Origin of the sequence: [Micrococcus luteus] ATCC 49442, assembly GCF_010367585.1 — a bacterium.
Lineage (GTDB): Bacteria > Actinomycetota > Actinomycetes > Actinomycetales > Micrococcaceae > Arthrobacter > Arthrobacter luteus_A.
In genome coordinates, this window is the sequence record NZ_JAAAXP010000001.1 from 4,227,327 (window position 1) to 4,458,012 (window position 230,686).

Sequence of the window (230,686 nt, forward strand, 5' to 3'; positions counted from 1 at the left end):
CCGATGAGGAATTCACCCGCCGTACGCTGGTCCTCGGGGACCGGCGTGAACCCGGACTCAAACAAGGTGTGGCGGTCCCAGATGTGGTCCTCCAGCGTGTCAGCGGCGCAGGCAAGGACGGCGGACCCAATCGTCACCGGGCGGGAAAGACCCCGCCGCAGCGCCCCGATCGCTGCCTCCGCGGACACCGCGGGAGGGAGCCCGACGATCACCTCGGTCTCCCCGCGGTCCAGCAGCCGCTCGATGGCGGGCACCAGGTCCAGCCGCACGGTGCAGCTTAGGCAGCCATGTTCCAGCTGCGTCTCGGAGCGCTCCACAAGCCCGGAGTGGCCGGAGATCCTCCGGATCACCACGCCGTTCTCCAGCAGGTCGTGAAGCACCACCACGGCACCGGGATTGGCCTCCGCCGCTTCGTGGCACGCCTGCTGGCGGCACAGGGCGTCCAGGGAACTGATCACTGTGAGTTGCATACCGATCACTCTAATGAGAATGGTTCTCAAAAACAAGTCCAGCGGATTTAGTGGCTCGGGGCGCGAACCGAAGCTCACCCCCGGCGCGGCGGTCCCACCACGCCGGCAGTACATATAGTGGCTGTAACCACGCCAGTAAGGCTCAGGAGGCCCCCATGCTTGTGCTCGTCATCAATTCCGGCTCGTCCTCGCTCAAGTACCAGGTCCGCGATGTTGCTGCGGGCAGTGTGCTGACCGAGGGGCTGATCGAGAAGATCGGCATGGGCAACGGCGGCGACGGCGACGGCGAGATCGAGGGCCCGCGGGACCACGCGGAGGCGCTGGAACAGGTGGACGCGGCCATCCACGCCGAGCTCGGCGACCTCGAACTGGCTGCGGTGGGGCACCGCGTGGTGCACGGCGGGGAGCGGTTCGCCGAACCGGTCCTGATCGATAACGAGATCACCCGCGCCATCGAGCGCCTCAACCCGCTGGCCCCGCTGCACAACCCCGCCAACGTGTTGGGCATCCGCGCCATCAGCAAAAAATGGCCGGACATGCCGCAGGTTGCCGTGTTCGATACCGCCTTCCACCGCAGCCTCCCTGAGCACGCCTGGCGCTACGCCGTCCCGGACTCGCTTTACACGGAGCACGGCATCCGCCGCTACGGCTTCCACGGCACCTCGCACGAGTACGTCATGCACCGCGCCGCCGCGCTGCTGGACCTTCCGGTGGAAGAGTTCGACGGCGTCATCGCCCACCTGGGGAACGGCGCCTCCGTCACAGCCATCCGGGGCGGCAAATCCGTGGACACGTCCATGGGCTTCACCCCGCTTGAGGGCCTGGTAATGGGCACCCGCTCGGGAGATGTGGACCCTTCCATCCTCGTGTTCCTTGGCCGGGCCGGCTGGACTCCGGAGGACATCGACACCATGCTCAACCGCGAATCCGGTCTCAAGGGGCTCGCCGGCAATAACGACATGCGCTCCGTGGTGGAGGCGTCCGAAGCCGGGAACGCCAAAGCATCCATGGCGCTCGCCGTCACGTCCTACCGGCTGGCCAAGTACATCGGCGGCTACCACGTGGCCGTCGGGGGAGCGAAGGCCCTGGTGTTCACCGCGGGCATCGGGGAGAACTCGCACCAGTTCCGCACGCTCGTGGCGGACAAACTGGGTGCCTTGGGCATAGAGCTCGACGCCGGCCTGAACAGTGAGCGGTCCAAGGAACCCAGGGTGATTTCCACGCCCGGGTCCGCCATCCCTGTCCTGGTGGTTCCCACCGACGAAGAACAGGCGATCGCAGAGGCGACTGCCGCCGTCGTCCGTACATCCGCTGCTCCGTAACTGCCGTTTTGGGCGCCCAAAACGGCGCTTACGGAGCAGCGGATGGGATTACGCGGGCACCTTTCGTTCACTGTCAGTTCCTGGGCTGGATGCTTGGCCTCTCTATCGTCTCGGCAGTAAGGCCGCACGATATTGCGGCCGTCACCGCAACGAGAGGTAACAGTGACTTCACGCATCAACCAGCCCACACTCAGCAGGCGAGCGGCCCTGGCGGCAGCCGGAACGCTCGGGGCGCTGGGAATCACAGTGTCCGCTGCAGCCGCGGGCAAGGCTGCCCCCGGCGCGAAGGCGCCCAAACCCACGCTTGCCTTCCGCCCGGACGGCACGTTCAAAGTGGTGCAGTTCAACGACACGCAGGATGACGAACAGACGGACCGCCGCACCATAGAGCTCATGGACCGGACCCTGGATGCGGAGAAGCCGGACTTCGTGGTGATCAATGGCGATGTCATCAACGGCGGATGCGACTCGGAGCTGGACGTCAAACAGGCGCTCAACCACGTGGTCAAACCGATGGAAAGCCGCCGGATTCCGTGGGCCATCACGTTCGGCAACCATGACGAGGATTCCGCGCAGCGGACGGGGATGACCGAAGCCAGGATGCTTCAGTTCCTGCAGGGTTACGCCCACAACGTCAACGCCGACTCGGTGCCGGGCCTGACCGGTACGTCCAACTCGCAGCTGCTGGTCCAGTCCTCGCGATCCAAGGACCCTGTCTTCGGCCTCTGGCTCATTGACACCGGCCGGTACGCGCCGGACGCCATCAACGGCCAGGACTTTGAAGGTTACCCCGACTGGGACTGGGTACGCATGGACCAGGTCACCTGGTACCGGAACCAGTCCATCGCCACGGAGCAGAAGTACGGCAAGAAAATCCCCTCCCTGATGTGGGGCCACATCGCCCTGCACGAGCACCGCAACATGTGGTTCGCCAGCATCGACTCGCGTACCGAAGCAGATCACGCCCGCGCCCTCGCCAAGCACAGCATCGTCGGCGAGCGCAATGAGGACGAATGCCCGGGACCCTTCAACTCCGGCCTGTTCAACGCTTTCCTGGAGCGCGGGGACGTCCGGGGGTACTTCGTGGGGCACGACCACGTCAACACCTACGTCGGTGACTATTACGGCGTGCAGCTTGGCTACGGTCCGGGAACGGGATTTGGGGCCTACGGGCTGGACGGCGCCGAGCGGAACCGGCTGCGTGGCGCCCGCGTCTTCGAACTGGACGAGGGTCACCCCGGAATCTACAAGGACACGCGGCTCGTGTTCGCCAAAGACTTTGGCATTGACCTGACGGCGAACGATCAGCCGACCGTTCCGGTCCCGCTGGACCCGGCCCAAAGCTGACCTCAGCGCCAGCAGTTGGTCCCCGCCGGCCCTCGTGGTGCGCTCGCAACGGCGCGGTGGGGACCACCGGATGGGATGCCGGGTAGCCTTCAACCATGCCGGAAATCACCCTGCCGATCCATACGGCCCGCCTGGTCCTGCGTCGCTTCGAAGCGGCAGACCTGGATGCCTTCCACGGCTACCACTCGCTGCCGGAGACGGCCCGTTTCCTGCCCGGGCCGGCAAAGAGCCTGACCAAGTCCATGGAGTCCGTTGGGAAGTACGCCAACTTCGTCTTCGAGAAGGAAGGCGACTGGGTGTGCCTGGCCATCGAGGCTGCCGGGTCTCCGGGCCTGCTCGGTGAAGTGGTGCTGAAGTGGCTGCCGGGGTGCGGACAAGGTGAGATCGGCTGGACCCTGGCCCCGGAAGCGCGCGGCAAGGGCTACGCGGCCGAGGCGGCCGATGCCGTGCTGAAACTCGGGTTCGGGGACCTCGGGATGCACCGGATTGAGGCCAAGCTCGATACCCTGAACACCGCCTCCGCCGCACTGTGCGAACGGCTGGGCATGCGGTTGGAGGCACGGTTTGTAGACAAGTGGCATTACAAGGGACAGTGGGCCACGGAAGTGGTTTACGCGATCCTTGAGGACGAGTGGCGGGCGCGGGACAGATAATCCCATCGATTGCTCCGTAACCGCCGTTTTGAGGGTCCAAAAGGGCATTTACGGAGCAATCGATGAGGAATCTACGCCCGGCCCTTGAGGATCAGGTTCCAGTAGACCTGCGGGAAGACGTCGCGGTCCACCACCCAGGACGCGCGGCTCTCTTTCCATGTAGGGATCCTGGGGATGGTGGGCATGGGCCGGTAGTCGGCGTCGAACTCGGCGAACACCACGGTTGAACCGGACACCGTGAACGGGCACACCGCGTAGCCGTTGTACTTCTCTGTCAGCGGCGCGCCTTTCCTGGCAGCCACGAGGTTTTTCGCCAGCACTTTGGTCTGTTTGCGCAGCGCGCCGCCGCACTTGGAATTAGTGGTTGCGGCGGCGTCGCCCAGCGACCACACATTGGGGTAGCGGACGTGCCGGAGGGTCTCCGGGTTCACCTGCACAAACCCGCCGTCGTTCCCCGGGGCCGGCAGATCCGTGGCCTTGAGCCAGTCCGGTGCCGACTGCGGGGGAACAGCGTTCAGGACGTCGTAGCGGATTTCCTCGGTGGTCCCGGCTGCGTTGTCGCTGATCACGACGGTGCGTCCGAGCGGGTCCACCGCTGTCAGTTCGCTGTTGAGGCGCAGCTCGATGTCGTATTCGGCGATCTTCCGGTTGAGTTCCTCGTCCACGCCGGGGACCCCGTAGACGCTGGAGTACGGCTGGACCATGACCACACGGATTTTGTCGAGGACTCCGTGTTCCTTCCAGTAATCGCAGGCCAGATACATGGGTTTTTGGGCCGCCCCGGCGCACTTGGCCGGACCGGAGGGCATGGTGAACACGGCGGTGCCGGACTTGAGGCTGCTGAGCAGGGTCCACGCTTTGGGGGCCAGCTCGAAGTCGTAATGCGAGGCGCCGAAGGGCGAGTGGACGGCGGCTGCCAGGCCCGGAATCTTGTCCCAGTCCAGCTGCATGCCAGGGCAGACCACCAGGTGGTTGTAGGTGACCTGCTCGCCGGACTCCAGCGTGACGGTGTCAGCTGCCGCGTTGACAACCAGGGCTGCGTCGTGGATCCATTCGACACCTTTTGGGGTGACGGAGGCCTGCGAACGGATCGCCTCGGACGCTTTCGCCCGGCCGCCGGCGATGTGCGAAAAGAGCGGCTGGTACAGGTGGTGGTCTTTGGGTTCGACGACGGCGATATCAGTCACGCCGTAGCGGTGGAGCCGTGCCGCCAGGGAGATTCCGGCGTTGCCGCCGCCGATAACGAGGACGTCGTGATGCGCCGTGGCGGTCATTGCCCTAGCCCTTCTCGGTCAGGGCCGACGCCTTGTGGGCGGCCCGGGCCCCTGTCTTGGCGGACTCCACAACGTACTGTGGCTCTGCTTCGCTGGCCCGGTGCTGGTTCCCGTCCAGTTCGAAATCGCTGGCCTTCTTCTCCACGATCTTCCCGTGGGTGGGTCCCTGGGGCGTGTTCCATTCCACGGAGGTTCCCTTGCGTAGCGACATGTCTGCTCCTTCGGTCCGGGGTGAGAAACAAGCTGCAACCAATAGTAAGCATGGTTAGTATCGCTGGTCACGGGTCCCGCCCCGTTGACAGTGCGGTTGGGTCCGACCACACTGGCGCTTGAGCCTACCTGCCGGCCACGCCGTGCCGTCACCAGGCGATGCCGAGGAGTAGCCCGTGGCCGTTATCGAGGAAAGTGTTCTCATCTCCCGTCCGCCTCAGGAAGTGTTCGATTTCCTGATCAAGACCTCAAACATCCCCGTCTGGGACTCGTCGGTTATCCAGGCCGAACAGCTGGGGGACGGGCCCGTCCAAGTGGGCACGCGGTTCAAAGGCACCAGCAAAATCATGGGCAGGCGCTTCGACTGGGTCACCGAAAACATCCAGTTCGAGCCGCCGTCGAAAACGGTGATCCGGAGCGTGGAAGGGCCCATGACCTTCACCATTTCGTACAGCCTGGAACCCCAGGGCGCCGACGGGACACGCCTGACCTACAGCATCGACGCCGACTCCGGCCTCGGCGGCGTGTTCGGAAAGCTGGCTGATTCGTTTGTTCAGAAGGCCCACAGCAGGACGGTCCGGGCTAACCTGGAGACGCTCGCGGACCTGCTGGCCGAGCATCCCGATCACGGCCGGAACGGCGGCTAACGATCATCCGGTGCGGATGATCCGGCCCCACCGGACAGCCCTACGTCAGCCCCTAGCCGGCTCGGCCGGCTTCTAGTTGCCTATTTCAGGCCCGCCCCCGGCAGCAGTTCGGTGGCGCCGAGGGAGTCGGCGATGAACGCATAGTCCCACGCCCGCTCGCGCCACTGGACATACCGGCCGGATGCTCCGCCGTGGCCGCCGTCCATTTCGATCTTCATCACGATCGGCTCGGTCCCCGTCGTTGTGGACCGCAGCGCCTGTACCCACTTGGCGGGCTCCACGTAAAGGACGCGTGTGTCGTTGAAGGAGGTCACCGCGGCGATCTTCGGGTACGCAACGGAGCGCACGTTCTCGTAGGGCGTGTAGGACTTCATGTAGGCGTAGACAGCCGGGTCCGTGATGGGGTTGCCCCACTCCTCCCACTCCAGAGCGGACAGGGGAAGCTCCGGGTCAAGGATGCTCGTCAGCGGGTCCACGAACGGGACCTGAGCCACGATCGCCGCGTACTTTTCCGGCGCCAGGTTGGCCACCGCGCCCATCAGCAGCCCGCCAGCTGAGCCGCCCAGCGCCGCGATCCGGGACGGATCAACCCAGCCGGATCCCGCCAGCCAGTCTGTGGCGTCCACAAAATCGGTGAAGGTGTTCTTCTTGGCCAGCTTCTTGCCGTCCTCGTACCAGTGCCTGCCCAGCTCGCCGCCGCCGCGGATGTGCGCAATCACAAACACCACGCCGCGGTCCAGCAGGGACAGCCGCGCGATGCCGAAACCGGGGTCCATGCTCAGCTCGTAGGAGCCGTACCCGTACACCAGGCCTGCCGCCGTCGAGTCCTGCTTGACGCTCTTGTGCCGCAGCACGGAGAGGGGGATCCGGGTGCCGTCCGCGGCGTCCGCCCATTCCCGGGTGGCCACATAGTCGCTGGCGGAGTAGCCGCCGAGCACCGGGCTTTCCTTGCGGAGCAGCAGCTCCCCGGCGGGCTGCGCCGGGGTGGGCAGCACAAAGTCGTACACGCGCGACGGCGTGAAGTAGGACGTGTAGCCCAGCCGGATCACCGGCGCCTCATAGTCCGAACCGCCGACGCCCGCCGTGTACAGCTCCTCGTCGAACGCCGGCTCCACGGGTGCCTCCTGGGCGGGTGTCCCCAGGCCGGACAACCCCATCACCTGGACCCGCTCGATGGTGTCCTTCCGGACGGAGACGATCAGGTGCGTGGAGGTCACGCCGGCACCGTTGACGCGGACGTCGTCGGAATGCTCGACGACGGTGCTCCAGTGCTGCTCTGCCAGCGGCTTGGCGAGCTCGGCCGGGTCAATCAGGGAGACCATGGAGTTCACGGCATTCCGGTTGTGCGTGATGAGGATCCGCTCGGACTTTTCGCCGTCAGGGCCCGTGAGGAGGAACGGCTCCGCCTCGTAGAGGACGCGCTCGTTGCGGGAAATGACGGTGGTGAGCTCCGCCGTCGGGTCATCAAAGCGGAGCAGCCGCGTTTCGCTGTACTCGGAGCAGCCGATCCCCAGCACGAGGTGACGCCTGTCAGAGGAGAGCTCAAAGCCCAGCCACATGGCGGCGTCGTCCTCCTGGTAAATCACCTCATCGTCGGCGACGGGCGTGCCCAGGACGTGCGATTTGACCTGGTAGGGACGCCACGACTCGTCCACCACGGTGTAGAAGATGCGGGTGCCGTCGGGGGAGAAGCTGACGCCGTAGAAGATGTTCTCGATGACGTCCGGCAGCAGCTCACCCGTGCGCAGGTCCTTGATGTGCAGGGTGAAGCGTTCGTCGCCGGCGTTGTCCACGGCGTAGGCGTAGAGGTTTCCGTCCACGGTGACGGCGGAGCCGCCCACGGAAAAGAAGGGCTTGCCTTCGGCCTCAACGTTGCCGTCCAGCAGCACTTCCTCGCCCGGGATCTCGACGCCGGCCTCCACCGCCGGGGGAGTCCAGTCGGCCACGGGGTTGCCGGTGTCCTGGGCACGGACGCGGCACTGGATGCCGTACTCCTTGCCCTCCACCGAGCGGCTGAAGTACCACCAGCCGTCCTTCCGGTTCGGGACAGACAGGTCTGTCTCCTGCGTGCGGCCCTTGATCTCCTGGAAGATGGCCTCGCGGAGCGGCTCCTGGTGCGCGGTGACCGCCTCCTGGTAGGCGTTCTCGGCCTTCAGGTGGTCCACCACCTCGTCCGATTCCTTCTCGCGCAGCCACTCGTAGTTGTCCACGAAGGTGTCGCCGTGGTGGGTCCGCTCGTGCCGGACCTTTTTGGCCTGCGGCGGCGCGGGCGGCGACTGCGGTCCTGCGGAAGCGGGGGAGGAGCTGGCGGAATCCTGCAACGGCGTCTGGGTCATTCCTTCAATATATAGACCCCCGCCGACAAAGGGCCCGCCCGTTCGCTACCGGGGTAGCCGCCCCAGGGCCTCGGCCTTGGCGCCCGCACCACCCCCTCGGACGCTCTCTCACTTAATGTGGATTTTTGGCACACCCTCTCTCACTTGATGTGGCTTTTTCCCGAACGCTCTCGCGGTCTGAACTTCTCGGGACCAGTTCAGTCCGTCCTGAAAGTTACCGGCCAGGAGCCCTTGAACGGTCCACTGCGTGGTGCTAAAACGGCAGTACCGGGAGAGTCCGAACGCGTTCTTTATCATCTGCCTCTTGAGGGCGGTTAGCCGTTTCGGCACGCCACAGCGCCAGACCGCGCGTCGGCAGTTGCGGGCGACCCTCCCGATACGGTGGCCCCCGGCATCGCCGGGGGCCATCCCTATGCGCCGGGGGCCATCCCTATGCCCTGCCGGCTAGCCCGGGTGATGGCGCCCGGCGTGACCAGCGCCCGGCGTAATTAGCGTCCTGCGCCGCGGACAGTCGCCCGGGCCGGGGCCGTGTTCCTGGCAAGGAGTACGGCAAGTCCGATCATGACGAGGCCAAGGATCAGATGCAGCCAGTTGTCCGCAGTGTTAACCGGAACAAAGTTGGCCGGTGTGTCGTGGCCGATCAGCAGTCCGTAGAGCCAGAGGACCAGGTAGACCACGCCACCATAGAGAAGGTACAGCTTGGCCTGGCCGTGGGTGCGCGCCAGTGCGATGCCGGCCGCCCCGTAGAGCAAATGCACGATGTTGTGCAGGACGGAGACCTGGAAGATCCCCAGGAGGAGGGCTTCCGAGCCATGCCCGGCGAAGCCCAGCGACCCATAGTTTGTGGTGATGCCGGGGATAAAGCCCAGAACGCCCACCAGTAGGAAGACTGCTCCCATCGCAAGGGCTGCCTTCTGGAGGTTCGTCCTGGCTGCGCTGGTGTTGGTGGTCATGTCGGGTGCTCCTGTCATGAGTTGTTGGATCAGTAGGAAAACTTCTCTCAACTGTTCAGGCGACCGATGGGGCCGTCGGCCTGATCGGGTTTTGAGCCGGCGGGGCGCCCTGACTGCCAGGCCTTGTGCCGGGTTCATAACCTGTCCGTTAATTATGCTAAGCATGCTTACTAAAAGGAAGAGGCCAATGGGTGACGGCGAAATATCTGCTCACGCGGGCTTGCGCCCAATTGATCCTTGGTGCTATAAAAAATCTATGTCAGCCAACATAGATAATCTACTGACATGAAGGTGCTGAACATCAACGAGGAGGAAAGTCATGCTGATGCGAACCGATCCGTTCCGCGAACTGGACAGGCTGGCCCAGCAGGTTCTCGGAACCACCGCGCACCCTGCGGCGATGCCCATGGATGCGTGGCGGGAGGACCAGGAATTCGTAGTGGCTTTTGATTTGCCCGGGGTGAACCTCGATTCGGTTGACCTCGATATCGAGCGGAACGTGCTCACGGTCAAGGCCCAGCGGCCGGATCCGGCAGGCAAGGACATTGAGCTGATCGCCTCCGAGCGTCCGAGGGGAACCTTTAGCCGGCAGCTGATCCTCGGTGACACGCTGGACGCGGACAACGTCAAGGCAACGTACGACGGCGGTGTCCTGACGTTGCGGATACCTGTCGCCGAGAAGGCCAAGCCGCGCAAGATCGAGATCGAGACCAGGGAAGCGCAACACAAGATTTCCGCATAGCTTCATACGGTGGCCCCCGGCATCGCCGGGGGCCACGCTTTTGAGATCTACTACGGTCACGTTGCCAGTTCCACCATGAGCGCGGGCAGTTCGTCCGCAAGCTCGCGGGCCAGGAACCCCAGAGGGCCCAGCCTGCTGGCGAGTCTGTCGGCGGCGGCGGCGTGGAGATGGGTTCCCCAGCACGCGGCCTGGGCGTCACTGGCGCCCCGCGCGCGAAGTCCCGCGATAGCGCCGGCCAACACGTCTCCGCTGCCGGATGTGCCCAGCCCTCCGTAGCCGGTGGTGATCGCCCAGAGCTCCGGTCCTTCCGGTGCTTCCCCGCCGGGCGGGCGTGCGATGAAGCCCTGGCAGCTCACCACGGCCTGATACTTGCGTGCGATATCGCACACGGCGGATTCCAGCTGGTCCGCCTCGCGTTCCAGCAGGATCTCCGCCTCCTGTGGATTGGGGGTAAGGATCAGCCGCCCCATCCATGGTTGCAGTGCGTCCCCCAGCCTGGGCAGGCAGCCCAGCGCGAAGGCGTCCAGAATGATGGTGGCACCTCCGGTGCCCGGTCCGCCGTCGGAATCGCTTTCCAGCAGTTGCCGAAGCAGCTCTTCGCTGCGGTCCAGATCGTCAAGCCCGGGCCCGATCAGCAAGGCGTCAGCACCCTCGAGCTCCGAAGCGATGGCTTCCAGCCCTGTGCCCCGGACGGAGCCGTTCCGGGTTTCGGGAAGGCCTATGACGCCGGACTCGGGGAAGTTGACGGCCAGCTGCATGGCCACCGATTCGGAGACTGCCATGGTGATTTTTCCGGCCCCCGCCCGGAGCGCGGCGGTGCCGGCCAGCAGCGCGGCGCCGGGCGTGGCGCGGGCGCCGCCGATCACCAGCACCGTGCCGCGGGAGTATTTGTCCTCCCCGGCGGCCGGCAGCGGCCAGCCGCGCAGCAGCGACGGCGTGACCGGCGTCGCCCGTGAACCGTCGGCGGACCCTCCGCCAGAGCCCGTCCCGCCGGAGCCCTTCTCGCCAGAGCCCTTCCCGTTGGAGCCCGTCCCGTTGGCGCTGGCTGTATTACCGCGGGTGGACATTGGCATCCCCTGCGTGTTCGGTTACCTCTACGCCCTCGGCGATGAGGTGGTCCGCCACGTTGAAGCTTTCCAGCGCCCACGGCCCCTGCCCTTCGGGGCGCACGTAGCGGGTTATGGAGGCGTTCAGGACGGACGTGCCGGCGGCCAGGTCCAGGACTTCCGCTTCGGTCATCCCTTCCAGGACGTACCGTGCCAGCAGGATCAGGGCATCGTGGCAGACCAGCATCACCCGGTGGCCGCTGCCCAGGTTGTTCAGTTCCGCGAGTACGGAACGCAGCCGCAGCACAACATCCGCCCAGGACTCCCCGCCGGGCGGCCGGTAGTAGAACTTGCCCAGCCACAGCCGGCGTTCGGCCTCGTCGGGATGCCGCCGGTCCACGCCTTGACGGGTAAGCATGTCCAGGATGCCGAGTTCACGGTCGCGGAGGCGCTCGTCGGTGCGGACCTTGACCGGCCAGCCGGCGGTTTCCACGGCGATCTCCGCCGTCTGGAATGCCCGCAGGTAGGGGGAGGACACCACGGCGTCGGGCCTCAACTCCTCCGGGATGGATGCCAGTGCCCTGCCGAGGGCGAGCGACTGGTCCTGCCCGGTCCGGGACAGCGCGACATCGGCGTCCCTGGCAGGTACCTCGATCACGTCCGCCCCGGCCTGGCTGGCCTGGGTGGCAGCCACGTTGCCTTCGCTTTCGCCGTGCCGCACCAGGATGAGCTCCACAGCTCCCGCTTCCCGCACCGCCTGCGTCAAACCGCTGTTTTCCACGCTCGACCACCCCGCCGCCATGTGCCGCCTGCCGTGCGCAGGGGCATCACCTGCGGCGTACCCATAATCTGCGTGCGCTAACGTCCGACGGCGGCGCTGGCGTTCCGCTGCCCGTCACCGCACGCCCGAAATCGGCTGTAACCACCGGCGTTAGCGCAGGTCAGTGCGGCTTTCCACAGAACCAAGAGAGAACTCTTGACATGGCGACCTTACCGCGCGGTAATTGTAAGCACACTTATCACATTGGGGTCGAGGACAATGAGAAACATAATCCCGAAAGGCACCCTCCGCCAGATGCTCCTGCCGCCCACATTCGGGCTGCACCTGACCCGGGCCGCAGACTTTACAGTGCTCTCCGTGGAGGTCTGGAGCACTTGCTTGGTAGTGAATATCCACGTGGAGTCCGCCGCGGGAAATGCAATCCCCAAAATTGTTGTGGAAGACCATTGGGGCACGGCCTACCACTTCCGGGATTCCGTCAGCATGGGTTCCCGGAACATCCAGGTGTTCAGGCCGTCCGTACCACCCGGCACCAGAAGCCTGACCATCCGCTCCACCGACGCCGCTGAAGCCCGTTATGTGGTGTCCTTCGCCGTCCCGGCGATGCACGACGCCGACGAGCTGGAGCCGGTGCCGGAGTACCCCCCGCACGGCCTCCGCCGCCCCGCCTAGGACCCAGGCTCCCGGCTCACGCCCCGCCCGCCCTTGCCAAACCCGCTCTCACTTAACGCGGGTTTTTGCCGACGCTCTCTCACTTAATGTGGGTTTTTTGCTGACGCTCTCGCACTTCCCGTTGCGCCGCCGTCGGGAACTGATAGAGCGTTCCGGTATTTACCGCATTAACTGATAGAGCGTTCCAGGAAAATGCGCATTAAGTGAGAGAGCGTCCGGGCCGTCCGTAGATGGGGGACGCGGGCGGGCGTATCCTGATCACGCAAAGGCGCATCCGCCCAGCGTGAGAGGGGAAGTTGAATGACCATCCCGCCAGTGCACGAACCCGAGCCGTTCCCGCCCGAGCCAGGGCCGGATCCGCTAACGCCGGATCCCACGCATCCCGGCCATCCGGGACCCGACAGGCCCAGCCCCGTTCCGACGCCCGAGCCACCAGGCCCGCTGCCCGTCCCGGATCCAGGGCCGGTGCCGCTGCACCCTGACCCGACGCGGAGTTAACCCAACTGGCCCCCGGCAGATGCCGGGGGCCAGTCCGTGTCCTGACGCAGGGTCCCGCCGCGGCGCGGACGTTAGCTGACCCCCGCGTACTTGGGCAGCCGGCCTTCGCGCATGGCCGCGGCCACCTGGGCGATCCCGCCGTAGTCCGGGAAAACCACCGATGCCCCGCCCGGCGCAAAGCCCACGCCGGCCGTGGGGAGGGTGAGGGAGACGAAACTGTTGGGGTCGATGCCGCGCATTGCGTAGGCCAGGACCGCCACGCCCACAGGATCAAAGCCCTGGTCCACCGTGAGGTAGCTTCCGGCGAAGTTCACCAGGCCCCGTACGGCGGTGACGTCGTGGAGAACGGTGTCACTGGTCAGCCTGGCGAGGATTGCGCGGAGGAACGTCTGCTGGTTCCGGACCCGCTGGAAGTCGCCGTCGACGAAGGCGTAGCGCTCGCGGACAAATTCCAAGGCGGCCTGGCCGTTGAGGTGGTTGACGCCCTGGGTGAACACGTGCTGGCTGTCGTGGGTGGACTGGAACGCCAGCGGCACGTCCACCGCGATGCCACCCAGGGCGTCGGTCAGGGCCCGGAACCCGTTGAAGTCCAGCATGATGGTGTGGTCAATCGTGGTGCCCATCAGCTGCCCCACGGTCTGCGCCGCCAGCGGCATGCCGCCCACCGACAGGCTGTCGTTGATCTTGGAGGCGCCGTAGCCGGGAATGTTGACGTACAGGTCCCGCATGAGGGAGACCACGTGGACGCTCCGCCGGTCGGCAGGGACATGGACCAGCATCAGCGTGTCTGCCCGGTGATCCTGCCATTCGCCCGTTGCCTGGGTGTGGGCCGCCTGATCCCTGGCGTTGGCGCGGCTGTCGCTGCCGATCAGCAGGATGTTCATGGGCACCGCCGGGAGTTCGGCGATGGGTTCGGGCGGCGGCGGAGGCGCGGGGGCCGGCGGGGGCGGCGGGGTGGTCTCGGACGGAGTGGGGGTGACGGTTTCGGTGGCTGTCGGTTCCGGTGCCGCAACCTGGGCGGCCGGCCGGCTGAACAGGAGGGCGGACCCAACCACCACCGCCACCAAAAAGAGGGACAAAAGAGCCGCGAGCAAACGGCGTCGTTTGCTCGCGGCTGGCGCAGTATTTTCCTGGCCCGGTGCGCCGGGGCCGATTCGTTCTGGACCGCTTGGGGTAGCCATGACTTAGTGTCCGCCTGCGGGGGCGGTTCCGCCATGGGCAGTAGTGTGTCGATTTCCTAACGGTTGACCGGGGCTGATGCCGGCGCCGGATTCAGGGCAGAGGCAGCAGGCGTACGACGCCGGCGGGCCGGGTTAAGCGGGAGCGTTCAGGCGGGCGTGACGCAGCACGGAGACGATCGCCGGGGCCAGTTCGTCTTCCATCTGGCGGTAGACCTCGGGGCCGCGGCGGTAGGGGTCGATGATGTCGTTGTCGGCGGAGTCCGCCGGCAGTGACAGGTGCCGCACAGCTGCTGCCCGCGCCGGAAGCCCCCGCCAGAAGGCGGTGTTGGCACTGAGGGGAGAGCCGCCGTCGGCCGTTCCTGCCTGCGTTGGGGAGCCATCCGCGCGGTCGTCCAGGACGTCGAGCATCCGGGCGAACTCGCGGATGGTAAAGGTGCGCTTGAGCAGGGACGCGTCCTGTTGGAGGACTTCGCCGCGGTGGCCGGAGGTCATGGTGAGCACCAGGTCCACGCCGCGCAGGATCTTGCCGGTCAGCTGCCGGGAGACAAAGCCGTTGGGGTTTCCGCCGAACATGCGCACGATGTCCCCGGAGAGCGGCTGCATGGGGTCGCCCACCATGGCGCGGGTCCCGGCGCTGGTCACCTCAAATCCGCCCGGCAGCACCTGGTCGAGGCCTGCCTGCAGGAGCCGCTCGGCCACGGGGGACCGGCAGATGTTGCCGGTGCAGACGGTCAGGATCCTCACGGGAGCAGGGGCAGGTGCGGGGGATTCCACGGAACATCTCTTTCCAGCCGGGGCGCCGGACCGGGTACGGCCGGGCTATTTCAACTTAACACGGCCATGCCCCCGGCCCGCCCTCCCGACGCTCTCTCACTTGATGTGGGTTTTTTCGAAACGCTCTATCACCTAACGTGGGTTTTTCCCGAACGCTCTATCACTGAACGTGCAGCGGACCCTCCGCATCGAGTGAGAGAGGGTACGCCAAAAACGCACATTAAGTGAGAGAGCGTCCTGGGGGTGGGGGATCAGAGGGCGGCCAGCAGCGCCTGCATCTCCTTGATCTCCGCACCCTGCGAGGCCACGATGTCCCGGCAGAGCTGGATAGTGGCCGGGTACTTGCCGGTGCGGATCTCCTGCTCAGCCATGTCGATGGCGCCTTCGTGGTGGCCGATCATCTGTTCCAGGTACAGCCGGACGGCATCCGTTCCCGCGGCCGCCTTGAGCCTCTGGATGCCGTCGGCGTCCACCATGCCGCCCATCCCATGGCCGGGCATGCCGGAGGCGCCCATCATGCCGGTGGGCTGGTTCCAGGACTCCAGCCAGCCTGTCATGAGCTCGATTTCGGGTTGCTGGGCTGCCTTGATTTTGGTGGCCAAAGCTGTGACGGAGCCGGGGATGTCCGGCTTTGCCAGGATGATGTCGCTCATCTCAACCGCCTGGGCATGGTGCGGAATCATCATCCGGGCGAACATGATATCCGCCTGGTTATGGTCGGCGTTGGCGTCAGGCATCATGCTGGACATCGGCCCGGAGCTGCCATGGGGCATGCCGGGCATGGGGCCGGCGGGGGACGGGGCCGAGCAGCCGGCCAGGCCCAGGGAGGCTGCCAAAGCAGCAGCGATCACGGTAAAGCGAATCTTGGTCTTCATCGAAAGTGTCCTTCAAAACGTGGGGGAAACTGCGGTGGGCTGGTATGGCACAGTTCCGGTTTACGTCCGGCTGATGGACAAGTCGCAGGGTGTTGGGCTCCGGGGAGTGTAGGCGTAGGCCATGGCCGGGCCGTTGTGTGCACGGGGTGGGTGGACGGCGGCACCGGTTTGGTGCGGCGGGAAGAATGCCAGGGTGCCCGCCTGGGCGGAGGGAATGCAGGAAGTTCCGGATTCCTGCATACCGTGGCACGAGCCTCCGCAGGAAACGACGCCGGCGGGGGCCGCGTCCTCTTGGTCCGCCTGCGCGGGCTCCGCGTGGCTGTGTTCAGCATGCGCCGCCCCTGTGTGCGCACCGGACGCATGGACGCCGGAGACATGCGCACCGGACTCATGCACCTCAGCCACCAGTGCCCCGGCTGCCTGGACCGCCGCGGTGTGGGTTCCGTGAGCGGCATGGTTCGCGGTCAGCACATGCATGCCGAGGATTCCGGCGATGACTGCCAGAACCCCTGCTAGCAGGGCGCCACGCTGCAGGAGCGTTTGGGAAAAACCCACATTAAGTGAGAGAGCGTCCGGGAAAAACCTACGGTAAGTGAGAGAGCGTTTCATCGGACCGCCGCGGGGTTTAGCTTCACACGCCGCAGCAGCTGGGCGTTGAGCGCAACCACGATGGTGGAGGCGGACATCAGCACCGCACCGGCAGCGGGGGAGAGCACCACGCCGGCGAACGCCAGGACACCTGCGGCAAGCGGCACGGCCAGGACGTTGTAGCCCGTGGCCCACACCAGGTTCTGCCACATCTTCCGGTAGCTGGCCCGGGAGAGATCCACCATGGACAGCACCGCCCGCGGGTCGTTACCGGCCAGGACCACGCCCGCCGATTCCATGGCGACGTCGGTTCCGGCGCCAATGGCGATGCCCACCTCGGCCCGGGCGAGGGCCGGGGAGTCGTTGACGCCGTCGCCCACCATGGCCACCTTCAGCCCGCGCGACTGCAGCTCAGCCACTTTTTTGTCCTTGTCCGCGGGCAGGACCTCGGCAAACACCTCGTCGATGTGCAGGTCCGCCGCCACAGCCTCGGCCACCTGCCGCGCGTCGCCGGTGACCATGGCAACCTTCACGCCGCGGTTCTGCAGCGCCGCCACGGCCTGACGCGACTCCGCCCGCACCGCATCCTCGAGGCTCACGGCACCCAGGACGCGGCCGCCGTCGTCAATGACATGCAGCACCGCGGCGCCGCGGGCCATCCACCCGCGCGTCGTGGCCGCCACGGCAGAAGGCTCGACGACGCCGAGCTCGCGCAGTAGCGCGGGTCCGCCGACGTGCACGGTGCGTCCGTCCACATCGGCCCGGACGCCGCGTCCGGTCAGCGAACTGAAACCACTGGCAGCCGGCAGGACAAGGCCACGCTGGCGGGCGGCGCGGACGATGGCCCGGGCCACGGGATGTTCGCTGTCGGATTCGACGGCGGCAGCCACGGCCAGCAGGGTGTCCGCGTCAACGCCCGGGGCGACAGCGACGTCCTTGAGGTCCGGTGCGCCGGTGGTCAGGGTGCCGGTCTTGTCGAACAGCACAACGTCGATGGTGCGCATGCGTTCCAGCGCCATCCGGTTCTTGATCAGGACGCCGGCCCGGGCCGCCTGTTCCGTGGAAATGGCGATCACCAGCGGAATGGCCAGGCCCAGGGCGTGCGGGCAGGCGATCACCAGTACGGTGACGGTTCGGGTGACCGCCTCCGGCACGCTGCCCAGCAGGGTCCACACAATGAACGTGATGACGCCGGCGCCGGCTGCGAAGTAGAAGAGGAAGGCCGCGGCACGGTCGGCCAAGGCCTGGGCTTTCGAGGACGAGGCCTGCGCTTCGGCCACCAGGCGCTGGATCCCGGCCAGCGCGGTGTTCTCTCCGACGGCGGTGACCCGGACGCGGACGCTGTTGTCCGTGGCCACTGTCCCGGCCACCACAGCGTCGCCCACCGTCCGCGGGACGGTCTTGGATTCGCCGGTGATCATGGATTCGTCGAACTCGGCCTGGCCGTCCACCACTGTCCCGTCGGCAGGCATCCTGGCCCCGGAGCGCACCAGGACGGTGTCGCCTTCGCGGAGTTCGGACACGGGGACGGTCTCGGTGCCGTCGGCGGTGATGCGGTCCGCCTCATCCGGAAGGAGGGCGGCGAGGGCGTCCAGGGCACCCTGGGCCGAGCCGAGGGCACGCATCTCGATCCAGTGCCCCAGTAGCATGATGGCCACCAGCAGTGCCAGCTCCCACCAGAAGTCCAGGTCAAATCCGCCAATGCCCAGGCTCGTGATCCAGGACGCGGCAAACGCCACCGTGATGGCCATGGCGATCAGCAGCATCATCCCGGGCTGGCGTTCCTTCAGCTCGCGGACACCGCCCTTGAGGAACGGCTGGCCGCCGTAGAGGAAAATAACGGTTCCCAGCACGGGCGGGATCCAGGCCGAGCCGGGGAACATCGGCGGCATATAGCCCAGGAGGTGACCCACCATGGGGCTGACATAGACCACAGGAACGGACAGAAGCAGGGTCAGCCAGAACCTGTTTTTGAACATGGCCGTGCTGTGTCCGGCGTGCTGGCCGTGAGTGTGCACGGCATGGTCGTCGTCCGGGCCGTGCCCGTGCTGCGGCGGGTGCCCGCCGTGAGGAGCGTGCATGTCCGCAGGGGACGCACCTTCCGGGACCCCTGCGGCAGTAGCCGCCGTCATGGTTCCGTGGTCGGCATGGCTAATGCGCCCGGCATGGCCGGCGTCGCCGCCATGGCGGGCGTCGCCACCATGGCGGCCGTCGCCCCCGTGCCCGGCAAGGCCGCTGTGGCCGGTGTGGTCTGTGTGATCTTTCATGACTCCTCCTCCAGGCCGGGGCCGGCAGGAATGAAGATGTAGCCGGCTGAGCTGACTGCCTTCTGTACCGCTGAAGCGTCAACGGCGCCGGCCACCACAAGGCGGGAGCGCCCGCCGGCGACGAGGTGGACCGAAGCGTCCTCAACGCCCGGCAGGGCGGAGACGGATTTCTCGACCGCCTGAACACAATGCCCGCAGGTCAGGCCTTCAACCGTGAATTGGGTCTTCCCGACGGCGGTGCCTCCGTTACCAGGGATCCCGGCGTCGGTCCTTCCCGCTGCGCCGGCGGAGGCGCCGGAGCCCGCTGCGGGTGGGCAGCAGCTGCAGCCTGCAGCGGCTGCGCCTACCAGTGGCAGCTGCAGCCGTTCCGAGGCTGCGCCGGTGCGATGTTCAGTTCCACACATGTGAGTTCCATTCCTTCGGAGAGGATCAACTGGTGCTGGGATTGAACGGCTGTGAAAGCTGGTGCCTGGGCGCCCGCCGGGACATACCACGTCACTGACAACACTCACAAGATACCCCCGGGGGGTATGCTGTGTCAAGAACCTCAAGCCTCTCCCGATCGCCCCGGAAGGCGCAAATGAGGCCCGGCTGGCTACCGATTGGACGGACTTCGTGTCCATACTGGAAGGCACACCAGCTACCAAAGGCGGCAGCCGGATACAGTTTGGAGGTGTCCTGATGGCCAAGCTCAACAGCCCCATGACCTATTCCAGCGCCCTCGGAGACAGCCCGTGCCTGGCCGGCACCTTCAAAGCCAGGTTTCCCGAGCAGACCGTGGAGTGGTCTGACGCGATGTTCCAGATTCACGGCTACGAGCGCGGTGAGGTGGTGCCCACCCTGGATCTTCTGTACTCCCACAAACATCCCGATGACAGGCGGCGGTGCCAGGAGATCGTGGCCAAAGTTTTGCAGACCGGCGGCTATTTCTGCATGTACCACCGGATCATCGATGCTCAGGGAAACATCCGCCATGTCCTTACCTCCGGCGACGCGATCCAGGATAAGGACGGCACGGTGACGGCGCTGGAGGGCATTCTGCTGGACCTGTCGTCCACGCTGCGGCGGGAGACGGAGCAGATAGCCCGGGAAGCCGTTGTTGCGGCCACGGCCACCCGCAGCATCATCGATCAAGCCCGCGGCATTCTGATGGGCAGGCTGCTGGTTGGTTCCGGGGATGCCTTCCGGATGCTTGTAACCCACAGCAGTCACCGCAACGTGAAGCTCGCGGCGGTAGCGGCCGAGATAGTCCGCCTGGCAGAGCTGCCGGGACGGCCCGCCGAGCTTGATGCCGCACTCCGGGAATTGGGGGTACGCCCGAATTCGGGGCGGCGCACGCGGAAGGGCACACACCTCGGCCGTCGTTCCGCCATATGACAGCACCGGCCGCTCCCGGGCTGTAAGGCGGCCCGGTGCCGGGAGCCGGTAGATATTGCGTGCCAACCTATGTAAGTATCTGCGTATGAATGCAGATATGCACGCCTCCGCGCATGCGCCTGACAGCCAGTACGTCGAGCTGGCAGTGGAGGTCTTCGCGATGCTGGCCGACGCCACGCGGGTGCGCCTGATCCTGGCCCTCCGCGACGGCGAGCTGCCCGTCAACGCGCTCGCCGCGATCGCCGGAAAGTCGGCCCCGGCCGTGTCCCAGCACCTGGCCAAAATGCGGCTGGCCCGGATGGTGTCCACCCGCCAGGAAGGAACCAAGGTCTTCTACCGGCTGCAGGACGGCCACGCCTGGCAGCTGGTGGCCGACGCCATCCACCAGGCCGAGCACTCCCTGGGGACGGCCCCGCACCATGGCATGGCACCCCACGCCGGGCAGGAAAAATGAGCCGCAAACCAGCGGAAGCGGGTCACACGCAGGAGGAAACGCCCGACGGCGGCCCTCACCAGAGCGGGGATGCGCACCACGGGCACGGGCACGGTCACTCCCACGACCACCACCACGAGCACGAGCACGGGCATCACAACCATCCCGCCGATCATCACCACGCGACCGGACTCAAGGGCTGGCTCCAGGAGGTATTCGTTCCGCATTCCCACGACTCCGCAGACTCGGTGGATGACGCCCTGGAGAGCAGCGCCCAGGGCATCCGGGCCGTCAAAATCTCCCTGCTGGGACTCGGCGCAACGGCGCTGTTCCAGCTGGCCATTGTGCTGGTCAGCGGGTCGGTGGCCCTGCTGGCCGACACCGTCCACAACTTCTCCGACGCCCTCACCGCCGTCCCGCTCTGGATCGCGTTTGTCCTGGGACGCCGGCCCGCCTCCCGGACGTTCACCTACGGCCTGGGCAAGGCCGAGGACCTTGCGGGCCTGTTCATCGTGGCCATGATCGCCCTCTCGGCGGTGGTGGCGGCAGTGGAATCCATCCGCCGTTTCTTCGAGCCGCAGCCCGTCCATAACCTGGGCTGGGTGCTGGCCGCCGGCCTCGTGGGCTTCGCCGGCAACGAGCTGGTGGCCATCTACCGGATCCGGGTGGGCCGCCGGATCGGCTCAGCGGCTTTGCTGGCGGACGGCGTCCACGCCCGGACGGATGGATTTACCTCGCTGGCCGTGGTCGCGGGTGTCATTGGCATCTGGCTTGGCTTCCCGCTGGCCGATCCCATCGTGGGCCTGCTTATTTCGGCGGCGATCGGCGTCCTGCTGTGGGGCACGGTGCGCGACGTCGGCCGCCGCCTCCTGGACGGCGTCGACCCCGCCCTGTCCGACCGGCTGGCCGCACTGGTCACCGAGAACGCGCCGGAGGGAAGTTCCTCCCGGCTGCGGTGGAGCGGGCACCGGCTGCACGCGGAAATCACCGTCCCGGCAGGTGCCGGTACGCACCTGGGGGAGTTTGCCGTCGTGGTCCAACGCCTCGAAGCGGCAGCGCGCGGATCCCTGCGCAATCTCGGTTCGGTGACCGTGGTCCCCCTCGTGGACGGCGTCCCGCAGCGGGGGCGGTAACGGGTTAGGTTCGAGCCATGGGGAACGAACCGCTTAGCTTGACCATGCGCGTGGACGACTGGCTGTTCATCGACGCGACCATCGACAACACAGTGTCGATTGCTGCCACGGACGGCAACGATTCCGTGGTCCGGCAGGGGAGGGGCATCCGCGAAGCAGGCTGGGCGGCAACCCGGGCGCACCCGCGCCGCCACGATGGCTGGGGCGGCTGGCCGCCCACGGACGACCAACTCACCGTGGCGCTTCCGGAAGATGCGTGGCGGTTTGTGGTCCGGGAGCTGCACCGCTGGGAGCAGGTAGCGTCCGACGCCGGCGCTGCCGCCCCTGCCGAGGACGGGGAACCGGGCGTCGGGGTGCCCGAGTCGCGGGGCCTTGAGGTGGCGCGGCGACTTTCGGCGCGCCTCGACGGAGTGGAGTAACGCCGGTTTAAAGAGCCAGGCCCCCGACGCACGTGGATGCGGTCGAGGGCCCGGCGCAATGGTTCTCTGATCAGACTCCGGTGAGTTCTTCCGCGGATGCCGTGCTCTTGACGGGCTCTTTGGAGCGGATCATGCCGACCGCGACGGCGCTGATGAGCACCACCGCACCGACGGCGAGATAGAGCTGCACGGCGGACCAGGATGCATCAAGCAGGGCACCGGTGATCAGCGGGGCAATGATGGCTCCGATCCGTCCGATGCCGATGCCCCATCCGACGCCCGTGCTCCGGACCGAGGCCGGGTAGAGGGAAGGGGCCAGCGTGTACAGGCCGGCGATGCAGCCGTTGATCAGCATGCCCACGAGGACGCCTGCACCCAGGGCGAGCACGATGATGGAGGCAGACGAGATGAATACAACGATCATGACGGCCGCGAGCACGGTGAAGGCCACCAGGACAATCTTGCTGTTCCACTTGGTGGCCAGGACGCCGTAGAGGACCGCGCCGAAGATTCCGCCCAGGGTGAGCATAAGGCCGCCGGTGATGCCCTGGCTTTCCGTCATGCCCGCGGTGACCAGCAGCCGCGGGGTCCAGCTGTTGACGAAGTAGAAACCGAACATTGTGGTGAAGAACGCCACCCAGAGCAGCAGGGTGGAGCGCCGGTTGGCTGGAGACAACAGGTCGGAAACGGGGTTGGTTTTTGCCTTGGCGACGGTCTTGACATCGGGGAGGGCCGCGACCTCGGGGTGCCCCAACTTGCGGGCGATCCGGTTGAGGCGGTCCAGGACGTTGCGGGGCCGCTTGGTGACGAGGAAGTCCACGGATTCGGGCAGGAGGAACAGCAGGACCAGCAGGATGCTGAGGGTGGAGACGCCGCCGAAAACGAAGACGGAACGCCAGCCGTACTGGCTTTGGAGGTAGACGGCGGCGGCGCCGCCAAGGGTTGCCCCGATGCCGTAACCGGCGGTGTAGATGCTGATGCTCAGGCCGCGGCGTTTTTTGGAGGAGTATTCGCTGGCGATGACGTTGGTGCACGCAAGGATGCAGCCAACGCCCAGTCCTGTCAGGAGGCGCCAGATGCCCAGCTGCTCCATGGTGGTGGCCGTCGCCGCCAGCAGCATGCCGGCGCCGGCCGCGCCCACCGATGCGATGATCATGGGGCGCCGTCCGATGATGTCTGCCAGCGGGGCGAGGCAAAGGGAGCCGATGGCCATGCCCACCAGCCCCGCGCTGAGCAGGATGCCCAGTTCGGAGCCGGTCAGGCCAAACTCCTTGGTGACGCCGTTGGCCGTGAAGGCCATCGCCAGTACGTCGAAGCCGTCGAGGGCATTAAGCAGGACACACATGCCGATGATGGCCCACTGATAGGGCGACATCTTCGAGGTGTTGATACGTTCACGCAGATCCATGGCATCTTCCTTGAAACCTAGGGGCTCCCCGGCGGGAGCTAAAGCTGTTGACGGCTGCACGGGATGCGGGCAGCCCTGATGGGGCCGATCAGGTGGGGCTAGGACACGTCGATGGTGACGACGGCGGGCCTGCCGGGTGAGTCGGTACGGGAACCTGTGGCGGAGCTGACGGCCCGTGAGACGCAGCAGCACATCTTCTCCTGGGCATGTTGCTGCCGTTCGCTGTAGAAAACGTCGCGGTGGTCCACGGCGCCGTCCAGGTTCAGGATGCGGACTTCGCAGAGCCCGCACTCACCCTTGCGGCAGTCGAACATCATGTCCACGCCGGCGTCCTCGAGTGCCTCGAGCATGGAGCGGCCCTGCCCGACTTTGGCTTCGACGCCCAGCCGTGGGATGCGGACGACGAATTCCTCGGGGTCGTACCAGCCGGAGTTTCCGAACGTTTCGTAGCGCAGGTCCGGCAGTGCCAGTTCGCGTTCGGTCCAGCCGCGGCGGACCGCATCCATCAGCCGGATGGGCCCGCACATATAAAGTTCGGTGCCGGGATCGATGCCGCCGATCAGGGCATTGACGTCAAGGCTGCTTCCCTCGTCGTCGACGTGGACCTGGAGCCGGTCCCCGTGCAGGTCCTGCAGGTCCGTCAGATAGGCCATCGCGGCACGGCTTCGGCCCGCGTACACCACGGTGTAGTCGGCCTTGACGTTACGAAGGACCGCGGCCATGTTCGCGATGGCGGTAATTCCGATGCCACCGGCCAGCAGGACGTACCGCTCTGCCCCGACACGCAGCGGAAAGTTCTGCAGGGGCTGGGTAATCCGGAGTGTGTCACCCGGCTTGAGCGTGTGCATAAAGACGGACCCGCCCCGGGAGACGGGAGCCTTGAAGACGCTGATGGCGAGGGTGTTTCCGCCGTCGAGGGATTCCACCACAGAGTAGGAGCGCTTCTCCTGCTCGCCGTTGATGGTGACGGTCAGGTCGATGTGCGAGCCGGGCTCTGCATGCTTGGGTGCTGACGGTTCCAGTTCAATGCGCCGGATGCCTGCGGCCACATCCGTGACGGCCACGACCGTTGCGGACTGCCAGACTTCGTTGTTGGTTGCTGCCATTGTCGTGTTCCTTGGGTCTTTGGCCGTTTTAGAGAGCCGCCGCGAGGCGGCCCTCTGCCTGGAGCATGCGCTCGATCAGCCTGCGGACCCACATGCCGCCGGCGTCGATGTTCAGGCTGTAGAACTCGTAATCCGGGTTGGCGTCGATTGCTTCCTGCTGGGCCTTCAGCATCGCTTCGTCCTCCCCGAACACGCCGTGGACGCCGTTGCGGAGCTGGGTGGTGATGAGCTGGCTGTCCAGGCAGTAGTTGCGCATGAACGCCCAGAAGTAGTGGCAGGACTTGGCGGTCTCCGGGCTGATGGTGTTCATGACGTAGCCGTTGACGCCCTGGCTGCGGTCGCCGTCGGGGGCTCCGGTGCCTGCCTTGGCAACGCCAACGTCAATGCGGATCGTGGAGGGCGCCTCGAAGCGGATGATCTGCCAGCGGTCCACCTTGCCTTCGAAACCGGGGAACTTGTCCCGCATGTTCTTGAGCCAGAACGGCGGGGCGTCGATGTTGAGCATCCACCGCGAAACGGTAACGGTGCGGTCATCGTGGGTGACCACGAACTCGGACTCGCTCAGCTCTTCCTGGCCGATGCTGGAGGCGTGGACAAATTCCTCGTGGGTGAGGTCCATGAGGTTGTCCAGGACCAGCTGGTAGTTGCACGGAGCGAAAATGGTCTCACCGTCGCCTGCCCAGTCCTGGCTGTCCATCTGATGCATATCCGGCACAAGGCCGGGATCCGCCTGGGTGGGGTCGCCAAGCCAGACCCACACGAACCGATGACGCTCCACCACCGGGAAGGACGGGACGGTCGCCGAGGGGTTGATGCTCTCCTGGGCCGGCATGGACGCACAGCGGCCCGCAGAGTTGTAGACGATGCCGTGGTACGGGCACTGGATGCCGTCCTTGCCCACGGTCTTTCCCATGGACAGCGGGGCAAGCCGGTGCCAGCACGCATCCGCCAGGGCGACGGCCTTGCCATCCTCGGTGCGGTACAGCGCCAGGGGGCGGTCAGCGATTTTGCGCGCCATGGGTTTGCGGGTGACCTCGTGGTCCCAGGCAGCGACGTACCAGGCGTTCAGGGGATGGCCGAGGACCTTGTTGGTGGTGGAACTGCTGGACTGAAGCACAGTCATCATTGACCTCTTTCTGATGCCCGGCGGCGCTGCTCACGCTGCATGCCGGACGCATGAAGATTTTCTGGGGGGTGCCCTCAACTATCTATGTCCATAGTTGGTGGCTTGGATCACACACTAGCTATAGATATAGTTAGTTGGCAAGACCCTGAAAGGATTTACCCGTGAGTCTTCGTTACGCGCTTCTGGCTTTGCTTTCCGTGGAGCCCATGACCGGTTACGACCTGGCGAAGCGATTTGAGTCCTCGGTTGCCTTCGTCTGGCATGCGCCTGATTCGCAGATCTATCCGGAGCTGCGGAAGATGGCAAAGGAGGGGCTGCTGCAAGCCGAGGAGGTTTCGTGGGGGCCCCGCGGCAAGAAGACGCAGTACCGGATGACCGACGACGGCCGGGACGCGTTCCGTACCTGGATGCACGAGCCGCTGGAGTACTCCCGTGAGCGCGATCCCGTGCACCTGAAGGCCGCCTACCTGGAGTGGGCGGAACCCGCTGTGGCGCGGGAGCACATGCGGGCCCATATCGACTATCACACGATGCGTCGCGATCAGTGGGCGGACATGATCACCGAGTTGCGGGCAGGAACAAACGAGATGTTGAGCAAACGGCTGGCTGCCACCCCCGAAGCCGACCGTCAACGCACTATCGAATACAAAGTCTTCACTTACGAAGGCCTGATTGCCCGCGCGGAGACGGAAATCGAATGGGCCAAGCGGGGGCTCAAGCTGATCGATGCGCTCTCGGGATCTGCGCCGCACCAGGATTGAGGGCCGGGGCAGGTCGCCCTGTGCCGGCAGCCTCCCGCCGTCGGGGACAATGGAAGGCATGACCCTCACGACGTTCGCCCTCGTCCGCCATGGCCAGACTGACTGGAACGCGCAGCGCCGCCTGCAGGGCGCCACTGACATTCCGCTGAACGACGTCGGCCGCGGCCAGGCGCGCGAGGCCGTCGCCAACCTTTCGGGCCATGACTGGGACGCCGTGGTGACCTCGCCCCTGAGCCGTGCCGCGGAAACCGCCAACCTGATCGCCGAGGGGCTTGGCCTGAGTGTGGCCCGGCACGTCCCCGCGCTCACGGAGCGTAGTTTCGGCCGGGCGGAAGGGCTGCAGGCGGGCCCCGAACTGGAGGCCCTGCGCATTCCGGGCGGCTTCCAGGGCGCCGAGAGCGAAGATGCCGCGGCGAGCCGCGGGCTGGCCGCACTGGAAGAGCTGGCCGAGGAGTTCCGCGGCAGGCGCGTCCTGGTTGTCGCCCACGGCACCCTCCTGCGGGTAAGCCTCAGCCGTGCCATCGGCCGCACCCTGCACAGCATCGACAACGCCGTGCTCAACCTCGCCCACCACCACGTCCGCGAGGGTTGGCAGCTGGAGTACTACAACGGCCAGCCGCTGGCCGCCGAAGTCCAGGCCTGACCCGCACCACCCGCTTTGCCACCGGCCCGGTTGCCCCCGAAAGCTCCTGCACGGGGGGACAATAGTGGTATGAGCTCAGAAGAACCGCTTCGACCTTCAGACGTGCCTCCCGCTCCGCCTTCCCAGCCCTCGGAACGGTCCGCCGCGTCTGGTTCGCCGGCTCCCAGGACCGCGGCTCCCAAAACTGCCGCTGACAGGACCCGCATCACCCGGGCCGCAGTCATCTGGAGTGCGGTGGCGGTCAGCCTGGCGGTGCTGGTGCTCCTGATCATCTTCTTTATCCAGAACCAGGACATGGTTGCCGTCAGGTTCCTCGGCTGGGAGGGCAGTCTCGCCCAGGGTGTGGCTTTCTTCATTGCTGCCGTGGGCGGCGGAATCCTTGTGGCCATCGCCGGCGGAGCCCGCATCCTGCAGCTGCGCCGCAACGAACGACGGCGGGGCAAGGGCACCGAAGCGTAGCCCGCCAAAGGAGCGGCGGCGTCATCGTCGATCGATTGCTCCGTAGAGGTCCTTTTCGAGTCCCAAAAGGGCCCCTGCGGAGCAACCGATGCCGGGGGAGGGTGACGCCCGTCTCATCATGACCTGCGCGCGCCCCGGGAAATTGCTTGCGGACGCTGTTCGCGGTAAGCTGTGAGGCGTGTCACGGACTATGTGGCACATGCTTTTGATCTGCGGCGGGAGAGTTCTGCCGGTACGTTCAGCAGGCGCCGTAGGAGCAAATCCTCCCCAGGAATCTCTCAGGCCCCCGTACCGCCGCGGTTAGGCAACTCTGGAAAGCAGTCCGGCAACGGGCTCACCGACGGTGCAAGCGAAATCCTGCAAAAGCAGGTCGACGCGGAAACTCTCAGGTTCCCTACAGAGTGGGGAGGAACCCGAATCAATGTGGCGTACCCAGCGGACGCCACCTGAATTATGGAGTTCCTTTCATGACAGTTCAGTCGTCCCCCACTACTTTTGCCGACCGGCATATCGGTGCGCGCAGCCAGTCGCACATCGAAACAATGCTCAAGGCCGTCGGTTACGACACCGTTGATGGCCTCGTTGACGTTGCCGTCCCCGACTCCATCCGCCAGGCCAAGCCGCTTGCCCTCCAGGACGCCCTGAGTGAGGTTGAGGTCCTGGCTGAGCTGCGGAAGCTCGCGGGCAAGAATAAGACGGCTGTGCAGATGATCGGCCAGGGCTATTACGACACGGTCACCCCTGCGGTGATCCGCCGGAACATTCTTGAAGCGCCGGCCTGGTACACCGCGTACACGCCGTACCAGCCCGAGATTTCCCAGGGCCGGCTTGAGGCGCTGCTGAACTTCCAGACCATGGTCCAGGACCTGGTGGGCCTGCCCATCGCCAATGCCTCCCTGCTGGATGAAGCCACCGCCGTGGCTGAGGCCGTCCTGATGATGCGTCGGGCCAACAAAAACAAGGCTGCCGTGGACGGCAAGACCGTCCTGGATGCCGATGTCATGCCGCAGACCATCGCGATCGTGAAGGGCCGCGCCGAGGCCCTCGGTTTCGAGGTGGAGGTTTCTGACCTGTCCAAGGGCCTGCCCGAGGGTGTCATCAACGGCATCGTGCTGCAGCAGCCCGGCGTGTCCGGCCGCGTGTTCAACCACGCCGAGGTCATCGCCGCTGCCAAGGAGCGCGGTGCTCTGGTCACGGTCGCGGCGGACCTGCTGGCGCTGACCCTGATCATCCCTCCGGGTGAGCAGGGTGCTGACATCGCGGTCGGTTCCACCCAGCGTTTCGGTGTCCCGTTGTTCTTCGGCGGCCCGCACGCGGCCTACATGGCGGTGGCGATGGGGCTGGAGCGGTCCATGCCCGGCCGCCTGGTGGGTGTGTCCAAGGACGACGCCGGTGTTCCGGCGTACCGTCTGGCGCTGCAGACCCGTGAGCAGCACATCCGCCGGGAGAAGGCGACCTCGAACATCTGCACGGCGCAGGCCCTGCTGGCCATCGTGTCCTCGTTCTACGCCGTCTACCACGGCCCGGACGGGCTGAAGGCGATCGCCGAACGCGTCCACAACCACGCCCGCGCCCTCGCCACCACGCTGAAGGTCGCCGGCCGCGAACTGGCCACCGGGACCTTCTTCGACACCGTCACCGTGTCCGTCCCGGGCAAGGCCGGCAAGGTCATCGCCGCCGCCGAAGCACGCGGGATCAACCTGCGCCACATCGATGAGGACACCATCGGTGTGTCCGTTGATGAAACCACGACGGCGGATGTCCTGTCCGCTGTTGCCGTCGCCTTCGGCGCCGGCCCGGTAGTCGAGGCCAAGGGCTTCGAGCTGCCCGCAGAGGTGCTCCGCACCTCCGAATTTATGCAGCACCCGGTGTTCAACACGCACCGGTCCGAGACGCAGTTGCTGCGTTACATCCGGAAGCTCTCGGACCGGGACCTGGCGCTGGACCGGACCATGATTCCGCTGGGTTCGTGCACGATGAAGCTGAACGCGACCGCTGAGATGGAAGCGATTTCCTGGCCGGAGTTCGCCTCGATTCACCCGTTCGCCCCTGAGTCCCAGACCGTGGGCTGGCGCGAACTCATCAAGGGCCTGGAAGACGATCTGGCAGAGATCACCGGCTATGACCAGGTCTCGTTGCAGCCGAACGCCGGGTCCCAGGGCGAACTCGCCGGGTTGTTGGCGATCCGCGGTTACCACCGGGCCAACGGCGACGCGCAGCGCAACGTCTGCCTGATCCCGGCCTCCGCGCACGGCACGAACGCCGCGTCCGCGGTCCTGGCCGGCATGAAGGTCGTTGTTGTCGCCACCGCGGCGGACGGCACGATTGACCACACGGACCTGTACGCGAAGATCGAGGCGCACAAGGACGCCCTCTCCGCGATCATGATCACCTACCCCTCCACCCACGGCGTGTACGACGCGGACGTGACCGAAATCTGCGACGCCGTGCACGCTGCGGGCGGGCAGGTCTATGTGGACGGGGCGAACCTGAACGCCCTCGTTGGCCTGGCGCAGCCGGGCAAGTTCGGCGGGGACGTCTCGCACCTGAACCTGCACAAGACCTTCTGCATCCCGCACGGCGGCGGCGGACCCGGTGTCGGCCCGGTCGCGGCCAAAGCACACCTGGCCCCGTTCATGCCCGGGGACGCGAACAAGGCAGCCCACCAGGAGGGCCACGGCGTGGCCATCAGCGCGTCGAACTTCGGTTCCGCCGGTGTCCTGCCGATCTCCTGGGCGTATGTGAAGCTCATGGGTGCCGAGGGTCTGAAGGAAGCGACGAAGTCGGCGCTGCTCGCGGCGAACTATGTTGCGGCCCGCCTGAACGAGTACTTCCCGGTCCTCTACACCGGTGAGGGCGGGCTGGTGGCGCACGAGTGCATCCTGGACCTGCGCGAACTGACCGCCAAGACCGGTGTGACGGCCGAGGATGTGGCCAAGCGCCTGATCGATTACGGTTTCCACGCCCCCACCCTGGCGTTCCCGGTCGCGGGCACCCTGATGGTGGAGCCCACCGAGTCCGAGGACCTGGCCGAGATCGACCGGTTCATCGACGCGATGATCACCATCCGCAAGGAAATCGATCAGGTGGCTGCCGGTGACTTCACCGTGGAGAACTCGCCCCTGCGCAACGCACCGCACACCGCGGCCGCCGTCGTAAACACGGACTGGAGCCGCGAGTACTCCCGTGAGCAGGCCGTCTTCCCCGTCCACCACCTCAAGCAGGACAAGTACTTCCCCCCGGTCGGACGCATCGATGGCGCCGGCGGAGACCGTAACCTCATCTGCTCCTGCCCGCCGCTCTCCGAGTTCGAAAACTAAGGATTCCGATCATGACTGAGAAGTACACCGCTCTCTACGAAGAGCACAAAAAACTCGGCGCCTCCTTCACCGATTTCGGTGGCTGGCAGATGCCCCTGAAGTACAGCTCCGAGCTCGCCGAGCACCACGCGGTCCGCAAGGCTGCCGGCCTGTTCGACCTCTCCCACATGGGCGAAGTCTGGGTCACCGGCCCCGCAGCCGGCGAGTTCCTGGACTACGCCCTCGTGGGCAAGCTCTCCGCCGTCGCCGATGGCAAGGCCAAGTACTCGCTGATCTGCAACCCCGACGGCGGCATCATCGATGACCTGATCGTCTACCGCTTCGGCGACGAGAAGTACCTCGTGGTCCCCAACGCGGGCAACGCCCCTACCGTCGCCGCCGCTCTCGCCGAGCGCGCAGCGGACTTCGACGTGAAGGTTGAGGACGCTTCCGCAGCAACCTCGCTGGTGGCCGTCCAGGGTCCCAAGGCCGAGGCCATCCTGCTCAAGCTGACCGATGAGGCCCAGCACGCGCTGGTCACCGACCTGAAGTACTACGCGTTCAACGAGCTCACCGTCGCCGGCCACAACGTCATCCTGGCCCGCACCGGCTACACCGGCGAGGACGGCTTCGAGCTCTTTGTACCGAACGACGGCGCCGCGGACCTGTGGGCGAAGGTGGCCGAAGCAGGGGAAGAGTTCGGCATCATTCCGTGCGGCCTCGCGTCCCGCGACTCGCTGCGCCTGGAAGCCGGCATGCCGCTGTACGGCAACGAGCTCTCCCTGGAACGTTCACCGTTCGATGCCGGCCTCGGCGGCGTTGTGGCGCTCAAGTCCAAGGAAGGCGACTTCGTGGGCCGCTCCGCCCTGGAAGCCTCCAAGGCAGCCGGCTCCAAGCGCAAGCTCGTGGGCCTGAAGGGCCTCGGACGCCGCGCCGGCCGTGGCGGCTACCCGGTCCTCAAGGACGGCAACGTCGTCGGAGAAGTCACCTCGGGCCAGCCCAGCCCCACGCTCGGGTACCCTGTTGCACTGGCCTATGTCGACGTCGAGCACGCCGAACTGGGCACCGCACTGGACGTCGACCTGCGCGGCAAGGCAGAGCCTTTCGAGGTCATCGCCCTGCCGTTCTACAAGCGCCAAAAGTAGTCCCTCCGGGGGCTGGGTCCGGAACCGGCAACCCGGAGTTTTCACGCGTGCTGCTCCTTCGTCGCTTTGACGCACGCTTTCGAAAACCCCGGGTCGCCGGCCCCTCGGCCCCACCCCCCACCGAACGCTCTCTCACTTAATGTGGGTTTTGGGCGAACGCTCTCTCACTTAATGTGGGTTTTGGGCGAACGCTCTCTCACTTTCCGATACCTCCAAACTTAAGGAACACAAGACATGGCCAAGGTTGCCGCTGAACTGAAGTACTCCGCTGAGCACGAGTGGATCGCCGCTGATGGAGACGGTCCTGCCGTGATTGGTGTGTCCGCCGTTGCTGCCGAAGCACTGGGCGACATTGTGTACGTGGACCTGCCCGAGGTTGGCTCCACTGTGACCGCAGGGGACACCTGTGGCGAGATCGAGTCCACCAAGTCCGTCTCTGACCTGTACTCCCCGGTCACCGGCGAGGTCACCGAGATCAACGACGAAGCCGTCAGCGATCCCGCCCTGATCAACTCCGATCCGTACGGTGCCGGCTGGCTGTTCAAGGTCACCGTGACCGAAGAAGGCCCGCTGCTCTCCGCCCAGGAATACGCCGAGGCGAACGGCGGCGAACTGTGAGCACGGCAACCACAGCTTTCGAGCAGGTAGTCTCCGCCAGCCTGGACGCGGACCTGTCCGCGCTGGACCCGGAAATCGCCGTCAAGATCAACGACGAACTGGGCCGCCAGCGTGACGGCCTGGAAATGATCGCCTCCGAGAACCACACCGCCGTTGCTGTCATGCAGGCGCAGGGCTCGGTCCTGACCAACAAGTACGCCGAGGGCTACCCGGGCAAGCGCTACTACGGTGGCTGCGAGCACGTTGACGTCATCGAGCAGCTGGCCATCGACCGCGTCAAGGCACTCTTCGGTGCCGAGTTCGCCAACGTGCAGCCGCACTCCGGTGCACAGGCCAACGCCTCGGTGATGCACGCGCTGATCAAGCCGGGCGATACCATCATGGGCCTGAACCTGGCTCACGGCGGGCACCTCACGCACGGCATGAAGATCAACTTCTCCGGCAAGCTCTACAACGTGGTCCCGTACCAAGTCCGCGAAGACACCCACACCATTGATATGGCCGAGGTGGAGCGCCTGGCGCTGGAGACGAAGCCGCAGCTGATCGTTGCCGGCTGGTCGGCCTACGCCCGCCAGCTGGACTTCGCCGAGTTCCGACGGATCGCTGACCTGGTGGGCGCTTACCTGATGGTGGACATGGCGCACTTCGCCGGCCTGGTGGCAGCCGGCCTGCACCCGAGCCCGGTGCCGCACGCCCACGTTGTCACCTCCACCACGCACAAGACCCTCGCCGGTCCGCGCGGCGGCATCATCCTCTCCAACGATCCCGCGATCGCCAAGAAGATCAACTCTGCTGTCTTCCCGGGCCAGCAGGGCGGACCGCTGGAGCACGTCATCGCCGGCAAGGCGGTGGCCTTCAAGATCGCCGCCACGCCGGAGTTCAAGGAACGCCAGGAGCGCGTCCTGTTGGGTGCCGGCATCCTGGCCGACCGCCTGGTCCAGCCGGACGTCACGGCCAAGGGAATCTCCGTGATTTCCGGCGGCACCGACGTCCACCTGGTCCTGGTTGACCTGCGCAACTGCGAGCTCGACGGCCAGCAGGCCGAGGACCGCCTGGCCGCTATTGACATCACCGTCAACCGCAACGCCGTGCCGTTCGACCCGCGCCCGCCGATGGTCACCTCCGGCCTCCGCATTGGCACCCCCGCCCTGGCCACCCGTGGTTTCGGCGAGGCAGCGTTCCGTGAAGTTGCGGACATCATCGCCGAGGCACTGATTGCCGACGCCGACGCGGACCTTTCCGGTCTCCGTCACCGGGTTGAGGCTCTCGCCGCAGCCCACCCGCTGTACCCGGGGCTCTAGCAACCCCGGTGCCGGCGGACCGGACTTTTCACGCGTGCTGCGCCCCACCGTCCCCCTAGCCTCGCAAGCTCGGCCAGGGAACCCTGACGGTGTGGGCCCAGTTCCTCGCTTTGACGCACGCTTTCGAAAAGTCCGGCTCCGGCCGGCACCTCGTGCGGCACCGTGTACTGCGGTGCCGCATCACGAAGAATTAGTTAGTTAGGAAATGCACATGGCCGTTGGAGTCTTTGATTTGTTCTCCGTCGGGATCGGGCCTTCGAGCTCGCACACGGTTGGGCCCATGCGGGCTGCTGCCGTGTTTGCCGAAGAGCTCCGGGGCGCCGGCGTCCTGGAGAAAGTGGCGGGGCTGCGGGTGGACCTGTACGGGTCGCTCGCTGCAACGGGCCACGGCCATGGCACCATGACGGCCATCCTGCTGGGCCTTGAGGGGTTCCACCCCGAAAAGATCCTGCCGGCCGAGGTGGAGGAGCGGCTCGCCGCGATCGCCGAGACCGGGATGCTGAACCTTGCCGGCGCCGGTGAAGGGGGAGGCGTGCAGCTTCCCTACGGCGTGAAGGACATCATCCTGCGCCCGCTGACCATCCTGCCGCGCCACACCAACGGCATGACGTTCACGGTCACCGACGAAAACGGCGAGGAGCTGCACAAGGCCACGTTCTTCTCCGTCGGCGGCGGCTTCATTGTCCGCGAAGGCGAAGAGGACGCGGCCCTGAAGGAGCTCGACGAGTCCAAGAAGGAGCTGCCGCTGCCCTTCCGCACCGCGGCGGAGCTGCTGGGCCGGTGCCAGTCCAAGGGCCTGTCCATCGGCGAGATCATGTTCGTCAACGAACGTGCCTCCCGCACCGAGGAAGAGATCCGCGAGGGGCTGCTGCACATCTACTCCGTCATGGAGGAGTGCGTGGAAGTCAGCCTCAAGCGCGAGGGGCTGCTGCCCGGGGGACTGAAGGTCCGCCGTCGTGCGCCTGACTGGCACGAACGCCTCCTCAAGGAGGACAAGGACCGGGACCCCAAGTACTGGCAGGAATGGGTGAACCTGATCGCCCTGGCGGTCAACGAGGAGAACGCGTCCGGCGGCCGCGTGGTCACCGCCCCCACCAATGGCGCGGCCGGCATCATCCCCGCGGTACTCTATTACGCGCTGCATTTTGCGCCCGGAATGGATAAGGCAACGCAGGAAGACCGCGACGACGTTGTGGTCAAGTTCCTGCTCGTGGCCGGTGCCATCGGGGTGCTTTACAAGGAGCAGGCGTCCATTTCGGGCGCCGAGGTGGGCTGCCAGGGCGAGGTGGGCTCGGCGTCGTCGATGGCGGCGGCAGGGCTTGCGGAGGTCATGGGCGGCACACCGCAGCAGGTGGAGAACGCCGCGGAAATCGCGATGGAACACAACCTGGGCCTGACGTGCGATCCGATCGGCGGCCTGGTGCAGGTTCCCTGCATCGAGCGGAACGCCATCGCGGCGGCGAAGGCCATCAACGCGGCAAAGATGGCGCTCTGGGGAGACGGCACGCACCGCGTGTCCCTTGACGAGGTGATTGTGACCATGCGGGAAACCGGCAGGGACATGAGCTCCAAGTACAAGGAAACAGCCATGGGCGGCCTCGCCGTCAACGTAGTGGAATGCTAAGGAAAGAGTACTGATGACACTGGCACCAGAAGGCCGGAAGCTGCTGCGCGTTGAGCAGCGTAACTCCGCTGTACCCGTGGAGCGGAAGCCGGAGTGGATCAAGGCCAAGGTCCAGATGGGTCCTGAGTATGTCCAGCTCAAGAACCTGGTCAAGAAGGAAGGCCTGCACACGGTCTGTGAAGAGGCCGGCTGCCCGAACATTTTTGAGTGCTGGGAAGACAAGGAAGCCACGTTCCTGATCGGCGGGTCCGAGTGCACCCGGCGCTGTGATTTCTGCCAGATCGATACCGGCAAGCCTTCCCCGGTGGACATGTTCGAGCCCACGAAGGTGGCCCGGAGTGTCCAGGCCATGCAGCTGCGCTACGCCACCGTGACCGGGGTGGCCCGCGATGACCTCGCCGATGAGGGGGTGTGGCTGTACGCGGAGACGGTCCGGAAGATCCATGAGCTGAACCCGGGCACCGGGGTGGAGCTGCTGATCCCGGACTTCTCCGGCAAGCCCGAGCACATCGCGGCGATCTGTGATTCCAAGCCCGAGGTGTTCGCGCATAACGTCGAGACGGTGCCGCGGATTTTCAAGCGGATCCGGCCCGCGTTCCGGTACGAGCGGTCCCTGGATGTCATCACCCAGGGCCGGGCCCTGGGCATGGTGACCAAGTCCAACCTGATCCTGGGCATGGGCGAGACCCGCGAGGAAATCTCCGAAGCCCTGCGGGATCTGCACGAGGCCGGCTGTGACCTGATCACCATCACCCAGTACCTGCGCCCGTCCGAGCGGCACCTGCCGGTGGACCGCTGGGTCAAGCCCCAGGAGTTCGTTGACCTCCAGGACGAGGCCAACGAGATCGGGTTCCTCGGCGTCATGTCCGGGCCCTTGGTCCGGTCCTCCTACCGGGCCGGCCGGCTCTGGGCCACCGCGATGCGCAAGAAGGGCTGGGAAATCCCCGCCGAACTCGCCCACATCGAGTCCTCCGGCAGCACCCGCCAGGAAGCCAGCTCCCTGCTGGCCGCCCACGCCAGCTGACCCGCGCCGGCTGACCCGCACCGGGTGACCCGCGCCGGGTGACCCGCGCCGGCTGACCCGCACCGGGTGACCCGCGCCGGGTGACCCGCGCCGGCAGCACGAGCTGAACCGCGCCCGCTGAACCGCGCCCAAAACACGAGCCGATACCCAGAAAGGACCAACGGTGTTCCCTACAAGAATCGAAATCATCCCCTCAACCGGGATCGTGGACCTGATCCAGGAATTGGTTCCCCGAACCACCACACTGACCATGACCTGCCTGCCCCACCATGGCATCGAACGCACCGTGCGCGCCTCGGTGGAGCTGGCCGCGCTCGGCTACAAGGTCGTCCCGCACCTGGCTGCACGCAGCCTGCAGAGCCGGTCCGAGCTGACCGGCATCCTCCGCGACTGCGATGTGGCCGGCATCAAAGAAGTGTTTGTGATCGGCGGTGACCGGAAGAACTCGGCCGGCCCGTACGAGTCCGCGCTGCCGGTGCTCGAAGACATCGCCCAGTACACCGGGGGCATGATGCGCGCCGGCGTGGCAGGCTACCCGGAGGGCCACCCGACGGTGGCCGCCCTGGACCTCCTCGATGCCCTGCAGGACAAGCAGTACCTTGCCACGAGCGTTGTCACCCAGATGTGTTTCGACGCCCCGAAAATCCTCGATTTCGCGGCGCTCCTGCGCCGCGAAGGAGTTGACCTGCCCGTCTGGGCGGGTGTGGCGGGGTCCGTGCCGCGGACCAAGCTGGTGGCACTTGCCACGAAGATCGGCGTCGGAAGTTCCCTGAAGTTCCTTAGCCGCAAAGGGCCGCTGGCGCGCAAGCTCCTCAGCGGCGACCGCTACTCACCCGACCCCCTGGTGGCGGCGCTGGAAAACCAGCCCGGCATCGCAGGGATCCATCTTTACAGTTTCAACAATCTGGACGCGGTTCCCAACGAAGCGGCCGCGTCTTCCACAAAAGCACTCCAGCCAGAATTGATTCGAGGAGCAGCACGTGACATCTAAATCCACCGTTTCCCAGGAAACACCCCACCTTGAGCGCCAGCTCAGCAACAGGCACATCCAGCTGATCGCCATTGGCGGCGCAATCGGCACGGGCCTGTTCATGGGCTCAGGCAAGACCATTTCGGCGGCCGGCCCGTCCGTCATCTTCGTCTACATGATCATCGGCTTTATGCTGTTTTTCGTTATGCGGGCCATGGGCGAGCTGCTGCTCTCCAACCTGAACTACAAGTCCTTCAGCGACTTCGCTGCCGACCTCCTGGGCCCGTGGGCCGGCTTCTTCACCGGCTGGACCTACTGGTTCTGCTGGGTGATCACGGGCATCGCGGACGTCATCGCCATCGCCGCCTACTCGGAGGAACTGTGGCCGGGCGTGCCGTTGTGGATCCCGGGCATCGCCACCGTGGTCATCCTGCTGGTCCTGAACCTCGCAACGGTGCGGGCGTTCGGTGAGACCGAGTTCTGGTTTGCGCTGATCAAGATCATCGCCATCGCCGCGCTCATCATCGTGGGCCTGTTTATGATCTTCAGCGGTTTCCAGTCCGACGCCGGCCCTGCCACCTTCACCAACCTGTGGAGCCACGGCGGCATGTTCCCGAACGAATTCATGGGCTTTGTTGCCGGCTTCCAGATCGCCGTGTTCGCCTTTGTGGGTATTGAACTCGTTGGCACCACCGCCGCCGAGGCCAAGGACCCGGAGAAGAACCTGCCCAAGGCCATCAACTCCATCCCCATCCGCGTCCTGCTCTTCTACGTAGGCGCCCTCATCATCCTGATGTCCGTCACCCCGTGGACCCAGTTCCAGGCCGGCCACAGCCCGTTCATCGCCATGTTCTCCCTGGCGGGCCTCGGCGCCGCGGCCACCATTGTGAACCTGGTGGTGCTCAGCTCGGCCATGTCCTCGGCCAACTCCGGCATCTACTCCACCTCCCGCATGGTCTACGGCCTGGCCCAGGAAGGCGACGCGCCGGGCGTGTTCAGCCGGCTCTCCACCCGCAAGGTCCCGCAGAACGCCCTGTTCCTCTCCTGCATCCTGCTGCTCTCCGGCATCGTCCTGATGTACGCGGGCAAGGACATCGCCAAGGCCTTCGACATGGTGACCACAGTGGCCGCCGTCTGCTTCGTGTTTGTCTGGTCCATCATCCTGGCCAGCTACCTGAAGTTCCGCTCACGCCGCCCGCACCTGCACACGGCGTCCAAGTTCAAGATGCCCGGCGGCATCCCCATGGTCTGGCTGGTGTTCGCGTTCTTCGCCTTCGTCCTGTGGGCCCTGACCACGCAGCCGGACACGCTGACGGCGCTCCTGGTCACGCCCATCTGGTTCGTCATCCTCGGCGTCGCCTGGTTTATCCTGCGCAAGCGCCCGTCCCACCTGGCCCGCTACGCCGAGTTCCAGAAGGCCCTCGCCGGCGAGAAGGTTGTTGCCGACGAGAAGGCCGCTGCCGAGCTCGCCGATGCAAAGGCTGCACGGGAGAGCTAGATGGAGACCGAACACGTCCTCACAGTCAACTGTGCCGACTCGCCGGGCATCGTCCACGCGATCACGGGGTTCCTGCTGGACCACGACTGCGACATCATCGACACCAAGCATTTCGGTGACCGGCACGCCCGGCAGTTCTTTATGCGGGTGCACTTTGCTGCCGGGAAAAAGGAGTTCAGCACAGAGGAGCTGCGCAGCGACTTCGAACCCCTGGCCGGCGAGTGGAGAATGAACTGGCAGCTGGAGCCGCACGGCCGCAAGCGCCGGGTCCTAGTGATGGTGTCCAAGTTCGGGCACTGCCTCAACGATCTGCTGTTCCGGGCCCGCACGGGTGACTTGCCGGTGGACATCGTGGCTGTGGTGTCCAACCACACGGACCACGAGGACCTGGTCAAGTGGCACAACATCCCGTTCTTCCACCTGCCGGTCACCAAGGAGACCAAGCCGGCGCAGGAGGCGCGGCTGCTGGAACTCGTGGACGAGCTGGATGTGGAGCTGGTGGTCCTGGCCCGCTACATGCAGGTCCTCAGCGATGAGCTCTCGGAAAAGCTGACGGGTAAAACCATCAACATCCACCACTCGTTCCTGCCCAGCTTCAAGGGCGCGAAGCCCTACCATCAGGCCTACGACCGCGGCGTCAAAACCGTCGGCGCCACGGCCCACTACGTCAACGCCGAACTGGATGAGGGACCGATCATCGCCCAGCAGGTGATCGAGGTGGACCACACGCACACCGCGGAGGACCTGGTCCGCGTGGGCCGCGACGCGGAGTGCAAGGCGCTGTCCAACGCGGTGCGCTGGCACTGCGAGGGCCGGGTAATGCTCGACGGCGGGCGGACAGTCATTCTGCGCTGACCGTTCCGGCGCGTCCCCGCCCAACTAAGTAGCGCCAACTGTCGTTTTGAACCCTCAGAACGACAGTTGGCGCTACCTACATTGGGGGGAGTTGGGTGGGGACGCGAAAACCTCAGGCCCGCGCTTTGAAGTACGCGGCCGGCACCCCGCCGGGCATGACACGCAGGAGGTCTTCGGCCGCCTCGCGGACTGTGAGGTTCCGCTGCCTCGAGGTTTGGGTAAGGATCTGGAACGCCGTCTCGTAGGAACACTGGTTCCGTCCCATGATCACCCCGCAGGCTGTGTCGACTGCGGTGCGGGCGGCCAGAGTGGCGCGGTTCTCCGCGGACACTGCGAGATTTGCGCGGTATTTCAGCGCGAGCCGGAGGCTTTTGGCAGCCACGCCCGAGAAGATCAGGACCTTGCCGGCAATCTCCGGCGCGAACATGTTCGGGGTCGCGGAGTAGAGCGTCAGCGCGGCGGTGTACCCGCGTTCCAGTTTGAGCGGGATCGCGACGGCGGACCGGAAGCCTGCCGCCGTAAGGTTGCCGACGTACTCGGGCCACCGCTGGTCCGGGCGGCGGTGGTTGAGGACGATGGACAGCCGGCCGCCAAGTGCGCGTCCTGTGGGACCGGCGCCGGTGCGCTGGTCCCAGCGGGAAAGCTCGACGGCGGGACTCTCCCCGTGTGCCACCGTGCAAGGTGTCCCGTCCGGGCGCACCAGCGTCACGGTGCCTTCCACCGGCGAACCGGCAAGATCACTGACCGAACTGACAGTGATCCGGACCAGAGCCCGCGCCAGTGCGGCCTCCGAATGCCCATGGATGTCCAGCAAGGCTCCCGAACCGGAGCCAAGCCAGGTTTTGTGTTGTTCAATTAGCATGCGCGCCAAACCCCCAAAGTCGGTACCCCCACAGCATACGAACCTGAGTACTGGCGCACACGAGTAGTGAGTACTCGTTTTTTGGGACTGCCAATAACCTGGCCTTCGTACCTTTTCACGAGTTCGTAAGTTTTGTACGAAATGTACATTTCCGAGTACCTACAAGGATGGAAGTTGATCCCAACTCGGTCACTGTCGGCGCCCTGCGCGAGCACTTGCCTGATGTTGTCAACCGGGCAAACTACGGGCATGAGCGCGTTCAGATAACACGTCATGGCAAGCCGGTCGCTTTCCTGATAGGCGTTGAGGACTTCGCACGGCTGGAAGCGCTTGAGGACGCAGTTGAACTTGCGGAATTCCGTGCAGCCAAGGCCGAAGACGATGGCACTCGCGTCAGCCTGGCCGAGCTTCAGGCTGACCTCTAGGCGTGGCTGGCTACACGGTCGAATTGCTGTACGAGATCCATGACGAGGTGTTGACCGTCACCGTCGTGCGGGTTGCGCACAGGCGCGAGGTCTAAAAAATGACCCAGCCGGAACCTGGTGTTCCGGTTATTCGGAAGCGTTCTACCGCGCCGGGATCTCCTGGATGACCCACTTGTTGCCGTCCGGGTCGCTGACGGAAGCGAAGAGGAACCCGCCCATGTCCTGGGGCTCGCTGACGGGGGCGCCGCGGCGGACCAGCTCGGTGCGGGCCTCGGCCATGTCCGGCACCACCAGTTGGAGCCCCTCGAGGCTGCCCGGCACCATGCTGTTCATGCCGGTGCCGATCACAATCGAGGCGGCAGAGCCCGGCGGGGTCAGCTGGACAACGCGCATCCCGGGAATGTGTTCGACGTCGTGATCGAGCACAAAGCCGAGCTGGTCAGTGTAGAAGGCCTTGGCGCGGTCCACATCGGAAACGGGCACCTGCACAACTTCGAGTCGGAGTTCCATGCCGTCACCCTACCTTGCCAGGCCGTGGCGCTGCCCGCCCAGCACGGCCTCGGACACAGCAGCTTCGGAGGCGGCAGAGAAGGGACCGAAACGCCCCTCCACCGCCCAGCGGGTCTCCTCCTCGATGAGGTCGGCGTTGATCCTCGCGCCGGCCATCACACCCTCGGACGCCGCGGTGATCACCTGGGCCATCAGATTGGAGACATTGCCGGCCGCATACACGCCCGGGACGGCCGTGGCACCCATGGCGTCGGTCTCGATAAACCGTCCGGCCCCCGACGGGTGCACCTGCGAAGCAAGCCCAAGGGACTCCAGCAGCTCGGACCTGGCCTCCATCCGTGACCCGACAGCCAAGGCCCCCACAAAAAACGACGAACCCTGCCGCAAAGTAACCCCCGTAAGGACACCGTCCACAGAGTCGACAGAGGCCACGGCGCCCTCAACCACACGGACTGACCGGGCAGCGAGTTTCTCCCACTCCTCGTCCGTGGGAAAAACCGTGTCGTTGAGGAACAGGGTGATGTCGGGGGACCACTGCCTGAACATCAGCGCCTGATGGACGGACAGCGGGCCCGTGCCCAGCACCCCGATCCGTTGCCCGCGGATTTCCCAGCCGTGGCAGTAGGGGCAGTGCACCACGCCCTTTCCCCACTGTTCGCGCAGCCCGTCGATGGGCGGCAGCCCGTCGGTCAGGCCGGTGGTGACCAAAAGGCGTCGCCCGGTGACCCGCCGGGAATCACCGAGAACAATCTCGAAACCGGAAGGCATCCGCCGGGCCGAAACCGCTTCGCCGTCGAGGACTGACCCTCCGTAGGAGAGCACCTCGCTGCGCCCGGCGGCCAGCAGCTCGAGCGGGTTCATGCCGTCCCGGGACAGGTAGCCGTGCACACCCGCCGCCGGTGCGTTGCGGGGCGCTCCGGAATCGATGACCAGCACCGAGCGCAGCGCCCGGGCCAGTGTTGTGGCGGCGCTGAGTCCCGCGGCGCCGCCGCCAATAATCACAGCGTCGTATCGTGTGGTGTCCATGGTGCCGTCCTTCGTTCACGTCCTGAGAGAGAGCCGCCAATATAGTGGCGGTCAATCCAGCTTCGGGCGCACCACCAAATTTTGGCAAACATTGTTGCCGGTATGGCAAACTGAAGGACATGGCCAATGAACTTGATGACGTACTCGGGGCGGTGGGTCCCCGGCTTCGCGCTCTCCGGACGGAACGGAACCTCACCCTCGGGGAAGTGTCAGCCTCGTCGGGGGTCTCTGTGAGCACGCTGTCCCGCCTTGAATCCGGCCAGCGCAGGCCCAACCTGGAGATCCTGCTGCCCCTGGCGCAGCTGTACGGGGTGCCGCTCGATGATCTGGTGGGCGCCCCGCCCACCGGGGATCCGCGGATCCACATGCGGCCCATCACGCACGCGGGGATGACGGCTGTTCCCCTCACGCGCCGCCCGGGCGGCCTGCAGGCGTTCAAGATGGTGCTCGACGGCGGTGCCCGCGGCGCGGAGCCCGATCCCCGCGTTCACGAGGGCTACGAATGGCTCTACATCCTCAACGGGCGGCTGCGCCTGGTGCTGGGGGAGAAGGACTTTGAACTGCGTGCCGGCGAAGCGGCGGAGTTCGACACCCGCACGCCGCACTGGTTCGCCAGTGCCGACGGCAAACCCGTCGAATTCATCAGCCTGTTCGGACAGCAGGGCGAGCGCATGCATATCCGGGCCAGGCCCAAGCCCTCCTAGCCGACGCGTGCCGAAGCGCGGAAGCTACAAGTCGAAGTAGGTGGTAGGTTCCTCGCCCGAGATCTTAATGACGATCTCCTCGGCAACGTCCCGGAGCTTTTGGTTCCGGTGGCTGGAGACCTTGATCAGGATGCCCATGGCTTCGTTCTGGGTGCAGCGGTTCTGGCCCATGATGATGCCGCATGCGAGGTTGATGGCGGTGCGGCTTTCCATCGCGGCGCTCAGGTCATCCGCTGCCCCCTCGGCGCTGGCCACCCGCACGGCAAGGCGGACGGCGCTGCGGGCCACCCCGGCGAAGCTGACAGCCTCAGTAATGGTCGCCTCGGTGAACACGCCCGTTGTCGATGCGAAGAAGTTCAGGGCAGCGGTCGCGTCCTCAGTGAGGTCAAGAGGCACACCAAGGGCGCTCAGGACGCCCTCCTCGAACAGGCGTTCCTGGTACACGGGCCAGCGGGGGTCCGTCCGGACGTCTGCCAGGAGGACGGGGGCCTTCACCTTTAGGGCGTCGATGCAGGGGCCCTCACCCACCTGTTGTTCGATCTTGTCCAGGTGGATGGCCCGCTCTGTGCTGCCGCCGACTGTTCGCGTTTTCTTGTTGTGCTGGAGGGTGACGCCGCACTCCACCGTTGTCCCGGCCGCACGGCTGAGTGAGGAGGCGGCAATGCTGGACAGCCCGCCCAGGAAATCGGCTACCGATCCCGTGCCGATGATCAGGTCTTGGAGCTCAAGCAGCAGCTCGTGTTCGGGGGAATTGGTCATGCCCAAATCTAGGACGAACGGAGAGCAGCCACAACCCGGACGCCGCTTAATCGTCCCTGCGCCTATCCAGCCCCAGCCCCCAGGAACGCGTCGATCCCGTCCGCCAGCTCCTTGGCCTTGGTCCAGTGCAGGTAGTGCGGGCCGTCGAGAACCACCAGCTCATGGCGCGCCACATCCTGCAGTTGGCGTTCGTGCAGACTTAGCCAGTCGGCGCGGTGGTCGATGGTGTCCTGCGCCAGGAACTGCAGCACCGGAAGTTCCCGGGGGTAGCTGAGGCCGTGCAGTTTCGCGGCGTTTTCCCCGATCCGGTTGGTCTCGTCGGTCACGGCCGCGTTGCCGAAGTTCCAGCTCGCGAGCATCCGCATCTGCTCAATCTCCGCCGGCGTGTAGCTGCTGCTGTCCGGATCTGCCATGCCCAGCGCCGCCGCCCAGCGGACCAGCCCGGTAGTGGAGGCCATGCGTTCCAGGAAATTGCCCGACGGCGGTGCATCAGCAGGTGCCGTGGATCCGGGCGGCGGAGCGGGCGCGGTGGGCACGGTGGCGTCGATCCCGATGACGGCCGATACTTCCGCGGGGTATTTGTTGGCGTAGTACAGGGTGGTGAAGCCGCCGATCGAGTGGCCCGCCAGAACGTAGGGCCCGTGGATGCCCAGCGCAGAGAGCACTGAGTGCAGTTCCTCGGTCTGGTTCTCGAGGGTCCGCGGCCTGACGTCCGTGTCGCTGTAGCCGTAGCCGAACCCCTCCACCACCACGGTCCGGTACCCGTCCAGTTCCCTGACCAGCGGGGCAAAGTCCAGCCCCGGCGCGGGGGTGCCCAGCCCGCTGAGCAGCACTAGGACCGGACCCGAGTTACCGGCGCGCGAGACGTTGATGGTTCCCTGCTCGATCTGGACGCGCTCGCCGTAAGCGGGCGCCTTCGAGCGTTCAATGCCTTCAAGGATGAGGTTGGCAGCAGTGGAGACCAGCACCAGCCCGAGCAGCACCAACGCAACCCGCGCAATGACGCGCAGCACCCGCCGTCGCCTTCTGGGGCGTTGGGGACGGATGGCTGGGCTGCCTCCCGGTGTCACTTCCGCCTCGAGGCCGCGGTAACCATTGCTCGCATGAGTGCCGCCTTTACCCTGGCTGGCAGTGGCCCGGTTCCGTCAACCTCCAGGAACTACCCCCGCTGCAGGAGGTTCCACCGCGTGCCTTACGGTCCCACTTCGGGCAGGGGAGGTCAAGGCCTGCTTAGAACGCCCGACGGCGGGTACGTCCCAGGTGAAAAGGTCGCCTGAAGAAGGGGTTGGGACATGTCACGCGAAGCCGGGAGGCGCACGGAGAAGACGCCGGCGGCATCGCCCGCCTTTCTGTTCGGAATGGGGGTGGGCGGCTTTGCGGATGGCATCGTGCTGTACCAGCTGCTGCAGTGGCACCACCTGTGTTCCACAGCGCCCGGCTGGGGTGTCTTCAACGTGCTGGAGGGGCTCATTAACCACCAGCTGCTCGGCATCCACCATGTGCGGGACGATCTGGGGGGCCGCTGGCGTGGGATTTCGGCTTCCTGGGCATCAGTGTGGTGATTGCCGTGGCGGGCTGGCTGCTGTACCGGCGGGGACGCGCGTCTGGAAATCCCGGACAGGCTGCCGCATGATAGTAAGCATGCTGATTAATCCCCTCAGATAGGAGTCACGATGCAAACAGGAGGACCGGCGGAACTTTTCCCTGGTACAGGGGTCAATGACCACGCCTGGGAGCGGGAACACCGCCATCCGACCCCCGACCAGCTGCGCGCGATCGGTTCCCGCCGGAGGGATGCTGAAACAAAGTTGGACCACCATCAAGAAGAGGCCCGGCTCCGAGGCCGCGCAGGCCATCCAGACGCGAACATCTGATCCATCCGGCGCGGGATGGCGGCGGTGAGTGGCATGGGTGATGAGCTGACCGGCGGCGCGCGGGACGTGGGCGGCGTCGGCCCGATACGGACGTTTGGCGTCGAGGAAGAACTGCTGTTGGTGGACCCCGGGACGGGGGAGGCGGTCCCGATGGCAGCCGAGCTTCTGGACTTGTATGTGCGTCCGCTGGACTCCCGTGCCGGGCCCGTCCTGACGGCTGAGTTCCAGCTGGAAATGATCGAGGCCGTCACACCCCCTCATGCCGGCCTGGATGCCCTGCTGACGGACATCGTTGCCGGCCGGGCCATCGCGGACAGGGCAGCGCAGGATGTGGGCATCCGTGCTGCTGCACTGGGAACCTCCCCGCTGCCGTGTGATCCCCACCCGGTCCAGCTTCGGCGCTTCGCGGCCATGGCGGACGAATACGCGCTGACGGCCAGGGAACAGCTGACCTGCGGCTGCCATATCCACGTCTCCGTGGACTCGCCGGAAGAAGGCGTTGCCGTACTGGACCGGATCCGGATCTGGCTGCCGGTGCTGATCGCGCTCAGTGCCAACTCCCCGTTCTGGCACGGTCAGGACACTGGCTACGCCAGCTACCGGTCCCAGGTCTGGAACCGGTGGCCTTCTGCCGGACCGGTGGAAATCCTGGGATCCCCGGATGCCTACCACCAGCTGGTGCATGACATGGTCAGCACCGGCGTTGCGCTGGACGAAGGGATGATTTACTTCGACGCCCGGCTCTCACGCCACTATCCCACCGTGGAAATCAGGATCGCCGATGTGTGCCTCCGGCCGGAGAACACCGCGCTGCTGGCCGGCATCGTGCGCGGTCTGGTGGAGACCGCGGCCCGGGAATGGCGGAGGGGCACCGAACCTGTGCCCGTGCCCTCGGTGCTGCTGCGGCTTGCGGGCTGGAAGGCCAGCCGCTGGGGCCTGCGGGGTGAACTGCTGGATCCGATGACCAGCCACCCACGGCCGGCGCTCGCCGTCATCAACGCCCTGCTGGCCCACATCGGGGAGGCGCTGGCGGACATCGGCGACCTGCAACGGGTGGAACAGCTGATTGACCACCTGCTGTCCGCCGGAACCGGCGCCGTCCGGCAGACGGAGGTGCTACACCGCACCGGGCAGCTGGAGGACGTGGTCACCGACGCCGTCAATTGCACGGTGCGGGTCCCGTGACTGCCCCTGGAGCCACGCCGGAATGCGCATAACGCACGACGCCGGCACCCAAGATGGGTGCCGGCGTCGTGCGTTCCGGTGGCGGGGGAGCGACGCTAGCCCTGGTTGATGCGGATCATATTGCCGGAGGGGTCGCGGAAGGCGCAGTCGCGCGGGCCCCACGGCTGGTCGATCGGTTCCTGGAGGACCTCGGCGCCGGATGCGCGGAGCTTTTCGAAGGTGGCGTCCAGATCGTCCGTGGTGAACACCAGCATGGGCATCACACCCTTGGTGAGCAGTTCCTGGATGGCGTCGCCGTCGGCCTGGGAGCGGCCTGCGTGCGGAGGGGAGAGGACCAGTTCGAGGTCGGGCTGGGCGGCGTTGCCCAGGGTGACCCAGCGCTGACCGTCGGAGCCGACGTCGTTCCGGACTTCGTAGCCGAGGGCGTCGCGGTAGAACGCGAGGGACTCATCGAGATCATTGACGGTGACGTGTGCGTATTTCAGTGAAATGTTCATGTCTTCCACGCTATTGCGGCGGCGCCAGGGATGCTTCTTCAATCCTGCTCGGTTTGCGCGAGGGCCGGGTGTGCTGCCGGGCGATGCAGGACGGCATGGCCTTCACCGCGCGGTGTTCCAGGGCGCGGTAGGCGCTGGGGGTCATGCCGACGATCTCGGTGAAGCGCGAGCTGAACGAGCCCAGGGACGTGGAGCCCACTTCCATGCACGCATCGGTGACGCTGGCGCCGGCGCGCAATAGGGCCATGGCGCGTTCGATCCGCCGGGTCATGAGGTAGTTGTACGGCGTCTCACCGTAGGCGGCCTTGAACTGGCGGGAGAAATGCGCCGCGGACATCAGGGCGCCGGCGGCCATGGTGGGCACGTCCAGAGGCTTGGCATACTCACGGTCGATCAGGTCACGGGCGCGGCGCAGGTGCGCCAGGTTGGCCAGTTCCTGAGGTGTCATGCCGCCATTCTAAAGCGCGACGGCGGTGCGCGGCTGCCCCTACAGCCGAGCCCAGGCAGGCGACCAAATTCCGTGTCAAAGCCTATGGGGAAAAACTCCGTGCGTAGGCTAATCTGGCCCAATTGGTACCACTTCAGGGGGCGTTCAATGAGCAGCACCGGTCAGACTCGGCCTAAGAAACGGAAAAAGTGGTACGAACACAAGTGGTGGACAGCGGCAGGTGTCCTTGTTGCCGTCGCGGGTATTGTCGCGGCATGGTTTCTGAGCCCCTATGGTCCCCTTGGTAATACGGCAGAAGGCTCTGGCACGTCCCCGTCGGCCGCTGCTGACAGTACTGAGCCAGGTACTCCCGATACCGATCCAGGCGCCACGCCCGTCACAGGTTCCCCGCTATTCCTTAGCGACGTTGATAAGAAGAGCTTTATAAATCAGCCCTACAGGCACTATCGGGGCGCGGCCACCGCTGACGGCAAGGAGTACCCATCCAGCTACTTCTTCAAATTCGAGAACTGCAGTGAGTGCACGGAGGAAACCGAACTCAATGTTCCTGCCGGATACCAAAACTTGCGGGGCACGGTGGCACTGACGGACGAATCCAGGCACGACTCCGTTATCGACGGGGTGGCCCACTTCGCGATCTACTCCACAACAGGTGAGCTCCTTCTTGAGCCACAACGAGTGGAGTATCCCGACGCTAAACCCTTTGATGTCGCGTTGAAGGATTCCACCCGCATCCGCCTGGTTGTCAGTTCTGGCACTAACTCGGAGTACCCCTGCTGGTGTGACGCCCAGTTCACCAAATAGCCCGAACAAATGGGGCTCTGTCCACTGCCTGATGTAGCTGCTTCTGAGCCCAGTCACCCACTCAATCACCACATGTGGGGATGCCTGCTCACCCTGCCCCGCCGTAGGTTCGACCTGTCCACGGCACCCTGCCAGGGTCACGTCGATTGGAATAGTCGGCGCTACGTGCATGACTAATAGTCAAGAGCCTCTGATGCCCTCAAGAATTGAGCTTTATCTGCCTGCTGTCCTGATCAGGATTTCTGCGTTGGCCGGATTCCTCTCCGCCGCCATCCTGCTGGTGAACGCGGCCAAGCGGGCAGGCGTCATCCCCACGTCCCCTTTCACGCAGCTGGCTGCGCCGGTGGCGCAACTCGCTGCCATCGGGCTGGTGATCGGGATCTATTTGCTGGTTTCGCGGCGGGCAAGGGCGCTGGGGGCCGCAGGTGCGGCGATCTCCGTCGTCGCGCTGGCCGGCCTCGTGGGAGTGGAGTTTGTCCTCAACCTTGTCTTTCCCTATGTTGATCCCGGTGTGGTCGCTGCCCTGCGTGCCGGCCCGCTCGGCATCGCACTCACCGTGGTCTCCATGCTGTTCCTTCTTGGAACGGTGGTCTTGATGCTGGGGCTCTGGCGGAGCTCCAGCGTACCGAGGGGCGTTGTGGTCCTCTACACCGTGAGTGTCATCCCCATCGCGTTCCGTACCGTCTTTCCGGAAACGGTGCTGCAGCTGGGTCTGGTAGGCCTGGCGGTGGCCATCGTGGGGCTGGCCGTCTGGATGCTGCGGAACGTCCCCCAAGAATCCCTACCGGGCGGGCCTCTCAACCCGGACGATCTCGAGGGCCTCCGGATCCAGGAGCTTCCGCGTTCCGGTGCCCACGTCCAGGATCCAGATAAGGTCCAGTGAACGTACGACGTCGGTCACGCGCCCCTGGTGAAAGAGCTTCCCGTTGTGCCACGCCTGGATGTAGTCGTCCACCTGGAGTGCTGCTGTTTCTGTTTGCTGTGTCGTCATGCTGTGCCCCCTGCTGGTTGTCCCCGTAGGTCAAGCATGCCGTGGCCAGATTGCCGGAGTATTTCCGGCCGGTGATTTTTCTGTGTCGGCCCCGCTTGAGGGGAAGTTCCCGCTTCCCGAAGGTCTCCATTGAGGCCGCGGAGGCAATAACGCACCGGTAACGGGCAGTGACGTTTACTCAGCTCAGGCTCGTGCCTGGATGCTGCAGGAAATTCAGTCGGGACGGAGTGAGTCATGGATGGCCGTGACGATGCGTGGCAGAAGCCGACGGGGATAACGTCCCGCCTGGTTGCGCTCCTGCTGGTCCAGTTTGCCGTCAGCGCCTTGCTGGTCGCGTGCGGCGGACCGGCCTGTACCGGTAACACGCGGGAGTACAACGGCCAGTGCCTGGGTGGTGTGGCCATCACCTACATCGAATGCACCAAAGGGCGCGGGTTCGACCTGACAACAAAACTTGGCGGGAAACTCGGAGGAACCTTCAAAGTGGTTGCCGACGCATCCGTCGAGGCGGCGTACGAGGAGCAGAAACAGGAAAACACGGTGGTTGGCCTCCAGGTCGTTTCGGACTGCCTGAAGATTGCCGAAACTGAGGCCGATTCAGCGGTGGACAAGACAGCGGCCGAAGAGTCCCGCACCCGCGCCGACATGATCAAGCAGCAGGTCCAGGAAACGGCGCACATCGAGATCGCCCCGACTCAGGCCCAGATCGGGGAGACCCTGAGTGTCAGCGGCCGGAATTTTTACCCGGACGAGATTGTCGCAATATACCTTCACGCCACGCTTATTAAACAGGAGAAAGCCGACGGTCAAGGAGCATTCAGCACCACCATCATCGTGCCGAAAAATGCACCTCCCCCCGGGTTTCCGACCGCCGTCAGGGCCAGTGGGGAAACGTCGGCAAAGTCGGCCCAGGCCCCGTTCGAGGCGCTGCCCTAGGGCGACCACTACATCATGGCAGAAGACCAGGAGACAGCTCCATGGCCAGGGAGCGGCCTCTGCGTGCGAGTGAGAATCCCGTTGTCCTGGAGGAATCCGGCGATCGCATAGGCCAGGCTGATGCCCACGCCCTCAACCAGTTCGGGCTGTCCTGTCCTCGGCCGCAGGGAACCTAAGCCTTCAAACTGAACCCCGTGCACACGGTCGCCTGCCGACGGCGTAACCACGCCCCCCGGAAACGGAATGGGGTCGCGGCCCGGCGTAAAGGACCGCGCTCCATAGCGTCCGCCACTGATGAGGTTGCTGGTGCCTCCCACGTCGGCCTTGTCCTCGGTTTTGGGATCGGGAAGGGGTGGATGAACCCGGACCGGAAGTTCTTGTCGCTTCAGGTGGGAGTGTAAGGACGCGTTTCCGTTGTCATAGACGAAGTCCCTGCGCGCATAGTAGCCGTACCCGGTGAAGACGACGAGGTCGTCGGTATTGCCTCGTCCATGGACGTCGAAGAGCCAGCCTCTCGGTGGTGTTGGGGTCAATGCCGTGGTGGTGGCGCGAATCTCCGCGTGGAAGCGGTCATAGTACGAGCTCTTGAACTGTCTGAACTCTTCGGCCCGGGGGAGTTCCGCCAAGGATTTGTCCTCATCACCTGGCCGGTATTCACGGCCGCCGCTCTCCCACATTGCCTGGTTCGGCCATGGGCGGTTGAGGTCCACATATCCGCGGTCGACGCGATTGAGGAATGCGTGCGGCACGAAACCCATGGCACACAGTGTCCGGACGAGGCCCAGGGAGATGTCTAGGGTCCGCAGGTCATTCGTCACCCGCGGATCTTTGTTACTCATGGGATCCTTGACTCGTCTTCCGAACCCTTTAGCGTCGCTGGGAGTGGTGGCGGCGCTGCCTGCGTGCGGAGCTACGATTATCACCGGGCAGTTTCCTTTCAGGTGCCAGAAGGCGATCTCGCCGTTGTGATCTTCCACGCCGACGAGTCCGGGAATCCGTTCCACACCTTCGAAAGGCAGTGGTTGAGACGCCATGGCGGCTACCCCTTTCAGTGGTGAAGGTTGAGGGCCTTTATCCATCGCCGGCCGCCGCGTTCCTCGTACCAAATGTTGACCTTCTTGTTGTGGAGGAAGGCGTCGCGGGTCAGGGCCACTGCGGCCATCTCGGAGGAGACGTTCTCTTTGTTGAGGTCGATGTAGTACGACTGACCGTCGGAGGCTTCGAAGAAGAGCCGTTCGAGGTCATTCGTGTTGGTGTCGTACTCGATACGGGACGTGATCCATCGGACGTTCAGGTCGCGGATGACTTCTTCCGGCATGGCAGGTTCCTCACGTGGACTGTGGCTGTAACCTCAAGCCAGCTGCAGTGAGGCCACCATGGAGGATCCATTAGATCTTGCCGTGCATTACGGCAGCGTTACTGGACTGTTCACAGGGGCACAACCAGAGGAGCTGAAGAAGCTCGTCGTTCGATAACGCGGGGGTAACGGTCTACGTAGTCAACTCGTTCCGGAAGTACCTGTTGCCGCTTGCAAGTAGCAAGGCTGCACGGGGGATGAAGGTGCAAGAAGGTGTCCCAGACGTACTGATTCGCAAAGAGGTGGATGTAGTGGCCGGAGTCAGCGATATTGCCGAAGTTGTGAAAATGGTCGCAGACGTGGTTCGGAATACCCGGGAGATCATTCAGGCGGTCAACGATGGTCGCAAGTACCTGGAGCTCAACTATCCCGATTCAAAGGATGAGTGGGCCGACCTCCTTTACCAAATGCAACGGACGGTTGAAGGGCTTGCGGAGGTGACCAAGGTCGTCAGCGCCTTTCGGTTCAGTGGGGGTCCAGCTGCCGATTACGAGACGGTGCGCTTCAACGACTATGTCATCGAGCAGAAGGCAAAACTTGTCGACCTAAACGGCCGGCTTCGGGATTTGAAGGGCAGTAGCGGAAAAGTCCGTGACCTTCGGGATGCCCTCAATGCGCACAGTACGGACCGTGGCTGGGATTCCATGTTCGGGTTGTTGGGCGAGAAAGGTCGCCGGGATGCCGCAGAGCTGGCGAGTGTCTTGAGCAACTTTTATGCGGACGACGAAAAACTTGCCGACACAATTCGCCGGATGATGGAGCTGGCAGAGGCGGCGGTTAAAGATGTCGACGCAGCCCTAGCTCCTGCTGGTATCGCGCACCCCATATACATTCCAGATGCGGCGGCAGTCCTTGGAGTGTATGCAACGATATTTGCGGAGCCGCAGAGGGAACTCAATACGTTAGTTCAGTCATTGGAAGAAACGCGCACGGTCCTCACTTCTCGCTGATGCTCAAAAGGTGAACGTCGGGCACGCATCCGGGATGTCCTTGATCAGCCAGAACCAAGCTCACGTAATTCAAGGTAGAGCTCCCGGTCGATTTGCATCTGAACTCGGAAGCCATGGAAGCCTTTTGGCGCGATAGTCGCGAAGAAGGACCCCTCCACGATTTCTTGGGGTGTCAGCCGGGACTCCGGAGCGTCGCCGCGGCCCCGAAAGTCAACAGGTGCGGCATGATCGAAGTCTTGCGTGATGTCCTCTCCCACAGGACGTCCTGCCTGGTCCGTAACTGTACCGGGGACCAATCGTGCCGTGAGGACCTGATCAAAGTCCGGGCTGGCCGTAATCCGATGCGCGAGGTGGATTTGTTGGGCCCGCCCGAAGCAGAGATAGGTCAGCTCCTGGGTCGCACTGTGGGCAGCAGCAACGTCGAGTTCCTTGAAGTACACGACGGTGCGGACCGCGGCGTCAACGCCGCGGGCAATCGGGTGCCCTCCGCGCTCGAAGTGGCCCCGGTATATGGTGCCCGCGATTGACGATCGTGCCTGCCCGTCGCCGCTGGGATCGAGCTCGGTGATATGGAATTCCTCGGGCTCGAACGTGTACAAACTATTGCCGTTGGTTTCGCGGTCGGCGCTGAGGAGTTGGCTTGCAGCATCGTCCAGCACCACCTCGAGGATCACTTGAAAATTGTGTGGACTTTCGAACATGGGCAGATGCGACATGAAAATGGCGTCGTCACCAAACAGGAGCATGCCGTGGACACCCATCGTGCCGCCATGCCCGCCGTGCCTGCCGTGTTCAGACATCGGATGTGTCCTCCACCTGTTTTTGGCTCCGGGTAAAGAGCCAATCCGACATTAGATCCAACACTGCCCAGGTGGCGAGGAAAGCAATGCACTCAATCGCGAAGCTGCCAAATTTGTAGAAAAAGGCCGCTATGCCGAAGGAAATGAGAAAGACAGGAAGTTGCTGCAAAACAAGCTGCTGCGCGCTGAGGAATTTGAAAAGCTGAAACATGAATGGGCCTTCCTTTCCAATGTCAGGGTCGAATCGCGTAATAAGGCATGACGCTCGTAAGCGGTGGCGCAAGACGGACTTCAGCTCCATGAAACAACCCTCGCCGTTACTGCGGCGTTACTGAAAACGGATCCGTAAACCCCTCCGAAACAGTCCTTGACCCTCAATTTTCGGCGGCCTACCCTGATGAAATCGACATGAATCCGCACCGAAGAACTTCTGCAGACATCGAGTTTTCCTGTCGCTGAAGTTAGCAGTTGTATTCCTTCCACATCCCTGAATTCAAGGCACACGCCTTGACGGGAAGGAGCCGTGATGACCGACCAACCTGGTGGCCCAACCGGGGACGATAAGACCGGCGGGCCGGAGCCCGACGCGTCGATGCCCCCGGACCGGGAAGAGGCAGAGCCGGAGGGTGGCCCCAATGCGCGGTCGCGAGCGTTCTTGGAGGAGCGGCTTACGCCCTTGCGCCGCAAATCTGCTGGTACGGGGACTCCGCCGAAATCGCCGCCCCCTGCCGCGAAGGAAGCGCCTTTCCGGCGAGGTGAAAGGGAACCCGGCGGAGCAGACACGGAGGAATCCCCGGAAGCCGAGGAGGAGGAGAGGCCGGCTCCTCTGCCTGACCGACGGCGGCTGATCGAGGAGTATCGCAGGAAACAGGACTTAGGGCATCCGCCGGAGGCAGTGCCCGAGGCGCCCACGCTGCCGCCGCCCGCGAATAATTGGATCCCGTTTGGCCCGTCGGTCGTCCGCCAAGGTCAGGGCGGAGTCAAACCCGCAGTGAGCGGGCGCACGCCCGCGATTGCCCCTGTCGCCGGAGGCAGCCGCGCCTACATCGGCGCGGCAAACGGGGGCGTATGGCGTACTGAAGACGGCGGCTCTTCGTGGATATCGCTGATGGACGCTTTCGACCTCAATCCGGCTCACGCGAGCTCTGACAGCTTGTCCGTCGGGGCGATTGCAGTGGTGCCGGGGGCCGGCGTCGATCAGGACCGGATATACGTCGGGTCAGGCGAGGGGGCGGGCGGGGCATACTTCGGCGTCGGCCCGATTATTTCGTTGGACGGCGGGAAGAGCTGGGCCACGGAAAAGGTTTCCCCCGGCAGTGCGGAACTGGCCGGGAGCGCGTTTTATGCGCTTGCGGTCGATCCCGCTGACCCCGACCGTGTGGTCGGCGCAACCAGACGGGGTCTCTACCGCCGTGAGCCTGATGGGGCCGGAGGCTTTCACTGGGACAGCAAAACACCGCCGGGCCCGGGTTCGGCGTGGGCAACCAGCGTCGTCGTAGCCCGGACCGGGGGTACCACCACGTTCTATGCCGCGTTCTGGTTCGGTCCAGTCTATTCGTCGACCGACGGCGACACGTGGGCCGCCGTCGGAACAGGTTTTCCTGCGCAGGTTGGCCGCATCAGCCTTGCGGTTCAGCCGAGTAACCCCGGCGTACTCTATGCATTTACAGAGCAGGGCACCGTTTATCGCCTCGACACGGCCGCCGGAAACTGGCGGCAGGTCACGGGCCTGCCAGCAGCTGGTGACCTTGTCGGCAGCCAGGGCTCGTACGACTTGGCAATCGCGGTGGCGCCGGACAACGTCAACCGTATCTACCTCGGCGGATCGATTGTCTTCTCCGGGGGCGACTGGTCCGGAGCGCTCTACCGTTGCGACATGACGGTCAGCGCCGCTGCAGTATCAGCCGCCGCTACCTATATCGGCAATTCTGTTCATGCGGATATTCACACCATCGTGTTCACCCCAGGGAACGCAGCGCAGCTCTGGGTTGGCTGCGACGGCGGCGTCTGCCGCACTAACAACGCAACGGGCACTGGGGATTTGTTCACATCCCTGAACAAAGGCCTGCAGACGCTCACACTGAACTACCTCGGCCAGCACCCCACCGAGGACGCTGTGGTCTTCTCGGGGTCCCAGGACAACGGCGGCGAACGCTTCACCGGGGAGGAAGCGTGGCTATACACGTCGGGGGGCGACAGCGGCTATTTCGTCGTCAACTGGGTCAACCCTTATCGCGTCGCCGACACCTATGTCCGCGGCCTTGTCCGTCGCAGCACCACCGGCGGAACACGCTACAGCTACACCAACCACCCGGTGCCGCTACGGGCGGGCGAAGATGTCCTCTTCTACGCACCGCTCGTCGGAACACCACCGAATCCCGCGGCGCCAGCTGAGGCGGAAATTCTTGCCTTCGGCTCCGTGTGCCCGTGGATCAGCACCAATTTCGCTACAGGATGGCAGTCGATCCCGAACAATACGCTGGCCGGCGACCGGCTCAACGACAGAATAAAGTGCCTCACATTCGCCAGTGCGGCAAGACTCTATGCCGGAACGATGAGTGGGGGCGTTTACCGTCTGGACAGGTCCGGTGCCACGTGGACGCGCACGCAGCTCGACACCATAGGCGGGGCAAATATCCTGCCGCTTGAAGGCGTCGTGACGTCAATCGCCGTTGATCCCGCGGATGCAAGCGGCAACTCGATCTACATCACTTTCGGCGGCGTGGGGGACTACCGGCACATCTGGCATTTCGACGGCGCCCAATGGCAGCAGCGAAGTGGCCCTGCGGGCGGCGCCGTCGATGCGCTTCTGGACGTCCAACACAACGCCCTGGCCGTTGACCCGGTGAACCCCGCACATATCTACGCCGGGGCGGACATTGGCATATGGCGCTCCGATGATGGCGGCGGTACTTGGCAGGTTTTCTCCGATGGTCTTCCTGACGCCGCGGTGCTGGATCTGAAGCTGCATAATCCGCGCCGCCTGCTCCGGGCGAGCACCCATGGACGTGGGGCGTTTGAGCGCACTCTCGATAACTTGCCGAAACAGGGCATCGAGCTCTACGTACGGGACACCCAGCTGGACCAGGGACGGTTCCATACCGTCAATTCGATCCCGGACCCAGTCAATCAGGGGCAGACCGTTGTCCATTGGCGCGGCCCGGATATCAGGGTGGACACGCCCAACGTGAACGGCCAGTACCAATTCCCGCTCGGCGGAACGATTAACTTCCTGGACTTCGTCGACACGCTGAGTGATGATTCCCAGAATGTCGCGACGCACGCGACGGCGACAATAACCACCAGGGTCTACGTGCAGGTACATAATCGCGGCGTCGTCCGTGCAGACAATGTGCGGGTCATGTGCCTCCTGGCCAACGCGTCCGCGGGCCTGCCGCCGCTTCCGTCCGGATACCAGACGAGCGTGCAGAACGGAACTGGCATCAGCACTTCTAACTGGCAGACGCTCGGCGTGGTGACGCTGAACGATGTGCGGGCCGGGTTCCCCCAGATTGCAGCTTTCAACCTGACGTCGGACAAGCTGCCGCCGCCGGCGAACCTGGCCGGCAACCACCATTTCTGCGTACTGGCTCTGCTCCACCACGCTGATGACCCCTACACGTCTGCGATCACCAACACGGACGTTAATTCTGTTCGGGAACGCAAGGCAGCCCACAAGAACCTCGCCGTGGTCCAGTTCACCGGCACTCTCCCGTCGCCGCCACCGGCGATGGTCGCGTTCCGTATCCACGGGGCCGACGCCGAGCGGGAAGTTACGTCCGATCTGAACCTTAGTCTTTCCGGCTATCGCGGCCGTGTGAGGCTGTTTCTGCCGCGGCTGACAACGCGTGGCGCCGTTACGGAGGCGGGCGACGGCCTGTCTCCCGGTGAAGATTTCGAGCAGTTCAAAGTATGGGCAGCGGAACAGAATGAACTCATAACCACGAACCAGGGAAGCCAACACGAGTACCACAAAGCCTGGTCCAAGCAACGGCTCAGGGACATCCAAGCCGCTCTGGACCACGGTCTGATGTTCGTTGCGGCCAAGCGCAAAAAAGTGCGGCTAAGGGGCATCGTTCTTCCGCCCGGTGCTTCGCACACCTTGTTCCTCATGATCGACCGGCCGCGAGAAGGTGCGGTAGGAGATTCCTTCGGCCTGAGCATCGTTCAGCAGGATGCAGAACGTCGGAAAATTGTTGGCGGACTCGATGTCCGGGTGGAGATACAGCCAGACCACGGATAGAAATCGGAGAAGGCAACGCCGCTGCCGCTACATTGCCCAGTCCGGCGTCCCCTTCGGGTGCATCGCCGCAGGTCAAGGTGATCTTGAAGCAAAAAACAGCATAACTTGACCAAATCTTGCAATGTGATTGACCTAACCTTTAGTCGCGTTGGGAAGAGTGTGGACTGTCGCGACAACGCGCCGAGCACTTGGCCGGTCCAGAGGATCGCAGCCGAAACGATTTTGGGGGCGCAATTGTCTGAGGTTCTGAACGCAGAGGTCACGAGCAACGAAAAGGGCGGATTCAGCCGCCGCAGGGTAATGAAGGGAGTGGCCTGGACGGTGCCGGTCATCGTCGCGGCTGTCGGGGCCCCGCCCGCTGCGGCGTCACCGGGCCCGTTCAACACCCTGTTGGTTGATGCGTCGGCGTCGCGAGATACGACGTTCGCTCAGTTTGGCAATGCCGCACCAGGCCAGAACCGCCCCGGCCAAGGCCCGGTGTCTTTTCACGTGACGAACAAAAGCGGTGCACCTTCGGGTGCGATATCGGGCACGATCACGATTGAGTCGCCAGACAAGGTCGACCCAGGCGTGGGGATTGTGCTCAGCAAGTTCACGCAGGGTGTGTTGACCCCGAAGACCTTGCCTGCGGGATCAGCATATTTCGCTGATTTCAGCCTTTCGGGCGGTATCGCGAACACTGCGACTGCCGTTTTCCCGCTGGCTTTCTACTACACCGGTACTGACAAAAGGGCCGCACCGAACAAGCAGTTCAAGCTAACGATCTCCTTCACCACGCCGGCAGGTCTGGCTGGTCTGTCCGCCACCCTGGTACTTGGCGCAGGCTAGCCAAATGACCTGGCGCCACGCCACCGACATCGCACAAGTCCGCACCGAATCAGCCAACCGCGTCGCGCTACTCCACCTAGACGCAAACCAGCCGGTCGTTCTCGAAGGCACAGCAGCAGCAATCTGGGATCTGATCGACGGCCACCGCACCGAACAAGAAATTCTGGCCGAGCTAGAAGCCAGCTTCGACGACGAAAGCGGCCAGATGGAGTCCCAGATCGCCGACTTCCTAGGGCATCTCCAACAGCAGCACCTGATTGAACCTGCCAGCGCCGCTGGCCACTAACACCAACAGCTTCAGATCCGGGGGGAATCATGAGCAACAGCAACGTACAAACGGCGTGGGCGCCACTGCAGGTTGAGGAAATGCTGGGCGGAAGGCACCCGCTGTGCCTGGACATCTTGGGCGTGCAGTTCACTGTGCGCTGGGGCCGGGGGGTCACCGGGCAGCAGCGGGAGAGGATGCGCTCAGCGTGGGCGCGGTGTGCCAGTGACAGCGCACCTCACCTTCCGTCTTTGCCGCGCGAACCAAACGGCTCCCAGCCGTTTTCAGCGTCCGTCACCTACCAGGCACCCACGGACGACGGCGGCACCTTCGCCCTGCAGGCAGCTTCCTTTGAGGAGCTGGCTGAGAACCTGACCTCCCGCCTTACCGTCGCCGCCATTCTGGCTAACGCTGGGCAGCTCACCATGTTGCACGCCTGCGGGGTGGCTGACCCGGCCACGGGGGCGGTGGTTGCTCTGGTTGCCAATTCCGGAACCGGTAAGACCACCGCAGCAAGAGTTCTGGCCGGAACCTATGGTTACGTCACGGACGAGACGGTGGCCATTAGGCCCGACGGCTCAGTGGTCCCGTACCCTAAGCCGCTGTCCCTGAAGCAGGAGTACCTTGTTCCAAAGCTCCAGGTGGGCCCGGACGAGCTCAAACTCCAGCCCGCTCACACCAAGCCCTTCATCCAGTCCATCGTGCTGTTGGACAGGGTTGAGGGCAGTCACCCGGTCCTTCCAACCCTACGCAAGGTGCCACTCGCCGACGCCTTGCTCGCACTGATTCCGGATTCGTCCTCCCAGGGCGAAATCGACCAGCCGCTGCAGTCGCTGTGCCGCCTCATCGACAGCGTCGGGGGAGTGTGGCGGGTGACGTATTCGGAAGCCGCCGACCTGCCAGCAGCGTTGCAACCGCTCTTTCAGGAGCAGCTCCGAACGAACTCCGAGTGGGAAGCGCCCGCCGTTGAAACCGAGGCGGGTCACATCCCGGCGGGCTGCATCCGGCGCACAGCACCGAAAGATGCCCTGGCCGTTGGTGACGACCTCCTGCTCATGCTGGATAACGAGATTGTGCGGCTGAGCGGTATCGGCCCGGCAATCTGGAAAGCAACAGCGAAAGCCGTGGCGGTAGACCAGCTGGCCGACGAAGTAGGAAAAGTGCACGGCCGCCAGGAAGGCTACCGGGACGCCGTCTCCGAAGCCGTCCAGCAGCTCATCACAAAGTCGGTCTTGGAAAGTAACTAGCGCCAACCCCGGCCCACCAGCACCCGAACGAATGAGAAGGAACCACCATGAGCGTCACAACAGCCACCCCGGGGGAGGCACCTGCAGGCCTGGATCTGATTGACTACCTGCGGGTGGTCAGGACGTACTGGAAGGCGATCGTAGCGTTCACCCTGCTGGCCACATTGACGGCATTCGGCTGGACAGTTCTCCAGCCCAAGATTTACTCGTCGGATTCCAGCGGCATTGTGGTGACGCCAGGCTCGGACAACGTGAGCCTCTCCCTCGCCGGCGACAGCCTGGCTAAGGCAAAGGTTAAGAACTACGAGTCAGTGGCAAAGTCCCGCCTCGTGGCGGACAGGGTCATCGCAGACCTGGGCCTCAACACAACGGCAGATGCACTGCTCGGCACCATCAGCGTGAAGGTGCCGCTGGACACTGCCGAGATTCGGGTGACGGCTCAGTCGAAGGACCCCGCCACCGCACAACGAGTTGCCGACGCTTGGGTCAACGGCCTCGCCGCCCAGGTGGAAGCGATCGAAACAGCATCTCCCGCCGATGCAGTAGTTGAGCCCGGCACAACAGCGGCGCCCGACGCCGGAACGTCAGTTGCCGTGCCAGCGTCGGCAGTGCGGGTACTCCCGCTGGGTAAGGCGGTGCTTCCCACCAGCCCCGTGTCACCCAACGTGAAGCTCACCCTTGCGCTCGGTGCGCTCATTGGCCTGGCCCTCGGTGTGGCGTATGCGCTGGTCCGCCGGCATCTGGACCGTCGCATCCGCAGCGCGGCCGAAATCGAGCGGCTCTTCGGCGTACCCGTGATCGGCGCCCTCCCCGTCGACCACCGTTTGGACGGAAAGAGCACTGTCCTGGAAGACGGGACCACAGCCCAGCTCCACGACGCCGGCGGTGCGATGGCCGAGGCTCTCCGGGAACTGCGCACCAACCTCAGTTTCCTTGACGTGGACCGGCCGCCGCGGATCATCGTGGTCACCAGCTCTATGCAGGCAGAGGGGAAATCCACCGTCACGGCCAACCTGGCTGTCACCATGGCAGCGGCAGGGGAAAATGTCGTTGTGGTCGACGGCGATCTCCGCCGCCCCACGCTGGTGGACGTTTTCAGTCTGGTTCCGGGCGTCGGGGTCACCGATGTTCTCACCGGGACCGCGGAGCTGGGCGATGTTCTTCAGCCCTGGGGTGCGCTGCCTAACCTCTCGGTGCTCGGCTCCGGCCGCATTCCCCCGAACCCCAGCGAGCTGCTGGGGTCCAGGGCCATGAAGAACATGCTCACCACCCTTGCGGAGAATGCCATCGTCCTGATCGACGCCCCGCCGCTTCTCCCGGTGACGGACGCCGCGGTACTCTCCAGCGTGGCGGACGGGGCCGTAGTGGTGATCAGGACGGGCAAGACCACCCAGGAGCAGTTGGCGGTGTCGCTTGGGAACCTCGCTAAGGTTAAGGGTCGGATCCTGGGTGCTGTGCTTAACTATGTGCCGACGCGGAGAGAAGGCTCCTACTCCTATTACGGGACTTACAAGTCCGCGCCCGCGCCCGCGGCGGTGCCTGCTCCCGCTCCGGCCGTTGCGGTCGCTCCGGAGCAGCCCGGTCCCCGGCCTGACAGTGTGGAGGGAAGTCTCCTAGATTCCGTGCCTGCCGGTCGGCGGGCGAGAGTCTAGGTTCCAGAAATGGAAGATGACGCCATGGAGGCGGAGCTCAGTATTCCTGAGGCCGTCCTATTGGGCCACGCCCTTATGGCAGGGATAGCTGAAAGCCTAGGTATACGGGCCTTCTTCATCAAGGGGCCGGCTAGCCTGATTCAGGGGTTGCGGTTGCCCAGAACGTCGGGTGATGTGGATGTTTTCGTGGCACCACAAGATCTCGAATCCATGGTCAACGCTCTGCGGAAGCGAGGGTGGCGGGAACGCCCGGTGGATCCGGACAACAGGACATTCCAAATGCATTCGATTACGTTTGACCACGCGAACTGGCCATGCTGCGTTGACGTCCATTTCCGCTTTCCGGGCATGGAACACGCCGCGGAGGACGTCTTTGAGGTGATGTGGGCAAACACCGAGGTCCTTGAACTTGCAGGGCGGGAAGTGACGGTTCCGTCAAAGGTACTGGGAATTCTTATCCTCGCCCTTCATGCCCTCCGCTCACCTCAACTTCGGGCGAATATTCGTGAACTCGAGTTCCTGACGGTCATCAGCGAACGGGAACAACACGCTGCCGCCCTACTGAATATCTCCGGGGCAACTGGTTCCCTCGCGGCCATGCGCACCTTTCTACAGGACCTCCTTCCCCTGCGGAAGTCGGTGGTGTGGCCGGACGCGACTGCGGAGTGGCGCAACCTCGTTATGGCCAAGGAACCGGGGAGCGCGCGTCTTATCGCACTAGCATCAGCCCCACTGCGGGACAAGCCCATGATGCTGTTTCGTTCAGCCTGCCCACGGCCGGAGGCCTTCCTGAGCCGGAACATATATGCTGACATGTCTCTCAGCGGTACTCTCCGGCAACACTTCGTGAGGTGGGTGCGCTTCGTTCGTGCGGCACCTAGGATTGTGCGAGACTTCCGCCAACTGCGGAATGGGTGACCACCTGGACGGGCAATTGCGCCTGCTATGGGAGATCCGTTATATGGTGAATTCGGGTCCGGCGGCTTGGTGGAGTCTTCCTTCGAGTGTGATGGCGAAGGCGTTCAGGGCAAGCTACTGTCGTGCCCTTATTCTGCCGGTGAGGTCCAGCGCGCGCGTGGTCAAACACAGGCATCTCAGGCGGGCTGCCAGGGACACATCAGCCTGCTGACAACCGTCCGACGGTAGCAGTCGTTGAGCCGATGGCCTTGGTGCTGTAGAGAACCCATCCCGTCTCCAAAAACGCATGATCATCGCCTCAGGCATTCCACCAGAGCCAGATGGTGGCCGGGTACTGTTTGCCCCATCTGCGGATGGTGCCGTGTGGATCATGCGGCGGCCCGGCGCTCGGTCCAGCTTGGGTGGTGTTCCGCGGACGCACGATGCAGTTCTGGACAGTAGCGAAGGGCCATGCTGTGGTGACCGGCTCCGGCCGCCCTTACGATCTCAGGGTGACGCTAATCGCGACATAGAATTCATGCACGGTAGCTGAGTTGCCCTACGCGTGGTGACCCTCGGAGAGTCGGCTGGCAGGAGGCCAATTCCAGCGACTTTTGGCGGCTCTTTACGGTTCGTGGGAAATGGATCCCTGAGATGAGTGTCATGCCGCGGTTTGGACGGCGCTTTTCAAGAGAAACTGATTTGTAGTTGGCGGGGTTGCGGTACCCGCGGGATTTGCGCTTGATATTTTTTATGGCGGTGTTATTGGCCTCGACTTTGCCTGTCGTCGCGCCGGTAATGATGAGCACCTCGATCTCTTTCCACCATCTGCAGACGGTGCGGTAGAGCCTGTTGGTCTCAGGTCGTGCTGCTGTCTTGACGAGTTCTTCGAGCTTTGTTCTCGCTGCCGCGGCGTCCTCCAGGGAGCCTGTCCGCAGCAGAACCCTGAGCTGATCTTTGACCTTCCAGACTGCTTGCAGGGTGCCAGTCGGATCATCGACGGCGAACACTTCCTCCAGTCGGAGCGCAGCCCGGCAGCTGGGGGTGTCGCGGCCGCGTAGCAGGAGCATGCGGTGCGCCCAGGCCTTGTCGATGGCCCTGCCGCGGCGGCCCTTGACCTGCTGCGACAGGTTCTGCCGAGTTTCGGTCATCGCCTGGTTGGCCACCGAGATCAGGTGGAAGTGGTCCACCGCGGCGGAAGTCCTAAGCAGCCACATGCGCAACGCTTCGCGGAAGGCGGCAGAGGGATCAATGGCGACGACCTGAACGGCGAGCCGCCACTCAAGAGGACGGGCGAACAGCCAGTCCCCGACACCCTTGTGGTCCCTTCCGTCCACGATGCCCAGGACCTGGCCGGTGTCCAGATCGGCGATGGTCGTTATCCAGGGTTCGAACCGCGTCCAGGCCTTCGTCCCCGGGTCTTGGAAGTAGCGCACGGACGGAACCGGTGCTCATCAATGCCAAGTATCCGGGGGCTGAGCTTGTCCACGTCCGGAAGCCTGAGCAGATACGCCTCGGTGACGGCAGCGCGGACCATCCACCAGGACACGGCGAAGCAGAGGGCTGTCTCAGACACTGCCCTGCCGGAGCTAATGACGGCATCCACGAGCTGGTCCCGAAGCCGGCTCGTGGAACGGGCACGGCGCGGCACCTGGGATCGAAGAACGACAGCCGATCACATTCAGCTTCTTCGAAGTACCAGCGGTACTTGGACCAGAGTACGTCTACCGGTCCGGCAACTGGAATATCGCGGAGCCGTTGGAAGCGGCGCTCCTTCCGCCGGGAGGCGATGACCCCGCAACTCGGGCAGCTCGTCGGTCTCGACGACGACTTGCCGCCGGCCAGCGGACATGGTGGTGGAAATGACGTGATAGTTGGGCAGGTTGAAGAGGATGATGGCAGCGTCGGCCGCGACCCCGGTAGGCTCAATCAAGGCTCGTGGTCCTGTTCCAGGTTGAAATGCTTAGACACACTCCTCCCAGCAGGAGCCACGGGCCACTTTGTCTTCAACGACACGAACTCACCCCCCCACAAACCGTGAAGAGCTTCCCGCTTGTCAACAGTTTTTTAGCTCTGGACGGCAGGCAGGGTGAGTGCACCGTCGCATGTGTTCCGCGGTGACGGGAAGTGCGTCCATCGGGGACGGGACCGGGTCGTTGGGTCGCTGGTTTGCACCCCCGGACTGGTGGGGAGGAAGATCGCCAGCGGCCTCAGAACCGGGGTGGCCGTGATCGATACTTACCGTGTCAGGCGGGCCCGTTTCGCTTCGATCGTGTGGGACCGCGACTGGCTGCGTTGCTTGGGTGTGACGGTGTAATGGGAGGCGATGAGCTCTTTCGCGGCCCGTTTGGTGACTGGCTGTCCCTCGAGGTCCCGCAGCTCATACATTTGCCCGGTGGTGAGGGTGTTCCAGGTTCTTTCGGCCAGTTTCCTGGCGACAGCGATCGTGGCCTGTGTGTGGCAATGGCCGTGTTCGGTGATAGAACGCGGCCAGCTGGGGATCCATGGTCCGGGCGACGCTGCCGGCCTGGTAGAAAGCCAGGCACAGGGGTGCCGGTCCTTCCTTGCTGATGGCCCGGCGGGACTGGTTCATCGTCCCGGAGGACCAGTTCGAAGGGGTGATGCCGACATAGTTCGCTGCTTTCTTGGCACTGTCGAACCCTGATCCGTCGCCGAAGAAGGCGCGGATGCAGGGACCGGTTGCCGGGCCAACACCTGGCAGGGACAGGATCAGCGGGTCATCGCCGTAGAGCTGCTCCCACCACTGACGTGCATGGGAAGTGAAGCGCTCCACCCTTGCCCTGGATTCCTGCAGGTCCGTGAGGTGTTCGGTGACGTCGACGGCCAGCGCGTCCAGGTCCAGGTGACCGTCCCAGAAATCCGCCCATCCCCTGGCTGCGGTCTTGATCGCCGTCGCGCGGGCGGGGTGTGTCGGCGACATCGCGAGTGTGCTCGGCGACCACAGCCGTCAGCGTCGCCACACGCGCCGATGCCAGGGAACGGAGGTGGGGCCAGCGGCCCAGCACGGCGAGGGCCGTGGATTCGGATCCGGCGAACGCGGTCCACACATCGGGAAACGCCCACCTCGCCAGCGACAGCAGCCGCCGCCAATACCGGTTCCCGTCAACCACGGCGCCGGCCCGGCGGACCACGGCCCGCCGCAACGCCAGCTGTCCCGGGGGTGCCAGGACCAAGGGTGGCGGGTCGAAGATCTCCCCGGCGTGGGTGAGGACTTGGGAGTCTATGACATCGGATGTATTCTTGCCCATGATGACTCCGCGCAGCCGTGCAGAGTGGCGGGCACCGATCATTTCCATCTGGCCGTGAAACGGCTTAGGTGTTCTGTTCCGTCGTCGAAAAACTCCCGCACCGCGATATGGTGGCGTGCCGTGATGGCCGCGTCGATACCCGCCACTGCGCGCACGACTCCGCCGGGTTTATCCTGATTTTGCATGATGGTTCTCCGCCTCGCATCGAATACGTGCGGTGTGAAAACCCGTCTTTGCCGGTCCACCAGCCGAGTCACCAGGCCGGGCTTCCCCATCCTTGGGGAGAACCGTCATGCACTGTTCTGAGCGCCGGCGGCGACCTCCCTCACACGCCCGCGACTGCTGAGGAAGCGTCGGATACAGTTCCCGCGCTTGTGAGTCATTCGGTGCCCGCCCGGACGAAATCCGGTGCTGCGCACCGCTCTCTTCCGGCCACCAATTCCCTCAATCGTGTCTGCTTGGAAGACAGTCCGGGGGCGACGATCTCTTTCACGAGCCGTGACGCCCAGCCGAAAACCGGAACTACCCCGGCCCCTCCCAAGGCCACCGTAAACGACGACCACCCCACGTCAACAGAGGTACTTAAGGGATACAAGCCCTTTTGACAGTTTCCTCCCAATGCCTCGAAAGGTTATGTCAGTTCCTGGTTGGACCTTGATTACTCTAACTGCAGTAGGGCGGGTGGTTCTCCGGATTCCCGGGGAACCACCCGCCCTATTTTGCTTGGTGTTCTGCGGCTAGGCTGCTGCTGCCTCGGCCTTAGCACGACGGCGGACCACAAAAACAGATGCAGTACCAGCGGCAAGTGCACCAACGCCAGTCAGGGTCCAGAGGACCAGGGTGGAGTCAGCACCTGTGTTTGCCAAGGAGCTTCCCGAGTTAGCAAGGTGCGCCGAAGCGGGTGCTCCGTTGTTCCCGCCTGCGTTAGATCCTGAAGCGCCTCCGTTGGCGAAACCTGGGGCAACTACAACACGGACGGGCCCTACGGTGTAGCCGGTCACATCGCTCGTGGCGGTAAGAAGGTAGGAGCCCGCTTCCCGGATCGTGACGGGCACCGAGAACTTGCCTTCGCTATCGGCCTGGGCCGACAGAGTCTGGGCTTCAATGAAAATGCTGATCTTGCTTGAGAACGAGGTTCCACCAGCAATGTTCGCCCCTCCGGCGGCCGGCGCATTGCCGGGGGTGACGCGAATGGTGAGGGGTTCGCCACGGAACGGACCCTGGCCGCTGAAAATAAACTGCTCGCCCGGGCCAACGGTGCCGTCAGAAACGGCCGCCTGCGGCGGTACAGCAGGATAGCGACCTTGTGCTAGTGCTGGTGACGAACCTATTAGGGCGATGGTTCCCGCAAGTGCGAGTGCTGCTAATGCTTTTTTCATGTTTGTCCCCCCGGAGACGTTAAGATTTGGTGTACCCGAATTCAGGAAGTCTTCCACAGCAATAAGTCGTGTACCTGTTTACTGACATGTATCCCTGGAAGAAGCTACCATCTACCCTGTCTCCCGAGCAATATCAATGTAAACCATTCTAAGGAGTGTTAACAAACCGTTCACAAATACTAGTTACAGGGAGCTGTAACTGTGGGCAGGATCACATCGCGAACATTCTGCACCGTGGGCGTAACAAGTATGCTCGGCGACCCGCCCTGCATAAAGCTTCCGAAGGTCACGTCTACGGTGTGACTTTCACCAGGGCCTAGTTTTATGGCGAGCACGCCCACGGGCCTTTTGCCATGGAGATGCGGCGCAAAACTAGTCCGTTGCCCATCTAATTTGGCGGTTTCGATGTTCGAGTGGGCAGGGCCATACACCACTATGTTCGTCTGCACCACACCCGGCGGCACGCCAAATAGTCCTGCTCCAGTGACGTAGGGTGAGAGCGAAGTAGCAGCATCGGCGGGGGCAAAATTTGTACTGGTAACACGCACTGTCGTCTGCCAGCCATCACTCTTGGGACATTCCTGAATTAGTTGCACTGTGCGCTTGACGTGAAAGTCCATCTTTGCGCCAGTGCCGTCGTTGAAGAAAGCCCCAAAGGAGTTAGTGCCAGCGTCGGGACCGGAGGATATAGCTCCTCCTAGCCTTTTTGATTCTAAGACAAGCTGTTCATCGTCCCAGCGACTCCACACGTGCAGGCGATTCTCCGCTGTGCTTTGGGCTAATGCCTGAGCGAGCTTCGTTGGGGGCACTTTGCCCGCCGAGAGGACTTCAAACACTTGCTGGGCGGCGTACCCGAAGAACTGGTCCTGCCCCCGATTGTCCGTAGCCGAGTAGACGTCCGACAAGAGCGTCTTGACAACGTTCTCGGCAGTGAGTGCGGATGGCAAACTGCCTGGGATGCCTAGCGCTGTGGCAGCATCCAGCGGCACCGGTCCCGAAGCAGCAAGTATGTGCGAGAGGACGGTGGGATCGATTGCCACCACCCCATCAATGGTCGTACCGTACCGAACTTCCCACATGTCCTTGGCTGCCCGAGCGACGCTCGGGAAGTCGGGTGTCATGTTCACGTCACTGATGTACGTGCCCAAACGTGAGCTAAAGATTTGTTCTTGCTCTTGGTCGATGACAACCGGTGGAGTAAATTTTCCGAGCTGCGAGCCGCTGGCCTGGGCTGTCATTTCGATTTTTCCGTTGTCGGTACTTACAACCACTAAGGCTCCTGGGAGCCCTCCGGTCGCTCGGACCTCGGCGCTGTTTTGAATGAGAACGAGGTAGTTTCTCGGCTCTGTTGACCCCAGCATGGGAGGGAGGATTCGGAAAATTTCAACGGCATCGTGGAGCTCAGCCTTCGACTCCCGAAGAATACCGGTGACTTCATCGAGCGGGCCGGCTATTTGAGGTAGTAGTTGACGCGTATCTATGTTCTCTAGTTGAGTTGTCGCTTGTTGAGTTGCCGAAAAGGCGGAGTTAACGGCCTCGAATGCTTCCCTGATAAGGCCAACATCAACCGTGCCCTGAGACGGCGTAAGATCGCCGGAAGCAAGCAAATCACTTGCCGTCAATAAGGGCTCTCCAGCGCGAACTGACATGGCTTCGGCCTCGTGCGCGACTATGCTGATGGCTCCAAAATTCTGCCCCACTACTGGCAGATGGCCAGCAATCTTCCACATAGGATCGTTCACCGTGTCACGGGCGGCTTGTGTGTGGTCTGCAGCGCTAGTCAGAAGGCGGTGGGATTCTTCACTATTCTTCGCCATAACTTGCGTCTTGATTTGTGGTATCAGCAACGCTGCTGAACTCAGGTGATGTCTGACTTCCGTCGTGAGGTGAGCCAGATACAGCCCTGCGCTGCAAATCATCCCAACTGCGAAAACGATTGCTAAAATGCAACGGTTCCTGAAGCGCATTCGGGAGCGTCGTCCTTTACTCCACTGAGCACGGCTGACCCTTGTGGAAGCGGAGCTTCCGCTCCCGTCGGTTGGCGTTCCGGAAGTTTGCTCAGCTAACAAAGTTTCCTCTCCGGTCCAATTCGGGTGTCGACGTGTTTCCGGTCCAAGCACTTGCACGCTTGCAGCGGCAAGGTGGAGTGCCGTGCGAGAGTAGGACGCTAGCGAGCTAATCTCCGCTTTAATGGGCAATGCGTACAAAGAGAAGCGGATTGTGACTTCGATTGTAACCTCAACGGTTGGATCAATGTAACGTAACTCGGGGGCTTAGCCGCGTGTTTTAATAGACAGGGGGCGCCGAGCGCATGCCCATGCTTGTTTTCGTGATGGAGCTGCTTCGGCGGCGGAAAATGCCGGGGAACTTATGGAGTTGAAAGACTACTTTCGTGTCATCCGGCAGCGGTGGATTTCCATCGTTGCCGCTGCTTTGCTGGGGCTGGGCTTAGCGGCTGGATACACGATCTTGCAGACCCCGCAGTATCAGGCGAAGAGTCAGCTCTTCGTATCGGTCAGGGGCGGCGCGTCAGCGTCAGACGTGTCACAGGGCAATGCTTTTGCCGAAAAACGCGTCTCATCATACGTGAACCTCGCTACGAGTCCGAGAGTTCTTCAGGCGGTTGCTCAAGAACTCGGCATGAATAGTGGGGCTAAGGCGCTCACGGGGAGGGTTGCAGCCACCACCCCGGCGCAAACGGTCCTCATTGACATCACAGCGCACGACGCGAGCGCTCAACAGGCAGCGGCAATAGCGAACTCCACAGCCAAGCAACTCATAGCGGCAGTAAATGAAGTCGAGGATGTCAGCATTGTCCACTTGAGTGTGTTCGAACAGGCCACAGCTTCGGCTTCCCCGTCGTCCCCCCGGGTGCCGTTGAACTTAGCACTGGGAGTGCTGCTTGGTCTTTTTGCCGGTGCGAGCTTTGCATTTCTCCGCGAGGTTCTGGACACGCGGATCCGAAATCAGGTCGACGTTGAAAGAACGGTTAAGGCAGGCATTCTAGGAACGTTCTCTACTGATCCAAGTGTTGAACGGGAACCGTTAGTGACGCAGAGCGACCGATTCAGCCAAAGGGCAGAAAGCTTCCGGCAACTCCGGACACACCTTCACTTTACAAACATCTCCGGAGGGACTCAGACGGTTGTAGTATCATCGTCCATCCCCGGCGAAGGAAAGACATCAACGGCGGTCAACCTGGCCATTATGCTAGCTGAGAGCGGGACGCGAGTGCTGTTGGTGGACGCAGATCTGAGACGTCCACGAGTAGCGAACTACCTTGGTATTGAAGGCTCAGTTGGTCTCACGGGTGTACTTTCACATTCGGTGACACTGGACGACGCCATTCAAACCTGGGGTATTGGCGGTGGCCTCCATGTTCTCGCCTCCGGCCGGTCTGCTCCTAACCCCAGCGAGCTCCTGGGATCGCCAGCAATGGAAAGACTTCTGGCCCGGTTTGAAACAGACTACGAGGTAGTGATCATTGATGCGCCGCCTCTGCTCCCGGTCACGGACCCGGCCGTACTCGGCTCCATGGCGAGTGGAGTTGTTCTCGTGGTCAGCGCTGACGGCCAGACCAACCGTTCCGACGTATCACAAGCCGTTGCCAATTTGGAAGCAGTCAACGCCAGGCTGCTAGGGATCGTTGTGAACCGGCTCGAAAAGTCAGCCACCAGCCACACCTACTATGACTACCGGCCCGACTACCTAGAGTCCGGTAAGCGTGGTAAGTCAAAGAAGAATATATTCAGCCCGCAGGGCTGAATAGCCAGCCCTCAAGGGCTCAGGCCTAATCAATATCGAACAAATTGAAATTACTATTGGGGGAGATGTCGGATGAGCGGCAATAAACTGCGGCTGAAATCGGCTATGACATTCCGGTGGCGAGAGTACTTAGTAGATGCTGGTGTGTGGGCCGCAGCCATTCCGCTTAGCCTAATGATCAGGTTGGATTTTGATCCAACACAGATCGCTCCCACCGTGGTCGGTCTAGTCATCGCTTTGGCCGCGATACTGCAAGCCGCTTTCGGCTGGACTTTCGGTGTATACCGGTACAGGCACCCATATGGTTCGCGACACGATGCCCATAATCTGATGTTAGTGGTGGGCAGCGTCGGCGTAACGATAACGATCGCACGTTTTCTTGTGTCCGCATCGGACAGTTTTCCGCGGAGCGTGCCCCTCATCGCGCTTCTCGTCGCGTTCGTCCTTATGGCTGGCATCCGCCTGTTTACAAGGGCTATTCGTGAGCGAGGCTATCGACCAGGAGCAACGGCCGCTCCGGCCCTCGTTTATGGTGCCGGCCACCTCGGACAGCACGTTATCCAGCAGATGAACAAGGACCGATATTCACCATTCCGGCCGGTTGGCGTGATTGATGACAACCCTCGTCTTCACGAATTCCGGGTTGAGGGCGTCCCCGTTCTTGGCGGAAGTGGTCAGTTGGCGAGTGCCGCTCGAGAGTCGGGAGCTGAGGTGTTAATATTCGCCATTGCGCGAGCGGATGCCTCAGTCATGCGACGAGTCTCGGACGAGGCGGACGCTGCCGGCCTTCGACTGTTGGTCCTTCCCTTGCTGGCGGAGGTGCTTGAAGGACACGCCCAACTCGGTGACTTACGGGACGTGTCCATTGACGACATAATTGGTCGTCATCCTGTTGACACTGAAGTAGAGTCGATTTCCCATTACGTTAAGGGAAAGCGTATCCTCGTCACTGGTGCCGGTGGTTCAATAGGTTCGGAATTGTGCCGGCAGTTGTGGCGCTATTCTCCGGCAGAGGTACTAATGCTGGACAGGGATGAATCCGGCCTCCACGGCACGCAGATGTCTGTGTTCGGCCACGGGCTCTTGGACACAAGCGACGTGATTCTTGCCGACATCCGCGACAAGAAGGTGCTCACGGAAATCTTTATTAAACGGTCGCCGGATGTAGTCTTCCACGCTGCGGCGCTGAAGCACCTCCCGATGCTGGAGCAGTACCCAGAGGAAGCTTGGAAGACTAACGTCCTGGGTACGCTGAACGTCTTGGAAGCCAGCAGGGCCGCTGGAGTGGCAACGCTGGTGAATATTTCCACAGATAAGGCGGCCGACCCAACGAGTTTCCTTGGTAGATCCAAACGGATTGCTGAGCAACTCACTGCCTGGATGGCTTTGGACAGCGGACTGACCTATCTCTCAGTGCGCTTTGGAAATGTTATTGGCAGTCGAGGTTCGATGTTGCCAACTTTTCTTGCCCAGATTGAGGCCGGGGGGCCTGTCACGGTGACCGATCCCGATGTCACCAGATATTTCATGACTATCCCGGAGGCTTGTCAACTGGTTGTTCAGGCGGCTGCAATAGGGCGGCCAGGCGAAGTGCTCATCTTAGACATGGGCCAGCCCATCCGCATTCTAGATGTGGCTGAGCGGATGATTGCTATGTCGGGGAAACCGATCGAAATCAGTTTTACAGGTTTGCGACAAGGCGAAAAACTGCACGAAGCTCTAATCGATGTCGGTCAAATCGACGAACGGCCCTTTCACCCGAGTATCTCGCATGCCAACGTCCCAGTCCTTCATCCGGATAATCTGCCCGAATCCCATGAGCTGTTCGCCGCAAAAGTTATGCAGAATCTGCCGTCGTGACTTCAAGCATCATAATAGCTTTGGGGGTGCTCTTAGCACTCGTCCTTCCCCTGTGGATTTACCCTTGGCTGTCCCGGCTCGGGGTTGTCGACCTGCCAAATGCGCGTTCTTCGCATGAGGTCCCCACAGTCCGAGGAATGGGAGTCGCGCTCGCCATTGCGGCCTGTCTGACCACAGCTTCTCTCGCAGTTGTGGAGGAGGAAGGCCCCGGACACTTGGTTGGTCTGACGCTACTAGGCGCGGCCGCCGCATCATTAGGGTTCTTGGAGGACTTGCGAGGTATCCCTGTAGCCAAACGCGCCGGTCTGCAGATACTCATTGGAGCAATTTTCGGCGTTGTTGTTGTGTGGCTGTCCGGGGGCGACGACTGGTTTTGGGTTCCAATAAGTGCTATCGCAGTTGCCGCTTACATTAACGTGGCTAATTTCATGGACGGTATTAATGGGATATCTGGACTACATGGTGGAATTGCAGGCATTTCCTACGCGGTCTTGGGAGCGGTTTCAGACCGACTGTGGATGACGCAACTCGCTTTGGTTGCGACTGGGGTTTTTCTCGCGTTCCTCCCGTGGAACTTGTCCCGCCGGAGGGTCTTTCTGGGAGATGTGGGCAGCTATCTTCTGGGTGCATGGATTGTCGGGATTGCGATCTTGGCAGTCGCGTCTGGAATCTCGCCAATCCTAGCGGCAGGACCCATGGTCATCTATGCCGCAGATACTGGGTTTACGCTTGCGGTAAGAGTCCGCAGAGGTGAGCGGTGGTTCGAAGCTCATCGAAGCCACGTTTACCAGCTACTGGCGGCGCAGAACGGGCAACACGCTAGCATAGCGCTGCTTGTGGCCGGGTTTTCGGCCCTGACGGCCGCGGCCTCCTTTGTGTCTTTGCACCCATCCTGGATTGCTTCGGCCGGGTCCATGGGGTTGATGCTCTTGATCGCGATCGCCTATCTTTGCCTGCCTAAGATTTTGAGTAAAAGGACACGCCAATCGATGAAGGGCGCGAAATGAGAATATTGGTTACCGGAGCGAACGGTTTCCTTGGACAGCATGTTTGCGAGCGACTACTTAAGGATCAACATAACGTCGGGGCTTCCGTCAGACGGCAAGGCACGGCCCCTGTTGGAACACTGGAATTTGTGGTTGGCGATCTCGGCAAAGATGTCAACTGGGATGATTCACTTCAAAATGTTGACGCAGTCATTCATTTGGCTGCCAGAGTTCACGTAATGGATGATCAAACCAGTGATCCCGCGGCTGAGTACCAACGAGTTAATGTGGATGCTACTCACAAGCTCGCGCTTCGCGCTCGCGAGCTGGGAGTCAAAAGATTTGTGTTCATGAGCACTATCGCTGTGAATGGCAGCCGTACCGGGGCGAACCCGTTCGACGTCCACTCGGAGCCACAACCTTCGGGATATTACGGCACTTCGAAGTGGGAAGCTGAACAGTCACTTGCAACGCTGTCCGCCGAAGGACCCATGTCAGTGATCTCTGTAAGGGCGCCGATGGTTTATGGTCCCGACGCACCCGGTAATACCCGCCGGCTGGTTCAGCTCGCAAAGACTGGGCTACCTGTGCCATTGGCCAGCGTCAATAACAAGCGGACATTAATTTCGGTCAGGAATCTTGCTGATCTGCTCGCGACCTGTGCTACGGAGGCGGGGCTCGGCAGCGGGCTAGTTGTGGCAGCTGATGACTACAGTCCGTCCACAGCGGAGCTTTTTCGAGAGATATCTGTGTCATTGGGGCGTCGACCTAGAATCTGGAGGCTTCCGGTTTCTATTCTGTCAGCCCTGGGTAGCGCTGTTGGGAGGGGGCGCGATGTGTCCCGACTCGTTGATTCTTTAGAGGTCAAGAACAGCACCACTGTGAGCGGTCTAGCGTGGACACCAATTGTCCCTTTTCAGGAGGCAGTCCATGAGCTTGGAATGCATGCTGCGGGAAGATTCGGGGCATGAGAATTCTTGTTGTATCGCAGTATTATGACCCGGAACCTGTTTACCTTCCAGGCACGATAGCTAGAGGCTTGGCCGAACGCGGACACGACGTAACAGTTGTTACAGGTTTCCCCAATTATCCTGGCGGCAAAGTTTATTCCGGCTTTCGTCAGCGTCCTGCTCATAGGGAGCAAGATGGTGCGGTAAAAGTGCTCCGTACGCCGATTTGGATTAGTCATTCAAAAAATCCGCTGGGGCGCATTCTGAATTACCTGTCATTTGCTGTCTCATCGTTTATTACCTCCTTTGCCGTCCGGAATATTGATGTCGTCTATGTATATTCGGCGCAAATGACAGCGTCCTTGGGTCCGTCCCTGCGACGGTTTTTCCGAGGTACGCCATACGTTCTGCACGTGCAGGACCTCTGGCCAGAGTCAGTGACGGGCTCATCGATGGTAGGCGGTGGCAGGATGTCGCGCCTCATATCGGCCCTGCTCAAGCCGTGGTTGACGGTCCTCTATAAGCAGGCGACCGCTACAGTGGCGATCGCCCCGACCATGGCCAAGATGCTCGTCGCGCGAGGAGTTCCCTCAGCCCGCATAAGGATGGTCTTCAACTGGGCGAACGAGAAGCCGGACGGCGCCAGAGGGTCAGTATCCAGAGACCACGGCACTTCAGTCCTGAAGCGTGAAGAGATACTCGTCGTATATGCCGGAAACTTGGGCGATCACCAAGACTTGGAGACCGTTATACGGGCTGCAAAAGCCGTTGAGACTCACGCCCGACTGCGTTTTGAACTCTACGGTGCAGGTGTTGCCAAAGAGCGACTTGAGGCCTTGGCCCAGTCACTAGGCGTGAACAATCTCGAGTTTTGCGGCACGGTCGGTGCGAGTGAAATAAAAGATGTATACGCCAAGGCAGACTTCCAACTAATAACCCTCCTAGACCGCGAAATTTTTAGAGGAACTATTCCATCAAAATTTCAAGCCGCTTTGTTTAGCGGTTCTGCCATCATGACTAATGTGAGCGGAGATGTTGCTTCTATTTGCTCAAACGAAAATTTTGGACTCACATGCGAGCCTGGCTCTGTTGAAGCGATGGCAGAAATGTTTATTCAAGGTGCACAGAAAACGGCGTACGAGCGTCAATCTATGGCAGCGAATGGCCGTCGTTTTTACCTAAGCGTCATGTCGCTTGATCAAGGGCTGGAAGCTCTTGAAGATATTCTCATTGAGGCAGCAACTGCAGGGAAAATGAAATGAACAACACGCATTATTATGAAGGCAAGAAGATTCTCATTACTGGTGGAACAGGTTCGTTCGGCCATACCGTCGCGAAAAAGTTGCTCGACACGGGGGTTGAGCAGATTCGCATTCTTAGCAGGGATGAAGCTAAGCAGGACGCCATGCGGCACGAGGTCCCTGACTCTCGTTTGAAGTTCTATGTCGGTGATGTCCGCGATTTCGACAGTGTGGATCGCGCCACAAAGAATGTGGACTACGTTTTCCATGCAGCTGCCCTCAAACAAGTTCCTTCGTGTGAGTTTTTTCCTATGGAGGCTGTCAGGACGAACATTACTGGTAGCGAAAATGTGGTCCGTGCCGCAGAGAAAAACAGTGTTCGATCACTGGTCTGCTTGAGCACAGACAAGGCGGTATATCCAGTAAATGCCATGGGAATGAGCAAGGCCATGATGGAGAAAGTCGCTCAGTCCCATGGGTTGAACAATCCGGAGGCGGAGACGATTGTTTCTTGCGTGCGATACGGCAATGTCATGTACTCGCGCGGTTCTGTCATCCCGCTCTTTATTAAGCAACTCAAAGCTGGAAAGCCACTGACCGTTACGAACCCGGACATGACACGCTTCCTTATGTCGCTGGCTGACTCCGTGAGCCTCGTTCAGTTCGCATTTGAGCATGCATGCCAGGGGGATCTGTTTGTGAAAAAGGCTGCGGCTTCGACAATCGCGGACCTTGCTCAGGCAGTCGCCAATCTATTTGAATCCAGGAGTGAAATCAGGGTGATCGGTACAAGGCATGCTGAAAAGCTTTCCGAAGCACTGGCCACCCGTGAGGAGCTGACACGTGCTAAGGACATGGGAGATTACTTCAAAGTGCCAGCTGACAACCGTGACCTCAACTATGGTGCGTTCTTCGAATCCGGAGATGTCAACCAAGCCAATTACTCAGACTACGATTCCCACACGGTGGAGCGAATGAGTGTTGCACAGATCGAAGACCTTCTGCTTACGTTGCCAGAAGTCCGCAAGGAACTTGCCGCTGCGGGAAAGATGGATCGGATCGGCGCGTCATCGTGAAGATAGCAATGACTGGGGCTGGAGGCTTTTTAGGTTTCCATGCTCGGGCCTTAGTGCGCAGTCTGGGCGGGGAGAGCGTTGCTGTGGGCCTCGGGGAGAAGTATTCCCCCACGGCAGCCTGTGTCGGTCTGGACGGAAGCCAACGTTTGATTCACATGGCGGGTGTTAACCGTGGGTCAGATGCAGACGTCCGTGACGGTAACCTCCAATTCGCAAGGCAATTGGCGGACTCGCTCCGCGCAGTCGCTTCGCCTCCAGCGGAGGTTACTTACGCCAATTCGGTCCAAGCCGGCAACCAGTCCGTATACGGCGAAGCGAAGTCTGAAGCTGCGGACATAGTGCGGGGTGCCGCGGAGTCCGTTGGCGCGAACTTTACTAATGTACTTCTGCCAAACCTGTTCGGCGAGCACGGACGTCCCTTCTACAACTCAGTTGTGGCGACGTTCTGCGAAATGCTGCAGACCGGGAAGCTGCCCGAGGTAAGAGACGATAAAGAATTGGTCTTGCTGCATGCGCAGAATGCGGCTGAAGTACTCTTGGGTACCGTGAAAGTCGACGACATGGAGTCATTGACCACACGCCGAAGGGTTTCGGATGTTCTGACTCAGCTGCAGTGCATCCACGAGACATACCGGAGTGGTGACATTCCCATTCTCAACTCTGATTTTGATCGCGACCTGTTCAATACATATCGTTCGTATCGCCTTCAGCGACCGCAGGATGTGGCCTTTTCATTGGATCGTCGGGATGACGCACGCGGGAGTTTTTTTGAGGTCTGTCGCTCGCATGGCGGGCCGGGCCAAGCGTCCTTTTCGACGACGGTTCCAGGTATCACGCGGGGACAGCACTTTCATCGGCGCAAGGTCGAACGCTTCGTGGTTTTATCCGGCCACGCTCAGATCTCCATGCGGCGCCTTTTCAGCGATGAAGTTGTGTGTTTCGAAGTCAACGGCTCGACCCCGGTGGCAATCGACATGCCAACCCTTTGGACTCACAAGATTACTAATACTGCAGAGTCTGAACTCTTCACCATGTTCTGGACGAACGACGTATTCGATCCGGCAAATCCCGACACGTTTGCAGAGGAAGTCTAAGAAGTCATGACGTTGAAGCTCAAAGTCGCTACAGTAGTTGGAACCCGACCAGAAATTATTCGCCTTGCCGCAACTATTAAGCGCTTGGATAAATACACCCATCATATTCTTATCCACACAGGACAGAACTATGATTACGAACTGAACGAAATTTTTTTTGAGGATCTCGGTCTACGCAAACCGGACCATTTCTTGGAAGCTGATGTTTCCTCCCTTGGCGCGGTGTTAGGCACCATCCTGATGAAAGTGGAGGCCGTCCTACTGGCGGAAAAGCCAGACGCCATGGTCGTGTTGGGAGATACGAACAGCTGCATCGCTGCAGTTATGGCTCGTCGGCTGAAAATCCCCGTCTTCCACATGGAAGCGGGAAACCGTTGTTTCGACGAGAATGTTCCTGAAGAGGTCAATCGCCGCCTTGTGGATCACGTCGCCGATTACAACCTGGTTTACACGGAACATGCACGGCGAAACCTTCTTGCTGAAGGCATCCATCCCGCGCGAATCTTGCTCACGGGTTCGCCCATGAAGGAAGTTCTCAACTCCAATGCCGGAGCAATCGATGCTAGTGACGCGTTGGAGCGCCAGGGTCTCAGCGCTGGACAGTACGTTCTGGTCAGCCTCCATCGTGAAGAAAATGTAGACAGCCCCGAGAGGCTGCGAACTGTTCTTGAAGCTCTAAATGAGGTTGGTAAGCAGTACGACGTGCCGGTGTTGCTCTCGACGCACCCACGCACACGAAAGCGCCTTGAAAGCCAGCCGGAAGCGCTCAAAGCCGGCGTGTCCCTGCACCCCCCGTTCGGCTTCAATGACTACGTTAAATTGCAAAAGGAAGCTCTAATAGTCCTTTCAGATAGCGGAACTATAAGTGAGGAGTCTTCTCTTCTAGGTTTTGCTGCAGTAACGCTTCGCGACTTTATTGAAAGGCCGGAGTCGCTGGATACCGGCAGCATCGTGACGTCAGGTTTAAACAAGGAAAGCATCCTCGACGCCATTGCCCTGACGCTTGGCCAAATTGAGGAAGACGGTTTCGCGCCTGCACCCGCCGACTATCAAATTGCTGACACTTCACGCAGGGTGGTCAATTTCATCCGGTCCACTGCCCACAGCCATCATGCAAGAACGGGTATTCGAGTTGTTAGCTAGGGAATCGTTGCGCGGCGAGGCGCTGTCTCGCCCGTCGACTCCAATATTAAGTGTCACGTCTGTCCTGTTTTTCTTCTGCGCAGGCGCTGCGTGGGTCGGGGCATCCGGTGTTCTTGATCAGGATTATCATATTTTTTGGTTGGCCGTGGCCTTGAGCTTTTTTTTGGCCGGCCTCTTTTTCTTGATCTTTTCTCACACCAGAGGCTTTGGACTTAGCAGCTTCCGGCTCGGGCCGTGGTTTCTCGGATACGCGGTCGTTGCATATGGGCTGGCCTCCCTGACGCTGGTGGGCCCACTGGACATATCGCTAAGGGTCATCGACAAATCGTCTTTCCCTACGGCTTTTGGTGTCGTCGCGATCGGCGCGGCAGCCTGGTCGGTCGGTTATGCGACGGGTCCGAGTCGGGCTATCCGGCGAGCGTTCTTGGCTGGGAGAGTCCTAGTGACGAAAGGACTCTCTGGCTCTATCCGCGGACGTGGTGTCCTGCTCGTCCTATTCACACTCGCCATGGGTGCAGACGTTTTCGGGATAGTAGTCGACGGAAGATTTGGCTACCTCGGCGAGGCTACCAACGTTACTGCAGCCACGGTTCAGTGGTATGGTCAACCGCTTTCTATTCTGTCCAATCTCAAATATGTAGCGCTGTTCGGGGCGGCAGCGCGGGTGTATGTTGAGAAGAAGGACAGCCCCATCCCGTTCCTAATTCCATTGGCAAGTGTAACTTTACTCTGGGGATTATTGGAGGGCATGAAGGAATCGTTCGTCACCTGCTTGGTTAGCATTGCCGTCCCGTACTTTATCGGGAAAGGAAAACTCAAGCTGCTGCCAATTTTCATGACGTTGGTAGTTTTTGTTGTTATCGTAACACCTGCCGTTTCTGCGCTCCGGACTGATGTGCGTGGTGACCGAGGATCAATGGACGTAAACAGTGCATTGGCAGCAGCAACTGAACGGATTTTTTCCACCGATACTTACAACGGTTCGAGCGACAACGATTCTGTTGACTCAATCGCCTCACGCGTACGGCTTGTGGACAACGTCGCGGTCATTGCGCAGCGGACCCCCAGCGAGATTCCATTTCGATCAATGGACGAACTCGCAATCGCTCCGATTTCCGCCCTGATACCTCGCTTATTTTGGCCCGATAAGCCTGTCCAGATTTCTGGATACGAGTTTTTCAAGAACTACTACGGCGGGTTGTCCAAGAGTTCTAGTGCGATCACGCTGCCAGGATCACTGTATCTGTACGGGGGAGTGTCCGTGGTAGTAATTGGTATGTGCCTGTGTGGTTTTCTGTTGCGTGGCTTCGATGATGTCATTAGAGCGCGTTCGAGTCTAACCGGTGCTCTGCTTGTCTCAATAAGTTTCACGATTATTGTCAAACAAGAGATTGACGTTTCAACGTTCCTGGCGACCATTCCGGTCTTGGCTGCCACTTGGATCATTGGTTGCCGGGCATTGTTCGTACCATCCAACAATGTAGTGACTGCATCCAGGGGGAAATAACGCTTATGAATGGTTCTAATCATAATGGTTGGCCAATCGTGGGCTGTTCCAGTCGCTGTGATGATAAGAAATGAAGTGACGCCGCTTGAACGCTGATTCAGGTCCTCCAATGCCTTGCCGTGAAAAGAATTCAGAGGCTGATTTGTCTCGGCTGGTGAAGGTACGCAGGGAAGGGCAAGGGTTCTACTTAACCGTTAGGCAGAAATTCTTACCCTTTAAAGTTTTTCGAGGGTAGGTTGATTGATGCAGCGATATATCGGAGATAATAAATGATTGCCGCACGAGCGCAAGATCGTATAATAGGTTGCGCATTGCCCATATCCATGAGTGGCGAAGCAGAATGCTTGTGTTTGTCTTGGACCGATAGTCTGCTCCGCGCATTTGAAATGAAGCAAAATTGACCACGGATAAAGACGGAACGCGGTCTCGCCTAGGACGATTGTCCAAGAACTCGTTTATTCAGGCCTCAGGAACAAATTTCCTGATTCTTGGTCTGACGCTAGTTGCCGGCGTGGTTGTAGCGCGATCGCTCGGGGCCGAGGGGCGGGGTCACTATGCGGCAATAATGGCCTGGTTTGGCCTGACTTTAGTTTTGGGTGAGCTCGGTCAGAGTGGTGCCGTAACTTACTACGTCTCTCGACACGGCCGCTGGGGCGCAGATTTTGTAAGATCATCACAGATTCTTATGAGCATTGCCGGGGTGCTTGCCGCTACAGGTGGGGTGCTTGCTGCTGATCTCTTGGCAGGGGGCGACGATGGCTTGGCCGCTGCGTACCGCGTTTCATTCGTCGGTTGCTTGATTAACGGCCTTGGCGCGCCGTACGTCTATGCTTTGCAGGCTGTTTCCATTCGATCTTGGAATTTTATTCGTGTAATCCAGCCTGCTGCATATCTGCTGCTAATGCTAGCAGTGGCCTGGATTGGGCAAATGAGTCTTTTGTCCCTCGCCCTGATACTGGTCACAAGCACGTCGGTACAAATGCTCTGGGCGGGCTACGTTTCAGCTCGGTTCGGGATAGCAGGCGGAAGAAGCCGATCCAGGCTCAGGCGGCCCCTCCTCAAGTATGGTCTGGCGTACTCAGGATCATCAGTTCCACTTGCCGCGTCATCTCAGATAGACAAGCTGGCGCTCTCAAGGATGGTCTCACCCTCCGATTTGGGCTTATATGCCATAGCGTCCACAATAGCCTCGATGGCATCTCCGTTCTCTACTGCCATTTCAAGCGTCATCTTCCCTCGAATTGCTCGACGAGATATTGGCCATGAACGAAAAGTGTCATTGGAGAATCGATCACTGGCTCTCACCGTATGCGTAAGTCTTGTGGTCTCCGTCTTAGTGGCAGCGACCGCGCCTTGGACGGTCCCTTGGATTTTTGGGGATGAATTTGTGGGGGCGGTTTCTCTTACCTGGTGGCTGGTGCCGGCCATGGTTCTCAGGGGTTGCTCTCAGGTGGTGTCGGCCCACCTCAGAGGACGGGGACGCCCTGGGAGTGTAAGTTGGGCCCAGTGTGGAGGCCTGCTCTGCGCCATAGTCGGCATTTTGACGCTTACCCCAATGTACGGAATGGCCGGGACAGCCTTGGGCATTGCTTTGTCAGAATTGCTGGTCATCGGCTGGACGTACGGCGTGCTCCGCAATGCACGCCGTCATGACGGAAATGGAGGACCGTCGCAGATGGGCCCCAAGCATTCTAAGCAACGGCGCAAAGCCACAAGTCAAGGTGATCGGTGATTGCCGCTGCCGCCATTTTCAACATGCCCGACTACCCCGTTACCGACATGGACATATTCGCCTTCGGCCAGCGACAAGTAAGTGTCGAAGCCACGACGAAAGGCCGGTGGCCCGTCCTGCGGAGTGATCAGCAGCCGATTGCATGTGTCCGCCGACCACTACGTCTATGTGACATCCCTGTTGCTGATTGGCCGACATGATGGGCCAAGCGACGTTGTTCTAGGATGGATCCCTGTGCCCCCGGCACGAATGCAACAAGGAAACAAACCCAGTCCCGGGGCCGATAGGGTCCATCCGCCGCCTCCGCGACGCCGTCGTGGCCGCGGTGATCGGATGCGGACGGCCAGCATTAGAAGCGCCATCCTCGCTTGGGGTTTCCTAGTAGCTGGCTAGCGGACCCTGGTTCTTCAGCCGTCACGCTGCCCGTGTCTATGTTTTGGCACGGGGATTTTTGCATTGATGAGACCGGGTACCCGGCTCTTCACGGTTTGTGGGGGGGTGAGTTCGTGTCGTTGAAGACAAAGTGGCCCGTGGCTCCTGCTGGGAGGAGTGTGTCTAAGCATTTCAACCCGGAACAGGACCACGAGCCTTGATTGAGCCTACCGGGGTCGCGGCCGACGCTGCCATCATCCTCTTCAACCTGCCCAACTATCACGTCATTTCCACCACCATGTCCGCTGGCCGGCGGCAAGTCGTCGTCGAGACCGACGAGCTGCCCGAGTTGCGGGGTCATCGCCTCCCGGCGGAAGGAGCGCCGCTTCCAACGGCTCCGCGATATTCCAGTTGCCGGACCGGTAGACGTACTCTGGTCCAAGTACCGCTGGTACTTCGAAGAAGCTGAATGTGATCGGCTGTCGTTCTTCGATCCCAGGTGCCGCGCCGTGCCCGTTCCACGAGCCGGCTTCGGGACCAGCTCGTGGATGCCGTCATTAGCTCCGGCAGGGCAGTGTCTGAGACAGCCCTCTGCTTCGCCGTGTCCTGGTGGATGGTCCGCGCTGCCGTCACCGAGGCGTATCTGCTCAGGCTTCCGGACGTGGACAAGCTCAGCCCCCGGATACTTGGCATTGATGAGCACCGGTTCCGTCCGTGCGCTACTTCCAAGACCCGGGGACGAAGGCCTGGACGCGGTTCGAACCCTGGATAACGACCATCGCCGATCTGGACACCGGCCAGGTCCTGGGCATCGTGGACGGAAGGGACCACAAGGGTGTCGGGGACTGGCTGTTCGCCCGTCCTCTTGAGTGCGGCTCGCCGTTCAGGTCGTCGCCATTGATGGGCTCTGGTCGGCAGACAGGCTGAGTGCACCGTCTCCCGTGTTCTGCCGTGGCGGTGGTGGTGTCCGTCCGGGAAGCCAACTACAAATCAGTTTCTCTTGAGAAGCGCCGTCCGACCGCGGCATGACACTCATCTCAGGGATCCATTTCCCCACGAACCGCAAAGAGCCGCCCTAACGCTTGTCAAGCCTCTTTTGGCTCTGGTCGGCAGACAGGCTGAGTGCACCGTCACCCGTGTTCTGCCGTGGCGGTGGTGCTGTCCGTCCGGGAAGAGCTCGTTGCCGGCCCCGGCTGTTGCCCTGGCTGGTGGAGACGGGGAGTGAGCAAGAGTCTGCGGCTTGGCGTTGTCCGGTATCAGTGTCTTCTGATAGCTACCGTGTCAGACGTGCCCGTTTCGCTTCGACAGTGTGGGACCGTGACTGCGTGCGCTGTTTGGGCGGGACTGTGTAGCGGGAAGCGATGAGCTCTTTTGCGGCCCATTTGGTGACCGGCTGCCCATCGATGTCGCGGAGTTCATACATTTGCCCTGTGGCGAGGGTCTTCCACGTCCGTTCGGCCAGCTTCCTGACGACCGCGATAGTGGCCTGGGTGTGGCGGTGTCCGTGTTCGGTCATGAACCGGTAGTAGAACGCGGCGAGCTGCGGGTCCATGGTCCGAGCGACCGGATCCGTCGCCGACGTAGGCGCGGATACAGTGACCGGTTGCGGGGCCCACACCAGGCAGGAAAAGGATCAGGGGATCATCGCCGTAGAGATTCTCCCACCACTTGCGCGCGTGGGCAGTTAGGCGCTCGACTCTGGCCCTAGACTCCTGAAGGTCAGCGAGGTGTTCGGTGACATCGACGGCCAGTGCATCCAGATCTAGGTGTCCATCCCAGAAGTCTGCCCATCCCCGGGCCGCGGTCTTGATCGCGGTGGCGCGGGCGGGCGTGTCGGCGACATCGCGACTGTGCTCGGCGAACACGGCCGTCAAGGTTGCCGCGCGCGCCGTGCCAGGGAACGGAGGTGGGGCGACCGGCCCACCACCGGGAGGGCTGTTGGCTTCCAAACCTTCAAATACTCAGGTCGGAGAGATGCGTCGGCCACAGTGGGCTACGGCGCAGTAGAGGGCATTCCATCCACAGCGATTTCGTTGAGCTTTACCCACATGGCGCGCAAGGACTGGCTGCTGTTTCGTCGGACGGTGGCAGTCCTTAGACCTCGTCCATCCCAGCGCTCGACCAGCAAATCGCCCTCGCAAGATCGGGTCACGAACACGTCATCGGCCACCCATGCCTCCCCGTTTCTGTACCCGAACATGGCGACCGGCAGCGGTCGTGTTGGGTCATTAACTGCATCTGAATCGTCATCATAGCTACCCATGCAGTGAATTTAGCCCACACAAAACTGGCCGGCACGAGTAGTCGCTACCTATGTTCAAACTTCAGGGTACTCGCCATCACTATGCCGAAACTGGTTCGAGCAAGTCTAACTAACGCGGTCATAGGTGACCGCCAGCGCCGAGAGATACTTTTCGCCGGCTGCCTGAAAGCTAAACCGGGAGAGGACCCTCTCACGACCCTTCAATCCGGCGCGTTCGCGTGCTGCCGGATCAGTCGCCCACATGGCAAGAGAAGCGGCAAAAGTTTCGGTGAAATCTGGGCCAAATTCAACCAAAGTCCCAACCTCGTCGTCGCCTACGGCGTATCGGGCTCCCTCTGTCGCGCTGGACACTACTGGAATGCCTGAAGACATGGCCTCTAGTAACACAATTCCCAAGCCTTCCTCTGCGGATGCAAGAACAAAAACATCAGCAGCCTGGTACAAGCCAGGCAAGGACGTTGGTGAAACGTCCCGATGGATCTCGACTTCATCCTGGAGCTGCAATTGAGCAATCAACTCGTATTCATCCGGCTGGATATCCCCGCGCCCAGCAAGAACCAATTTTTGAGTCAAGCCAAACTTCTCACGGGCAATTTTGTATGATCGGAGGAGGCTCTTAATGTCTTTGCGCGGATCTGCAAGCCTTCCGACGAAGAGAAAGTACGGCGCAATCTTGGGCAAGGCGGCTTCCGCAGGAGAACGATCCGCCGAATGATGCTTGTACGGAACGTATAGATCGGTATCAATGCCAGGAGGAGCTAGCTCGACTCGCGCCCCGACGCGGTCGCCACAGTACTTGAACATCCAGTCGTTAATGACCATGAGGTGCTGTGGGATATATAGGCCCTTTTTATCCAGACGCTCAGCAATGAGCAAGTTCAGCGTCGCAGCGAGCCGCCGAAGGCCTGTGAGGGAGCGGAGAAGTTGTCGACGTTCTAGCGAAACCAGGGTAGCGATTTTTGCTATATGCGGAACTCGCAAGGAACGGAGCATCAAACACTGTGCTGGTGTTCCGAAAACGCCCACTACGGCATCGTAGGAATTCAAAACTTCATCCAGCTCAGTCCGCCTGGTATAACGCATAAATTCGAGCTCTGACCAGTTGGCGCCGACATACGTCACCTGGACACCGGAAACATCGCGCACGGACGTAGTCACCCCACGCAGCCAGGTCCTGGGATTTAAGATTCGTCGGCTTTCTGGCGCCGCATTCCACATTCTCGGCGACACGATTTCTGCGGACCAATCAGGCCGCGATCTAACGACTGTGACAAGGAAGTCAGCGAATGTCGCAAGCCCTCCGCCAGGAGAACGTTCCGTGAGATACTCAGGAACTACTATAGCTATTCTAATGACCTTTTCCCCAATCGAATGTGCCCAACTAATCTCTGATTCTACCCCAAGATTAGCGTTCGTCACTCTCTCCAAAGCGACATATGGCAGAGTCAGAAGCGCTCGTTTTGGCTCTGCCAGTGCTGCCAGGATCTGAGCTGGTTGGCAAGCTTCCAGTTACCTACATGAGGGAAAATCCGGACAGGAAGTCGCCGCTAAAGTTAGCGGCGCCGAGCCGAGCGACGAGGGTCGTTATGGGCCGTTCGGGCTCTCGATGTGGTCCCATGCGTATGGATCGCCGCGGCTGCGCCACGTGATGGCCAGCCCGGCCGGCGGGCCACGTGGCAGCAGTGGAGGTCCAGAGGATGGACTAGGGTCCAGGCGGGCCAGGGGAGTCGCTAGCTTACGAGTAGATCCCGAGCCCAAGGACCTAAGCGAGGATACGGGGCTTGTATCTCTTAAGTACCCCTGTTGACGTGGGGTGGTCGTCGTTTACGGTGGCTTTGGGAGGGGCCGGGGTGGTTCCGGTTTTCGGCTGGGCGTCATGGCCCGTGAAAGAGATCGTCGCCCCCGGCCTGTCTTCCAAGCAGACCCGATTGAGGGAATTGGTGGCCGGAAGAGAACGGTGCGCAGCACCGGGTTTCGTCCGGGCGGGCACCGAATGACTCACAAGCGCGGGAACTGTATCCGACGCTTCCTCAGCAGTCGCGGGCGTGTGAGGGAGGTCGCCGCCGGCGCTCAGAACAGTGCATGACGGTTCTCCCCAAGGATGGGGAAGCCCGGCCTGGTGACTCGGCTGGTGGACCGGCAAAGACGGGTTTTCCTACCGCACGTATTCGATGCGAGGAGGAGAACCATCATGCAAAATCAGGATAAACCCGGCGGAGTCGTGCGCGCAGTGGCGGGTATCGACGCGGCCATCACGGCACGCCACCATATCGCGGTGCGGGAGTTTTTCGACGACGGTACAGAACACCTAAGCCGTTTCACGGTCGACCCGACACTGGCCGGGTTGGAGAGACTCTCGGCGCGGCTGGCCGCAGTTCCGGCACCTGTGACAGCGGTCGTGGAACCGACCTCGATGACCTGGCTGGCGCTGGCCCTCGCGGTCGAACGGGCCGGCGGCCAGATGGAAATGATCGGTGCCCGTCACTCCGCACGGCTGCGCGGAGCCATCATGGGCAAGAATAAACCCGATGTCATAGACTCCGAAGTCCTCACCCACGCCGGAGAGATCTTCGACCCGCCACCCCTGGTCCTGGCACCCCCGGGACAGCTGGCGTTGCGGCGGGCCGTGGTCCGCCGGGCCGGCGCCGTGATTGACGGGAACCGGTATTGGCGGCGGCTGCTGTCGCTGGCGAGGTGGGCGTTTCCCGATGTGTGGACCGCGTTCGCCGGATCCGAATCCACGGCCCTCGCCGTGCTGGGCCGCTGGCCCCACCTCCGTTCCCTGGCATCGGCGCGTGTGGCGACGCTGACGGCTGTGGTCGCCGAGCACACTCGCGATGTCGCCGACACACCCGCCCGCGCGACGGCGATCAAGACCGCAGCCAGGGGATGGGCGGATTTCTGGGACGGTCACCTGGACCTGGACGCGCTGGCCGTCGACGTCACCGAGCACCTCACGGACCTGCAGGAATCCCGCGCCAGGGTGGAACGCTTCACTTCCCACGCACGTCAGTGGTGGGAGCAGCTCTACGGCGATGACCCGCTGATCCTGTCCCTGCCAGGTGTTGGCCCGGCAACCGGTCCCTGCATCCGCGCCTTCTTCGGCGACGGATCAGGGTTCGACAGTGCCAAGAAAGCAGCGAACTATGTCGGCATCACCCCTTCGAACTGGTCCTCCGGGACGATGAACCAGTCCCGCCGGGCCATCAGCAAGGAAGGGCCTGCACCGTTGCGCCTGGCTTTCTACCAGGCCGGCAGCGTCGCCCGGACCATGGATCCCCAGCTGGCCGCGTTCTATCACAGGCTCATGACCGAACACGGCCATTGCCACACCCAGGCCACGATCGCTGTCGCCAGGAAACTGGCCGAACGAACCTGGAAAACCCTCACCACCGGGCAAATGTATGAGCTGCGGGACCTCGAGGGACAGCCAGTCACCAAACGGGCCGCGAAAGAACTCATCGCCTCCCATTACACCGTCACACCCAAGCAACGCAGCCAGTCGCGGTCCCACACGATCGAAGCGAAACGGGCCCGCCTGACACGGTAAGTATCGATCACCGCCACCCCGTTTCTGAGGCCGCCGGCGATCTTCCGCCCCACCAGCCCGGGGATGCAAACCAGCGACCCAACGACCCGGTCCCGTCCCGATGGACGCACTTCCCGTCACCGCGGAACACAGGTGACGGTGCACTCACCCTGCCTGCCGTCCAGAGCTAAAAAACTGTTGACAAGCGTTAGGGAATCTCTTCGCGGTTCATGGGGAATTGGAATCCCTGATGAGTGTCATGCCGCCGTCCGGGCGGCACTTCTCATGAGAATAACTGATTTGTAATTGCCTGGGTTGCGGTAGCCGCGGCCGGTGCGTTTGATGTGTTTGATGGCGGTGTTGTTGGCCTCGACCTTGCCTGTTGTGGCGCCGGTAACGATGAGGACTTCGATCTCGTTCCACCATCTGCAAACGGTCCGGTAGAGCTTTTTCGTCTCGGGCCGCGCGGCGGCCTGAACAAGGACGTGGAGTTCTTCTTTCGCGACGGCTGCGTCGGCGAGGGAGCTCGTGCGGAGCAGTGCCCGCAGTTGTTCTTTGACCTTCCAGACCGCTTCGAGCCTGCCGGTCGGGTCGTCGGCGGCGAAGACCTCGGCCAGGCGGTGTGCTGCGCTGTCGCTGAGGGTGTCGCCGGCGCGCAGGAGCAGCATCCGGTGCGCCCAGGCCTTGTCCACGGTGCGGCCGCGTCGGCCCTTGACCTCCTGGGACAGGTTCTGCCGTGTCTCGGTCATTGCCTGGTTGCCCAGGGAGATGAGGTGGAAATGATCGACGGCGACGCCGGTGCGTGGCAGCCACATCCGTAGCGCTTTGCGGAACGCGGCCGAGGGGTCGATAGCCACGACCTGGACGCCCAGTCTCCATGCCAGTGGGCGGGCGAAGAGCCAGTCGCCGACACCCTTGTGGTCCCGACCATCGACCACGCCCAGGACCTGCCCTGTGTCGAGGTCCACGATCGTGGTCATCCAGGGCTCTTGTCGGATCCAGGCGCTGGATTCCGGGTCGCGGAAGAATCGGACGGACCGGAACCGGTGTTCATCAATGCCCAGCATCCGCGGACTTGTTTCATCGACATCAGGCAGCGTGAGCAGGCAGGCTTCATTCAGCGCGGCCCGTACCATCCACCACGAGACACCGAACGCCGCAGCGGTCTCGGACACTGCCCGTCCCGAGCGGATCACCGCGTCAACGACGTGGTCCCGGAGCCGGCCGGTGGATCGGGCACGGCGCGGGACCTGGGTTGTGGATTCAAAGAACGAGAGCCGTGGGCAGGTCCGTTCCTCGCAGTGCCAGCGGTATTTGGACCAGAGTACTTCCACGGTGCCGGCGACCGGGATGTCCCGTATCCGCTGGACACGTCGTTCCTTCCGCCTGGTCGCTACGACACCGCAGGTCGGGCAGCCAGGTGGCTGGTCGGTTTCGATAATGATCCGGCGGCTCCCGTCGTCCAGGACGGTAGCGGAAATGACGCGGTAGTCGGGCAGGTTGAAGATGCTGGTGGCAGCGTCGGAGGCCACCCCGGTAGGCTCAGTCAAGGCTCGTGGTCCTGTTCCTGGTTGAATGCTAGACACACTCATCCCAGCAGGGCCACGGGCCCTTCTGTCATCTACGACACGAGATCAATTCCCCACCAACCACGAAGAGCCGGATACGGTGCATATTGCGCAGCAACGTAAACAAATTGGGGTCCAAGGGCGATTTTAGGTGACGAGTTGGCGCGGGTCGTACCGAAGTGCTATTCGAGAATCAACTCAACGTTCGCCCCAGTGGATCGGCCGCAAACCTACTTGGAATCTAAGCAAACAGCAGTCAGTACTCAACCCGATTAACACTCGTTACTGCGGACTCATGCAAATTTGGGCTAGTTTTCATGATCAAGTCAAAAACGTGTGACTGACCCGCTGTCGATGCACGCCAACGTTCATACTGTTTCCCTGCATCGTATCGGTACGACAGCCTGCTAGGCGCGGGTAGTGACGCGTATCTTTCTATCGCTTCGGTCCAAGGGCCAATTTTATTTTCCTTTATAAGAACACCACCGCCGTCCGCAATATAGCTGCTCCAGGGTGTAACATCTGCACACATTACGGGCAGCGAAACTGACAGTGCTTCGGCCACCACATGCGAAAAATTTTCGCCGTGTGTGGGAAGGAACATAACGTCATATGTTCTCAGGGTAGGGGCAACTTCGGCGCTTGGAACGGGACCCCTAAAATTGATCGCTATGTGAGCTGGCAACTCGGCTGCCAAGTCCCTGCATTTTGCCGCGTACTCGCGGTCTTCCTCAGGTCCATATATGTCAACAGTGAGCGGATGGGAAACGCCAGCGAGCGCTCGAAGCAGTTCCACGACTCCCTTGACTGGAACCATCCTGCCCATGACAACAGCCCTCAAGCTAGGTCGAGGACTAGAGGGCTCAGCCGCGGTCATCGGTAGGGCGGTATTGTCTTCGGCAACGACTATCTGAGCCGACCTGCCTATCTGGGCGCGAATGTTCTCAGCCTCCTGGATGCTTGAAGCATGCCACAACACCCCACGGCCGCCCCGAAACAGCAGAAAAGCACCTAAAAAGAGCTTTTTCTTTACGCGTTTGATATTCAGTGCTCCCGGACCGAATTCACCTCGGGGTGCAACGACGAAACGCTGTGAGCGTATTAGGCCAATTCTCCACAGGGCTAGTGGAAGAAGCGAATAGACGGGATCAAAGAAACTGTTAGTATATAGAATCCGCGCTTGGAATGAGCGTGCATATCCGAAAGCTTGTAGTCGGCTACGAAGGCCAGGCGACGCATAGTAGACGGTCGAAGCGCCCCAGCGCTGGGCAGAGTTGGCCACTACATCCATGGATTGCGTCTGGCCCAAATCTCTGTCTGACGTCATGACAGCAGTGTCATAGGCTGCAGGGGATTGGGTAACGATAGCGGCCACGGACTTTAGTGCACCCCCACCGAGAAATGCAGGTGGAAAATACGCGCTGAATACAAGGACTTTGACTCTCGTCACTGTGATTACTACCGATCGCTTTCCGATTTGAGCGGGGGCACTCAAATTCCATCTCTACCACTGAGGATACATGTTTACGCTGGCCTGACCCTGATAGTTCAGGAGAGCTGGAAGTAAAGCAGTGAAGGTATGGCCAATGCCGCCACAGGCGTAGATGTAAGTCTGGAGTTCAGTTTGTAGATTATACCCTGCCGACGAGTCTGATCTCATAGAACCGGCTTCGAAGCTCGACCGGTGTCGGCCGGAGAGCATGAAGCCATTTGCCCGTGCCTTTGACGCGCAACCTGATTCTCAGCGCTACAATGATCCGGAGAGCGGCGGGTGTGAGTCTGATTTTGAAACGTGACATCGTCTGACCCAAATCCTCGGACTTTCCAAGGATTGGCACGTGATTCCGTCGGCATTTTCAATACTTTTGGGCTTTATAGTGAAGTTGCCTTAGCGATTGTACGTCTACTTCGTGTTAGCTGCTGATCGGTGACGGCTCTAGCGGCAAGCTTTGGCCGAGGGCCTGCGCCACTTGAAGCAGAGGGTGTTTCGGGCGGACTTGCGGCAAATACCGCATGTTTGGCGGAAGCGGACACCAATGCCATGGACCAGGTTCCGGCAAGGCTTGGGCCCGACGGCCGGCGGGTCCGGGACATCCACCTAGCGTGCTCCTGAGCGCCGCCTCGAGTAGCCCTCTGTAAGCCGACATCAACTCCCCGGTCCTTTTGACGTCATTTCGACTATCCGGGCACCCGCCTCGTCGCGTTCGGCCTCAGCGCTCGCAAGCCGACTTTGACATATGCTCAATTGAACAGTCAAGTGTCCGATCTGTCGGCATGCTTCTGAGTAGGCTTCTTCCAAAGTCATGACGTAGTGACCGTTCTTTGCACGATGACGCCCTTGTCCGTCTTGCCCCGGAATCGAAGTTCGCCTGTTTCGCCATCGAAATAAACGCCAACCTCTCCATTGTCGAGTGAGTCATCTGAGGGTTGTGCGGCGCAGAGCGCTATCCGACGCGCCCCAGTGTGATCGGTCAAGCTAAAACGGTACGCCTTGACGGTCGCAACGGAGCCTCCCGTGCCGGTGTCCCATATCATCGGGCCGCCTACACCTTCCCGGCTCCAGGTCATGGGGGACAGTGTCCCCTCGGCGGCCCCAGAAAGGGTCTCAAACTGCAGCGATGGCCCCGAAACCTCGTTCCCGCTGATTTTCACTGCGCTGAAGAAATGTGCTGGGCCGGACACATCGATGCCCGCGGTAGTCCGGCCAAAGGTGATCATAGCGCCGACGCCCGACGCTGTAGCAGGTGCGCTGAGCCTAATTGACGTCGAGGATTCTCGGGCAGTGATTATTGAGTTGGGGGGGATGCCCGGGCCGCTTATCGGGAGGCCAACGTCCTCGGCCGTAAAGTTGGCGGTCGGGGAGCTCACTGCGGTCGAGCCGTCTGTAGTGGTTACGTCGGTGTAGGTAGTACGCTCACCTATCTGCAGACCATTACCTGCGAATAATCGCTGACGAAATTCCCACCTATTGCCGCCCGTCGCATCGAAAACCGGTGAGTTAGTAAGCGGATTGAGCCTCAACCATGCGGAATCACCAGCCTCATCGCCGCGCACGAGCTCTAGGCGGGTACTCCGAACCGTTTCGAAATAGGCATGACCCGAGGCATCTAAAGATGCGCCCGCCGGACCTCTCAATATCGTACGCCGCGACATACCCTCGTAGAACGTTCCCATTGAAATATTGTTGCTCGCAACATAGTCGATCACAGTCCCGATCATATGCAATTGTGCAGCCGTCAGCGCACCATGCACCAGGAATATGCACATCGAATGATTTGTAATCGCAGTATCTACGCAGGCCTTTACCTCCTCGGCCGAAAGGCCTTGAATTTCGAGGGAAAGAACATCAAATGGGTCTTGTCCACGCACGGCGACTTTACCCTTGGTGCCGCGATAGAACTCATGGCTTCGCCCCATAATCTCGCGAACTTGTGGATTAGATTGGCCGTACGGATATGCGCCAGTCTTGACCTTGACTCCTGGGAATTGGGACTCAATTGACCCAACGGCGCTGGTAACAAGCGAGTGTAGGGCAGCAGCGCCGTTAGCCGCCAAGTACGTCGTATAGGACTCATGCATGACGCCATGAGTGCCGATTTCGTGGCCCTGTTCCACAATCTTTTTAACCTGCGCTGTCGTTATGAAAGAGTCGCCTGGCCAGTCGGGGGCGGGGCCAGGCTTGTCCACATAGCCGGAGGACAGGAAAAGCGTGCCCTTCACGCCCTTGGACGTCAGCAGATCAAAGAAGGCGCCAGCAGTCCCATAGCCGTCATCAAAGGTAAAGGAGACGAAGGCGGACGGCTCCATGCCGCCGTGCATCCGGTGTTGAAACATAGCCTCTGCCGGTGATGCGATCGTGGCAGCCAGGTTGGGAAGTTGCGCTAATGGGATCTTACGGTCGCTGTCCAGTGTTGCCACACCGGAAGCGGCCCCCTTTTCAGCAATAGGTATGTATGCAGGTTGCCGATCTGGAGGCGGAGCCGCATCAGCACTATTCAGTCCGATAGTTGAAAGAGCAGAGATACTTGTGGCCAATGTTCCATATTTAAGTAGTCGGCGACGCATCAAAAGGTCTTTCGGTCCGATGGCCATATTTTGGTTATTCTCTCGCTTGCTATTCATAACAGAACCAACTTTGGATTGCTTGCCAAGAAAGCGATCACTATCAATTTCAGCACCAACTTTTTAGCCTTTCCGACACATGAACACCATCTTGTATAGAAAGTACGGGATGCGGGAATAGCAAGCCACGGTGGAAGGTACCCGTTTAGTTGGCTAGTAGTACTTAGTCACCGCCTTTAAGTACCTTGGTTTTGAGCTCGCGGAATGCTGAGCAGATAGGTAACAGTGGCTACGATCCTGTCAGCAGCGGAGGCTTCATGCGATGGCTGATTGGTTGTCATGGGTTGTCTCTGAATAACTTCGCGCGGTCACGCCGTGCAGGTAACACAGTGCAGCCGTTTACGATATGAGGTCCTTAGACCCCTCGGCCGAATACTTCGCTTCAGCCACGTTGTCCACGACTTCTCCGGTCAGTTCCCTTCCAAACAGGCCGTTGAAGGACTCGATGAAGCCGTCTTCCAGGGCTGATTCACGGTCAATGACTGCAGATACGGCCGGCGCCGTTCGGCCATTTTGATCAATGCGGCGGGGTGAGCGGGGTCCGTTTCACCCCTGAGGTAGGTCCGGGCGGTACCAGTTTCGGCCACAACGTTCTTCATCACGGCTATGCGTCGGCGCCCTTCAAACTATTCTTGCGGGGTGAGGCCGGGAAGCCGCGGCTGTGTTCGCCTACGACATGGAACAGGCGGACATGGCAGCCCTTGGAACTCGTCGGGCTAGAAGTCGGCCATCGCCACGTCAGAGCTTGCGAAGCCCTTAGCCCTTCAACACCGGCCCGTCGCACTCGGGTTGTGACAGATGTTGCAAAGGCACCCTTCGGGCACTCCCAAGCGGGAGGTTTCCTACGGCAGGCATGTGCGGGCAAACTGCATCTCCTGTAGGGCAGGGGTCGGCAGATGCGTGAGGCAACCACGCTCAGGGGTGAGGGGCTTACGACTGATAGGACAGCTGCAACGGCCGCCAGTAGGTGGAGCTTTTTTGGCCACTGACGGACCACACTTCTGTACCGGTCTTGTCAGGCTCAGCAGCGTATTCGCCATAAGACGATGCCACCCAGGAGCGTAAATCGCTTAGCTGGGTAAAGAACAGGTCCGGATGTGCTCGGGCCGCCGCTGCCCGCCCCCGGCTCCCGCGTCGATGCCGCAAACGCGAGAGACCGATTTCATGATCTGCTCGAACGTGCTGCGCAGCGGGAAAAGGAACTATATATGGCGCACAATCTGTTGGGGGTGGAAAAAGTTCGAAATCCTAATGGACGTGGGCGCGACAACTGGCCTAGGTGGAAGCCCGATAACACCGCAATCGTGTATGACAGGCCAGGGTTGTTCACCAGCGCACTCAACTACAGACGTGGATCCCATTGAGCATGCCGGCACAACAGCCCGAGACCTTCCATCCCGGCAGAACAATTGTCAAAAATGTGAAGAAGCAAAAGAGGCCGTGCGGTATATCGCCGCCTCGGTTGGTGCCCGCGCAACAACGGCCAGTATTGGCGCTATGCGATGCCGGTAGCTTACGGAAGCCTGGGCAGCGCTGACGGGGGAGCCTGGTATTGGCCAAGCCGGGAAAATGCGGTGATCAGCAACTTTGATTGAAGGCTGACTTAACGAAAGCCGCGGTTTCGTAAACGAATCGGTAGGCCCAGGACCTCTTCGGATTGCTAAAAGAGAGGACTGGCAATTTTTGCCAGTACGCAATCATTCGCAGGTCATCTTTGTAGCAATGCCGGATAATGGACCGTGCCCTAGTTATGTGAGACTGCATCGTTAGCACGTTTGCGGATTTCCATCCGTTTTCTCGGGAGAGTCGGCTAAGCGCTCGAGCCTCTCCTTGTGTGGTGACGGGATCGGGTGAAAAGCAAATGATACGGTATGCACGCCGCTCGTAACATATATCGGGGTCGGGATTGCCGGGCTGACCTTGCGGTATGGAGAACACTAGAGTGCCCGCTGCGCCCTGGTCCATCAACTGCTCAGCCTGCCACCTGCGATCACCAGCTGGCGCCAACACAAAAAGCACATCGGCACGTTCCGCGGCATCAGTTGCTGGCCTGACGAGAACGAAGAAGCCGGCGGCCGCCCAGAGTATCATCCCCGATGATAAGAGGGCCACCGCTCGGAGAAATTTTTTGTGGACCGGGGGGCGCGCCCTCGATTTCACCTCAGCGCTGCACGTGCTGGTCATACTGTCCTTTATGCATTACGGAATTGGACCCTGAAACCGAGGCCCGCATGGTTCGGCGACGGAATAAGTCTAGCTTGCCCTCTGCATTGGCGGAGCAGTGGTGTGTAGTGGGTGGATCTACGATGGGTGGCAATGCTTAGGTGCGGACAGCGCCTGCCGCGATGGTTTGCAGTGGCACTCAGTGTTGGGGCGGCTATGGGCGTTAACTTGCTTGAGTTGACTCGCCAGGAACACCAAAGAGCGGCTCTCTCTCAGCGACAATGGCAAAGCAGGGATGAGCGAGCCATGCTGCGAATCACTCGTACCCATCCCTGAGGCCGGGATCATCTACAAGTTATGGCTGTTACGACTGATAGATTGCATGAACCCTGTGTTGGCATCGCGACCCCGCTAACCGATCCCTGAATGAGGTGGGGCCTCAGTAGTGATCTTTGGACCTGTAACAAATCCGTCAGGCGACATGAAGCTCTTCGCAATTTTCGCCAGCGCCACCTGATAACTTAGTGCCACATCGATGCCATCGTTGCCCCGCTCCATCCCATGTGAAGCGGTATGTGGTCAACACGACCTCTTTGAGTAAGGAGTCCATCCCTCCTACGGTCGAAATGAACTTTCCTGATCTCCGGGTGCTGGTAAGGTGGGAGCGATTTTCTAAGCTCACATACGGGGGAGGCGCCATGCGCGTTGGTGTTATTGGTCCGATGGATCTGGACAGTTTCGCAGACAATGTTTTCGATTGCCTCGAATCGATGGGAATAGATGCGGTCCACCTCGGAACTCCCCGCCCCGTTTTCCGGTTGAGTAAGCTTTCGGCTGCCTACGACTTCGCGGCCAGAGCGCTCCCTGCAATCGACGAGCGGGTCCAATCGTCGCTTGCAAAGAAGGCTGTGGAGTATGAATGCGACCTTGTCATCAGTACGCAGTCAGAGATACTGCCCGGCACGGTGGCGGATATCCGTGCTGCCGGCATCCCTATAGTTCTGTGGTTCCCGGACGCTGTTTCCAACCTTGGCCGTCAGCTTATGTTCGCGGCCGACTATTCCAGGCTATACATGAAAGACCCACTGCTGGTGGAGAGAGTCGGCTCCGTGACGGGAAAATCCGTCGCGTATCTTCCCGAAGCGTGCAATCCACGCTGGCATAAGCCGGACGAGATCCCCTATGGCACGAAACCCGGCATGGTACTTGCTGGCAATATGTACCCGACTCGGGTTCTGCTACTGAACCGGCTCATTTCTGCCGGAGTCCCTCTACGATTGTATGGTGCTGGGTTCCCATCATGGATGCCTAAGGGTCCGGCCATGAACGCCTACCAGAATGAGTTTGTGGTCCGGAGCGACAAAGCGCAAGTCTTCCGTCAAGCAACGGCAGTGCTGAACAACCTTCATCCTAGCGAGCTCACGTCTGTTAACTGCCGGCTCTTCGAAGCCGCGGGAAGCGGTGCAGCAGTTATTACTGAATACCGGCCTGCCTTGAATGACCTGTTCGATGTTGGCAGCGAGGTCTTAGCCTTCTCTAACTTTGACGAGCTAATGGGTCACTGGCAAGATCTTGCTAGTGACCCGGAGCTAGGTGCCAAAATCGGTCATGCTGCTGCAGTGCGTGCAGTTGCAGAGCACACATATCAGCACCGACTCAGGGTTATCTTGGAGGATGTCGCTTAGCAGCAAGAGACAAAGTCCTCACCCCCCTCATTGGTGCTGGCGATGGCGGCATCCTCGTCTTCATCGCGCAGACAAAGAGCTCCCTTCACCAGCTCGTTCGGTGCCGCAGCTGTAAAATTCCGCTCCATCACATCGTTACGAGCTAGCGTCCTAGACTTCCCAGCTAGTTCCGGTCTCGGAGAACAGGGGTATACAGCGTGTTTCCTGCCGCACGAACGCTTGCATCGGTTCTTGCGCTGATGTCGATCTCTGAAACTTCGTTTGCGATGAACCGGCACAAGGCTGGGTCGTCGGAGTGGATGTCGCCGGTGGTACAGACTAGGTTGGGTATCTCTCGCGTTCCGTTCCATTACCGTGTGTCAATGGCCATTTGTTTCTGCCCACGGACGGCCAGTTAGCGTGCCCGCTGGTGGCCAGTAAACTGACCGGTGATGGCCAACAGATCTGCCCACTGAGTGGTTTGGCGGGGTTGGCCATCCTTGGGTTGGTTAGTTCAGTCGGGTGACTCCTTTTCCTGCGAGGGCTTGGGTGAGGCGGACGGAATCGCCGCTGGTCTGGCAGACGTGGGCGTGGCGCAGGAGCCGGTCAACGGTGGCGGTGGCAAGGGTTTTGGGCATGAGCTCATCCAAGCCGGCGGGGTGTAGGTTGGAGCTGAACGCGACGGACCGTTTTTCGTAGGCTGCGTCCACGACCCGGTAGAGCCCTTCGGTGGCGTCCGTGGCCACCGGCAACAGGCCAATATCGTCAATGACCACGAGCTCGGCGCGGAGGGATCCGGGCGACAGCGCGGGCGACGCTGTCATCGATGCGGTGGGCGCGGATGAGCCTGAACCAGCGACCCGCGTCCCGGCTTCGACGGCTTGCTGGCCGAGGGCTTCGAGGAAGAACGTCTTCCCGGTCCCGGAAGGTCCGCAGACGACCAGGTTTTCCCGCCGGTTGATCCATTCCAAGGTCCGCAGGGCTTGCTGGGTCGGGGCCGGGATGGAGGGCGCTGCCGGGTCCTGTGCCTCGAAGGTCTTCCCGGTCGGGAACCCTGCTGCTTTGCGGCGGGAGCCGAGCATGGACCGGGCCCGGCCGGCGGCTTCTTCGGTGAAGAGGGCTTTGATGATCTCGGTTGGTTCCCAGCGCTGGGCGCGGGCGGTCGCGATCAGGTCCGGTGCGAGTGCCCGGGCGTGGGGCATTTTCAGGGACCGCATCAGGGTCTCCAGGTCCGCCGGCAGCGGCGGAGCGGCGGTGCTGGTCGTGGTGACGGGGCTCATCGGGCCTCCTCCGTGGCGGTGTTCTTGGTGATGGTGTTGGGTGTGGTGTTAAGGGCTGGGTTGCCGATCGCGGCCCACGCGCCGGTTCCATGGGCCAGCGAGGTCGCTTCGTTGGCGGTGTGGGTGGTGGTGCGGCGGATGTTGGCATTCAGGATCGAGGCGAGGACCGGATGCGCAAAGCGGCCGTGGAGTGCGGCGTCGCCGAGGGCGCGGTCGACTTGGTCGGTGCCGGCGATTTTGGCCAGGGTGACGGCTTCGGCCATTTTCACGTTCATCCGGGCCGTTCCGGCGGCGGCGCCCTCGATCAGCCAGGTTCTGGCGCCTTCGCCGATCGCAAGGAAGGCTGCCTCATCGGCGCTGCGGGCCCTGACCTCGTAGTCTCAGGGGGACCCTGGTCTTGGTGTGGGAAGTGTTCATCGTTGATGGCGGGGCTGCCGGGCCGTGCGCGGTCCTGGCGGGCGACTTCGACCGGACCGCCGGTGCCGTGGTGGACGATGATGACCTGCTCGCCGGGCCCGGCACCGTGGGTGCGGACGAACACCCGGGCCCGAGCAAGTGGGCCGGGACGGAGTATGGGGCGTTTTCGAAGGTGACCATCGGCGTGTTCTCCGGGACCCTGCGGGCGAGACCGAACGCGACCGTGTGGGCAGTCTCCGGGATCCGGTGCAACCGCGGGGCTTCCTCAACCAGCATGGCCGCGGGTTTACGCCGCGTCACCCGGTGCTCACGGTGATTGACCTCGTCCATGAACACCAGACAAACGGCCTCAAGTTCCGCGAACGTGGCGTATTCACCGCGGAGGTTGGTGACTTTAGGCTGAGGTCAGCCTTGGCGAGATTCACGGACGCTTTCACCCCGCCTTTGGTGGTCGGGACCGCGGGCTGACAGGTCAGCACGGTCACCCCGTAGTGCCGGGCGAAATCCAGGGTCTGCTGGTTCCTCACCGGGACCCCGGCAACATGGGCGGTGGCGACCGTCTTCTCGTTGTCCGTGAGCACATACGTTGGTGCTCCGCCGAGGATCCGGAAGCACCGGTCCAGGGCCGCGAACACGCTCGGCGCCGCCCGGTCCTTCAGCTGGATCACGACGCGGAACCGGGAGAACGCCAGCCAGGCCACGAACAAGATCGTCTTCACCCCGCAGATCCGGGCCCGTCGCCGAAGTCGTACTGCAACCACATCCCCGGCTTGGTGATCCAAGGCCGGTGGACGCGGGTACGGCCCAGCCGCCTTGCCGCTTTGACCTGCGCAGTCGAGCGGCGGGTGGACCGTTCCGACCACCTGTAGCCCAGAGCGAGGAGCTTCTCGTGGGCCTTATCGGCGTGGATACGGGCCTTGGAAGTCTCGTCCATTCCTCGATCTTGGGCAGGTACGGGTCGGTGAACCGGCCGCGGGCCGCGGGTTCCCCGATCGGCCGGCCGGGGTCGCGGGCCTGGACGTGTTTGGCAACAGTGTGGTGCGAGCAGCCCGTGAGCTCCGCGGTCGCCCGCAACGACCTGGTCAGATCCCAGGCAGCAAGACTTTCCATGATTTCTCTGTCAGACTTCATACAGGGCCGCCTCCTGGTTCGCTTGCTGCGCTTAGACACCGTCGTCAAACCCCAGGGAGAGGCCCCCACCGCATAAGGACGCTGTCGGTTCAGTAAGGAAGTGGGCAGATCTCATGGCCACCGGCGGGCAGTTTTAATTGCCGTCAGTGGGCACTTTCGTGGCCGCCTATGGGCAGTTTTTCATGGCCGCTAACAACCGTGCTGGCTTCCAGGGGAAATGATCTTGCTTGGCCGAACTTGTAGCCTTCAGGTCACCGCCGTGGACCACCCTTGGGCACAAGATCTGTGATCACCTGCTGGTAGATCATTTGGGATTGAAGTCCCCGGGCCAGATATGCAGCAGAAACAGTTCGGCACAGATACTTGTTTCTCTGTCTCTGCTCCAGTTTTGCGCTGGTAACCCAGCGTTTTCAACGTCACCCCGGAATTCTTCGCAATTTGCGCCAGCCCCGCCTTACCTCAAAGGGCACGTCGATGACATCTTGGCTGAAGGCCGTCGCAAAGCACGTGGCAATGCCGGCGGTATTCCACAGGCAACAGCTGGATTAGAGCTAACAAAACCAGGGAAGCCCCTCTCTGTGGTTACTTCCGAACCGGCTGGGGTTGCGCGAACACTTCTGGAACCTCGTCTACGAACTGCCGCACCACCCCCTCCGCGATATAGTTTGAGTAAGATTTTGAGATATGGTGCCGGTCGTAGTACATCAGAACGCCGTCATGAACAGCCGGGCAAACCCCGCTCACGCAGAAGTGGTGGGTCAGATCTATGGAGTGGAAGTTCTCGTTCGCATTATCGAATGCCCGCGCCGGGTCGACGGTCTCTAAGAGCTCCGCCTGGTCGATCGCGCACTTTTCCGCGTCGGTTTGATTTTTCCACACGCATGCGTTCTGGTAGAAACCGAAGCGGGGGTTGTCGCGGACCGCAATGATTTGCACACCGCCCGCGGCGATCTCCTCCCATTGCTTGGTGTCATGGAGGTAAACCTCCTCTTCCGCGCCGCTTCCTGAACTAGATGTCTTGGTGGAGTTCATCACAAGCACATCTGCATTGGTCTCGGAAACAACAGCCGCAAGGTCATCCTGCCCAAATCGCGTGACTACACGAAAACCCTCTTGCTTTCCAAGCTTGTCTATAATGTCGTACCACTGTGCGGAATGGGATGCCCCTACCATGACGATCAACTTTTCTGCGTTCGGATCGCCGCCGATGCAGTTCCGCGCAAGGCAGTCTATGCCCGTGGGTCGGTTCAGATCGATCGTGACAAAAGCCTCTAGCGGTATCTCGGTGTCGTCTTGGATTGTGAGTGCCACCGGCAGGTCGACATGGTCTATGCTTCCCTTCTGACCAGCTGCGGCATAGACGATTCCTTGCCGTAAAATCAGGCCAAGGCCGACCACGGCCATTACGAAAGTAAGCTGAATAATCAGCCGCCGCACGGGCCAATTGATTGGGCGCTTGTTTAGCGGGTCTTCTACAAACCGTTTAGTAAGTACGGCGAGCACAACCGCAATTGCAATGACGACGACTCCGCTCAATAGGTTGAGCTGGGTTGTGCCCAGCAAGTGGTGCGTGAAGACAAGGACGGGCCAGTGCCAGAGATAAATTGTGAATGAAAAGCTGCCGAAGTGGACGAGCGTCTTATTGGAAAGGGCCTTAGTAACGGCAGTCGGCTCAACTGATGCGCGTCCTGCCGAAATCAGTACGGCAGCGCAAAGCACTGGGATAAGAGCTACCCATCCTGGGAACGGGGCGACCGCGCCCAGCGTCAGGCCAAGGGTAGCCAAGATGGCTACCGCTGTGATGGTTAGGATGTTCCAAAGCACCGCACTTGATGCCTTTCCCAGCGCTGTTAACTTGGGGTAGACCATCGCGACTAGAGCCCCGGCTAGGAATTCCCAAAGGCGAGCGAACGGGTGAAAATATGCTTCGTTGGGTTGGACTTGGGTGAGATACAACGAGAACATGAGGGAAGTCGCCGCCATGGCAGCAGTCCCCCAGATAAGCGGCTTGACTGACTCTCTGCGGCGGGCGATGAATGCCAGAAACATGATGATGAAAGGCAAGACCAAGTAGAACTGCATTTGAATTGACAATGCCCAGAACTGCTGGAACTGGCTAGGAGGTGCCTCGCGCGCGAGGTAGTCAGCACCCATCCGGATAAGTTCAAGGTTTTCCAACTGGGCAGCGCTCGCTGCAAAGTCGTTAACGCCATACTTCCAGAGCGGGGCTGGAACAAATACGAGTGTCAATGCCAAAGTTAGGAATAGAACCGTGTATGCGGAAGGGAATACGCGCTTGAAGATTCGTGACCAGAATTGAGTCGGGCGCACCATGCCAGTCGCGGCAAGGCTGCGGAGGAGTGTCGTCGTGATCAGGAACCCGGAGATGACGAAGAATACGTCGACACCGCCGGAGACGCGGCTAAGCCAGATATGATAGATCATGATGAGAAGTGCGCTGATGGCACGTATGCCCTGAATATCATTTCGGTAAAACGACTCCGAATATGAGGCGAATAATGACCGCCTGGGGTCTCTCGGTTCTGACCGCGTTTCGATTGCCACTTGACTCAAAGCCCGACTCACCATTTCGTTATGTTCCCGCCCCCGGACAATACGGAATACAGACTACCCCAGGTGTTTAGGCTCCCTGTTTCCGCGTGGCTGTTACGTGGTGTCGCACCAAAAAATGCCGAAGTGTGGTTCGACGGCTTTTGACCAAGGCTACTCGTAGCATCAAGCCCCGCCGACGGCAGTAGCCTCATCACCGGCGACGCGATAGCCGCCTAAGGGAAGGGGCAAGGGGAACCGCCCCCGAGTTATGGTTGCCAGGGCATCTACTTTGGCCGTGGATTTTACCTGGACAGATCAACCTGCGCACGTCGAAATGTCGATCACATCGTACATGGGATTCGTACAAATTCTCACCTGCCGTGCCACGCCGAGACTTACGTGGCCAATGGGACGCACGCCGCGCGACTCGTCCCAACGGCTGAAATTTTAGATGCAGCGGCCGCCGCCTTCCAGGACGGCGGAGACGGGCGGCACTGCTAGTGCGCTGCATCTGCAGCGCCGTACTCTCGGACTGGAAGCGACGGCCTGCGGGTCATCGCCGACCATGAGACGGTAAGGCCAGGCAGGAACAGTTGTACTACGGCATGGGGACGCTAGCGGTGATTGGGTAAAGTAGAAGTCGTTCTTTAGCCTCTCATGGGTGGCTGAGCAACGTTGCCGATACAGGGGAGCGGTAGTCGTTCGATAGGACGAAGGCAGCGAGGCGGAAGCATAAGTAGGTTTTCAGTCCTACTCTACGGGGGTCGCTGACCATGTGGCGATGCCGTCTACTCCTCCTACGTTAATGGACGCCGTCCCGCCAAGCACCCAACCTTCCAAGGAAATGTCCATGGTGGTAAATGGCGCGCCTGAAATGAACGTTGATGCGTGAACGTGTCCATTAAACTCACCCGAACATACTTGGGTCATATAACTGGACGCAGCGAGCTTCAGCACTGTCATGCCCGATGAGACGAGTTTGCAGTCCAGGCTGAGAAGGAGTTTCCCCGAACTTGGGAACCTTACTGTCATTTTCAGGTCCGGACTGATAACCACATATCCTGTGCTGGCAATGGGATAGCTGGCTGCGGTCCCGGTTCCGAAGTGTTTGACCTGCACCCCGACGCGGTTGGGTTCCCTGTTGGGCGCCATGGGTATTGCTGCCGGGATGCGCGAAGGTCCGCCGGCAGAGGTCCACAACGACAGTATCTTGGCGGGAATTGCGGTAGTGACTGCGGTCGTGTATAACTCCCAGACCGCGTAGTCGCCAACTAGTGGGATAGCTGCTGCGTCTATCACGTCCCTCACGAGAACGCCGTCAACGTACATGGAGACAGCGTTGCGGATTCGGTCTACGGTCACTTCCAGATAGCGGATACCGGTAAGGTCCCCCACGCTGATGCTTGTGTTGTTCACCTCGCCTCTCTCATACCGGGCGTTGCTGACCGAGCCGTTGGGGCTGACGATATTATGGACGCCTGCGGGGACGCCGTTTGAGCCGCCGACCCATGAGTTTTGTGGGAGGACAAAAACCACGCGCCCGTTGGTGTTGGATGCAAACTCAACCACGAGGCCGATGCGGTCGATGCCGCCGGCGAATGGTCCGGCTTGCATGTAGACGCCGCCTTGTCCGTTGTGGGGGGGTGTGTAGCTGATTTTCCCGTCTGTTATGACTGGAGTCGCATAGCCCCACGTTTTTATTGCTTCACCAGTGGACATCGCTGTGACTGGTCCGTTGGCGAAGTCTCGGGGGTCCAGGTAGGCTCTCATCTTCCCGGCATAAGTGACCGCTAGGTCAGGAAGTTGGGCGGGGACAATCTTTCCATCCGCGTCTAAGGTTGCCACACCAGAAGGTTGAGCCTTTTCAGCAATCGGAATATAGGTGTTAGGTGCAGTCTCATCGCTGGTGCTGGCTTGGCCGCTGTCAGCACCTATTACTGATATAGCGGAAGCCCCTGTGAGCGCAGTTATCAGGGTTCCTAACCGGAGCAACCCTCGGCGCTTGAGGCCGGACCTGAGCAGGGACGCCGATGGCTCCTCATAACTAATTTCTTTGACCATGCTCAGAAGTTATTTGCCTGAAGTCGTTTTGACCACCGTGTCAATTACGCGTCTTTCGGCAAAAAGAATACTCACATGGTGGGAAGCGCTACTCGACTCTGGCGGTCGCGGGCGGAGGACCATGGAACATGGCTAGGTGAACCGTAGAACCAGGAGCCCGGCCGCCAGGAGGGGCATTCAGCCGCACCACGGCGCGAAACGTCAGAAAGCAGAGCATTACCAGGGGGAGGAGCGGCCAGACCAAGTAGGACTACTCCTCCCCGGTTAGGGCCTAGGAGGCTACTGAATTACGTGGCTGTGGGGCGGGCGGAACGCCACCAATGGGCCGTTTAGCGGCGTGTTCTGGTCAGCACCTTGGGTGCAACAACGGGGTCGTTCCGCCCGCTTGGTTTCATTCTGCCCCTGATATGTGGCGCCATCCAGGGGTTTTTTGATGGGCCGGGTTCGGGCGGTTGGTTCATCCCAGCGCCCATGAGCCCTCGTTACTGGTCAGTCCGAGGTTGAGCAGTCGTCGCAGGTTCAGTCCCGCGATCCGGGGCTGGAGTCAGGCGTTGTTTCGGCTGATGCTGCGGTGCCGAACGCGGCGGTTGCCGCGGGTTAGCCAGGCCATGGACCGCTCGACCATCGGCCGGTGCGTGCGGTAGTCGTCCTGGAAGGCCGGATCCGAGGCGCGTTGACGGTGTTCGCGCTGCAGCGCGTCGTGTTCGTGGAGTTCGAGTTTGCGTCCCCGCGGTGAGGCGGTGCACCGGGCCCGGAGTGGGCAGCCGGTGCAGGCGGCGCCGAACGTAACCCGCCGTTTGACGGTGATGGTCTTGGTGATGCCGTTCGGGCAGGTCCCGGTCCCGGCCGCTTCATCGACGATTAAGTCACCGAGGGTGAACCCGCCTTCGATGGCAGGGCGCAGCGGCCATGGCTTGATCACGGGGTTATGGCCGGTGCGGGCGAGAGCGGCGAGCATCTCCCCGGAACCGTAGGCCGAATCGGCCAGGACGTCCACGCTGGTGTTGGTGATCGCGGGATCCATGCCGATCAGCCGGGCACCGACGGCTCCGTCGCTGTTCTCTGGAACCGGAGGCCTTGGTCAGTTCCGCGGCGGTGATGAGCCCGGTGTCAGGCTCGATGACGATGTGTGTTTGAATCCGCCCTTCTGGCGGGCCCGGGTTTTGTGCGCGCGCCGGGTGTCCGGGTCCACGGTGGAGATCAGCCGGTCCGGGGCGACCTTGCGGGCGATCCGCCACCTCCCATCCCTCCCGTCCGAGTCCTCAGCCGGTTCCACGTCCTGCCCGGCAACCAAGGCCAGCAGCGCATACGCATCAGCGGGCTTACCCTCCAAAGTTCCGGGATCGACCGCGGCGAGCAGGGCCAGGGCGTCGGTGACCAGCGCGGAGATCAGCCGTCTTTGGAGTCCTGGTCCTCCCAAGCGATGTCCGGTTTGCCGGTTTGGGTGTAGCCATGCCCCCTCGCGTGGGTGGCGACCAGCTCCTGTCCGTCGGGAACGTCGCGGCCGAAGCGGCGGACCGCGTCGATCAGCTGCGTGATCGTGTCTTGCCGAGCGACGGCGTCATCAAGGACCGTTGAATCCCTGCCCGGGGGCGCATGCCCTGCAGCACCCCGGTCTCGGCGCTTCCATGATCCGGTGCGGGTTCTTCGATGCCGCCAGCCGCAGCCGCCAGTAGGTCAGCGTGCTCGGATGGAACGCCGTGTCGGTCAGCCCATAGCCGCACGCGGTCTTCCACCGCAGATCAAACTCGTTGTAGGAGGCGATGATCAGCTCCTTGATCACCGCGGGCAGGCTGTTGACCACGGCCGGGGCCCTGACCCCCATCTTCCTCTGGATGGTCCCGCTGGCGGTGATCGCCGTCGTAGTCCTTTTCTTCGTCAAGGAGAAGGCACTTGCCATCACGGTGGAACACGACGTCCTGTCCGAATCGATCAGCGAAGGCAACATCGTGATCACCGCCGACGACGATGAGGTTGCCACCGCCTCACGGTAGTGACCAAAACACCGAAGTTGCCAGATTGCCCCGTTGATTGCCGATAGCTGGAGAGATCGCGGGCTGTTGCTGTCCGACACATAACAGGGCAGGCCGAGTTAGGAACTTATTAGGACCCTCGTAGACCTGCAGATGGCCTCGCGCTTCTGCCCAGCGCTGGGGTTCAGCTTTCTACGACGTCCGTGGTGAATTTCACGACGTCTACAGCCGTATAAGCCACAACAGCCTGGCGCACAAGCTCGTCCCGGAAGTTGAAAGTCCCATCCATAACGCGGGACACCGCTCCAAACCTCGGACACGGTTCCATGTTCCGGACAGAGTGATACTCGACGAGTTGGAAATCGAAACATCCACGATGTGAGTGCTCCGTCAAAAGTCCGTACTGCCACGACTTGGCTCATGATCGAAATTCATATGCGCACTTTCCGGACCGTTGTTTGCGAGGATTGCCAGCAATCTTGATCCAACCTTTGAGAAAGCTTCAGCAAGCCTTGAGGCTGTCTGTGTCAACTGGGTACAAAAGACTTGAAGGAACAACATGTTGAGAAAACTGCTCCAAGCATTCCTGCCCCGTCCCGGCAGTTGCCACTACTGCCGAATGCCGCTCCCCAGGGACCAAGCTGACTTTTGCTCCAATCCCTGCCGAGACGAGTGGGATTACTATGTGCACTACTAGCGTCGAAATGGGGTAGGCCACTTCTCGTGTGTTAAGCGTGGCCCAGTCTTATGTTTAGATCATGGACAGCAAGACAAGACTCCAAGCTGCCTTATTCGGCATCAGGTCTGGCGTCGTATGGGTTGCTGACGACGCCATTGTGACCCGCCGGCATGGTGACATTCTTGTGGAAGGCTGGGTTGGCCACCGGGTAGTTTCAGTTCTCGTTCGCCGGCACAGCACTGGAACTGCGCGGGCCATCTGGGAGAAGCTCAATGAGCTTGCCGTGGATGACGAGACCACACTACCGGTGCGAACCCCGGACAAACATTCGTTAACACCTCGAAGGCGGCGACGTTATAGGCACTTTCTCTGACCGGCTGAGAGGTAAATGCCTTTCCCGTTCCCTGTCGTAGTCCTATCGGACCTACCGGTCTTATGGGCCCGCTATGCTGGGCCCATGACTATTGGGGGAACTGTCGGCGCAGTCGCGCCTGCCAGAAAAAAACTCGCACTGCACCAGCTCACAGGCATCCGGTTTATCGCCGCGCTATGGGTCGTGCTGTTCCACTTCCAGTTCCAGATTCTGGGGATTCTGCCTGAGGCTGGGAGCCTCAGGGGGGTGTTCAATGCCGGAGACATGGCTGTTGACCTGTTCTTCGTGCTGAGCGGATTCATCATCAGCTACCAGTACATGGGTAAGTTCACTTCCGGGGCAGGGGACTACAAGTCATTCTTGTGGAAGCGGCTGGCAAGGATATACCCCGTACACATCGCCATGCTCGGCGCTTTCGTGCTGTTGTTGGTCGCAGGCAAGGCGGTAGGTGCTAGCGCTGGTGATCCGTCGCTATTCACCATGGGGGGTGCCGTCAAGGAGGTCCTGCTGATCCGAGTATGGTTCGGCGCGGATCTGGGCTGGAACTACCCGGCATGGTCCCTCAGTGCGGAGTGGTTGGCGTACCTCCTCTTCCCCTTGATTGCGAACGTCGTTGCCTACGTCAGCGACCGCGGCCGGGCTGCCGTGCTGGCTCTGATGGGCTTTGTGGTCTGTGTCCAAGGTGTGGCAGCGTGGATCACAGGAAGTGACATGCCGATCCCCGTCGTGCGCGTTCTCGTTGGCTTCACGGTCGGTGTCGCGCTCTATTGCCTTTCACGGGACAAGAGTGCTTCAGTGAATGCGGGCTGGGTAGGTGCGTTACTCCTTGTTGGCCTCATCGTTCTCACTCCGGTATTCTCAGGAAGCCCCGCTCGATCCACAGTCGGGACTGCGCTGTCGGCCGGTGCGATCTACCTCCTCGCTACCGGGTCCGGCCCCGCCGTGCGGTTTCTGGGCTCGAAGGCATTGGAGTATGGAGGTCGGATCTCGTTCAGCATGTATCTCACGCATGTCTTTGTGATCATCGTTCTCGCCCGTATCTTTGAGGCTGACACCTGGGCTGATCGCCCCCTAGTCCTGAGGCTCGCAGTGGTGATAATCCATATAGGTCTCGCTGTCGGTGCCGGCTCTGCGGCCTACCACCTAGTGGAGAAACCTGCTCACAGCTACTTGACTGAAGCGTTGAACCGTAGACGTGCAAGCCGCAACCAAGCCGGCGGCAAAAGGGTGTCCTTGCAAGATGATTAACCGAGGACTAAGCTCCCATTCTCCTTTACAGGCATTGGGCCTCAGTCGTGCGCGCCGCGCGGGTCGTGGTAATCACCGACGCAGAGGCGGATCTGTGCATGAGTGCCGCCACGATCGACCGCCGACTGCCCCATGAACGGGCGAGGACGCCGCTGCACCGACGCTTCCACACCGAGCCCGGGTCGTTGCTGAGGGCACAGATCCCTATCCGGACCTGGGCCGGGTGGGACGACGCTGCACCGGGTTTTGTGGAGATCGATCTGGTCGCCTACTAAGGTGGCACCGGCCAGGGCGAGTTCTGCTGCACGCTGACCGTTACCGACATCACCAGAGGCTGGAGGGTGATTCGGTCCGTGCGCCACAAAGCCCAGAAGTGAGCTCTACCGTTACTGCCAGGAACACCAGATCACCTTTACCCAGTCCCGGCCCGGCAACAAGAACGACGCCGCGCACGTGGAGCAGAAGAACTGGTTCCGGGTCCGTGAACTCGTCGGCTACCGTACTTCCCTGACCCTCACCCCGTCCACGTACATGGAAATAGCACTTGGGGGCTCGGGCCACAGCAACCTCGAGGTATCGGGTGCCCGTAAGGTCGCCAACACTTGCTGATGCTGCTTACTTCGACGCCCTTGTGCCGGGCGTTTCTGACCATCCCGCTGGTGTTGACGATATTGTGGACGCCGTTTGAGCCGCCCAAGCATGAGTTGAGGGAGGACAAAAACCACACGCCCGTTGATGTCGAATGCAAAACTCGACCACGTAACCTATACGGTCGATGCCACGGGTGAACGGCCCGGCCTGCATGTTGACGCCGCCCCGCCCGTTCTTCGTGTGCGTTGCTTATCTCCCCAGTGGTGCCAGCGACGGCGAATCCCCAGGTCTGAACTGTCTCGCCGCCGGACATTTGCGTAACCGGCCCCGTAGCGAAGTCGCCGGGGTCCGGATGGGCGTCTATCTTCCCGGTAAGGGTCTTCTTGCCGGTGTTCAGAATCGTGTCAGACGCTATGTGCATTTGTCGGGATGTGTTGGCTGATCATCTCCGCCTACAACGACGCCCTGACCCCCATCTTCCTGTGGATGGTCCCGCTGGCGGTGATCGCCGTCGTCGTCCTCTTCTTCGTCAAGGAAAAGCCGCTCGCCACCACGGTGGAACACGACATCCGGTCCGAGGCGATCTCCGAAGGTAACATCCTCATCACCGCCGACGACGATGAGGTTGCCACCGCCTCACGCTAGGGCTCCTGATTCATAGCCGTCTCTTGCGGGTCATGGAGAGATGCAGCGCCCACGCCGTGAGCAGGAGCAGGACCAGCGACTGGACGCCAAGCAGGCCGATATCTGTGAGCCACTGCCCGGCACTGGGTTCGTAGAGCTGGTCCACTGTCGGTGCCGGGGGTCGCTGCAGCCCGACTGTAGCGGCCGTCGCCGCGTACCCGAAACGCGTCGGCAGCAGCCAGGAGACCTGCTCGATGCCGGCACGGCCGGCGATGGTGAACAACCCCCCGCACAGCACCAGTTGCGCCATCACCAGTGACACGAGTGCCGGCATGGTCTGTTCCGTCGACAGGGCTGCTGCGGACACGGTGAGCCCACCGATTGTCACGGTGACCCCCACCGCGGCCACCGCCACGGCCACCTCCAGGAGCCCGTTTCCGAGCAGCAGCGAATGATCGGGCCCGGGGTGTCCAAAAAGCGCAAGGACAGTGAACAGTACGCACTGGGCGCCGACCAGCAGGCCGAGCACCACCACTTTGCTGAGCAGGTAGGCCCATGGTGACAGCCCGACGGCGTGCTCCCGCCGGTATATGGGCCGTTCCACCACCAGCTCCCGCACGGAGAGGGCCAGGCCCATCACTGCTGCACCCACTACCAGGACCATGAGCTTTTGCTGGATCTGGGACAGGTCGCCCTGCGCCGCGCGGACGGAGAGTCCCGCGCCGCCCGGAAAGGTGTGCGCCAGCAGCGCGAGCAGCACGGGCATGCCCACCAGGAGGGCAACGAAGAGCCGGTCGGCCGCAACCACTGCCGCGTTCCGCCGGATCAGCGTCAGGAGCTGGCGCAAAGGTGCCTCCCGCGGCGGTGGCGGCGAGTCCGCGGCGGGAACCGGGGCGTCAGCCGCACCCGTGCCGCCCCCGTAGGCCTTGCGGGCAGGGGAGCGGGCGTACCTGCGGACCCAGGTCTGGTCCTCAAGGGCAGCAAACGCGGCCGGGTAGTCCTGCACGCCGAAGAACGGGAGCACGTCCCCAGGTGGTCCAAAAAACGCCACCCTCCCGCCACGGGCGAGGACGAGGATGCGGTCGCACTCACTGAGGGCCAACACGCTGTGCGTTACAACCAGGATCACCCGGCCGGCGTCCGCCAGGGAGCGCAGGCTTCGCATCACCTGCAGGTCCAGGCCCGGATCGAGCCCGGAAGTCGGTTCGTCCAGGAAGATCAGCTGCGGTGCGGTCAGCAGCTCGAGCGCAATCGAGGTCCGCTTGCGCTCGCCGTCCGAAAGCGAGTCGATGCGGTGATCAATCCGTTTCGAGAGGTTGACCTCGTCCACCACGCGGTTGACCCGGTCATCGCGTTCGGCCTTGCCAGTGTCCGGTGGGAGACGAAGCCGGGCAGCGAACTGGAGCGCGCGGCGGACGGTCAGCTGGCGGTGCAGGATGTCCTCCTGCGGCACCAGCCCCACCAGGAAGCGGAGCTGGGCGTACTCCGAATAAAGATCCCGGCCGTTCCAGGTCACCTTTCCCCGTGTCGCGGGCCGCAGCCCGGTAAGGGCTCCCAGCAGCGTGGACTTGCCGGCCCCGGACGGCCCGATCACTGCGACAAGCTGGCCTGCAGGGACGGTCAGGGACAGATCGTCGATCAGGTGGTCGCCGGATTTGGTGGTGATTTCCAGGTGCCGTGCACTGAACACAGGCCGTGTCGGCGCCGGATTGAGAAGGCCTGAACCGTCCCACGTCAGAGTGCACGTGCCAACCCCAATAAGGTCACCGGCGTGCAGCGGCGTTGCTCCCTCCACGCGCTTGCCGTTGAGAAAGGTGCCATTGAAGCTTGCAGCGTCGCGCAGGACCGCTCGTGCACCTATCTCGACGACGGCATGGCGGCGTGAGACCAGCGGGTCATCCACCGTGACATCGCAGGAGCGCGACCGTCCAATGGTCAGCACCCGCGGCGCAGTGGCCGGCCCGGTTGCTTTTGGCTCAAGCTGCAGCTCGGGCCCGTCGACGTGGCCCAACCGGAGGCGAAGCCCACCAGGTGGAAGGGGCATCGGCTGAGTCATCGCCCGGTCCGGGCCAAGGACCCACGTGCCGTTGTGACTGGCCTGGTCCGCCACCCACCAGTGGCCGTCGGAGTGCCTTATTTTGAGGTGCTCGCGGCTGACACGGTCGTCATCGAGGCGCACCTGCGCGCCCGCGTCCCGTCCCACCCGGACAGTCTCGGATGGCGTGAAGCTCCATTCATGCCCCCCGGAGCGGATGATCAGGCTCGTCCCCTCGGCTGACGGCTGAAGCTGGTCCGGCATGGCATGTTCCTCACTTTGTTCGAAGAGACCCGGCCACCTGGTCGAACACTGCGGTCTGCTGTTCGAACAGTGGCGACGGAGCGAAGAACACCAGCAGCTGGACCGGAACGGTCTCAACAACAAAGACGTGGACCTGCAGGGTGACTGTGGCGGACAGGGGCAAGGTTCCCTCCATGCCCTGGGCGCGGACCTGTCCCAGGGTGACCGGCCCCCGGTCCACTAGGCGCGCATCCCTGCCCGGCAGCAGGGCTTCGGCGGTGTCCACTCTCGCTGCCGGGCTTTGCCCGCTGAGCCCTGCAGGCTGATGGTAGATGGCCAGGCCGACGACTTTGCTGGGTTCGGCAGCGGTCCGGGCAGCCCTCTCCAAGGCATTCGGTTCATCGGCAAAGAGGGCTGTGAGGTCGGCGCTGGACATCACCGTGAGAGTGCTGTTGCCGGCCTCGCGGGTTCTAATGGTCCAGCTCTCCGGGACCTCCAAGGTGTAGGGAATGGCCTCGGTGCTTAGCGTTTGCGGCCCCTTCTCGGCCAGAAGCCCCGGCAGCACCAGCCCCGCCAGGAGCAGGGCGACGGCGAGTCCCGCCACGGTCAGCCAGGTAGCGGCCGACCTGGCCCGGGTATTGAGGCGATGCCGGTGGTGGGATCGGCTGACCCGGCTTTTTTTGGGGGCTGGCGCAGTTCCGGGGGCGTCAGGGGAAACCGGTTCGGCAGCAAGCGGTGCGGCCTGTTTTTTGCCGCCCGGCGGACGGATGCGGGGACCGGCGGCGGCCGGCTCGGACATCATGCCGATGAGTGCTCCGCAGGTAGGCGGGCGATCATCCGGCAGTTTGGCCATGCCGGCCCGGATGGCCTCCTCGACGCCGGCGCGGATCTCCGGCCGTTCGCTGCGCAGCAGCGGCGGTTCCTCAACCATGTGCGCCCAAAGCTGCGCCGCGTCGTCGTCGTGATCAAACGGCGGGTGACCCGCGAGCAGCGTATAGGCGACGCACGCCAGGGCGTACACATCGGCGCGCCCGTCGACGTCCTGGCCACGGATCTGTTCGGGAGCCACATAATCCAGCGTGCCCAGAAAGTGACCAACGGTGGTGACCCCTGTAGCGGAGGTGGTGCGCTTGGTGAGGCCAAAATCGGTGAGGTACACGTGGCGATGAGCCTCGGCAGTGCCATTGGACAGCAGGATGTTGCCGGGTTTCACGTCACGATGAACCAGACCGGCCTGGTGAGCTGCGTCGAGGGCTGCGGCGGTGTCGGAGAGGATCCGAAGGGCTTCGGGCAGGGGGAGGGAGCCGCGTTCCTGAAGCTCAGCTTTGAGATCCGTGCCGTGGACGAAGCGCATGGCAATGTACAGGAGCCCGGCCGACTCCCCGGCGGCATACACCGGCAGGATATTGGGGTGGTCCACAGAAGCGGCCAGCCGGGACTCGCGGACAAAGCGCTGCCGGAACTTGTCATGCGCCGAAAGCTCGGGGGCCAGCAGCTTGAGTGCGACAGGGCGGCCGAGCTGAACGTCGAGGGCACGATAAACCACACCCATGCCGCCGCGGGCGATGAGGGACTGGACGGTGTACCCGGCGAACTCCGTCCCGGGCGCGAGATCAGTTTGCACGTGCTCCACGGCAGGTCACCCCACTGGCTGCCCGCAGCCTGTGCAGAACCGTGCGCCGGGCTGCACCGGCTCGCCGCAGTGGGAACAGGACCCCCGGGGTTGTCCGCTGGCCTCCGGTGTGGCGGGGGCAGCACGCAGGGCGAATGGACCGGCAGCCCGGGTTTCGTCAGCGCCGTCCTGCTCTGGCCTGTTCGGCTCCGAACCGGATTGGGCGGCTCCTTCCCGCGGCGTCTGCGCCTGCCCGCGGTCGGTCCCCGGCGGTGCAGCAGTTGTGGTCAGCCCCCGGTCCGCAGCCGGCCCACCGACGTTTCCCGCCGCCGTCGTCATGCCCGTGTCCGGGCCGTGGCGTCCGCCAGTACGCTCGGAATGAACGCTGCCGGACGAGACTGCCGGTTTGCGCCGGCGCATTGTCAGGGCAGCCACGATGCCGCCAAGGAGCAGGACGCCGGCAAGTGCCGCAAGGAGCACCATGGACATCGGAACACCGGCGTCAGCGGCGGAACCATCGGCAGTTGGCTGCTCGGTGGGTTGTTGATTCCCCATTGCCTTCGCCTCTTCAAGGCGGGTGGCCGCCAATGCCGAGTCGTAGTACGTCAGCGCCTCCTCAAACGCGCTCACTGCCGACCCGCCCTGGTTTCCGGCCGCGAGGTGATCCACGCCGCTGCGGAACACAACATCGAACTTCGATCGCGAGGCTTCAACCTTCGCCGCCGCCATGGCGGATTGAATGGCGGCCGCCGGCTGCAAGACCGCCCTGCCGTCATCCTGACGGGGACCGGCCAGGCCGAGCACCTGCCCGGTGGCACCATCGATCACCGGCCCGCCGGAGATTCCCGCGTCCAACAGTGCCCCCAGGTCCTGCTCCGACGCGATGCGGCCCGCAGCAGTGTCCACCGATACCGGAACCTGGGCCGGGGGCTCGGTGGGTGTCGGCTGCCCTACGAACCCCAGCAGCAAGCTCCCGGCAGCCGGTACCGTACCTGGCGGTGCCAGCGTGGCTGTTGGTGCTCCGCCGCCGCCAGTAATTTGTAACAGTGCAACGTCCTGGGGATTGGACGGCTTGTTGAGCAGCTCGGCCACCACACTGCCAGGCTCCGAGGTGTAGGTCCGGATGCGGTACTGGGGAACCTTAAAAAGGACGCAGTGGCTAACCAGGTTGTAGCAGTGCTGCAGGTGCGGTGCCCAGTATTCGTCCGGAGTTGTGCCGCGCCGCTGCGGATTGCCGTCATTGCCGACAATCGGTACTCGGATCACATTGTTAAAGAGATCGTTGGCGCTGTTGACGGCAACCGTCCCTTCGTCCAGAGCCAGATTCTCCCAAGTGGTGGCCACTATCCCGTCGGCCGACACCAGGACGCCGGTGCCGGATCCCAGCGGCACTTCGGACGTGCCGCGCCTGATATCGGCCATCCCCGTCGAGGCATCGACATGCGCAATCTCGGAGAGCGCAAAAAGCTCGATGCGAACCAGCGCAGCCTTCGCCCCCTCCGTGCCGCTGTTCAGCGAGACTGCGGGGGAGGGGGACGGCGTCGGGCCAGGACCAGCGCTCCCTGTCAGCGCGCTGACGGCCAAGATCCCTGCCACGATGATGCAAATGCGCCTGTACAACATGAGGAGCCTCTCATTGGGAAAAGGCGGGGCAGTTCATAACCTCTCAGGTCAGCACATGCTGTGCGTCCGGGATGGGTGCCGGGGAGCCGCCGCGGGGCGCGCTCTTCGGGGCTTCCGCAGCCCCGAGCAGTGAGGGCAGGTGTTTGCCTTGCCAGAAGGCCGTTGCGTGGCGCGGGGATGTAATCCGTCCCGCGACAGGGAACCGAGAGTTGTCAGCTGATTGGACAGGCTTCGCGTAGTTCTTTCTGCCCTGATAATGAAAATCCCATGGTGAAATCCTGAAACAGCCGCGAAGCAGTAAATGAGGTTAAAAATCTCCTCAGTTAACTTTTTACCGGCAGCCGTAAACATCGGAAAACCATGCTGTCAGAACAACTTTGTCCATCGAATTACTGTAAACCCGACTGTCCTCGCCGCTCAAGGCTTGGCTGCTCTATTATGGAATGCCCCACACGTCCGGGCCAGGCCTAAACATGTCACTCTGCCGGTAGAAAGAAGCCGGCATCTGAGCACTTATCCGTCTGGTGCACGGCTCCCAGACAATGGATCCCTCCTGGTCCGGGATGAAGAAATATCTGGCTTCGACGTTCTCCTCGTCCAGAACCTGGATGACGGCCTCCATCGTTTTTCTTTTGAGAGTCCACACCGTAGACGAAATGGTGCTTTCGGATCTGGGCCGGGGAGTCAGTTGAATCCCTGACGCCGGCTCCCACCCGCCAAGTTGGGGAGACGAACCCACCACATAGGTTCGGCCCGGCCGGTTCACCCAGGGACCGTCGGCAATGGAGAAGTGCAGTGTCTTGAGGGAGCGAAGCATCGTGCGGGCACCAAGACTCATGGCTGGATCCGGGTGGTCAAGGTCCACAGCGGCGCCGCCTCCCGGCGTGCTGAACAGGAGTTCTCCGCTGCGGCCGAGTTCCACCCTGCTGGGCGCAGCAGGCCACGGCGTACCCGCACCGAGGGGGATGGACCGCTTCCGAAGGTCCAGGGCGTCATACCGGGCCTCCACCAGCCGCTGTACCACGGGGACTATTTTCTCCACGGGAGCGAAAACCCGCTTAAGCCGCAGATCTATGCCGACAAAGTCCCCCGCATCCGCGCGACGCGGGATTTTATCCGGGAACTGGTTCAACGAAACGCGGAACGCTTCGATGGCCTCGGAAACTGCCAGGTCGCTGTCCGGCAGGGACCGTTCGATCCACCGAACGGCATCGTCACGTTGCCCCAGGAACGCGTAAACGCCGCTCAACTCCTGGGCGGCCAGGGAACGTTGGCCCGGGCCTGAGGCAGCGCCCCAGGCTTCGTAAAGTAGCTGTCTGGCTGCCTGCAGTTCTTCGGCCGCTCTTTCCGGATGGAGCGCTGCATCTTCCATATGCAGCCGTGCTGCCCGAGCGGGTCCTTCCTGCAGGAACCGCACCCGTGTGTCGATGCCACCTGCCAGAGATTGAATATCGCGCGCCAGCAGTTCCACTTTTTGCGTTGCCTCCTGCTGAGCAGGAAGAAACTGCTTTAGCAGCTGTTCGGCAGCCTGCTTTGCCGCCGCCTCAGCGGGGCCGGCAAGCGGGCTGGCCGGCCCGCCTGCTGCCAGGCTGGCCGCTGCCCCCGCCGCGGAAGCCACTCCCGCGCCCAACAGGCGAAAGAGAAGATTCGGCCAAGAAGTTGGCATGCCCCCTCCTGACAGAGGATCGGTGCTGTTGGTCCATGCTTGACCGCCTTGATGGGGCTGTCAACAGACAGCGTCCGCTACAAGTCCCCTGTCCTGCGCAAGATCTGAGAATCACGCCCCATGCTTGACCTGAAGCAGTCCGCTGACCCGCAGCACGCTGAACGGAGGGAAGCCGGAGACTCGACGCAGATCGGGCTGGCCCACCGCGTCTGCAGCCTGGGCCTGGACAGGCTGGTGGGTGAACGAACGGAGGGCGGCCCGGAGGCGGTGGGCCTGCGTGTGTACGAAACCACCGACGGTGCTGCCACGGCCTTCTTTGACGTGGACGAAAGTGCTGAGGGAAGCGTGCGACTGGTTCAAATTCTGCCGGTCAAACAGAGTTGGGTCTGTTCCGAGTCCCTGCGCTCAACTTTGAGGCCCTGTGGGTAAGCCACGAAGTCGGTGAGGGGGACCTGCTGCTGCCGTTGACGGACGTCGGCACGCTCAGCATGGGCTCGGAATAAGGCTATGAGGATGCCCTCAAAGCCCTCCGAGACGCGGCCCGTCCATTGGCGGATATGGACGACACGATGGGTGCTTAGCGCCGGAGCCGGGCTGGGGGTTCCCAGCCCGGCTTTGGCACGTTACCAAAACGTTATGTACGCTGGATGAGTGAATTTCTGGTCAAGTAGTGGAATCCCCTCAACAGCAAAGGGTCCGGTTGCCCCGTCAAACGGGCTGATCTCCGGGCGCAAACACGCCTTGGACGGGCTGCGCACCATCGCCGTGATCGGTGTCTTTCTCTTTCATACCGTGACCGAGCTCGTCCCCGGCGGATCGATCGGCGTGGACGTGTTCTTCACGCTCAGCGGCTTTGTGATCACCCTCCTGATCCTGAAGGAGTACCAGGCCACGGGCCGGCTGAAGCTGGGCGTCTTCTACGCCAAGCGGCTCGCCCGGCTCTGGCCGGCGCTGCTGGCCGTGTGCGCAGTGGTTGTTGCCGGGGGACTGGCCTTCCCCCAATCAGGGTGGGGCGGCCAGGCCGCCAACGCCGTGCCGGCGGCCGGCTACGTGATGAACCTGTCCAACTTCGGCATGTTCGGCGCCTCAACCGGCGGCAACGCGCTCAGCCCCACCTGGACCCTGGCCGTCGAGGAGCAGTTCTACCTGGTCTGGCCGGTGCTCCTGCTGGTCATGCTCCGGTTCTGGACCCTCCGCACCGTGGTCCGGCTGACCGCCGTCCTAGCCGCCGCGTTCCTGGTCCTCCGGTTCATCCTGGTAGCAGTGGGCGCTCCGCTGGCCCGGCTCTACAACGGGCCGGACACCCGGGCCGACCAGCTCCTGCTCGGGTGCGTCATGGCCCTGCTGTTTGCCTCCATCAGCCACGGTTCACGGGTGCACACCTCCCTGCAGTCCGGTGCGCGCTGGGCCGGACCCGTCGCCGGCGCCGCCCTGGTGGCCGCCCTGTTCTGGCTCGAAGAGCCCACCACGCCCGGCGCCTGGTTTGAGGTCTTCTGGACGTTCGGGCCCACGGTTCTGGCGCTGCTGGCCGCGGTGGTCATCGGCTCGATGGTCCTGCGCCCTGCCGGCCTCGGCTCCCGGATCCTGAGCCACCCCTGGCTCGCCAACCCCGGCCGCGACCTCTCCTACGCCGCCTACCTCTGGCACATGCCCATCTACCTCCTGCTGATACCACTGGTCCCGTCACTCTGGGCGCGCGTGCCGCTGGCCGCGGCGCTGACCGCGCTGATGGCGTACCTGTCGTTCCGCTATGTTGAGCGCCCCATCCGGCGCTGGGCCTCCACAAGGCTGGAGCCCGACGTCGCCCGTCCTGTTCCGGGGCGCACCCGCGAGCTGGTGAAGACCGGGAAGTAGGGGCCGTGCAGTGGTGGGAGACGCTCCTGGGCATCGCAGCCGGGCTGCTGGCCGCTTACGCGATTCTTCTGCTGGGTCTGTGGTTCTATGCCAGGTCCCACCCGGAAACGGTGGGCATGCGGGATGCGTTGCGGCTGCTGCCGGACGTGCTGCGCGTGCTGAGGCGGCTGGGAGCCGACCCGTCAGTGTCCCGCAGGGCGAGGGTCAAGCTGTACCTGCTGCTCGGCTACCTGATCCTGCCGCTGGACCTGGTCCCGGACTTCCTGCCGCTGATCGGCTATGCCGATGATGTGATCATCATGGCCCTGGTGTTGCGCTCCGTAGTCCTTTCGGCAGGGCCGGACGCCCTGCGGCGGCACTGGCCCGGCACCCCGGCCGGGCTTGCCGTCGTCGAACGCATCGCCGGCCTCCCGGCACCCACCACGGAAGACCCGCGATAGGGACACCGTGGAGCCGGGGCTTTGTGCCCTACACCCCGTTCCGGCCCGGAGCTAGCCTGAAGGGAGCAGTGCGGCACTGCCGCCTGCCCACCCTTCAGGAGGCGGAAAATGGACTCGGCTAAAGCAAGCATTATTGCGGGCATCGTCCTGATGGCGATGGGACTGCTGTTCCTGGTGGACCGGCTTGGCATTGCGGACAGCGGCGTCTACGTGCCAGCCCTCATGTTCGCCGCGGTGGGAGCGGTGTTCCTGGCCATCTTCTTCCGCAGCCGGGAGCACTGGTGGGCGGCGATCCCCGGCTCGGTCTTCCTGGGCCTGGCCGCGGTCATCACCGCCACGCAGGTGATCCCGGGCGGCGCGGGCGGGGCGTACCTGTTCCTGTTCATGGCCGCGGGGTTCGCTGCGGTGTATGTGCGGCAACCGGACAACTGGTGGGCGGTCATCCCGGCCGGGGTGATGTTCACTCTGGCCATCATCGTGGCCCTCCCGCAAGCGCTGCACGGCACCGCCGTGGCCGCCGTCCTGTTCCTCGGCCTGGCCGCAACCTTCGGCATTCTCTCCCTCATTCCGGTGCGGACGTCCGGCCACGCGGGCCGGCTGATGTGGCCCCTGGTTCCGGCCGCCGCGCTCGGCCTGCTGGGCGTGATTTTCGCCCTCCAGGCCACGGCGCAGCTCATTCCCGTGGACTTCGCCGTCCCCGCCGTCATGATCCTGGCCGGGATCGCGTTGCTGGTCTACGCCTACCGGGTCCGCGACCGCGGACCCCGGACGCACTAGGTACGGGGAGGTGAAAAATGCTTGAGGAAGCCGAACTCCTGCAGGCTCTCCGGCGTCACTGGGATTACACAGGCAAAGACGAGGACGTCGCCCAAGAGATCTACCATGACGACGCCGTGCTCGAGTTTCCCCAGTCCGGTGAGCGCTTCGAAGGCGTGGAGAACTTCCGCGAATGGCGCCGGCAATATCCAGCGCAGCTCAAGTTCCACACCCGCCGGATCACCCATCGTGCCGACCTGGTGGTTGTGGAGAACCTGATCAGCTACGACGGCGGGCCCTGGATGTTCACCGTCAACCTGTTGGAATTCCGGGGAGACCGGGTGGCGCACGAGCGGATCTACATCATGGACGGTTGGGAGGCCGCGGAGTGGCGCGCCCCCTGGCGCTCCCAACGGCCCGCTGACCCTCCGCCGCCCGACCCCTAGCTCTACGGTGGCCCGTGGACGCGCTAACGCGTATCCACGTCCTCAAACACCAGGAACGTCTGGGTGTCCAGGACGCCGGGCATGGACTGGAGCTGGTCGAAGATCACCCGGCGCAGGTCGATGTTGTCGATGGCACGCACCAGCAGGATGACGTCGAAGTCACCGCCCACCAGCGCGATGTGGTGGATCTCGGGGATGGCGCGGAGCTGTTCGCGCAGCTCGCGCCAGGAGTGCTGGCTGACCTTCAGGGTCACGTAGGCGGAGGATTTGAGCCCCGCTTTGATGGGGTCCACCAAAGCCGTGAACTTGGTCAGCACCCCTTCACCGGTGAGCCGCGCGATCCGCGTGTAGGCGTGGGCGCGGGAGATGTGGACGTTCTCCGCCACCTGGGTGACGGACATCCTGCCGTCGCGCGTGAGCTCGGCGATGATCCTGCGGTCCACGTCGTCCAGGGGTGCCGTCTCGGTCCGCTCTGGTGTGCCTGCCAATTTGTCCACAGCTCCTTGCCGTAGTGCCGCCCGAAGTGACGATTCGTCTTTCAGAATAGCGCTGCGGAACTGACTTCTCCACGATTCAGCTCAGGTCTGGATACGAAACGCGCGATAGGCAGATACTGGGAGTGAATAGTGCCTATTGAAGGACGGACCAATGACGATCTCCGCAGACCACTCTGCGCCGGACCAGGCCCAGCGGCTGCCGGCCGAAGATGCCGTAACCGAAGCTGTCCGGAAGTTCGGCATCACCGCCGAGGATTACATGCTTCCCGCCCGCCACCAGATCCAGATGGTGGACCCGGACGGACGCCTCAACCCTGAAGGCGAGCAAGGCACCGAACCCGGCCACGAGTATCCGCTCCCCGCCGATAAGGAACTGCTGGCAGCATACGAACGGCTCGTCGTCGGACGCCGCGTCAACGACCAGAACTCGGCGCTCGTCCGGCAGGGACGCATGGCCGTGTACCCCTCCAGCCACGGGCAGGAGGCCTGCCAGGTGGCCGCCGCCCTGTGCCTCGCCGAGGGTGACTGGCTGTTCCCCACCTACCGCGACGCCGTGGCGGTGATGACCCGCGGCGTTGATCCCGTGCAGACCATGACCATCTTCCGCGGCGACTGGCACAGCGGCTACGACCCCGCCAAGTACAAGGTGGGCATCCAGTGCACCCCGCTGACCACCCAGCTGCTCCACGCCGTCGGGGTTGCCCATGCGGCCAAGCTCCGCGGCGAGGACACCGTGGTCATGGCGATGTGCGGCGACGGCGCAACCAGCGAAGGCGACTTCCACGAGGCCCTGAACTTCGCCGCCGTCTTCCACCTGCCGGTCATCTTCTTCGTCCAGAACAACAAGTACGCCATCTCGGTGCCGCTGGCGCACCAGTCCGTGGCGCCGTCGCTGGCGCACAAGGCCGTGGGCTACGGCATGGCGGGCGAACGCGTGGACGGAAACGATGTGGTGGCCCTCTTGGCCGTCCTGGACCGCGCCGTTGCGCTGTGCCGGGACGGCTCGGGTCCGCTCCTCGTGGAGGCGAACACCTACCGGATGCAGGCCCACACCAACGCCGACGACGCCACCCGCTACCGCCAGGACAGCGAGGTTGCCGAGTGGCTGGCCAAGGATCCGATCAGCAGGATGCGGACCTACCTCACCGACCGCGGACTGCTGGACGACGACGGCGCGTCCCGGATCGCTGCCCGCGCTGAGGATGTTGCCGCGCAACTGCGCGAGGGGCTGGGTGAGGAGGTTCCGGTGGATCCGCAGGATCTCTTCCGCTACGTCTTCTCCGAACCCACGCCCCAGCTTAAGGAACAGTCCGCCCTGCTCGCCGACGAACTTGCCCGCGAAGCCTCGTCCTCGAAGGAGGATTCCTGATGAGTCCGACCATTACAACGTCGTCCGAAGCGAACGGCAACGTCAGCGCGGCCACCGCGCGGGCTGCCGCGTCCGCCGCTTCTGCGGCCGAGGCGTCCGGCCCGCAGTCCGTCACCATGGCGAAGGCCCTCAACACGGCGCTGGTTGATGCGATGCAGGCCGATCCAACGGTCTTGGTCTTCGGCGAGGATGTGGGCCTCCTGGGCGGGGTGTTCCGCATTACCGACGGGCTGACCGCCACGTTCGGCGAGCAGCGGTGCTTTGACACTCCGCTGGCCGAGTCCGGCATTGTGGGCATGGCCGTGGGGATGGCCATGAACGGGATGCGCCCGGTGGTGGAGATGCAGTTCGACGCGTTCGCCTACCCGGCGTTCCAGCAGATCGTCAGCCACGTGGCCAAGATGCACAACCGCACCAGGGGCGCCCTGAAGCTGCCCATGGTGATCCGCGTTCCGTACGGCGGCGGCATCGGGGGAGTGGAGCACCACTGCGATTCCTCTGAGTCCTACTACGCCCACACGGCCGGCCTGAAGGTGTTCGCACCGGCCACGGTGGCCGACGGCTACCGGATGCTGCGCGAAGCCATCGATTCGGACGATCCCGTCATGTTTATGGAACCCAAGAAGCTCTACTGGTCCAAGGACATGGTGGACTTGGCGGATCTCCGGTCCGCCCACTCCGCCAACGCCCAGGCGGGGACGTCCTCGGAAGGCCGGGCCGCCGTCGCGCGTTCCGGCACTGACGCGACGCTGATCGCGTACGGACCGTCCGTCCCCACGGCGCTCGCCGCGGCGGCAGCCGCAGCGGAGGAGGGCCGCTCCCTGGAAGTCATCGACGTGCGCTCGATCGTGCCGTTCGACGACGAGACGGTGTGCGCGTCCGTCCGCAAGACCGGCCGGGCCGTGGTGATCGCCGAAGCGCACGGCTTCGCGTCCGTGTCCTCCGAGATTGTGGCGCGGGTCCAGGAACGCTGTTTCCACTACCTCGCCGCACCCATCCGCCGTGTGACGGGCTTCGACGTCCCGTACCCGGCACCGAAGCTTGAGCATTACTACCTGCCCGGCGTGGACCGAATCCTCGACGCCGTTGACGACCTCCAGTGGGAGAACTGACCATGAGCGACACGCAAGTATTCCGCCTGCCCGATCTCGGCGAAGGCCTCACCGAAGCCGAACTGGTCAACTGGCTGGTGGCCGTGGGCGACGAGATCCGCGTGGACCAGCCCATCGCCGAAGTGGAGACGGCCAAGTCTGTGGTGGAAGTGCCCTCGCCCTACGCCGGCACTGTCCTGGAGCTCCACGGCGAGCCCGGGCAGACGCTGGACGTGGGGAAGCCGCTGATTTCGGTGGCGCCGGTCGGAGCCCGTGCGGATGATGCCGCCCCCGCCCCTTCGCCGGACGGCAGTGCTGCAAGCAGCATGCCGTCCGGCTCCGGAAGGCCCGATGCCACTCCCGGGGCGGCATCATCCGCGCCCGCTGCGGTAGCCGCCAATGCCTATCGGGAAGAGGAAAAGGCCGGGTCCGGGAATGTGTTGATCGGTTATGGCACTCCCGGCGGCGAGGGCCAGTCGCGGCGCTCGCGGGCTCCGCGGGTGTCCACCGCAGCGGCAGAAACGCAGGACGTTGACCTCTCGCTGCTCCGCACCCGGGTGCCCGGGAAGCTCGGCGCGGTCATTTCGCCGCTGGTCCGGCGGATGGCCCGTGAACACGGCGTGGACCTCGGCGAGCTTCACGGCTCGGGCGACAGCGGACTGATCATGCGCCGGGATGTCGAGGCAGCGATCCCCAGCCGCGCCCTGACCCCGGAAGCCCGGCCCGAAACCCCTGAGGCCCCGGCCCCACGCTCGACTCCTGAGGCTCGATCGCCGGAGGCGACCAGCACGGATGCCCGCACGGGCCTCGGCGTTTCCGCCCGGACGCCCGTCAAAGGTGTCCGTAAGGCCGTTGCCGCGAACATGGCCCGCAGCCGGCAGGAGATTCCGGAGGCCACGGTCTGGGTGGACGTGGATGCCACGGCGCTGGTGGAGCTCCGCGCCGGGCTCAAAAAGGCCGACTCGCACGCGGCGACGCCAGGCCTTCTCGCCTTCATCGCGCGTTTTGTCACAGCCGGGTTAAAACGCTTCCCCGAGCTGAACACCCGCATCGAGACAGGTGACGACGGCGCCCAGGAGATCGTGTCCTTCGCCGGCGTCAACCTTGGGTTCGCGGCCCAGACGGACCGCGGACTGATGGTTCCCTCCATCCGGAACGCGGACAAACTCAGCGCCCGCGAACTGGACGGAGAGATCCGCCGGCTCACCGCCGTCGCACGCGAAGGAAAGGCGATCCCGGAGGAACTGGGCAGCGGCACCTTCACGCTGAACAACTACGGTGTGTTCGGCGTGGACGGCTCCGCGGCCATCATCAACCACCCCGAGGTGGCGATCCTCGGCGTGGGGCGCATCATGGACAAACCGTGGGTGGTGGGCGGGGAGCTCGCGGTCCGCAAGGTCACCGAACTGACGCTCACGTTCGATCACCGCGTGTGCGACGGCGGCACCGCGGCCGGGTTCCTCCGGTTCGTTGCCGACGCCATCGAAAACCCGGGTTCGGTGCTTTCGGACCTGTAAAGCGCGGGAATTAGCCCTCCTCCACGCCAACTTCGGTCTCGTGCATGCTGCGATCGCAAAGACGTCTCGAAATGAGTGACGAGGTTCTCAAGGTAGAACTGGGCATCTTGTACGAGGTCGGGCGCGCCGACCTTGCGCGGCGCAGTGTGACGTCGGCTCAGGGATGAGGCGTAATTGCCTGACCCCCATCTTCCTGTGGGTGGTCCCGCCGGCGGTGATTGCCGTCGTGGTCCTCTTTTTCGTCAAGGAAAAGCCGCTCGCAACCACCGTGGAACACGACATGCAGGCCGAAGCGATCTCCGAAGGCAACATCCTCATCACCGATAACGCGGCGGTAACGCCTCACGGCGATCCTGATTGGATGCTTAATCCACCGCGAAGGGATAAGACATGAGCCTCGACGAGGTCATCGGCGCCACCAGCAGGCCGTACAAGTCCCTGCAATGGGAGGGCAACATCCTTGGCAGCCAATTCGTCACCAAGCAGCTGTCCTTCACCATGCAGGCCCAAACCCAGTCCAACTGGTGTTGGGCCGCCGCATCCACGAGTGTTTCCAATTACTACTGGTGGTTCAGCCACTGGACCCAGTGCAAGGTGTGCAACGCCGAACTCAACCGCACCGATGCCTGCACTCCGCCCGTCCCCGCGGCCTGCAACGTGCCGTGGTACCTGGACCGCGCCCTGACGCGCACCAAGAACTTCGTGAGCATTACCGGCCCCGTGACCTTCGCGCAGATCCGCGCCGAGATCGACGCCGGGAGGCCCCTGGGAGCGCGGGTGGGCTGGAACGGCGGAGGCGGCCACTTCATGGCGATTTACGGCTATGCCAGGTATTTCGGCGCACAGTATGTTGATATTGACGACCCGATCTACGGCAAAAGCCACCTCAGGCTCAGCGACTTCTCCAGCAACTATCAAGGGAGCGGAACATGGACCCACACGTACTACACAAAGAGCTACTTTAGATTGCCCTGGGTCCCAGTCCCGGTGCCCGACCCGGTCCTGAGAAAGATCTGGGAATCACGCCCCATGCTGGACCTGAAACGGTCCGCTGACCCGCAGCACGCTGAGCGAAGGGAAGCAGGGGACTCCACGCAGATCGGGCTGGCCCACCGGGTCTACAGCCTGGGCCTGGACAGGCTGGTGGGTGAACGCACGGAGGGCGCCCCGGAGCCGGTGGGCCTGCGTGTGTACGAAACCACCGACGGTGCGGCCACAGCCTTCTTTGACGTGGATGAAAGTGCCGAGGGAAGCGTCCGCCAGATGTCCATGGCGCCTGCCCATCTGGAACCCTTCGCCCGTGCCCTGGAAGCGGCAATACCGCTGGCTGAAAATTCTGCCGGCCAAACAGAGCTGCGTCTGTTCCGCGTCCCTGCCCTCAACTTTGAGGCCCTGTGGGTAAGCCACGAAGGCGGCGAGGGTGACCTGCTGCTGCCGTTGACGGAGGTCGGCAGGCTGACCGTCGGATCAGAATACGGCTATGAGGACGCCCTCAAAGCCCTCCGGGACGCGGCCCGTCCATTGGCGGATATGGATGACACCATGGGCGCTTAGCGGGGGAGCCGGTTGGGGTCAGCCCTCTGAGCCCAACCCGCCGTGGACATGAACCTGATTTGCGGGGTACGGCAGTGCGGCGGCACCTCGTAGTTCTGAGCACAGGAGTGATGCCCGTGATGAACTGGATGAAGCTGTCGGGATCGCAGCAGCAGCGATTTGATGCGGCCTTGCTGGACCTGTTCGACCTGGAGTCCCTTCAGCGCCTGCTTACCTACCGGCTCGACGTTTCGATGTGGGACATCGTCGGCCGTGGTCCGGCTCAACAGGTGGTGTACGACCTGGTTCGCACCGCACAGAAACAGGGCTGGATGGGGGACCTGCTGCTGGCAGCCTCCGAAGCACGCCTCGGTTACCCCGAACTCGAGGCCCTGAAGACGGAGCTGAATCTTGGCAAGTCTACGACCGCCGACAGCAACAGGGCATTGGAAGCATTCGTCCTGGGGCTTGGAGCGCTCCTCGATCCAGCAGTCCTCCGCGTCAAGCTGGCGAAGGCCGAGGCTGCCGTATGTCGGATCAGCTACCCCCTCACGGGCGGATTTACCAGTGGCGGCACCGGTTTTCTCGTAGGGCCCGACGTTGTCATGACGAACTACCACGTGATGAAGTCTGTCATCGAGGGTCAGGTCAGTCCTGCGGCCGTATCGGTTCTATTTGACTACAAGTTGGACGGCGGTGGCCAGGAGCTCAACGCCGGCACCCCGTTCGGGCTTGCGAACCCATGGCTGGTGGACTACAGCAGATACTCGGCCACCGACGTGCAGCCGCATCCAAACGTTCCGGACACCCCCGCCGATGAGCTGGACTACGCCATAGTTCGGCTGGATCACCGAGTTGGATGTCAGCCGGTGCCGACGAACGTGCCGGGAAACGCCGCCCGCGGCTCGGCGGACGGCGATTCGCCTCGAGGGTGGATCCCGTTACCGGTCGACCAACCAGTCATCGCACCACCCTCATCGCTCCTGATCCTGCAGCACCCGCAGATCGGGATGATGAAGCTGTCTTGGCCGCCCGCAGATGTTCTGGCGGTCAATGGGACCGGCACGCGCATACGGCATGCCTCTGCGACACTGCCGGGCTCGTCAGGCTCTCCGTGCTTCGACGCATCCTTTAACGTGGTGGCCTTGCACCATGCAGGCGACCCCGCCCAAACTGCGACCATCCCAGCAACCTATAATCAGGCCATTCCGATGAAGGCGATCCTCGGTTTGCTGGAAACGCGTGGACTTGATGGAATCCTCGGCGAGCAGTGCCCTTAGGGTGATTGACGTTTTCCTGAGCACGGGAGTGATGCCCTTGACGAACTGGATAAAGCTATCGGGACCGCAGCAGGAGCGATTTGATGCGGCCTTGCTAAGGCTGTTTGACCTGGAGGACCTCGAGCGCCTGCTTACCTATCGGCTCAACTCTTCGATGTGGAATATCGTCGGTCCCGGTCCGGCTCAACAGGTGGTATACGACCTGGTTTGCACCGCACAGCGACAGAATTGGATTGATAAACTGCTGCTGGCGGCCTCCGAAGCACGCCCCGATAACCCCGAACTCGAGGCCCTTAAGTCGGAGCTGGGTTTAGGGTCGGTCGGAGTTCCCGGCGACTGGGAACTCAGCTACCTGATCGGGTTGCGCGAGCAGTTGGATCCCATCCCGTTGCCCGCCGCGGTCGACGGCCGCCGGCACGCCCGGCTAGAAGACCTCTTTGTCCCCCTCGAGCTGCAGGTTGGATTCGGGGCCGCCCGCGAGCAGGTCAGCGAGCCGTCGAAGCTGCTCGCCGGCCGCAAGGTCCTGCTCACCGGAGCGCCCGGCGCTGGCAAGTCGACCGTGCTGCGCCGCGCCGCACTGGCTACCACCGACGATCGGTTGAGCGCCGCGAGGACCGGGACGGCACGGCACGCGGAAGACCCTGACAGCCGGCCGGCTGGGCCCGCACGGCTGCCAATATGGATCGACCTGCTTGAGGTGGTCAGTCAGGCCGCCGCGACGGCAGGGCCGCTGATGTTGGCTGAATGGCTGCCGATTCTGGGTGCGGCGACCTCTCTCAGCCCGGCACAGGTGCACGAACTGCTGCAGGCCGGGGACGTGACGATCTTCTTCGACAAGCTCGATGAAGTGCCGGATGCGGTTCAGCGCCAAGATCTGGTCGCTGGAATAGACCGGATCCAGCGCCACTCGGGGCCACTCGGGGCGCCCAATCACGTCATTGTCGCCTGCCGGACCCGTGCCGCCGAGGGGGCTGAGTGGGCTGCGTCCTTCCAGGAAGTGCGGATCCGACCCATGGGCGGCCGGACCAGGGATGCCTACCTGGCGGCCTGGTGCCACGAGATCTGGGGACCAGACGGTGAGGACGCGCTCCGCACTGTCCTGGACGCTGTTCGTCGTGATCCGGCGCTGGCCGAGCTGGCCGCCTCCCCGCAGATCGCCACGATGCTCGCCAGCATGCCCCCCAGCAGCGGGATGCCGGTGCACCGTGTGCCGCTGTACGACCACTTTGTCACCACCGTGCTGAGCACCGACCGGTTGCGTCGTCACGGTGACCCAGCGACCCTGCGGACACAGATGGTGGCCCTCGCCCACGCCATGCAGCTCAACGGCGAGCCTGGGCAGCTGAGCGCCGGTGCCGCCTCCAACACCCTCGCGGACGCTGGTGGCGCGCCGGACCTGCTGCGCGACCTGCAGCTGCACACCGGGTTGCTGACTGTCGAGCGTCGATTCGGCGTTGGTGACCTGAGCGCAGTGGTGCGCTTCGAGCATCGCACGCTTCAGGAGTTCCTCGCCGCATGCTGGTTCGGCGATCATCCCGACGAGCTCCTACCTCACGTGCACGACTCAGCATGGATCGAGACGCTCGCGATGACAGCCGGAGTTCTTGCCTCCTTCTCGGCCGATCGTCTGCGCGGCCTGCTGACTTCGGTGATCGGCGCGCCGCCATCGGAGGCCGCGAGCGCCAACGCAGAGGAGTGGATTGTCTGGGCTCCCCGGATGGCCGCCGCTAGCGCGTGTCTGACGGAGATCGCCCCCCTCGACATTTCCGAGGAGGTTCTTCGACCCGCCCGCGAGGCCCAGGATCTGATGCTGCCGGTCCTGCGGACCCTGCCGCGCACCACCCGCATCGCCATCGCCGACGGACTCGGATCGGTCCGGGATCCGCGCTTGACCCCTGAAGCCCGTTGGGTCTCGGTGACCAGCGGTCCCTTCATTCGTGGTTCCACGGACGACGACGCGTGGGAGCAGGAGTCGCCGCAGGCAGAGGTGACGGTAGGCGACTTCCAGCTACAACGCTGGCCGGTGACCGTCGCGGAGTTCCAGCTCTTCGTTGCCGTCCATGGTTACGACACGCGAGAGTGGTGGACCGACGAGGGCTGGGCATGGCGCGGGGCGGCCAGCGTGGAGTCTCCCGCCAGCTGGGAGCACCAGATGAGCCGGTCCAACTGTCCGGTCACCGGCGTGAGCTGGTGGGAAGCGAGGGCCTATTGCGCCTGGTTGACAGAGGAATCCAGCGTGCCCGCCGGGTGGCGGGCGGAGCTGCCCACCGAGTCGCAGTGGGAGAAAGCAGCACGGGGCCCGCTCAGCGGCGACCTTCCCCGCAGGCGGTTCCCCTGGGGGGACCGGTGGGACCACACCACCGATCCGGCCAACTCCCGTCCACTCGGCCTCAGTGCCTGCCCGGTCGGGTTGTTCGCGCTCGACGAATCGCCTTACGGCGTCTGGGATATGGCCGGCAATGTGGCCGAGCACTGCCTGGACGGGTTCGCGCCGTACCCGTGCGATCCGGGGACCGACCCGGTCTGCCATGACTACGCTCACGGACACGTGGTGCGCGGCGGCAGCTGGCTCTCCCATCCGCTCGACCTGCGGGTGTCGGTGCGGTTCGGTGAGACGCACATAGCCCGCGACGACCACACGGGCTTCCGCGTGGCACTCACACGAATCGAGAAGCCATGACTGACCAGCAGCAACTGATCGGGCCAAGAGTGGAGGGGTTCCCTCGCGACGAGTTCCTCGAGCTTCTGCGCCTGGTTCGCACGACGTTGATCACAACAGAACGGCAGGAAGATCTGCTTCACGAGCTGCGCGTCCCGGCCAACCTCGTCCTCGGCGAGACGGGCATCGTCGGCCCGGCCTACCACAGCGTGACCGAGCGGCCGAACAGGACAGCTCTCACCGTCCCGGCGCTGCCGCCCCGCGCAGATGATCAGCATGTCGATCTCCAGATCCAAGGCGATCGCGCCTTGCCGGGCGATTACCTCGAGGGCCAGCAGCCGGTCCCGAGCAGGGGGAAGGACGCCGCGCTAAGCCGTGCCGCCGAGATGGTCGCCCCGACCGCCCCGCCCGGTCGATCCACAAACGTGCGTCGCTTCGCCGAGAGACTGCTGGATGCAGTGGCCACACCGGAGCACCTGGACGCCGCCGTCGTCCTTGCCCGCCGAGCACGTAGTCAGCTGCCGCTAGCGGACCAGGACCATTATGACTGGCTGGTGAGCCGGCTCGAAGACGTGCAGGCCGACACCCGCCGCCGATCACTGGCGCAGGGCCAGTTTCCGGATCTGGACGTACTCAGCGACTGGGCCGGTTTCGAGTGCCTTCACTACTACTCGCTGACCGACCGGTTCGTCGGCCGAGGCGACTATCTGGCCCGGCTGGATCGCTGGATCGAGGACCGCGAGGCCGCGCCGGTCATGTGCCTCACCGCCCTCGGCGGAGCAGGAAAGAGTGCGCTGGCCTGGCACTGGGTTGACTCCGTGCTGACCCGTCTTCGCCAAGCCGGGTTCCGCGGGGCACTGTGGTGCAGCTTCTACGAGGGAACGTTCCAGTTCGAGGCTTTCCTGCGACGTGCCCTGACCTTCTGCGGGCGGATGTCGCCGGACCGGGTCGATGCCCTGGACCGGTCCGAGGTCGAGAAACATCTCCTCGACGCCTTGGCCAACGATCGCTACCTCGTAATCATCGACGGTTTTGAGCGGCTGATGGCCGGCTACGCCCAGACTGCCGAGCGGGCCGTGGACGACGAGGGTACCCGCGGGACACCCGACCGGGAGGGAGCCACGACAGCCGACCGGCGGATGACCGATCAACGAGACGGCGCCTTCCTCACGCGACTTGCGGCTCCCTTGGCATCTCGGTTGCTGATCACCACCCGTATGATGCCCGCGGAGCTGGAAGCTGGTGACAACCGACAGCCCCGTCCGCACGTCGTCCACGTCGACCTGCCGGGCCTCGGGCCGGACGACGCCATTGGGCTGTGGGTTGACCTGGCCGGAGAGCCGTCCGTGGAGGAAGAGGAAGAGATCCTCGACGTCCTTACCGCGTGCGGCTTCCACCCGCTGGCGATCAGCATCCTGGCGCGATCGGTCGCGGCGGCGGGCAGTTGGTCGAGCTGGCTCCGGGCGGAGGGACATCACGATTTCGACCCCAGCGGTCCACCGGCGCGGGCCCGCGCCACAGTCATCGGCACCTGCGTCAGCGACTTGAGTACCGAGGCGGAGGAGCTGCTGAGTTACCTGGCGGTCTCCGGCAAGCCGATGTCGGTCGACGAGATCACGCACGCACTGCGCCAGCAATCGATCCTCCAGGGCGAGGAACGCTGGACCGAGGATGGGCGAGTCCAGCGTGAGCTGCAGGACCTCCTCAATCGGGGATTCGTTGGCCGGGCTGTGGTCGACGGAATCACAGAGTACGACGAGCACCCAGTGGTTCGCGGCCTGATGTGGGCACGCTTGACCGATACCCGCCGCACCCCGGATCGGGCCCGTTTTCTGGACCAGGCAATGTCGGAGCTTACCGCTGTACCCGATCCGCAGCTCGCCTCCGGATCGGTGAACCTGGACAAGGCCGCATCGATCTTCCAGGTGCTGGTCTCTACCGGACAGATCGATCGCGCTTGGGAGATGTTCAGCTACAAGCTGTGGACCGCCTTGTACACTCGCGCGGCCTATCGCGAGCTGCTCAATCTGTTCGAGCAGCTGCTGCCGGGCGGAGACCCTCTCCAACTGCTCCCGCTGCAGTCGCCCAAGGAACAGGCGGACGCAGCACAGATGCTTGCCAACCTCATGATGAGCAGCGACGACGCTGAGATTGCCGATCGGCTGCTGATCTGGTCCGGGGTACTCCGACTGCGGATGCGCGACATGGTCGCCTTCCTCGAAGTACGACGGGATCAAACCTGGAACAGCCTCTATCGAGGCGCTCTGTTCGAGACCGAGCTGGCCCTTCGCAGGATCAAAGTCCAGGCCCTCGCCATGGGGGTCGACGGGCTCTTTTCGACTGTCAACCCGTGGATCGGACTCGTCCTGGCCCTGCGGGACAGGTCCAGCGCTGCCCAGACCTATCTCGTTGTCGATGAGAAGGACGAGATCAACCGCCGCTGGTGGACGCAGGGCGTGGCCGAGGGCTACGTCTATCTTGGCGAGGCCGCCAAGGCCATCCAGCTTCTCGACCACCTTGAGGACGACGTCGGCATCGAGCCCGCGCAACAGTCGTGGGAGCTGCTGACACGCGGTATGGCGGAGGGCCAGCAGGGCGGATTCGAGGCGGCCGACAATCACCTGCGCGCGGCCCTTGTCATCGCCCGTCGGGCCAACTACAGGATAGTCCAGTGCTTCGCACTGGTCGCGCTCGGTGATCTCGCCGTCAGCCAGGGGCGGTGGGCCGAGGCCGGGGAGCGCGCCGACGAGTACTTCGAGATCGATCCGACGGGGTACCAGCTCACCGCCGGCGACGCGTGGCGGATCCGCGCGCTTTGCGCCGAGCAAGCCGGTTCGCGTGATCGTGCCTTGGAATATGCCGCCGCCGCGTATCAGGCGTGCGCCTGCGACGGTCCCCCGTTTATGTACGCGGTCGGCGCCCGGCGAGCCCGCGAGGTGCTGGAGCGGCTGGGCGGCTACGTGCCCCGAACGACCAGCCGGCTGCTTCCGACGTGGCAGGAGGAACTCGCGAAGGTCGGCGTGGAAGAGGCCGCGCTGAAGGCGCAAAGGGCTCGCTTCGGTCGGCGAATCGCTATCATTGAGCAGCGGGCCCACAATCCGGAGCGCCGACGGCGGATGCGCAATCTCGTGCACCTGGCTACCGAGGAAGATCGCCGCTGGTGGGCACTGGTGGCGGGAGACCGCTCCGCCCTCACAGCCCCCCTCGCTGGCCGGATGGTTAATTTAGGGCTGTCAGTCGCCGACCTGCGCAAGCTATTCGAGTTAAGTACCGAGAAATCCCTGGAGGTGGTCTTCTTCCGGCTGGACGCCGCTCGGGTGATCGAGCCCGACACCCCGACTCCGTATCACCTGGCCAGCGCCGAGCAACGCGCCGCGTGGCTCGAACAAGTAGACGTGCACGAGACTGCTTTGGACGAATTCCTTCGCAGCGAGCGGGCGGCAGCCACCGCCGAGCCCTTCCGCTACCAAGGCCTCGATGCCCGGGGCGTCGACGCATTCTCACGCGACGCCCGCCGCCGGATCCAAGTGGACGCGGCACCGCCCGAAGCCCGGCAGTGGTGGAACCAGCTGCAGCAGCGACGGGGCTACTGGGACATGCTGGTCCTGGCTGAGTGCATTGCCAGCGCGCCGGCAACCCTGCAGGAGTTTGTGGAGGCCATCTCGTTGACAGGCACCCGCAGCCTGGAGTACGCCTTCATGTCCCTTCGCGAGAAACGGGCCATCGCCCGGCTCGAGGTAACCAGTGTGTCGCGTACCGAGGGCTGGACCCCGCTCGATGTGCTGCTGCGTCTTCAGACCGTCAAGTACCAGCTCGGCTGGCTGGAGCTGGAGGACGACGTCCGGGAGTTCTGGAGAGTTATCGAGGACCGTTATTCGAATCAGCCGGAGCTCGTGCTGCAGCTCGCGGAGCAGCTGGCCATGCGCGGATCTTCGATCGCCCAGTACCACGACGCAAGCCTCCGAAGCAGCGATCCCGAGGACTCCAGGGCAACCATCGCCTATCTGGACTATCTCCGTCTTAATGAAGCACAGTGGCCGGAGGTCACTTGGCCCGACGACGTCTCGGTGCGCCGGTGGAGCTACGACTCAGCCAGTCCGTCCTTCAGGGACGTCGGATCCTGGACACGGGAGCAGATCGACCGGTGGCTTGATACGGCACGTGAGGGCATCGGCTACGCATTGGCGCCCGACCGGGCCCGCCGGTGGTGGGACGCGCTGGAGTCGCAGGTGGCACCGGCGACCATGGTGCGGCTGTCCGAGGAGCTCCAGGCACGCGGTGCAACTGTAGGGGAGTTTTACCGGGCTCATGTCGATGCCGACAGCGACAACCTCGTGGCTGTCTTGGCTTTTCTCGACTTCACGCGGGTTGCCGACCGGCATCTCAGCCCGGACGAGGGCGTGCAAGCCGACCGGCACCTCGGCAGAGGCCACGGGTTCTACGAGAACGATGAGTTCGGAAACGCGGCCGAGGAGTACGAGCTGGCGCTGGCCGCCGACCCCCAGACGGAGGCTGCATATCTGTACCTTGCCCTGTCGTACGAGAAGTTGGATCCCGACGACTCCTCCGCCCTGCGGCGTCCAGTGTCGGTGCTGCAACGCGGGGTGGAACACTGTCCGCACAGTACGGATCTCAGACTCGAGTTGGAGCGGTTCGCGCTCTCCCTCCCGCCATACCAACCTCTCGACCGGCGCCGAGTAGTAGTGGAACTCTCCGACCCGAAAGCAGTCGACATCAACTACCTGCTAAGCGGCGCCGAGGATGTCCGTGCAGACGTCGCCGCCATCGTTGGTGTCCCGATCGCTGGCCTGCGCTTTCGCGAGGCTTACCTCAGCGAGAGTTCCTACCGAATCCTCCTTGACGAGGTTCAGGTCGCCGAGGGTACCTTTATTCCCGGTCACCGCTTCTTCCCCGGCCACCCCGACGGACAGGACGCACCGTGGCCCCGGCCTGGAGACCGACCGCCGGGTGAATGGCTCCCAGCTGAGCAGACGACCGATCCCGACGGCGGTCCGGCCGGGCTGTCACCGGAAGAATACCTGCTGAATGACATTCGAAGGGCCCTGCCGTCGCTCAGTTCGTCCTTGCTGACCGATCAGATCGTGCTGACACTGCTCGACGACGGTTGGACACAAGTGGATGCCGCCAACGATCTCGCGCTGCTGACCTCCTTTACCCGGGTGCTGCAGGGCTTGCTGGACGACGAGGTGCCCATCGGCCACATCGATATGCTCCTGGAGGAGTTCGCGCCGCTGCATCGCGACGGGGTTTCGGAGTCCGACGCCTTGTCTCGACTGCGCAGGCTGGCGGACATCGCGCCGTTGCTGCCCGGCAGCCGGCGGGGCGACGTGAAGGTCCGCCTCGATCCGCAGGTTGAGCACCAGCTCGCAGAAACAGCGGCACACGGTCCGGACGATGTTCTCCTGGTGGCTCCGGACGTTCTGCACAGGATGCTGGACACCATCCGGTCCGCTCTCACTGCCAGTTCCGACCACCCCGGTCGCCCGGTGCTCGTCGTCGGATCGCGCTCCATCCGGCGCCCTGTCCGGCTGCTGGTGCGGCCCGAGTTCCCCGGTCTCCCGGTTGTCGCCGAAGACGAACTCAACGACTCCCGGATGCAGCCGTGATGCCGTCGCCGAGCATGGTCGCTGTTGCGATTACCCTGCCTGCCGCCGATGCCGACCGGCAGGAGGCCGTACAGCTCTACGCTGCCGCAGCGATCGACCAAACCCTACGCGAGCTCGCGTTGCCAATCACAGCGACCAACCCCGTCGTCGTTGTCGGTGATGCTCTCGAGATCGCGATCAACGGTTACCGCTGCGAGGTCCCGAGCACGAAGTACCTGGTTCGCCACACCAGCACGGTGGAGGACAGGATCGCTCACACGATCCATCTCAATGCCGAGTTCCTTATCACCACCGAGGTTGCTGACACGATCTGGAAAGCTGTTGTCGAACCCAGCGACGCGACACCGAACGACCCGCCGCCGTGGTTCGCCGGCCTGGTCCGGAAGCTGGTGCGCCACCGGGCGCGCCCAGACCGGCTCGCGCCGCTGCTCGCGGCGGGGTCACCATCGGAGCCGAAGTCGCTGTTCGAGGCCGTCCTCGACGAGTCGAGCAGAATCACGGTTGTCATCGACGAGAAGACGGCCGCCGGCGACGGCCATGAGAGCTGGCGCTCGCTGCTGTTGGACCTCGCCACCGGCCTGACTGAGGAGCTGGGCGTCCCGCTCCCAATCCCGCGCCTCGAGGTGGAACCGAGCCTGCCGGACTACCATCATGCCGTGCAGGTGGGAGATCTGCGGACCTTGGCCCTTCCCGGCCTCCGCCATGATGAGCTCCTCGTGAACGACACCAGCGAGCGACTGCAGCCGCTGACTTTCGACGGTCCCCAACCGCGTCCGGTGACCAACCCGTCGACGGGTCTGCCGGCCGCCGTGGTTAGTGCCTCGTCCAAGGAAGCCCTCGAGGCGGCCGGCTGGACCACCTGGTCCATGCGCGGGTACGTTGTTATGGCATGCGCCGAGATCGTGCGGCGCCACGCTGCTGCCCTGGTTCACCAACGGTTGCTGCGGTATCAATTGGCACGCTTGGAGTCGGAGAGCCGTACCCTCCGTCCCACTGTCGAAGCCTTGGGCGGTGTGCTTTCCTTGACGCCCGTAGTACGGCGGCTTGTTGCCGAGCAGGTCCCAATCCACCGCCTCCCCGACCTGCTCACGGGTCTCCTCGCGTCCGCGCCGCCGGCGCCGGAGGATCCTCGGTTGGTCCGGGTAACCACCCGCCGCCACCGGGTTGAGGTGGTACCGGCTCCCGAGCTCGACGACATCGTCGAGGCGTCGCTGGCCGAGACCTGCCGTGGACTGCTCTCGACTGCCCTTTCCCGACAGCTCAGCCGGAGCACGACCACGCTGGTGGTCTACCTTCTCGACCCCGCTATCGAGGAGCGGCTCCGCGATCCCGCCGAGCTCACACCCGATGAACGCCGGGCCTTCCTCGACATGATCGCCGCCGAGATGGCCTATCTACCTGCGACCGTCGTAATGCTGCCGGTGCTCCTCACCCGGGCTAGGGTCCGTGCGCGGCTGCGAAGCGTTGTTCAGGTCGAGCACCCCAGACTGAAGGTGGCCGCCTACGAGGAGCTGAACGGCAACCTCAATATCCAGCCGGTGGCCCGGTTGAGTCTGACCTGACGTTTGTCCGTGCCCTGAACATCACCGTCTCTATAATGTCCAGGATCTGGGCCTTATACACGCGTGACCCGCACAGCGGGCAGGCGCCCTGTGGCACTGCATCCAGGGTGAACCGTTCTCCTCCGCCAGAGGCAGTGTTGATCCTCACCTCTACCGTTCGCTGCTCGAAGGTACCCGAGCAGCCACACCGTCCGTAGTCCATGGTGCCATCCGATCAGAGCCGACTCGTGGTATAAGGATGTCACGTCTTTGGCGCCCCGTCACGGGCCTCTCACCGGGAACGTTGCGAGTCCGCTGTGCACGGTGTGGCCTGATTTGGCAACTCGCACCATAGCCGGCGTCCTAACATTCGACCTGATTGGAACAGGGTTTCCGAGTCGGCTTGGGGCGTTACCAAACCTTATGAGCTTCACGGCTCCCGACAGCGACGCCAGGACTCCTGGCCTTCATCGCCCGGTTTGTCACGGCCGAGTTAAAACGGTTCCCCGAATGAACACCCGCGTTGAGACCACTGACGAAGGCGCCCATAAGATCGGGAGGACGCCCGCACTGGGACGCCCGTGCGGAGCTAAGTGTTCGGGCTTTCTCAAGACAAGTACTCGATACTCGGGTGCCACATTTGGACGCTGGATAAAGTCAACTGCATGGCACAGTCTATTGAGCGCCGGCACGGACGCCGCAGAAGTCCCACACCAGTCAAACGAGGCTTACCGCGGTTCGCGTTACTGAGCACCGTCCTGTTGGCGGGTGTAGCTCTCGCTGCCTTGGCCCTGACCCGTTAGGACAACCCAGGCAACGTGCCGAGTGGGTTGGCATTATCGAGTCCTCCGGCGTGGTCAGGCCGGCGATTCCGCGCGCTCAGTGCAGTGGATAGTCGCTTGTAGCTGGCCGCCGCCGTCGTCCTCTGCACAACGGGTCACGTGGTTGGTTGTCTTGCCGCACGATGGGCAGAAAGTGGTGTGTTGTTTGGTCCCCCCTCCAAGATTCTAAGCCGTGCGACGTTTTCGCGTCGGTAAACATCGAGGGCCATTCGTTTCTGGGGAAGGTCAGCCTTCGCCGGCCGAATTTAGTGCGACCGTGTGCCGCACCAGGCCGACGACTACCCATGCGGCGAGGGTGAAGACGAGGGCAGCGATGCCAAGGCCATGGACCCGCTAAGGGGCGAGAAAGCGAGAGGTGGCGTTGCCGCCGAACCAGAAGCGCAGGACGCTGCTTTGATGGCCGTCGACGCATAGCTCACGGCGGTCCGAAGGCCCGGCTGGTCCGCGCAGACCTCACGGCGGTGGAGCTGGTGATTGCCATCGGCACGGTGACCTGGCCGCGGCCCGACGCCGTGCGCCGTGCCGCCCCGATCTCGAATCCCGCCTCGTGTCGATCCTGCTCGCCGGGATGCGGGCGACGGGCTGACGGGTGCGTGCCGGAGATCCCCGGCCCTTTCGTTGCCCGCCTAAAGGCACATTCGTCCTGCTTTGTCAGCTGTCATCGTGAATCCGTCGGCCGGTTACTCGGTGCTGCCAAACTCAGCAGGCCTGGCGGCGGAGGGTCTGTCCGGCCCTGAACGCCATGTCAGTGTCACCTTGAAATTGGAGGTGCTGCTGGCCGCAGCGATGAACGCGCCCACTTCGGCATGCACGTCCAGCCCGAACTCGATGCAGACCTCGTCAGGGCGGTTGCTGACGCTGAGAAGCTCGTCAATGACGGCTTGAACCGCGGGCCGGATATTGCCAAGTGCATTCTCAAAGGTCTGCTGGGCACGGGCAAAGACCTCACCGTGAGCCCCACCGCGCGTGACGGGGCCCGCGGCGCCGTCTTTAACCTCGACGAGGACCGCAGCCCCATTGGCCGTGGGGAATTCGACCAGACGGGTCACGGCTTCTTCCTATTCTTCAGGCGGAGTGCCGCAACAATGAAGGTCATACCGGCGGCCGCAACCAACAAAAGGAAGTCACCCCACGGTACTAAGGTGCCACCGAAGAACAACTCCGAAAACGGCATCAGTGCCAGAGGGGCCAGCAGCACCCAGTCGAGGAATCGGTGCAGTGACTTGGATCGAATCGAGATGATGCCCGCGGTAACGGCGAGAAGACATGCGACGAAGCTCAAGATCGCCAAGTCACCAGCGTAGGACGTGCTCGAACTGCTGCCATCGGAGCGTTGCACCGCTGTGTATTCCACTGTGGCGCCAGCTGCGGCGGCAGCAAGGACGGCTCCGCTGAGGGTGATACGACTCCACCTGGACCCGCCTGGTAGGCCTGACAGGAGGACTAGCGCGTACCCTGCGGGGACTATCAGCCCTAGGAACAAGCCCAAAGGCAGGGTTCTGTAGAGGACACCTCCCCAGAAGACAGTTGCTCCGGCGCCCGTTAGCAGCACGCCGCCCCCGAGGAGCAGCATCGCGTTCAGCGCAGCAGGGGTGTTTGCGGAAACGTCCGCCGCTGATGCGGTCACCGGGACTTTGTCGGGTCCGGGGGGTGCGTCCCAGAATCTTTTCAGAGAGGATGCGAGCCCGGAAGGCTGCCTCCGGTGAGGTGGTGGGCGTGACCCATTGTCCGAAGGATCGGGCTTTGTCGGAGTGTGGGTTGTGAGCAGCTCTGCCCGGGCGGTGGTGGCGAGCCCGTCCGGGTCAGCGGAAGCAGGGTCCAGGCCTTCGAGTTCGGCGGCGACGTCAAGGACGGCCTGCCAGCTGCCGGTATCAGCGTGGTACCGCAATTCCGCCTCCAGCTCCGAGATCCGTTGCCGGCTTTCGCATCGGGTCTTTCGCTCCGCGGCGTCAGGATATGCCGGATCGGCGGCCAGTTGGGCGTAGCCTGCGGCGGCAGCCATCCAGTCCTGTTCATGTTCCGCCTCCCGTGCCCGCAGGTACGTCCGGGCGGCCGTGAAGCGGTCCCGTGCGGTTTCACGGAGTGCCGCCGCGTCACGGTAGGCCGGTTCCAGGGTCAGCAGGTGATTGAGCAGTTCGATGGCGGGTCCGTAGTGTTTGGTCCGCAGTTCGGCGCTGGCCTGGACGTACAGGGCCCGCAGTTGGGCGTCACGGACCCGTGTTTCGGCCATCTGAAGATCAGGTTCGTCGGTCCGGGCCGGTGGTTGGGCCGCTGCGGCCGGCTGGGGGACGGGCAGTCCGGTGAGCGTAAAGAGTTCGGTGGAGCCTCCCCGCACGTACAGCACCGGGGTTACCCATTCCAGGGTGCCGCCCGATTTCCCCCTCATAGAGATGCGTCCGTTGCGGGTAGCCTCATCGATGCTGCGGCCGTTGGCAAGGGCGGCGTAAAAGCCGTGGGCGAACGCAACCGCCCCCACATCGCTGACGGTGAACTGCATGGCCGCCACCGCGTTGATCCCGCCCCGCACCAGGGCGGCGGCGGTGCCGGCGAACAGATCCTGGTCACCGCTGCGGCCGGAGTAGCAGGAATTGAGCACGACCAGCCGGGGGACCGGCCTGGCGGTGCTGAGCAGGTCCACGAAGCGGCTGGCCTCGATGCTGTCCGCCCGCCCGTCCGCCCGGAGCAGGGTGATCTGTCCCTCGTCGGTAGCGGTGTCATAATCCCCGTGGCCGATGAAGTGCAGGACATGCCAGGGCCCGGCCAGCAACTGCTCGTGAACATCGTCCCAGGTGGAGTGTTGCGCCCAGACCAGTTCGATCCGTCCGGCGGCGGCAGGCCCGGCAAGGGCCCTCGCCAGGTGCTCCTTTTCGGCCTCCACGTCCAGGGCCGGCAGGCCGCGAGGGGAGGCAACGACACCAAGGATCCGCAGCGGCGGCACAACCTCCAACGGGTTCACATGGTAATCCGGGGCGGGGACGTGGCGCAGCAGCGGCTCGGTCTGACACAAATATGATTCCGTCTCGGGATCGAAGAGCATCTCCCATGGCAAGGCGGCCAGCTGCGGCGCACCGAGCCTGAGAACCAGGCGCAGCTGCCGGCCTGACTGTTGCGCCGCTCCCAGGCTCGCCCGGTATGTCCCGTACACTTCCCGGCTGAACAGCGCCTTAAACAGCTGCTGCCCGACCTCCCGGACAGGGCGCTCCGCGAGGGGGGTCTGCCGGCGCGCAAAGGCTGCCGATGCCAGGACCGTAGCCTCCAGATTCGCGAGTCTGTTCAGGATCCCTTCCACATCCAGGTCAAACGTGCCCGCAGCATGCCCACCCGCCGGGGCCCGGAGCACACGTACCGCGTACTCACCCGGTACGGAGCCCGACCCAATCTCCAGCTCCATGTCACCGTCCACGGCAACCATCCCTACCAACGATTCTCGGATACGGGCCGCCCGCCGGGACACCAGCACACCGGCTTGCCATCGCGAACCCGGGGTGCGTTGGGGAATGTAAGGGGCCCCGGTGCGCGCCTGCGTCAGGTCAGGCGGACGGTGTGGTCCAGGATTCCCCACCCCACCTCGAATTTGGCGAGGCCAAGCGTGCGGCTGTCGCTGCTGCCGGTTTGCCAGCACCAGTCAAAGGCTCTCGAGGGCAACTGCGTGAAGAACGGGCCGGACCAGCTCCTGGTGCGGGACTCGTTCTCGGCGAAGACGAAGTACTTTCCCGGTCCCGCCCACCCGCTGTAGACCTTCACGGTGCCACCGGGCCCGATGCGGTACCAGCCCTTCTTGGACCAGTCCGTGCCGCCCTCGCAACCGGGAGAGTGGTACGCATAGGCCACGAAGAGGGTGTCCCCGGTGCCGTTCTTGAAGTAGACGCCCATCACCGGGCCGCCTCATCCGTAGGGCGCCGGGGCGGGTCCGGCGGCATCAGTTCGCTGCCTGGACTTGCCGCGGCCGCATACTCCTCGTCCAGATCCTCGCCTTCGCGCAAGTCCATTCCGCTTGCTGTGCCTGTTACCGGAAACCTGTCGGTGGTCCGTGCTTCAGGCAGGTTCTCGCTGGCATCGCCGAGGTTCTCCTGCACTTGCTGCGGCGTCCATTCGCTCCGAAGTCCGCTCATCGTGTCACCTTTCCTTTAATGGATGTGCACGCTCAAGCATTCGGGAGACGCGTTACGGCAGCGTTACGGCACCAACAGGTAGCCGGTGGTCCCGGAATCGGGTACTCCCTACGCTGTTGGTGCGGCCGCGCCGCATCTTACGGTCGCTGCATGACGCGATTAGCTGAAGCAGTTCGCAGATTCGTGGCGGAGCACATCGTCGGGGACGATCCGAACCCGGAACTGTCCCGCCTCGACCAGGAAGACATCGCAGCGCACGCACGGTATGCGCTGGACGGACTTTTGTAGTCTGACGCTGAGGGAGCGCCGCTAGCTCCCGACGGCCTGCCAATTGGCCAAGTCGGCCGGCGATTCCGAGTGCTCCGCGCACTGGACGGTCGCCCATAACTGCCCGCCGCCGTCGTCCTCGTATCACCCGTAGTCGGCACCAGAAAGTCGAGTACTGCGTACTCGTGCAAGTCACCGGTACATTCGATGTACTTATTGAGCCGGCGGGATTCAGGGTTGGTGCCCGCTACGGTCTCCGCCGGCGCCATCATCTGAAAACGAGCACAGCCCACCCATCGTGGCGTGGACGGAAACGCAGGACACCATGCGAATCAGATTGGCTACCGGCGACAACCTGGACTCCATGAATTGCCCGCACCAGTTTGTTGGCCAGTGTGATGCGTGCACCGCGTCGCGGCAGGTGGCTCCCGCTGAACAGCGGGACCTGCAGTGGAACCGGGACGCGGCCGACTGACCTCTACGCGGAGCCGCCAAGGTAGGTCAATGCCGCCACCACCTGCGCCCGGACCCCGAACTCCAGCGTCGGATCCAGGACCGGCGCGAAGAAGGGGGAGTGGTTGGCCGGAATGTCCTTGCTCACGGTACCGTTTGCGACGGCGGTCCGGTACGTTTCGGGGTCCGCGCCGCCGATCATCCAGAACGTGTAGGGGACGCCGAACGCGTCCGGGATGCGGCTGAAGTCCTCGGACGCAGTCTGCCTTGCGGCGGTGTGGACGGCGTCGGTGCCGAAGTGGGCGGTGAAGGCTTCGGTCACTTTAGCGGTCACGGCGTCATCGTTGGTGGTCAGCGGGTACTGGCCGTAGTACTCGAACACGGGCTCCTGCGGCGACCCCGCGGTGACGCACTCGCCCCGGACTATCCGCTCGATGGCCGCGAGCACTGCAGTCCGCACCTGGTTGTCGTACGTGCGGATGTTCAGCAGCAGTGTGGCGCGGTCCGGGATGATGTTCGACTTTGTCCCGGCGTTCAGCGCCCCCACCGTGACCACGGCGAAGTCCCCGGGTTTCGTTTCCCGCGAAACCACGGTCTGCAGCCTGAGCACAATTGAGGATGCCAGCACCACCGGGTCCACCGCCATGTGCGGCATCGACCCGTGTGCGCCCTTCCCGAACACCGTAATCCGGAGCGAATCCCCGGCGGACAGCACCGGTCCCGCCGCGGTGGCCACCGTCCCGGCAGCAATCGGCATCACATGCTGGGCGAGGGCGACGTCGGGCTGCGGCACTATGGTGACCAGGCCGTCGTCGACCATTGCCTGCGACCCCGCGCCCACTTCCTCGGCTGGCTGGAACAGCGCAACGTACGTCCCGGACCAGGCGGCGCGGCCGTCTGCCATCAGCTTCGCGGCGCCCAGCAGCGTGCTGACGTGCACATCGTGTCCGCATGCGTGCATCACGCCAGCCACTGTGGAGGAATAGTCGAGGCCGGTGGCCTCGGTGACTGGCAGCGCGTCCATGTCCGCGCGCGCCAGGACCGTGGGGCCCTCGCCGTTGGATAGGACGCCGACGACGCCGGTACCTCCCAGGTGCGTGACCTCATAACCGAATGTGGTGAGTTTCTCCGCGACGAGTTGGGCGGTCCGTTGTTCTTCGAGGCTGAGTTCCGGGTGCCGGTGCAGGTCCTGGTAGACGTCCCGGACCCAGGGGAGTTCGGCCTTGAGGCCGGCCAGGACCGTGTGGTGGATGCTCATGCACTTCGCTCTCTGTGGGTTCAGCACTCAGCCTAGACCCGGGCTCGCCCGCCGGGCGACGGTAAGATGTGCCGGTGATAAGAAACCGTGGGGGCTTCAACGTGACCAAGCAGGAATGGATCAAGTACGGCGCGCTTTTTCTACTGGCCGTCGTCGCTTTCGGCGTTGCCGGGATCGCCCTGACCAACCCGCGGGCTCCGGAGGAACCGGCAGGCGCCCTGTCGGCGACTCTTCCGGCCGCAACACCAACCGGTCCTGCGACGTCTGCCCAGGCACCGACGGCCACGGCAACCGCCACCCCCTCGGCGTCCGCAACGGCGCAGCGGAAGGGAATCGAGCTTCCCGCCCAGCCCGTCCTCCTGATTCTTGGTGACTCCTACACCGCTGGCATGGGGGCGGCCCGGGAGGAGCAGGGGTGGGCATACGTGGTTGCCGATTCGCTCGGGTATCCCACGAACATCGACGGCGTTCCCGGAACGGGGTTCGCCTGGGGCGGCGGACCGCAGGATGACCGGGGCCTTGAGTACGAAGTCCGGCTGCGGGAAATCGCCGAAGATCCGCGCTTTGTCCCGAACCTCCTCATCCTTCAGGGCGGGCAGAACGACGCCTTCCTCAACAACCCCGATGAGCTGAAAACCGCCACCACGCAGACCATCGAGACGGCCCGCAGGCTGTGGCCCGGCGTCCAGGTGGTGGTCCTGGGGCCCTCCGCCCCGCAGCCCCTTGCCGAAGAACTCAGCAGCGCGAACACCGCGGTCCGTGCGGGCGCCGAGGCCGCCAGCGCCCCGTTCATCGATGCGTACGAGGCCGGCTGGTTCACGGCCGCGAACAGCCCAGGATTCGATGCTGACGGCGCGCACCCCAACACCGCCGGCTACGCCCACATGGCCGGAAAGTTCCTGGAGGCGTGGGCCACTTTAACTGAATGAGCGGCCCAGGCCGTCGTGGCCCTGGGCGGCTCATTGGCTTGTTGCCGGGGAGCTAGGGTGCCTCCACCATGGTGACCCGCTCGGCCAGTTCCAGCCAGAGCCCGTAGTCATAGTCCATGCCGGCGGGGCACGCCAGCGCCAGTTCCATCAGCCCGTTGCTGCTGGTGGTTGTGCGCACGGCCAGCCGGTAGACAACGTCGGCATCGCTGTCGTTCTTGAAGCGGAGTTCTGCCTGCTGCATTTCGATTTCCCGGCCATCGTCGCGCAGCTTGACGTAGAGCGACCGGGTATCGTCGACCAGCTCAACCGGCTTGCCCAGCGAGGTCTTGACGCCCTCGATCTCCGAGGCCAGGATCCGTTTTGTGCTGGCCTCATCGTCGGTTTCGCCGGTGGGCTCCAGGGTTGCCTGGTACGTGGTGAAGGTGCACTGCAGGCTGGCGTTCCGGTAGTTGACGGTTCCTTCGCTGACCTGTTCCTTGGTCCAGCCCTGGGGTTCCTTGATGGACCACACGGGGGCGCTGGTGAAGCCGGCATCGTCAAAGGTATAGACGGATGTGGATCTCGTGGCTTCGGTGTCCGCCAGCTCCTCGGACGCCGCAGATTCTTCCGGCGCCGCCGATTCAGTGGCTTTGAGGTCGGGCACGGGGTCCGCCTGATTGCTGCCCGCCAAGCCATTGAAGGCCATGACTCCGGCCACGGCAAGGACAGCCACAACGCCCGCACCGCCTGCTACCCAGCCCCACACCGGCATGCCTTTCCTCGGCGGAGCCTGCATAAAGGAGCTGCCCGGGCCGTACTGGCCGCTGTCGTTGCCGTACGGTGGCTGGCCCTGCTGCGGCCACTCCTGCTGGGTGTAGGGCGGCTGGCCTGGCTGCTGGTTCGGCTGCTGCGGGTGGGGAGGGAACTGCTGTGCCTGCCCGTCCGGGCCAAACACGGGGGCCGGCGGGATGGGCGGATGCGGAGTGCCTTCGGGCGGCGGCTGCTGGTTGTTCGGCTGCTGCGGCCATCCGGGCTGCTGGTTGTTGGTCACGTAGTTCCCCCAATATTTGGCGCGAGAAGTGCAGCTACCATCATGCCGGTTTTTTGGAGCGGGCCGCGATGGGGAGCACTGCCCACCGCACCTGCCCGGGCATGGCTGAGTGCCTCGAAGCTGGACAGCCGCACCCGGTGGAGTGACGCCGTCGGACGCTCAGCTCATGCCCGCCTCCCGGAAGCTCAAGGCTCCGTGGGTAGAATCGAGGCCAAGAAGAACCGAAGTGATTTCCGGAGGTACGGAGTAAAAATGTCAGAATGGCTCGAAGTCGGCGCAGACAATTACGTGCTGGTGACCGAAGGTTCGCTGCTGAATACCGGCCTGATTGTTGGTTCCGAGCGTGCCATGGTGGTGGACACCGGCTGCGGGCCGCGGCAGGGGCGCGAGATCCTGGACGCTGTGCGGGAGAAGACTGACCTGCCCATCGTGGTGGTCAACACGCACGCGCATTACGACCATTTCTTCGGCAACGCCGTATTCGCATCCGACGGCGCCACCGAGTTCTGGGCGCACGAAAACTGCGCCCGCGAAATCGACACCCACGGTGACCTCCAGCGCCGCTTCGTGGGCACGCTGGAGCCGGAAATGTCCACCGGCGAGGGCGAGAACGTGGACCTGGTGGTGCCCAACGCGATCGTCCGGGACCAGCCCGTTCTGGTGGACCTCGGCGGGATCACCGTCACCCTGTTTTACCTGGGCCGCGGCCATACCGACGGCGACCTCCTGGTGGGCACCCCCACCACCCTCTTCGTGGGTGACCTCGTGGAGCAGGGCGCGCACCCGTCCTTCGAGGACTCCTACCCGGAGGACTGGGCGGACAGCCTGCGCCACATCTCGGCGCTGCGCCACCGCTACGAATTCCTCATCCCCGGCCACGGCGAGCCCTGCACCGATCAGTTCGTCAAGACCATGGCCAACACCATGACCACCGCCGTCCGCCAGGCCCAGCTGTCCATCCGCGAAGCCCCCTCCGACGCCACCAAGGCCATCCCGGTTCTGCCCTACGGCCCGGAGCAGTCGCGCTGGTTCATCAAGCGACTGCAGGAGACGCGTTCCCTCCACTAACAGCGTTGCCGCAGGTCTCCTTAGGGGGCCCGCTGCCCTAGGCGCCGGAGGAGCCGGCGGGCTGCACTGCCTGTGGCGAGCAGCGCCGGCCCAAGGGAGGGTGTGGGCCGCGGCGGTGCAGGAATGCACGCCCGCTCCGCCGGCGTGGTAGCGCGGCAGCGGGCAATTTCGAGGGCCAGGCTTTCCTCCCCGCGCGCCATAGCCCAGCTGTGATTGGCCGAGAATATCGGCTCCATCACGGAAGTGAACCGGCGCAGCACGGGTTTGTTGAGCCGCACATTCCACGCGTATGTGGCCACCGTCCATTCGCCATCCTGTGCGAGCGTCCAGCGTCCCCAGCCCACGAAGTCTCCGCGGGCTTCGACTGTGAGTCTGCTGCACGGTTCTTTGTCAGTCAGGCGGGACTGCCAGTGCAGTGTGTAGGGCAGCCAGCCTTTCGCATGCTGGTCGAGGACCCTCCCGAGGCCATTCGCCCCGGCCGGCTCAAGTTCGCAGGAGTCGAGGAACACGGCGGGCCACCATATCGGCATGGACAGCCCATCGGCGAGGACGTCGAACACCTCAGGCATCGTTTCCTGAAGCCGCCAGACGCTAATGAATTCGAAGTCTTTGGCTGTCATCCAGTATCCCTTCAGCCTTCACTGTCCGGGCGCAAAACCGGCGCGTTAACGTACCCGGGATGATACGCCTAGGCCCTGGCTTCCCGGAACGACGCGATCATCTCCTGGATTTTCCGGTGCTCCTCCGACGCGCCGTAGGCCTCGGCTTCAGCCATGGTCCCGAAGTCGCGGCCTGAGATGAACAGGACGGTGCGGTGCGTGACCTCAGTTACGGCCATTACGCCGGTTTCCACCAGGCCCAGTCCGTACATCAGGCGCGGGACCAGCGTGGCGCTCACCGGGGCCGACGCTCCGGTGAGGGACGTGACCACCTGGACGTTGTTTGTCCACAGATTGTCCGCGCGGTCCTGCGGGAAGTCCGTGAGGTCCATGGCCACGGACCGGGCCACGAAGGGTCCTGACTTGGACAGCGGCGTCTTGCCGGGCACATCACCGAAGTGCACCGCGGGCCGCTCCACGCACGGGCACTCCGCGCCCCACGCCAGCAGGATGGTCAGGTGCGCGAGCTCCCGGCCGTCAGGTCCCAGGACCGTCACCGCACCGGATTGCGGCGGGTCGTCCTTGGTGGTGTCCCGCACCGTCCAGTCGGACGGGTGGTCGAACGAATACTCCACGTCCTCCCAGGTCCCCGAAAAGGTGGAGAGCGCGACGGCGGTGCTGCCGCCGTCGGGCGTTTCGGTCGGGGAGGCGGACGCGGAGGCGGACGCGGAGCCGGACGGAGATACCGGCGCTGTGGAGGCCGGCGCTGTGGACGCGGAAGGCGCCGTGGTTTCCGTGCCTGCGGGTGCGGGGACCCCGGCGCACGAGCTGAGGGCGAAGGCCAGGCACAACGCGGCCGGGAGGAACATCAAAGGTGGACGGTGCCTGCTCATGGGGTGCCTCCTCGGACCACACAACTGCGTATTTACCGATAGTAAGGTGGCCAGCGGCTCCGCGGGGGCGGCAATCGTTCCAATGCGGTTACAAGCTCAAAGGTCCGGTGCAGGGAAGGTAACGGCCTGCCCGCGGGGGTCACTTTCGGGCCCTGGAATGCCCTCCAAATGCCCATATCCGACCCCGCGTTTCAGGAGTTCAGGCGGGCTCCGGGAAGCCACAACCCTTGACGTGACTTGTAAACAGCTGTGACAAACGGTTAGCCTGACCCAGATCGCATGGGGGATCACTGCTAAACCAACGGAGGCCGCTGTGGCTCTCATTGACTATGTCCTGGCGCTTTGTGCGCTGCTGTTCACGCTGCTGGTTCCTTTCTGTGCGATGTATCAGGTACTGCGCCTCAAACGGCGCGCCCTCAGGGTCACCGCCACAAGGAGCGAACGCAACTAGCCATGCCTTACGTCGACATCAACCCGCACAAGGGCCGTCCCCGCTGGCAGGGCTACGCCGTCCTCGCCGTCCTTCTGATCCTCACCGCCTGTGTTGTGGTGGCCGCGCTGACCCGTCACTGACCTCGTACTTCCGGCGCAGCGCCTAGACTTAGTGACTGAATCAGTCCGTAAAGTGCCGCAGAACCTTGTGCCGAACGTCCTGGGGGACAGACATGCCAGATCCGGCGGATCAGAACGCACGCGCCAATGCAGAGGATGCAGGGCAACCGCAACCGTCCCGACGACGCCGCGACCTTCGCCGCGCCGACGGCGCGCTTTCGGATGCCCAGACAGGAACCATGCCAGCCCTAACTCCAGAGCCTTTCGCCACTCCCGACGCCGGCACCCCGGTCCCGCGCCGCACCTCCTGGGCGGAGGCCGCTGCTGCCGCCGACCAGGCCAAACCCGCGGCGCCCGTTCCGGCGCCCACCCGCCGTCCCGCCAAGCCGCCGGTGACCGCGGTTCCGCAGGCCGGGCAACCGGCCGCCAAGGACTCCGGCACCTCCGCGGTGGCGCACGACGGCGGCACTCCTGCGCCGCCGTCGTCGTCCCCTGGTGACGAAACCCCCTCGTTCCGGCGCATCCGCCCGACCGCTGCGGACGTCATTGCCGAGAGCCCCATGCCTGACTTCATCAGCTCCCCGGGCCTGTTTGTGAGAGAGCAGAAGCCCCGGCCCGTGGGCGGCATCCGCGGCGCCATCTACGCGATGACGGGCGGGGCCTGGAATCTGGGGCCCAGCGCCAAGCAGCGCGACGAGGATGAACTGCGCCGCCGCATCGCCCGCCAGCTGCAGGGCAGCTACAACACCGCCGTGCTGAGCCTCAAGGGCGGCATCGGCAAAACCTCCACCACGGTGGGCGTGGGCCTGACCCTGGCCGAATTCCGCGGCGACGCGCCCTGCGCCATCGACGCCAACCCGGATTCCGGCGACCTCGTGGAGCGCGCCCTCGGCGAGGGGATCTACCAGCAGGCCAGCCCGCGCACCATCACGGACCTGCTCAAAAACATTGACTCCGTGGACTCGCTCACCGCGCTGGCCCGATACATGCACCACGCGGGCCGGCTCCACCTGATCGCGGGGGAGCAGGACCCGGAGGTTTCCGACTCCCTGACGGCCGCGGAGTACCTGCGTATCCGCAAGCTGATTTCGAACTACTACTCGGTGGCCCTGACCGACTGCGGCACCGGCGTGACACACAATGCGATGAGCGGGATCCTGCAGTCGGCGGACAACCTGGTGATCGCCGCCGGATATGCCGTTTCCGGCGCGAAGAGGGCCCGCAGCACGCTGCACTGGCTGGCCAGCCACGGCTACGAGGACCTGGCCCGGAACGCCATTGTGGTCATCACGGACAAGGACGAGGTCTCCTCCCGCGTGGACAAGGACGCCATCGAGGAACACCTCGCCGGGATCTGCCGCCAGCTCATCGCCGTCCCGCACGACCGCGGCGTGGCCGACGGCGACCTGGTCACCCTGGACGTGCTGAAACCGGAGACCCGGCGCGCGTACAAGGAGATTGCGGCGGCCATCGTGGACGGGTACCGCTAGGAGTCCTGCGGGTGACCCCTTAGGCGCCGTACCCGTGAAGGTGCCTTTCAAGGAGGTGCGTGGTCTGCTGGGCACATTGCCGAATGCGGGGGAGATGTGCCACCGCCAGCCTTGGCAGGACAATGGACCGGGGGCCGTCGGGGGAGTCGTTCCGGATGGCGCGCTGCAGGTCAACGGCGAGCGCCGCCAGCCGTTCTGCGCCCACCATCTGGCTGGCGGTCTTCAGGCTGAGGACAGCGTCTTTTGAGGTGACAGGATCGCCGGTGGTCAACGCCATCCGTAGTCGCTCAATCCTCGCGGGAAGGAGCGCTACGAAGTCCTGGATGAATACTTTCCAGATGCCTTCGTCGTAGTCCAGCTCCAGCTTCAACCTGTCCAGTACAGAATTGTCCAGCAGCGGAACCACCATGGCCTCATGCTGACCCACGGCTGTCCTTCGCCAGTAAATGCATGCTTTTCGACATGCTTCAGGACGTTACAGGCGGGGAACAGGGGAGCACACGAGTAGGAAGTACTCGCTTTTCAAACGGAACCTACTGCTGGCCTTTGGCACCTACGGTGCGCTTCAGCCTCTAAGGGAACACTGTGCATGAACACGCTCAAGACCGGGTGCGGATAGGCGCAAATATGCCTCAAGATACTCCCGCCAGCGCAGGAGGGTTTATCCACAAACTAAGAGTGCAGCTACCCGTCTATTCGGATACAGCTGCACTCTGAGCTTGTGGAAATCTGAGAGAAAGAAAGTCTGTGGCTGGCGCTCTGGCCCGATTGCTGGGCGCTGCGGGTGCCTTGCCTTGAAAAGCCTTAGGCGGCGATCAGTGCTCGCCTTGCGGGTGCATGTTCCCGGCGCGGTGCCAGGACATGGATGGTGCACGGTGCCTGCTGCGGATCGATCCGCGCGGGCAGGTGGTGACTTTCAGAGGCGGTCCGGAGCATTTCCAGGGCTTCTTTATCAACCCGTGCGTGGGTGATGTCCAGTTTCAGGTCCAGGCCTTCCTTGAGGGAATTGGCCCGCTTGACGACTATGTACAGTGCGTTCACGCTATGGACGGTGATATGCCCCTTCGCAATCACCAGCGCCCTGGCGTGGTCTAGATCTATTCGAACAACGATGTTGAGCTTTGAGTTCACGTTGTAAAGCCTTCCCCGGCATTGGCTGCGACGCTGCAGCTTCTTGCTATGGCCCGTTTCTTGAGCCTTGTCCAGAGTAAGGGGCGAATGTGACCCACGCAACAGTTACGTATTTATTACACCGATTAGCGTGCGGCGGCCGTGCCTGAATCGTGATGCAACACACGGGATATCTTGGGCCGAGCCTGTGCTTTCCACGTTAGCGTCAGCCTTCAGCCCTATGAAAGGTGAGTCAACGATGACCGTTCTTGAATACGTTTCAGGCCTCAGCATCATTCTCGGATCCTTGGTGGGCGCCATGGGATTCGTTGTGGGAGTGATGCACTTCCGGCGCAGCCACTAGGGGGCCGTCCGGTCTCCGTGGAAACGTTAGAATGGGGAGTCTTATGGATGACCCTCCTTCACATATGCCCTTGCCCCTCTGCCATCTGACCGGTTTACCGGCCAACGCCGGGGAGGGGCGCCCCAATGTATGAATGGATCATGATCGGGATCGGCCTGATCCTCACGGTGGGTACGGGACTGTTCGTGGCCTCCGAGTTCGCCCTGGTGAACCTGGACCGGAACGATCTGGAATCCCGTCAGGCCCGAGGCGAGAAACGCCTCGGGCCCACTATCAAAGCCCTGAAGATCACCTCGACGCACCTTTCGAGTGCGCAGCTGGGCATCACGCTGACCACCCTGCTCACCGGTTACACGTTCGAGCCGGCGATCAGTTCGCTGCTGCGCGGACCGTTGCTCGGCGCGGGGCTTCCGGAAGGGCTTGTGCCCGGCGTGGGCGCGGTGGTTGGTATCTTCATCGCCACCGTCTTCTCCATGGTGGTGGGTGAGCTGGTCCCCAAGAACTTCGCCCTGGCGCTCCCGCTTGCAACGGCCAAGGTGGTCATTCCATTCCAAGCCCTGTTCACCGCCGTTTTCAAACCGATTATCCTGCTGTTCAACAACACCGCCAACAAGATCATCAGGTCCTTCGGAATTGAGCCAAAGGAAGAGCTCTCCGGGGCGCGCAGCGCAGAGGAACTCAGTTCGCTGGTCCGCCGCTCCGCCCTTGAAGGCGTCCTTGACCTCGACCATGCCACCCTGCTGCACCGGACTCTCCGGTTTTCGGAGCACAGCGCGGCGGACGTGATGACCCCGCGGGTGCGGATGACCGCCGTCGGTTCCGACGACACCGCCGAGGACATCGTCATCCTGGCCACCGCCACCGGCTACTCACGGTTTCCGGTCATCGGACGCGACCGCGATGAAGTTCTGGGCGTGCTGCACGTCAAGCAGGCCTTCGCCGTGCCGCTTCAGGACCGCGGCATAGTCATCGCATCCAATCTGATGATCCGCCCGCTCAGGGTGCCCGAATCCATGGGGGTCGATTCCCTTCTGGTCCTGCTGCGCAAGCAGGGGCTTCAGGTTGCCATCGTTACCGATGAGCACGGCGGAACGGCCGGCATTGTCACCCTGGAGGACCTGGTGGAGGAGATCGTCGGGGAGCTCGAGGATGAACACGACCGCGCCCGGGTGGGTGTGGTCCGCACGGGCCGCTCCATCACCTTTGATGCGTCTCTTCGTCCCGACGAGCTGTTGGACCGGACGGGCATCAGCGTGCCCGACGGCGAGGAGTACGACACCATGGCCGGGTTCGTCACGGACCTGTTGGACCGGATGCCGGAACTCGGCGACGAAGTAGCCGTCGACGGCGGCACCCTCAGGGTGGAGCGCGTGGCGGCGACACGCGTGGAAAGGCTGCGGTTCACCCCGGATCCTGCCCCCGAGGCGCCGCAGAGCCCCCACGACAGGATCGTTGACAACCTCACACAGGAGCTGGCCCATGAGTGAATACCTTCCCGGAATCATCTGGCTAGTGGTTCTCCTGGTCATCAACGCGTTCTTCGTGGGTGCCGAGTTCGCCGTTATCTCCGCCCGCCGTTCCCAAATCGAACCCAAAGCGGAGGCTGGCAGCAAAGCGGCGAAAACCACGCTCTGGGCCATGGAGCACGCGACGCTGATGCTGGCCACGAGTCAGCTGGGCATCACCGTGTGCTCGCTGGTGATCCTGAACGTCTCCGAACCTGCAATCCATCACCTGCTGGAATTACCGCTGGGCCTGACATCCCTGTCCTACGAAGCGATCAGCATCATCGCGTTCGTTGTTGCGTTGCTGCTGGTTACCTTCCTGCACGTGGTCATCGGAGAGATGGTGCCCAAGAACATCTCGTTCTCAGTTCCCACACGCGCGGCGCTCATTCTGGCGCCGCCGCTGGTAGTAGTGGCCCGGATCTTCAAGCCGGTGATCTGGACGCTGAACGGCGTCGCCAACTCGGTCCTGCGCCTGTTCAAGGTGCAACCGAAGGATGAGGCCACCAGTGCCTACACGCTGGACGAGGTGGCGAACATCGTGGAGCAGTCCACGCGGGACGGGATGCTGACGGACACCAGCGGCACCCTCACCGCGGCGTTCGAATTCACCGCCAAGACCGTAGCGGATGTTGAGGTGCCGATCAGTGAAATGGTGCTCCTGCCTGCCACGGCGACGCCCGCGGACATCCAGCGGGCGGTGGCGGAACACGGTTACTCCCGGTACATCCTCACGGATGGGGACGGCGATCCGTCCGGCTACCTCCACCTGAAGGACGTTATGGACCTGACCACGCCGGAGAAGTTCACCCGGCCCGTGCCAGCGAAGCGGATCCGCCGCCTGGCCTCGGCCTACAGCGGCAGCGAACTTGAGGACGCGCTTGCCACCATGCGCCGCACCGGCGCCCACGTGGCGCGGGTCTTCGACGCCCACGGAAACACCACCGGCGTGCTGTTTCTCGAGGACATCATCGAAGAACTCGTGGGCGAAGTCCAGGACGCCACCAGCGCCTGATCGGCTGCGTCCACAGTTGCCCGCCGCCAGTTGCCCGCTGTCCGGCGGGCGTCGGTGGAAAGCCGAAGGGCGCCGCTCATTGAGCGGCGCCCCTCGCGCTAATGGAGTCAGTCCTTCTTGAAAGCGTCCTTGACTTTCTCGCCGGCCTGCTTCAGGTCCGCCTTGCTCTGGTCGAGCTTTCCCTCGGCTTCGAGGCTCTCATCGCCAGTAGCTTTGCCTGTGGCTTCCTTGCCCTTGCCGCCCAGTTTCTCGGCGGCATTTTCGATCTTGTCATCCAAACCCATGGTGTCTCTCCCTATGGTCTGCGTCTGCCGGCTGTCTGCCGACAGGCCATATTTTTATCCTAGCCACAGCACGGATCCGCTCCTAGACCCCGGTGCCCTTGCGGCGCCTCCTGGCCTGCCCTAGCCTGTGGGGACTCAGGCCAATAATTGCCTGCACATCTGGGAGGGGTGCTTTGTGGCTGAAATCAACGCAGTACTGTCTAGGCTGACAGCGGAAGAACTGGAAGAGATCAAGTCTTTAGGGCCGAAGGGGCGGCTGGGCCGGCATCTCGTCGAGGCTTTGGACCGTGCTGCCGGGGGCCCGGAAGCTGGAAGAGGACTCTATGTCCTGGACGGTGCCGTCAACGGCAACGGCGGGCAGTTCCACATTCTTCGGGATGATGTCAGCAGCCGCCTTTTCCAATCCGAGACTGACCCGCGCTGATGCGGTGGTAGTGCCGGCGGCGGATGGTTTAGGGTCCCGGTCTCAAAAGGCCCTCTCGCCGCCGGCACAGTCTGCCCGGACGAAGCGCCGGTAGAAGCTGGTGCAGGTATTTAGGCTACTTCCCGGCGTCTTCCCGTGGCATGAGTGGTCAGTACTCGACTTCCTGGCCGCCGGTACTTGGCACATTTTCTGAACAGCCGGCACTACTTGTGAGGGCGAACAGGGGCGGCCAAAAGTAGGGTAGCTCCTACTCGTGCGCGAAGCGTCAATAGGGAATCTAATGGGTTTAGTCAGTCCTAGGCTCCGATGGTGGGGGCCTTCAGTTTTCCGTCTGCGCAGGGACCAGCGGGTCGCCGCCCAGCTGCCGGCGGAGCAGGCGGGGCCGGCGGCGAAGTGGCCTCAGGGTAAAGCCAGGCCTGAACATCTGACGTCGTCGGCCCCTTGTTTCGGGCATCTCCCGCCGCGCGGTTCCTAACTTCTGTTCCGGTCAGTTGCCAGCCACGCGCTGAACGTTTGGCGCCCGACGTCGGACCCTGCCTCTGGGAGCAGGTCGCCGTTCCGCATGGCGCGCCAGAGCGGCCCGGGGGCTGTGAACTCAATGATGAGCTTCTTTGGCCCGTACTTTTGTGAATACGCCCGGACGAGGTCCACCAGTTGTTTGCGTTCGGGGCCGGCAAGATCTGCAAGCCGTCCCTGGGGGCCTGCTTCCGCCGCGTCAACCAGCGCCTCGGCTACCTCGCGTGCCGCCACAGGTTGGGTGGCCATCCGCGGGACAAGGGCCAGCGGGCCTACTGAACTGCGCTCCAGCATCTGCGCCGCGAACTCATGGAACTGAGTGGCCCGCAGGATGGTCCACGGCAGGTTGGAGTTGCTGACCAGGTTCTCCTGCGCCAGCTTTCCGGCGTAGTACCCCGCCGCCGCTTTGTGGGTCCCGACGATGGAGAGCACCACCTGGTGCTGTACTCCGGCCGCCGTCCCCGCTTTGAGCAGGTTTTGCGTAGTGGTGGAGAAAAAGTCCACTGCCTTCTTCGCGTTCAGCGTCTGGATGCCGGCCACGTCAATCACCGTGTCCGTACCCTCAAGTGCTTGGGCCAGGCCGTCGCCGGTCACGGTGTCCACGCCGTCCGCCCGGGAGAGACTGACCACGTGGTGGCCACGTGCCCGGGCAACGGCCACAACGTGGCGTCCAACAGTTCCGGTTCCTCCTGCAACGGTGATGTTCATGCTCCGAACTCTATGACACACAATCCGAAGCGCCGGGAGGGCCGGCGCCGGGCATGGAGGCTACCGACACAATGGAACCCAATGTTGTGCGGGTCACACAATTCTGCCTACCCTGAAGATGGCTGCTGAAGCGCGGCCACAGGCCGCGGCGTCGCGGCCGCCCCGGTTGCAGCGTCGCAGCCACGCAAAGAAGGTGTTTCGCCTTGACTGAAAAACTCAGCATTCTTGTCCGTCTGGACCTAGACCACGCCAAGGCCCACGTCCTCGCCAAAGGCCACGTCACCATTCACAGCATTCAGGCCCTTTATGTTGTGGTGAAGCGCGCCAACGCCCTGAAGCTGAACCTTGACCTGGAATTGGACATGCGGCACGCCCGCATTGACCCTGAAGCCCTGCGCCAGCTGGAGACCTGCTCGGTGACACGTCACCTGCCGGTCCGGATCGATCCGCTGCAGACCCCGTGCAAGCTGAGCATTCTTCCGCCCCGCCGCGCCGTCCACGCGGCAGGCCTCCTGGCAGCCTGAAACGGCAGCCCAAAATCGACGCAGACCCGCAGCGTCGCGCTGAACGGAAGTCCCGCCGTCGGACGCTGCCGTCAGAAGCAGCCGTCGGGCGCTGCCGTAGATGCAAATGTAGCGTCAGCCGATGGCGGGAATCTGTCCGGTCAGCTCAGCGGCGGCAGCCATGACCCATCGTTCGGATTCAGGTTCGAAGCAGACCACAACGGACGCGCCGGACTGGTGCGCCTCATCGATGGCAACAAGCAGGGCATCTTCAAGATGCCGCGCATAGTCCTGCCGCTCGGTGAACGAGCCCGGCAGCCCGCCGTCGTCAATGATCACGTGGGCCTTGCCGTCCACAATGACCTTCAACGCGTAGCCCTGGTCGTCGTGGAGGGACGCCCGGGTGGACGCGATTTCCGTGACTTTGTCTGCCCGGACCAGGCTGTTATTGATGGTGCGGATCCACACCTCACCCATGAGACCTCCTTGGCTTTGAGGCGCAGGTGGCAGTGCGCCCCACAAGGCAAACGTTAGTCCTCGCGAGGCTGCTTGTGACCCCCTGAATATTAGGGAATTTTCTGCGGCCTAAGATAAATCTGATGACTTCGCCAGGAACCCCGCAGCCGTTCAACCTCCGAAGCATCGCAATACCCGCTTTCGGACCTGCGCTGCTGTTCTGTATCGGCGAAGGCGCAGTGCTTCCCGTGGTGGTGCTGTCTGCGCGCGACCTCGGCGCCTCGGTGGCCGTCTCTGCGCTGCTGGTCACCCTGATCGGGCTGGGCTCGTGGTTCTTCAACCTGCCGGCGTCCCTTATTACGCTGAAGTTCGGCGAACGCTGGTCGATCGTCGGGGCTGCTGCGGTGGGTGCGCTTGCCCTCGCGGCCGCGGCGATGTCCTCCCTGATTCCTGGCGGGCTATGGCTGCTGGCGGCGGCGATGGCCGTCGTCGGGATGGCCGCCAGCGTGTTCAGCCTGGCCCGGCAGAAATACCTCACCGAGGCCGTACCCATTGAGTTCCGGGCGCGGGCGCTGTCAACGCTTGGCGGGGTGACCCGGATCGGTGTGTTTATCGGGCCGTTTGTGGGTGCCGGTGTGATGCAGTTTGCCGGTCTAGCCGGAGCGTACTGGGTGGGGGTGGCCGGCATGGCCGCGGCCGCGGGTTTGGCCGTCACCATCCCGGACCTGGTTGTTCCGCCACCGCCCGACGGCGGACACAAGACTCCGGAGCCGACGCTGCGGAACGTGGCGGTCGCGCACCGCACCGTGTTCCTGACGCTCGGAGTGGGGATCCTGCTGCTGAGCGCGCTGCGCGCGTCCCGGCAGGTGGTCATCCCGCTGTGGGCCGACCATCTGGGGATGGACCCGGCGCAGGCGTCGGTGATTTACGGCCTATCCGGGGCGATCGACATGCTGGTGTTCTACCCGGCGGGCAAGGTGATGGACCGGCGCGGCAGGCTGTTCGTGGCCATTCCCTCAACCATCATCATGGGCATCGCGATGCTGGTAATTCCTCTCACGGGTTCGTTTACCGGGCTGCTGCTGGCCTCGCTGCTCATCGGGTTCGGGAACGGCATCAGCTCCGGGCTGATCATGACCCTCGGCGCCGACTTCTCGCCCGACAGGGGCCGCGGCCAGTTCCTGGGGCTGTGGCGCTTCATTGCCGACGCCGGCTCAACGGGCGGGCCGGTACTGCTGTCCGGCGTGACAGCCGTGGCCGCACTGGGGGCGGGGGTTGCGGCCACCGGCTTCCTGGGGTTCGCGGCGGCTGCAGTGTTTGCTTTTGTGCTTCCCCGGCTGAAGCACAGGAGGAACTACTAAGGTGACATCGGGGAATGCTGACCACCCTCTCCCGGCTGAACCGGACCATTCCCGGGCACAGGACTCCCAGGAGCGTAGACAGAGCCGCTGGGCAACGGTTCTCGCCGTGCTGCAGCGGCTGTTCTATGGGTTCATTACCGTGGCAGTGGGCTGGGCTGTGTATTACTTCCTGCTTGCCAGGCTTTCCCGTGGACCGTCGCAGGCCTGGGTGTTCATTCCGGTCTGGCTGATCCTGGCTTACGCACTGCTTCCCCGGATACACAAGATCCTGAGCAGCCTCTACATTCCGGACTACTTCATAGGCCGCGCCCGCACCGGCGACGGTGTCCTCGGCGACCCCGTCAACCTCGCAGTGGTTGGCCCCGAAGCTGAACTGCGGCATGCGATGTTCAAGGCCGGCTGGGTGGAGGCCGATGCCCTCACCCCGGCGACCGCCTGGAGGACCCTCACGTCAACGATCCGGGGCCGCAGTTATCCGAGGGCACCGGTCAGTTCCCTGTACGTCTTCGGGAACAGGCAGAACCTGGCCTTTCAGCGCGAGATCGACGGGAATCCCCGGAAGCGGCACCACGTCCGGTTTTGGCAGTGCGCCGACGGCTGGAGGCTGCCCGGCGGCATCCCCGTCGACTGGGTGGGCGCGGGCACCTACGACAGAAGCGTGGGCTTGTCCCTGTTCACCTTCCAAATCACGCACAAGATCGCCGACCGCACCGACGAAGAACGCGATTTCATCATTGAGACGCTGCGTGCGGCCAACGCGGTGGAATCCGTGCACGTCATCCGCAACTTCTCCACCGGCTACCACCACCGCAACGGGGGAGGGGACTCCATCCGCACGGACGGTCACTTGCCTATCATCGACCTCCATACCCCGGAAACCAGCAGCGAGTCCCTCTGATGGGCCGTTGAAGCACGACTAAATACTAAGGCCACTTCCTATTTACGCGGTACGCTCGACTAGTCCGCCGCGCTTTTACCAATTGCCCAGGACCTCGTGGAGTCTTTGGCATCTTCGGGCTGCCGGCATCCTTGAAAGGGAACCTCATGCTTCTTATTTTCGGCCTCAAGACCGTAGTCCGCGCTTTGCCGGGCCGGCCGGCCACCTGCACGAACTGCGGCCAGTTCGTGCAGCACTACCTCGACGAGCACGCCCGGAAGTTCACGTTGTTCTTCATTCCCGTGCTGACCACGTCCCGGCGCTACCAGATCACCTGTTCGAATTGCGGCCGGGTTTCCTCGATCAGTGCCCGGGAGCGGAAGGCGCTGAAGGTGTAGGGACGCCATGTGGCGGTGGCGGGCTGACGCCTCAGCGGAATTTGAACGTTGCGCTGTCTTTCGGTGGTAAATCCGTGCTGGTGGCAGTCAACCGGCAATCGTCCTGCTGTCCGTTGTGTATCAGCCCAATGAAAGTAGCCACTCCGTGAACCGAAGAGACGGTTTGCGGCGTGCCGCTGATACTGCACTTCGCTGCCCCCGTCTGGACAATGGTAGTAATCGTCGGCGCGTCCACTGCGTTACCGAAGACATCGAGAACGCTGACAGTCACGATGAAGTGGACGTTCTTCGGAAGGACTCCGTCGAAGCCAATTTTGCCGAACTCGAGTTTGGACGCCTGCGCCGGCAGGATCTGCACTGGAACGGGCAACGGTGTTCCAATGCCGGAGACCGTGAACGGCGTGGTGCCTGCAGTCTTGGCGCCGTAGTAAAACAATGCTGACGACGATCCGGCCGGAATGCTCACGGACGTGATGCCTGGCCCCATGACCGTCTCTGCGAAGACCCCGTTTGCGGAAGTGTCTGAGGCCAAATTGATGCTCGTCGCTGTTCCAACTGCAGGATTCCCAAATTGGTCGCGGCGTTCCACTGTCACTGGCCCAAGGTTGGCTGTGGCGGATGCGACTCCCGACACCGGCGTGGGCGTCCTTACCACCAACTGTGTGGCTGCTGCCGGAGTGACAGTAAAGGAGCGGCTTACTGTTCCCGCAAAGCCTGGGCTTGAGACCGTCAACGTATATGTTCCGGCCTTTGTGATGATCAGATCATTGAACGTGGCTGTGCCTGTCCATTTGGTATCAACTCTTGTTGGCCCTGAGAGCGATCCACCGCCAGGGCTGGCACCGATGGCTACGGTCACGGGAATGTCGCCAAGTAGCAACGGGAACTCCCATAAGGTGCGCAGCTGGACAGTTAGCGAGAACTTCGCACCTGCCATTACCGAGGCTGAGGGTTGCGAACTGATGTACAGGTCCCGACGGCTGGATACAGTCACACTGTTACTCGGCTGGGCCGCGGCGGTCCACGACCGATAAACAGCCGTTACCTGGTATTTGTGATCGCCCTCGGGCACAGAGATGTCTGTACAGCCGGTCCCCGTGATGGGCGCGGCCAGGCTCGAGCCGCACGCAGGCACGCTGCCATAGCCAGTGATACGGGTAACCACATAGCCTGTCGGAACGACGTGCCCCACGGACTTTGTCCAACCGACAGCTACATCGGAGTCGCTGCGTGCCGGAACCGAGACGTTCGTTGGCGGGGCGAGCGTCCCTACTGTCGCCGTCGTACTTCCGTTTCCCGTTGCGCTCCAATGTGCAGATGCCGGCAACGCCTGAAAAACAGTGGTTACGGACAGGATGATGCCCAGGATGGCTGCCTGCGCACTGCGACGAAACAACACCAGCTCCCGTCGAGGCCGGGAGAGACCCGCGAGGGAGCTGGTGTTGCCGAACATGTGAGCCTTTCAGGCGTTGGCCTCAACGCTGGGTGAACTTAGTCAGGTCACCAGCGGGCGACGAAACTGACCGTCTGGGCAAGAAGGCTTAGGCCTGTTCCCCTTCAGCTAACTGAGAGGTAGAGGGGAACGGGTACGTCCTTGCAGGCATCCTGGTTGTAATCCCCGTTGACCATTTGGATGGTCACAGTGCCTTTAACGTTCTTGCCGCCCTCGATTTGAGTGACGTTGTCGACGGTTGCTGCAACCGAGAAATCATCTTTTGAGCAGCCGGTGATGGCCGTCCACGGAGAGCCGTCGGAGTTCGCGACTTTTACGACGACATTGTTCAGCTTTTGCACGCCTTTTCCGGGATTCGTCACAGCAATCTCTGCCGACTGCCCGGGCCCGCCCGGGGTGAGGACGCCGCCGGCAAGGGAGGTGACCTCAACAGTGAGCGCCGATTCGGTACCCGACTTGACCGCGGTGCTAGTGGTCCCCGCACCAGTCCAGTATGCGAAAGCTGCCCCGCCGCCGATGACCAGCATTGCCGCGGTGGTGACGATGATGCGCTTTTTACGGCCGGTTGTCTTGCCCATATGAGACCCCTAAGAAATTGTGCGGTTTTCGCAGATCATGTGAGCCCCAGCGGCTCCGTTAGGAACTACTTTCCCCGACGAATCTCAACTTACTGCCGGGTAATCGATCAAGAAATTCTCAAGGATTTTCGACGTTTCCGCAGGTCAGTAGCTTATCCAGCATCCATTTGATGGGCTGACAAGCGTGCCGATAGGTGCTCGGCACCCGCAGACGTATCGCACCCTGGTGGGGGATGCGGGCTGGTCCGTGAAGGCTTACCGGGACTGGCTGGTGCGCTCGCTAAGTGCGGCTCTGGCGTAGGCGGCTACTCCGGGCTGGGGGCAGAGAGCGGTGCCAGCAGCGCTGCCTGTAGTTCCGGGCTCAGGCCCGGCGGCACGTCGACGTCGACGGCCAGGGCAAGGACCGCGCGGCTCAGGAAGTTGCGCGCCGCCGCAGTCAGCGTGATGTCCACGATCTCGCGGTCCGTGAAGCCGTGGCCGCGGAGCGCCAGGGTGTCGGCGTCGGTCATGGCGGTGGCATCCCTGCTGAGTTTCTCCGCGTACTCCATCATGGCCACTTCCGCGGGAGTCAGCCCCGCGGTCCGGTAGTCCCGGGCCAGTGCAGCGACCGCGTACTCAGGAAACAGTTTCAGCGACTTGGCCCCGTGGGCAAGCAGGCAGTGTGTTGAGCCGATGGCCCGGGCGGCCGCGAGGGTGACAAGCTCGTACCGGCGAAGATCCATCGAACCCCTGATGGCACCAAGCATGGCATCCCACGCCTGGAAGGCCTCGGGAGCGATGGCCATGGCCTTCGTCTGCGGGGTGACGTAACCGAGCGAGGCGATGTCGTCGTCGTAAATTTCCGCCACTACCCCTGTTGCTTCCGATTCCGGTGTGGTCTTCAGGATCATGGCATCCCCGATCGTGCTCGTGAGGCGTTGATGTGCCCATTGTGACCCCGGCCAAAAAGCCCTCGCAAGAGGCAGATGCGCCGCCGGGCGGGGTTACGGTCCGAATATGTTGCCAACGGGGCCCGAAAGGATCACAGTGAACTAAGTCACATCGATGTATTGAGTGTGGAGGTCCTGCCATGAGCGCCACTTCAGATCAAGTGTTCGACGTAACTCCCGAAGGTGACAAGCACGAGCTCAAACGGGTCATGGGGCCCAAGCTCCTGCTTTTGTTTATTGTGGGCGACATTCTGGGCGCCGGCGTCTACGCGGTCACCGGGACCATGGCAGGGACAGTGGGCGGCATCGTCTGGCTGCCGTTCCTGCTGGCCTTCGTGGTGGCGACGCTGACCGCCTTCTCCTACCTGGAGCTGGTCACCCAGTACCCGCAGGCGGCGGGCGCGGCGCTCTACACGCACAAGGCGTTCGGCATCCACTTCGTCACGTTCCTGGTGGCTTTTGCCGTGGTCTGCTCCGGCATCACCAGCGCGTCCACCTCGGCGAACGTCCTGGCACAGAACTTCTTCGGCGGCCTGAACATCAACGGCTGGATGGCGGTGCCCGACCAGGGTGTCATCACTGCCGTCGCCATGGGGTTCATGATCCTGCTGGCCGTCATCAACCTCCGCGGCGTGGGCGAGAGCGTGAAGTTCAACGTGATGCTGACAATCGTCGAGATGACGGCGCTGTGCATTGTGATCGGCGTCGGCTTCTACGTCATGGCCCAGGGCACCGGCAACCCCGGCGAAATCTTTGTGTTCAACGACTACCAGGACAAGGGGCTGTTCCTGGCTGTCACCGCGGCGACGTCGATTGCTTTCTTCGCCATGGTGGGTTTCGAGGACTCCGTAAATATGGTGGAGGAGACCCAGAACCCCGAGAAAATCTTCCCGCGGACCATGCTGACAGGCCTGGGCATCGCCGTGATCCTCTACATGTTGGTGGCCGTCTCCGTGGTCAGCGTCCTCTCGCCCACCGAGCTGGAGAACATCAGGGAAGCCGAAGGTGCAGCGCTCCTTGAAGTGGTGCATAAGGGCTCGCCGGACTTCCCCATTGACAAGATCTTCCCGTTCCTGGCCGTCTTTGCCGTGGCCAACACCGCCCTGATTAACATGCTGATGGCCAGCCGCCTGATTTACGGGATGGCACGCCAGAACGTCCTGCCCCGTCCCCTCGGCAAAGTGCTGCCGACCCGGCGCACTCCGTGGGCCGGCATCCTGTTCTCCACCGTCCTGGCGCTGGGCCTGATCTGGTACGTCACCAGCGACCCCAAGAGCAACGTGGTGGCCAACCTCTCCGGCACCACGGCGTTCCTGCTGCTGCTCGTATTCACCGTTGTGAACATCACCTGCGTGGTCCTGCGCCGCAAGCGGGATCCCAACCGGAAGGTGTTCTTCACCTCGCCGGGCCAGCTGCCGCTGGTGGCGGCGCTGCTGTGCGCTTTCCTCGCCGGACCGTGGGTGGGCCGCAACATCATCCAGTACCAGATCGCCGGGGGACTCATGGCGATCGGCGTGGTGCTGTGGTTCATCACCTGGCTCATCAACAAGCGGACCAATACCCCGGAAGGCGAACCCGTGGGCATGCAGAACGTGGGCAAGGACGAGGGACTGCCGCCAATGGGCCACTAAGCCCCGCGGCCGGTGCGGTTAGCGCCCTGGTGCGTCCCGCCGTCGTGCGGCGTAGGCAAACAGTGACGTAGTGGCCACCGTGGCCAGGTACCCTGCGATCACAATCAGCGCGATCCCGGCCCAGAAATAGTTGGTGGTGCTGCCCTCCTGGAGGGGGCCCGGCGCGATCCTGGCGAGTGAATACACCGCGACGGCGGCCGACGCCAGCCCGATCAGCACCGGAAGCTTGAGCCAGATTTTGGCCGAGCCGGGATGCCTGCCGAAGCCGTCCCACACGTTCCACGCCGACCCCTGCCGCATGATCAGCCAGCCGGCGGGGATCATAAACGCGCCCACCAGGAGGAACGCCGCCACAACGTCGGCCGGGCGGTGCCACTGGTTGATCAGCGTGGACACTCCCGAGGCGATGGCGAACGTGCCGCCCACAAAACCGGCCAGCGGACGCCACCGGGGCGAGGACATCAGGAACACCGCAGCCGCAGCCGACGCCGCCAGCGTGGTGTGCCCGGACGGCAGCGAATTCAGCTCCAGCGTCACCACGCCCTTGTCCGGCCGCGCGGGCAGGATGTCCTTAAGGACCTGGGTGGCAACATTCGCGCAGATGCATGCCGTGAGGGCGATTCCCGCAGCCGACCACCGCTGCCGGATCACGGTCACAAAGAGCACCACGACGGCGGCCATCACCAGGGAGACGGTGGGCAGCCAGTCCAGGAACTCGGTGGCCGCCTTGCCCGCGGGCCCGTGGATGTCCACGGCTTCCACCAGCGCCGACTCGTCGATGAACTGGCCCGTGGTGGTCTGGACGAAGTAGTAATAGGTGGCGATCAGCCCCACGACGCAGGCGAGCCAGGCGAAGGAAAACATAAACCCGGAGCCCGGGGCAGGGCGAACGGGAGTCCTGGTGCGCGCGGGCGGTGAAAGCGTCATCAGTTAAGGGTGTCACAAAATCCTGTGAGGCAGTCTCACCCCACCGGGTAACTCTCACCCAACTAGGTAGCGCTAACTGTCGTTATGGAGGCTCAAAACGACAGTTAGCGCTACCTACTTGGGCGAGGGGGCCGGACTTCCTCCTGTGACGCTTGACACGTGTTAGGTCCACCATCTAAGCTTCCTAACACGTGTTAGGAAGGAAATTGACATGACCGGTGCCACAAATGGCCGCCTGCGTGAGATCTCTCGCCGGACCGCCCTGGGTGCCCTGGGAGCAGGAATTTTGGGAGCAACCGTGGCGTCGTGGCCACGGCTCTCCGGATCCGACATTCCCGGGCGGGGCGACAACAGCCTCAGCATTGCCATCATGGGAACAGCCGCCGATGCCGCCGCACGCCAGCGTGCCATCGACGCCTTCACCCGCCTGCACCCGGACATCCGGGTCAAGGTCCAGGCCATCCAGGCCGTGGACTGGAAAGACTTCTTCACCAAGATCCTCACCATGGTTGCCGCGGGCACCCCGCCGGATGTGGTCTACGTTGCCACCGAAGGCGCGCAGCTCTTCGCGGACAAGCTGGCCCACCCGCTGGACGAGTACCTGCGCCGCGACGCCGCGGACATGGCCGAGTTCTTCGATGACGTCCACCCCAGTCTGGTGGAGGCCTTTATGTACAAGGGCAGCCTGTTCCAGCTGCCCATGGACTGGAATGCCGCCAACATGTACTACAACACCACCGCCTTTTCGCAGGCAGGCCTGGAGCGTCCGGCGGACGACTGGACCCACCTGGACTTCCGCAGCAACCTCGCCGCCATGCGGAAGGCCCGCCCGTCCGATTTCACCCCCTACTACTGGACCAACCGGCTCTTCGGCGGTGTGGTGCCCTGGCTTTACGCCAACGACACCAGCTTCCTCAAAGAGACCCGGTCCACCGGCGGGGACTGGCTGTGGGACTCCTTCTACGCCAAGGACCCCTCCCGCAGCCTGCGCTCCGGCGGCTACCAGTGGCTGGAACCCAACGCCGACGATCCGCGCGTGTTCGAGACCTTCGACTACCTCCGCGGCCTGGTCAAGGACGGCCTCGGCGTCCGGCCCGAGGAGGGCGGCGGCAGTTCCCTGGTGGGGCTCTTCGCCTCCAACCGGATCGGCACCACCCCGGCCGGCGGCTACTGGGTCCAGGGCCTGCACGAGGCCGGCATGAAGGAGAACGACTACGACGTGGCGTTCTTCCCCAAGTGGCGGAGCCAGCGGCACCAGTTCGGCACGGCTGGCTACGCCATCATGAAGACGGCCAAGGACAAGGACGCCGCCTGGGAATGGATCAAGTTCAGCGCCAGCCGCGAGGCCATGGAACTGATCTTCCCCAACCCGATCACCACCCCGGCCCGCCGCTCCATGGTCAACGAAGCCCTCTACGCCGGCAAGGGCCCGGCCCACTGGAAGGTCTTCTACGACACGCTGGACAAGTACCCCACCACCGGCCCCATCCCGGCACCGCCCCAGCAGGCCGCCGTCGAAACGGCCCTGATGAAAAACGTTTCGCTGGCCGTCAGCGGCGATGAGCGCCAGTTGAAGCAGGCCCTCGAGTCCATGCAGCGCGACCTTGAACTCGCCCTGAGGAGGCAGTCATGAGCACCACCACCCCTCGCCGGGAGCGGGCGAACCAGCGCGCCAAGACACCGGGAACACCCGGGTCGCAACCCGGTCACGCCGCGTCCGGCCGGCACAGCCAGCGCTGGCTTGCCTGGATCTTCCTGGCCCCCACCATCCTGGGCATGGGCCTGTTCACCCTGGTGCCCATTGTGGCTTCGGTGGTCCTGGCGTTCTTCCGCTGGGACATTATCTCGGCCCCCACGTTCGTTGGCTTCGATAACTTCGCCGAAGTGGTCCAGGACCCCACGGTCCGGGTCTCGTTCCTGAACACCATCGTGTTTGTGATTGTGGCGGTGTCCCTCCAGCTCGGCCTCGCCCTGGCGCTCGCCGTGATGGTGCAGGAGAAGATGCCGGCCTGGCTGCGGGCCTTCTTCCGCTCGGCGTTTTTCTTCCCGCTGATCCTCTCCGCCGCCTCGGTGTCCATCTTTATGCGGTACCTCTTCAACGAGCAGTTCGGCGTGGTCAACTGGTTCCTGTCCCTCGCGGGCATCCCCGCGGTGCCGTGGCTTACCACCCCCGGCGGGTCCGCCGCCGTCGTAATTTTGGTTTACGTGTGGCAGAACTTCGGGTTCTCGTTCCTGCTGTTCATCGGCGGGCTGGCGTCCATTCCCGCGGAGACCTACGAGGCGGCCTCCTTGGACGGCGCCACCGGCTGGCGCAAGCACGTCTACGTCACCCTGCCGCTGCTCAGCCCCACCACCCTGCTGGCATCGGTGATGGCCATCATCAGCGCGCTGCAGGTGTTCGACCAGCCGTACGTCCTGACCCGCGGCGGCCCCGGCGACTCCACCCGGACAGCCGTGATGGTGATCTTCGAATCAGCCTTCCAGCGGCTTGAATTCGGCCAGGCCTCGGCCATCGGCGTGATCCTCACCCTCATCATCATGGCCATCACGGCCGCGCAGTTCCGGCTCAGCAAACGATTCGTCTTCTACCAGTAAGGCCAGCCATGTCTATCACTACAGAGCGTGTCTCCACCGGCACGGCCCCGGCCGTGCCTGCCCGCCCCCGGCGGAAGCTGAACTGGAACCTGGTCCTCCGCATCGTCCTGCTGATGATCGCCGCCGTCCTGACCCTGGGGCCGGTGATGTGGACCCTGTCCACGTCGCTGCGGTCGCCGTCGGAATCGTTCAAGCTGCCGCCGTCGTTCTTCCCCTGGAACCCGGACTTCACCTCCTACGCCCAGGTCTTCCAGCAGCTGGACATCGTCCTTCTGGTGCTGAACAGTGCCCTGGTCACCGGGCTCATCGCCGTCGGCCAGATGATCACCGCCGCGATGGCAGGCTACGCCTTCGCCAACCTGAAGTTCCGCGGCCGCGGCGCCCTGTTCTCCATCGTGCTGGCCACCATGATGGTGCCGGTGCAGGTGACCATCGTGCCGGTGTTTATGCTGATCCGCGGCATGGGCCTCTCGGACACCCTGCTGGCACTGATCCTGCCGGCCATCCCGACGGCGTTCGGCACCTTCCTGATGCGGCAGTACTTCCTGGGGCTGCCGGCCGACCTCGCTGAAGCGGCGTCGATCGACGGCGCCACACCCTGGCGGACCTTCCGTTCGGTCTACGCGCCGCTGGCCGTGCCGGGCATGGCGATTGTGGGCATCCTGGCCTTCAATTTCCACTGGAACGAGTTCTTCCGGCCCCTCATCATGACCATCTCGGAACAGAACTTCACCCTCCCGCTGGGCCTCGTTTCGCTCCAGGGCAACCTGGGCACCGGCAGTATCTCCGTGGTGCTGGCCGGCGTGGTCCTGTCCATGATTCCCGCGCTGGTGGTCTTTATCTTCGGCCAGCGCGCGCTGCAGGACGGCCTCACCGCCGGCAGCGGCAAGTAACCCTTACCCTTCTGAAAGGCCAACCTCCATGTCATCCCCGGATCTTGCCGCCGCCGACTTCGCCCGCCTGGCCGCGGCCCACCCGGACCCCGCGTTCCCGCACTTCCACCCGCGCCCCGCCCAGGGCTGGATCAACGACCCCAACGGCGTCAGCCACATCAACGGCCGCTATCACGTCTTCTTCCAGTACAACCCCGAGTCCGCCCGCCACCACAAGATCGCGTGGGGCCACGTCAGCTCCGCCGACCTGGTGCGGTGGGAGGAACACCCTGTCGCGCTGCGCCCGCAGGACGGCGGTCCGGACGAGTACGGCTGCTGGACCGGTGTGGTGACGGACGACGGCGGTGTCCCCACCGCTGCGTACTCCGGTGTCCGCGGCGACGGCGGGCACTCCCAGGTGGTCATCTCCCGCGGTTCCGCGGACCTGGTGTCCTGGAACCAGGACGGGCACGTTGCTGCGTCCATGCCGTCCGATCCGCAGGTGACGGCGGTCCGTGACCCTTTCATCTTCCGGTTCAACGGCAAGCGCTACGCCATGCAGGGCGCCGGCCTGGCCTCCGGCCACGCGGCACTCCTGCTGTACACGGTGGAGGATCTGGCCGACTGGAAGTACCAGGGCATCTGGCTCACGTCCGAAAACCCGGTTGCTTCAGCCCACACGCCGGCCGAGATCTGGGAGTGCCCGCAGCTGGTGCACGTGCCGGCTTCCGGTTCCGCATCCGGCTCTCCGGAGGACGCCTGGGTGATGATGTTTTCGCTCTGGCTCTCCGGTGACCACCACGAGCACGCCAACGGCGTGGGCCACCTCATCGGCAGTCTGGCCGAGGACCCCGCCACCGGCCTGCCCGTATTCTCCCCGGAGACCGGCGGAAAATCGGACCTGGGCCGCGATTTCTACGCGCCGCAGATTGTGCAGCTGCAGGACGGCTCTGCTGAAGATGCCGCGAATGCGGGTGACGCCGGTGCCGTTGCCGGCGGTGCCGGTGCCGGTGCGGGTGAGCCGAAGGCGCTGCTGTGGGGCTGGGCCAACGAAGGGCCCGGCCGGGACGGCCGCCGCGGCCGCACCCAGGATGAGATCGACGCCGCGGGCTGGGCCGGTGTGCTCACGCATCCGCGCCTGCTGTCCGTGGTGGACGGTTCCCTGGCCGTTGCACCCGCGCCGGAAGTGGATGCCTACCGCGGCACGCAACTGGCCTCTCGGGCGACCGGGAGCGTTGAGCTCCCGGCCTATGCCGAAGCTGTGGTGACCGCCCCCGCCGGTGGGCCGGGCGCGCTGGCCGGGGACGCCGTCGTCGAACTTTCCCTGGTGGGAGACGGCGCAGCGGATTCCTCACCGCAGGTGGTGTTCAGTGGCGCGCTGGCGGCGGGGGAGGAGCTGCGGGTGTTTGTGGACGCTTCTCTTGTGGAGGTGTACCGGAGCGGGTCGGTGGCCACCACGCTGCGGGCCTACCCGGCGCCCGGCGAGCGGTGGGTGCTGCGGCTTCCCGATGGTGCAGCCGCTGACGCCTGGCAGCTGGAGCAGCCGAAGTAGCTTCCCCTGGTCCCCGCCGGCTGGATCAGATCCGGCCGGCGGGTACCGGGCCCGTTGATTCACGCACCACCAGGCGGCACGGGACCAGCGTCTGCTGTGCACCGCCCACGGCGAGTCCGCCCGCTGTGGAGGCGCCGCCGTCGTGATCCTCCGGTGCCTCAGAGAGTTCCCCGAGGAGCCCTGTCATGGCGGCGGCACCCATCTCGCGCAGGGGCAGGGCCATGGTGGTGAGGGCCGGGACCATGGTGGAGGCGATGCGGAATTCGTCGTCGTAGCCCATGACGGAGAGGTCCTGGGGGATGGCCAGGCCCAGCCGGTTGGCCGCGAGCACCACGCCGATGGCCAGGCGGTCGTTCGCGCACACAATCGCGGTGGGCCGCTCCGCTGCGGCAACCCCGTCCAGAAGCTTCATGGCACCGTGGAACCCGGCGTCGATGTCCCAGCCAGCCTCAAGGATCCGGCCCGGGAGCACCGGCAATCCGGCGGCCTCGAAGGCGTCCCGGTGGCCCTGGATGCGTCGCGGGGCAGCAGGCGTGAGGTTGTCGCCGGCGAGGAACGCGATGTCCCGGTGGCCAAGCTCCAGCAGATGCGTCGCCGCCTCCCGGCCGCCCCGGACCTCATCCGGAATCACAGCGGGAACGCCGGCCTCCGGACGGTCATCAAAACAGTTGGCCAGCACAGCCGGTACGCGCAGCATGTTGAGCGGGACGTGCAGGGGCCGCAGGCCCACGGTGACGTACATCAGCCCGTCCACCTGGCGGTCCAGCAGCGTGGCCACGGCACTTTCGTCCCGCGTCTCGTCAAGCTCCGTATCCATCACCACGGTGACAAAGCCCTGGGACCTGGCCACGGCGTCCGCACCGGCGATGATGTTGCCGTCGAACGGGCTGGTGACCACCTGGTCCGAGACGATGCCGATGATCCTGGAGCGGCGGTTCCGCAGGCTCACCGCGATGGCGTTGGGCGTGTAGTTCAGCGTGGCCGCCGCTTCGCGGATCCGCACTTGGCTCTCCTGGGCCACATTGCCGTCGCCGCGGCCGTTCAGGACCAGCGACACCGCGCTGCGGGACACCCCGGCGAGCTTGGCGACGTCCAGTGCTGTGGCTTTGCGGTTCATGCGTATCCTCCGGCGTGCGGTGTTTCCTGCAGTCTACCTAACGCGTGTGAGGTGGGCGTACCGGCGGACTCGTCGTTTCATTCCCCAAGTAGGTAGCGCTATCTGTCGTTATGAGCGCTCAGAACGACAGATAGCGCTACCTACTTGGGCCGGAAGGGTGCGTCAGGTGAGGGACGCAGCCAGCTCCTCGATGATCTCGAACTGCTCGCGTACGCCGCCCTCCATGCCGGACTGCGCAATCATGTCCCGGACTTCCTTGCTGCCCGCATCGGTGCGGATGCTGACTAAGGTGGCGCCGCCGTCGTGCGCGTCCTCGAACGTGACGGTGTTGAGCACTGCGCCGTCTTCGCTGTCCGGTGCGGAGCCCGGCATTTCCATGATCTCGGTGTGCACAATCCGCTCGTTGGGCACGATCTCGCGGTACGTGCCGTGGAAGGCCACCTCGAACGCGCCGTGCGCCGTCATGACATACCGCCACGCGCCACCCACCCGGAAGTCCATGTCCGCTACTGTCATCTCGCCCCGCCGGCCCGGCCACCACTTCCTGACGAGCTCCGGTGTGGTCCAGGCCTGGTACACGAGGTGCCGCGGCGCGTTGACGGTGCGGGTGATCAGGATTTCCGTGTCGCTGGGGAACGTCACGTCCATGGTGTTTGTCTGTGCCATTGCCGTACTCCTTTTCAGTGCCCGTGTTCTTTCTTGTCTTCTTCTCTGAGGTCATCCAGCACGTCCTCGAGGAGGTCGAACCGTTCCTCCCAGAGGTGCTGGTAGGTGGCAACCCAGTCGTGGATGGGTTTGAGCGCCTGCGGATTCAGCCGGTACATGCGTTGCCGGCCTGCATCGCGCACGACGACGGCGCCCACCTCGCGCAGCACCCTCAAGTGCCGTGATACGTGCGGCTGCGCCAGGCCGAGGAGGTCAACCAGCTCACCGACCGGGCGCTCTCCGTGGGTGAGTGCATCCAGGATTTCGCGGCGACGGGGCTCCGCCACCGCGTTGAACGCATCTGCCGTTGTTGCTGCCCGTGCCATGCTCGAATTGTATACCCATATGGATATGCGTTGGAAGGGGCTGTTGGCGGCAGGTTCTGAAGGGTCTAACGTCACAGCCATGACCATCATCGACAACGCGGTGTACGTGGACGGGCTGCGGACGGCGGACCCCGAAAACCTCGACGAGACGTACTTCGTGCTGAGGCAGCGCGAAGGGATGGCGTGGATCGGCCTCTACCGGCCCACCGCCGTGGAACTCCGCTCCGTGGCGGAAGAATTCGACCTCAACTCTTTGGCCGTGGATGACGCCCTGGCCGGACACCAGCGCGCCAAGCTGGAGCACTACGGCGAATGCGTCTTCCTGGTCCTCCGGCCCGCCCGCTACCTGGACGACGTGGAGAAGGTGAACTTCGGTGAGATCCACGTCTTTGTCGGTGCCGACTATGTGATCACCGTCCGCCACGCCGAATCCCCCGATCTGGCGAGGGTCCGACGCCGGATGGAAGCCATGCCGGGGTTCCTCGCCCTCGGCCCGGACGCGGTGCTCTACGGCATTCTGGACCAGGTGGTGGACGAATATGAGCCTGTCGCAGCCGGCCTGGAGAACGATGTGGACGAGATTGAGGACGACCTGTTCGGGGCCGATCCGGACGTCTCACGGCGGATCTACGAGCTGTCCCGTCAGGTCATCACGTTCCAGCGTGCCACGAGTCCGCTGGTCGGTATTCTCCAGGCGCTCATGGCGGGAGCGCCGGACCGGGTGCCCGGGACTGAACTCCAGGAGCATTACCGCGACGTGCTGGACCACGTCATCCGGCTCAACGAACGTGTGGCCTCTTTCCGCGCGCTGCTGCAGAACGCCCTGGCCGTCAATGCCGCCCTCGTGGCCCAGCGCCAGAATGACGAGATGCGCCGGCTCGCCGAATCCAGCATCGCCCAGAACGAACAGGTCAAACGCATATCCTCGTGGGCGGCCATCCTGTTCGCGCCGACGCTGGTGGCGTCGATCTACGGCATGAACTTCCGGGACATGCCCGAGCTCAACTGGCTGTTCGGTTACCCCTTCGCCTTGGGCCTGATGGTTGCCATGGGACTTGGCCTCTACCTGACCTTCAAGCGCAACAAGTGGATCTAGGGTCTCCGGGCGCCTAGGCGGCTGCGGGCCGGGGCGGGGGTCAACCGGGCCGTTGACGCGCAGGGGCGTGTGGCGGTAACTTATCGATTATCGTTATTAACGAATGTCGATAATACTCATTGGGGGAGCCATGAAACTGACCAAGGACACTGCCGGGCCGCAGAATAGCGGCAAGAAGTTCGTCTCGAGGGCGGATGCGGTTTTTCTTATGATCATCTCGTCCGCCGTGGCGGTCTTGACCACCGGCCTGACAGTCGCAGGGATCATCGGGTACTTCAGTGGGCCTGTGACGCTGGAGCTTCCCATAGCCTCAACGCAGCGGGCTGTCAGCGGACTGGAATTGGAATCCACCGGGCACTTCTCGTCGTTGGTGGCCACTATTCCTGACATGCCCGCCGGCCCCGGGGAGCTTTTGGCTTGGGGTGCGGCCCTGAACCAGGCGGGGTTACTGGCCGTTCTGACACTGGTGTTTGTGCTGGCTTACCGGCTCCGCAGCGCAATCCTGTTCACGCCCGGATCGGTGTGGACCGTGGGGGCCTGCGGCGCGGTGCTGGCATTGGCCGGGACGGTGGGCCAAGTTCTCGACGCGGGTGCAAGAAACCGGCTGGCGGAAATGATCGCGGCAAACGGGCGAACGCCGGGGGAGTCCTTCGCCTTCTCTGCCGAGTTCGATCTCTGGCCCTTGGGAGTAGGCCTGATCCTCGTCCTGGTTGCTGGCGTCTTCCAGTACGGCCGCCGGCTCCAGACAGACACGGACGGGCTGGTTTGATGCCAGCCGACGACTCCGACATCCACTGCCGCCTTGACGAGCTGCTGGAAGCGCGGGGGATGACGTTGACGGAACTCAGCAAGATGGTGGGTGTGAGCCTGGTGAACCTGTCCGTGCTGAAGAACGACCGCGCCCGGGCCATCCGGTTCTCCACCCTCACCGCGATCTGCGACGCCCTGGACTGCCAGGTGGGTGACCTGCTGGTGACCGTCCCGCGGACTGGCGCCTGACACACTTGCTGCCGACGCGCTGAGTCCAGAGCTGCCCGTCCCCGCTTGTACAGTGAACCCATGCCTTCCCCGGTCCCGCGTCCGATGCCGTCCTTCGGATTTCCCGCCCTTGATGAGCTGCTGGCGTCCGCGCATGTGGTGAGCCTGCCAATGCGGGTGAAGTTCCGGGGCATCATGGAGCGCGAAACCCTGCTGCTGCGCGGCCCCCTCGGCTGGGGCGAGTTCTGCCCCTTCCCTGAATACGACGACGCCGAGGCCTCCCGCTGGCTCGCCGCCGCGATCGAGGCAGGCTGGGTTGGTTTTCCGGAGCCGGTCCGGCAGGTGATTCCGGTCAACGCCACAGTCCCCGCCGTCTCGGCGGACCGGGTGCCCGAGGTTTTGGCCCAGTTCGGCCGGGTGGACGCCGTCAAGATCAAGGTGGCCGAACGCGGGCAAACGTTCGACGACGACTACGCCCGGGTTGCCGCCGTCCGGTCTGCATTGCCGGACGCAGCCATCCGGGTCGACGCCAACGGCGGCTGGGACGTACCGACCGCGGTGGAGGCACTGACGCGGCTCGCCGACGTCGGGCTTGAATACGCGGAGCAGCCCGTGCCCACCATTGAGGGGCTCGCGGAGGTGCGCTCGCAGCTGCGGGCGGCGGGGACGCCGGTGCTGATTGCTGCGGATGAGAGCGTGCGCAAAGAGTCCGACCCCCTGCGCGTGGCCCGGGCCGGCGCGGCCGATCTGCTGGTTGTTAAGGTTGCACCGCTCGGGGGAGTGCGGCGCGCACTGGACATCGTGGCACAGGCGGGACTGCCCGCCGTCGTCAGTTCCGCGCTGGACACGTCCGTGGGCATCCGCGCCGGGCTGGCGCTGGCGGCTTCCCTTCCGGACCTGCCGTATGCCTGCGGGCTGGGGACCGTCTCCCTGTTTGAATCGGACATCACCCTGGATCCGCTGGTGGCCGACGACGGCGCCATCCGCCTCCGCGACGCCGCCGCCGACGCCGGGCTGCTTGAGCGGTATGCCGCCCCGGTTGAGCGAAGGGACTGGTGGCTGGACCGCCTCCGCCGCGTGCACGCCCTCCTCACCCCCACCTCCCCCCAGGTACGCTCTCTCACTTAACGCGGGTTTTTCACCAACGCTCTCTCACTTAATGTGGGTTTTTCGCCAACGCTCTCGCAGTTTCCGCAGGTCACCGGCGGTTAACCGGAACTTCACTTGGCGGATGGCTGCGCGTCGAAACCGGCTGACAGGGTGGCCGGGACCCGATCGTCTTATTGGAGGCAACCCTTGTCTGAAACGACATCCCGCAAGTTCACCCTGCTACCCATGCTTGGCCATACGAAGGGCAAGCGCAGTGCCGTTACCTGCGCGCTCAAGTGTGACAACGCCTGCGCCGGCGAAGTCTGCAACACCAGCTCCAACAGCTACTTCCGCGACATCGCGTCCGCCACCATGTCCCGCCGCGCCGCCCTGGGCTTTGGCGCCGCCGGTGCGCTCGCCGTCGTACTCGGCAGCGCTGTTACCTCCGCGGAACCTGCCGTTGCCGGCGGTCCGGGGCTGGCACCCGCCGCGAAGGAGGGCTTCTCCAAGTCGAAGCTTAAGTTCACGCCGATCGCTCCGGTGGACGCCGCCGTCGATGCGATGACCGTTCCGGAAGGCTTCACCTGGCAGCCCGTCATCCGCTGGGGCGACCCCATCTTCAAGGGCGCCCCGGACTTCGACCTGAACAACCAGACTGCCAAGGCGCAGGAACAGCAGTTCGGCTACAACAACGACTACACGGACATCCTTGAGATCCCGGGCACCAAGGGCCGCCGCGCTGTGCTGTTCGCCAACCACGAATACACCAACGAGAACATCATGTTCCCGGCCACCATGCCCGATGCCCAAAAGCGTGCGGTGGGTGCCGCTGCGCACGGTTTGACCGTCGTCGAGCTCGAACGCAAGAACACCACCAAGCCGTGGACCTACGTCCAGGGCGCGGAGCTGAACCGCCGCTACCTGAACAACACGGTCTACGAACTGACGGGTCCGGCCGCCGGCTCCGCGCTCGTTCAGACGAAGGACGATCCCGAAGGCCGCTTCATCAAGGGCACGCTCGGCAACTGCGCCGGCGGCACCACCCCCTGGGGCACCATCCTCTCCGGTGAGGAAAACTTCAACGGCTACTTCCGTTCGCCGGGGACGTCTCCTGAGGACAAGCGCTACGGCCTCACCGACAAGGCAACTGCCCGCAACTGGGAGGCGGACGACCCCCGGTTCGACACGCGCAACGACAAGTACAAGAACGAAGCCAACCGTTTCGGCTACATCGTCGAAGTTGACCCGTTCGATCCCAAGTCCACCCCGAAGAAGCACTCCTCGCTGGGCCGTTTCAAGCATGAGGGCGCCAACGTGATCATCGCCGAGTCCGGCCACGTGGTGGCGTACTCCGGCGACGACGAGCGTTTCGATTACCTCTACAAGTTCGTCTCCAAGGCCAAATACCGCGAAGGCGACCGCAAGCACAATATGACGCTGCTCTCCGAAGGCAACCTCTACGTCGCCAAGTTCACGGGCAACTCGCCTGTCGCCGAAATCGACGGCAAGGGCACGGTTCCGGCCGACGGCTCCTTCGACGGCACCGGTAAGTGGCTGCCGCTGGTTGAGAACGGGGCGTCCTGCGTGCCCGGAATGTCCGTCGAAGAGATCCTGGTTTATACCCGCGTTGCCGCCGACAAGGTTGGCCCCACCAAGATGGACCGCGCCGAAGACGTCGAGCCCAGCCTCCACACCGGCAAGGTCTACGTCGCCTGCACCAATAACTCTGACCGCGGCAAGGCAGGGAAGGAAGGCGCCACCGAGATCAACCCGCGCAACGAGAACCGCGACGGGCACATCGTGGAAATCACCGAAACCGGCGACCAGACCTCCACGAACTTCACCTGGAACCTGCTGATGGTCTGCGGCGATCCGGCACAGGGCGACGTCACCTACTTCTCCGGGTTCCCGGTGGACAAGGTCTCGCCCATCTCCTGCCCGGACAACCTCGCGTTCGACTCCGTGGGCAACCTGTGGATCTCCACCGACGGCGCCCCATCAGGCATCGGCAAGGCTGACGGCCTTTTCAAGGTCACCCTTGAAGGCGCCGAGCGCGGCAAGGTGGAACAGTTCCTGGCCGTTCCGCGCGACGGCGAAACCTGTGGACCCATCATCCACGACGACGAGCGCACCGTTTTCGTCGCCGTGCAGCACCCGGGCGAGGACGGCTCCTTCGACAAGCAGCTTTCCTTCTTCCCGGACTACGTTGCGGAAGGTACGACGCCGGCCCGCGGTCAGGCGCGCGCGCCCCGTCCGTCAGTGGTCCAGGTGTTCCGCGGCTAGTTCCGCTGCCGCGCCTCCGGCAGCCGGCCGCCTCCCCGCCTGCCTCCCCGCAGGACGCTCTCTCACTTAATGCGGGTTTTTGGCCAACGCTCTATCACTTCCTGCTGCTCCGGCGGCGGGAAGTGATAGAGCGTTTGGTTTAAACCGACATTAAGTGAGAGAGCGTTCGGGGGTGGCAGACTGGTTCGGTGACTTCCCTGGATGACCCCGCCCCCGAAACGCACTCCTCAGCCTTGCCCATGACCGCGCTGGAGGCGGCACGGACCGCCGTCGGCGCCCTGATGGACGGCGGCGTCGAGTACGTGGTGGTCTCGCCCGGATCCCGCTCGGCTCCCATGGCCTATGCCCTGGCCGAAGCGTCAGCAGCGGGACGGGTGGAGCTGCTGGTCCGCAGCGATGAGCGGTCCGCCGGCTTCACGGCGCTGGGTCTCGCCCTGTCCACCGGCACCCCGGCGGCCGTCGTCACCACGTCCGGCTCCGCCGTCGGGAATCTTATGCCGGCCGTGATGGAAGCGAACCATGCCGCCGTGCCCTTGGTGGTTCTGTCGGCGGACCGGCCCGAAGAGCTGCTGGGGACCGGCGCCAACCAGACCACCATCCAGATGGATCTGTTCGGCGAGCACGTCCGCTTTGCCGCGGATGTCCCCGCCGGCAGCAGCCCGCTCCGCGCCGTGGAAACGGCGTTGGCCGCAGCGACCGGCGCGTTCTCCGAGCTCGCGCCCGGTCCCGTCCAGCTGAACCTCGCCTTCCGCGACCCGCTGGTGCCGGCACCAGGGGAGGAGCTTCCGACGGCGGCCGGTCGCCCGAAATTCCGCGTCGGCACCGAGCCGCTCACCATGAGCCTCCAGCCGGCCTCAGCTTCCCTTGCGGAGCGGCGCACTGTGGTGCTGGCAGGGCACGACGCCGGTCCGGTCGCCGAAGCGTTCGCCCGCGCCCACGGACTGCCGCTGCTGGCGGAGCCGTCCTCCAACGCCCGCTTCGGGCCGAATGCGGTGGGCCCGTACCGGCTGCTGCTGGAGCCCTTCGGGCCGTCCTCGGCGCAGCCAATCGAACGCGTGGTGCTCTTCGGCCGCCCCACGCTGTCCCGGCCGGTTTCCGCGCTGCTGGCCCGGGCGGATGTGCCGTCCGCCCTCTACCAGCCGGTTCCCGTCGCCTGGTATGAACCCGGCCGGCGCACCGAACTGCCGCTGGAAAACCTGGCCGACCTCGCCGAATTCGCCGGCCGCGGCCCGTCCGACTGGCTGGACACCTGGCTGCTGGCGGGGTCCGCCGCACAGCACGCCCTTGACGCCGTCCTCGCGGCAGAGCCCCACGCCACCGGCCCGTCCGCGGCCGCACTCGTATGGGGCAGTGCCCGTGGCCAGCTGATGTTGGGGTCCTCCAACGGGATCCGCGACGTGGACCTGGCCGGGCTGCCCGCATCGGAACCCGGCGCCACCGTCTACGCCAACCGCGGCTTGTCCGGTATCGACGGCACCATCTCCACCGCCACCGGAATCGCCCTCGGCGGCCGGCAGGAAACCACTGTGCTGCTGGGTGACGTCACGTTCCTGCACGACGCCGGCGGGCTGCTTCTCGGTGCCGGCGAGGCTTCCCCGGACCTGCGGATCGTGGTGCTCAACGACGCCGGCGGGGCCATCTTCGACCTGCTTGAACACGGGGCGGTGCGCCAGGCGGGAGGCTACGCGGACGCCGTCGAGCGCCTCTTCGCCACCCCGCACTCGGTGGACCTCGCGGCACTCGCTGCAGCGTACGGCGTCGGGCACTGCTCGGTGAGTACGACGGCGGGTCTCGCCGAGGCGCTCGCCCGGCCGATCAAGGGGCGCAGCATCGTGGAAGTCCGTATGGACCGGGCGGGCCTGCGGGACCTGCACGCCCGGATCAAGGCGGCCGTGTCCGCAGCAGTCTCGCGGGTCCTGGGCGGCTGACACCCTCTCGGCCGGAGGACGCGCTTTCGGCACTGGGACACCCGCATCCGCGTGTCCCGGTGCCGGTCGCGAGTCCCCGGCCCGGATCCGTGTCCTGATGTTGGGGCGGGTTGTCCACATAGCGGCCCAGCGGGCTTCACGTCGCCGGCCGCCAGTGAAATCTTGGGGTGATGACAGTCCTCCCCAAGCTGGTCCTGACGCGGGATCTTGCGTCGATAGGTGTGAGCACCCGTCAGTTGCCGGCGGCAGTCAGAGCCGGCGCACTCGTGCGCATCCGCCAAGGCGTCTATGTTGACGCGGCCGCATGGAAGGGCCTCCAGCCGTGGGATCAGTACAGAGTCCGGATCGAGGCCGCGGCGGAGACCTGTCAGTCGCTGACTATCTTCTCGCATCATTCGGCTGCCGCGACCATGGGAATCCCCACCATTGACCGTGGCCAGCCTGTGCATGCACTGACCACCTTCAAGGGTGGCGGTAGGTCACGGGCCGGCATCCGCCGGCACTTGGTTGCGCCCGGAAGGATCGACGCCCATGAACTCGGCGGGCTCCTGATCACCTCCCGCGTCCAGACCGTACTGGATATCGCCGCCTTCGTTCCATTTGCCGAGGCATTGGTTCCGCTGGACCATGTTCTGAAGCCAGATGCCACCCGCGGCCTGCCGGCGTTGACCAAAGATGAATTGATGGGCGCTCTGCCAGGGCTGTATACGCCCGCAGCCGAGCGGCGCGTTATGGCGGCGCTCGAGTTTTCAGATCCCGCGTCTGGCTCGGCTAATGAGTCCTACAGCCGAGGAATGATCCATGTGGCGGGGTTCACGGCACCAACTCTGCAGTACGAAATCTGCAACAGCAAGGGCCGCGTGGGCTGGTCGGATTTTTATTGGGAGGGCAGCCGGACAGTTGGTGAATTCGATGGGTTCGCCAAGTACGAGAAGGCGGAGTACCTCAAGGGCCGGACACCCGGCCAAGTGGTGGTTGCCGAGAAGATGCGGGAAGACAACATCCGGGCCACCGGCCGCAACGTGGTGCGCTGGGTCTGGTCGGATCTGTGGACGGCGGGCGAACTGGAACGGAAGTTGTCGGAGGCGGGGGTCCCACGCCGTCGTCGGCCCTCCGTAGGACACGGCACAGGCCGGGGGACGTAGAAACGGTCCGGGGACACCCGTTAACAGGTGTCCCCGGACCGTTTGCGTGTCCTCGGGCGAGGCGAGAGGCCCGGCCTACTCCTCGATCTCGATGTGGGTCGGGTCCAGGACGCGGCGCAGGAACTCCTTGGTGCGGGCCTGGGTGGGGGCGGAAATGACCTGCTCGGCCACACCTTCCTCCACTACCACCCCGCCGTCCATGAAGACCACGCGGTCGGCGACTTCGCGGGCGAAGCCCATCTCGTGCGTGACCACCAGCATGGTCATGCCTTCCTTGGCCAGGTTCCGCATGACCGAGAGGACATCGCCCACGGTCTCGGGGTCCAGCGCGGAGGTGGGCTCATCGAAGAGCATCAGTTCGGGGTTCATGCTCAGAGCCCGGGCAATGGCGACGCGCTGCTGCTGGCCGCCGGAGAGCTGGTCCGGAAAACGGTCGGCCAGGTGTCCCAGGCCCACACGCTCCAGGTTGTGCCGGGCCACCTTGGTGGCCTCTTCCTGGGAGCGCTTGAGCACCTTGGTCTGCGCGATGGTGCAGTTGGCCGTGGCATTCAGGTGCGGGAACAGGTTGAACTGCTGGAACACCATGCCCACCTTGCGGCGCATCTTGTCGATGTCCACGTCGGGGTGGGTGGCTTCAAAGCCGCCCACATGGATGGCGCCCTCATTCGGCTGCTCCAGGAGGTTGACGCAGCGCAGGAGCGTGGACTTGCCGGAGCCGGACGGGCCGATCAGACACACCACTTCGCCGGGCGCCACGTCCAGGCTGATGCCCTTGAGGACTTCGTTGGACCCGTATGACTTGCGCAGGTCCTTGATGGAAACCCCGGCCGCGTGGATGGTGCCGGTGCTGCCGGAGGAGGAATTTACGACGTCGTTCATGGCTTCCCTGCCTATCGCTTGGTCCGCGCGGAGCGGCTTTCGAACTTCCGGGCCAGGAGGCTCAGGGGGATGGTGATGACAAGGTAGAAGGCGCCGGCCACGAGCAGCGGCGTCAGGCCGGCACCCAGGCTGGAGATGCCGTCGCGGCCGAACTTGGTCAGCTCATACTGCGAGGCGGTCAGGCCCAGGACGTAGATCAGCGAGGAGTCCTTGGTCAGGAGGATGACCTCGTTGGTCAGCGGCGGAAGCACAATCTTGAACGCCTGCGGAATCACGATGGACACCATGGCCCGCCACTGCGGCATGCCCAGCGAACGGGCGGCTTCCAGCTGCCCCTTGGGCACAGCCTGCAGGCCGGCGCGGAGGGTTTCAGCGATATATGCCGAGGCCACCATACCCAGGGAGATCATGACGATCAGGGTGACGTTCCACTGCACGCCAAACGCAAGCGGGACCCCGTAGCCGAATGCGATGAACACCAGCAGTGCCGGGACGCCGCGGAAGAATTCGATGTAGCCGGTGGCGATCCAACGGTATAGCGGAAAGGTGGAGAGCTTCATCAGGGCCAGCAGGAGGCCGCCGGAAAGCCCCACCACGAAGCCGAGGAACGTATAGACCAGGGTGTTCTTGAGGCCAACCAGGAAGATGTCCGGGAACATCGGGCCGATCTTGGCGAAGTTGAAGACGCTGTTGCCGACCGTCTTCCAGTCGATGGTCAGGACCAGCGCGGCCACGGCCACAACAAAGATGCCGATCTGGATGTACAGGCTTACTCTGGCCCGTTGACGTGCGGTCATTGCCATGAGGTGCTCACATTCATTTGCGTGGCTGAGGCCCCTGACGGACTGCGGTGCAGTTCATCAGGGGCCCCAGCGGCGTAATTCTTAGGGCTCTGAAGTTCAGTCCAGGAACTTACTTGGCGGTCTCGCCGAACCAGGTGGTCTCGAACTTCTCCAGGCTGCCGTCATCCTTCAGGCGCTTGAGGGTGGCGTTGACCTTCTCGGTCATGGCGGTGTTCCCCTTCTTGATGGAGATGCCCAGCTTCTCGCCGGTGGTGTAGTCCTCCACGCGCTTGAACTTGGGATCGTCCTTGATGGCGTAGGCCAGGATGGACTGGTTGCCCAGGGCGGCGTCGATGGTGCCGGCAAGCAGAGCCTGGATCAGGAGGCCGCTGTCTTCGAACTGCTGCGCGTCGATGCCGTTTTCTGAAGCGTACTTGGCGCCGGTGGTGGCCTGCTGGACGCCGACCTTCTTGCCCTTGGCGCTGTTGATGTCAGTGATCCCGGACGCCGTGGTGGCCACGAGGGTGAGGTCATCGTCCATGTAGGGGTCGGAGAAGTCCATGACCGACTTGCGGACGTCCGTGATGGACACCGAGGAGATGGAAAGGTCACAGCCGGTCAGGGCGGTGCCGGTCTCGATGGCTTCGAAGGAGCTGTCCACCACGCTGAGTTCGGCGTTGAGGTCCTTGGCTACCTCGTTGGCGATATCGATGTCGAAACCAACAATCTGGCCGTCCTTCTGGAATTCGAAGGGCTCGTAGGGGATGTCCGAGCAGACCGTGAGCTTGCCGGCGTTGATGAGCTGGACGCCGCCTTCGGATGCGGCCGGAGTGGTCGTTCCGCCGCCGCAGGCAGTGAGGGTGAGTGCGCCGGCGGCCAGGATTGCTGCTGCCTTGGCGGCGATCTTGGCCTGGGCCAGGGACTTGAGCTGCATGTTTTTTACCTTTTGTTGCAGGGGTATGCGGTACTAAATCGGTTCATAGTGTATCGCCGAACGAGAGATGTGCATCACATGAAACTTAGTTTCACTATTGGATAACTAAATCACAGCCTATTTCAAGAGATTATCGCCGGTTCTGTCTGAAACCCCGGACGCCCCGCCCGGCCGAGCCCCTCTCAACGTCCCAGGGGCGTTAGGTGAGCCAGTTCTAACTGGTGATGCCGAGCGATTCCAGCATCGGCCGGAACTTGGCCCACGTCTCAGCGAGCTCGGCCTGGGGCAGGGAACCGTCCACGATGCCGCAGCCGGCATATAACCGCACGGTGTTGGCATCTTCGATAACGGCGCCGCGCAGGGCAATGCCCCACTCGCCGTTGCCCGCCGCATCCAGCCAGCCCACCGGACCCGCGTATGGCCCGCGGTCCAGGTGTTCCAGCTTGCGGATCAGGGCCCCGGCCACCAGCGTGGGTGTGCCGCAGACGGCCGCAGTGGGGTGCAGCGCGTTGATCAGGGCAAGGCACGTAGGCACGTGGCCCTCCACCTCGGTGAGCTCCGCCTTCACGTCCGACGCCAGATGCCACACGTTGGGCAGCTCCAAAATAAAGGGCTCGTCGTGCGCGTTCATGGCTTCGGAAAACGGCGCCAGCTGCGAGGTCAGCGACTGGATCGCGATCTCGTGCTCGTGCCGCTGCTTCTCGGACCCGGCGAGCACGCGCTCGGCGTAGTCCATGGGTATCCCGTCTTCACCGTGTGCATCGCGGCGGTCAAGAGTCCCTGCGAGCACGCGCGCCTGGGCGGTGCGGCCCTCCACCTGGATCAGCATCTCCGGCGTGGCGCCCACCAGGCCGTCCACCCCGTACGTCCAGCATTCGCGGTAGCGTACCGCCAGTTCACGCAGGACCTTCGCGGCATTTACGCCCGAGGGGACCGTGGCCACAATATCCCGGGCCAGCACCAGTTTTTCCAGCGCCCCGGTACGGATTTCCTCCACGCCCGCAGCGACGGCAGCCATCCAGTCTTCCTCGCTCAACGACCCGGTATGCAGCGTTGCTCCGGGAGCCGCCGGCAAAGGGCGTACGACGCCGGCATCCGGTTCGGCGGTGACGTCACCGTGAGTGCTGCCACCGCTCAGCCAGCGGTCCAGGGCGGCGAGGGCGCCCGCTTCGGTGAGTTCGCCGTCGTCGAACGTCAGTTGCGTGACCCAGTACCTGCCGTCGCGGACGCCCACCACGATCTCGGGGACGATCAGGCGCGATTGGTGGGCGGATTTCTTCGAGAAGGCGAAGGATCCGAAGGCCACAGGCCCGGTGCCGGGCAGTTCCACGGAGTCGGTGATGTCCGCTTCGAGGACGAGGTGCCGCCACCAGATATCAGCCTCGAGGAAGCGTTCCGGGCCGGTTGCGGTGAAGCGGGCGATTTCGCCGAAACCCACCAGGCCGGCCTCGCGGCGGGTCCAGCAGAGGACGTCGTCCCGGACCAGGAACTGCGGCAGTCCGCCGGCAGATGCGTTGCCATCCAGGGGGACCGTGAGGGTGCGGAACGTGCTCGTCATGATGAGACAACAGTACTCTGCAGTAGTTCCCGCTGCTTTAAGGGTCAATTTGCAGCACTTTCAGCCCACAGCCCAAGATTCCCCCGCAGTTAGGGGGCCCGCAGAACTTTTGAGACAATGAGCGGGTGAACCGAGCATCCTTGGATAAGCGTCCGGACGAAGTAGCCACGATGTTTGACGACGTCGCACCTAAATACGACGTCGTCAACGATGTCCTGTCCATGGGACAGACGCGCCGCTGGCGCAAGATCGTGGTGGAAGCGGTGGACGCCAAACCCGGACAGCGTGTGCTCGACCTCGCTGCCGGTACCGGCACCTCCAGCGAACCATATGCCGATGCCGGCATAGATGTGGTGGCCTGCGACTTCTCGCTCGGCATGCTGAAGGTGGGCAAGCGCCGCCGCCCGGACATCAACTTTGTTGCCGGGGATGCCACCAACCTGCCGTTTGCGGACAACAGCTTTGACGCCAGCACCATTTCGTTCGGGCTGCGCAACGTCAACGAGCCCAAGAAGGCGCTGGCCGAGATGCTGCGCGTCACCAAGCCCGGCGGCAAGCTGGTCATCGCCGAGTTCTCCGCACCCGTTGTGCCGCTGTGGCGCACGATGTATACCGAGTACCTGATGCGTGCCCTGCCGGCCATCGCCACGAAGGTTGCATCAAACCCGGACGCGTATGTTTACCTCGCCGAGTCCATCCGTGCCTGGCCCGACCAGGACCATCTGGCCGACTGGCTCCAGAACTCGGGCTGGGAAAATGTCACCTACCGCAACCTGACCGGCGGGATTGTTGCGGTCCACCGTGCCACCAAGCGGCTCGACCCGGCGGCCGCCAGCACTCCCGACGGCGCTGCTGCCGCCATTGCCGCGCACAAGGGCCCCGTGGCCAAGCTTCGCCGCAACATCACCCGCTGATACCTGTGACTGTACTGATTGTCGGCGCCGGGCCGGCCGGATCGACTGCTGCCTACTACCTTGCCAAGGCGGGCATCAGCGTGACCGTCCTCGAAAAAACCAGCTTCCCGCGTGAGAAAGTCTGCGGCGACGGCCTCACCCCCCGCGCAGTCCGCGAGATCCAGAAGCTCGGCCTGCCGCACCCCGAAGCGGACGGCTGGCGGCGCAACAAGGGCCTGCGGCTCATTGCCGGCGGGCGGACCGTCGAGTTGCCCTGGCCTGAGGTCTCCGACTTCCCGGAGTACGGCCTGATCCGCACCCGGCTCGGGTTCGACGAAGAACTGGCCCGCCATGCACAGGCTGCCGGCGCCGAAATCCTGGAGCGGCACAGCGTCACTGAAGCCCTGCGCTCGGAAGACGGCCGCGTGACCGGTGTCCGCGCAGCGCTCCTGGATGAGTCCGGACGCAAGACGGGGGAGACGCGCGACTTCAGCGCCGACGTCGTACTCGCAGCTGACGGAAATTCCACACGGACGGCCGTGTCCCTTGGCATCCAGAAGCGCGACGACCGCCCCCTCGGCGTTGCCGTGCGCACCTATTTCACAAGCCCCCGCCACGATGACGACTGGATGGAGGGCTGGCTGGAGCTCCCCGGACGCGACGGCAAGCTGCTCCCCGGCTACGGCTGGGTGTTCGGGGTGGGCGACGGCACCTCGAACGTGGGCCTGGGCATCCTGAACTCCTCCAAGGACTTCGGCCAGCTCGACTACAAGCAGGTCCTGCGCGAATGGACCGCCGGCATGCCCGCAGAGTGGGGCTTCACGCCGGAGAACCAGGTGGGCGATATCCGGGGCGCCGCCCTGCCCATGGGCTTCAACCGGACGCCGCACTACTCGCCCGGGCTGCTCCTGCTGGGCGATGCCGGCGGCATGGTGTCTCCGTTCAACGGCGAGGGCATTTCCTACGCGATGGAGTCTGCGCGATTCGCGGCGGAGTTCATCATTGACGCCTCCGCGCGGTCTTTTGCAGCGGGGTCAACGTACGACGCCGATGCGCACCTCGCCGGGTACGCGGACTATGTGCGGGGGCAGTGGGGATCGCACTTCACGCTGGGCCGGGCGTTTGCCGCGCTGATCGGAAAACCCGCCGTGATGAAACTCGCGCTGCGGACAGGGATGCCCATTCCAGTGCTGATGCGCTTCGTGGTGCGGCTGCTCGCGAACCTGACAGATCCGGCCGCGAAGGGCTTTGAGGACCGGGTGATCCGCGTCATGGAATCGCTGGTTCCGGCCACGTCCAACACCCCGTCGGCTACGAATCAGCGGTATCCGCAACAAAAAGTTAGGGTTAACCCGTGACCAACTCCGCAGACCACAGCTGGACGCATGCCGGGCACGGCCTGCCGGACTCCGAACCCAGCCTCAACACCACTGCCATCGCCACGGGACTGCAGCTGCCCGCAGGCTTTGCGGCCATCGCGGAGGACGCCGAACTGGGCCCCGCCATCACCACCAACCTTGCCCGCGTGGAGAAGAAACTCCGCGAGGCCATTTCCAACTCCGATCCGCTGGCTGACGCAACGTCGCGCCACCTCGTGGAAGCCGGCGGCAAGCGCATCCGGCCGCTGCTGACCCTGCTGTGCGCGCACCTCGGTGATGCTTCGCTGCCCGCCGTTGTCCAGGCGGCCGTGGTGGTGGAACTGACCCACCTCGCCACGCTGTACCACGACGACGTGATGGACTCCGCGCCGTTCCGCCGTGGTGCCCCCACCGCCCACGAGGTCTGGGGCAACTCCGTGGCAGTTCTCACCGGCGACCTCATTTTCGCCCGGGCGTCCATCCTGGTGTCCGAACTGGGCTCCCGTGCCTTGGGCATCCAGGCCCGCACGTTCGAGCGCCTGTGCCTCGGCCAGCTGCACGAAACCGTCGGTCCGCGCCCTGACGAGGACCCGGTGGAGCACTACCTGTCCGTCATCGCGGACAAGACCGGTTCCCTGGTGGCAGCCTCCGGCCAGTTCGGTGCCATCTTCTCCGGCGCCGACGAGGCCTACGAAGACTTGCTGGTGGAATACGGTGAGAAGGTGGGCGTGGCATTCCAGCTCGCCGACGACGTCATTGACGTCACCGGCATCAAGGTCAAGTCCGGCAAATCGCCCGGCACCGACCTCCGGGAAGGCGTCCCGACGCTGCCGGTCCTGTACCTGCGGCGTGATGCCGCCGCCGGTGACCAGTCCGCCGTCGAACTCCTGAAGCTCATTGACGGGGACCTGAGCACGGATGAAGCCCTGGCCGAGGCGGTCGCCGGGCTGCGCGAGCACCCCGTAACCGCCGAATCCTGGGTGGTTGCCCGTCGCTGGGCCGACGAAGCCATCGCGGCGCTGAAGCCGCTGCCGGAGGGCGTTGTGAAGACGTCGCTGTCCAACTTCGCGCTGGCCGTGGTGGACCGCGCCAGCTGATTCTGGATTTCTCTTGGAGCGGGGCCTCGCCGGGGTAAACCTTGGCGGGGCCTCTCTTTTGTTTTGGGGGCTTTGGTTTAGAAAATGCAATAGCCCCGGTTCTCAGCAACGTTACGAGTCACACGCTGCGTCGAACCGGGGCTATATCTCCGTTCGCATCAGACCCGCCGGAGGCGTTTAGCGGATCCGTGAATAGTCTATGACACGTTTGTCACGAATCGCAAGCTAGCTGTCAGGTCGAGTGTCACAGGTTCTTGGGACTTTCGTGGAGCCAGTGGGCTGGCCCTCTTGTTTCTGGCTCCGGACCGATCGAAATGCGTAACTTTTGGGCAGGGCCGGGTGGCACACCACCGGAAACACGGGGATCTTCGTGGGGCAGGCGGCCAATAGTTACGCACTTTTGGAGCTGGCGCACTTCGGAGGTTGTCCACATAGCCCTCTTTAAGTCACGCAGGCGGTGTTCCAGTGGGTCAGCCTGTGTTCGTGGACATCATCGAGTTCCTTCATCGACACGGTGGCGCCGCCCGCGCGTCGCAGTTGACTGCATCCGGGTTCCGCCGGCCAGAGGTTACCAAGGCCGTTACATTGGGTCGGATAGTGAAGGTCAGTCGCGGGGTCTACGGCATTCCCGGCAAGAGTCAGCTCAGCGAGGCCCTAGCCAATGGCGGCCTGCTGACCTGTGTGTCGGCGGCACCCATCTATCAGCTGTGGACTCTGAAGGACGCCCGTGGCCTGCACCTGTGCCGGAGCCATCCTGTGCCCGAACCCAAAATTGTGGAGCACGGCCGCACTAGACACCCCAAGCATGGGTGGCTTCCAGTGGCTGGGCTGGCGGATGTCTTGATTCACAGTCTCCGCTGCCTGCCCGAGCTTGAATCGCTGGTGATGATCCAGTCGGCCGCTGGCAGGCGCGATATTGAACTGGACTTCCTGTATTCCAAATTGCCGGGGCGGCGCAACGGGCAGGCGCGGGCGGTTCTGGACTTGGTGATTCCGAGGGCAGATTCGCTCTTGGAAGTCCTGGCCAACACGCACTTCCGGCGAGCTGGCCTGAGGGTTCTAAGGCATGTTGTCATCCCGGGCGTTGGCGAGGTCGACTTCCTGATCGAGGAATGCCTGGTGGTGGAGACTGACGGGGCTACCCATTTTGAGCCGAAGTCCATCAAACGGGACCAACGGCGGAACAACAGGACCGTCCTGGGCGGCTACCTGGTGCTGCGGTATTACTATGCAGACGTGGTTCACACACCAGAGGAGATGGTGGCGGAGGTCCTCGGCGTCCTGAAACTCAAGCGCGAGGGCAAGTTCAGCTGAGTCCCATGCCCCCGATAGCAGCTTTGTCTGATCCGACGTCTGCTTTGGCCGACACAAATGCGTAAGTTACGAGGCCGTCGGTCACCCTAAAGCCCGGAAAGTCGCGGATCCTCTGCCAGCCCGTTGCTATAAGTTACGCATTTTCGCGTGGGGTGTCCGAGCGAGGAGCCAGAAGGAACGGCCCCAAAAAGAGCCTGAGAAGCCCTAGTCCTCGTCGTCGTTGAAGGCCCACTCGAACATGTCGAAGACGAACTCCGAGAACGTGCCCTCCTCAGATTTCCACTGGCCGCGGGCGTTGTTACGGCGGTAGACGATGGGATCCGGGACGCTGAGATCGCCCACGCGGAAGCCCCAGGTGAACTGTTCCTCCTCGTCCTCGAGGAACATCAGGAAGCCGTCGTCGTCCACTTCCAGCTCTTCGGGATCCCAGAAGTAGTGGTAGGCCTCCATGAGGTCCTCGCAGCCGCCCACCGCCTGGTAGAACTCGCGCAGGACAAGCGGGACCTGGAACTGATGTTCGGCGAGTGCGGTGTCGAGCTCGTCCGGAGACAGGCCGTCCTCTACCTGCCATTCGTCCTCGAGATACTTCGGAACAAGCGCGCGGAACTTCTCGAGGAACATGTCAGTCATGGTCCCAATCCTAGCTAATCGCGGGGGCCCTCCGAGCCGCCGCCAACTTCCCCTGACTCGTCCCTGGGCAGGGACCGGCGGTGCCGGCCGTGTACGGCCAGCGGGGCCTGCCAGGAACGGCGCCAGGCCACCACTCGGAAGGTGAACACCACCGCGGCAATGGCCGCAGCGGTCAGGACATTGAACGCACCCAAGACCCACAAAACTGCGGTCAGCGCTGCTCCCGCAAAGGCCGGCAGAGCATAGATGTCCCGCGGGTTGAACAGGTCGGGTACCTCATTGGCAGTCACATCGCGCAGCAGGCCGCCGCCCACCGCCGTCATGACCCCCAGGAGCACCGCCGCCACCGGGTTCATGCCTTCGGCCAGCGCCTTGACGGTGCCGGTCATGCAGAACAGGGCCAGCCCGCCGGCGTCGAACAGGGTCAGCAGCGACGTGAACCGCTGGACGCTGGAGAACAGGAAGTACACCAGGACGGTGGCCAGCAACGGCGGGACCAGGTACGCGGGATTGCTGAACGCTGCGGGCGGGCCGGCGTCGAGGATCAGATCGCGGATCACGCCGCCGCCGAGGCCCACCAGGGAGGCCAGGAGCAGGGAGCCCACGATGTCGATGTTCTTCCGTGCCGCGAGGAGCGAGCCGGATACCGCGAAGAAGAAAACGCCCAGCAGGTCCAGCCACACGGGAGCGTTGTCAAAGGCGAATGTCATGGGCGTCCCGGCGGATTCAAAGTGGGCGGACAGTGCGGCTCCAACGTTACGCTAGCCCCTATGAACAACCCGATCATGATCGCCTGTGCCCACGGGACATCCAGCAGCCAGGGCGCCGCGGAGGTCAACGCCCTGCGCGCCGCGATCGCCGCCCTGCGCCCCGGCCTCGACGTGCGGGAGGCCTACGTGGACGTCCAGCAGCCTGACCTGGTGGACGTGGTGGCCGGTCTGCCCGAAGGTACGAGTGCCGTGGTGGTGCCCCTGCTGCTCAGTGTGGGTTACCACGTCAAGGTAGACATCGCCCGTGCTGTGAAGAGCCGGCCGGGCACCCTCGCGGCGGCGCCGCTTGGACCCGATCCCCGCCTCGCCGCGCTGCTTGACCAGCGCCTCCGCGAGGCAGGTGTCACCGACCGCGACTCCATCGTCCTTGCCGCCGCGGGCTCCTCCAACCCGAACGCCGCCATCAGCGTCGAAGAGCTCGCCAACCAGCTCAGGGAGCTGCGAAGCAACCGCATCGAGGCGGCCTACGGAGCCTCAGCCAAGCCGTCAGTGCCCGACGCCGTTGCCATGCTTCGCGAGGAAGCCGAAGGGGGTGCCGGGGCGGGGGAGTCCGCGGGAGCCGTTGACCTCCGCGGATGCGTGGTGATTGCCTCCTACCTCCTCGCGCCGGGTTTCTTCCATGACCAGCTGGCCAAGGCGGGCGCGGACCTCGTCACGGAACCACTGCTGCCTTCGGCCGTGCTCGCCGAGATCGCGCTGGAACGGTTCGACGCCGCCGTCGCGAACGGGCAGTAAGGGCGCCGTCCCAAGCCCGCCCGGTGCCCTGAAAACAACGGCGCGGCGAATCACAAGAGGCCCGGTTCTTCAAGGCTCCCCGGCGATTCGTGACGAAATGTTTCCCTAGGTGACTCAGGGTTTCCCGACCCTTTGTGACGCAATTCGGGGACACCTACAGTCGATGCATGACTGATACAGCTCTAGCCGGAGCGTCCGCGGACTCCGCAGCCGCCAAGCGCCCCGCGCGCACCAACCGCCCCGCCGCAAAGCCGCACGGGCAGTGGAAAGTGGACGGCAAAACTCCGCTGAACGCCAACGAAACCTGGAAGCAGGAAGACGACGGCCTCAACGTCCGCGAGCGTATCGAGACCATTTACTCCAAAGAGGGCTTCGATTCCATCCCCGGCCAGGACCTGCACGGCCGGTTCCGCTGGTGGGGCCTGTACACGCAGCGCAAGCCCGGGATTGACGGCGGCAAGACCGCAACGCTCGAGCCGCACGAGCTCGAAGACAAGTACTTCATGCTCCGCGTACGGATCGACGGCGGTGCGCTCACCACCGAGCAGCTGCGCGTCATTGGCCAGATCTCCGTGGACTTCGCCCGGGATTCCGCAGACCTCACCGACCGCCAGAACATTCAGCTGCACTGGATCCGCGTGGAAGACATCCCCGAGATCTGGACCCGCCTGGAAGGTGTCGGCCTGTCCACCACCGAGGCCTGCGGCGACGTTCCCCGCGTCATCCTGGGTTCGCCCGTGGCCGGCATCGCCAAGGACGAGATCATCGACCCCACGCCGCTGATTGCGGAGCTGGGGGAGCGGTTCATCGGCAACCCGCTGCTGTCCAACCTGCCGCGCAAGTACAAGACCGCCATCACCGGCCACCCCAGCCAGGACGTGGTCCACGAGATCAACGACTTCGCCCTCGTCGGTGTGAAGCACCCCGAACTCGGCATCGGCTACGACCTCTGGGCCGGCGGCGCGCTCTCCACCAACCCGATGCTGGGCAAGCGCCTCGGTGCCTTTGTGCGCCCCGAGGAAGCAGCCGAAGTCTGGCTCGGCGTCACCAGCATCTTCCGCGACTACGGTTACCGCCGGATGCGCACCAAGGCCCGCCTGAAGTTCCTGATGGCCGACTGGGGTCCGGAGAAGTTCCGGCAGATCCTCGAGGACGAATACCTCGGCTACAAGCTGGCCGACGGTCCCGCAGCGCCCAAGCCCACCACCCCCGGCGATCACATCGGCGTGCACGAGCAGAAGGACGGCAAGTTCTTCATCGGCGCCACCCCGCTGGCCGGCCGGCTCTCCGGCGCGGCGCTGGTGAAGCTGGCGGACACCCTCGAGGCCCGCGGCTCCTACCGCCTGCGCACCACCCCGCACCAGAAGCTTGTGGTCCTGGACGTCGAGAAGGACCAGGTTGAACCGCTGGTCGCCGAACTGGACGCGCTGGGACTCTCCGCCCGTCCGTCCGTGTTCCGCCGCGGCACCATCGCCTGCACCGGCATCGAATACTGCAAGCTGGCCATCGTGGAAACGAAGGTCACCGCCGCCACCGCCGTCGCCGACCTGGAGAACCGCCTTGCTGACCTGGCGGAGTCGGGTGAACTGCCGCACGCACTGTCCCTCCACATCAACGGCTGCCCCAACTCCTGCGCCCGCATCCAGACCGCAGACATCGGCCTCAAGGGCATGATGCTGCCAACGCCCGACGGCGATCCCTCCCCGGGATTCCAGGTCCACCTGGGCGGCGGGCTGGCTTCGTCGGAGCGCGAAGAGGCCGGCCTGGGACGCACCGTCCGCGGCCTCAAGGTCTACGTTGAGGACCTCCCGGACTATGTGGAGCGCGTGGTCCGCACCTTCGTTGCCCAGCGCGCCGAAGGCCAGACCTTCGCCGAGTGGGCCCACGCAGCAGAAGAGGAGGCCCTCCAGTAATGGCAAAACATCTCGCACCCGCACCTGCCAAGCGTCCCGTGGACGAACTCAAGGCCATCGCCGAAGCCGGCGCCGCCGAGCTCGGCTGGGACACCCCGGCCCGCGACGTGATCGCCTGGGTGGAGCGCAACTTCGACCTGCCCGCCGTCGCCGTCGCCTGCTCCATGGCCGACGCCGTCCTCCCGGCGCTGGTCGCTGACCAGATGCCCGGCGTCGACGTCCTGTTCCTGGAGACCGGCTACCACTTCAAGGAAACCTACGCCACGCGTGACGAGGTGGCAGCGAACCTGCGCGTCAACGTGGTGGACGTCCTCCCGGAGAACACCGTGGAACAGCAGGACCGGCTCCTCGGCAAGGACCTCTTCGCCCGCGACGCCGCCCAGTGCTGCGCCCTGCGCAAGGTGGCCCCGCTCCAGCGCACCCTCGCCGGCTACGAACTCTGGTTCACCGGCGTACGCCGCGACGAGGCCCCCACCCGGACCAACACCCCGCTGGTCTCCTGGGATGAAAAGAACGGCCTGGTCAAGGTCAACCCGGTGGCTGCATGGACGTTCGACCAGCTGGTCCAGTACTCCGATGACAACCTCCTGCCCGTCAACCCGCTGCTTTCCCAGGGTTACCCCTCCATTGGCTGCCAGCCCTGCACCCGCAAGGTGGCGCCCGGCGACGACCCCCGTGCCGGCCGCTGGGCGGGCTCCGACAAGACAGAATGCGGACTACACGAATGAGCACTTTCCTAACTGAGGAGACCACCCAGGTGACTGAAGCCGCTGTATCCACGCGCCTCTCCAGCCTGGACGCCCTCGAGTCAGAAGCGATCCACATCATCCGCGAAGTCGTGGCCGAGTTTGAGAAGCCCGCGCTGCTGTTCTCCGGCGGCAAGGATTCCGTGGTGATGCTGCACCTGGCCACCAAGGCGTTCTGGCCGGGCAAGGTGCCTTTCCCCGTCCTGCACGTTGACACGGGGCACAACTTCCCCGAGGTCATCGACTTCCGCGACCGGACGGTGGAACGGCTGGGACTCAAGCTCGTCGTCGGAAGCGTCCAGGAATTCATTGACCGCGGCGAACTTGCCGAGCGCGCTGACGGCACCCGCAACCCGCTGCAGACCGTTCCGCTGCTGGACGCCATCCAGCAGAACAAGTTCGACGCCGTGTTCGGCGGCGGCCGCCGTGACGAAGACAAGGCCCGCGCCAAGGAGCGTATCCTCAGCCTCCGCGACGAGTTCGGCCAGTGGGACCCGCGCAACCAGCGCCCCGAGCTGTGGAACCTGTACAACGGCCGCCACACCGTGGGCCAGCACGTCCGCGCATTCCCCATCAGCAACTGGACCGAGCTGGACATATGGCGCTACATCGAGCGCGAGAACATCGAGCTGCCGGGCCTCTACTACGCCCACGATCGCGAGGTCTTTGCCCGCGACGGCATGTGGCGCGCGGTGGGCGAGGTATCCCAGCCGCTGCCGCACGAGGAAGTCATTACCAAGACGGTCCGCTACCGCACTGTGGGGGACATGTCCTGCACCGGTGCCGTTGAGTCGGCCGCAGCCACCGTGAGCGACGTTGTGATCGAAGTTGCCGCCTCCACCATCACCGAACGTGGTGCCACCCGTGCAGATGACCGCATCTCCGAGGCAGCCATGGAAGACCGCAAGAAGGATGGTTACTTCTAAATGAGCACCGACACTTCACTCCTGGCCGCCGAGCTGGAAACGGCCCTGCCCACCACGCTGTTCCGCTTCGCCACCGCCGGATCGGTCGACGACGGGAAGTCCACTTTGGTGGGCCGCCTCCTGCACGATTCCAAGGCGATCCTCGCTGACACGCTCGACGCCGTCGCCCGCACCTCGGCCGACCGCGGCTTTGGCGGCTCGGCAGGCGGCATCGACCTGGCCCTCCTGACCGACGGCCTGCGTGCCGAGCGCGAGCAGGGCATCACCATCGACGTCGCGTACCGCTACTTCGCCACGGACCGCCGCAGCTTCATCCTGGCCGACTGCCCCGGGCACGTTCAGTACACCAAAAACACGGTGACCGGCGCGTCCACGGCGGATGCCGTAGTCGTACTCATTGACGCCCGCAAGGGTGTGCTGGAGCAGACCCGCCGGCACCTGTCCGTGCTGCAGCTGCTGCGCGTGGCGCATGTGATTGTGGCCGTCAACAAAATTGACCTGGTGGACTTCAGCGAGTCCGTGTTCCGCGAGATCCAGGCCGACGTGCAGCAGGTGGCCCGTGAACTGGGCATCGGCTCCGCCGAGCTGGGCAGCGCCGACCACATCGACGACCTGCTGGTCATCCCGGTGTCCGCCCTCGACGGCGACAACGTGGTGGACCGCTCCGAGCGCACCCCCTGGTACGACGGCCCGGCCCTGCTGGAGGTCCTCGAAACCCTGCCCGCCGCCGACGAGATCGACACGCAGCTGGAGAGCTTCCGCTTCCCTGTGCAGCTGGTCATCCGGCCGCAGGGCGCGCTGGCTCCCGACGCCGTGGCCGCCGGCCTGGACGTTGAGGCCTACCGCGACTACCGTGCCTACGCCGGCCAGATCACCGAGGGGTCCGTGAAGGTGGGTGATTCCGTGTCCGTGCTGACGCCGGGCCAGGATGCGCGCACGACGACGGTGCTTGGCATCGATTTCGCCGGCGAGTCCCTGCAGGAAGCGTTCGCCCCGCAGTCCGTGGCAATCCGGCTGGCAGACGAGTTCGACGTCGCCCGCGGTGACACCATTGCAGCAGCCGGCACCGTCCGCGAGTCCTCCGCCGACCTGTATGCAGCGCTGTGCTGGCTGTCGCCCAAGCCCTTGCGGGAAGGTGCCAAGGTGCTGGTCAAGCACGGTACCCGCACCGTCCAGGCTTTGGTCCGCAGTGTCAGCGGCAAGCTGGACCTGGCCACTTTCAAGCTTGAGGGCGCTTCCAGCCTGGAGCTCAACGACATCGGCCACGCGCAGCTCCGGCTCGCTGCGCCGCTGCCGCTGGAGAATTACCTGCACCACCGCCGCACCGGCGCGTTCCTGGTGATCGACCCGCAGGACGGCAACACGCTGGCCGCGGGCCTGGTCAAGGACCACCCGGGCGACCACGAGGACGAGCGCTACTCCATCTGAGTGCTGCGGCCGGCCGGTTACTCCGGCCGGCCCACCACAACCTGCGCGGGACTGTGGATGATGTAGCCGTTCAGCCAGGAAAAGAGGGCACGCAGCTTTTGCTGGAATCCGGACAGCAGGGCCAGGTGCACCAGGAGCCAGGACACAAAGGCCAGCGGCCCCTGAAGCTGGATCCGCTGCCGGCCGATCTCAGCCACTGCGGCGCCCCGGCCGATCATCGCCATGTACCCCTTGTCGAGGTACTTGAACGGCAGCCGGGTCCCGCCGGTAAGGTCGGCCTGGATGTTGCGCGCCGCCCACTTGCCGGCCTGCTGCGCCACGGAGCCCAGCTGGGGAAGTGCGGCGCCAGTGGAATCGGTCATGTTGGCGGCGTCGCCGAGGACATACACACCCTCGACGTCCGGAGCGGTCAGGTCCGGGCGGACATCGATGCGGCCTCCCCGGCCCTGCTTCAGGCCGGAGTCCGCTATAATCCCGCCGGCCTTCAGGCCACCGGCCCACACCACCACCCGGGTCGGGATGACCGTCCCGTCAGCGAGCGTCACGCCGTCGTCCCTGACCTCCGTCACGCCGACGCCGAGGTGGAGCTGGACGCCGATCTTCGTCAGCCGTTTCCGGGTGTACTGCTGCGACTTCTCCGAAAAAGCGTTGAGGACCGTCGGGATCATGTCCACAAGATGGACGCGGCAACGGGCCGCGAGCTCGGGCGAGAAGTATTTTGGCACCACGAACTTCACGTTCTCCGCCATGGCGCCTGCGGTTTCCACGCCCGTTGGCCCGCCGCCGACCACGACGACGTCCACGGAGCCGCCCGGCTCCCGGTCGGCCTCATCCAGCAGGTGGGTCAGTTTTGCGCCCAGCCGGGTGGCGTCGGTGACCGAATACAGCGGATAGGCATGTTCCTCCGCGCCCGGGGTGTTGAAGAAGTTCGGGACGGCGCCCGGCGCGACGACCAGGATCTGTGCCCGGTGGGTTTCGCCGTCGGCCGTGGTCACGGTCCGGTTGGCCGCATCGACCGAGGCCACGTCCGCGGTGAGCACCCGCACTTTCCCCATGCGCCTGAAAATGGAGCGAAGCGGCCGGGCAATAGCGGACACCCCGATCTGGGAGGTCGCCACCTGGTAGAGGAGCGGCTGGAACTGGTGGTAGTTGTTGGCGTCGATGAGGAGCACGGGGATGCCCTTGCGGCCGAGCTCCTTGGCCACAGTTTTCCCGGCGAACCCGGCCCCCACCACGATGACCTGGTATGTGTCTTCCATCCGAGCAACCTACTCCACCTGACGCCGGTGCAACAGGGCTTCGGGATCTTCCCGGTCTCTTGCCTCCAGGCTGGCGGTCCACCATCATCAACAGTGGGAGGCGCAGCGTGGAAACCATCACCCCAAAGCTCATCAACTGGGCCTCGATCCTGGACGAGAAGACCCGCGCGCAGGCCATCGCCACGTCAACGCTGCCGTTTATCTATCCGCACCTGGCCCTGATGCCGGATGCCCACCTGGGCAAGGGCGCCACGGTGGGCTCGGTGATTCCCACGCTGCACGCCATCATTCCGGCCGCCGTGGGGGTGGACATCGGCTGCGGCATGATCGCCGTGCGGACGCAGTACTCCGTGACAGACCTTCCCAAGGACCGGAAGAGGCTGCGCGAGGACATCGAACGCGTCATCCCGCTGTCCGCCGGCCACAACAACCGCACGGTCAAGCCCACGGCCGAGCCTCGCCTCGCCGAGCTTCGGAAGCTGGCAGCCAAAGCCGGGTTCAACCCCGCGCAGTACCTGGCGAAGTGGGAGCTGCAGCTGGGCTCCCTGGGCTCGGGCAACCACTTCATCGAGGTCTCCGCCGACGAAACGGATGCCGTCTGGCTGTTCCTGCACTCCGGTTCGCGCGGTGTGGGCAACAAGATCGCCCAGCATCACATCGGCGTCGCACAGCAGGCAAACCGGAAGCGCGGCACCAGGCTGCCGGACCCGGACCTCGCCTACCTGGAGGAAGGCACCTCCGAGTTCACCCGCTACATCGCGGAGCTGCGGTGGGCCCAGCACTTCGCCCTGCTCAACCGCGAGGAAATGATGGACCGCGTCACCACCCAGTTCAGCCACTGGGTGGGCGGCCCGGTCATGGAACGCGAGCGGATCAACTGCCACCACAACTTCACCCGGCAGGAAACCCACTACGGGAAGTCCGTGTGGGTATCGCGGAAAGGCGCCATCAAAGCCGAGCACGGCGATCCCGGACTGATTCCCGGCTCCATGGGAACGGCGTCGTACGTGGTGGAAGGCCTCGGCAACCCGGTGTCCCTCAATTCCTCCCCGCACGGCGCCGGCCGTGAGTATTCCAGAACGGCGGCACGCAAGGCGTTCACGCTGTCGGAGTTGAAGACGGCCATGCAGGGGATCGAATTCCGGCCCACCGAGGCGTTCATCGACGAGATTCCGGCCGCGTACAAACCGATCGACCAGGTCATGCACGACGCCTCGGACCTCGTCAAGGTCCGGCACAAACTGCGTCAGCTCATCAACGTCAAAGGGGATTGAACCGGCCGTATTGTGTCTCCAAAGCGGTGCGGAATGTGACGCTGCGTGAACGCGCGTGACCCCCCGTTTCTGCTTCATTGAATGGGTTTATGCCACTCCCTATGGTGAAACAATGACAAGTTCCAAGCCCGGGATGACCCGCATCGTGGCAGGCGAAAGCGCAGTTCCCAAGCGCAAGCGTGCCATCGAGGCGGCCCTGGCCATCGGGCTCGTTGTGCTGATCGCTCTCGGCGCCGTGGTGGCATCCAATATTTCGCGGGACGCGTCCGCCCAAGCCTCCGCACCGTCGCCTACGCTCGCCGATGAACTCAAGCTGGGCTACTTCGGAAACCTTACCCACGCGCCCGCCCTGGTGGGTGTGAAGCAGGGGATCCTCGCCCGGAATTTAGGCACCACCACGCTCAGCACCGAAACGTTTAACGCCGGGCCTGCCGCGATCGAGGCCCTGAACGCCGGCGCCATCGACGCCACCTACATCGGACCGAACCCTGCCATCAACTCCTTCGTGAAGAGCCGCGGTGAGTCGGTCAGCGTCATTGCCGGTGCGGCCGCGGGCGGCGCGCAGCTGGTAGTCAGGCCGGAGATCACCTCCGCGACCGACCTCCGCGGCAAAACCCTGGCGTCCCCGCAGCTTGGCGGCACGCAGGACGTGGCCTTGCGCGCGTGGCTGTCTTCGCAGGGATACAAAACCCACGTGGACGGCAGCGGCGACGTCGCCATCAACCCCACCGACAACGCGCAGACCCTGAAGCTGTTCCAGGACGGAAAGCTCGACGGCGCGTGGTTGCCTGAGCCGTGGGCGTCCCGCCTGGTGCTGACCGCCGGAGCGAAGGTGCTGGTGGATGAAAAGGACCTCTGGGACGGTTCCCTTTCCGGCAAGGCCGGCGAATTCCCCACCACCATCCTGATTGTGAACAAGAAGTTCGCCGCCGAACACCCGGACACCGTGAAGGCCCTCCTCCGCGGCCACGCGGAAGCCGTGGCCTGGCTGAGCAGCGCACCCGCTGCTGAGAAGGCGGACGTCATCAACTCCGCCCTGCAGGAATCAGCCGGTGCGGCTCTTTCCGCCGATGTCCTCGACCGGGCCCTGCAGAACGTCATTTTCACCGTGGATCCGCTCGCCGGAACCTACCCCAAACTGCTCAAGGACGGGGCGGACGCCGGCACCACCAAGGAAGCCGACATCACCGGCCTGTTTGACCTTCGCGCCCTGAACGAAGTCATCGGCACGTCAGGCCAGCCCATCTCCGCGGCGGACCTCGGCCAGGACTGACCGCGCCGCCACCGCACCACCACCAACCTAAGGACGGGACCATGCCAGTCGTACTGGAACAGCTGGGCAAGCGCTTCGGCGACGGCGCCCCGGTGCTGGAGGATGTCAACGCCACCATCGGCTCGGGCGAGTTCGTCGCCCTCCTCGGTGCGTCCGGCTGCGGCAAATCCACCCTCCTGAACATCATGGCGGGACTGGAGGCCCCGACGTCGGGCGCCCTCGAAGTACCCAGCGACGGAGCCGCGTTTATGTTCCAGGACGCCGCCCTGTTCCCGTGGCTCACCGCGCGGGAGAACATCGAGCTGGCCCTGAAGCTGCGCGGTGTGGGGAAAGCCGAGCGCCGCATCAAGGCCGACGAACTCCTGGACCTGGTACACCTCGGCGAGGCAGGGGACAAGCGCCCGCACGAGCTTTCCGGCGGCATGCGCCAGCGCGTCGCACTGGCCCGGGCACTGTCGCAGGACAGGCAGCTGCTGCTGATGGACGAGCCGTTCGCCGCCCTTGACGCCATCACCCGCGACCTCCTCCACGACGAGCTGGAACGCATCTGGAAGGAAACCGGGCGCACCATCGTCTTCGTCACGCACAACGTCCGCGAGGCCGTGCGCCTGGGCCAGCGGGTGCTGCTGCTGTCATCCCGCCCCGGCCGGGTGGTCCGGGAATGGGCCGTCACCGAGGAGCACCGAACCGACGCCGGCCTCGCCGGACAGCTGACCGGGGTCATCACCGCCCGGCTGCGGGAGGAGATTCGCCGCCATGCCAAATAACTCAGTATCTGATCCGGTGGTTGAGCCTGTCGAAACCAAACCGGTGGCTGAACCGGAAACCCGTCATATTCACGCGGCGCTGACCCGCACTTCCACCGGGCACGAGGACCTGCGCGAGCTTGAGGCCGGTCTGGATTCGCTCCAGTCCGACGCCGCGCGCAAGCACCGGATCGACTGGAGCCGGGTCCTCCTGCCGGTGGCCGCCCTGGTGGTCCTGGTTCTGGTCTGGCAGTTCTACGTCTCCCTCGGTGTGAAGCGCCGCGACCTGGTCCCCGGCCCGCTCGACGTGCTCGGCCAGCTCGGGGTGCTCTGGGGCGATGCGAAACTGCAGGAAGCCGTCTGGACGTCGCTGCAGCGAGGCATTGTCGGCTTCCTGATTTCGGTTGCCATCGCCACTCCGGTGGGGCTGCTGCTGGCGCAGGTTGCGCCTTTGCGCCGTGCCTTTGGACCCCTGATTTCGGGCCTTCAGGTCCTGCCGTCCGTCGCATGGGTTCCTGCCGCGATCATCTGGTTCGGACTGACCGACGCCACCGTCTACTTCGTGGTGTTTATGGGGGCCATCCCGTCCATCATCAACGGCCTCATCTCAGGGGTGGACCAGATCCCGCCGCAGTACCGCCGCGTGGGCACGGTCCTGGGCGCGAACCGGCTGCAGATGGCCATCCAGATCATCCTGCCCGCGGCCCTGCCCGGCTACCTCGGCGGCCTCAAGCAGGGCTGGGCCTTCTCCTGGCGGTCCCTTATGGCGGCGGAAATCATCGCGGTGGGCGGCACCATCGGGTTCGGCCTGGGCTCGCTGCTTGACCAGGGCCGCGTCCTGTCCGACATGACCATCGTGATGGCTGCCATCCTGCTGATCCTGGGGGTCGGCATCCTGATCGAGCTGCTGGTGTTCGCCCCGATCGAGAAGCGCCTCCTCCGCAGCCGCGGCCTCCTCGCCGGCAGTACCCGCTAAGTTTCCCTCCAACGCCAGCAATGCCCGGCGGCGAGTCCCGCCGTCGGGCGCTGCTGTTCCACGACGACGGGCAGGACTCTGGCAGACTGGCGCCATGACCGTGAGCTTTGTGTGCCGCACCGAGTCCGCGCTCCCGCGTGAACGCCTGTTCGATCTCGCCCGGAGTGTTGATGTCCACCTCGAGTCCCAGCAGCGGGCCGGGGAGCGCGCGGTCGCCGGCGCCACGACAGGCCTCATCGGTCAAGGCCAAGAGGTGACCTGGCAGGCCCGGCATTTCGGCGTGCCCCTGCGGATGACCAGCCGGATCACCGCGCTGGACTTCCCCGCCAGCTTCACCGACGAGCAGGTCAAGGGCCCCTTCAAGTCCTTCCGCCACGTCCACGAGTTTGAAGCCACGGCCACGGGCAGCATCATGACGGACCGTGTGGAGTTCACCGCACCGTTCGGTCCGGCAGGACGTCTGGCTGAAAAGCTGGTCCTGCGCCGGTATTTGGAGCGCCTCATAGTTGACCGCGGAACGTTCCTCGTCCGCCCCCAGTAACGCGCATCCTTGCCCGCGGGACTTTTGGCTCTTCCGGCCGTGACGGTTCAGACCCCACGCTAGGTGTCCCAGGGTGCCTGACTGCGGTGGGACGGGGGGTGCGAATCATGGAGAAGGCCTCCGGTGGCCGGGCTGGCTATGCCATTGCCGGGGTGGTCAACGCGGCGCTGCTGTGGGCTATCAACATCTGGCCCGGCTGGCAGGCGGTGCCGTTTCTGACTCCCGCAACTGCCGGCGTTGTTGGTCCTGTGAACAGGGTGTTGGTCGCGGGCGTCATCGTCAATGTGGTGCTTCTCCTTGCCCCGTTCCGGCTGGTTAAGGCCCTTGGGGACCTGGCTGTCCTCGTCATCGGGCTGCCCGTTATGTTCCGGCTGTGGGAGGTGTTTCCCTTCGATTTTGGTGACGGTTGGCCGGGCTGGCCTGTAGTGGTGCGGGTCCTCCTCGTACTGGGGATCGCCGGCCAGATCATTGGGATCATCGTGGGACTTGTTGAATTGGGCCGTGCCTTGGCGGGCTCCGGTGCCAACCGACGGCGGCCCCACCGTTTGTGACGCAGGATTACCTAGCGTTACCGGGTGTTTCCGTACCGTTGTTGGCCAGTGTGACGCGGCCCTACCGTTGATTCATGGCAATTCAGGATATATACCCCACCGCGCTGCGGCTGCTCGGCCGCCCGGTGCTGGTGGTTGGCGGCGGTCCGGTGGCTGCCCGCCGCGCCAAGGGCCTGCTCGACGCCGGTGCCCGGGTTACCGTCGTGGCTCCCGTTGCCTGCCCCGCACTTTTAGAACTGGCCGACGCCGGGCTCCTCACCTGGGAGCCGCGCCCGTACCGCCCGGAGGACGTCGACGGCGTCTGGTTCGTCCAGGCTGCGACCGGCGATTCCGCCGTTGACACCCGCGTTTCACAAGACGCCGAAGCGCAGCGGATCTGGTGCGTCAACGCCTCTGATCACGAAGCATCAGCCGCCTGGACTCCCGCCGTCGCCGTGGTTGATGACGTGCAGATCGCCGTCAACGCCGGGGGAGACCCCCGCCGCGCCATGGCCCTGCGCAACGCCGTCGCCACCGCACTCGAGACCGGCGACCTCCCGCTGCGCCGCCAGCGCGCCCACCGTGGAAGTGTCGCCCTCGTGGGCGGCGGACCCGGCGACACCGGCCTCATCACCGTCCGCGGCCGCCGGCTCCTCGGCCAGGCCGACGTCGTGGTGGCAGACCGCCTCGGCCCCCGCGAACTGCTCAACGAACTCGCCCCGGACGTCCGCGTCATCGAAGTGGGCAAGACCCCCGGCCACCACCCCGTGCCGCAGGCAGAGATCAACCGGATCCTCGTCGACGAAGCGTTGCAGGGGCACCGCGTTGTCCGGCTCAAGGGCGGCGATCCTTACGTCCTGGGCCGTGGCGGCGAGGAAGCAGAGTACTGCCGGCAAAACGGCGTCGAGGTCGAAGTGGTCTCCGGCGTCACGTCCGCGATCTCCGTCCCGGCCGCCGCAGGCATCCCCGTCACGCACCGCGGCCTGGCCAAGGGATTCAGCGTGGTGACCGGCCACGAGGAACTGTCCGAGGTTCCTGCCCGCGCGGACCACACGATCGTTCTGTTGATGGGCGTTGCCGCGCTGCGCGATTCCGCGTCCGCCCTGGGCAAAGCCGGTCTGCCCCGGGACACGCCGGTTGGTATTGTTGAAAACGGCTATTTGCCGAATCAGCGCGTGACCATCGGCACGCTCGGTTCCATCGCTGACCAGGCGGAAGCCACCGGCGTCGCGAATCCCGCCGTTATTGTGATCGGCGACGTTGTCCGCGTCAGCCCGTTCGCGCCGTCGCACTTCAAGACCGCCGATTACAGCACCACCACCCCGAACAAGCCCCGTACCACCCCCAGTCCCCGCACAAACCAAAGCACCACCCGCGTCCTCACCACCTAGCCACCAACCCAACTAGGTAGCACTAACTGTCGTTATGAGCCCTCAAAACGACAGTTAGTGCTACCTAGTTGGGATGGAACGAAGAAAAGGAACACAGCCGTGTCATCAAGCACCTCCGTAGGATCTGCCGAGCGTCCGCTGCGCGTTGCCGTTGTGGGCTCCGGCCCGGCCGGCGTCTACGCCGCGGACATCCTCACCAAGAGCGAGGCCGTCAAGAGCGGCGAGCTGACCGTGAGCATCGACCTCTTTGACCGCTACCCGGCACCCTACGGCCTGATCCGCTACGGCGTGGCACCGGACCACCCGCGCATCAAGGGCATCGTCAACGCCCTGCACAAGGTCCTGGACCGCGGCGACATCCGCTTCTTCGGCAACGTGGATTACGGCACGGACATTTCCATCGAGGACCTCCGCACCCATTACGACGCCGTCATCTTCGCCACCGGCGCCATCAAGGACGCGGACCTGAACATCCCGGGCATCGAACTGGACGGCTCCTACGGCGGCGCGGACTTCGTCTCCTGGTACGACGGCCACCCGGACGTCTCCCGCGAATGGCCGCTGGACGCGAAGGAAATCGCTGTGATCGGCAACGGCAACGTGGCCCTGGACGTGGCCCGTGTCCTCTCCAAGCACGCCGACGACCTGCTGGTCTCAGAAATCCCGGACAACGTCTACGCCGGCCTGAAGAACTCACCCGTCACGGACGTCCACGTCTTCGGCCGCCGCGGCCCCGCGCAGGTGAAGTTCACTCCGCTGGAGCTTCGCGAGCTGTCCCACTCCAAGGACGTGGACATCATCCTCTACGCCGAGGACTTCGAGTTCGATGAGGAATCGGACCGCCAGATCCAGAGCAACAACCAGACCAAGACCATGGTGGGCACCCTCACCAACTGGATCGCCGAACAGCCCGAGGACCTCTCCGAGCTCACCGCCTCCCGCCGCCTGCACCTGCACTTCCTGCACAGCCCGGTGGAAATCTACGACGACGCCGAGACGCCGGGCAAGGTTGCCGGGATGAAGTTCGAGCGCACCGAGCTGGACGGCACGGGCAACGCCCGCGGCACCGGCGAGTTCGTGGACTACCCTGTGCAGGCCGTGTACCGCGCCATCGGCTACTTCGGTTCGGCGCTGCCGGAGATCGAATTCGACCACAAGAAGGGCGTTGTCCCGAACGACGGCGGCCGCGTCCTGGACGCTGCAGGCACCCACGTGCCGGGCATCTACGCCACGGGCTGGATCAAGCGCGGACCCGTCGGCCTCATCGGCCACACCAAGGGCGACGCACTCGAGACCGTCACGTACCTGCTCGAAGACCGCGAAAACCTGCCGGTTGCCGCCGTTCCCGCGGAGGACGCCGTCGTCGACCTGCTCGATGCCCGCGGCGTGAAGTTCACCAGCTGGGAAGGCTGGCTGGCCCTGGACGCCCACGAACTGGCGCTGGGCGCCGCGGCCACCGAGGCCGGCGGATCCCACGGTGTTGAGGTCAAGCGTGAGCGCATCAAGGTGGTGCCGCGCGAGGACATGGTTGCCATCTCCCGCGACGGCGTCACCGCCGCGGTCTAGGACACGGTCAGGAGCGAGGGACCACCCTGGTGGTCCCTCGCTCCTGCCTTTAACTCCCGGCGCCGCCGGCAGCCATCAGCTCCAGCCGCTTGAGCGTTTCCTTGTTGCGCACGTCGATCAGGGGGTCGCGCACCGCCTTGGGAACCAGCTTGCCGGGTCCCCGGATGGCGTCCTCGGCAATGGTGACCCGGCATTGTGTGCCCACATCCTCCAGGGTGATCAGCACCTTGGCTTCGCCCAGCGGCCAGCCACGCGCCACCAGTTCCAGTGAGCGTCCGGGCTCAACGGCCGTCACCCGGGAGCTGTCGTCGATCACCAGCGGCCAGGCGCCCACGGAGTGGTGGAGCCGGGAGCCGGCCTCGGGCCAGTGCGCATCAACCGCGCGGATCCGGGAGGCCCCCACCACCCAGCCCGAGTACAGCCATCCGTTGGCGATCACCTTCCAGACATCCTCGGCCGGGGAATTGAATACGCGGGAAACGGTGGACATTGTGCGTTCCTTCCATTGGGTAAAGGGTCTCGCTCACAGATGGCTCCCGGCGTCGGGCTACATTCGGCCAAACCGGGCACGGACCAGCGCGAACACGCCGTAACAGATGAAGCCGGCGCCGATCGCTACCAGAAGATACGGGCCAAACGGGTGGTCGCGGAGGGCCTTCAGGCTGCCGTCCAGGCCGGTGGATTCTTCAGGGCTGCGCTTCGCAGCCGCGATGACAAAGAGCAGCCCTGCGAGGTTCAACGCGATGCCTTTGGCCGCGTGCCCGGTGACGCCCAGGGAGTCGATGAGCCTGCCGCGGCGGGTCCCGTCGAAATGGAAGAGCTCTTCCTTGAACCCGCGCCGCACTCCCTTCACCACAAAGTAGATCCCCACGCCCATGATGGTCAGGCCCAGGGCTATCAGCACGGGCAGCCCGACAGGCGTGTTCAGGAGGGCGGTGCTGAAATCCCGGGTGGTGTCCCCGGAATCCCCGCGCAGGCCAACGGCGAACCCGGCAAAGCTTAAGCCCACACTGCCGTACGCGATGGCCAGGAACCCGGAGGAGACCAGCTTGCCGAGTTGCTGCTTGCGGGGCAGGTGCCGGGCCCGGAGCGTGGCTTCGCTCAGTTGCCATAACGCCAGGCCGGTGCACGCCACCACGCACGTCCAGAGCACTGCAGGCCCCCAGATGTTCGCGGCCATTTGCTCGATGGCGCCGGTGGCTTCAGCCTGTCCCGGCTGCCCGAAGGCGATGGCGATGGCGATGGCACCCACAATGATGTGGAGCAAGGCCATTACGGCAAACCCGGTGCGCGCCACAATGTCCAGCGCCTTGGTATCCGACGCTTCCTCCACGGCGTCCGCCGCCTCGCTGATGCCCGATTCGCCGTCTGCCATGGCCTAGCCGTTCATTGGCCCCTCTGCGTGCAGCTTGCCGGCTCCTGGACCTTCAACATGAATCGTGCAGCGGACCACCAGCTTGCCCGGAGCGTGGTCCAGTTCCACCAGGCTGTCGTTCGCGCTGAGGGAGGTGAAGACTTCAGAGCCTGCCACCACCGTGACACCCCTTGCCTTGGCGGTCTGGCTGGCGTTCTCGAATGCTTCCTTCTCCAGGTTTGAAATATATGAGCCGTCATTTTCGCGGGCTGGGTCCCCGAATGCCCAGCCGAACAAAGTCCCTGTTTCCATGCCGACGATATTACGCGGTATCCAGCCTGCTGAAGGCGGGGTTCCGTAACATTAGTAAGTGTGCTTACGATAGCGTGACTAAGACCTTCGCGGTGGCCAGTAAGAAAACGGCACCAGCGGCATTGGAACCACTCAACGTGAGGAAAACACATCATGGCAGGAAATCTTGTTGCCCGCTCCATTCACGACCTGACGGCCGCGGCCTGGTTCGGCGGTTCGCTGATGGGTGCCATCGGGCTGAACGGGGCGGCGGCGGAGGCAAAAGACCCGGCAGAACGTACCCGGCTCTCGAGTGCGGGCTGGATGAAGTGGGCACCCGTCCAGACGGCAGCCTTCGCTTCACATCTGCTCGCGGACCTCGCCATCGCCTGGGAAAACAAGGAGCGCATCGCCAAGCAGGACGGCGTGGCCCGGGATACGGCCATCAAGACGGCGGTGACCATCGCTGGCGCCGCCGTGACCCTGTACGCCGGTATCCTCGGCAAGAAGGTGGACAAGCTCGCGGACCAGGGCGGCGAAGGTGCCACCGAGCCCAGGCCGGGCGCGTCCGATGAGCTGAAAGCGGCCCAGCAGCAGTTGAAGCTGCTGCAGTGGGCCATCCCCGCCCTTGCCGGCGCGGTGGTCATCCTCGGTGCGAAGCACGGCGAAATGCAGCGACCCAAGAATGTGTTCGCAGGGCTCCGCTCCTAGCGTCACAACCCCGGGCAGTTAACGCACGACGGCGGTCCGGCACTGAGGTGCCGGACCGCCGTCGTGCGCTACAACCGAACCGTGGGTCACTTATTGAAGGTCCGCGTCGAAAATCGGACAAATCCTCAGACGGGCTGGGTGTCAGGTGGCGGGAGGTCGGGGTTCATGTCCTGGAGGTTGGGGTCCTCGGCCGTCCACACCTGGATGACCGCCCAGATGACTGCCGCCAGCGGGACAGCCAGCACAGCGCCCACGATGCCGGCCAGGATGGTGCCGGCGGTCAGTGCCATCAGGATCACCAAAGCGTGGAGCTTCAGGGCATTGCCCATCACGATGGGCTGCAGCAGGTCGCCCTCGAGCTGGTTGACGGCGATGACCACGGCCACCACAATCAGCGCAACCACCGGACCGTTGGCCACGAGGGCGACAAGGGCGGCAAGGATGCCGGCCACGGTGGCTCCAACGAGCGGGATGAACGCTGTCATGAAAATGATGATGGCAAGCGGGAAAGCCAGCGGCACCTGGAGGATCAGGAGTGCTGCGCCGATGGCCACGGCGTCCACGAGTGCCACGATGGCGGTGCCCCGGACGTAGCCGCCCAGGACCTCCAGGGTGCGCTTGCCGGACCGGCGGAGTTTCGCTTCGCGTTCCCCCGAGAACGGCCGCAGGAAGAAGTTCCAGATCTTGGCGCCGTCCTTGAGGAAAAAGAACAGGATGACCACCATCAGGATGCTCCCGGCCAGGAACTCGGTCACCACGGAGAGCCCGGTGATGGCACCCGAACGGACCTGGCTGCTGGTGGCGAACTGGATGAGGCCTTCCCGCGCCTGGTCCAGCTGCTCCTTCTCGATCGGAACGGGCCCGTTGAGCAGGAACTGCTCCAGTTCGTCCAGGCCGGAGGATGCCTGCTGCGCCAGTTCAGCCCACTGGCTCCGGACGGAGAAGTAAATGACGGTGCCAACTCCTCCCAGCAGGAGTAGGAGGGCCACAAACGCCACCCCCGTGGCTGCGGCGCCAGGCAGCCCCCGCCGGCGCAGCATGTTCACAAACGGACCGATGGCCGCGGCCAGGATCAGCGCGATCAGGATCGGGATGACCAGGAGCTTGATCTGCATCAGGGCATACACGGAGACGACGGCCACCGTCAGGAGCAACAGGATCTGGGCCGAGCGGATGCCCACCCTGCCCAGGCCGTCGGCCCAGAGCTCAGCCGGCGCCTTCCGCGGCGCCTTCTTCGGCGCGTCCGCGTTGGTGGAAGCGGCCGGTGAACCTTCCGCCGCCACGGGTCCGGCTGCAATGGCTGGCGGCTTTGGAAACTGCTCCTGGCCGGATAGATCGGTTGCTTTCGCCATGTGTACTCCTCGATCGGCGGGTAACAGGAGCGCCGGGGCATTCCGGGCTCAGTACCTTTCAGAAAGTAAGCCTACTGACTGGATTGGCCCGCCGCGAAGCCGCCGCGCTACCGGACCCGACCTGGCGTAGGCAGCCCTACGCCCGCAGCCACTCGGCGCAGGAATTGAGGTTCTGGTTGACGCTGGCCACGGCGGCCTCGGCGTCGTGGGCTTCGATGGCATCCACCACGGCCCCGTGGCCCTCGTGAGTGAGGCCGTCCAGGCGGCCCTTGCGCTGCTGCCTAAGCAGGTCCTGGTGGAAGACGTCGCCGAAACTGACGTAGAGCTCATGCAGCAGCGGGTTCCCGGTTGCCTGGGCCACCCGGGCGTGGAAAGCCCAGTCCGCCCGGGCCCAGCCCTCGAAGTCGGCCGCATTCCAGGCGACCTCCCGGGCGGCGAGGACGGCACGCAGGGCGGCGACGTCGTCGGGCGTTGCATTCCGGGCGGCAAGCCGGGCGGCCTGTGTGTCCAGGCCGAGCCTGACCTCGAGGATGTGTTCATCCGTGTGGTCCTGGTACATCCGGCGGGCGGCGCCGGAAATTTCGCTGGTGGCGCGGACATAGGTGCCGTCACCGCGGCGGACTTCCAGCATCCCGCTGTGGGCCAGGGCCTTGACGGCCTCACGGAGGGTTCCGCGGGAAACTCCCAGGGCCTGCATCAGTTCAGTCTCGGAGGGGATCCGCTGCTGCAGCTGCCATTCGCCGGTATGGATCATCTGGCGGAGTTTGGCGGTGACTTCTTCGGCGAGGGGCTGGCGGTGTGAGGTGCTCAGGGTCATGTCGCCCTACTTCTTCCGCGTCCCGATGGGACTGCGCGAGATCAGGTGGGCCACTACAACCTGGACCACTGCAAGCCCCAGAAGCAGTGCTACGGGCAAGGTCCAGCTGCCGGTCATTCCGTACAGGAGCCCCGTGCCGAACGGTCCCGCTGTCGCCAAAAGGTAACCGGTGGACTGCGCCAGCGTGGACAGGGCGGTGGTCTCGGCGGTGCTGGTCCCGCTTCGGCTGATCAGCACCATCACGAGCGGGAAGATGCCCAGGCCGAAGCCAAGCAGGACCGCGGGGATGACGGCCAGGTGCACGGGCATGACCAGGAGCGAAACCAGGCCGGAGACCATAATGATGCTGACCAGATACAGTGCGGGCCGGAGCATCCGGGGCCTTGAGCCGATGGCGAGGATCAGCATGCCTGCCGGTACCGACACCAGCTGCAGCAGCCCGAACAGCAGGCCGCTGTCCGCCGCGTTGAGGCCCATGCTGGTCAGCATCGACGGGAACCAGCTGATCAGCGCATAGGCAATCAGTGCCTGCAAGGTGAAAATGGCGGTGAGGAGCAGGCCCTTTCGGGTGCGCAGCAGAGGCCATGGTGAGATGTGCGGCCTCGTGTTAAGGGCGCGGTTGCGGTGCGTATGCAGGACCATGGGCAGGAAGCCCAGGAACGCTGCCACAGCCAGGAAACCGAGCGCACCCACGGCGGCGGAAGGGGAGCCCAGCGCCTGGGACAAGGGAACCACCGTCACGGCGGCCACAGTGGCGCCCGTGGTCATGGTGACGGTATACAGCGCGGTCATCACCGAGGTGCGGTGCGCAAAATGCTCGCGGATGAATGACGGCATGGCGACGTTGCAGACCGCCAGCCCGGACATCCCCACCACCGTGCCCGCCAGCAGCATGCCGGTAGCGGGTATTCCGCGCAGCAGCAACCCGCCGGCCAAAAATGCCAGCGCCAGCAGGATGGCCTTCTCGACTCCCAGGCGTCCGGTCAGCCAGGACGTCCCCGCCCCTGCCACCGCGAAACAGAGGGTGGGGATGGACGGGATGATCGCTGCGACCAGCGGCCCGTAGCCCAGGACCTGCTGCAGATCGTGCAGGAGGGCGGACGCGCCGGAGATACCGGTCCGCAGGTTCAGCCCGATAAGCACCAGCGCAACAACGCCGAAGACAACGACCGTACGTTGCTTGGGCGGTACGGCGGGCGGCGCGGGCGGAGCGGTTGCGGCGGCAGTCATCTCTTCAGGTTAGACGTTAGACGTTTGATGTCTAGGGTTGTGTGGCAAAAATCTCCCGGCTGTTCAGCTGGCGGGCATAGACTCGGGCCAGCGGGCCGCTAGGGCTATCGAAGTGGAGGGACGGGATGGTTATGGCTTCCGAGGACGTTGAGGTGGAAAAGAAGTACGACGTCGGCGGGGAGGCGGAGGTGCCCGATCTCGCCGTGCTTCCGGGGGTGGCGCGCGTGGGGGAACCCCGTGTGGATGCGCTGCAGGCGGTGTACTTCGATACGGAGCGCCATGCGCTCGCCGCCCGCGGTATCACCCTTCGCCGCCGCACCGGCGGCGCTGATGCCGGCTGGCACCTGAAGTTGCCGCCGGAGGTTTCACACGAGGAGGAGCCGGCTTCAGCACCTCAGCGGCGCCGTGAGCTGCACGCCCCGCTGGGCCAGCCCGACGTCGTGCCCGACAGCCTGTTGGCTCATGTGCTGGTGTACCTCCGCGGCGATGAACCGGTGCCGGCTGTCCGGCTGGAAACGCGGCGGACCACGCACGCGCTTTACGCCGACGACGGTGTCCACCTGGCGGATCTCGCCGACGACCGCGTCACGGCCCATGTCCTTGGCAGTACGGGGCCGGCTGACGAGGGGGCCCGCACGCAGGAGTGGCGGGAATGGGAACTGGAACTTGTCCATGGCAGCCCGGACTTGTTTCCGGCGGCCGGGGAGGTCCTTGCCTCCGCAGGGGCCCGGCCGGCAGGACACGCGTCAAAGCTGGCGAAGGCCCTGCAGGGCAGCGAGGACGCGGCGGCTGGCCCCGGAAGCGCCGTCCCCGGAAGCGCCGGCACCGAAGGCTCCGGCACCGGACGCGCCGGCCCCGGAGGCCCCCGCCCGGCGCCCGAACCGCCCCGCAAGAAAGGGCCGGTCTCGGATCTGCTCATTGCCTACCTGGATGCGCAGATCAGCGAAATCCTGACCAATGATCCGGGGGTGCGGCTGGAGCAGCCCGAAACCGTTCATGACCTGCGCTCGGCCACGCGCCGGGCCCGCTCGGCCCTCGCAACCTACCGGCGGCTGTACAGCGCAGCCACAGTGCGGCGGCTCCGGGACGAGCTCAAGTGGCTCGGCGGGATGCTGGGGGCACCGCGTGACGCCGAAGTGATGCTGGACCGGTTGCGCGGGCAGGCCGCGGAGCTGCCCCCGGGCCCGGCGTCCAAGGCCGCGGCGGACCGGCTGGAAGAGGAACTCGGCAGTACTTTGGACACGGCCTACCGGAAGCTCCAAAAGATGCTGCTTTCCGAACGGTATTTCCGGCTCCTGGATGACCTCGAGGCGTTCCGGGACCATCCGCCAACACGGCCGGCCGGGCAGGCCACGGCCCGTAAGGCAGCCGGCAAACTGGTGGGGAAAGCGGCCAAACGCCTCCAGCGGGCGGCCCGGACAGCCAAGCGGGCCCGCCGCGGAACCCAGCACGAGACCGCCCTTCACCAGGTCCGCAAGGATGCCAAGCGGTTGCGCCACGTCGCGGAGTCCGTGGGCCCCGTGCACGGCAAACGCGCCAGGAAGATCGTCAAGGCCGCGCACCGCCAGCAGAAGATCCTCGGCGATTTCCAGGACAGTGTGGTGGCCCGCGGTGTTCTGGCCAGGCTGGCGGCAGCGCCGGACCTGAACCAAGAGGTGGCGTCGGCCTTTGTCACGCTTGAGACCCGGCAGGTCCAGCTGGCGGCCGAGGCGGAGGCCGCGTACTGGAAGGCGCGCAAGAAGTCCCGCACGGTACTCCAACGCGGGGTCATTTAGCGTCCCTCGGAGGCCCTCTATTAGACGCGGAGTGACCCCGCGTTGCTGTGAGAGCAGGGGTGGATTACTTGCCCTGCCGCGCGCCGAGCCGCGCAACCGCCAGCGCGAGCCACAGCTGAACCCTGTCGGCCGTGACCGCGGGGTCATAGCCGGTCAGTTCAGTGATCTGCGCCAGGCGGTAGCGCACGGTGTTCCGGTGCAGGGTCAGGGCTTCGGCGACGGCGGCCACTGAACCGTTGTTGGTCAGGTAGCTTTCCAGCGTGGTCATCAGTTCGGAGCCGTGGGCCGCATCAAAGGCGCGCAGCGGGCTGAGGGATTCATTGGCCATGTCCGCGAGCGGCACGTCTTCGCTTGCCAGCAGCAGGGACGTCAGACTGAGGCGTTCCGGCTCGTTCACCGGCAGGCCGTGGCTGGCGGCGTCCCGCGCCTCGAAGTAGCTCCAGCGCAGGCCGTTCGGCTTTGTGTACGCGCCGCCGATGCCGATGGTCGCATGGATCCCCGCCTCCGCAAGGTGATCGCTGAGTTGCCGCGCCAGCGCAGGTGCCGCGCCGCCGTCGTCGTGCACCACCACTACCAGGTCCTGCCCGACGACGGCGGCCACCGCGTCCTCCAGAACCTGCGGTACCGAGGTGCTCACCAGTGCCTTGTGATGGGCGGCGGATACTGCCAGCAGCACCACGTTCCGGCGCGTGCTGTTCAGGCCGACACCGGCCAGCCGGCGCTGGGCCTCGCTGGTCTCCAGGGCGCCGTGGATGACGTCCTCCAGGACCTGGCCGCACAAGGCCCGCTGGGCCTGGCGTTGTTTCACCATGTTGTTCAGCTCCACGCTGATCAGGTTCTGGGCATAGCCGATGATGCCGGAATCCTCGAAGGGCTGGCGGACCCACAGGGTGCATGCGTCGCGGCGGCCTGTGGGAATCGGGTAGGACGCCCACGTGTCCGCGGTAGGAAGTTCGATGCTGCTGTTGTACAGCGGGGCGGTGAACTGCGTGAGGGCAATGTCGGTGCGCAGCATGCCGCCGAGGTGCTTCAGGAGCTGGCCCAGGCCGCCGCCGGTGAGGAGTGCCCTGGCCAGGATCTGGTGGCCCGCAATCAGCCGCTCCAGCTTGGCGACGTGGTCTGCGGATTGCGCATCGGCCACCAGCTTTCCGATGGCAATGAAGGGCGTCTCGTAAGGTACCCGGACCACCGGAAGCCCCCACCGGTTGGCCTCTGCAACCAGGGCCGGCGGAACATCGTCGTGCGTAAGCCCGGTGCCGAACCCGATCCCCACGGCACCCGCGCGCTGGACCTGCCGGACGAACCTCCGCTGCTCCGGCGCGGACCGCAGGCGTATCCCGGTGGTCAGCACCAGTTCGCCGCCGTTGAGGAAGCGCTGCGGGTCTTCCAGCTCCGTGACGGCCACCCAGTTAATGTCATGGTGCCATGTCGTTTCGGCCAGGCCGGCCTTGGACAGGTGGAGGGACTGAACGCCGAGGAGCATCGCGAGGGAAATGGCCATACTCCTAGGATAGGCAGGGGTTGGGCGACCGCACTAAAGAGGTAGCGGAACGGTGTGCAGGTGGCTATTCCCCCGGTGCGGGGGGCAGCATAGGCTCAGAGCAGTCGCCCACCGCATCGACGGTGCTGTTTCCCCTGAAAGAGGTTGTACATCGTGGTCCAGACCTTGCAAAACTTCATCAACGGTGAGTTTGTCACCCCGGCCGGCACAGGCCTGCTGGACATCGTCAATCCCACCAACGGCGAGGTGGTGGCGAAATCGCCCGTGTCAGTGCAGGCCGATGTTGACGCCGCCATGGCCGCCGCGAAGGATGCCTTCAAGACCTGGAAGCACGCCACCCCCGGCCAGCGCCAGCTGATGCTCCTGAAGCTCGCAGACGCCGTCGAGGCCAACAGCGACGAACTTGTGGAAGCCCAGCACCGCAACACCGGCCAGGTGCGTTCGCTCATCGCCTCCGAGGAAGTTGCCGCCGGCGCCGACCAGCTCCGCTTCTTCGCCGGCGCTGCCCGGATCCTGGAGGGCAAGTCCGCCGGCGAGTATTTCGAGGGCCACACGTCTTATGTGCGCCGCGAACCCATCGGCGTGGTTGCCCAGGTGGCGCCGTGGAACTACCCGTTCCTCATGGCCATCTGGAAGATCGGCCCCGCCCTCGCCGCCGGCAACACCGTGGTCCTCAAGCCCTCAGACACGACGCCGGAATCCACCTTGGTGCTTGCCCGCCTGGCCGGTGAGATCCTGCCCGCCGGTGTGCTGAACGTTGTGCTGGGAACCGGCGAAACCGGCGCCCTGATGGTGGATCACAAGGTCCCCGGCCTGGTCTCCATCACCGGCTCCGTCCGCGCGGGCATCGCCGTGGCCTCCGGCGCCGCGAAGGGGCTCAAACGGGCCCACCTGGAGCTCGGCGGCAAGGCACCGGCCATCGTGTTCAAGGACGCCGACATCAAGAAGAGCGCCGCGGCCATTGCCGAATTCGCGTTCTTCAACGCCGGCCAGGACTGCACCGCCATCACGCGGGTCCTCGTGGAGGACTCCGTGCACGACGACGTTGTGGCAGCCATGGTGGAGCACACCAAGACCCTGCACACCGGCTCGCAGAACGATGAAGACAACTACTTCGGCCCGCTGAACAACGTCAACCACTTCAACGCCGTGACGTCCGTGGTGGAGCACCTCCCGGACAACTGCAGGATTGTCACCGGCGGCCACCGGGCGGGGGAGAAGGGCTACTTCTTCGAGCCCACCATCGTCACCGGCGCCAGGCAGACAGACGACATCGTCCAGAAAGAGACCTTCGGCCCGGTCATCACGGTGCAGAAGTTCAGCACCGAAGCGGAGGCCCTTGAACTGGCGAACGACGTCGACTACGCCCTCGCATCCAGCGTCTGGACATCCGACCACGGCACGGCCATGCGGATGAGCCGCGACCTGGACTTCGGCGCGGTCTGGATCAACACGCACATCCTGCTGACGGCCGAAATGCCGCACGGCGGCTTCAAGCAGTCGGGCTACGGCAAGGATTTGTCCATGTACGGCGTGGAGGATTACACGCGCATCAAGCACGTCATGTCCGCGCTCGACGCCTAGCCACGTTCCTCCGGCCGCCACCGGCACCTTAACTTAGAGAAAGAACCATCATGACTGCCACCACAAACGACATCACCTTCCGCCTGGAGCAGAAGCGCCGTGTCCAGGCCGACTTCCCGGGCCCTAAGTCCATCGCCCTGACCGAACGCCGCAAGGCCGTAGTCGCCGCCGGCGTCGCCTCAAGCGTCCCCGTGTACGTGGCGGATGCCGACGGCGGGATCATCCACGACGTCGACGGCAACTCCTTCATCGACCTCGGCTCGGGCATCGCGGTGACCAGCGTCGGCGCGTCCGATCCCGCCGTCGTCGGTGCCGTGAAGGAAGCCGTGGAGCACTTCACGCACACCTGCTTTATGGTCACACCGTACGAGAGTTACGTGGCCCTCGCGGAGCAGCTCAACCGGCTCACTCCCGGCGACCACGAGAAGCGGACGGTGCTGTTCAACTCAGGCGCCGAGGCAGTGGAGAACGCCGTCAAGGTGGCCCGACTGGCCACGGGGCGCGACGCCGTCGTCGCCTTTGACCATGCCTACCACGGCCGCACCAACCTCACCATGGCACTTACCGCCAAGGCCATGCCATATAAGTCAGGCCCGGCAGGCAGCTTCGGCCCGTTCGCCCCGGAGGTCTACCGACTGCCGATGAGCTACCCGTACCGCGAGGAAAACCCGGAGATCACCGGTGCCGAGGCTGCCAGGCGCGCCATCACCATGATCGAAAAGCAGATCGGCGGGGACCTGGTGGCCGCCATTATCATCGAACCGATCCAGGGCGAGGGCGGCTTCATCGTCCCGGCCGAAGGCTTCCTGCCGGCACTGGCCGCCTGGGCCAAGGACAAGGGCATCGTCTTCATCGCCGATGAGGTCCAGTCCGGATTCTGCCGCACCGGCGAATGGTTCGCCGTTGACCACGAAGGCGTCGTTCCGGACATCATCACCATGGCCAAGGGAATCGCCGGCGGCATGCCGCTGTCCGCCATCACCGGCCGCGCCGACCTGCTCGACGCCGTCCACGCGGGCGGACTGGGCGGCACCTACGGCGGAAACCCGGTGGCGTGCGCCGCCGCCCTCGCGGCCATCGGATCCATGGAGGAATACAACCTCGCCGGCCGGGCCCGCCACATCGAGGAGCTGGCCACGGGCCGCCTGCGCGAGCTGCAGGCACGGCTCGCCGCTTCGGGAAGCGCCGTCATCGGCGATATCCGCGGCCGCGGCGCCATGCTGGCCATCGAGCTGGTCCAGGCCGGCTCCAAGGAGCCGAATCCGGAATTGACCAGGAATGTGGCGGCTGCGTGCCTCAAGGACGGCGTCATCATCCTCACCTGTGGCACTTACGGAAACGTCATCCGGCTCCTGCCGCCGCTGGTTATCACGGATGAGCTGCTGAACGACGGTTTGGACGTCCTGGCTGCGGCCATCAAGGCTAACGCCTGACGGAAGCAGGCTGGCCTGTAGTAAGTGGGCCTGCAATAAACAGCAACAAGAAGCAGCATCCCCGAGCAACGGGGGTGCTGCTTTTTTGTTGTCCGGACATTCCAGCTAGGGGAACTACCTAACGACTTTGCGCCGATAGGGGCACAGATACCTAATGCACCCGCTCTTCCAGCGGGTAACTCCCTAATGACCTGCAGCCGCGAGGCTCTTTGAGTAAGTACCCCAAAGAAACTATTAGAGTACCGGCTACTCGTGTATGGCCTTAGGGGCGACTCGTAGTTTGGACACATCGGTGAGCTATGCAGCGGCTCCTGGAAGGCTTAACTATGCGGAGATTCGTGATGACATTTCTCGAAGCTGTCGACCGCCTTAGGGCAATGCCAAGGGCGGTAGACGAGATTGCTTTAGGTGATCGTCCGGTGCCCGCTGTCGGAAGCGGAGACGCCACCCCGCTCATAATTTGTTCGCAACGCGGCAATGGTGCCCTCGCTTGCGAAGGTCCTGCGCAAGGTGCACGGACGCAGACACGGCTTAGCCCTGGGAGTGGACGCCTCGCCCCACGGCCAATGACAACATCTTGCACGAGACAGGGGAAATGCAATGACTCGACTACTCACGGGAGCCGTGGACTGGACCGGTGGCACACCTGCCGCAGGATCAACCTCTGTGGACCAACCATGCCGGCTCTGTCACGGGCGCGCCACAACTGACTACACCTACGCAGAAGGGGAGGGCCTCCGATGACGCACATCGTGAGTTCTGTGCCGGCCCAGGCGACCTTCGGTCGGGATAGCGCGCTCTTCGAAGGCCTGGTCGATTTTGTGGCTCAGCTCAGCGTGGCTCTATGGGCACTCGTGATCCTCACCGTGGTGGTGCGCTTCGTCGGCATCTGGCTGTATCGGCGCGGTGCCGACCGCAAGGCACGCGTCGTGGCCTCGACCCCGAGTGCAGCTGCTGTTGTGCCGACCGTCGTACCGGTCAACACGCTGAACACACTCACTCCGGTTAACACGGCTACAACGGACACGGTTCCAGCCGCCATGACCTTGAACGATGCAGTGCACGCCACCATTGCCGGAAAGGATGCCGTCCACACGCTAAGGACTGACGCCGTCACGAGCGCCACGTTCGACCAGCTTCGGCAGCCGGACGAGACACCGGCCGTAGTCGCCACGTCGGTGCAGGTGTCCCGCCGCTCACTGCGCCACTGGCGCAGCGGACCCCGGACCACCGCGCACGTACCTGCGCTCGCCGCTAATTCTACTGAGGGATGAGAGTATGGATATCCCGCTGGTGGTCTTCTGGCTGTTCGCCGGTGTCAGCATCCTTTACGTCGTGCACTTCGGGCTTTACCTGGTGGGTGCCAACTTCTATGACATCTGGCAGCAGCGCCGGAAAGGGATGAGCGGGGTCCGGCTACCGGCCGAGTACCAGGCGGAGTGCGCTGCGACGGCGACATGGACCCGCCGTGCCCGCCCCGAAGTGCCCGGACTGGTCTCCGTCGCTATCGCAGCACACAATGAGGAGACCGTAATCGTTCGGACCCTCGACTCCCTCCGGCGCAGCACCTACCGTTCTTTTGAGGTCCTCGTTGCGGACGATGCCTCTACCGATCTGACGGGCCGGCTGGTCCGTGATTACCAGGTGCGGCACCCTGATATGGATCTGCGCATCGTGCGAATGCACAAGAACGTTGGGAAAGGCGCGGCGCTCAATGAGGCGCTTCGCCGGCACGCACGCGGCCAATTTGTCATGACGATGGACGCCGACTCCATTCTCGAGCCGACCGCGATTGCCAACGCGCTGACCTACTTTGACGATCCGTATGTGGCCGGCGTCGCTGCCAACGTGCAGATCCTGGAAGAGACGACGGGGCTGGGCATCCTGCAGCGGTTCGAGCACATGATCGGCTACCGCTCAAAAAAGCTCTACTCCCTGCTTAATTGCGAGTTTGTGGTGGGTGGAGTGGCCTCCACCTATCGGATGCGCGTGCTGCGCAAGGTGGGCTTCTATGATACGGACACCTTGACGGAGGACATCGGCCTGAGCACAAAAATCACCAGTTTGGGCAACCGCCGGTTCCGTATGGTCTACGGCGCTGACGTGGTCGCCAAGACCGAGGGCGTCCTCACCTTCCGGGCCCTGGCAAAGCAGCGCTATCGGTGGAAGTTCGGAAGCCTGCAGAACCTGCTCAAGTATCGCGGAATGGTGATGAACCCGAGCCGCCGGTACACCGGCACGCTGACCTACTATCGGATGCCGATGGCCGTGCTCAGCGAGTTCACGCTGCTCGTCTCGCCGCTTGCCTGGACCTATGCGGCCTACTGGTCGGTGGTCACACAGACGCCCGCCCTGGTCCTCGGAGCGTACGCCACCATCACTGCTTACACTCTGCTGACTATCTGGATGGATGAGAACCTTTCGGTGCGCGAACGCGCCCGACTGTCCGTGTATGCCCCGACCGCGTACTTCCTGTTTTACATTATGGATCTGGTGCAGTTGTCGGCAGCCTTCCGCTGTATCGCACGCTCGAAAGGACTGTTCAAGCGTTCCGAGCACACCACATGGAAGTCGCCACAGCGCGCTGGCAGCGTGGTGGTAGTCCGTGCAGCATAAACGACACCGACTTCGCCGTTTCCTGCTGAACCCGTTCGTAGCCATTTCTGTTGTGGTTATCCTGGCCACATCAGGGTGGCTGCTGTACACCGACGGGACGAACAGTGTTGCCCGGCCGCGGCCCGGTGCGAACCTGCTCCCCATGCTTAATCCAACGACGGCGGGCGCTTCAATGACGTCCGGCCCATCGGCGCCCGCCGGCCTTGTGGGCGGGTGGAAGGTCAACAACAGCGGGGACGCCCAAACCTCCCTGGAGCTGGTGAGCGGGCAGATGAACGACGACGCGCTGAAGCTCGATATCGCCCGCTACGCCTCGGGTGACATTACGTTGACGAGCCCACGGGTGGATGTGCAGGCCGGGAAGACCTACCTTTTCAAAGCATTCACCACCAGCGATACGGACTTCACGCTGCTTGCCCGCAGACACCACGCCGATGGCAGCACCTCGCTGGAGCAGCTGCGGAATCCCCTCGAACGGCCGGGTAATGCCCCCTTCACGGTTAGCGACGCGTTCGACAGCGGAGAGACGACCACCGCGGTGGAGTACGTCTTCCGGCTCGCGACAACGGGAATTATAACTGTCGAGGGGGCCTACCTTGAAGCTGCGGAGGACGTCCGGCTGCGGGCCGCTCCGGCTGGCGGCACCAACCTCATCCCTAACTCCGGGCTCGCCGCCCCGCAGCCGGGCGTGCCCTACTCATGGTCCCCGTACGCCTCCGGGGCGTCGAACGTGGCGTCCGGGCGCAGCGAGGACAAGGACGGGAGCTTCCTGTGGACCCGCATCGCGAATTACCGGAGCGGCGAAGCCAAGTGGCAGTACCCGCCTGTCCCCGTCGCCGTCGACCGCTATCTCGAGTTCGGCGCGACCTACCGGTCCGAACGGGAGGTGGACGTCGTGGCCGAGTTCGAGCTCGTGAACGGCGGGCGCTCCTTCCTCAACCTGGAGACCGTCCCGCCGGCAGGGGAGTGGACAACCATCAGGGAACCGTTCCAGGTTCCGGTCGGGGCAAAGTCGGTGATGGTCACTCTGGTGTCGCACGGAAACGGCACCACCGGAGTCCGCGACTACTCGCTCACGGATATCACTAAGCCAGGTCCCCTCCGCTGGTCCAAGCCCATGGTGTCGATCTCCTTCGACGACGGCTGGCAGTCTGTCTACGACCGTGCCCTGCCGTTGCTGGACGAGCACAAGTTCCCGTCCACCCAGTACGTCAATCCCAGTTCCATCGAGACGCAGAACTTTATGACGGCCGCCCAGGTGCAGCAGATGACCGAGGCAGGGCATGAGTTCGCCTCGCACAGCTACAATCACGTCGATCTCACCTCAATCGGCGCTGACCGGCTGCACGATGAGATGCGGCAGAGTGACGAGGCCCTTGCCGCCGCCGGCCTCGGCACCAATGACCTGGCACCCCCCTACGGACGGTCCGACCCCCAGGTTGACTGGTACGCGAGCAAGTACTTCGACATTGTTCGCGGGACAGAGGATGGCATCAACACCCGGCAGAACCTGGAGCCGCACGATCTGAAGGTCTTCTACGTGACCGACGAGACCACCCCGGAGATCCTGGCCGAGGCGCTCGCCGAGACATCAAGGATGAACGGCTGGCTCATCCTCGTTTACCACCAGATCGCGGCCCCCGACTCGACCGGCACCCAGCAAAGCGGCACCATCGCGGCGGACCGGAGCACCATCACCAGCGACGCCCTCGCAGCCCAACTGAAGCTCATCCACCAAAGCGGTATCGAGGTGCAGACGGTCGCTCAGGCCTACAAGCAATTGCAGGGCCCGTGACCACCAATCGGCGGCGTAACCCGGTGCCGTCAGCCACACAAAAGGAACGGATGGAACTCATGACCATAACCAGATCCAGCTTGGCGCGGGGGCACGCCAAGCTCGTGACCATTGGGGTGGCTGTGGCAGCCATGGCCGCCGCGCTTCTGACGCCAGGGGTGGCGAACGCAGCTGTGGACAACCCGGCGCCCGGACCGCTGGTGTCCTTCACCTTCGATGACGGGGCCCTCAGTTCACTGACGCAGGCCGCGCCGACGCTCCAGAAGCACGGGCTCACCGGCACGAACTATGTCACCACCAACTGCGTCGGCATGACCACCGTGCCCAACACCTGCCGGGCCGACACGGACGTGCCCTACATGACGTGGGACCAGATCGTGCAGCTGCAGAACACCTACGGGTGGGAAATCGGCTCACACACCGTCAGCCACCAGTGCCTTGTGAGCGTCGGCGACGACTGCCAGGCCACCAAGCTGACGGCCGCCCAGGTCAACGCCGAGCTGGCAAACAGCAAGTCCGCCCTCGCCGCCCGCGGTATCAACGCGACGGCGTTCGCCCCGCCGTACGGTGACTATGACATGCCGGTGATTGCCCAGGTGGCCAAGTACTACAGCTCGATGCGCGGCTTCGCGGACACGGGCAACAACATCTGGCCGCTCGGCGACTACCTGCTGCGCAATGTCCCGGTCCAGGAGGTGACCACGCCGGTGGCCACGCTGAAGGCGAAGGTTGACGAGGCGATTGCGAACAAGAACTGGGTGGTGTTCACCTTCCACGACATCCGGCCGAATCCCAGCCGGAACCCGGACGACTACCAGTACGGCACCGCCGAGCTCGACGAGCTGGCTGCGTATGTGAAGACCAAGGTTGCGGCCGGCCAGATCAAGAACGTCAACGTGTCCAAGGGCCTCGTGACGGGTTCGCCGAACAAGATGCCGAACCCCACGTTCAACAACGGACTCGGGGACGGCTGGCGGACCGACGCCCCGGCGACCATCACTGCCGATACTGGCAACAACGGCAGCTTCCCGGACTCCGCGAGGTCAGTGAAGCTCGTCTCCGGCACAGGGCAGGGCCACCTGTTCTCTCCGCGGGTCCCGGTCACCCCGGGGACCAACTACCTGTACAAGACGTTCCTCAACGTCGCAGCCATTACCAGCGGCGAGGTGGCCTTCTACGTCGACGAGTACAACGCCGCCGGGACCTGGATCTCGGGCCAGTACCGCAAGCGGGAGAACACGCGGTGGGTGGAAGCGCTCAACTTCACCTATACGCCGAGTTCGACCAACGTGGCCACCGCAAGCCTGCAGGTCATCGTGGCGGGCACAGGAATCACCGCCTACCTCGACAACGTGCAGATGATGGCGCTGAGCGCGGAGACCCAGCAGCCGCCGGCCTCGAACCTCGTGGCCAACGGCACCTTCGACGCCGGCATCAGCGGCGGCTGGAGGAGCGACGCCGCGACGGCCATCGTGGCCGACGGCGCCAACAACGGCGCGCCGGCAAACCCGGTGAACTCCGTGAAGATGCAGTCCACCGCGGCCAACATCCACCTGTTCTCACCGCAGGTGAACGTCACCCCGGGCAGCTACAAGATCGCCGCCTACCTCAACATCAGGAACCGCACCGCCGGTGAGCTCGGCTGGTACATCGACGAGTACGATGCCAACGGCAACTGGATCTCCGGGCAGTGGAAGCTCGCGAGCACCACGGTGGGCGCCAGCAACGTCGACCTGACCTACTCACCGAGCACCACCAACGTCGCGAGGGCCAGTCTGCAGGTGTATGTGACCGGCAATTCGGGCGTGCTGGCCTATGTGGACGACGTCCGCTGGACCAGGTCCTAAGAAGAGGACGAGAATGCAGGATGGGAGAAAAAGGAGGCAGGATGGCCAGGCGCCCACGCGTGCTCATGGTGCTGGCGTCCTGCCTCCTTCTCGCCATCGCAGGCTGCACCGGCGATCCGAACCCGGAGCCCGACGTGATCGTTGACCTGCTCCAGCAGGACTGGCAGCATACGCCTGGCGTGGCGGCCGGCGGCGGCACGCTGCAGGTCGCCGCCACAACACGGAGCATCGTTGAGCAGAACGGCGGGGGAGGCCAGCCAAACCCGCCCCTGAACCTGGCAGGCACGCACCTGGTAGCCGGGGGGGACTTTTCCCTCAGTGTTTCCTTCACTGACGTGACAGCCGACGCGACCTGGACCGTCTACGACAGCCCGCCGGTGATCGCCGACGAGTTCAGGATCGAGCCGGCCGGACTGCGGCTGACCCTCCGCGGCGACGATCTAGGGATTGCCGTCTTTGACGGCTCGGGCCAGAAAGACGTGACCAACCCCCGGCCGGCGCATGAGGAACACGTAAAGGTCGCCGATCCGGAGGCGGAGCTCTCGGTGCGCCGGGCCGGTAAAACACTCGAGGTCGACAGCGGCGGGGACACCGTGCTGTCGCTGCCCCTGGGCGGCGTATTCGACTCGGGAAAGCTCTGGCTGGGCCTGTCGAGCGACGACGGTTCGTTCCAGGTCAGATCACTCACCGCCACCGCCCCGAAAGGTACCTCGCTGACCACGGCCGGCCCCGCGGTGGCTGCGGCCGAACAGGCACCGGACGGACTGCAGGCACTGGCTGCAAGGATCCGGCCGGATTTCAAAATCGGTGCGGCAGTGGCCCTCGGTCCGCTGGCGTCAGACGCGGACTACGCGCGGGAGCTCGTCGGCAACTTCGGCGCCCTCACACCGGAGAACGCGATGAAGCCGCAGTTCCTTTCGCCGCAGCAGGGCGTCTACACGTTTGAAGAAGCCGATGCGATCCTCGCGATCGCCGAAAGCAAGGGCATCGCGGTACACGGTCACACGATCGCCTTCACGGAGGCGATGCCGCGCTGGATGCAGGAGCTCCCCAGCGGCTCAGAGCAGGAACGCCGTGCCAGCGCTGAGGCCCTGCTGGACTTCGTCAAAACCGTGGTAACGCACTTCAAGGGAAGGCTTGACTCCCTTGATGTCGTCAACGAACCGCTCGACATCTACCAGGGAACCAGCCTCCAGGAGAACATCTGGTACCGCGTCTTCGGGCCCTCCTACCCGGCGGTTGTCGCCCGCGCCGTCTACGACGCGGACCCGGACGTCAAGCAGTTCATCAACGAGAACGGGGCCGACGTCCCGGGGCCACGGCAGGATGCCCTGCTGAAGCTCGCGACTGACACCAACGCGCTGGGCGGGCACATCTATGGTGTGGGCCTCCAGGCCCACGTCTACGACCTTGAGACCGACTCGATCTCCGCCGAGGACCTCAGCCAAACCCTCGACAGCATCGGGGCTGCGGGGCTGCACGCCCGAATCTCGGAGAACGACGTCTCCGACGACGAGGGGAGGGACGCCCAGGCGAAGCAGTACGCCACAGTGCTGGCCACCTGCCTGAGCTCGCGCGTCTGCGTCTCCTACACAACGTGGGGCGTGGACAGCCGCTACGACTGGTGGATCGACGACGACGGCGGCCTGCAGCAGGGCCACGACTTCCTGTTCGAGGACGGCAAGCCGACGCCCGCGTACGAGGCGATAAAGCGCGAGCTGGGCGGCTGACTCCGCCGGCCGGGACCGGCGACCGGTCGGGGAGGCCCGCTAAGGCCGGGCAGCCGCCTGGCCGGTGCGCCGTTTCGCTACGGAGTTCTTTCGCGTCGCACGAAGCATATCCACCGTGAGGACCAGCAGCGCCAGCCACACCACCCCGAACCCGATCCAGCGGTCCGGGGTCATGGCTTCGCGGAACACCACCAGCGCCACGATGAACTGCAGCACCGGGGCCACGTACTGGAGCAGCCCGATGGTGGTCAACGGCAACCGCCTCGCTGACGCGCCGAAGAACAGCAGCGGCACCGCCGTGAGTACACCCGACGCCGCCAGGAGCCAGAAATGCCCTGTTCCCTGGCTGGTCAGGGTGGCCGAGCCGCTTATGCCCAGGAATACCATCGTGGCCCCGGCTACAGGAGCCAGCACCATGGTCTCGACGCTGAGGCTGGTCACGGCATCCACCTTGGGGCCGACACGCTTCTTCACGAAGCCGTACAGCCCGAAGCTGAAGGCCAGGGTCAGGGCGATCCACGGCAGTTTGCCGTACCTCCCCGGGACCCCCCCCACCGCCACAAAACCGATCCCGACGGCGGCCCACTGCAGGGCGCGCAGCTTCTCCTTGAGGACAATGACGCCGAGGAGCACCGAGACTAGGGGATTGATGAAGTATCCCAGCGACGCTTCAACGGCCTGGCCGGTGGTCACGCCGTACGTATAGGTCAGCCAGTTCACGGCGATGAGGGCGCTGGCGATGGTCAGGGCGCCGAAGACCGCACGGTTCCGGAAGGCAGCGGCCAGCGCTCCCCAGGACCGGGTGACGGTGATCAGCAGGACGCAGAACAGCAGTGACCAGACCACACGGTTGGCCACGATCTCCACGGCTCCGGCGGGCAGCAGCGCGAAGAAGTATAACGGGAGCAGCCCCCACAGCCCGTACGCGCCGAAACCGAACAGGATTCCCGCCGTCGTCTCTTTGTCCACAGCCTTCAGGCCCGGGGCGCCTGAACCGCCCGCCGGAGCGGTGGCTTGGGTGGCGGACGTCGAACCGCGGGGAGTAGGCACGCCTTCCATAACATCATGCTCCCGGCGGGTATTCCGCCAAATCATCAGTAGGCTTGCCTTTATGGAACGGACGAACCGGAAGGGCGGCCGCCGTGAGGCTCCGCCGCAGTAACGCCAACGGCCGGGGCTATCGGCGCGTGGCCGCGGGGACGGGCTTCAGCTACCGCGACCTGGACGGCTCCACGCTGCCCCCGGGACCTATCCGGGACAGGCTCGAAAGCATCGGAATCCCGCCGGCCTGGACGGACGTGTGGATTGCCCCGTTCGAGAACGGGCACATCCAGGCCACAGGCCTGGATGCGGTGGGGCGGCGGCAGTACATCTACCATCCGGAGTGGCGCGAGCGGAAAGACCGGGTGAAGTTCG

General features: G+C 63.9%; 205 protein-coding genes, 3 pseudogenes and 1 riboswitch (2 of these 209 only partly in view). Of the genes and pseudogenes, 122 read left to right on the forward strand and 86 right to left on the reverse strand.

Features of this window, described 5'->3' with window-relative positions:
* Nucleotides 1–470 carry the beginning of a GTP-binding protein gene (locus tag GUV69_RS19260; protein ID WP_164205327.1) on the reverse strand. The gene continues 637 nt to the left of window position 1, outside the view, so 470 of the gene's 1,107 nt are visible here — the first part of the coding sequence; it begins with the start codon at nt 468–470; its stop codon lies off the left edge, out of view.
* A gap of 155 nt (nt 471–625) precedes the next feature.
* Between GUV69_RS19260 and GUV69_RS19265 the strand changes: the two genes are divergently transcribed.
* The 3 genes from GUV69_RS19265 to GUV69_RS19275 all read left to right on the forward strand — a co-directional run bounded on the left by GUV69_RS19265 (nt 626) and on the right by GUV69_RS19275 (nt 3,792).
* Nucleotides 626–1,792 carry an acetate kinase gene (locus GUV69_RS19265; RefSeq protein WP_164205329.1) on the forward strand — a complete coding sequence of 389 codons (1,167 nt, stop codon included), beginning with the start codon at nt 626–628 and terminating at the stop codon, nt 1,790–1,792.
* A gap of 162 nt (nt 1,793–1,954) precedes the next feature.
* Entirely contained in the window at nt 1,955–3,139 is a 1,185-nt protein-coding gene (locus GUV69_RS19270) for a metallophosphoesterase family protein (protein ID WP_164205331.1), read from the forward strand.
* A gap of 95 nt (nt 3,140–3,234) precedes the next feature.
* Nucleotides 3,235–3,792 (forward strand): GNAT family N-acetyltransferase, encoded by a 558-nt coding sequence (locus GUV69_RS19275; protein ID WP_164205333.1) that lies wholly within the window; start codon nt 3,235–3,237, stop codon nt 3,790–3,792.
* Nucleotides 3,793–3,863: 71 nt separating this feature from the next.
* Here the strand turns inward: GUV69_RS19275 and GUV69_RS19280 are convergent, their stop codons facing one another.
* A complete protein-coding gene (locus GUV69_RS19280) occupies nt 3,864–5,066 on the reverse strand; it encodes an NAD(P)/FAD-dependent oxidoreductase (RefSeq protein ID WP_164205335.1) in 1,203 nt (400 codons plus the stop codon).
* 4 nt (nt 5,067–5,070) lie between these two features.
* On the reverse strand, nt 5,071–5,277 hold the full coding sequence (locus GUV69_RS19285; RefSeq protein WP_164205338.1) for a hypervirulence associated TUDOR domain-containing protein: 207 nt from the start codon (nt 5,275–5,277) through the stop codon (nt 5,071–5,073).
* Between the two features lie 175 nt (nt 5,278–5,452).
* On the opposite strand from GUV69_RS19285, the gene GUV69_RS19290 reads away from it, so the two are divergent.
* Entirely contained in the window at nt 5,453–5,923 is a 471-nt protein-coding gene (locus GUV69_RS19290) for an SRPBCC family protein (protein ID WP_164205340.1), read from the forward strand.
* Between the two features lie 80 nt (nt 5,924–6,003).
* Here GUV69_RS19290 and GUV69_RS19295 read toward each other — a convergent pair whose 3' ends face one another.
* Nucleotides 6,004–8,259, reverse strand: coding sequence for a S9 family peptidase (locus GUV69_RS19295; RefSeq protein WP_164205342.1), 2,256 nt, complete (start codon nt 8,257–8,259; stop codon nt 6,004–6,006).
* Nucleotides 8,260–8,747: 488 nt separating this feature from the next.
* Nucleotides 8,748–9,212, reverse strand: a complete 465-nt coding sequence (locus GUV69_RS19300; protein WP_164205344.1) for a DUF4383 domain-containing protein — start codon at nt 9,210–9,212, stop codon at nt 8,748–8,750.
* Nucleotides 9,213–9,531: 319 nt separating this feature from the next.
* Here GUV69_RS19300 and GUV69_RS19305 point away from each other — a divergent pair, with 319 nt between their 5' ends.
* Nucleotides 9,532–9,954 carry an Hsp20/alpha crystallin family protein gene (locus GUV69_RS19305; protein ID WP_164205346.1) on the forward strand — a complete coding sequence of 141 codons (423 nt, stop codon included), beginning with the start codon at nt 9,532–9,534 and terminating at the stop codon, nt 9,952–9,954.
* Between the two features lie 56 nt (nt 9,955–10,010).
* Here GUV69_RS19305 and GUV69_RS19310 read toward each other — a convergent pair whose 3' ends face one another.
* Nucleotides 10,011–11,021, reverse strand: coding sequence for an NAD(P)H-hydrate dehydratase (locus GUV69_RS19310; RefSeq protein WP_164205348.1), 1,011 nt, complete (start codon nt 11,019–11,021; stop codon nt 10,011–10,013).
* A complete protein-coding gene (locus GUV69_RS19315) occupies nt 11,005–11,802 on the reverse strand; it encodes a histidine phosphatase family protein (RefSeq protein ID WP_164205350.1) in 798 nt (265 codons plus the stop codon). Before GUV69_RS19315 ends, GUV69_RS19310 begins: the two co-directional genes overlap by 17 nt.
* Nucleotides 11,803–12,039: 237 nt before the next feature.
* On the opposite strand from GUV69_RS19315, the gene GUV69_RS19320 reads away from it, so the two are divergent.
* Entirely contained in the window at nt 12,040–12,453 is a 414-nt protein-coding gene (locus GUV69_RS19320) for a hypothetical protein (RefSeq protein WP_164205352.1), read from the forward strand.
* Between the two features lie 569 nt (nt 12,454–13,022).
* Here GUV69_RS19320 and GUV69_RS19325 read toward each other — a convergent pair.
* From GUV69_RS19325 to GUV69_RS19350, 6 genes are all read right to left on the reverse strand, one after another.
* Entirely contained in the window at nt 13,023–14,132 is a 1,110-nt protein-coding gene (locus tag GUV69_RS19325; RefSeq protein WP_164205354.1) for an LCP family protein, read from the reverse strand.
* A 132-nt stretch (nt 14,133–14,264) separates the two neighbouring features.
* Nucleotides 14,265–14,906 (reverse strand): arsenate reductase/protein-tyrosine-phosphatase family protein, encoded by a 642-nt coding sequence (locus GUV69_RS19330; protein WP_164205356.1) that lies wholly within the window; start codon nt 14,904–14,906, stop codon nt 14,265–14,267.
* A gap of 251 nt (nt 14,907–15,157) precedes the next feature.
* A complete protein-coding gene (locus GUV69_RS19335) occupies nt 15,158–15,781 on the reverse strand; it encodes a DUF305 domain-containing protein (RefSeq protein ID WP_164205358.1) in 624 nt (207 codons plus the stop codon).
* Nucleotides 15,782–15,841: 60 nt separating this feature from the next.
* A complete protein-coding gene (locus tag GUV69_RS19340) occupies nt 15,842–16,336 on the reverse strand; it encodes a hypothetical protein (protein ID WP_244292788.1) in 495 nt (164 codons plus the stop codon).
* A gap of 50 nt (nt 16,337–16,386) precedes the next feature.
* Entirely contained in the window at nt 16,387–18,450 is a 2,064-nt protein-coding gene (locus GUV69_RS19345; RefSeq protein ID WP_244292908.1) for a heavy metal translocating P-type ATPase, read from the reverse strand.
* 182 nt (nt 18,451–18,632) lie between these two features.
* Nucleotides 18,633–19,040 (reverse strand): heavy-metal-associated domain-containing protein, encoded by a 408-nt coding sequence (locus GUV69_RS19350; RefSeq protein ID WP_164205360.1) that lies wholly within the window; start codon nt 19,038–19,040, stop codon nt 18,633–18,635.
* A gap of 277 nt (nt 19,041–19,317) precedes the next feature.
* Here GUV69_RS19350 and GUV69_RS19355 point away from each other — a divergent pair, with 277 nt between their 5' ends.
* The 4 genes from GUV69_RS19355 to GUV69_RS19370 all read left to right on the forward strand — a co-directional run bounded on the left by GUV69_RS19355 (nt 19,318) and on the right by GUV69_RS19370 (nt 21,998).
* On the forward strand, nt 19,318–20,013 hold the full coding sequence (locus tag GUV69_RS19355) for a PAS and ANTAR domain-containing protein (protein ID WP_164205362.1): 696 nt from the start codon (nt 19,318–19,320) through the stop codon (nt 20,011–20,013).
* Nucleotides 20,014–20,098: 85 nt separating this feature from the next.
* Nucleotides 20,099–20,467, forward strand: a complete 369-nt coding sequence (locus GUV69_RS19360) for an ArsR/SmtB family transcription factor (RefSeq protein ID WP_164205364.1) — start codon at nt 20,099–20,101, stop codon at nt 20,465–20,467.
* Nucleotides 20,464–21,579 (forward strand): cation diffusion facilitator family transporter, encoded by a 1,116-nt coding sequence (locus GUV69_RS19365; RefSeq protein WP_164205365.1) that lies wholly within the window; start codon nt 20,464–20,466, stop codon nt 21,577–21,579. The genes GUV69_RS19360 and GUV69_RS19365 overlap by 4 nt, the downstream gene beginning before the upstream one ends.
* A gap of 17 nt (nt 21,580–21,596) precedes the next feature.
* A complete protein-coding gene (locus GUV69_RS19370; protein WP_164205367.1) occupies nt 21,597–21,998 on the forward strand; it encodes a hypothetical protein in 402 nt (133 codons plus the stop codon).
* A 70-nt stretch (nt 21,999–22,068) separates the two neighbouring features.
* On the opposite strand, the gene GUV69_RS19375 is transcribed toward GUV69_RS19370, so the two are convergent.
* The 3 genes from GUV69_RS19375 to GUV69_RS19385 all read right to left on the reverse strand — a co-directional run bounded on the left by GUV69_RS19375 (nt 22,069) and on the right by GUV69_RS19385 (nt 25,635).
* Nucleotides 22,069–23,406 carry an MFS transporter gene (locus GUV69_RS19375; protein WP_164205369.1) on the reverse strand — a complete coding sequence of 446 codons (1,338 nt, stop codon included), beginning with the start codon at nt 23,404–23,406 and terminating at the stop codon, nt 22,069–22,071.
* 98 nt (nt 23,407–23,504) lie between these two features.
* The gene (locus tag GUV69_RS19380; RefSeq protein ID WP_164205371.1) at nt 23,505–24,512 is read right to left on the reverse strand and encodes a PDR/VanB family oxidoreductase; all 1,008 of its coding nucleotides are present in this window, start codon (nt 24,510–24,512) and stop codon (nt 23,505–23,507) included.
* A gap of 28 nt (nt 24,513–24,540) precedes the next feature.
* Nucleotides 24,541–25,635: an aromatic ring-hydroxylating oxygenase subunit alpha gene (locus GUV69_RS19385; protein ID WP_164206798.1), complete on the reverse strand. Its 1,095-nt coding sequence runs from the start codon at nt 25,633–25,635 to the stop codon at nt 24,541–24,543.
* A 164-nt stretch (nt 25,636–25,799) separates the two neighbouring features.
* Here GUV69_RS19385 and GUV69_RS19390 point away from each other — a divergent pair, with 164 nt between their 5' ends.
* The 12 genes from GUV69_RS19390 (at nt 25,800) to purU (ending at nt 39,835) form a co-directional block, all read left to right on the forward strand.
* Nucleotides 25,800–26,399, forward strand: a complete 600-nt coding sequence (locus GUV69_RS19390; protein WP_164205372.1) for a PadR family transcriptional regulator — start codon at nt 25,800–25,802, stop codon at nt 26,397–26,399.
* Between the two features lie 58 nt (nt 26,400–26,457).
* Nucleotides 26,458–27,042 carry a histidine phosphatase family protein gene (locus GUV69_RS19395; protein ID WP_164205374.1) on the forward strand — a complete coding sequence of 195 codons (585 nt, stop codon included), beginning with the start codon at nt 26,458–26,460 and terminating at the stop codon, nt 27,040–27,042.
* A 69-nt stretch (nt 27,043–27,111) separates the two neighbouring features.
* The gene (locus tag GUV69_RS19400) at nt 27,112–27,501 is read left to right on the forward strand and encodes a LapA family protein (protein WP_164205376.1); all 390 of its coding nucleotides are present in this window, start codon (nt 27,112–27,114) and stop codon (nt 27,499–27,501) included.
* Nucleotides 27,502–27,707: 206 nt separating this feature from the next.
* Nucleotides 27,708–27,805: riboswitch (glycine riboswitch) on the forward strand.
* A 163-nt stretch (nt 27,806–27,968) separates the two neighbouring features.
* A complete protein-coding gene (gcvP, locus tag GUV69_RS19405; protein ID WP_164205379.1) occupies nt 27,969–30,821 on the forward strand; it encodes an aminomethyl-transferring glycine dehydrogenase in 2,853 nt (950 codons plus the stop codon).
* A gap of 11 nt (nt 30,822–30,832) precedes the next feature.
* Entirely contained in the window at nt 30,833–31,945 is a 1,113-nt protein-coding gene (gcvT, locus tag GUV69_RS19410) for a glycine cleavage system aminomethyltransferase GcvT (RefSeq protein WP_164205381.1), read from the forward strand.
* A gap of 234 nt (nt 31,946–32,179) precedes the next feature.
* Nucleotides 32,180–32,563, forward strand: a complete 384-nt coding sequence (gcvH, locus tag GUV69_RS19415; protein WP_164205383.1) for a glycine cleavage system protein GcvH — start codon at nt 32,180–32,182, stop codon at nt 32,561–32,563.
* The gene (gene glyA, locus GUV69_RS19420) at nt 32,560–33,864 is read left to right on the forward strand and encodes a serine hydroxymethyltransferase (RefSeq protein WP_164203418.1); all 1,305 of its coding nucleotides are present in this window, start codon (nt 32,560–32,562) and stop codon (nt 33,862–33,864) included. Before gcvH ends, glyA begins: the two co-directional genes overlap by 4 nt.
* Before the next feature lie 211 nt (nt 33,865–34,075).
* Nucleotides 34,076–35,488, forward strand: coding sequence for an L-serine ammonia-lyase (locus GUV69_RS19425; RefSeq protein WP_164203421.1), 1,413 nt, complete (start codon nt 34,076–34,078; stop codon nt 35,486–35,488).
* A gap of 13 nt (nt 35,489–35,501) precedes the next feature.
* Nucleotides 35,502–36,512, forward strand: a complete 1,011-nt coding sequence (gene lipA, locus GUV69_RS19430) for a lipoyl synthase (protein WP_164205385.1) — start codon at nt 35,502–35,504, stop codon at nt 36,510–36,512.
* A 163-nt stretch (nt 36,513–36,675) separates the two neighbouring features.
* Complete coding sequence (locus tag GUV69_RS19435; protein ID WP_244292789.1) at nt 36,676–37,503, forward strand: methylenetetrahydrofolate reductase; 828 nt, start codon at nt 36,676–36,678, stop codon at nt 37,501–37,503.
* Nucleotides 37,493–38,980: a D-serine/D-alanine/glycine transporter gene (cycA, locus tag GUV69_RS19440; protein WP_164205387.1), complete on the forward strand. Its 1,488-nt coding sequence runs from the start codon at nt 37,493–37,495 to the stop codon at nt 38,978–38,980. The genes GUV69_RS19435 and cycA overlap by 11 nt, the downstream gene beginning before the upstream one ends.
* On the forward strand, nt 38,981–39,835 hold the full coding sequence (gene purU / locus GUV69_RS19445) for a formyltetrahydrofolate deformylase (RefSeq protein WP_164205389.1): 855 nt from the start codon (nt 38,981–38,983) through the stop codon (nt 39,833–39,835).
* Nucleotides 39,836–39,947: 112 nt separating this feature from the next.
* Here the strand turns inward: purU and GUV69_RS19450 are convergent, their stop codons facing one another.
* Nucleotides 39,948–40,697 (reverse strand): GAF and ANTAR domain-containing protein, encoded by a 750-nt coding sequence (locus GUV69_RS19450; RefSeq protein ID WP_164205391.1) that lies wholly within the window; start codon nt 40,695–40,697, stop codon nt 39,948–39,950.
* Between the two features lie 167 nt (nt 40,698–40,864).
* On the opposite strand from GUV69_RS19450, the gene GUV69_RS19455 reads away from it, so the two are divergent.
* A complete protein-coding gene (locus GUV69_RS19455) occupies nt 40,865–41,122 on the forward strand; it encodes a type II toxin-antitoxin system Phd/YefM family antitoxin (protein ID WP_164205393.1) in 258 nt (85 codons plus the stop codon).
* 141 nt (nt 41,123–41,263) lie between these two features.
* On the opposite strand, the gene GUV69_RS19460 is transcribed toward GUV69_RS19455, so the two are convergent.
* Entirely contained in the window at nt 41,264–41,632 is a 369-nt protein-coding gene (locus GUV69_RS19460) for a VOC family protein (RefSeq protein WP_164205395.1), read from the reverse strand.
* Nucleotides 41,633–41,641: 9 nt separating this feature from the next.
* The gene (locus tag GUV69_RS19465; protein WP_164205396.1) at nt 41,642–42,658 is read right to left on the reverse strand and encodes an NAD(P)/FAD-dependent oxidoreductase; all 1,017 of its coding nucleotides are present in this window, start codon (nt 42,656–42,658) and stop codon (nt 41,642–41,644) included.
* A 119-nt stretch (nt 42,659–42,777) separates the two neighbouring features.
* Between GUV69_RS19465 and GUV69_RS19470 the strand changes: the two genes are divergently transcribed.
* Complete coding sequence (locus GUV69_RS19470) at nt 42,778–43,362, forward strand: helix-turn-helix domain-containing protein (protein ID WP_164205398.1); 585 nt, start codon at nt 42,778–42,780, stop codon at nt 43,360–43,362.
* A 24-nt stretch (nt 43,363–43,386) separates the two neighbouring features.
* Here GUV69_RS19470 and GUV69_RS19475 read toward each other — a convergent pair whose 3' ends face one another.
* The gene (locus tag GUV69_RS19475) at nt 43,387–44,121 is read right to left on the reverse strand and encodes a GAF and ANTAR domain-containing protein (protein ID WP_164205400.1); all 735 of its coding nucleotides are present in this window, start codon (nt 44,119–44,121) and stop codon (nt 43,387–43,389) included.
* A gap of 62 nt (nt 44,122–44,183) precedes the next feature.
* The gene (locus tag GUV69_RS19480) at nt 44,184–45,134 is read right to left on the reverse strand and encodes an alpha/beta fold hydrolase (RefSeq protein ID WP_244292790.1); all 951 of its coding nucleotides are present in this window, start codon (nt 45,132–45,134) and stop codon (nt 44,184–44,186) included.
* 279 nt (nt 45,135–45,413) lie between these two features.
* Between GUV69_RS19480 and GUV69_RS19485 the strand changes: the two genes are divergently transcribed.
* Together GUV69_RS19485 and GUV69_RS19490 are read left to right on the forward strand one after the other, a co-directional pair.
* Nucleotides 45,414–45,683, forward strand: a complete 270-nt coding sequence (locus tag GUV69_RS19485) for a DUF2243 domain-containing protein (protein WP_208786680.1) — start codon at nt 45,414–45,416, stop codon at nt 45,681–45,683.
* Between the two features lie 345 nt (nt 45,684–46,028).
* Nucleotides 46,029–47,180: a carboxylate-amine ligase gene (locus tag GUV69_RS19490; protein ID WP_244292791.1), complete on the forward strand. Its 1,152-nt coding sequence runs from the start codon at nt 46,029–46,031 to the stop codon at nt 47,178–47,180.
* A gap of 95 nt (nt 47,181–47,275) precedes the next feature.
* On the opposite strand, the gene GUV69_RS19495 is transcribed toward GUV69_RS19490, so the two are convergent.
* Nucleotides 47,276–47,677, reverse strand: coding sequence for a VOC family protein (locus tag GUV69_RS19495; protein WP_164205405.1), 402 nt, complete (start codon nt 47,675–47,677; stop codon nt 47,276–47,278).
* Nucleotides 47,678–47,687: 10 nt separating this feature from the next.
* Nucleotides 47,688–48,125 carry a helix-turn-helix transcriptional regulator gene (locus GUV69_RS19500; RefSeq protein WP_164205407.1) on the reverse strand — a complete coding sequence of 146 codons (438 nt, stop codon included), beginning with the start codon at nt 48,123–48,125 and terminating at the stop codon, nt 47,688–47,690.
* A gap of 147 nt (nt 48,126–48,272) precedes the next feature.
* Between GUV69_RS19500 and GUV69_RS19505 the strand changes: the two genes are divergently transcribed.
* The 3 genes from GUV69_RS19505 (at nt 48,273) to GUV69_RS19515 (ending at nt 50,856) form a co-directional block, all read left to right on the forward strand.
* Complete coding sequence (locus tag GUV69_RS19505) at nt 48,273–48,929, forward strand: hypothetical protein (protein WP_164205409.1); 657 nt, start codon at nt 48,273–48,275, stop codon at nt 48,927–48,929.
* Nucleotides 48,930–49,122: 193 nt separating this feature from the next.
* On the forward strand, nt 49,123–49,812 hold the full coding sequence (locus tag GUV69_RS19510) for a hypothetical protein (RefSeq protein ID WP_164205410.1): 690 nt from the start codon (nt 49,123–49,125) through the stop codon (nt 49,810–49,812).
* A gap of 342 nt (nt 49,813–50,154) precedes the next feature.
* Entirely contained in the window at nt 50,155–50,856 is a 702-nt protein-coding gene (locus tag GUV69_RS19515; protein WP_164205412.1) for a hypothetical protein, read from the forward strand.
* A gap of 8 nt (nt 50,857–50,864) precedes the next feature.
* Here GUV69_RS19515 and GUV69_RS19520 read toward each other — a convergent pair whose 3' ends face one another.
* Both GUV69_RS19520 and GUV69_RS19525 read right to left on the reverse strand, forming a co-directional pair.
* A complete protein-coding gene (locus tag GUV69_RS19520) occupies nt 50,865–51,935 on the reverse strand; it encodes an N-formylglutamate amidohydrolase (RefSeq protein WP_348272257.1) in 1,071 nt (356 codons plus the stop codon).
* A complete protein-coding gene (locus GUV69_RS19525) occupies nt 51,905–52,174 on the reverse strand; it encodes a hypothetical protein (RefSeq protein WP_164205416.1) in 270 nt (89 codons plus the stop codon). The genes GUV69_RS19520 and GUV69_RS19525 overlap by 31 nt, the downstream gene beginning before the upstream one ends.
* A gap of 236 nt (nt 52,175–52,410) precedes the next feature.
* Between GUV69_RS19525 and GUV69_RS19530 the strand changes: the two genes are divergently transcribed.
* Nucleotides 52,411–53,163, forward strand: a complete 753-nt coding sequence (locus GUV69_RS19530) for a hypothetical protein (protein WP_164205418.1) — start codon at nt 52,411–52,413, stop codon at nt 53,161–53,163.
* 44 nt (nt 53,164–53,207) lie between these two features.
* On the opposite strand, the gene GUV69_RS19535 is transcribed toward GUV69_RS19530, so the two are convergent.
* Both GUV69_RS19535 and GUV69_RS19540 read right to left on the reverse strand, forming a co-directional pair.
* A complete protein-coding gene (locus tag GUV69_RS19535; RefSeq protein ID WP_164205420.1) occupies nt 53,208–53,963 on the reverse strand; it encodes a hypothetical protein in 756 nt (251 codons plus the stop codon).
* A complete protein-coding gene (locus GUV69_RS19540; RefSeq protein WP_164205422.1) occupies nt 53,956–54,174 on the reverse strand; it encodes a hypothetical protein in 219 nt (72 codons plus the stop codon). The genes GUV69_RS19535 and GUV69_RS19540 overlap by 8 nt, the downstream gene beginning before the upstream one ends.
* An 897-nt stretch (nt 54,175–55,071) precedes the next feature.
* On the opposite strand from GUV69_RS19540, the gene GUV69_RS19545 reads away from it, so the two are divergent.
* From GUV69_RS19545 to GUV69_RS19570, 6 genes are all read left to right on the forward strand, one after another.
* Nucleotides 55,072–58,206: a hypothetical protein gene (locus GUV69_RS19545; RefSeq protein ID WP_164205425.1), complete on the forward strand. Its 3,135-nt coding sequence runs from the start codon at nt 55,072–55,074 to the stop codon at nt 58,204–58,206.
* A 123-nt stretch (nt 58,207–58,329) separates the two neighbouring features.
* The gene (locus GUV69_RS19550; RefSeq protein WP_164205427.1) at nt 58,330–59,034 is read left to right on the forward strand and encodes a hypothetical protein; all 705 of its coding nucleotides are present in this window, start codon (nt 58,330–58,332) and stop codon (nt 59,032–59,034) included.
* Between the two features lie 4 nt (nt 59,035–59,038).
* Nucleotides 59,039–59,320, forward strand: coding sequence for a PqqD family protein (locus GUV69_RS19555; RefSeq protein ID WP_164205429.1), 282 nt, complete (start codon nt 59,039–59,041; stop codon nt 59,318–59,320).
* Between the two features lie 29 nt (nt 59,321–59,349).
* Nucleotides 59,350–60,546, forward strand: a complete 1,197-nt coding sequence (locus GUV69_RS19560) for an ATP-binding protein (RefSeq protein WP_244292792.1) — start codon at nt 59,350–59,352, stop codon at nt 60,544–60,546.
* Between the two features lie 47 nt (nt 60,547–60,593).
* Entirely contained in the window at nt 60,594–62,198 is a 1,605-nt protein-coding gene (locus tag GUV69_RS19565) for a tyrosine-protein kinase domain-containing protein (protein ID WP_164205432.1), read from the forward strand.
* A 9-nt stretch (nt 62,199–62,207) separates the two neighbouring features.
* Nucleotides 62,208–63,116, forward strand: coding sequence for a nucleotidyltransferase family protein (locus GUV69_RS19570; protein WP_164205434.1), 909 nt, complete (start codon nt 62,208–62,210; stop codon nt 63,114–63,116).
* Between the two features lie 515 nt (nt 63,117–63,631).
* On the opposite strand, the gene GUV69_RS23295 is transcribed toward GUV69_RS19570, so the two are convergent.
* The 7 genes and pseudogenes from GUV69_RS23295 to GUV69_RS19595 form a co-directional block, all read right to left on the reverse strand.
* On the reverse strand, nt 63,632–64,531 hold the full coding sequence (locus GUV69_RS23295; protein ID WP_244292793.1) for a transposase: 900 nt from the start codon (nt 64,529–64,531) through the stop codon (nt 63,632–63,634).
* Nucleotides 64,474–64,746 (reverse strand): helix-turn-helix domain-containing protein, encoded by a 273-nt coding sequence (locus GUV69_RS23700; RefSeq protein ID WP_164205455.1) that lies wholly within the window; start codon nt 64,744–64,746, stop codon nt 64,474–64,476. Before GUV69_RS23700 ends, GUV69_RS23295 begins: the two co-directional genes overlap by 58 nt.
* A 95-nt stretch (nt 64,747–64,841) precedes the next feature.
* Nucleotides 64,842–65,024 (reverse strand): annotated as a pseudogene (locus tag GUV69_RS23530) (hypothetical protein); the annotation flags it as partial.
* A 451-nt stretch (nt 65,025–65,475) separates the two neighbouring features.
* Nucleotides 65,476–66,036 (reverse strand): transposase, encoded by a 561-nt coding sequence (locus tag GUV69_RS19580; RefSeq protein WP_164205436.1) that lies wholly within the window; start codon nt 66,034–66,036, stop codon nt 65,476–65,478.
* A 366-nt stretch (nt 66,037–66,402) separates the two neighbouring features.
* Nucleotides 66,403–66,549: a hypothetical protein gene (locus tag GUV69_RS19585; protein ID WP_164205438.1), complete on the reverse strand. Its 147-nt coding sequence runs from the start codon at nt 66,547–66,549 to the stop codon at nt 66,403–66,405.
* A 552-nt stretch (nt 66,550–67,101) separates the two neighbouring features.
* Nucleotides 67,102–67,743 (reverse strand): LPXTG cell wall anchor domain-containing protein, encoded by a 642-nt coding sequence (locus GUV69_RS19590; protein ID WP_164206804.1) that lies wholly within the window; start codon nt 67,741–67,743, stop codon nt 67,102–67,104.
* Between the two features lie 179 nt (nt 67,744–67,922).
* Nucleotides 67,923–69,710: a DUF4012 domain-containing protein gene (locus GUV69_RS19595; protein WP_244292795.1), complete on the reverse strand. Its 1,788-nt coding sequence runs from the start codon at nt 69,708–69,710 to the stop codon at nt 67,923–67,925.
* Nucleotides 69,711–70,113: 403 nt separating this feature from the next.
* Here GUV69_RS19595 and GUV69_RS19600 point away from each other — a divergent pair, with 403 nt between their 5' ends.
* The 12 genes and pseudogenes from GUV69_RS19600 (at nt 70,114) to GUV69_RS23710 (ending at nt 84,241) form a co-directional block, all read left to right on the forward strand.
* Complete coding sequence (locus GUV69_RS19600) at nt 70,114–71,508, forward strand: tyrosine-protein kinase domain-containing protein (RefSeq protein ID WP_164205439.1); 1,395 nt, start codon at nt 70,114–70,116, stop codon at nt 71,506–71,508.
* 72 nt (nt 71,509–71,580) lie between these two features.
* On the forward strand, nt 71,581–73,368 hold the full coding sequence (locus tag GUV69_RS19605; protein WP_244292796.1) for a polysaccharide biosynthesis protein: 1,788 nt from the start codon (nt 71,581–71,583) through the stop codon (nt 73,366–73,368).
* The gene (locus GUV69_RS19610) at nt 73,365–74,375 is read left to right on the forward strand and encodes an MraY family glycosyltransferase (RefSeq protein WP_164205441.1); all 1,011 of its coding nucleotides are present in this window, start codon (nt 73,365–73,367) and stop codon (nt 74,373–74,375) included. The genes GUV69_RS19605 and GUV69_RS19610 overlap by 4 nt, the downstream gene beginning before the upstream one ends.
* Nucleotides 74,372–75,325, forward strand: coding sequence for an NAD-dependent epimerase/dehydratase family protein (locus GUV69_RS23650; protein ID WP_164205444.1), 954 nt, complete (start codon nt 74,372–74,374; stop codon nt 75,323–75,325). The genes GUV69_RS19610 and GUV69_RS23650 overlap by 4 nt, the downstream gene beginning before the upstream one ends.
* Complete coding sequence (locus GUV69_RS19620; RefSeq protein ID WP_164205446.1) at nt 75,322–76,566, forward strand: glycosyltransferase family 4 protein; 1,245 nt, start codon at nt 75,322–75,324, stop codon at nt 76,564–76,566. The genes GUV69_RS23650 and GUV69_RS19620 overlap by 4 nt, the downstream gene beginning before the upstream one ends.
* Complete coding sequence (locus GUV69_RS19625; RefSeq protein ID WP_164205448.1) at nt 76,563–77,621, forward strand: SDR family NAD(P)-dependent oxidoreductase; 1,059 nt, start codon at nt 76,563–76,565, stop codon at nt 77,619–77,621. Before GUV69_RS19620 ends, GUV69_RS19625 begins: the two co-directional genes overlap by 4 nt.
* On the forward strand, nt 77,618–78,715 hold the full coding sequence (locus GUV69_RS19630; protein WP_244292797.1) for a polysaccharide biosynthesis C-terminal domain-containing protein: 1,098 nt from the start codon (nt 77,618–77,620) through the stop codon (nt 78,713–78,715). The genes GUV69_RS19625 and GUV69_RS19630 overlap by 4 nt, the downstream gene beginning before the upstream one ends.
* A 6-nt stretch (nt 78,716–78,721) precedes the next feature.
* A complete protein-coding gene (gene wecB / locus GUV69_RS19635) occupies nt 78,722–79,858 on the forward strand; it encodes a non-hydrolyzing UDP-N-acetylglucosamine 2-epimerase (protein ID WP_164205450.1) in 1,137 nt (378 codons plus the stop codon).
* Nucleotides 79,827–81,365, forward strand: a complete 1,539-nt coding sequence (locus GUV69_RS19640) for a DUF8712 domain-containing protein (RefSeq protein ID WP_164205452.1) — start codon at nt 79,827–79,829, stop codon at nt 81,363–81,365. Before wecB ends, GUV69_RS19640 begins: the two co-directional genes overlap by 32 nt.
* Before the next feature lie 439 nt (nt 81,366–81,804).
* Nucleotides 81,805–83,097 carry a lipopolysaccharide biosynthesis protein gene (locus GUV69_RS23655; RefSeq protein ID WP_164205453.1) on the forward strand — a complete coding sequence of 431 codons (1,293 nt, stop codon included), beginning with the start codon at nt 81,805–81,807 and terminating at the stop codon, nt 83,095–83,097.
* Between the two features lie 593 nt (nt 83,098–83,690).
* A pseudogene (locus GUV69_RS23705) lies at nt 83,691–83,873 on the forward strand (hypothetical protein); the annotation flags it as partial.
* A 140-nt stretch (nt 83,874–84,013) separates the two neighbouring features.
* Entirely contained in the window at nt 84,014–84,241 is a 228-nt protein-coding gene (locus GUV69_RS23710) for a hypothetical protein (protein ID WP_244292794.1), read from the forward strand.
* Between the two features lie 501 nt (nt 84,242–84,742).
* Here the strand turns inward: GUV69_RS23710 and GUV69_RS19655 are convergent.
* Nucleotides 84,743–85,021: an IS110 family transposase gene (locus GUV69_RS19655; protein ID WP_164205457.1), complete on the reverse strand. Its 279-nt coding sequence runs from the start codon at nt 85,019–85,021 to the stop codon at nt 84,743–84,745.
* An 816-nt stretch (nt 85,022–85,837) separates the two neighbouring features.
* Entirely contained in the window at nt 85,838–86,878 is a 1,041-nt protein-coding gene (locus tag GUV69_RS19660) for a glycosyltransferase family 4 protein (protein ID WP_164205459.1), read from the reverse strand.
* Between the two features lie 1,045 nt (nt 86,879–87,923).
* Between GUV69_RS19660 and GUV69_RS19665 the strand changes: the two genes are divergently transcribed.
* Entirely contained in the window at nt 87,924–89,282 is a 1,359-nt protein-coding gene (locus GUV69_RS19665) for an IS110 family RNA-guided transposase (RefSeq protein ID WP_164205461.1), read from the forward strand.
* Nucleotides 89,283–89,518: 236 nt separating this feature from the next.
* On the opposite strand, the gene GUV69_RS19670 is transcribed toward GUV69_RS19665, so the two are convergent.
* The 3 genes from GUV69_RS19670 to GUV69_RS19680 all read right to left on the reverse strand — a co-directional run bounded on the left by GUV69_RS19670 (nt 89,519) and on the right by GUV69_RS19680 (nt 94,951).
* Nucleotides 89,519–90,811, reverse strand: a complete 1,293-nt coding sequence (locus tag GUV69_RS19670) for an ISL3 family transposase (protein WP_164205463.1) — start codon at nt 90,809–90,811, stop codon at nt 89,519–89,521.
* Between the two features lie 274 nt (nt 90,812–91,085).
* Complete coding sequence (locus GUV69_RS23665; RefSeq protein ID WP_431197117.1) at nt 91,086–92,156, reverse strand: glycosyltransferase family 4 protein; 1,071 nt, start codon at nt 92,154–92,156, stop codon at nt 91,086–91,088.
* Between the two features lie 974 nt (nt 92,157–93,130).
* Complete coding sequence (locus tag GUV69_RS19680; protein ID WP_164205467.1) at nt 93,131–94,951, reverse strand: polysaccharide deacetylase family protein; 1,821 nt, start codon at nt 94,949–94,951, stop codon at nt 93,131–93,133.
* 2,738 nt (nt 94,952–97,689) lie between these two features.
* On the opposite strand from GUV69_RS19680, the gene GUV69_RS19685 reads away from it, so the two are divergent.
* A complete protein-coding gene (locus GUV69_RS19685) occupies nt 97,690–98,799 on the forward strand; it encodes a CgeB family protein (protein ID WP_164205469.1) in 1,110 nt (369 codons plus the stop codon).
* Between the two features lie 488 nt (nt 98,800–99,287).
* Here the strand turns inward: GUV69_RS19685 and GUV69_RS19690 are convergent, their stop codons facing one another.
* The 6 genes and pseudogenes from GUV69_RS19690 to GUV69_RS19715 form a co-directional block, all read right to left on the reverse strand.
* Nucleotides 99,288–100,058, reverse strand: a complete 771-nt coding sequence (locus GUV69_RS19690) for an ATP-binding protein (protein WP_164205471.1) — start codon at nt 100,056–100,058, stop codon at nt 99,288–99,290.
* A pseudogene (gene istA, locus GUV69_RS23535) lies at nt 100,055–101,606 on the reverse strand (IS21 family transposase). The gene GUV69_RS19690 and the pseudogene istA overlap by 4 nt, the downstream one beginning before the upstream one ends.
* Before the next feature lie 582 nt (nt 101,607–102,188).
* Nucleotides 102,189–104,195, reverse strand: a complete 2,007-nt coding sequence (locus tag GUV69_RS19700) for an acyltransferase family protein (protein ID WP_280113768.1) — start codon at nt 104,193–104,195, stop codon at nt 102,189–102,191.
* A gap of 714 nt (nt 104,196–104,909) precedes the next feature.
* On the reverse strand, nt 104,910–106,220 hold the full coding sequence (locus tag GUV69_RS19705) for a hypothetical protein (RefSeq protein WP_164198706.1): 1,311 nt from the start codon (nt 106,218–106,220) through the stop codon (nt 104,910–104,912).
* Nucleotides 106,221–106,764: 544 nt separating this feature from the next.
* A complete protein-coding gene (locus GUV69_RS19710; protein WP_164205476.1) occupies nt 106,765–107,244 on the reverse strand; it encodes a transposase in 480 nt (159 codons plus the stop codon).
* Between the two features lie 57 nt (nt 107,245–107,301).
* Nucleotides 107,302–107,640: a hypothetical protein gene (locus tag GUV69_RS19715; RefSeq protein WP_164205478.1), complete on the reverse strand. Its 339-nt coding sequence runs from the start codon at nt 107,638–107,640 to the stop codon at nt 107,302–107,304.
* Between the two features lie 32 nt (nt 107,641–107,672).
* Here GUV69_RS19715 and GUV69_RS23455 point away from each other — a divergent pair, with 32 nt between their 5' ends.
* Entirely contained in the window at nt 107,673–107,798 is a 126-nt protein-coding gene (locus GUV69_RS23455; RefSeq protein WP_280113769.1) for a hypothetical protein, read from the forward strand.
* Here GUV69_RS23455 and GUV69_RS19720 read toward each other — a convergent pair.
* Nucleotides 107,785–108,003: a transposase gene (locus tag GUV69_RS19720; RefSeq protein WP_164205480.1), complete on the reverse strand. Its 219-nt coding sequence runs from the start codon at nt 108,001–108,003 to the stop codon at nt 107,785–107,787. The genes GUV69_RS23455 and GUV69_RS19720 overlap by 14 nt on opposite strands.
* On the opposite strand from GUV69_RS19720, the gene GUV69_RS19725 reads away from it, so the two are divergent.
* From GUV69_RS19725 to GUV69_RS19745, 5 genes are all read left to right on the forward strand, one after another.
* A complete protein-coding gene (locus GUV69_RS19725; RefSeq protein WP_164205482.1) occupies nt 107,984–108,214 on the forward strand; it encodes a hypothetical protein in 231 nt (76 codons plus the stop codon). The genes GUV69_RS19720 and GUV69_RS19725 overlap by 20 nt on opposite strands.
* 1,115 nt (nt 108,215–109,329) lie before the next feature.
* Nucleotides 109,330–110,493 (forward strand): acyltransferase family protein, encoded by a 1,164-nt coding sequence (locus tag GUV69_RS19730; protein ID WP_164205484.1) that lies wholly within the window; start codon nt 109,330–109,332, stop codon nt 110,491–110,493.
* Between the two features lie 98 nt (nt 110,494–110,591).
* The gene (locus tag GUV69_RS19735; protein ID WP_164205486.1) at nt 110,592–110,768 is read left to right on the forward strand and encodes a hypothetical protein; all 177 of its coding nucleotides are present in this window, start codon (nt 110,592–110,594) and stop codon (nt 110,766–110,768) included.
* A gap of 178 nt (nt 110,769–110,946) precedes the next feature.
* The gene (locus GUV69_RS19740; protein ID WP_164205487.1) at nt 110,947–111,102 is read left to right on the forward strand and encodes a hypothetical protein; all 156 of its coding nucleotides are present in this window, start codon (nt 110,947–110,949) and stop codon (nt 111,100–111,102) included.
* 411 nt (nt 111,103–111,513) lie between these two features.
* On the forward strand, nt 111,514–111,729 hold the full coding sequence (locus GUV69_RS19745) for a hypothetical protein (RefSeq protein WP_164205490.1): 216 nt from the start codon (nt 111,514–111,516) through the stop codon (nt 111,727–111,729).
* A gap of 10 nt (nt 111,730–111,739) precedes the next feature.
* Here the strand turns inward: GUV69_RS19745 and GUV69_RS19750 are convergent, their stop codons facing one another.
* The 4 genes from GUV69_RS19750 to GUV69_RS19765 form a co-directional block, all read right to left on the reverse strand.
* On the reverse strand, nt 111,740–114,007 hold the full coding sequence (locus GUV69_RS19750) for an ATP-binding cassette domain-containing protein (RefSeq protein WP_164205492.1): 2,268 nt from the start codon (nt 114,005–114,007) through the stop codon (nt 111,740–111,742).
* Nucleotides 114,008–114,017: 10 nt separating this feature from the next.
* Complete coding sequence (locus GUV69_RS19755; protein ID WP_244292803.1) at nt 114,018–115,610, reverse strand: serine/threonine-protein kinase; 1,593 nt, start codon at nt 115,608–115,610, stop codon at nt 114,018–114,020.
* A 15-nt stretch (nt 115,611–115,625) separates the two neighbouring features.
* Nucleotides 115,626–117,221, reverse strand: coding sequence for a zinc ribbon domain-containing protein (locus GUV69_RS19760; RefSeq protein WP_164205494.1), 1,596 nt, complete (start codon nt 117,219–117,221; stop codon nt 115,626–115,628).
* A 436-nt stretch (nt 117,222–117,657) separates the two neighbouring features.
* The gene (locus tag GUV69_RS19765; protein WP_164205495.1) at nt 117,658–118,887 is read right to left on the reverse strand and encodes a carbohydrate-binding module family 20 domain-containing protein; all 1,230 of its coding nucleotides are present in this window, start codon (nt 118,885–118,887) and stop codon (nt 117,658–117,660) included.
* A 120-nt stretch (nt 118,888–119,007) separates the two neighbouring features.
* On the opposite strand from GUV69_RS19765, the gene GUV69_RS19770 reads away from it, so the two are divergent.
* The 5 genes from GUV69_RS19770 (at nt 119,008) to GUV69_RS19790 (ending at nt 122,383) form a co-directional block, all read left to right on the forward strand.
* Nucleotides 119,008–119,316 (forward strand): hypothetical protein, encoded by a 309-nt coding sequence (locus tag GUV69_RS19770; RefSeq protein WP_164205497.1) that lies wholly within the window; start codon nt 119,008–119,010, stop codon nt 119,314–119,316.
* Nucleotides 119,317–119,538: 222 nt separating this feature from the next.
* Entirely contained in the window at nt 119,539–120,741 is a 1,203-nt protein-coding gene (locus tag GUV69_RS19775; protein WP_244292804.1) for an acyltransferase family protein, read from the forward strand.
* Nucleotides 120,742–120,746: 5 nt separating this feature from the next.
* The gene (locus GUV69_RS19780; protein WP_164205500.1) at nt 120,747–121,181 is read left to right on the forward strand and encodes a YkvA family protein; all 435 of its coding nucleotides are present in this window, start codon (nt 120,747–120,749) and stop codon (nt 121,179–121,181) included.
* A gap of 108 nt (nt 121,182–121,289) precedes the next feature.
* A complete protein-coding gene (locus tag GUV69_RS19785; protein ID WP_164205502.1) occupies nt 121,290–121,958 on the forward strand; it encodes a hypothetical protein in 669 nt (222 codons plus the stop codon).
* Between the two features lie 17 nt (nt 121,959–121,975).
* Nucleotides 121,976–122,383, forward strand: a complete 408-nt coding sequence (locus GUV69_RS19790) for a nuclear transport factor 2 family protein (protein WP_164205504.1) — start codon at nt 121,976–121,978, stop codon at nt 122,381–122,383.
* A 23-nt stretch (nt 122,384–122,406) separates the two neighbouring features.
* Here the strand turns inward: GUV69_RS19790 and GUV69_RS19795 are convergent, their stop codons facing one another.
* The gene (locus GUV69_RS19795) at nt 122,407–122,871 is read right to left on the reverse strand and encodes an Lrp/AsnC family transcriptional regulator (protein WP_164206817.1); all 465 of its coding nucleotides are present in this window, start codon (nt 122,869–122,871) and stop codon (nt 122,407–122,409) included.
* Between the two features lie 160 nt (nt 122,872–123,031).
* Between GUV69_RS19795 and GUV69_RS19800 the strand changes: the two genes are divergently transcribed.
* From GUV69_RS19800 to GUV69_RS19840, 9 genes are all read left to right on the forward strand, one after another.
* A complete protein-coding gene (locus GUV69_RS19800; RefSeq protein ID WP_164205506.1) occupies nt 123,032–124,249 on the forward strand; it encodes a thiamine pyrophosphate-dependent dehydrogenase E1 component subunit alpha in 1,218 nt (405 codons plus the stop codon).
* On the forward strand, nt 124,249–125,361 hold the full coding sequence (locus tag GUV69_RS19805; RefSeq protein WP_164205508.1) for an alpha-ketoacid dehydrogenase subunit beta: 1,113 nt from the start codon (nt 124,249–124,251) through the stop codon (nt 125,359–125,361). Before GUV69_RS19800 ends, GUV69_RS19805 begins: the two co-directional genes overlap by 1 nt.
* A 2-nt stretch (nt 125,362–125,363) precedes the next feature.
* On the forward strand, nt 125,364–126,857 hold the full coding sequence (locus GUV69_RS19810; RefSeq protein ID WP_164205511.1) for a dihydrolipoamide acetyltransferase family protein: 1,494 nt from the start codon (nt 125,364–125,366) through the stop codon (nt 126,855–126,857).
* Nucleotides 126,858–127,020: 163 nt separating this feature from the next.
* A complete protein-coding gene (locus tag GUV69_RS19815) occupies nt 127,021–127,251 on the forward strand; it encodes a hypothetical protein (protein ID WP_164205513.1) in 231 nt (76 codons plus the stop codon).
* Complete coding sequence (locus GUV69_RS19820) at nt 127,248–128,411, forward strand: papain-like cysteine protease family protein (RefSeq protein WP_164205515.1); 1,164 nt, start codon at nt 127,248–127,250, stop codon at nt 128,409–128,411. Before GUV69_RS19815 ends, GUV69_RS19820 begins: the two co-directional genes overlap by 4 nt.
* 119 nt (nt 128,412–128,530) lie before the next feature.
* Nucleotides 128,531–129,670, forward strand: coding sequence for a trypsin-like peptidase domain-containing protein (locus tag GUV69_RS19825; RefSeq protein WP_244292910.1), 1,140 nt, complete (start codon nt 128,531–128,533; stop codon nt 129,668–129,670).
* 37 nt (nt 129,671–129,707) lie between these two features.
* A complete protein-coding gene (locus GUV69_RS23325; protein WP_164205519.1) occupies nt 129,708–132,350 on the forward strand; it encodes an SUMF1/EgtB/PvdO family nonheme iron enzyme in 2,643 nt (880 codons plus the stop codon).
* The gene (locus tag GUV69_RS19835; protein ID WP_164205521.1) at nt 132,347–137,956 is read left to right on the forward strand and encodes an FHIPEP family type III secretion protein; all 5,610 of its coding nucleotides are present in this window, start codon (nt 132,347–132,349) and stop codon (nt 137,954–137,956) included. The genes GUV69_RS23325 and GUV69_RS19835 overlap by 4 nt, the downstream gene beginning before the upstream one ends.
* A gap of 14 nt (nt 137,957–137,970) precedes the next feature.
* On the forward strand, nt 137,971–139,518 hold the full coding sequence (locus GUV69_RS19840) for an FHIPEP family type III secretion protein (protein ID WP_164205523.1): 1,548 nt from the start codon (nt 137,971–137,973) through the stop codon (nt 139,516–139,518).
* A gap of 1,501 nt (nt 139,519–141,019) precedes the next feature.
* On the opposite strand, the gene GUV69_RS19845 is transcribed toward GUV69_RS19840, so the two are convergent.
* The 4 genes from GUV69_RS19845 to GUV69_RS19860 all read right to left on the reverse strand — a co-directional run bounded on the left by GUV69_RS19845 (nt 141,020) and on the right by GUV69_RS19860 (nt 144,451).
* The gene (locus tag GUV69_RS19845; protein ID WP_164205525.1) at nt 141,020–141,388 is read right to left on the reverse strand and encodes a CU044_2847 family protein; all 369 of its coding nucleotides are present in this window, start codon (nt 141,386–141,388) and stop codon (nt 141,020–141,022) included.
* Complete coding sequence (locus GUV69_RS19850) at nt 141,385–143,730, reverse strand: CHAT domain-containing protein (protein ID WP_164205527.1); 2,346 nt, start codon at nt 143,728–143,730, stop codon at nt 141,385–141,387. Before GUV69_RS19850 ends, GUV69_RS19845 begins: the two co-directional genes overlap by 4 nt.
* Nucleotides 143,731–143,864: 134 nt before the next feature.
* Entirely contained in the window at nt 143,865–144,212 is a 348-nt protein-coding gene (locus GUV69_RS19855) for a DUF1036 domain-containing protein (RefSeq protein WP_164205529.1), read from the reverse strand.
* Nucleotides 144,212–144,451 carry a hypothetical protein gene (locus GUV69_RS19860; protein WP_164205531.1) on the reverse strand — a complete coding sequence of 80 codons (240 nt, stop codon included), beginning with the start codon at nt 144,449–144,451 and terminating at the stop codon, nt 144,212–144,214. Before GUV69_RS19860 ends, GUV69_RS19855 begins: the two co-directional genes overlap by 1 nt.
* A 150-nt stretch (nt 144,452–144,601) precedes the next feature.
* Here GUV69_RS19860 and GUV69_RS19865 point away from each other — a divergent pair, with 150 nt between their 5' ends.
* Entirely contained in the window at nt 144,602–144,739 is a 138-nt protein-coding gene (locus tag GUV69_RS19865; protein WP_164205533.1) for a hypothetical protein, read from the forward strand.
* A 304-nt stretch (nt 144,740–145,043) separates the two neighbouring features.
* A complete protein-coding gene (locus GUV69_RS19870; RefSeq protein WP_164205535.1) occupies nt 145,044–145,193 on the forward strand; it encodes a hypothetical protein in 150 nt (49 codons plus the stop codon).
* A gap of 3 nt (nt 145,194–145,196) precedes the next feature.
* Here the strand turns inward: GUV69_RS19870 and GUV69_RS19875 are convergent, their stop codons facing one another.
* Entirely contained in the window at nt 145,197–146,429 is a 1,233-nt protein-coding gene (locus GUV69_RS19875; protein ID WP_164205537.1) for an amidohydrolase, read from the reverse strand.
* Nucleotides 146,430–146,530: 101 nt separating this feature from the next.
* On the opposite strand from GUV69_RS19875, the gene GUV69_RS19880 reads away from it, so the two are divergent.
* A complete protein-coding gene (locus tag GUV69_RS19880) occupies nt 146,531–147,358 on the forward strand; it encodes an SGNH/GDSL hydrolase family protein (protein WP_164205539.1) in 828 nt (275 codons plus the stop codon).
* Between the two features lie 52 nt (nt 147,359–147,410).
* On the opposite strand, the gene GUV69_RS19885 is transcribed toward GUV69_RS19880, so the two are convergent.
* A complete protein-coding gene (locus tag GUV69_RS19885) occupies nt 147,411–148,388 on the reverse strand; it encodes a hypothetical protein (RefSeq protein ID WP_164198707.1) in 978 nt (325 codons plus the stop codon).
* Between the two features lie 252 nt (nt 148,389–148,640).
* Between GUV69_RS19885 and GUV69_RS19890 the strand changes: the two genes are divergently transcribed.
* Entirely contained in the window at nt 148,641–149,456 is an 816-nt protein-coding gene (locus GUV69_RS19890) for an MBL fold metallo-hydrolase (RefSeq protein WP_164205541.1), read from the forward strand.
* 20 nt (nt 149,457–149,476) lie between these two features.
* Here the strand turns inward: GUV69_RS19890 and GUV69_RS19895 are convergent, their stop codons facing one another.
* The gene (locus tag GUV69_RS19895) at nt 149,477–150,076 is read right to left on the reverse strand and encodes an SRPBCC family protein (RefSeq protein ID WP_164205543.1); all 600 of its coding nucleotides are present in this window, start codon (nt 150,074–150,076) and stop codon (nt 149,477–149,479) included.
* 68 nt (nt 150,077–150,144) lie between these two features.
* Entirely contained in the window at nt 150,145–150,948 is an 804-nt protein-coding gene (locus GUV69_RS19900; protein ID WP_164205545.1) for a hypothetical protein, read from the reverse strand.
* A gap of 313 nt (nt 150,949–151,261) precedes the next feature.
* Between GUV69_RS19900 and GUV69_RS19905 the strand changes: the two genes are divergently transcribed.
* Together GUV69_RS19905 and GUV69_RS19910 are read left to right on the forward strand one after the other, a co-directional pair.
* A complete protein-coding gene (locus GUV69_RS19905; RefSeq protein WP_164205547.1) occupies nt 151,262–151,399 on the forward strand; it encodes a hypothetical protein in 138 nt (45 codons plus the stop codon).
* Between the two features lie 214 nt (nt 151,400–151,613).
* A complete protein-coding gene (locus tag GUV69_RS19910) occupies nt 151,614–152,990 on the forward strand; it encodes a MinD/ParA family ATP-binding protein (protein WP_431197118.1) in 1,377 nt (458 codons plus the stop codon).
* 19 nt (nt 152,991–153,009) lie between these two features.
* Here the strand turns inward: GUV69_RS19910 and GUV69_RS19915 are convergent, their stop codons facing one another.
* Nucleotides 153,010–153,417, reverse strand: a complete 408-nt coding sequence (locus GUV69_RS19915; protein ID WP_244292805.1) for an Hpt domain-containing protein — start codon at nt 153,415–153,417, stop codon at nt 153,010–153,012.
* A gap of 377 nt (nt 153,418–153,794) precedes the next feature.
* On the reverse strand, nt 153,795–154,121 hold the full coding sequence (locus GUV69_RS19920; protein ID WP_164205551.1) for a hypothetical protein: 327 nt from the start codon (nt 154,119–154,121) through the stop codon (nt 153,795–153,797).
* Between the two features lie 468 nt (nt 154,122–154,589).
* On the opposite strand from GUV69_RS19920, the gene GUV69_RS19925 reads away from it, so the two are divergent.
* Nucleotides 154,590–155,951: a hemolysin family protein gene (locus GUV69_RS19925; RefSeq protein WP_164205553.1), complete on the forward strand. Its 1,362-nt coding sequence runs from the start codon at nt 154,590–154,592 to the stop codon at nt 155,949–155,951.
* On the forward strand, nt 155,944–156,984 hold the full coding sequence (locus tag GUV69_RS19930; RefSeq protein WP_164205555.1) for a hemolysin family protein: 1,041 nt from the start codon (nt 155,944–155,946) through the stop codon (nt 156,982–156,984). The genes GUV69_RS19925 and GUV69_RS19930 overlap by 8 nt, the downstream gene beginning before the upstream one ends.
* Before the next feature lie 107 nt (nt 156,985–157,091).
* On the opposite strand, the gene GUV69_RS19935 is transcribed toward GUV69_RS19930, so the two are convergent.
* Nucleotides 157,092–157,268 carry a CsbD family protein gene (locus GUV69_RS19935; protein WP_164205557.1) on the reverse strand — a complete coding sequence of 59 codons (177 nt, stop codon included), beginning with the start codon at nt 157,266–157,268 and terminating at the stop codon, nt 157,092–157,094.
* Nucleotides 157,269–157,443: 175 nt separating this feature from the next.
* Between GUV69_RS19935 and GUV69_RS19940 the strand changes: the two genes are divergently transcribed.
* Nucleotides 157,444–157,692, forward strand: coding sequence for a hypothetical protein (locus GUV69_RS19940; protein WP_164205559.1), 249 nt, complete (start codon nt 157,444–157,446; stop codon nt 157,690–157,692).
* 471 nt (nt 157,693–158,163) lie between these two features.
* Here the strand turns inward: GUV69_RS19940 and GUV69_RS19945 are convergent, their stop codons facing one another.
* Nucleotides 158,164–158,916: an SDR family oxidoreductase gene (locus GUV69_RS19945; RefSeq protein WP_164205561.1), complete on the reverse strand. Its 753-nt coding sequence runs from the start codon at nt 158,914–158,916 to the stop codon at nt 158,164–158,166.
* Nucleotides 158,917–159,119: 203 nt separating this feature from the next.
* On the opposite strand from GUV69_RS19945, the gene GUV69_RS19950 reads away from it, so the two are divergent.
* On the forward strand, nt 159,120–159,440 hold the full coding sequence (locus GUV69_RS19950; RefSeq protein WP_164205564.1) for a hypothetical protein: 321 nt from the start codon (nt 159,120–159,122) through the stop codon (nt 159,438–159,440).
* 114 nt (nt 159,441–159,554) lie between these two features.
* Here GUV69_RS19950 and GUV69_RS19955 read toward each other — a convergent pair whose 3' ends face one another.
* Nucleotides 159,555–159,896 (reverse strand): thioredoxin domain-containing protein, encoded by a 342-nt coding sequence (locus tag GUV69_RS19955; protein ID WP_164205566.1) that lies wholly within the window; start codon nt 159,894–159,896, stop codon nt 159,555–159,557.
* A gap of 122 nt (nt 159,897–160,018) precedes the next feature.
* Between GUV69_RS19955 and GUV69_RS19960 the strand changes: the two genes are divergently transcribed.
* From GUV69_RS19960 to GUV69_RS19970, 3 genes are all read left to right on the forward strand, one after another.
* Nucleotides 160,019–161,236 carry an MFS transporter gene (locus GUV69_RS19960; protein ID WP_164205568.1) on the forward strand — a complete coding sequence of 406 codons (1,218 nt, stop codon included), beginning with the start codon at nt 160,019–160,021 and terminating at the stop codon, nt 161,234–161,236.
* 1 nt (nt 161,237) lies between these two features.
* Nucleotides 161,238–162,134, forward strand: a complete 897-nt coding sequence (locus GUV69_RS19965) for an LssY C-terminal domain-containing protein (RefSeq protein ID WP_164205570.1) — start codon at nt 161,238–161,240, stop codon at nt 162,132–162,134.
* 146 nt (nt 162,135–162,280) lie between these two features.
* Complete coding sequence (locus GUV69_RS19970) at nt 162,281–162,511, forward strand: zinc-ribbon domain-containing protein (protein WP_164205571.1); 231 nt, start codon at nt 162,281–162,283, stop codon at nt 162,509–162,511.
* A 31-nt stretch (nt 162,512–162,542) separates the two neighbouring features.
* Here GUV69_RS19970 and GUV69_RS19975 read toward each other — a convergent pair whose 3' ends face one another.
* From GUV69_RS19975 to GUV69_RS19985, 3 genes are all read right to left on the reverse strand, one after another.
* Nucleotides 162,543–163,583 (reverse strand): carboxypeptidase-like regulatory domain-containing protein, encoded by a 1,041-nt coding sequence (locus tag GUV69_RS19975; protein WP_164205573.1) that lies wholly within the window; start codon nt 163,581–163,583, stop codon nt 162,543–162,545.
* A 485-nt stretch (nt 163,584–164,068) separates the two neighbouring features.
* On the reverse strand, nt 164,069–164,542 hold the full coding sequence (locus GUV69_RS19980; RefSeq protein ID WP_164205576.1) for a hypothetical protein: 474 nt from the start codon (nt 164,540–164,542) through the stop codon (nt 164,069–164,071).
* A 305-nt stretch (nt 164,543–164,847) separates the two neighbouring features.
* The gene (locus tag GUV69_RS19985; RefSeq protein ID WP_164205578.1) at nt 164,848–165,432 is read right to left on the reverse strand and encodes a carboxymuconolactone decarboxylase family protein; all 585 of its coding nucleotides are present in this window, start codon (nt 165,430–165,432) and stop codon (nt 164,848–164,850) included.
* Between the two features lie 179 nt (nt 165,433–165,611).
* On the opposite strand from GUV69_RS19985, the gene GUV69_RS19990 reads away from it, so the two are divergent.
* Nucleotides 165,612–167,102, forward strand: a complete 1,491-nt coding sequence (locus GUV69_RS19990; protein WP_164205581.1) for an APC family permease — start codon at nt 165,612–165,614, stop codon at nt 167,100–167,102.
* A gap of 18 nt (nt 167,103–167,120) precedes the next feature.
* Here the strand turns inward: GUV69_RS19990 and GUV69_RS19995 are convergent, their stop codons facing one another.
* Nucleotides 167,121–168,029 carry a phosphatase PAP2 family protein gene (locus tag GUV69_RS19995; RefSeq protein ID WP_164205584.1) on the reverse strand — a complete coding sequence of 303 codons (909 nt, stop codon included), beginning with the start codon at nt 168,027–168,029 and terminating at the stop codon, nt 167,121–167,123.
* A gap of 211 nt (nt 168,030–168,240) precedes the next feature.
* Here GUV69_RS19995 and GUV69_RS20000 point away from each other — a divergent pair, with 211 nt between their 5' ends.
* Genes GUV69_RS20000 through GUV69_RS20015 form a run of 4 tightly spaced genes read left to right on the forward strand, consistent with a single transcriptional unit; the run spans nt 168,241 to nt 173,048 of the window.
* Nucleotides 168,241–169,662, forward strand: coding sequence for an extracellular solute-binding protein (locus GUV69_RS20000; RefSeq protein ID WP_164205586.1), 1,422 nt, complete (start codon nt 168,241–168,243; stop codon nt 169,660–169,662).
* Nucleotides 169,659–170,624, forward strand: a complete 966-nt coding sequence (locus tag GUV69_RS20005) for a carbohydrate ABC transporter permease (RefSeq protein ID WP_164205588.1) — start codon at nt 169,659–169,661, stop codon at nt 170,622–170,624. The genes GUV69_RS20000 and GUV69_RS20005 overlap by 4 nt, the downstream gene beginning before the upstream one ends.
* Before the next feature lie 8 nt (nt 170,625–170,632).
* Nucleotides 170,633–171,517 carry a carbohydrate ABC transporter permease gene (locus tag GUV69_RS20010; RefSeq protein ID WP_164205590.1) on the forward strand — a complete coding sequence of 295 codons (885 nt, stop codon included), beginning with the start codon at nt 170,633–170,635 and terminating at the stop codon, nt 171,515–171,517.
* 28 nt (nt 171,518–171,545) lie between these two features.
* Nucleotides 171,546–173,048, forward strand: coding sequence for a glycoside hydrolase family 32 protein (locus GUV69_RS20015; RefSeq protein WP_164205592.1), 1,503 nt, complete (start codon nt 171,546–171,548; stop codon nt 173,046–173,048).
* A 25-nt stretch (nt 173,049–173,073) separates the two neighbouring features.
* Here the strand turns inward: GUV69_RS20015 and GUV69_RS20020 are convergent, their stop codons facing one another.
* The 3 genes from GUV69_RS20020 to GUV69_RS20030 form a co-directional block, all read right to left on the reverse strand.
* Nucleotides 173,074–174,165, reverse strand: coding sequence for a LacI family DNA-binding transcriptional regulator (locus GUV69_RS20020; protein ID WP_164205594.1), 1,092 nt, complete (start codon nt 174,163–174,165; stop codon nt 173,074–173,076).
* Nucleotides 174,166–174,327: 162 nt separating this feature from the next.
* The gene (locus GUV69_RS20025) at nt 174,328–174,831 is read right to left on the reverse strand and encodes an SRPBCC family protein (RefSeq protein WP_164205596.1); all 504 of its coding nucleotides are present in this window, start codon (nt 174,829–174,831) and stop codon (nt 174,328–174,330) included.
* A 14-nt stretch (nt 174,832–174,845) separates the two neighbouring features.
* The gene (locus GUV69_RS20030; RefSeq protein ID WP_164205598.1) at nt 174,846–175,196 is read right to left on the reverse strand and encodes an ArsR/SmtB family transcription factor; all 351 of its coding nucleotides are present in this window, start codon (nt 175,194–175,196) and stop codon (nt 174,846–174,848) included.
* Between the two features lie 79 nt (nt 175,197–175,275).
* Here GUV69_RS20030 and GUV69_RS20035 point away from each other — a divergent pair, with 79 nt between their 5' ends.
* The 7 genes from GUV69_RS20035 (at nt 175,276) to GUV69_RS20065 (ending at nt 183,715) form a co-directional block, all read left to right on the forward strand.
* Complete coding sequence (locus tag GUV69_RS20035) at nt 175,276–176,292, forward strand: magnesium and cobalt transport protein CorA (RefSeq protein ID WP_164205601.1); 1,017 nt, start codon at nt 175,276–175,278, stop codon at nt 176,290–176,292.
* Nucleotides 176,293–176,422: 130 nt separating this feature from the next.
* The gene (locus tag GUV69_RS20040) at nt 176,423–177,061 is read left to right on the forward strand and encodes a hypothetical protein (RefSeq protein ID WP_164205603.1); all 639 of its coding nucleotides are present in this window, start codon (nt 176,423–176,425) and stop codon (nt 177,059–177,061) included.
* Nucleotides 177,061–177,291 (forward strand): helix-turn-helix domain-containing protein, encoded by a 231-nt coding sequence (locus GUV69_RS20045; RefSeq protein ID WP_208786682.1) that lies wholly within the window; start codon nt 177,061–177,063, stop codon nt 177,289–177,291. The genes GUV69_RS20040 and GUV69_RS20045 overlap by 1 nt, the downstream gene beginning before the upstream one ends.
* A 60-nt stretch (nt 177,292–177,351) precedes the next feature.
* The gene (locus GUV69_RS20050; protein WP_431197119.1) at nt 177,352–178,398 is read left to right on the forward strand and encodes an o-succinylbenzoate synthase; all 1,047 of its coding nucleotides are present in this window, start codon (nt 177,352–177,354) and stop codon (nt 178,396–178,398) included.
* A gap of 168 nt (nt 178,399–178,566) precedes the next feature.
* Nucleotides 178,567–180,642: a PhoX family protein gene (locus GUV69_RS20055; protein WP_164205608.1), complete on the forward strand. Its 2,076-nt coding sequence runs from the start codon at nt 178,567–178,569 to the stop codon at nt 180,640–180,642.
* Nucleotides 180,643–180,881: 239 nt separating this feature from the next.
* A complete protein-coding gene (gene menD, locus GUV69_RS20060; protein WP_164206823.1) occupies nt 180,882–182,570 on the forward strand; it encodes a 2-succinyl-5-enolpyruvyl-6-hydroxy-3-cyclohexene-1-carboxylic-acid synthase in 1,689 nt (562 codons plus the stop codon).
* A 170-nt stretch (nt 182,571–182,740) separates the two neighbouring features.
* Nucleotides 182,741–183,715 carry a type IV toxin-antitoxin system AbiEi family antitoxin domain-containing protein gene (locus GUV69_RS20065; RefSeq protein ID WP_164205610.1) on the forward strand — a complete coding sequence of 325 codons (975 nt, stop codon included), beginning with the start codon at nt 182,741–182,743 and terminating at the stop codon, nt 183,713–183,715.
* Between the two features lie 75 nt (nt 183,716–183,790).
* On the opposite strand, the gene GUV69_RS20070 is transcribed toward GUV69_RS20065, so the two are convergent.
* The 4 genes from GUV69_RS20070 to GUV69_RS20085 all read right to left on the reverse strand — a co-directional run bounded on the left by GUV69_RS20070 (nt 183,791) and on the right by GUV69_RS20085 (nt 187,868).
* Complete coding sequence (locus GUV69_RS20070) at nt 183,791–184,594, reverse strand: amino acid ABC transporter ATP-binding protein (protein WP_164205612.1); 804 nt, start codon at nt 184,592–184,594, stop codon at nt 183,791–183,793.
* A gap of 11 nt (nt 184,595–184,605) precedes the next feature.
* Nucleotides 184,606–185,397: an amino acid ABC transporter permease gene (locus GUV69_RS20075; RefSeq protein WP_164205614.1), complete on the reverse strand. Its 792-nt coding sequence runs from the start codon at nt 185,395–185,397 to the stop codon at nt 184,606–184,608.
* A gap of 109 nt (nt 185,398–185,506) precedes the next feature.
* Nucleotides 185,507–186,310 carry an ABC transporter substrate-binding protein gene (locus GUV69_RS20080; RefSeq protein ID WP_164205617.1) on the reverse strand — a complete coding sequence of 268 codons (804 nt, stop codon included), beginning with the start codon at nt 186,308–186,310 and terminating at the stop codon, nt 185,507–185,509.
* 214 nt (nt 186,311–186,524) lie between these two features.
* The gene (locus tag GUV69_RS20085) at nt 186,525–187,868 is read right to left on the reverse strand and encodes an isochorismate synthase (RefSeq protein WP_164205618.1); all 1,344 of its coding nucleotides are present in this window, start codon (nt 187,866–187,868) and stop codon (nt 186,525–186,527) included.
* Between the two features lie 125 nt (nt 187,869–187,993).
* Here GUV69_RS20085 and GUV69_RS20090 point away from each other — a divergent pair, with 125 nt between their 5' ends.
* The 4 genes from GUV69_RS20090 (at nt 187,994) to GUV69_RS20105 (ending at nt 192,530) form a co-directional block, all read left to right on the forward strand.
* Nucleotides 187,994–188,782, forward strand: a complete 789-nt coding sequence (locus GUV69_RS20090; RefSeq protein WP_244292806.1) for a demethylmenaquinone methyltransferase — start codon at nt 187,994–187,996, stop codon at nt 188,780–188,782.
* A 5-nt stretch (nt 188,783–188,787) separates the two neighbouring features.
* Complete coding sequence (locus GUV69_RS20095) at nt 188,788–190,119, forward strand: geranylgeranyl reductase family protein (RefSeq protein ID WP_164205620.1); 1,332 nt, start codon at nt 188,788–188,790, stop codon at nt 190,117–190,119.
* The gene (locus GUV69_RS20100) at nt 190,116–191,216 is read left to right on the forward strand and encodes a polyprenyl synthetase family protein (protein WP_164205622.1); all 1,101 of its coding nucleotides are present in this window, start codon (nt 190,116–190,118) and stop codon (nt 191,214–191,216) included. Before GUV69_RS20095 ends, GUV69_RS20100 begins: the two co-directional genes overlap by 4 nt.
* A 483-nt stretch (nt 191,217–191,699) precedes the next feature.
* Nucleotides 191,700–192,530, forward strand: coding sequence for a type IV toxin-antitoxin system AbiEi family antitoxin domain-containing protein (locus tag GUV69_RS20105; RefSeq protein ID WP_164205624.1), 831 nt, complete (start codon nt 191,700–191,702; stop codon nt 192,528–192,530).
* 204 nt (nt 192,531–192,734) lie between these two features.
* Here the strand turns inward: GUV69_RS20105 and GUV69_RS20110 are convergent, their stop codons facing one another.
* The gene (locus GUV69_RS20110; RefSeq protein ID WP_164205626.1) at nt 192,735–193,160 is read right to left on the reverse strand and encodes a hypothetical protein; all 426 of its coding nucleotides are present in this window, start codon (nt 193,158–193,160) and stop codon (nt 192,735–192,737) included.
* Nucleotides 193,161–193,174: 14 nt separating this feature from the next.
* On the reverse strand, nt 193,175–193,870 hold the full coding sequence (locus GUV69_RS20115; RefSeq protein WP_164205628.1) for a trimeric intracellular cation channel family protein: 696 nt from the start codon (nt 193,868–193,870) through the stop codon (nt 193,175–193,177).
* Nucleotides 193,871–193,930: 60 nt separating this feature from the next.
* Here GUV69_RS20115 and GUV69_RS20120 point away from each other — a divergent pair, with 60 nt between their 5' ends.
* From GUV69_RS20120 to GUV69_RS20140, 5 genes are all read left to right on the forward strand, one after another.
* Nucleotides 193,931–194,665, forward strand: coding sequence for a sirohydrochlorin chelatase (locus tag GUV69_RS20120; protein ID WP_164205631.1), 735 nt, complete (start codon nt 193,931–193,933; stop codon nt 194,663–194,665).
* Between the two features lie 167 nt (nt 194,666–194,832).
* The gene (locus GUV69_RS20125; RefSeq protein WP_164205634.1) at nt 194,833–196,578 is read left to right on the forward strand and encodes a nitrite/sulfite reductase; all 1,746 of its coding nucleotides are present in this window, start codon (nt 194,833–194,835) and stop codon (nt 196,576–196,578) included.
* A complete protein-coding gene (locus GUV69_RS20130; protein ID WP_164205636.1) occupies nt 196,578–197,306 on the forward strand; it encodes a phosphoadenylyl-sulfate reductase in 729 nt (242 codons plus the stop codon). Before GUV69_RS20125 ends, GUV69_RS20130 begins: the two co-directional genes overlap by 1 nt.
* Nucleotides 197,303–198,250, forward strand: a complete 948-nt coding sequence (gene cysD, locus GUV69_RS20135) for a sulfate adenylyltransferase subunit CysD (RefSeq protein WP_164205638.1) — start codon at nt 197,303–197,305, stop codon at nt 198,248–198,250. The genes GUV69_RS20130 and cysD overlap by 4 nt, the downstream gene beginning before the upstream one ends.
* Nucleotides 198,251–199,678 (forward strand): sulfate adenylyltransferase subunit 1, encoded by a 1,428-nt coding sequence (locus GUV69_RS20140; RefSeq protein WP_164205641.1) that lies wholly within the window; start codon nt 198,251–198,253, stop codon nt 199,676–199,678.
* A 17-nt stretch (nt 199,679–199,695) separates the two neighbouring features.
* Here the strand turns inward: GUV69_RS20140 and GUV69_RS20145 are convergent, their stop codons facing one another.
* The gene (locus tag GUV69_RS20145; RefSeq protein WP_164205643.1) at nt 199,696–200,937 is read right to left on the reverse strand and encodes an NAD(P)/FAD-dependent oxidoreductase; all 1,242 of its coding nucleotides are present in this window, start codon (nt 200,935–200,937) and stop codon (nt 199,696–199,698) included.
* A gap of 107 nt (nt 200,938–201,044) precedes the next feature.
* Between GUV69_RS20145 and GUV69_RS20150 the strand changes: the two genes are divergently transcribed.
* From GUV69_RS20150 to GUV69_RS20185, 8 genes are all read left to right on the forward strand, one after another.
* Nucleotides 201,045–202,211 carry an RtcB family protein gene (locus tag GUV69_RS20150; protein ID WP_164205645.1) on the forward strand — a complete coding sequence of 389 codons (1,167 nt, stop codon included), beginning with the start codon at nt 201,045–201,047 and terminating at the stop codon, nt 202,209–202,211.
* Between the two features lie 133 nt (nt 202,212–202,344).
* Nucleotides 202,345–203,484 (forward strand): ABC transporter substrate-binding protein, encoded by a 1,140-nt coding sequence (locus tag GUV69_RS20155; protein ID WP_164206827.1) that lies wholly within the window; start codon nt 202,345–202,347, stop codon nt 203,482–203,484.
* 41 nt (nt 203,485–203,525) lie between these two features.
* Nucleotides 203,526–204,251, forward strand: coding sequence for an ABC transporter ATP-binding protein (locus GUV69_RS20160; protein ID WP_164205647.1), 726 nt, complete (start codon nt 203,526–203,528; stop codon nt 204,249–204,251).
* Nucleotides 204,241–205,206 (forward strand): ABC transporter permease, encoded by a 966-nt coding sequence (locus GUV69_RS20165; RefSeq protein ID WP_164205649.1) that lies wholly within the window; start codon nt 204,241–204,243, stop codon nt 205,204–205,206. The genes GUV69_RS20160 and GUV69_RS20165 overlap by 11 nt, the downstream gene beginning before the upstream one ends.
* Before the next feature lie 94 nt (nt 205,207–205,300).
* Entirely contained in the window at nt 205,301–205,747 is a 447-nt protein-coding gene (locus tag GUV69_RS20170; protein WP_164205651.1) for an SRPBCC family protein, read from the forward strand.
* 107 nt (nt 205,748–205,854) lie between these two features.
* Nucleotides 205,855–206,298, forward strand: a complete 444-nt coding sequence (locus tag GUV69_RS20175; RefSeq protein ID WP_164205653.1) for a hypothetical protein — start codon at nt 205,855–205,857, stop codon at nt 206,296–206,298.
* Nucleotides 206,299–206,372: 74 nt separating this feature from the next.
* On the forward strand, nt 206,373–207,668 hold the full coding sequence (cobA, locus tag GUV69_RS20180; RefSeq protein WP_164205655.1) for a uroporphyrinogen-III C-methyltransferase: 1,296 nt from the start codon (nt 206,373–206,375) through the stop codon (nt 207,666–207,668).
* Between the two features lie 99 nt (nt 207,669–207,767).
* Complete coding sequence (locus tag GUV69_RS20185; RefSeq protein ID WP_164205657.1) at nt 207,768–209,234, forward strand: FAD-dependent oxidoreductase; 1,467 nt, start codon at nt 207,768–207,770, stop codon at nt 209,232–209,234.
* Nucleotides 209,235–209,283: 49 nt separating this feature from the next.
* Here the strand turns inward: GUV69_RS20185 and GUV69_RS20190 are convergent, their stop codons facing one another.
* Genes GUV69_RS20190 through GUV69_RS20200 form a run of 3 tightly spaced genes read right to left on the reverse strand, consistent with a single transcriptional unit; the run spans nt 209,284 to nt 210,900 of the window.
* The gene (locus GUV69_RS20190; RefSeq protein WP_164205659.1) at nt 209,284–209,724 is read right to left on the reverse strand and encodes an SRPBCC family protein; all 441 of its coding nucleotides are present in this window, start codon (nt 209,722–209,724) and stop codon (nt 209,284–209,286) included.
* 57 nt (nt 209,725–209,781) lie between these two features.
* Nucleotides 209,782–210,609 carry a DUF1206 domain-containing protein gene (locus GUV69_RS20195; protein ID WP_164205661.1) on the reverse strand — a complete coding sequence of 276 codons (828 nt, stop codon included), beginning with the start codon at nt 210,607–210,609 and terminating at the stop codon, nt 209,782–209,784.
* A gap of 3 nt (nt 210,610–210,612) precedes the next feature.
* Nucleotides 210,613–210,900, reverse strand: a complete 288-nt coding sequence (locus tag GUV69_RS20200) for a hypothetical protein (protein WP_164205663.1) — start codon at nt 210,898–210,900, stop codon at nt 210,613–210,615.
* A 153-nt stretch (nt 210,901–211,053) separates the two neighbouring features.
* Between GUV69_RS20200 and GUV69_RS20205 the strand changes: the two genes are divergently transcribed.
* Nucleotides 211,054–211,590, forward strand: coding sequence for a hypothetical protein (locus tag GUV69_RS20205; protein WP_164205665.1), 537 nt, complete (start codon nt 211,054–211,056; stop codon nt 211,588–211,590).
* A gap of 125 nt (nt 211,591–211,715) precedes the next feature.
* On the opposite strand, the gene GUV69_RS20210 is transcribed toward GUV69_RS20205, so the two are convergent.
* The 3 genes from GUV69_RS20210 to GUV69_RS20220 all read right to left on the reverse strand — a co-directional run bounded on the left by GUV69_RS20210 (nt 211,716) and on the right by GUV69_RS20220 (nt 214,989).
* Nucleotides 211,716–212,942, reverse strand: a complete 1,227-nt coding sequence (locus GUV69_RS20210) for an AI-2E family transporter (RefSeq protein WP_164205667.1) — start codon at nt 212,940–212,942, stop codon at nt 211,716–211,718.
* A gap of 136 nt (nt 212,943–213,078) precedes the next feature.
* Nucleotides 213,079–213,759 carry a FadR/GntR family transcriptional regulator gene (locus tag GUV69_RS20215; RefSeq protein ID WP_164205669.1) on the reverse strand — a complete coding sequence of 227 codons (681 nt, stop codon included), beginning with the start codon at nt 213,757–213,759 and terminating at the stop codon, nt 213,079–213,081.
* 6 nt (nt 213,760–213,765) lie between these two features.
* Nucleotides 213,766–214,989 carry an MFS transporter gene (locus GUV69_RS20220; protein WP_164205671.1) on the reverse strand — a complete coding sequence of 408 codons (1,224 nt, stop codon included), beginning with the start codon at nt 214,987–214,989 and terminating at the stop codon, nt 213,766–213,768.
* A gap of 125 nt (nt 214,990–215,114) precedes the next feature.
* Here GUV69_RS20220 and GUV69_RS20225 point away from each other — a divergent pair, with 125 nt between their 5' ends.
* Nucleotides 215,115–216,764, forward strand: a complete 1,650-nt coding sequence (locus GUV69_RS20225; protein WP_348272258.1) for a CYTH and CHAD domain-containing protein — start codon at nt 215,115–215,117, stop codon at nt 216,762–216,764.
* 64 nt (nt 216,765–216,828) lie between these two features.
* Here the strand turns inward: GUV69_RS20225 and GUV69_RS20230 are convergent, their stop codons facing one another.
* Nucleotides 216,829–218,265: a PucR family transcriptional regulator gene (locus GUV69_RS20230; RefSeq protein ID WP_164205673.1), complete on the reverse strand. Its 1,437-nt coding sequence runs from the start codon at nt 218,263–218,265 to the stop codon at nt 216,829–216,831.
* Nucleotides 218,266–218,418: 153 nt separating this feature from the next.
* Here GUV69_RS20230 and GUV69_RS20235 point away from each other — a divergent pair, with 153 nt between their 5' ends.
* From GUV69_RS20235 to GUV69_RS20265, 7 genes are all read left to right on the forward strand, one after another.
* Nucleotides 218,419–219,849 (forward strand): aminobutyraldehyde dehydrogenase, encoded by a 1,431-nt coding sequence (locus GUV69_RS20235; protein WP_164205675.1) that lies wholly within the window; start codon nt 218,419–218,421, stop codon nt 219,847–219,849.
* Nucleotides 219,850–219,899: 50 nt separating this feature from the next.
* The gene (gene gabT / locus GUV69_RS20240; protein ID WP_164205677.1) at nt 219,900–221,282 is read left to right on the forward strand and encodes a 4-aminobutyrate--2-oxoglutarate transaminase; all 1,383 of its coding nucleotides are present in this window, start codon (nt 219,900–219,902) and stop codon (nt 221,280–221,282) included.
* 740 nt (nt 221,283–222,022) lie between these two features.
* Nucleotides 222,023–222,556 (forward strand): hypothetical protein, encoded by a 534-nt coding sequence (locus GUV69_RS20245; protein WP_164205679.1) that lies wholly within the window; start codon nt 222,023–222,025, stop codon nt 222,554–222,556.
* A 4-nt stretch (nt 222,557–222,560) separates the two neighbouring features.
* Nucleotides 222,561–223,898: a glycosyltransferase family 2 protein gene (locus GUV69_RS20250; protein ID WP_164205681.1), complete on the forward strand. Its 1,338-nt coding sequence runs from the start codon at nt 222,561–222,563 to the stop codon at nt 223,896–223,898.
* Nucleotides 223,888–225,693 (forward strand): polysaccharide deacetylase family protein, encoded by a 1,806-nt coding sequence (locus GUV69_RS20255; RefSeq protein WP_164205684.1) that lies wholly within the window; start codon nt 223,888–223,890, stop codon nt 225,691–225,693. The genes GUV69_RS20250 and GUV69_RS20255 overlap by 11 nt, the downstream gene beginning before the upstream one ends.
* A 59-nt stretch (nt 225,694–225,752) precedes the next feature.
* Complete coding sequence (locus GUV69_RS20260; protein WP_164205686.1) at nt 225,753–227,540, forward strand: polysaccharide deacetylase family protein; 1,788 nt, start codon at nt 225,753–225,755, stop codon at nt 227,538–227,540.
* 41 nt (nt 227,541–227,581) lie between these two features.
* A complete protein-coding gene (locus tag GUV69_RS20265; RefSeq protein WP_164205687.1) occupies nt 227,582–229,270 on the forward strand; it encodes an endo-1,4-beta-xylanase in 1,689 nt (562 codons plus the stop codon).
* Between the two features lie 39 nt (nt 229,271–229,309).
* On the opposite strand, the gene rarD is transcribed toward GUV69_RS20265, so the two are convergent.
* On the reverse strand, nt 229,310–230,329 hold the full coding sequence (gene rarD, locus GUV69_RS20270) for an EamA family transporter RarD (RefSeq protein ID WP_164205689.1): 1,020 nt from the start codon (nt 230,327–230,329) through the stop codon (nt 229,310–229,312).
* 83 nt (nt 230,330–230,412) lie between these two features.
* On the opposite strand from rarD, the gene GUV69_RS20275 reads away from it, so the two are divergent.
* Nucleotides 230,413–230,686, forward strand: partial view of a DNA topoisomerase IB gene (locus GUV69_RS20275; protein ID WP_164205691.1) — the beginning only. The gene runs 725 nt beyond the window's last position; only the first 274 of its 999 coding nucleotides appear in the window; its start codon is at nt 230,413–230,415; the stop codon falls past the right edge of the window.

Bases quoted from the DNA above. Each gene is read 5' to 3' on its own strand.
- GUV69_RS19265 (WP_164205329.1), top strand. From the start codon at position 626: ATGCTTGTGCTCGTCATCAATTCCGGCTCGTCCTCGCTCAAGTACCAG.
- GUV69_RS19275 (WP_164205333.1), top strand. From the start codon at position 3,235: ATGCCGGAAATCACCCTGCCGATCCATACGGCCCGCCTGGTCCTGCGT.
- GUV69_RS19280 (WP_164205335.1), bottom strand. From the start codon at position 5,066: ATGACCGCCACGGCGCATCACGACGTCCTCGTTATCGGCGGCGGCAAC.
- GUV69_RS19285 (WP_164205338.1), bottom strand. From the start codon at position 5,277: ATGTCGCTACGCAAGGGAACCTCCGTGGAATGGAACACGCCCCAGGGA.
- GUV69_RS19295 (WP_164205342.1), bottom strand. From the start codon at position 8,259: ATGACCCAGACGCCGTTGCAGGATTCCGCCAGCTCCTCCCCCGCTTCC.
- GUV69_RS19300 (WP_164205344.1), bottom strand. From the start codon at position 9,212: ATGACCACCAACACCAGCGCAGCCAGGACGAACCTCCAGAAGGCAGCC.
- GUV69_RS19305 (WP_164205346.1), top strand. From the start codon at position 9,532: ATGCTGATGCGAACCGATCCGTTCCGCGAACTGGACAGGCTGGCCCAG.
- GUV69_RS19310 (WP_164205348.1), bottom strand. From the start codon at position 11,021: ATGTCCACCCGCGGTAATACAGCCAGCGCCAACGGGACGGGCTCCAAC.
- GUV69_RS19315 (WP_164205350.1), bottom strand. From the start codon at position 11,802: ATGGCGGCGGGGTGGTCGAGCGTGGAAAACAGCGGTTTGACGCAGGCG.
- GUV69_RS19320 (WP_164205352.1), top strand. From the start codon at position 12,040: ATGAGAAACATAATCCCGAAAGGCACCCTCCGCCAGATGCTCCTGCCG.
- GUV69_RS19325 (WP_164205354.1), bottom strand. From the start codon at position 14,132: ATGGCTACCCCAAGCGGTCCAGAACGAATCGGCCCCGGCGCACCGGGC.
- GUV69_RS19335 (WP_164205358.1), bottom strand. From the start codon at position 15,781: ATGAAGACCAAGATTCGCTTTACCGTGATCGCTGCTGCTTTGGCAGCC.
- GUV69_RS19345 (WP_244292908.1), bottom strand. From the start codon at position 18,450: ATGCACGCTCCTCACGGCGGGCACCCGCCGCAGCACGGGCACGGCCCG.
- GUV69_RS19350 (WP_164205360.1), bottom strand. From the start codon at position 19,040: ATGTGTGGAACTGAACATCGCACCGGCGCAGCCTCGGAACGGCTGCAG.
- GUV69_RS19355 (WP_164205362.1), top strand. From the start codon at position 19,318: ATGGCCAAGCTCAACAGCCCCATGACCTATTCCAGCGCCCTCGGAGAC.
- GUV69_RS19360 (WP_164205364.1), top strand. From the start codon at position 20,099: ATGAATGCAGATATGCACGCCTCCGCGCATGCGCCTGACAGCCAGTAC.
- GUV69_RS19365 (WP_164205365.1), top strand. From the start codon at position 20,464: ATGAGCCGCAAACCAGCGGAAGCGGGTCACACGCAGGAGGAAACGCCC.
- GUV69_RS19370 (WP_164205367.1), top strand. From the start codon at position 21,597: ATGGGGAACGAACCGCTTAGCTTGACCATGCGCGTGGACGACTGGCTG.
- GUV69_RS19375 (WP_164205369.1), bottom strand. From the start codon at position 23,406: ATGGATCTGCGTGAACGTATCAACACCTCGAAGATGTCGCCCTATCAG.
- GUV69_RS19380 (WP_164205371.1), bottom strand. From the start codon at position 24,512: ATGGCAGCAACCAACAACGAAGTCTGGCAGTCCGCAACGGTCGTGGCC.
- GUV69_RS19385 (WP_164206798.1), bottom strand. From the start codon at position 25,635: ATGACTGTGCTTCAGTCCAGCAGTTCCACCACCAACAAGGTCCTCGGC.
- GUV69_RS19395 (WP_164205374.1), top strand. From the start codon at position 26,458: ATGACCCTCACGACGTTCGCCCTCGTCCGCCATGGCCAGACTGACTGG.
- GUV69_RS19400 (WP_164205376.1), top strand. From the start codon at position 27,112: ATGAGCTCAGAAGAACCGCTTCGACCTTCAGACGTGCCTCCCGCTCCG.
- gcvP (WP_164205379.1), top strand. From the start codon at position 27,969: ATGACAGTTCAGTCGTCCCCCACTACTTTTGCCGACCGGCATATCGGT.
- gcvT (WP_164205381.1), top strand. From the start codon at position 30,833: ATGACTGAGAAGTACACCGCTCTCTACGAAGAGCACAAAAAACTCGGC.
- gcvH (WP_164205383.1), top strand. From the start codon at position 32,180: ATGGCCAAGGTTGCCGCTGAACTGAAGTACTCCGCTGAGCACGAGTGG.
- GUV69_RS19425 (WP_164203421.1), top strand. From the start codon at position 34,076: ATGGCCGTTGGAGTCTTTGATTTGTTCTCCGTCGGGATCGGGCCTTCG.
- lipA (WP_164205385.1), top strand. From the start codon at position 35,502: ATGACACTGGCACCAGAAGGCCGGAAGCTGCTGCGCGTTGAGCAGCGT.
- purU (WP_164205389.1), top strand. From the start codon at position 38,981: ATGGAGACCGAACACGTCCTCACAGTCAACTGTGCCGACTCGCCGGGC.
- GUV69_RS19450 (WP_164205391.1), bottom strand. From the start codon at position 40,697: ATGCTAATTGAACAACACAAAACCTGGCTTGGCTCCGGTTCGGGAGCC.
- GUV69_RS19455 (WP_164205393.1), top strand. From the start codon at position 40,865: ATGGAAGTTGATCCCAACTCGGTCACTGTCGGCGCCCTGCGCGAGCAC.
- GUV69_RS19460 (WP_164205395.1), bottom strand. From the start codon at position 41,632: ATGGAACTCCGACTCGAAGTTGTGCAGGTGCCCGTTTCCGATGTGGAC.
- GUV69_RS19465 (WP_164205396.1), bottom strand. From the start codon at position 42,658: ATGGACACCACACGATACGACGCTGTGATTATTGGCGGCGGCGCCGCG.
- GUV69_RS19470 (WP_164205398.1), top strand. From the start codon at position 42,778: ATGGCCAATGAACTTGATGACGTACTCGGGGCGGTGGGTCCCCGGCTT.
- GUV69_RS19475 (WP_164205400.1), bottom strand. From the start codon at position 44,121: ATGACCAATTCCCCCGAACACGAGCTGCTGCTTGAGCTCCAAGACCTG.
- GUV69_RS19485 (WP_208786680.1), top strand. From the start codon at position 45,414: ATGTCACGCGAAGCCGGGAGGCGCACGGAGAAGACGCCGGCGGCATCG.
- GUV69_RS19490 (WP_244292791.1), top strand. From the start codon at position 46,029: ATGGGTGATGAGCTGACCGGCGGCGCGCGGGACGTGGGCGGCGTCGGC.
- GUV69_RS19495 (WP_164205405.1), bottom strand. From the start codon at position 47,677: ATGAACATTTCACTGAAATACGCACACGTCACCGTCAATGATCTCGAT.
- GUV69_RS19500 (WP_164205407.1), bottom strand. From the start codon at position 48,125: ATGACACCTCAGGAACTGGCCAACCTGGCGCACCTGCGCCGCGCCCGT.
- GUV69_RS19505 (WP_164205409.1), top strand. From the start codon at position 48,273: ATGAGCAGCACCGGTCAGACTCGGCCTAAGAAACGGAAAAAGTGGTAC.
- GUV69_RS19510 (WP_164205410.1), top strand. From the start codon at position 49,123: ATGCCCTCAAGAATTGAGCTTTATCTGCCTGCTGTCCTGATCAGGATT.
- GUV69_RS19515 (WP_164205412.1), top strand. From the start codon at position 50,155: ATGGATGGCCGTGACGATGCGTGGCAGAAGCCGACGGGGATAACGTCC.
- GUV69_RS19520 (WP_348272257.1), bottom strand. From the start codon at position 51,935: ATGGATAAAGGCCCTCAACCTTCACCACTGAAAGGGGTAGCCGCCATG.
- GUV69_RS19525 (WP_164205416.1), bottom strand. From the start codon at position 52,174: ATGCCGGAAGAAGTCATCCGCGACCTGAACGTCCGATGGATCACGTCC.
- GUV69_RS19530 (WP_164205418.1), top strand. From the start codon at position 52,411: ATGAAGGTGCAAGAAGGTGTCCCAGACGTACTGATTCGCAAAGAGGTG.
- GUV69_RS19535 (WP_164205420.1), bottom strand. From the start codon at position 53,963: ATGTCTGAACACGGCAGGCACGGCGGGCATGGCGGCACGATGGGTGTC.
- GUV69_RS19540 (WP_164205422.1), bottom strand. From the start codon at position 54,174: ATGTTTCAGCTTTTCAAATTCCTCAGCGCGCAGCAGCTTGTTTTGCAG.
- GUV69_RS19545 (WP_164205425.1), top strand. From the start codon at position 55,072: ATGGACGCTTTCGACCTCAATCCGGCTCACGCGAGCTCTGACAGCTTG.
- GUV69_RS19555 (WP_164205429.1), top strand. From the start codon at position 59,039: ATGACCTGGCGCCACGCCACCGACATCGCACAAGTCCGCACCGAATCA.
- GUV69_RS19560 (WP_244292792.1), top strand. From the start codon at position 59,350: ATGAGCAACAGCAACGTACAAACGGCGTGGGCGCCACTGCAGGTTGAG.
- GUV69_RS19565 (WP_164205432.1), top strand. From the start codon at position 60,594: ATGAGCGTCACAACAGCCACCCCGGGGGAGGCACCTGCAGGCCTGGAT.
- GUV69_RS19570 (WP_164205434.1), top strand. From the start codon at position 62,208: ATGGAAGATGACGCCATGGAGGCGGAGCTCAGTATTCCTGAGGCCGTC.
- GUV69_RS19580 (WP_164205436.1), bottom strand. From the start codon at position 66,036: ATGTCGCCGACACACCCCGCCCGCGCGACGGCGATCAAGACCGCAGCC.
- GUV69_RS19585 (WP_164205438.1), bottom strand. From the start codon at position 66,549: ATGCAAAATCAGGATAAACCCGGCGGAGTCGTGCGCGCAGTGGCGGGT.
- GUV69_RS19590 (WP_164206804.1), bottom strand. From the start codon at position 67,743: ATGAAAAAAGCATTAGCAGCACTCGCACTTGCGGGAACCATCGCCCTA.
- GUV69_RS19595 (WP_244292795.1), bottom strand. From the start codon at position 69,710: ATGCGCTTCAGGAACCGTTGCATTTTAGCAATCGTTTTCGCAGTTGGG.
- GUV69_RS19600 (WP_164205439.1), top strand. From the start codon at position 70,114: ATGGAGTTGAAAGACTACTTTCGTGTCATCCGGCAGCGGTGGATTTCC.
- GUV69_RS19605 (WP_244292796.1), top strand. From the start codon at position 71,581: ATGAGCGGCAATAAACTGCGGCTGAAATCGGCTATGACATTCCGGTGG.
- GUV69_RS23650 (WP_164205444.1), top strand. From the start codon at position 74,372: ATGAGAATATTGGTTACCGGAGCGAACGGTTTCCTTGGACAGCATGTT.
- GUV69_RS19620 (WP_164205446.1), top strand. From the start codon at position 75,322: ATGAGAATTCTTGTTGTATCGCAGTATTATGACCCGGAACCTGTTTAC.
- GUV69_RS19625 (WP_164205448.1), top strand. From the start codon at position 76,563: ATGAACAACACGCATTATTATGAAGGCAAGAAGATTCTCATTACTGGT.
- wecB (WP_164205450.1), top strand. From the start codon at position 78,722: ATGACGTTGAAGCTCAAAGTCGCTACAGTAGTTGGAACCCGACCAGAA.
- GUV69_RS19640 (WP_164205452.1), top strand. From the start codon at position 79,827: ATGCAAGAACGGGTATTCGAGTTGTTAGCTAGGGAATCGTTGCGCGGC.
- GUV69_RS19655 (WP_164205457.1), bottom strand. From the start codon at position 85,021: ATGGACCCGCAGCTCGCCGCGTTCTACTACCGGTTCATGACCGAACAC.
- GUV69_RS19665 (WP_164205461.1), top strand. From the start codon at position 87,924: ATGCAAAATCAGGATAAACCCGGCGGAGTCGTGCGCGCAGTGGCGGGT.
- GUV69_RS23665 (WP_431197117.1), bottom strand. From the start codon at position 92,156: ATGACGTCAGACAGAGATTTGGGCCAGACGCAATCCATGGATGTAGTG.
- GUV69_RS19680 (WP_164205467.1), bottom strand. From the start codon at position 94,951: ATGAATAGCAAGCGAGAGAATAACCAAAATATGGCCATCGGACCGAAA.
- GUV69_RS19690 (WP_164205471.1), bottom strand. From the start codon at position 100,058: ATGAGCCCCGTCACCACGACCAGCACCGCCGCTCCGCCGCTGCCGGCG.
- GUV69_RS19700 (WP_280113768.1), bottom strand. From the start codon at position 104,195: ATGGTGAGTCGGGCTTTGAGTCAAGTGGCAATCGAAACGCGGTCAGAA.
- GUV69_RS19705 (WP_164198706.1), bottom strand. From the start codon at position 106,220: ATGGTCAAAGAAATTAGTTATGAGGAGCCATCGGCGTCCCTGCTCAGG.
- GUV69_RS19710 (WP_164205476.1), bottom strand. From the start codon at position 107,244: ATGGATCCCGCGATCACCAACACCAGCGTGGACGTCCTGGCCGATTCG.
- GUV69_RS23455 (WP_280113769.1), top strand. From the start codon at position 107,673: ATGCCCCCTCGCGTGGGTGGCGACCAGCTCCTGTCCGTCGGGAACGTC.
- GUV69_RS19725 (WP_164205482.1), top strand. From the start codon at position 107,984: ATGATCAGCTCCTTGATCACCGCGGGCAGGCTGTTGACCACGGCCGGG.
- GUV69_RS19730 (WP_164205484.1), top strand. From the start codon at position 109,330: ATGACTATTGGGGGAACTGTCGGCGCAGTCGCGCCTGCCAGAAAAAAA.
- GUV69_RS19735 (WP_164205486.1), top strand. From the start codon at position 110,592: ATGAGTGCCGCCACGATCGACCGCCGACTGCCCCATGAACGGGCGAGG.
- GUV69_RS19745 (WP_164205490.1), top strand. From the start codon at position 111,514: ATGTGTTGGCTGATCATCTCCGCCTACAACGACGCCCTGACCCCCATC.
- GUV69_RS19750 (WP_164205492.1), bottom strand. From the start codon at position 114,007: ATGCCGGACCAGCTTCAGCCGTCAGCCGAGGGGACGAGCCTGATCATC.
- GUV69_RS19760 (WP_164205494.1), bottom strand. From the start codon at position 117,221: ATGTTGTACAGGCGCATTTGCATCATCGTGGCAGGGATCTTGGCCGTC.
- GUV69_RS19765 (WP_164205495.1), bottom strand. From the start codon at position 118,887: ATGCCAACTTCTTGGCCGAATCTTCTCTTTCGCCTGTTGGGCGCGGGA.
- GUV69_RS19770 (WP_164205497.1), top strand. From the start codon at position 119,008: ATGCTTGACCTGAAGCAGTCCGCTGACCCGCAGCACGCTGAACGGAGG.
- GUV69_RS19785 (WP_164205502.1), top strand. From the start codon at position 121,290: ATGGACTCGGCTAAAGCAAGCATTATTGCGGGCATCGTCCTGATGGCG.
- GUV69_RS19790 (WP_164205504.1), top strand. From the start codon at position 121,976: ATGCTTGAGGAAGCCGAACTCCTGCAGGCTCTCCGGCGTCACTGGGAT.
- GUV69_RS19800 (WP_164205506.1), top strand. From the start codon at position 123,032: ATGACGATCTCCGCAGACCACTCTGCGCCGGACCAGGCCCAGCGGCTG.
- GUV69_RS19805 (WP_164205508.1), top strand. From the start codon at position 124,249: ATGAGTCCGACCATTACAACGTCGTCCGAAGCGAACGGCAACGTCAGC.
- GUV69_RS19810 (WP_164205511.1), top strand. From the start codon at position 125,364: ATGAGCGACACGCAAGTATTCCGCCTGCCCGATCTCGGCGAAGGCCTC.
- GUV69_RS19815 (WP_164205513.1), top strand. From the start codon at position 127,021: ATGAGGCGTAATTGCCTGACCCCCATCTTCCTGTGGGTGGTCCCGCCG.
- GUV69_RS19820 (WP_164205515.1), top strand. From the start codon at position 127,248: ATGAGCCTCGACGAGGTCATCGGCGCCACCAGCAGGCCGTACAAGTCC.
- GUV69_RS19825 (WP_244292910.1), top strand. From the start codon at position 128,531: ATGAACTGGATGAAGCTGTCGGGATCGCAGCAGCAGCGATTTGATGCG.
- GUV69_RS19835 (WP_164205521.1), top strand. From the start codon at position 132,347: ATGACTGACCAGCAGCAACTGATCGGGCCAAGAGTGGAGGGGTTCCCT.
- GUV69_RS19840 (WP_164205523.1), top strand. From the start codon at position 137,971: ATGGTCGCTGTTGCGATTACCCTGCCTGCCGCCGATGCCGACCGGCAG.
- GUV69_RS19850 (WP_164205527.1), bottom strand. From the start codon at position 143,730: ATGGAGCTGGAGATTGGGTCGGGCTCCGTACCGGGTGAGTACGCGGTA.
- GUV69_RS19855 (WP_164205529.1), bottom strand. From the start codon at position 144,212: ATGGGCGTCTACTTCAAGAACGGCACCGGGGACACCCTCTTCGTGGCC.
- GUV69_RS19860 (WP_164205531.1), bottom strand. From the start codon at position 144,451: ATGAGCGGACTTCGGAGCGAATGGACGCCGCAGCAAGTGCAGGAGAAC.
- GUV69_RS19865 (WP_164205533.1), top strand. From the start codon at position 144,602: ATGACGCGATTAGCTGAAGCAGTTCGCAGATTCGTGGCGGAGCACATC.
- GUV69_RS19870 (WP_164205535.1), top strand. From the start codon at position 145,044: ATGCGAATCAGATTGGCTACCGGCGACAACCTGGACTCCATGAATTGC.
- GUV69_RS19875 (WP_164205537.1), bottom strand. From the start codon at position 146,429: ATGAGCATCCACCACACGGTCCTGGCCGGCCTCAAGGCCGAACTCCCC.
- GUV69_RS19890 (WP_164205541.1), top strand. From the start codon at position 148,641: ATGTCAGAATGGCTCGAAGTCGGCGCAGACAATTACGTGCTGGTGACC.
- GUV69_RS19895 (WP_164205543.1), bottom strand. From the start codon at position 150,076: ATGACAGCCAAAGACTTCGAATTCATTAGCGTCTGGCGGCTTCAGGAA.
- GUV69_RS19900 (WP_164205545.1), bottom strand. From the start codon at position 150,948: ATGAGCAGGCACCGTCCACCTTTGATGTTCCTCCCGGCCGCGTTGTGC.
- GUV69_RS19910 (WP_431197118.1), top strand. From the start codon at position 151,614: ATGCCAGATCCGGCGGATCAGAACGCACGCGCCAATGCAGAGGATGCA.
- GUV69_RS19925 (WP_164205553.1), top strand. From the start codon at position 154,590: ATGTATGAATGGATCATGATCGGGATCGGCCTGATCCTCACGGTGGGT.
- GUV69_RS19930 (WP_164205555.1), top strand. From the start codon at position 155,944: ATGAGTGAATACCTTCCCGGAATCATCTGGCTAGTGGTTCTCCTGGTC.
- GUV69_RS19935 (WP_164205557.1), bottom strand. From the start codon at position 157,268: ATGGGTTTGGATGACAAGATCGAAAATGCCGCCGAGAAACTGGGCGGC.
- GUV69_RS19945 (WP_164205561.1), bottom strand. From the start codon at position 158,916: ATGAACATCACCGTTGCAGGAGGAACCGGAACTGTTGGACGCCACGTT.
- GUV69_RS19955 (WP_164205566.1), bottom strand. From the start codon at position 159,896: ATGGGTGAGGTGTGGATCCGCACCATCAATAACAGCCTGGTCCGGGCA.
- GUV69_RS19960 (WP_164205568.1), top strand. From the start codon at position 160,019: ATGACTTCGCCAGGAACCCCGCAGCCGTTCAACCTCCGAAGCATCGCA.
- GUV69_RS19970 (WP_164205571.1), top strand. From the start codon at position 162,281: ATGCTTCTTATTTTCGGCCTCAAGACCGTAGTCCGCGCTTTGCCGGGC.
- GUV69_RS19980 (WP_164205576.1), bottom strand. From the start codon at position 164,542: ATGGGCAAGACAACCGGCCGTAAAAAGCGCATCATCGTCACCACCGCG.
- GUV69_RS19985 (WP_164205578.1), bottom strand. From the start codon at position 165,432: ATGATCCTGAAGACCACACCGGAATCGGAAGCAACAGGGGTAGTGGCG.
- GUV69_RS19990 (WP_164205581.1), top strand. From the start codon at position 165,612: ATGAGCGCCACTTCAGATCAAGTGTTCGACGTAACTCCCGAAGGTGAC.
- GUV69_RS19995 (WP_164205584.1), bottom strand. From the start codon at position 168,029: ATGACGCTTTCACCGCCCGCGCGCACCAGGACTCCCGTTCGCCCTGCC.
- GUV69_RS20000 (WP_164205586.1), top strand. From the start codon at position 168,241: ATGACCGGTGCCACAAATGGCCGCCTGCGTGAGATCTCTCGCCGGACC.
- GUV69_RS20005 (WP_164205588.1), top strand. From the start codon at position 169,659: ATGAGCACCACCACCCCTCGCCGGGAGCGGGCGAACCAGCGCGCCAAG.
- GUV69_RS20010 (WP_164205590.1), top strand. From the start codon at position 170,633: ATGTCTATCACTACAGAGCGTGTCTCCACCGGCACGGCCCCGGCCGTG.
- GUV69_RS20015 (WP_164205592.1), top strand. From the start codon at position 171,546: ATGTCATCCCCGGATCTTGCCGCCGCCGACTTCGCCCGCCTGGCCGCG.
- GUV69_RS20020 (WP_164205594.1), bottom strand. From the start codon at position 174,165: ATGAACCGCAAAGCCACAGCACTGGACGTCGCCAAGCTCGCCGGGGTG.
- GUV69_RS20025 (WP_164205596.1), bottom strand. From the start codon at position 174,831: ATGGCACAGACAAACACCATGGACGTGACGTTCCCCAGCGACACGGAA.
- GUV69_RS20030 (WP_164205598.1), bottom strand. From the start codon at position 175,196: ATGGCACGGGCAGCAACAACGGCAGATGCGTTCAACGCGGTGGCGGAG.
- GUV69_RS20035 (WP_164205601.1), top strand. From the start codon at position 175,276: ATGACCATCATCGACAACGCGGTGTACGTGGACGGGCTGCGGACGGCG.
- GUV69_RS20040 (WP_164205603.1), top strand. From the start codon at position 176,423: ATGAAACTGACCAAGGACACTGCCGGGCCGCAGAATAGCGGCAAGAAG.
- GUV69_RS20045 (WP_208786682.1), top strand. From the start codon at position 177,061: ATGCCAGCCGACGACTCCGACATCCACTGCCGCCTTGACGAGCTGCTG.
- GUV69_RS20050 (WP_431197119.1), top strand. From the start codon at position 177,352: ATGCCTTCCCCGGTCCCGCGTCCGATGCCGTCCTTCGGATTTCCCGCC.
- menD (WP_164206823.1), top strand. From the start codon at position 180,882: ATGACCGCGCTGGAGGCGGCACGGACCGCCGTCGGCGCCCTGATGGAC.
- GUV69_RS20065 (WP_164205610.1), top strand. From the start codon at position 182,741: ATGACAGTCCTCCCCAAGCTGGTCCTGACGCGGGATCTTGCGTCGATA.
- GUV69_RS20070 (WP_164205612.1), bottom strand. From the start codon at position 184,594: ATGAACGACGTCGTAAATTCCTCCTCCGGCAGCACCGGCACCATCCAC.
- GUV69_RS20075 (WP_164205614.1), bottom strand. From the start codon at position 185,397: ATGGCAATGACCGCACGTCAACGGGCCAGAGTAAGCCTGTACATCCAG.
- GUV69_RS20080 (WP_164205617.1), bottom strand. From the start codon at position 186,310: ATGCAGCTCAAGTCCCTGGCCCAGGCCAAGATCGCCGCCAAGGCAGCA.
- GUV69_RS20085 (WP_164205618.1), bottom strand. From the start codon at position 187,868: ATGACGAGCACGTTCCGCACCCTCACGGTCCCCCTGGATGGCAACGCA.
- GUV69_RS20110 (WP_164205626.1), bottom strand. From the start codon at position 193,160: ATGACTGACATGTTCCTCGAGAAGTTCCGCGCGCTTGTTCCGAAGTAT.
- GUV69_RS20115 (WP_164205628.1), bottom strand. From the start codon at position 193,870: ATGACATTCGCCTTTGACAACGCTCCCGTGTGGCTGGACCTGCTGGGC.
- GUV69_RS20120 (WP_164205631.1), top strand. From the start codon at position 193,931: ATGAACAACCCGATCATGATCGCCTGTGCCCACGGGACATCCAGCAGC.
- GUV69_RS20125 (WP_164205634.1), top strand. From the start codon at position 194,833: ATGACTGATACAGCTCTAGCCGGAGCGTCCGCGGACTCCGCAGCCGCC.
- GUV69_RS20130 (WP_164205636.1), top strand. From the start codon at position 196,578: ATGGCAAAACATCTCGCACCCGCACCTGCCAAGCGTCCCGTGGACGAA.
- cysD (WP_164205638.1), top strand. From the start codon at position 197,303: ATGAGCACTTTCCTAACTGAGGAGACCACCCAGGTGACTGAAGCCGCT.
- GUV69_RS20140 (WP_164205641.1), top strand. From the start codon at position 198,251: ATGAGCACCGACACTTCACTCCTGGCCGCCGAGCTGGAAACGGCCCTG.
- GUV69_RS20145 (WP_164205643.1), bottom strand. From the start codon at position 200,937: ATGGAAGACACATACCAGGTCATCGTGGTGGGGGCCGGGTTCGCCGGG.
- GUV69_RS20155 (WP_164206827.1), top strand. From the start codon at position 202,345: ATGACCCGCATCGTGGCAGGCGAAAGCGCAGTTCCCAAGCGCAAGCGT.
- GUV69_RS20160 (WP_164205647.1), top strand. From the start codon at position 203,526: ATGCCAGTCGTACTGGAACAGCTGGGCAAGCGCTTCGGCGACGGCGCC.
- GUV69_RS20165 (WP_164205649.1), top strand. From the start codon at position 204,241: ATGCCAAATAACTCAGTATCTGATCCGGTGGTTGAGCCTGTCGAAACC.
- GUV69_RS20170 (WP_164205651.1), top strand. From the start codon at position 205,301: ATGACCGTGAGCTTTGTGTGCCGCACCGAGTCCGCGCTCCCGCGTGAA.
- GUV69_RS20175 (WP_164205653.1), top strand. From the start codon at position 205,855: ATGGAGAAGGCCTCCGGTGGCCGGGCTGGCTATGCCATTGCCGGGGTG.
- cobA (WP_164205655.1), top strand. From the start codon at position 206,373: ATGGCAATTCAGGATATATACCCCACCGCGCTGCGGCTGCTCGGCCGC.
- GUV69_RS20190 (WP_164205659.1), bottom strand. From the start codon at position 209,724: ATGTCCACCGTTTCCCGCGTATTCAATTCCCCGGCCGAGGATGTCTGG.
- GUV69_RS20195 (WP_164205661.1), bottom strand. From the start codon at position 210,609: ATGGCAGACGGCGAATCGGGCATCAGCGAGGCGGCGGACGCCGTGGAG.
- GUV69_RS20200 (WP_164205663.1), bottom strand. From the start codon at position 210,900: ATGGAAACAGGGACTTTGTTCGGCTGGGCATTCGGGGACCCAGCCCGC.
- GUV69_RS20205 (WP_164205665.1), top strand. From the start codon at position 211,054: ATGGCAGGAAATCTTGTTGCCCGCTCCATTCACGACCTGACGGCCGCG.
- GUV69_RS20210 (WP_164205667.1), bottom strand. From the start codon at position 212,942: ATGGCGAAAGCAACCGATCTATCCGGCCAGGAGCAGTTTCCAAAGCCG.
- GUV69_RS20215 (WP_164205669.1), bottom strand. From the start codon at position 213,759: ATGACCCTGAGCACCTCACACCGCCAGCCCCTCGCCGAAGAAGTCACC.
- GUV69_RS20220 (WP_164205671.1), bottom strand. From the start codon at position 214,989: ATGACTGCCGCCGCAACCGCTCCGCCCGCGCCGCCCGCCGTACCGCCC.
- GUV69_RS20225 (WP_348272258.1), top strand. From the start codon at position 215,115: ATGGTTATGGCTTCCGAGGACGTTGAGGTGGAAAAGAAGTACGACGTC.
- GUV69_RS20230 (WP_164205673.1), bottom strand. From the start codon at position 218,265: ATGGCCATTTCCCTCGCGATGCTCCTCGGCGTTCAGTCCCTCCACCTG.
- gabT (WP_164205677.1), top strand. From the start codon at position 219,900: ATGACTGCCACCACAAACGACATCACCTTCCGCCTGGAGCAGAAGCGC.
- GUV69_RS20245 (WP_164205679.1), top strand. From the start codon at position 222,023: ATGACGCACATCGTGAGTTCTGTGCCGGCCCAGGCGACCTTCGGTCGG.
- GUV69_RS20250 (WP_164205681.1), top strand. From the start codon at position 222,561: ATGGATATCCCGCTGGTGGTCTTCTGGCTGTTCGCCGGTGTCAGCATC.
- GUV69_RS20260 (WP_164205686.1), top strand. From the start codon at position 225,753: ATGACCATAACCAGATCCAGCTTGGCGCGGGGGCACGCCAAGCTCGTG.
- GUV69_RS20265 (WP_164205687.1), top strand. From the start codon at position 227,582: ATGGCCAGGCGCCCACGCGTGCTCATGGTGCTGGCGTCCTGCCTCCTT.
- rarD (WP_164205689.1), bottom strand. From the start codon at position 230,329: ATGGAAGGCGTGCCTACTCCCCGCGGTTCGACGTCCGCCACCCAAGCC.